Annotated in this window: 182 protein-coding genes, 1 tRNA gene and 2 pseudogenes (1 of these 185 running past the window's edge); 127 read left to right on the top strand and 58 right to left on the bottom strand. The window is 58.6% G+C overall.

The window, feature by feature from the left end; all coding sequences use genetic code 11:
* Window positions 1–73: 73 nt before the first annotated feature.
* Window positions 74–394: a hypothetical protein gene (locus DFR37_RS23120; protein WP_211317229.1), complete on the bottom strand. Its 321-nt coding sequence runs from the start codon at window positions 392–394 to the stop codon at window positions 74–76.
* A gap of 21 nt (window positions 395–415) precedes the next feature.
* Between DFR37_RS23120 and DFR37_RS08795 the strand changes: the two genes are divergently transcribed.
* The 4 genes from DFR37_RS08795 (at window position 416) to DFR37_RS08780 (ending at window position 2207) form a co-directional block, all read left to right on the top strand.
* Window positions 416–616: a hypothetical protein gene (locus tag DFR37_RS08795; protein WP_113932839.1), complete on the top strand. Its 201-nt coding sequence runs from the start codon at window positions 416–418 to the stop codon at window positions 614–616.
* Window positions 617–917: 301 nt separating this feature from the next.
* Window positions 918–1364 carry a hypothetical protein gene (locus DFR37_RS08790; protein WP_147251599.1) on the top strand — a complete coding sequence of 149 codons (447 nt, stop codon included), beginning with the start codon at window positions 918–920 and terminating at the stop codon, window positions 1362–1364.
* Between the two features lie 91 nt (window positions 1365–1455).
* Window positions 1456–1821 carry a hypothetical protein gene (locus DFR37_RS08785; protein WP_113932887.1) on the top strand — a complete coding sequence of 122 codons (366 nt, stop codon included), beginning with the start codon at window positions 1456–1458 and terminating at the stop codon, window positions 1819–1821.
* A gap of 47 nt (window positions 1822–1868) precedes the next feature.
* Window positions 1869–2207 carry a hypothetical protein gene (locus DFR37_RS08780; RefSeq protein WP_113932837.1) on the top strand — a complete coding sequence of 113 codons (339 nt, stop codon included), beginning with the start codon at window positions 1869–1871 and terminating at the stop codon, window positions 2205–2207.
* Between the two features lie 147 nt (window positions 2208–2354).
* Here DFR37_RS08780 and DFR37_RS08775 read toward each other — a convergent pair whose 3' ends face one another.
* Window positions 2355–2636 (bottom strand): hypothetical protein, encoded by a 282-nt coding sequence (locus DFR37_RS08775; RefSeq protein ID WP_113932836.1) that lies wholly within the window; start codon window positions 2634–2636, stop codon window positions 2355–2357.
* Between the two features lie 289 nt (window positions 2637–2925).
* Between DFR37_RS08775 and DFR37_RS08765 the strand changes: the two genes are divergently transcribed.
* From DFR37_RS08765 to DFR37_RS08730, 8 genes are read left to right on the top strand one after another with little or no spacing between them, the layout of a single operon-like run.
* Window positions 2926–3891 (top strand): TrbG/VirB9 family P-type conjugative transfer protein, encoded by a 966-nt coding sequence (locus DFR37_RS08765; protein ID WP_242341740.1) that lies wholly within the window; start codon window positions 2926–2928, stop codon window positions 3889–3891.
* Window positions 3888–5483, top strand: coding sequence for a hypothetical protein (locus DFR37_RS08760; RefSeq protein ID WP_113932835.1), 1596 nt, complete (start codon window positions 3888–3890; stop codon window positions 5481–5483). Before DFR37_RS08765 ends, DFR37_RS08760 begins: the two co-directional genes overlap by 4 nt.
* Window positions 5484–5494: 11 nt before the next feature.
* On the top strand, window positions 5495–6883 hold the full coding sequence (locus DFR37_RS08755) for a type IV pilus inner membrane component PilO (protein ID WP_113932834.1): 1389 nt from the start codon (window positions 5495–5497) through the stop codon (window positions 6881–6883).
* A 16-nt stretch (window positions 6884–6899) separates the two neighbouring features.
* Entirely contained in the window at window positions 6900–7325 is a 426-nt protein-coding gene (locus tag DFR37_RS08750) for a hypothetical protein (protein ID WP_170139867.1), read from the top strand.
* Window positions 7326–7330: 5 nt separating this feature from the next.
* Window positions 7331–9097 (top strand): GspE/PulE family protein, encoded by a 1767-nt coding sequence (locus tag DFR37_RS08745; protein ID WP_113932832.1) that lies wholly within the window; start codon window positions 7331–7333, stop codon window positions 9095–9097.
* A complete protein-coding gene (locus DFR37_RS08740) occupies window positions 9094–10227 on the top strand; it encodes a general secretion pathway protein (protein ID WP_113932831.1) in 1134 nt (377 codons plus the stop codon). Before DFR37_RS08745 ends, DFR37_RS08740 begins: the two co-directional genes overlap by 4 nt.
* A gap of 25 nt (window positions 10228–10252) precedes the next feature.
* Complete coding sequence (locus DFR37_RS08735; RefSeq protein WP_242341741.1) at window positions 10253–10837, top strand: type 4 pilus major pilin; 585 nt, start codon at window positions 10253–10255, stop codon at window positions 10835–10837.
* A 32-nt stretch (window positions 10838–10869) separates the two neighbouring features.
* Window positions 10870–11859: a hypothetical protein gene (locus tag DFR37_RS08730; protein ID WP_147251597.1), complete on the top strand. Its 990-nt coding sequence runs from the start codon at window positions 10870–10872 to the stop codon at window positions 11857–11859.
* A gap of 49 nt (window positions 11860–11908) precedes the next feature.
* On the opposite strand, the gene DFR37_RS08725 is transcribed toward DFR37_RS08730, so the two are convergent.
* The 3 genes from DFR37_RS08725 to uraH all read right to left on the bottom strand — a co-directional run bounded on the left by DFR37_RS08725 (window position 11909) and on the right by uraH (window position 14267).
* The gene (locus tag DFR37_RS08725; protein WP_113932828.1) at window positions 11909–12550 is read right to left on the bottom strand and encodes an aspartate/glutamate racemase family protein; all 642 of its coding nucleotides are present in this window, start codon (window positions 12548–12550) and stop codon (window positions 11909–11911) included.
* A gap of 48 nt (window positions 12551–12598) precedes the next feature.
* Window positions 12599–13834 (bottom strand): urate hydroxylase PuuD, encoded by a 1236-nt coding sequence (locus tag DFR37_RS08720; protein WP_113932827.1) that lies wholly within the window; start codon window positions 13832–13834, stop codon window positions 12599–12601.
* 79 nt (window positions 13835–13913) lie between these two features.
* The gene (gene uraH / locus DFR37_RS08715) at window positions 13914–14267 is read right to left on the bottom strand and encodes a hydroxyisourate hydrolase (RefSeq protein ID WP_113932826.1); all 354 of its coding nucleotides are present in this window, start codon (window positions 14265–14267) and stop codon (window positions 13914–13916) included.
* Between the two features lie 177 nt (window positions 14268–14444).
* Between uraH and DFR37_RS08710 the strand changes: the two genes are divergently transcribed.
* From DFR37_RS08710 to trmD, 12 genes are all read left to right on the top strand, one after another.
* Window positions 14445–15197, top strand: coding sequence for a GntR family transcriptional regulator (locus DFR37_RS08710; protein ID WP_113932825.1), 753 nt, complete (start codon window positions 14445–14447; stop codon window positions 15195–15197).
* A gap of 19 nt (window positions 15198–15216) precedes the next feature.
* Window positions 15217–16149 carry an allantoinase PuuE gene (gene puuE / locus DFR37_RS08705; RefSeq protein WP_113932824.1) on the top strand — a complete coding sequence of 311 codons (933 nt, stop codon included), beginning with the start codon at window positions 15217–15219 and terminating at the stop codon, window positions 16147–16149.
* Window positions 16149–16667 carry a 2-oxo-4-hydroxy-4-carboxy-5-ureidoimidazoline decarboxylase gene (gene uraD, locus DFR37_RS08700; RefSeq protein WP_113932823.1) on the top strand — a complete coding sequence of 173 codons (519 nt, stop codon included), beginning with the start codon at window positions 16149–16151 and terminating at the stop codon, window positions 16665–16667. The genes puuE and uraD overlap by 1 nt, the downstream gene beginning before the upstream one ends.
* A gap of 109 nt (window positions 16668–16776) precedes the next feature.
* On the top strand, window positions 16777–17313 hold the full coding sequence (locus DFR37_RS08695) for an ureidoglycolate lyase (protein ID WP_113932822.1): 537 nt from the start codon (window positions 16777–16779) through the stop codon (window positions 17311–17313).
* A 112-nt stretch (window positions 17314–17425) separates the two neighbouring features.
* Complete coding sequence (xdhA, locus tag DFR37_RS08690; RefSeq protein ID WP_113932821.1) at window positions 17426–18871, top strand: xanthine dehydrogenase small subunit; 1446 nt, start codon at window positions 17426–17428, stop codon at window positions 18869–18871.
* Between the two features lie 13 nt (window positions 18872–18884).
* Window positions 18885–21290: a xanthine dehydrogenase molybdopterin binding subunit gene (xdhB, locus tag DFR37_RS08685; protein WP_113932820.1), complete on the top strand. Its 2406-nt coding sequence runs from the start codon at window positions 18885–18887 to the stop codon at window positions 21288–21290.
* A complete protein-coding gene (gene xdhC / locus DFR37_RS08680; RefSeq protein WP_113932819.1) occupies window positions 21283–22341 on the top strand; it encodes a xanthine dehydrogenase accessory protein XdhC in 1059 nt (352 codons plus the stop codon). Before xdhB ends, xdhC begins: the two co-directional genes overlap by 8 nt.
* 49 nt (window positions 22342–22390) lie before the next feature.
* Window positions 22391–25015 carry an alanine--tRNA ligase gene (gene alaS, locus DFR37_RS08675; protein ID WP_113932818.1) on the top strand — a complete coding sequence of 875 codons (2625 nt, stop codon included), beginning with the start codon at window positions 22391–22393 and terminating at the stop codon, window positions 25013–25015.
* 4 nt (window positions 25016–25019) lie between these two features.
* Window positions 25020–25268: a sulfurtransferase TusA family protein gene (locus tag DFR37_RS08670; protein ID WP_113932817.1), complete on the top strand. Its 249-nt coding sequence runs from the start codon at window positions 25020–25022 to the stop codon at window positions 25266–25268.
* 165 nt (window positions 25269–25433) lie between these two features.
* On the top strand, window positions 25434–25688 hold the full coding sequence (rpsP, locus tag DFR37_RS08665; RefSeq protein WP_113932816.1) for a 30S ribosomal protein S16: 255 nt from the start codon (window positions 25434–25436) through the stop codon (window positions 25686–25688).
* Between the two features lie 33 nt (window positions 25689–25721).
* Window positions 25722–26339, top strand: coding sequence for a ribosome maturation factor RimM (gene rimM / locus DFR37_RS08660; RefSeq protein WP_113932815.1), 618 nt, complete (start codon window positions 25722–25724; stop codon window positions 26337–26339).
* 65 nt (window positions 26340–26404) lie between these two features.
* Entirely contained in the window at window positions 26405–27163 is a 759-nt protein-coding gene (trmD, locus tag DFR37_RS08655; RefSeq protein ID WP_113932814.1) for a tRNA (guanosine(37)-N1)-methyltransferase TrmD, read from the top strand.
* 52 nt (window positions 27164–27215) lie between these two features.
* On the opposite strand, the gene DFR37_RS08650 is transcribed toward trmD, so the two are convergent.
* Window positions 27216–30065 carry a valine--tRNA ligase gene (locus DFR37_RS08650; RefSeq protein ID WP_113932813.1) on the bottom strand — a complete coding sequence of 950 codons (2850 nt, stop codon included), beginning with the start codon at window positions 30063–30065 and terminating at the stop codon, window positions 27216–27218.
* 303 nt (window positions 30066–30368) lie between these two features.
* On the opposite strand from DFR37_RS08650, the gene ndk reads away from it, so the two are divergent.
* The 19 genes from ndk to rpoD all read left to right on the top strand — a co-directional run bounded on the left by ndk (window position 30369) and on the right by rpoD (window position 51662).
* Window positions 30369–30794, top strand: coding sequence for a nucleoside-diphosphate kinase (gene ndk, locus DFR37_RS08645; protein WP_113932812.1), 426 nt, complete (start codon window positions 30369–30371; stop codon window positions 30792–30794).
* A 47-nt stretch (window positions 30795–30841) separates the two neighbouring features.
* Window positions 30842–32002 (top strand): dual-specificity RNA methyltransferase RlmN, encoded by a 1161-nt coding sequence (gene rlmN / locus DFR37_RS08640; protein WP_113932811.1) that lies wholly within the window; start codon window positions 30842–30844, stop codon window positions 32000–32002.
* Window positions 31999–32490, top strand: a complete 492-nt coding sequence (locus DFR37_RS08635; RefSeq protein ID WP_113932810.1) for a helix-turn-helix domain-containing protein — start codon at window positions 31999–32001, stop codon at window positions 32488–32490. The genes rlmN and DFR37_RS08635 overlap by 4 nt, the downstream gene beginning before the upstream one ends.
* Entirely contained in the window at window positions 32487–33776 is a 1290-nt protein-coding gene (gene ispG, locus DFR37_RS08630; RefSeq protein WP_113932809.1) for a flavodoxin-dependent (E)-4-hydroxy-3-methylbut-2-enyl-diphosphate synthase, read from the top strand. The genes DFR37_RS08635 and ispG overlap by 4 nt, the downstream gene beginning before the upstream one ends.
* A 45-nt stretch (window positions 33777–33821) precedes the next feature.
* Complete coding sequence (gene hisS, locus DFR37_RS08625) at window positions 33822–35111, top strand: histidine--tRNA ligase (protein WP_113932808.1); 1290 nt, start codon at window positions 33822–33824, stop codon at window positions 35109–35111.
* Window positions 35112–35114: 3 nt separating this feature from the next.
* Window positions 35115–35750: a YfgM family protein gene (locus tag DFR37_RS08620; RefSeq protein WP_113932807.1), complete on the top strand. Its 636-nt coding sequence runs from the start codon at window positions 35115–35117 to the stop codon at window positions 35748–35750.
* Between the two features lie 3 nt (window positions 35751–35753).
* Window positions 35754–36911 (top strand): outer membrane protein assembly factor BamB, encoded by a 1158-nt coding sequence (gene bamB, locus DFR37_RS08615; protein WP_113932806.1) that lies wholly within the window; start codon window positions 35754–35756, stop codon window positions 36909–36911.
* The gene (gene der, locus DFR37_RS08610) at window positions 36908–38335 is read left to right on the top strand and encodes a ribosome biogenesis GTPase Der (protein WP_113932805.1); all 1428 of its coding nucleotides are present in this window, start codon (window positions 36908–36910) and stop codon (window positions 38333–38335) included. Before bamB ends, der begins: the two co-directional genes overlap by 4 nt.
* The gene (gene hisC, locus DFR37_RS08605) at window positions 38336–39415 is read left to right on the top strand and encodes a histidinol-phosphate transaminase (protein WP_113932804.1); all 1080 of its coding nucleotides are present in this window, start codon (window positions 38336–38338) and stop codon (window positions 39413–39415) included. It begins immediately after the preceding gene.
* Between the two features lie 209 nt (window positions 39416–39624).
* Complete coding sequence (gene hfq / locus DFR37_RS08600; RefSeq protein ID WP_113932803.1) at window positions 39625–39864, top strand: RNA chaperone Hfq; 240 nt, start codon at window positions 39625–39627, stop codon at window positions 39862–39864.
* Between the two features lie 75 nt (window positions 39865–39939).
* Window positions 39940–41046 (top strand): GTPase HflX, encoded by a 1107-nt coding sequence (hflX, locus tag DFR37_RS08595; protein WP_113932802.1) that lies wholly within the window; start codon window positions 39940–39942, stop codon window positions 41044–41046.
* Entirely contained in the window at window positions 41012–42340 is a 1329-nt protein-coding gene (gene hflK, locus DFR37_RS08590) for an FtsH protease activity modulator HflK (protein ID WP_113932801.1), read from the top strand. Before hflX ends, hflK begins: the two co-directional genes overlap by 35 nt.
* A 12-nt stretch (window positions 42341–42352) precedes the next feature.
* A complete protein-coding gene (hflC, locus tag DFR37_RS08585) occupies window positions 42353–43240 on the top strand; it encodes a protease modulator HflC (protein WP_113932800.1) in 888 nt (295 codons plus the stop codon).
* Window positions 43241–43410: 170 nt separating this feature from the next.
* Window positions 43411–44574 carry an ATP phosphoribosyltransferase regulatory subunit gene (locus tag DFR37_RS08580; protein WP_113932885.1) on the top strand — a complete coding sequence of 388 codons (1164 nt, stop codon included), beginning with the start codon at window positions 43411–43413 and terminating at the stop codon, window positions 44572–44574.
* Between the two features lie 75 nt (window positions 44575–44649).
* A complete protein-coding gene (locus DFR37_RS08575; protein ID WP_170139866.1) occupies window positions 44650–45945 on the top strand; it encodes an adenylosuccinate synthase in 1296 nt (431 codons plus the stop codon).
* Window positions 45946–46139: 194 nt separating this feature from the next.
* Window positions 46140–46682: a phosphoribosyltransferase gene (locus tag DFR37_RS08570; RefSeq protein ID WP_113932798.1), complete on the top strand. Its 543-nt coding sequence runs from the start codon at window positions 46140–46142 to the stop codon at window positions 46680–46682.
* 284 nt (window positions 46683–46966) lie between these two features.
* Window positions 46967–47179, top strand: a complete 213-nt coding sequence (rpsU, locus tag DFR37_RS08565; RefSeq protein WP_113932797.1) for a 30S ribosomal protein S21 — start codon at window positions 46967–46969, stop codon at window positions 47177–47179.
* A complete protein-coding gene (gene dnaG, locus DFR37_RS08560) occupies window positions 47180–49090 on the top strand; it encodes a DNA primase (protein WP_113932796.1) in 1911 nt (636 codons plus the stop codon).
* Between the two features lie 313 nt (window positions 49091–49403).
* Window positions 49404–51662 carry an RNA polymerase sigma factor RpoD gene (rpoD, locus tag DFR37_RS08555; RefSeq protein WP_113932795.1) on the top strand — a complete coding sequence of 753 codons (2259 nt, stop codon included), beginning with the start codon at window positions 49404–49406 and terminating at the stop codon, window positions 51660–51662.
* A gap of 109 nt (window positions 51663–51771) precedes the next feature.
* Here the strand turns inward: rpoD and DFR37_RS08550 are convergent.
* From DFR37_RS08550 to DFR37_RS08540, 3 genes and pseudogenes are all read right to left on the bottom strand, one after another.
* A pseudogene (locus DFR37_RS08550) lies at window positions 51772–51984 on the bottom strand (DUF3820 family protein); the annotation flags it as partial.
* A gap of 9 nt (window positions 51985–51993) precedes the next feature.
* Window positions 51994–52449 carry a MarR family winged helix-turn-helix transcriptional regulator gene (locus DFR37_RS08545; protein ID WP_113932793.1) on the bottom strand — a complete coding sequence of 152 codons (456 nt, stop codon included), beginning with the start codon at window positions 52447–52449 and terminating at the stop codon, window positions 51994–51996.
* Window positions 52450–52564: 115 nt separating this feature from the next.
* The gene (locus tag DFR37_RS08540) at window positions 52565–53548 is read right to left on the bottom strand and encodes an LLM class flavin-dependent oxidoreductase (protein WP_113932792.1); all 984 of its coding nucleotides are present in this window, start codon (window positions 53546–53548) and stop codon (window positions 52565–52567) included.
* A 169-nt stretch (window positions 53549–53717) separates the two neighbouring features.
* Here DFR37_RS08540 and DFR37_RS08535 point away from each other — a divergent pair, with 169 nt between their 5' ends.
* A complete protein-coding gene (locus DFR37_RS08535; RefSeq protein WP_113932791.1) occupies window positions 53718–54917 on the top strand; it encodes an MFS transporter in 1200 nt (399 codons plus the stop codon).
* Between the two features lie 23 nt (window positions 54918–54940).
* Here the strand turns inward: DFR37_RS08535 and DFR37_RS08530 are convergent, their stop codons facing one another.
* The 5 genes from DFR37_RS08530 to DFR37_RS08510 form a co-directional block, all read right to left on the bottom strand.
* The gene (locus DFR37_RS08530) at window positions 54941–56434 is read right to left on the bottom strand and encodes a sensor domain-containing diguanylate cyclase (protein ID WP_113932790.1); all 1494 of its coding nucleotides are present in this window, start codon (window positions 56432–56434) and stop codon (window positions 54941–54943) included.
* 441 nt (window positions 56435–56875) lie between these two features.
* The gene (locus DFR37_RS08525) at window positions 56876–57151 is read right to left on the bottom strand and encodes a BrnA antitoxin family protein (protein ID WP_113932789.1); all 276 of its coding nucleotides are present in this window, start codon (window positions 57149–57151) and stop codon (window positions 56876–56878) included.
* Window positions 57123–57410, bottom strand: coding sequence for a BrnT family toxin (locus tag DFR37_RS08520; RefSeq protein WP_211317228.1), 288 nt, complete (start codon window positions 57408–57410; stop codon window positions 57123–57125). Before DFR37_RS08520 ends, DFR37_RS08525 begins: the two co-directional genes overlap by 29 nt.
* A gap of 199 nt (window positions 57411–57609) precedes the next feature.
* Window positions 57610–58002, bottom strand: coding sequence for a type II toxin-antitoxin system HicB family antitoxin (locus DFR37_RS08515; protein WP_113932788.1), 393 nt, complete (start codon window positions 58000–58002; stop codon window positions 57610–57612).
* Between the two features lie 13 nt (window positions 58003–58015).
* The gene (locus DFR37_RS08510; RefSeq protein WP_113932787.1) at window positions 58016–58198 is read right to left on the bottom strand and encodes a type II toxin-antitoxin system HicA family toxin; all 183 of its coding nucleotides are present in this window, start codon (window positions 58196–58198) and stop codon (window positions 58016–58018) included.
* Window positions 58199–58261: 63 nt separating this feature from the next.
* Between DFR37_RS08510 and DFR37_RS08505 the strand changes: the two genes are divergently transcribed.
* A complete protein-coding gene (locus DFR37_RS08505) occupies window positions 58262–60097 on the top strand; it encodes a class I SAM-dependent methyltransferase (protein ID WP_170139865.1) in 1836 nt (611 codons plus the stop codon).
* 128 nt (window positions 60098–60225) lie between these two features.
* Here the strand turns inward: DFR37_RS08505 and DFR37_RS08500 are convergent, their stop codons facing one another.
* The 3 genes from DFR37_RS08500 to DFR37_RS08490 form a co-directional block, all read right to left on the bottom strand.
* Window positions 60226–60591, bottom strand: coding sequence for a DUF805 domain-containing protein (locus DFR37_RS08500; RefSeq protein ID WP_113932785.1), 366 nt, complete (start codon window positions 60589–60591; stop codon window positions 60226–60228).
* A gap of 119 nt (window positions 60592–60710) precedes the next feature.
* Window positions 60711–62411, bottom strand: a complete 1701-nt coding sequence (locus DFR37_RS08495) for a flagellin N-terminal helical domain-containing protein (RefSeq protein WP_113932784.1) — start codon at window positions 62409–62411, stop codon at window positions 60711–60713.
* Window positions 62412–62925: 514 nt separating this feature from the next.
* A complete protein-coding gene (locus tag DFR37_RS08490) occupies window positions 62926–63255 on the bottom strand; it encodes a helix-turn-helix domain-containing transcriptional regulator (RefSeq protein WP_113932783.1) in 330 nt (109 codons plus the stop codon).
* Between the two features lie 482 nt (window positions 63256–63737).
* On the opposite strand from DFR37_RS08490, the gene DFR37_RS08485 reads away from it, so the two are divergent.
* The gene (locus DFR37_RS08485; RefSeq protein ID WP_379881366.1) at window positions 63738–64907 is read left to right on the top strand and encodes an ABC transporter substrate-binding protein; all 1170 of its coding nucleotides are present in this window, start codon (window positions 63738–63740) and stop codon (window positions 64905–64907) included.
* Between the two features lie 83 nt (window positions 64908–64990).
* Here the strand turns inward: DFR37_RS08485 and DFR37_RS08480 are convergent, their stop codons facing one another.
* Entirely contained in the window at window positions 64991–66220 is a 1230-nt protein-coding gene (locus tag DFR37_RS08480; protein ID WP_113932781.1) for a 4-hydroxybenzoate 3-monooxygenase, read from the bottom strand.
* Between the two features lie 152 nt (window positions 66221–66372).
* Between DFR37_RS08480 and DFR37_RS08475 the strand changes: the two genes are divergently transcribed.
* Complete coding sequence (locus tag DFR37_RS08475; RefSeq protein ID WP_147251596.1) at window positions 66373–67323, top strand: helix-turn-helix domain-containing protein; 951 nt, start codon at window positions 66373–66375, stop codon at window positions 67321–67323.
* Window positions 67324–67429: 106 nt separating this feature from the next.
* Here DFR37_RS08475 and DFR37_RS08470 read toward each other — a convergent pair whose 3' ends face one another.
* Window positions 67430–68356: a LysR substrate-binding domain-containing protein gene (locus DFR37_RS08470; RefSeq protein WP_113932779.1), complete on the bottom strand. Its 927-nt coding sequence runs from the start codon at window positions 68354–68356 to the stop codon at window positions 67430–67432.
* A gap of 240 nt (window positions 68357–68596) precedes the next feature.
* On the opposite strand from DFR37_RS08470, the gene DFR37_RS08465 reads away from it, so the two are divergent.
* The 4 genes from DFR37_RS08465 to DFR37_RS08450 all read left to right on the top strand — a co-directional run bounded on the left by DFR37_RS08465 (window position 68597) and on the right by DFR37_RS08450 (window position 71912).
* On the top strand, window positions 68597–68956 hold the full coding sequence (locus DFR37_RS08465; RefSeq protein ID WP_113932778.1) for a protocatechuate 3,4-dioxygenase: 360 nt from the start codon (window positions 68597–68599) through the stop codon (window positions 68954–68956).
* Window position 68957: 1 nt separating this feature from the next.
* The gene (locus DFR37_RS08460) at window positions 68958–69800 is read left to right on the top strand and encodes a class III extradiol dioxygenase family protein (RefSeq protein ID WP_113932777.1); all 843 of its coding nucleotides are present in this window, start codon (window positions 68958–68960) and stop codon (window positions 69798–69800) included.
* A 102-nt stretch (window positions 69801–69902) separates the two neighbouring features.
* Window positions 69903–70928 carry an aromatic ring-hydroxylating dioxygenase subunit alpha gene (locus tag DFR37_RS08455; RefSeq protein WP_113932776.1) on the top strand — a complete coding sequence of 342 codons (1026 nt, stop codon included), beginning with the start codon at window positions 69903–69905 and terminating at the stop codon, window positions 70926–70928.
* Between the two features lie 120 nt (window positions 70929–71048).
* Window positions 71049–71912: an amidohydrolase family protein gene (locus DFR37_RS08450; protein WP_113932775.1), complete on the top strand. Its 864-nt coding sequence runs from the start codon at window positions 71049–71051 to the stop codon at window positions 71910–71912.
* Window positions 71913–71930: 18 nt separating this feature from the next.
* On the opposite strand, the gene DFR37_RS08445 is transcribed toward DFR37_RS08450, so the two are convergent.
* The gene (locus tag DFR37_RS08445; RefSeq protein ID WP_113932774.1) at window positions 71931–72332 is read right to left on the bottom strand and encodes a hypothetical protein; all 402 of its coding nucleotides are present in this window, start codon (window positions 72330–72332) and stop codon (window positions 71931–71933) included.
* Window positions 72333–72557: 225 nt separating this feature from the next.
* Between DFR37_RS08445 and DFR37_RS08440 the strand changes: the two genes are divergently transcribed.
* Window positions 72558–73721, top strand: a complete 1164-nt coding sequence (locus DFR37_RS08440) for a PQQ-dependent sugar dehydrogenase (protein ID WP_242341742.1) — start codon at window positions 72558–72560, stop codon at window positions 73719–73721.
* Window positions 73722–73895: 174 nt separating this feature from the next.
* On the opposite strand, the gene DFR37_RS08435 is transcribed toward DFR37_RS08440, so the two are convergent.
* The gene (locus tag DFR37_RS08435; protein WP_147251595.1) at window positions 73896–75935 is read right to left on the bottom strand and encodes a hypothetical protein; all 2040 of its coding nucleotides are present in this window, start codon (window positions 75933–75935) and stop codon (window positions 73896–73898) included.
* 519 nt (window positions 75936–76454) lie between these two features.
* Between DFR37_RS08435 and DFR37_RS08430 the strand changes: the two genes are divergently transcribed.
* From DFR37_RS08430 to DFR37_RS08420, 3 genes are all read left to right on the top strand, one after another.
* Window positions 76455–76679, top strand: a complete 225-nt coding sequence (locus tag DFR37_RS08430) for a DUF2061 domain-containing protein (RefSeq protein WP_113932771.1) — start codon at window positions 76455–76457, stop codon at window positions 76677–76679.
* Between the two features lie 530 nt (window positions 76680–77209).
* On the top strand, window positions 77210–77491 hold the full coding sequence (locus DFR37_RS08425; protein WP_113932883.1) for a type II toxin-antitoxin system RelE/ParE family toxin: 282 nt from the start codon (window positions 77210–77212) through the stop codon (window positions 77489–77491).
* Window positions 77481–77768 (top strand): helix-turn-helix domain-containing protein, encoded by a 288-nt coding sequence (locus DFR37_RS08420; RefSeq protein ID WP_242341743.1) that lies wholly within the window; start codon window positions 77481–77483, stop codon window positions 77766–77768. The genes DFR37_RS08425 and DFR37_RS08420 overlap by 11 nt, the downstream gene beginning before the upstream one ends.
* A 191-nt stretch (window positions 77769–77959) precedes the next feature.
* Here the strand turns inward: DFR37_RS08420 and DFR37_RS08415 are convergent, their stop codons facing one another.
* A complete protein-coding gene (locus DFR37_RS08415) occupies window positions 77960–78331 on the bottom strand; it encodes a helix-turn-helix domain-containing protein (protein WP_113932769.1) in 372 nt (123 codons plus the stop codon).
* A gap of 3 nt (window positions 78332–78334) precedes the next feature.
* Window positions 78335–78637: a type II toxin-antitoxin system HigB family toxin gene (locus DFR37_RS08410; RefSeq protein WP_113932768.1), complete on the bottom strand. Its 303-nt coding sequence runs from the start codon at window positions 78635–78637 to the stop codon at window positions 78335–78337.
* Between the two features lie 553 nt (window positions 78638–79190).
* Here DFR37_RS08410 and DFR37_RS08405 point away from each other — a divergent pair.
* The 7 genes from DFR37_RS08405 (at window position 79191) to DFR37_RS08375 (ending at window position 86227) form a co-directional block, all read left to right on the top strand.
* Window positions 79191–80501 (top strand): tyrosine-type recombinase/integrase, encoded by a 1311-nt coding sequence (locus tag DFR37_RS08405; protein WP_113932767.1) that lies wholly within the window; start codon window positions 79191–79193, stop codon window positions 80499–80501.
* Between the two features lie 260 nt (window positions 80502–80761).
* Window positions 80762–81004, top strand: a complete 243-nt coding sequence (locus tag DFR37_RS08400; RefSeq protein WP_113932766.1) for a helix-turn-helix transcriptional regulator — start codon at window positions 80762–80764, stop codon at window positions 81002–81004.
* 111 nt (window positions 81005–81115) lie between these two features.
* Window positions 81116–83239: an AAA family ATPase gene (locus DFR37_RS08395; protein WP_113932765.1), complete on the top strand. Its 2124-nt coding sequence runs from the start codon at window positions 81116–81118 to the stop codon at window positions 83237–83239.
* A gap of 707 nt (window positions 83240–83946) precedes the next feature.
* Window positions 83947–84369: a hypothetical protein gene (locus tag DFR37_RS08390; RefSeq protein ID WP_147251594.1), complete on the top strand. Its 423-nt coding sequence runs from the start codon at window positions 83947–83949 to the stop codon at window positions 84367–84369.
* A 20-nt stretch (window positions 84370–84389) separates the two neighbouring features.
* Entirely contained in the window at window positions 84390–84932 is a 543-nt protein-coding gene (locus tag DFR37_RS08385; RefSeq protein ID WP_113932763.1) for a hypothetical protein, read from the top strand.
* A gap of 69 nt (window positions 84933–85001) precedes the next feature.
* Window positions 85002–85775: a helix-turn-helix domain-containing protein gene (locus DFR37_RS08380; protein ID WP_113932762.1), complete on the top strand. Its 774-nt coding sequence runs from the start codon at window positions 85002–85004 to the stop codon at window positions 85773–85775.
* A complete protein-coding gene (locus DFR37_RS08375; protein WP_113932761.1) occupies window positions 85772–86227 on the top strand; it encodes a hypothetical protein in 456 nt (151 codons plus the stop codon). Before DFR37_RS08380 ends, DFR37_RS08375 begins: the two co-directional genes overlap by 4 nt.
* A 648-nt stretch (window positions 86228–86875) precedes the next feature.
* On the opposite strand, the gene DFR37_RS08370 is transcribed toward DFR37_RS08375, so the two are convergent.
* Window positions 86876–86954, bottom strand: a tRNA-Ile gene (locus tag DFR37_RS08370).
* Window positions 86955–87236: 282 nt separating this feature from the next.
* Here DFR37_RS08370 and DFR37_RS08365 point away from each other — a divergent pair.
* Window positions 87237–93305 (top strand): alpha-2-macroglobulin family protein, encoded by a 6069-nt coding sequence (locus tag DFR37_RS08365; protein WP_113932760.1) that lies wholly within the window; start codon window positions 87237–87239, stop codon window positions 93303–93305.
* 12 nt (window positions 93306–93317) lie between these two features.
* On the top strand, window positions 93318–95564 hold the full coding sequence (gene pbpC / locus DFR37_RS08360) for a penicillin-binding protein 1C (RefSeq protein ID WP_113932759.1): 2247 nt from the start codon (window positions 93318–93320) through the stop codon (window positions 95562–95564).
* Here the strand turns inward: pbpC and DFR37_RS22975 are convergent.
* On the bottom strand, window positions 95548–95691 hold the full coding sequence (locus DFR37_RS22975) for a hypothetical protein (protein ID WP_170139864.1): 144 nt from the start codon (window positions 95689–95691) through the stop codon (window positions 95548–95550). The two genes, pbpC and DFR37_RS22975, sit on opposite strands and share 17 nt — an antisense overlap.
* 218 nt (window positions 95692–95909) lie before the next feature.
* Between DFR37_RS22975 and DFR37_RS08355 the strand changes: the two genes are divergently transcribed.
* The 3 genes from DFR37_RS08355 (at window position 95910) to DFR37_RS08345 (ending at window position 98450) form a co-directional block, all read left to right on the top strand.
* Entirely contained in the window at window positions 95910–96443 is a 534-nt protein-coding gene (locus tag DFR37_RS08355; RefSeq protein ID WP_242341744.1) for a SecDF P1 head subdomain-containing protein, read from the top strand.
* A 53-nt stretch (window positions 96444–96496) separates the two neighbouring features.
* Window positions 96497–97000 carry a hypothetical protein gene (locus DFR37_RS08350; RefSeq protein ID WP_147251593.1) on the top strand — a complete coding sequence of 168 codons (504 nt, stop codon included), beginning with the start codon at window positions 96497–96499 and terminating at the stop codon, window positions 96998–97000.
* Window positions 97001–97157: 157 nt separating this feature from the next.
* Window positions 97158–98450 (top strand): aspartate carbamoyltransferase, encoded by a 1293-nt coding sequence (locus tag DFR37_RS08345; RefSeq protein WP_113932757.1) that lies wholly within the window; start codon window positions 97158–97160, stop codon window positions 98448–98450.
* A 119-nt stretch (window positions 98451–98569) separates the two neighbouring features.
* Here the strand turns inward: DFR37_RS08345 and DFR37_RS08340 are convergent, their stop codons facing one another.
* From DFR37_RS08340 to DFR37_RS08325, 4 genes are all read right to left on the bottom strand, one after another.
* Window positions 98570–99472 carry a recombination-associated protein RdgC gene (locus tag DFR37_RS08340; RefSeq protein ID WP_113932756.1) on the bottom strand — a complete coding sequence of 301 codons (903 nt, stop codon included), beginning with the start codon at window positions 99470–99472 and terminating at the stop codon, window positions 98570–98572.
* 501 nt (window positions 99473–99973) lie between these two features.
* Window positions 99974–101599, bottom strand: a complete 1626-nt coding sequence (locus DFR37_RS08335) for an MFS transporter (protein WP_170139873.1) — start codon at window positions 101597–101599, stop codon at window positions 99974–99976.
* Between the two features lie 232 nt (window positions 101600–101831).
* Window positions 101832–103301, bottom strand: coding sequence for a sensor histidine kinase (locus tag DFR37_RS08330; RefSeq protein WP_113932754.1), 1470 nt, complete (start codon window positions 103299–103301; stop codon window positions 101832–101834).
* Window positions 103294–103995: a response regulator gene (locus tag DFR37_RS08325; protein WP_113932753.1), complete on the bottom strand. Its 702-nt coding sequence runs from the start codon at window positions 103993–103995 to the stop codon at window positions 103294–103296. Before DFR37_RS08325 ends, DFR37_RS08330 begins: the two co-directional genes overlap by 8 nt.
* 264 nt (window positions 103996–104259) lie before the next feature.
* Here DFR37_RS08325 and recA point away from each other — a divergent pair, with 264 nt between their 5' ends.
* Entirely contained in the window at window positions 104260–105339 is a 1080-nt protein-coding gene (gene recA, locus DFR37_RS08320) for a recombinase RecA (RefSeq protein WP_113932752.1), read from the top strand.
* A 49-nt stretch (window positions 105340–105388) separates the two neighbouring features.
* Window positions 105389–105898, top strand: coding sequence for a recombination regulator RecX (recX, locus tag DFR37_RS08315; protein WP_113932751.1), 510 nt, complete (start codon window positions 105389–105391; stop codon window positions 105896–105898).
* A 149-nt stretch (window positions 105899–106047) separates the two neighbouring features.
* On the opposite strand, the gene DFR37_RS08310 is transcribed toward recX, so the two are convergent.
* Window positions 106048–106965, bottom strand: a complete 918-nt coding sequence (locus DFR37_RS08310) for a LysR family transcriptional regulator (RefSeq protein ID WP_113932750.1) — start codon at window positions 106963–106965, stop codon at window positions 106048–106050.
* Window positions 106966–107121: 156 nt separating this feature from the next.
* Here DFR37_RS08310 and metE point away from each other — a divergent pair, with 156 nt between their 5' ends.
* The 12 genes from metE to DFR37_RS08250 all read left to right on the top strand — a co-directional run bounded on the left by metE (window position 107122) and on the right by DFR37_RS08250 (window position 119380).
* Complete coding sequence (gene metE / locus DFR37_RS08305) at window positions 107122–109419, top strand: 5-methyltetrahydropteroyltriglutamate--homocysteine S-methyltransferase (RefSeq protein WP_113932749.1); 2298 nt, start codon at window positions 107122–107124, stop codon at window positions 109417–109419.
* A 251-nt stretch (window positions 109420–109670) separates the two neighbouring features.
* Window positions 109671–110228: a DUF2889 domain-containing protein gene (locus tag DFR37_RS08300; RefSeq protein ID WP_113932881.1), complete on the top strand. Its 558-nt coding sequence runs from the start codon at window positions 109671–109673 to the stop codon at window positions 110226–110228.
* 87 nt (window positions 110229–110315) lie between these two features.
* Window positions 110316–111476 carry an ADP-forming succinate--CoA ligase subunit beta gene (gene sucC, locus DFR37_RS08295; protein WP_113932748.1) on the top strand — a complete coding sequence of 387 codons (1161 nt, stop codon included), beginning with the start codon at window positions 110316–110318 and terminating at the stop codon, window positions 111474–111476.
* A 22-nt stretch (window positions 111477–111498) separates the two neighbouring features.
* Window positions 111499–112380, top strand: a complete 882-nt coding sequence (sucD, locus tag DFR37_RS08290) for a succinate--CoA ligase subunit alpha (RefSeq protein ID WP_113932747.1) — start codon at window positions 111499–111501, stop codon at window positions 112378–112380.
* A 612-nt stretch (window positions 112381–112992) separates the two neighbouring features.
* Window positions 112993–113712: a TerC family protein gene (locus tag DFR37_RS08280; protein ID WP_113932745.1), complete on the top strand. Its 720-nt coding sequence runs from the start codon at window positions 112993–112995 to the stop codon at window positions 113710–113712.
* The gene (locus DFR37_RS23425) at window positions 113699–113827 is read left to right on the top strand and encodes a hypothetical protein (RefSeq protein WP_276330270.1); all 129 of its coding nucleotides are present in this window, start codon (window positions 113699–113701) and stop codon (window positions 113825–113827) included. The genes DFR37_RS08280 and DFR37_RS23425 overlap by 14 nt, the downstream gene beginning before the upstream one ends.
* 5 nt (window positions 113828–113832) lie before the next feature.
* Window positions 113833–114783: a hydroxymethylbilane synthase gene (hemC, locus tag DFR37_RS08275; RefSeq protein WP_113932744.1), complete on the top strand. Its 951-nt coding sequence runs from the start codon at window positions 113833–113835 to the stop codon at window positions 114781–114783.
* A gap of 21 nt (window positions 114784–114804) precedes the next feature.
* Window positions 114805–115605: a uroporphyrinogen-III synthase gene (locus DFR37_RS08270; RefSeq protein WP_170139863.1), complete on the top strand. Its 801-nt coding sequence runs from the start codon at window positions 114805–114807 to the stop codon at window positions 115603–115605.
* Between the two features lie 27 nt (window positions 115606–115632).
* Window positions 115633–116985, top strand: coding sequence for a uroporphyrinogen-III C-methyltransferase (locus DFR37_RS08265; RefSeq protein ID WP_113932742.1), 1353 nt, complete (start codon window positions 115633–115635; stop codon window positions 116983–116985).
* Between the two features lie 3 nt (window positions 116986–116988).
* Complete coding sequence (locus tag DFR37_RS08260; RefSeq protein ID WP_113932741.1) at window positions 116989–118476, top strand: heme biosynthesis HemY N-terminal domain-containing protein; 1488 nt, start codon at window positions 116989–116991, stop codon at window positions 118474–118476.
* Between the two features lie 33 nt (window positions 118477–118509).
* Window positions 118510–119046 carry an inorganic diphosphatase gene (ppa, locus tag DFR37_RS08255; RefSeq protein WP_113932740.1) on the top strand — a complete coding sequence of 179 codons (537 nt, stop codon included), beginning with the start codon at window positions 118510–118512 and terminating at the stop codon, window positions 119044–119046.
* A 220-nt stretch (window positions 119047–119266) separates the two neighbouring features.
* Complete coding sequence (locus tag DFR37_RS08250) at window positions 119267–119380, top strand: entericidin A/B family lipoprotein (protein ID WP_242341773.1); 114 nt, start codon at window positions 119267–119269, stop codon at window positions 119378–119380.
* A gap of 102 nt (window positions 119381–119482) precedes the next feature.
* On the opposite strand, the gene DFR37_RS08245 is transcribed toward DFR37_RS08250, so the two are convergent.
* On the bottom strand, window positions 119483–119914 hold the full coding sequence (locus DFR37_RS08245; protein ID WP_113932738.1) for a carboxymuconolactone decarboxylase family protein: 432 nt from the start codon (window positions 119912–119914) through the stop codon (window positions 119483–119485).
* Window positions 119915–119981: 67 nt separating this feature from the next.
* Window positions 119982–120413 carry a GNAT family N-acetyltransferase gene (locus DFR37_RS08240; RefSeq protein ID WP_113932737.1) on the bottom strand — a complete coding sequence of 144 codons (432 nt, stop codon included), beginning with the start codon at window positions 120411–120413 and terminating at the stop codon, window positions 119982–119984.
* Between the two features lie 91 nt (window positions 120414–120504).
* On the opposite strand from DFR37_RS08240, the gene pdxR reads away from it, so the two are divergent.
* The 18 genes from pdxR to DFR37_RS08150 all read left to right on the top strand — a co-directional run bounded on the left by pdxR (window position 120505) and on the right by DFR37_RS08150 (window position 143277).
* The gene (pdxR, locus tag DFR37_RS08235; RefSeq protein WP_113932736.1) at window positions 120505–121929 is read left to right on the top strand and encodes a MocR-like pyridoxine biosynthesis transcription factor PdxR; all 1425 of its coding nucleotides are present in this window, start codon (window positions 120505–120507) and stop codon (window positions 121927–121929) included.
* Between the two features lie 226 nt (window positions 121930–122155).
* Window positions 122156–122386: a hypothetical protein gene (locus DFR37_RS08230; RefSeq protein WP_113932880.1), complete on the top strand. Its 231-nt coding sequence runs from the start codon at window positions 122156–122158 to the stop codon at window positions 122384–122386.
* Window positions 122383–123756 carry a hypothetical protein gene (locus DFR37_RS08225; RefSeq protein ID WP_242341745.1) on the top strand — a complete coding sequence of 458 codons (1374 nt, stop codon included), beginning with the start codon at window positions 122383–122385 and terminating at the stop codon, window positions 123754–123756. Before DFR37_RS08230 ends, DFR37_RS08225 begins: the two co-directional genes overlap by 4 nt.
* Window positions 123753–124622 carry a type IV pilus modification PilV family protein gene (locus tag DFR37_RS08220; RefSeq protein ID WP_113932735.1) on the top strand — a complete coding sequence of 290 codons (870 nt, stop codon included), beginning with the start codon at window positions 123753–123755 and terminating at the stop codon, window positions 124620–124622. The genes DFR37_RS08225 and DFR37_RS08220 overlap by 4 nt, the downstream gene beginning before the upstream one ends.
* Before the next feature lie 15 nt (window positions 124623–124637).
* Window positions 124638–125369 (top strand): hypothetical protein, encoded by a 732-nt coding sequence (locus DFR37_RS23280; protein WP_242341746.1) that lies wholly within the window; start codon window positions 124638–124640, stop codon window positions 125367–125369.
* A gap of 23 nt (window positions 125370–125392) precedes the next feature.
* Window positions 125393–126427: a Flp pilus assembly protein CpaB gene (gene cpaB, locus DFR37_RS08210; RefSeq protein ID WP_113932733.1), complete on the top strand. Its 1035-nt coding sequence runs from the start codon at window positions 125393–125395 to the stop codon at window positions 126425–126427.
* 3 nt (window positions 126428–126430) lie between these two features.
* Window positions 126431–127846, top strand: a complete 1416-nt coding sequence (locus tag DFR37_RS08205; RefSeq protein WP_113932732.1) for a type II and III secretion system protein family protein — start codon at window positions 126431–126433, stop codon at window positions 127844–127846.
* Window positions 127847–127862: 16 nt separating this feature from the next.
* Window positions 127863–129647 carry a TadA family conjugal transfer-associated ATPase gene (locus DFR37_RS08200; RefSeq protein WP_242341747.1) on the top strand — a complete coding sequence of 595 codons (1785 nt, stop codon included), beginning with the start codon at window positions 127863–127865 and terminating at the stop codon, window positions 129645–129647.
* The gene (locus tag DFR37_RS08195) at window positions 129648–130493 is read left to right on the top strand and encodes a type II secretion system F family protein (RefSeq protein WP_113932730.1); all 846 of its coding nucleotides are present in this window, start codon (window positions 129648–129650) and stop codon (window positions 130491–130493) included.
* An 18-nt stretch (window positions 130494–130511) separates the two neighbouring features.
* The gene (locus tag DFR37_RS08190) at window positions 130512–131399 is read left to right on the top strand and encodes a type II secretion system F family protein (protein WP_113932879.1); all 888 of its coding nucleotides are present in this window, start codon (window positions 130512–130514) and stop codon (window positions 131397–131399) included.
* Entirely contained in the window at window positions 131393–131722 is a 330-nt protein-coding gene (locus tag DFR37_RS08185) for a DUF192 domain-containing protein (protein WP_113932729.1), read from the top strand. Before DFR37_RS08190 ends, DFR37_RS08185 begins: the two co-directional genes overlap by 7 nt.
* A gap of 123 nt (window positions 131723–131845) precedes the next feature.
* Window positions 131846–132418 carry a transcription elongation factor GreB gene (gene greB / locus DFR37_RS08180; protein ID WP_113932728.1) on the top strand — a complete coding sequence of 191 codons (573 nt, stop codon included), beginning with the start codon at window positions 131846–131848 and terminating at the stop codon, window positions 132416–132418.
* Between the two features lie 189 nt (window positions 132419–132607).
* Complete coding sequence (gene purL, locus DFR37_RS08175; protein WP_113932727.1) at window positions 132608–136666, top strand: phosphoribosylformylglycinamidine synthase; 4059 nt, start codon at window positions 132608–132610, stop codon at window positions 136664–136666.
* A 350-nt stretch (window positions 136667–137016) separates the two neighbouring features.
* Window positions 137017–138477 (top strand): IMP dehydrogenase, encoded by a 1461-nt coding sequence (guaB, locus tag DFR37_RS08170; protein ID WP_113932726.1) that lies wholly within the window; start codon window positions 137017–137019, stop codon window positions 138475–138477.
* Between the two features lie 116 nt (window positions 138478–138593).
* The gene (gene guaA, locus DFR37_RS08165; protein WP_113932725.1) at window positions 138594–140180 is read left to right on the top strand and encodes a glutamine-hydrolyzing GMP synthase; all 1587 of its coding nucleotides are present in this window, start codon (window positions 138594–138596) and stop codon (window positions 140178–140180) included.
* Between the two features lie 306 nt (window positions 140181–140486).
* Window positions 140487–141674: a tyrosine-type recombinase/integrase gene (locus DFR37_RS08160; RefSeq protein WP_113932724.1), complete on the top strand. Its 1188-nt coding sequence runs from the start codon at window positions 140487–140489 to the stop codon at window positions 141672–141674.
* A 53-nt stretch (window positions 141675–141727) separates the two neighbouring features.
* On the top strand, window positions 141728–142642 hold the full coding sequence (locus DFR37_RS08155; protein WP_113932723.1) for a nucleotidyltransferase domain-containing protein: 915 nt from the start codon (window positions 141728–141730) through the stop codon (window positions 142640–142642).
* A 2-nt stretch (window positions 142643–142644) separates the two neighbouring features.
* The gene (locus DFR37_RS08150; RefSeq protein WP_113932722.1) at window positions 142645–143277 is read left to right on the top strand and encodes a Cap15 family cyclic dinucleotide receptor domain-containing protein; all 633 of its coding nucleotides are present in this window, start codon (window positions 142645–142647) and stop codon (window positions 143275–143277) included.
* A 172-nt stretch (window positions 143278–143449) separates the two neighbouring features.
* Here the strand turns inward: DFR37_RS08150 and DFR37_RS08145 are convergent, their stop codons facing one another.
* Complete coding sequence (locus tag DFR37_RS08145; RefSeq protein ID WP_113932721.1) at window positions 143450–144427, bottom strand: LuxR family transcriptional regulator; 978 nt, start codon at window positions 144425–144427, stop codon at window positions 143450–143452.
* Window positions 144428–144516: 89 nt separating this feature from the next.
* Between DFR37_RS08145 and DFR37_RS08140 the strand changes: the two genes are divergently transcribed.
* The 11 genes and pseudogenes from DFR37_RS08140 to DFR37_RS08090 all read left to right on the top strand — a co-directional run bounded on the left by DFR37_RS08140 (window position 144517) and on the right by DFR37_RS08090 (window position 151731).
* A complete protein-coding gene (locus DFR37_RS08140) occupies window positions 144517–144744 on the top strand; it encodes a helix-turn-helix transcriptional regulator (protein ID WP_094829810.1) in 228 nt (75 codons plus the stop codon).
* Between the two features lies 1 nt (window position 144745).
* The gene (locus DFR37_RS08135) at window positions 144746–145597 is read left to right on the top strand and encodes a helicase RepA family protein (RefSeq protein WP_113932720.1); all 852 of its coding nucleotides are present in this window, start codon (window positions 144746–144748) and stop codon (window positions 145595–145597) included.
* Window positions 145598–145637: 40 nt separating this feature from the next.
* Window positions 145638–146348, top strand: coding sequence for an ABC transporter ATPase (locus tag DFR37_RS08130; RefSeq protein ID WP_218951433.1), 711 nt, complete (start codon window positions 145638–145640; stop codon window positions 146346–146348).
* A gap of 818 nt (window positions 146349–147166) precedes the next feature.
* The gene (traJ, locus tag DFR37_RS08125) at window positions 147167–147538 is read left to right on the top strand and encodes a conjugal transfer transcriptional regulator TraJ (RefSeq protein WP_113932718.1); all 372 of its coding nucleotides are present in this window, start codon (window positions 147167–147169) and stop codon (window positions 147536–147538) included.
* Between the two features lie 294 nt (window positions 147539–147832).
* A complete protein-coding gene (locus DFR37_RS08120) occupies window positions 147833–148081 on the top strand; it encodes a FitA-like ribbon-helix-helix domain-containing protein (RefSeq protein ID WP_113932717.1) in 249 nt (82 codons plus the stop codon).
* Window positions 148078–148503 carry a type II toxin-antitoxin system VapC family toxin gene (locus DFR37_RS08115; RefSeq protein ID WP_113932716.1) on the top strand — a complete coding sequence of 142 codons (426 nt, stop codon included), beginning with the start codon at window positions 148078–148080 and terminating at the stop codon, window positions 148501–148503. Before DFR37_RS08120 ends, DFR37_RS08115 begins: the two co-directional genes overlap by 4 nt.
* A gap of 191 nt (window positions 148504–148694) precedes the next feature.
* A complete protein-coding gene (gene trbJ / locus DFR37_RS08110) occupies window positions 148695–149477 on the top strand; it encodes a P-type conjugative transfer protein TrbJ (protein ID WP_113932715.1) in 783 nt (260 codons plus the stop codon).
* A 15-nt stretch (window positions 149478–149492) separates the two neighbouring features.
* Window positions 149493–149762: an entry exclusion lipoprotein TrbK gene (trbK, locus tag DFR37_RS08105; protein WP_113932714.1), complete on the top strand. Its 270-nt coding sequence runs from the start codon at window positions 149493–149495 to the stop codon at window positions 149760–149762.
* The gene (gene trbL, locus DFR37_RS08100; protein ID WP_113932713.1) at window positions 149759–151192 is read left to right on the top strand and encodes a P-type conjugative transfer protein TrbL; all 1434 of its coding nucleotides are present in this window, start codon (window positions 149759–149761) and stop codon (window positions 151190–151192) included. The genes trbK and trbL overlap by 4 nt, the downstream gene beginning before the upstream one ends.
* Window positions 151193–151196: 4 nt before the next feature.
* Window positions 151197–151436 carry a hypothetical protein gene (locus DFR37_RS08095; protein WP_113932712.1) on the top strand — a complete coding sequence of 80 codons (240 nt, stop codon included), beginning with the start codon at window positions 151197–151199 and terminating at the stop codon, window positions 151434–151436.
* 64 nt (window positions 151437–151500) lie between these two features.
* Window positions 151501–151731, top strand: a pseudogene (locus DFR37_RS08090) (type I toxin-antitoxin system ptaRNA1 family toxin).
* Between the two features lie 97 nt (window positions 151732–151828).
* Here DFR37_RS08090 and DFR37_RS08085 read toward each other — a convergent pair.
* A complete protein-coding gene (locus DFR37_RS08085; RefSeq protein WP_211317234.1) occupies window positions 151829–152134 on the bottom strand; it encodes a helix-turn-helix domain-containing protein in 306 nt (101 codons plus the stop codon).
* A 260-nt stretch (window positions 152135–152394) separates the two neighbouring features.
* On the opposite strand from DFR37_RS08085, the gene mads1 reads away from it, so the two are divergent.
* The 9 genes from mads1 to DFR37_RS08035 all read left to right on the top strand — a co-directional run bounded on the left by mads1 (window position 152395) and on the right by DFR37_RS08035 (window position 164745).
* Entirely contained in the window at window positions 152395–152595 is a 201-nt protein-coding gene (gene mads1 / locus DFR37_RS08075) for a methylation-associated defense system helix-turn-helix domain-containing protein MAD1 (protein ID WP_113932710.1), read from the top strand.
* Between the two features lie 58 nt (window positions 152596–152653).
* Window positions 152654–155446: a class I SAM-dependent DNA methyltransferase gene (locus tag DFR37_RS08070; RefSeq protein WP_113932709.1), complete on the top strand. Its 2793-nt coding sequence runs from the start codon at window positions 152654–152656 to the stop codon at window positions 155444–155446.
* Window positions 155443–156234 carry a hypothetical protein gene (locus DFR37_RS08065; RefSeq protein WP_113932708.1) on the top strand — a complete coding sequence of 264 codons (792 nt, stop codon included), beginning with the start codon at window positions 155443–155445 and terminating at the stop codon, window positions 156232–156234. Before DFR37_RS08070 ends, DFR37_RS08065 begins: the two co-directional genes overlap by 4 nt.
* Window positions 156231–157295: a PDDEXK nuclease domain-containing protein gene (locus tag DFR37_RS08060; RefSeq protein WP_113932707.1), complete on the top strand. Its 1065-nt coding sequence runs from the start codon at window positions 156231–156233 to the stop codon at window positions 157293–157295. Before DFR37_RS08065 ends, DFR37_RS08060 begins: the two co-directional genes overlap by 4 nt.
* Window positions 157292–159352 (top strand): DEAD/DEAH box helicase, encoded by a 2061-nt coding sequence (locus DFR37_RS08055; RefSeq protein ID WP_113932706.1) that lies wholly within the window; start codon window positions 157292–157294, stop codon window positions 159350–159352. The genes DFR37_RS08060 and DFR37_RS08055 overlap by 4 nt, the downstream gene beginning before the upstream one ends.
* Entirely contained in the window at window positions 159345–160523 is a 1179-nt protein-coding gene (locus DFR37_RS08050) for a GIY-YIG nuclease family protein (RefSeq protein ID WP_113932705.1), read from the top strand. Before DFR37_RS08055 ends, DFR37_RS08050 begins: the two co-directional genes overlap by 8 nt.
* A 43-nt stretch (window positions 160524–160566) precedes the next feature.
* Window positions 160567–162441, top strand: coding sequence for an ATP-dependent nuclease (locus DFR37_RS08045; protein WP_113932704.1), 1875 nt, complete (start codon window positions 160567–160569; stop codon window positions 162439–162441).
* A complete protein-coding gene (locus DFR37_RS08040) occupies window positions 162438–164297 on the top strand; it encodes an ATP-dependent helicase (protein ID WP_113932703.1) in 1860 nt (619 codons plus the stop codon). The genes DFR37_RS08045 and DFR37_RS08040 overlap by 4 nt, the downstream gene beginning before the upstream one ends.
* Before the next feature lie 220 nt (window positions 164298–164517).
* Entirely contained in the window at window positions 164518–164745 is a 228-nt protein-coding gene (locus tag DFR37_RS08035; RefSeq protein WP_218951423.1) for a hypothetical protein, read from the top strand.
* A gap of 158 nt (window positions 164746–164903) precedes the next feature.
* Here the strand turns inward: DFR37_RS08035 and DFR37_RS08030 are convergent, their stop codons facing one another.
* From DFR37_RS08030 to DFR37_RS08020, 3 genes are all read right to left on the bottom strand, one after another.
* Window positions 164904–165548: a phosphoribosyltransferase gene (locus DFR37_RS08030; protein WP_113932702.1), complete on the bottom strand. Its 645-nt coding sequence runs from the start codon at window positions 165546–165548 to the stop codon at window positions 164904–164906.
* Window positions 165549–165718: 170 nt separating this feature from the next.
* A complete protein-coding gene (locus DFR37_RS08025) occupies window positions 165719–166594 on the bottom strand; it encodes an alpha/beta fold hydrolase (protein ID WP_170139860.1) in 876 nt (291 codons plus the stop codon).
* 137 nt (window positions 166595–166731) lie between these two features.
* Entirely contained in the window at window positions 166732–167856 is a 1125-nt protein-coding gene (locus DFR37_RS08020; protein WP_113932701.1) for a mechanosensitive ion channel family protein, read from the bottom strand.
* 369 nt (window positions 167857–168225) lie between these two features.
* On the opposite strand from DFR37_RS08020, the gene DFR37_RS08015 reads away from it, so the two are divergent.
* Window positions 168226–168795, top strand: coding sequence for an NADPH-dependent FMN reductase (locus DFR37_RS08015; protein ID WP_113932700.1), 570 nt, complete (start codon window positions 168226–168228; stop codon window positions 168793–168795).
* Window positions 168796–168873: 78 nt separating this feature from the next.
* Here the strand turns inward: DFR37_RS08015 and DFR37_RS08010 are convergent, their stop codons facing one another.
* The 3 genes from DFR37_RS08010 to DFR37_RS08000 form a co-directional block, all read right to left on the bottom strand.
* Entirely contained in the window at window positions 168874–169755 is an 882-nt protein-coding gene (locus tag DFR37_RS08010; protein ID WP_113932699.1) for a lipid A biosynthesis lauroyl acyltransferase, read from the bottom strand.
* Between the two features lie 206 nt (window positions 169756–169961).
* Window positions 169962–170768, bottom strand: coding sequence for a DUF72 domain-containing protein (locus DFR37_RS08005; RefSeq protein WP_113932698.1), 807 nt, complete (start codon window positions 170766–170768; stop codon window positions 169962–169964).
* A gap of 92 nt (window positions 170769–170860) precedes the next feature.
* Window positions 170861–171175, bottom strand: a complete 315-nt coding sequence (locus DFR37_RS08000) for a MatE family transporter (RefSeq protein WP_242341748.1) — start codon at window positions 171173–171175, stop codon at window positions 170861–170863.
* A gap of 192 nt (window positions 171176–171367) precedes the next feature.
* Here DFR37_RS08000 and DFR37_RS07995 point away from each other — a divergent pair, with 192 nt between their 5' ends.
* Both DFR37_RS07995 and DFR37_RS07990 read left to right on the top strand, forming a co-directional pair.
* Entirely contained in the window at window positions 171368–171841 is a 474-nt protein-coding gene (locus tag DFR37_RS07995) for an NADAR family protein (RefSeq protein WP_113932697.1), read from the top strand.
* Between the two features lie 54 nt (window positions 171842–171895).
* A complete protein-coding gene (locus DFR37_RS07990) occupies window positions 171896–172534 on the top strand; it encodes a carbonic anhydrase (RefSeq protein WP_113932696.1) in 639 nt (212 codons plus the stop codon).
* A 5-nt stretch (window positions 172535–172539) separates the two neighbouring features.
* Here DFR37_RS07990 and DFR37_RS07985 read toward each other — a convergent pair whose 3' ends face one another.
* From DFR37_RS07985 to DFR37_RS07975, 3 genes are all read right to left on the bottom strand, one after another.
* Window positions 172540–174201, bottom strand: coding sequence for an ABC-F family ATP-binding cassette domain-containing protein (locus DFR37_RS07985; RefSeq protein WP_113932695.1), 1662 nt, complete (start codon window positions 174199–174201; stop codon window positions 172540–172542).
* Window positions 174202–174303: 102 nt separating this feature from the next.
* Window positions 174304–175512 carry a voltage-gated potassium channel protein gene (kch, locus tag DFR37_RS07980; protein WP_379881378.1) on the bottom strand — a complete coding sequence of 403 codons (1209 nt, stop codon included), beginning with the start codon at window positions 175510–175512 and terminating at the stop codon, window positions 174304–174306.
* Window positions 175513–175685: 173 nt separating this feature from the next.
* Complete coding sequence (locus tag DFR37_RS07975) at window positions 175686–175946, bottom strand: DUF2249 domain-containing protein (protein ID WP_113932693.1); 261 nt, start codon at window positions 175944–175946, stop codon at window positions 175686–175688.
* A gap of 190 nt (window positions 175947–176136) precedes the next feature.
* Here DFR37_RS07975 and DFR37_RS07970 point away from each other — a divergent pair, with 190 nt between their 5' ends.
* Complete coding sequence (locus tag DFR37_RS07970; protein WP_242341749.1) at window positions 176137–176787, top strand: hypothetical protein; 651 nt, start codon at window positions 176137–176139, stop codon at window positions 176785–176787.
* An 83-nt stretch (window positions 176788–176870) separates the two neighbouring features.
* Here DFR37_RS07970 and DFR37_RS07965 read toward each other — a convergent pair whose 3' ends face one another.
* On the bottom strand, window positions 176871–178703 hold the full coding sequence (locus DFR37_RS07965) for a cation:proton antiporter (RefSeq protein WP_113932691.1): 1833 nt from the start codon (window positions 178701–178703) through the stop codon (window positions 176871–176873).
* Window positions 178704–178991: 288 nt separating this feature from the next.
* On the opposite strand from DFR37_RS07965, the gene DFR37_RS07960 reads away from it, so the two are divergent.
* Window positions 178992–179846 carry a class I SAM-dependent methyltransferase gene (locus tag DFR37_RS07960; protein ID WP_113932690.1) on the top strand — a complete coding sequence of 285 codons (855 nt, stop codon included), beginning with the start codon at window positions 178992–178994 and terminating at the stop codon, window positions 179844–179846.
* A 45-nt stretch (window positions 179847–179891) separates the two neighbouring features.
* On the opposite strand, the gene DFR37_RS07955 is transcribed toward DFR37_RS07960, so the two are convergent.
* From DFR37_RS07955 to DFR37_RS07920, 9 genes are all read right to left on the bottom strand, one after another.
* Window positions 179892–180347 (bottom strand): YaiI/YqxD family protein, encoded by a 456-nt coding sequence (locus DFR37_RS07955; protein WP_113932689.1) that lies wholly within the window; start codon window positions 180345–180347, stop codon window positions 179892–179894.
* Window positions 180331–180627 carry a hypothetical protein gene (locus tag DFR37_RS07950; protein WP_113932688.1) on the bottom strand — a complete coding sequence of 99 codons (297 nt, stop codon included), beginning with the start codon at window positions 180625–180627 and terminating at the stop codon, window positions 180331–180333. Before DFR37_RS07950 ends, DFR37_RS07955 begins: the two co-directional genes overlap by 17 nt.
* A gap of 144 nt (window positions 180628–180771) precedes the next feature.
* Window positions 180772–180912: a hypothetical protein gene (locus DFR37_RS22970; protein WP_170139859.1), complete on the bottom strand. Its 141-nt coding sequence runs from the start codon at window positions 180910–180912 to the stop codon at window positions 180772–180774.
* 88 nt (window positions 180913–181000) lie between these two features.
* On the bottom strand, window positions 181001–181855 hold the full coding sequence (locus DFR37_RS07945; RefSeq protein WP_113932687.1) for a c-type cytochrome: 855 nt from the start codon (window positions 181853–181855) through the stop codon (window positions 181001–181003).
* Between the two features lie 364 nt (window positions 181856–182219).
* Window positions 182220–183302: a BMP family ABC transporter substrate-binding protein gene (locus tag DFR37_RS07940; protein ID WP_113932686.1), complete on the bottom strand. Its 1083-nt coding sequence runs from the start codon at window positions 183300–183302 to the stop codon at window positions 182220–182222.
* A 20-nt stretch (window positions 183303–183322) separates the two neighbouring features.
* Window positions 183323–183985, bottom strand: a complete 663-nt coding sequence (locus DFR37_RS07935) for a glutathione S-transferase family protein (protein ID WP_113932685.1) — start codon at window positions 183983–183985, stop codon at window positions 183323–183325.
* A gap of 10 nt (window positions 183986–183995) precedes the next feature.
* A complete protein-coding gene (locus tag DFR37_RS07930; protein WP_113932684.1) occupies window positions 183996–185759 on the bottom strand; it encodes a Rieske 2Fe-2S domain-containing protein in 1764 nt (587 codons plus the stop codon).
* A gap of 2 nt (window positions 185760–185761) precedes the next feature.
* Window positions 185762–186655 (bottom strand): aromatic ring-hydroxylating oxygenase subunit alpha, encoded by an 894-nt coding sequence (locus DFR37_RS07925; protein ID WP_113932683.1) that lies wholly within the window; start codon window positions 186653–186655, stop codon window positions 185762–185764.
* A 218-nt stretch (window positions 186656–186873) separates the two neighbouring features.
* Window positions 186874–187548: a GntR family transcriptional regulator gene (locus DFR37_RS07920; protein ID WP_113932682.1), complete on the bottom strand. Its 675-nt coding sequence runs from the start codon at window positions 187546–187548 to the stop codon at window positions 186874–186876.
* A 382-nt stretch (window positions 187549–187930) separates the two neighbouring features.
* On the opposite strand from DFR37_RS07920, the gene DFR37_RS07915 reads away from it, so the two are divergent.
* The 3 genes from DFR37_RS07915 (at window position 187931) to DFR37_RS07905 (ending at window position 190281) form a co-directional block, all read left to right on the top strand.
* A complete protein-coding gene (locus DFR37_RS07915; RefSeq protein ID WP_346724936.1) occupies window positions 187931–188464 on the top strand; it encodes a trimeric intracellular cation channel family protein in 534 nt (177 codons plus the stop codon).
* A 117-nt stretch (window positions 188465–188581) separates the two neighbouring features.
* Window positions 188582–189343 carry an SDR family oxidoreductase gene (locus tag DFR37_RS07910; protein WP_113932681.1) on the top strand — a complete coding sequence of 254 codons (762 nt, stop codon included), beginning with the start codon at window positions 188582–188584 and terminating at the stop codon, window positions 189341–189343.
* 140 nt (window positions 189344–189483) lie between these two features.
* The gene (locus DFR37_RS07905) at window positions 189484–190281 is read left to right on the top strand and encodes an alpha/beta hydrolase (RefSeq protein WP_113932680.1); all 798 of its coding nucleotides are present in this window, start codon (window positions 189484–189486) and stop codon (window positions 190279–190281) included.
* 14 nt (window positions 190282–190295) lie between these two features.
* On the opposite strand, the gene csgH is transcribed toward DFR37_RS07905, so the two are convergent.
* The 5 genes from csgH to DFR37_RS07880 form a co-directional block, all read right to left on the bottom strand.
* On the bottom strand, window positions 190296–190601 hold the full coding sequence (gene csgH / locus DFR37_RS07900; protein WP_113932679.1) for a curli-like amyloid fiber formation chaperone CsgH: 306 nt from the start codon (window positions 190599–190601) through the stop codon (window positions 190296–190298).
* A 73-nt stretch (window positions 190602–190674) separates the two neighbouring features.
* A complete protein-coding gene (locus DFR37_RS07895; RefSeq protein WP_113932678.1) occupies window positions 190675–191544 on the bottom strand; it encodes a hypothetical protein in 870 nt (289 codons plus the stop codon).
* A 65-nt stretch (window positions 191545–191609) separates the two neighbouring features.
* A complete protein-coding gene (locus DFR37_RS07890) occupies window positions 191610–192164 on the bottom strand; it encodes a hypothetical protein (protein WP_113932677.1) in 555 nt (184 codons plus the stop codon).
* Window positions 192165–192184: 20 nt separating this feature from the next.
* Complete coding sequence (locus DFR37_RS07885; protein WP_346724935.1) at window positions 192185–193165, bottom strand: CsgG/HfaB family protein; 981 nt, start codon at window positions 193163–193165, stop codon at window positions 192185–192187.
* Window positions 193162–193368: the end of a curli assembly protein CsgF gene (locus DFR37_RS07880; RefSeq protein ID WP_113932676.1), read on the bottom strand. It continues 264 nt past the right edge of the window; 207 of the gene's 471 nt are visible here — the last part of the coding sequence; the start codon falls outside the window, past its right edge; the stop codon is at window positions 193162–193164. Before DFR37_RS07880 ends, DFR37_RS07885 begins: the two co-directional genes overlap by 4 nt.

Here is a 193368-nt window from a genome sequence, read left to right as displayed (position 1 = left end):
ACACCGCGCATCCTCCGATTTGCAGTGTCGAACCCTATCAGATCAACCGGCCAAGATAGTTGTCGCTGACCGGTCAAGTTAATTGTCGCTGAACAGCGGGCCACTTGGCGAAAGCAAAGACCCACAATGCAATCAAGTTTACGATCGGGATGAACGCCAGGATCACCCAGGCACGGCTGTAGCCGGCCTTTCCTATAACAACAGCCGCGGGTATGCCGATAACCACAAGGTAGGCCAATACCGGGAAAATCATCCCGAAGCCGTTCATTCCCATATGCATGATCTTTCCTTTGCAAGTTAAGGCTCGGATTGAACGCGCATGCGCCGCAGCAAGCCTGTTTGCAACTATAGCGCCAATCTCCAGCTTAAAAGCCGCAGGCGCCTGCGATGCCATGCGCTCCGTTAGAATAAGCCCATGAAAATTGCAATCATACTGCTCAGCATTCTTGGCGCCGCAGGCGTTTGGTGGCACGCCACGCGGGATAGTCGCCGCGGCGCCGTGCTGTCCCTTCCGCAAAAGCTGCGTATTGTGGCTAAAAGCGTGGTGGCGGGCGTGGTCTTGTATTTCGGGCTGCTGATTGTTGCTCTTCTGTATATGATGGCGACGGCTTCTTGAGCGACGGCAGCATGTTTTTCGGTCGTTGTCGTGTTTCAAGCGTCGCTCTTTTGCGAGGCCCGCATGAACCGGACCCTCACCATCAAGCTGACTTGCCCGCAAACTTAAAATACTATGTAATAAGCCTTACAAAACGTGGCAATCCTCTGTCATGGGCGTTACACCGATGATCGTGTGTGAGCGCCTGGCGGGGTTGCTGGTTCACGCTTGCTTCGTATTGCAACCCTCAGGCATTATGCGTCGGCTACTTTTCGCTTCATTCTCGTTGCTTTCCATGGTCATGGTTTCGGGGTCCAGTGTTATGGCCCAGTCGCAAACTTGGCCGCCGCTGCCTTCAAGACTTGATTTCGCGACGCCTTACGGGAAGTTGGGGATCAAGTCGTACGAATATGTGTACGAATCACGCTTGCAGATCGACGATGTCGAAATCCGCCCTCCGATAGAAGGCCTGCTCAATATTACTTACGCGTTCGACCTGCCCGATGCCGAGGCCGCGCTGGTTTCCGTCAGCGACGGCGACCTGCAGTGCCCGTTCAAGTATCGCTGGGTCGTTTTGCATCGCAAGGGTTATAGCGTTTCGCCGCCTATCGGCGCGTGTTCCGAGAAAATCAAAGTTTCTGTCAAAGGACGGCGGTTTTTTCTGGAAACACCCAATAATCAAAAGGCAGATAAAATAGATACTTATATTTACGATGGCAAGGCGTTGACGCGACGATCCCGCAAGTTCGTCCAGGCGCCGCAGCCCTGAACAGGCGCCATCCGCAACCATGCTCTGGGCAACGCCGCGATGCGCGGCGACACTTGCCTATCCATTATTATCAAATCCGGAAAGCACCATTTTGAATCCGACACCGAATGAATCCTGGGGGTTTCTACACCCCGAATGCCATGGCTATAACGCCATCTTATTTTTCAGTTGGGATTTGGCCAAGACCATAGAGCAGCAGTTCAAGCTGCACGCCAACTCGCCGTTGTCCATGCAACTATTCGAAGCGCAGAAGGCCGTGGATCGTTTGTTGAACCAGTATGTGCAGATACAGGCCAACCCAAAGGCGTTCGAAGGCCAAAGCATTACACTGAAGCTTGAAAGCGACGGCACCGACGAGGACGGCCGGCCTGTGCTGGCTTTGCAAACCTCGTCCGAACTCGAAGGCTTGATCCTTGAAATGCAATCGCAGTTGCAGTCGACACAAACCATCAATTAGTCGGGCATTTTCCTGGGCTATGGCAGTGCTTTTCTGGAGGCGATTTAATGACAGCTAGCACATGGGGCTATGAGCTCAAGGAATGCCGGGGCGACTACGCGCTTAGTTTGTTTCTGGACGACATTGATCGCGTAGTAACGCACTATTCGGCGCAAGAGGGCCAGATCGAGGCCAACCTGTTTCGCGCGCAGGCCGCTGCCAACAAGCTGCTGCAAGCGTACGATAAAAACGCCAAGGGAACGCAGGCGTTCAAAAACCAGTCCATTCAGATCAAGTCGGTCGTCGATGAAAACAATCTACTGCAATTCGTGCCGATTTTTTCTTCGGGCCTGAAAGACAGTTTGATTAAATTACTAAAACGTTCGAACCAGACTCAGGTCCATTAAAGGGCCGCTGCGTCGGTAGTACTTCAGGCACACGCCGTCCCAACAATTAAAAACGCCAAGCCTTGATGGGCTTGGCGTAGCGAATCGCATATGCGGCGCCAGAAAGCCGGTTCCCGGTCATGCATGGGGCGGCAACGGACGGGCTTATTAGTAGATTGGTGTGCGATTAATGGAGATCAGCAGCTCGTTTAATGCCTGGCGGGTGTGTTCGCTGGTATTGTCGTCGCCAATCGCTTGTTGCAGCTTGGCCTCTAGAGCCGTTCCTTGTGCCGTACGCAATGCTTCCGGCAGCTCGTTAAGTTGCTCTGTGAAGGACGCGGAATATTCGTCGCTTAGACCAGTCAGATCGGCGAAATCGATTTCGCCAGTCTCGTGCTGGCGTGCGATCTTCAATGCCCGGGCCCAGTATTGCTCAACCAGTGCGTTCATGATGAGTCTCCTGTAGTAAGAGCTGATGATGGCATCGCTCGGTGCGAAGCCAGAGTAATCCATTTGTCGAGTTTTGCGTTTGTTTTGTTTTGCCCTGTTTTAGGTTGTGCTTTAAATAACATCTTTAGTCATTTGATTTATAAGTAGTTACGCTGCCATTTATTTTGGTTAGCGAATTGTGACAAAAGCTTCTATTCGTATATCTCGGTCTGGCGGCGCCATATTCTGGCGTGCAAGATTGTTTCCGTGCAGATCTGTCGAGATCGGTTTCGCAAGGGGAATACGAATCATGCTTGCAAAGTATGCCGCGGCGCTGGCCGTGCTTCTGCTGGGTGGGTGCGCCGGCTTGCCGGATTGGAAGCTATTTGCAGGTCCCAAGAATCATACGTCTGTCGCGGGTTCCGGCGAATTCGATTTCTCCTGGCGCTTGTCCGGCGAGCCTTCCGTGGCGCCCTTGCAGGTCTTCGACAACGGGCGCCGGATGTGGCTGCAATTTGCGCCTGAACAGCCCATACCCGCTGTGTTCGCCCGTACAGCCGAAGGCGACCGCTTGCTCGAGTATCGGCGCGAAGGTCCTTATGTAGTGCTTGACCATGTATGGCCGCACCTGCTGTTGCGCGGCGGGATGCAAAGCAGCCGCATCGACCGAATCGTGCCTGGCTCCAGTGTATATTCGAATCCAGAGGCCGGACCAGAGCCCATGGCGCCTGACGTTGCGGCGCCGGTGGCATCAGTCGGAGCCGCTGAACCTGCTGGCCGGCCGGTTGCAGCGGAGTTAGCTGTCGCGGGCGAACTGGCGGCAACGCCGGCGGACTCGGTTCGCGCCACGCCGCTTGCTTTATCGCGGGCCGGTTCACTTTCGTTGGCCTATTCCGTTCCAAGCGTTACGGCAATCGACGTTGCCGACGCGGCAGACACCGCGTCCACAAGTGTGCCCGATATATCTTCGCACATGGCGGGCGCAGCCTACGACGTCAGTCCGAAAGACCAGAACATGCGCCTTGCGCTGGTACGTTGGGCCGGTCTGGCAGGGTGGACGTTCGACGCCGAGCATTGGTCGGTGGACGCCGACATTCCTATTGCGGGCTCGGCCCGGTTTCAGTTGGACTTCAAGCAGGCGGTGCAGGCCTTGATGGCGGCAACCGAACTGGCCGACCGCCCGCTGCAACCTTGTTTTTACTCCAACAAAGTATTGCGCATTGTTCCCTATGCCCAGCCATGTAATCGAGTGGCCTCATTGTCGGGGAACTCATGAGCACCGTATGGCGTCTGTGTCTGGTTGCGCTTTGCTGCGCCATTATGTCGGCATGCGCCTTGGGCGAAAAGGTCAGGCAAATTACTTTGTCGGCCATGCGCGCTCAAGACGATGTGCAAGATCGTCACCGCGAATTTGCGCTTGCCGCCTCCGACGACGGCGCGCGGCGGGCCGCGCAAGAAGTCGGGCAGCCGTGGCTTGCCGGCCGTGCCCAACCGCTGGCGCGTGAAGCGACCATGCCTGTGGCTCTGCGCGCCAATGTCAATACGACGCTGTTGTTCAACGGCGCCGCCTTTGACCTGGCGCAACTTGCGCCACGCATTACGGCGGCAACCGGTATTCCCGTTTATGTACGTCCCGATGCCATGTTGCCGCTTGACGTTTTTGCGCCGCGCCTGGCATCGTCGGCCATGCTCAAAACGCAGGCTCCGGCCAGCGCACCCGCCATAAATCCGTCCAGCGGTCCAGAGCCGCTCTCTGGAATATTGGACCGTATCGGCGCTCGGTTAGGCGTCATGTGGCGCTACCAGAACGGACGCATCGAGTTCTATCGTACTGAAACGCGCGTATTCAACGTCCGCGCCCTGACGCTCAATGCCAATGCCGAGGCAACTTTGGGATCAAGCCGTGCCACCAAGGCCGAAGGCTTCGCCAGCACATCCAAGACGACGCTGTCGGCCGGCAAACATGACCTGCTTGAGGTGGTGCGCCTGCGCATAGAACCCTTTCTTTCTCAGGCGGGGATATTGGTGGCGGAACCCGGTGCCAGCTCCTCCATTGTCGTTACCGACATCCCCGAGGTCCTGCAGCGCATTGCCCTGTATCTCGAGCAAGAAAACCGTGCACTCACACGTCGTGTACGGCTGATTTTCGATGAGGTTACGTTGATCAAGCGCGATTCTGCCGAAGCGGGCTTCGATTGGAACCTGGTTTTTTCCAGCGCCAAGGTCGTGGCGGCGGCATCAATGCCAAGCGCCAGCGCCGCCGAGGTGGCCAGCGCAGGCATAGGGCTGGCGGAGGGCCAGTTCAAAGGCTCCGAGGCCGTGGTCAAAGCCTTGAGCCAAGTAGGACAGGTAGTGCGGCGCAGCAGCCTGCCCGTGCTTACCTTGAACAGGCGGCCCGTCTCGCACGCGGTTCGAACGACGTTTTCATACATCGACAGGGTCGAAACAGCGGCATTGCCTTCGGGTGCCGGTACGGTGCTCCCCACTGTTTCGGTAAGCCAGAAAGAAGAAACAGTCGGTTCATTGCTTACCTTGGTTCCCGATGCGCAAGAAGATGGCCAGATCCTGCTCTCGGTGGCTTACGACAATACTGTGGCTCAGCCGCTTAAGTCAGTGACCTTCGGCGACAAGTCCAACCCGCTGCAACTGCAGCAGGTCACCATCGACGGCAATGGAACCGTGCAGCAAGTAGCTTTGCGTCCCGGCCAGCCGTTGGTGATTTCGGGCTTCGACCGCACGCAGGAAGAAACCGAAGGGCGTAGGTTGAATCCCGGCATGCCCATGGCGCTGGGCGGCAGCGATCGCGCTTCGTCGCAGCGATTGGCAACTGTCGTAGTGGTGACGGCGCAAGTGGAAGAAGGTTTTTAAGCGGGCACGCCATGGACGACGCATTGATTCTTCCGGTTTCTTCCCGTTCATTGGTCTTCGGCCTGGACTGGTTGCCTTTGCTTAGCGGACGCGCGGCGCGTACGGCGTATCGCATGGCGCGGCAGAGACGTGCAACGCATGTGGTTGTGGCCGGCGAAACCGCCGGTGCCGTCGGGCTTGCCAGCATACAAGCACGGCATCGCGGCAGCCAGGCCATACTGCATTCGGCAGCGCAAAGTCTTGCGCGCCTTTATGGATCGGGAACCGTTGCGTTATTGCTGGAATTGTCCGAGGGGCATCATTGGCTGGTTGCCATCCACGAAGGCGCGGTCGTCGCCCGGACAGACAGGATCTTTCGTTCACCGGGACAGGCCGGACAAGGCTTGGGCGAACTCAAGCAAGCTTTTCCGCAGTTGACCATATTGGGTGAAGAGCAGTCGCCTGCGGCGCCTTCCTTGGCTGCGCTGGCCGCCGCCAGCGATGGGCATTCGCGCTTGCTGCCGGTTGCACGCTACGGAAGATTGCCCCAGCCCGCGCAACGGTTGTTGCTGGCAACCCTTGTGGCGTTCTTGCTATGGCGGGCATGGGCTATGCTGCGGCCCGCCGTACCGGCTGCGTCGCCCATGCCGGCGGTCGATGCCGGCCAAGCCTGGCGCCAAGCGACAGAGCAGGCGGGCCGGGCCATTGCCGTGCACGGCGTGCAGGGTACCCAGACGGTACTTCACAGCTTGTACCAGCTTCCTGTGCGCATTGCGGGATGGTCGTTGGTCAGCGCCGATTGTGTGCCCGAAGCGGCTGGCGATTGGCATTGCCGCGCGCGCTACCTGCGTGATGAGCCGCTGGCCAGCAATGAAACACTGCTTGAAAAAGCACCGTCTGCCTGGTCGATTGAATTTTTATCCATCGACCAGGCGCAGCCTGCGTGGCGCTTGCGAACAACCGCGCAGTCCTTGACTCGAGCCCGAATTCGCAGCGCCCCGCATAACGAACGTCATTTATGGAGTTCCTTGCAAGCAATACAACCGGCGTTCTCGAGCTTGCAGTTGGGCCGCCCCATGCCCTTGGCTGTGATCGCTCCGCGCGATGCGCAGGGCAAGCCGGTGCCGCGCCCGCAGAACCTGCAAACCTATATTACGCGACCCGTTCGCTTCGATGGTCCATTGCGTTCGGCCAGTGTGCTGCTGCCTTATACCGAGTCCATCAGTTGGAAAAGAATAACGCTGTCGCTGCGCGATGCGCGAGCGGTGGATGTGCGAACAAGTCGCTTGCATGCGTCTTTTCAAGGAGACCTTTATGAAACCCAGGCCGAACCCGAAAGCCGACCCAAGCCGCTTGATGCCGCGCATAATACGGCGGTGGCTCAGTTGCCGGGCGCCGTTGCGGCTGCGTCATCGCCGTGATGCCTTGCTGTTTTGCATGCTGTGCGCGTTGCTCGCGGCCATGGCTGGCCGGGCGCGCGCCACGCCGTCGCAGGCGCCGACTCTTGAGTTCGACCAGATGTCGGTGCGCGAATTGATGCGGCTTGATTCGGCCTTGGCCTTAAGCCAAACCAAAGCCAAGCTGCAGGGTCAAAAAGACACGCAGGGCAGTGTTGTGCTGGGTAGCGAAGCAAAACCGCGGTTGCAGGCCATCTACGGGGTGGGCAAGAAGCTGGCCGCTGAAGTGCGTGTCGGTTCGGCAACCTATGTATATATGCGCGGCCAGCCCTTTCCAGTGGGCCAGCGCCATGCCGACGAGTCGCTTTTTGTCTTGCGCGATATAAGCCCCAGTTGCGTGCGTCTTGAACGCCAGGCGCAAAAATTGAATCTCTGCCTGGCCGCGCATTCGTCCTCAGGAAGGTGATAGCCATGCGTATTTCATGGGGCGGGCCAGCAAAGCCGCGTATTCCGGACAGCGCTTTGCCAGGATCGCGTTTCGATGCCTCCACTGCTGTGCCCATTTCCAGCCTTGAAGAGTTGCTGGCGCTCGAACCGGGCTTGCTGCGGTCTTTAAGCGCCGAGCTGGGCGTGGAAGAAATCACGGCAAGACTGTGCCCCGCGCTGTTGTCGGATAACTCCGTTGCCATACTGTCGCTTGCGGAGCATGTAGGCAGCGATCAGGCCGATGAGCTGGCGCGGCACATACAGCGCTGCGGCTACAGCATGGCAACGCCATCGCGCTATGTACTGGCCGCACCGCTGCTGTTGGCGATCGCGCGCGATCAAGTAGGTCCGCGCACGCCGGGACGGCCGAATCCTTCGGTGCGCCAGCATTCGCGTACGGCTTTGGCACAGGCCTTTCACGACATGGTCGAGTGGGGAGTGCGGCACGGCGCCAGCGACCTGCATATTAATATCAGGCAAGGCGAAGCCGACTCCGAGGTCAAGTACACGATATCGGGTCGCTATATCGCACCTCAGCGGTTTTGCCGCATGCCGACCAGCATGCTGGTCGATATGCTTTCGGTTGCATGGATGGATATCCGCGGCGGCAACGGTGCGGTGTTCGATCCGGGGGCAGAGCAGCAAGGCAGCTTGCTGAAAGAAGTCGACGGGCGCCCGGTATTGCTGCGCTGGGCTTCACTTTCTGCCGACCCGGGGCCCAGCGTGTGCATCAGGCTGCTGGAACGCGAGGCGGGCTCAATAGGATTGACTCTGGAGCAACTGGGCTATCTGCCGCGGCAAGTGCAGGCTATCGATCAAGCCATGCAAACCGAGGGCGGAGCCATTGTGTTCGCCGGCGCGGTAGGGTCGGGTAAGTCCACGACGCTTGCTTCCCTGATCGCTCGTCTTGCCGAAGACCGCAAGGTGGTGACGCTGGAGGACCCGGTCGAATACCTTATTCCCCGGGCTATCCAAAATACTGTTGTGCGCGACTTTTCCGCTCATCAGTATGACGCCTTCGGAATCAAGCTGCGGGCTCTGAAACGTTCGGCCATGAACGATGTCTTGCTTGGTGAAATACGCGACAAGGAAACTGGCGCCGCCTTCATGGATTTGGCGGGTTCCGGGGTCAATGTTTATACGACCACGCACGCACTGTCGGCCGCGCTGATCACAGATCGCCTGGCGTCGGACTTTATTGGAATGTCGCGTGACTTCCTTGCCACGCCGGGGGTACTCAAGCTTCTGGTTTATCAGGTGCTGCTGCCCAAGCTGTGTCCCGCTTGTTCCGTGCCGGCGTCAGCGCTATGGGAGGGCAAGCCGGTACCGGCAATGCGGGGGCGCACGGCCAGCCAGTGGAAGTACTGGGCGCAACGAACCGCACAGCGGTTCGGCGGCGACCCGGCTGCTTTGCGCGTGCGCAATCGCTTGGGCTGCCCCCAATGCCACACCGGCCAGCTTGCCGCGCTGGCCGGCTATAAAGGCCGTACGGTAGTGGCCGAATATATCGAACCGCCTTCCAGCCCGGGCTTTCTTGAAAGCGTTCGCAGCAACGATAGCCTTGCCTATTGGCGGGCCATGGCCCAAGACCGTTCCGGCGCGGGCATGACGTCCGCTTTCGCTTGCGCAATGCAAAAGGCCTGGCGCGGCGAGGTCGATCCGCACGATATTGAGCAACGTTTCGGTTGTTTCGAAAAGCACGACAGCGCAGCCGGTCTGCATGCCGCTCTTGTCGGCCGGGTATCGGCATGAGAAGGCCTGCGCTGGCGCGGGCGTTCGATGCGTGGGTTCAGGGCACGGTTCTGCTTTTTGACCGATGGGGATTCGCCGGCCAAAGGGCCGACTACTTTGAATATTTGTCGGTTCTTATTGCCGCAACGCAAGGCCGTTTAACCGTCAAGAACATTTTCGAACAGGATGCCCGGCGCTACGGTGCACATACTGCAAGAGGCCGCTTGTCGCGACGCTGGGCGCAGGCTTATCAGGTTACCGGGGGCGACCTTTATGCAACATGGTTCGGATGCATGCCGCAGGCCGAACTCGGCCTGATACGCATAGCGCAATTTTCGGGCGGCAGGGTGTTTACGCATGCCCTTGGCAACCTGGCCGAGGCCGTGCAGCTGGAGCTGCGGGCCAGGCGCATTGTGTCGTCGACTTTATGGTCGGCCCTTCTGTCCTTGGCTGTTTTGCTGGCCATGGTGCTGGCGATTCCCTGGTATACGGTGCCTCAGTTGCAGCAAGTATTCGGCGCCGTGCCGCCCGAGTACTACGCGGGATCGACACGTTTCTTGTTCAGGTTCTCTACGTTCGTCCACGAGGCTTGGGCACTTGTTGTCATTTCAAGTTTCGCAGGTTTTGCCGCGCTGCTCTGGTCGCTGCCCAATTTCACAGGTCCGCTACGCGAAACCCTGGATCAGTGTTTTGTGTGGCGCATTTATCGCAACGTTCACGCCGTGCATTGCCTGGCGCTTATCACCATCGCCTTGGCGCGCAACGATACGGCCTCGACCCAGTTGCGCACGGCCTTGCTGATGCAAAGAGTCGGCGCTTCGCCCTGGCTGGGCTGGCATCTTGATGCCATGCTAGCCCGTGTGGACGCGGGCTTGACCGGTGCTGCAACTTTCGACACGGGCTTGCTCGACCGCGACCTGTACTGGTTTTTCAGCGACATGGCCCAGGCCCATGGCCTGGCCCAAGGGCTGGTGCTGTTGCGCCAGCGCCTGAAAGACCGGGTTCTGGACAAGGTGGCCGCGCAGGCCAAGGCGCTGCGCTGGGCGGTGCTGCTAAGTTGTTTGACCGGTCTAATAGCCATGGCGCTTTGGCACTACGCTGTCATCGACGAGTTGCGCCGGTCTTTGATGTTTTTTTATGCCAGCCAATAAGGCCGGCCTTACTCAAGGAGTCGATATGTCTGCAATACCTACTATGGTTACATACCGCCATGCCGCATGTCAGCGGGGCTTTTCATTGATTGAAGTATCCATTGTGACGGCTATCGTGCTGTTGCTGGCAATCATCAGCATTCCGGCCATTGGCGGATATGTCATCGAGAACAAAGTCCCCAAGGTAGGCGAGGAACTGGCGCGTTTCATTCTGCAAACCAAGGTCAATGCTCCCAATGGCTCCGCAACGCCTTATGCCGACATAGACACCCGGCATTTTGCCAAGCTTGTACGCGATTCCAGCATCTTCTCGGTGTCGGGCACCGATACGGCTACCCGGGTGCTGCATGGCCTTGGCGGCAATGGCGAAGTGCTTGTGGCGCCGGCCGAGTCAGGCACGGCATTCTCCATTACGCTGTCCGGGGTGAACAACGTGGCATGTCCTTCCATTGCGTCCATCATGCAGCGCGTGTCCGAGTCCATCACAATTGCGGCCGAAGGACAGGCGGCGGCGGTGGTCAAGGACCCCGCGACGCCATATAGTGCGCTGACCGCCGAGGCGCAATGCGCGCAAGGCGACGTCAATACGTTTGTGTTTCAAAGCAGCTAGGCGGCGGCATGCGCAGGCAACGCGGATTCGCCATGCTTGAACTGACAGCCGCTTTGCTGATAACTGTCCTGCTTGCGGTTTGGGGCGCCAGCCAGTTGGTCAATCGCATCAATGACGGAGCGACGCAGGCGGCGGCTGTCTGGATGTCGTCGGTCAGGATGGCGGCCCATGCCTATCTCGATCGGAACAAAACCGTCTTGCAAGAGGCTGTTGCTAAAACCGAATTGGCGCAATTGGGCTATGCGGACTGGTCTCGCCCCAGCCTTGCTGAACTCAAGAACGCGGGTCTGTTGTCGGCGGGCTTTCCCGAGTATGGCCTGCGCGGCATGCAAGCCGTGCTGCGGGTAATGCGTAGCGGGCCGTGTCCCGGCAGCAATTGCCGCCTTGAAGCCTTGGTCTATGGCAGCATTCCTCTCTCTGTCGCGGTGCCTTCGGGCCCGCACGAACAAATGCTTGCGCAATGGCTGCTGGCGGCGCAAGGGCAGGGCGGGGCGGTTACCGAAGTCCGGCCGAATGTCGTCGGCGGAAGCGCTTTCGAGTTTCCAAATCCGCCGCTTGCGGACAACGAAACTTTGCCGGTCGGGACGGTCGCGATGGCGGTCACAGCCGAACAGCTGGCGGCATCGGACTATTTGCGCGTGCGGGATTCGCGCGACCCCCAATTCCAGAACAGTCTTACGGTCTCCGGCGACATACACGCGCAGGCATCGATTGCGGTGCATGACCATCTTTCGATCGGCGCTCAAGCGCTGGAGCGCTCGTTCTGTGCAAAAGAAGGCCTGATCGCAAGGGCACAGTTTGGCGGCTTGCTGGTATGCCAGGCGCAAATGTGGGCCTCCGCAGGAGGCAGGGGCGGCGGAGGTTATTCCACCAATAGCAAAACAGGCTGCGGGGCCGGGGCTTATAACCCAATCACTGGATCATGTTCTTGCCCGCCTGGTTACGGAGCTGTACGCATTGCCGAGAGTGGCTCAATAACCGCCGCCGAAGGGCTGACACGCGGCTACCTGTGCGTAAGTTGAACCGTGCCTAAGCGTTTGCCGCTACGGGCTGTTATATCGTGTGCGGAAATCAAGCGGCATCAAGCTGCGTGCGCAGCAATTCGACAGAGCTGTCGACAGTAGTCAGCACAGGAACAGGAACTCGCTGCGCAACCAGCGGGGCCGCCCGCGCAAGGCTGAACTGGGCCAGCGCGATTACGTCGCAGCCGCGGGCGTGTAGACGCTTGGCGGCTGCGGCCGCCAGTTCATCGTGCCCAGCAGCATCGCCCGCATTAAGGGCGGCCAGTGCGCCTTCCGCCAACTCGGTGTCGACCTGAACGCTTCCGGGAAACTCGGCGGGCATCGAAGCCAGTGTCGGCGCGAACGTAGCCACCAGGCCTATCCGTTTTCCGGCTTTGGCCGCCAGGCCGATCATGGCTTCATTTGGTTTAAGCACCGGAATAGTCGAATGTTTGCGGGCCACGGCTTCGATGCATGGCCCGAAGGCCGAACAAGTAAACAATATGGCCTGTGCCCCGCAGCCAACGGCGTAATCGCTTAGGGTAAGAAAACGTTCGTTCATGCGCTCGTCCAGCGAACCCTTGCTTAAGTCGGCCGACAAACTGTCGTCAAGCAAATTCATCAGGACGGCTTGAGGCCACAATCGCGAAAACGCTTGATTGATCGGTGCAACCGATTGGGCCAGGGCGTGGATGAGGGCTATGCGGGTCATGAGGATTTGGTCCAAGAATATATGCGTCGCGCGATACTGATCAGCGACTTATTTGCCCGGCCAGGCGGCAATGAGCGCGCGTTCTTCGTCGGTCATTTTCGTCATGTTGCCCAGGGGCATGTATTTGCTGGCTATGACCTGCTTGATCAGTGCCGGGTGTGCCAGCACTTCTTGTTCGGTTTCCAGAAGGATGCCGGCCGGCGCCGAGGCGAAGCCGGGCTGGCTGGGCTTGGCGGCATGGCACTGCACGCAACGGGCATGCATGATGTCCACTGCCTGCTTGGTGCTGGTAACGGCTGCGACAGTTGTTGCAGTACCGCCAGCCGATTGGCTTGCGATTGCCGGGGCCTTCGGCGCGGCAGGCGCCGCCAGCCAGGCAATGACAACCAGCAGCAGTACGCCCACAATGGGATAGACGAGTTTGTTCTGACCCATATGGCGCAGCACAAAATACTGCCGTATGGCCGCGCCCGAGAAGATGAACAGGCTCATGACGATCCAGGCATGCGGGCCCGAGAACGTGAACGAGTAATGATTGCTTAGCATCAGGAAGACGACGGGCAGGGTGAAGTAAGTGTTGTGCACCGAGCGTTGCTTGCCGCGCTTGCCGTCCAGGGGATTGGGTTTTTCGCCGGCCTTCAAGGCATTGACCATGCGGCGCTGGCCGGGAATGATCCAGAAGAAAACATTGGCCGACATGCTGGTGGCCATGACGGCCCCGGTAATGAGGAAGGCGGCGCGACCCTGGAAGATTTGCGTGCTCAGGTAAGCCACGACAACCATCATGACGGCTACCGCAATGCTCAGGACGCCGTCGTTTTCCATATTGGGACTGATGCGCTGGCATAGCTGGTCGTAGACAAACCAGCCCAGCACCAGAAACAGCACGGCAATAAGGCTGACCTGCCAGCCTGTCAACGCCGCGGCCCAGGCCCATTCGCTGCCGGGATTGGCCAGGTAGAACGAGGGTTTGACCAGATAAAGCACGGCAAACAGCGCAAAGCCCGACAGCCAGGTCGTGTAGGCCTTCCAGAACGACCAGTGCAGGTCGTCGGGCAGTTCGGCGGGGTTGGTCAGGTACTTTTGGTTATGGTAGAAGCCCCCGCCATGCACGGCCCACATTTCGCCGAAGACGCCGCGCTTTTTGCTTTCTGCGCCGCGAGGCGGATGCAGGCTGTTGTCCAGCATGACGAAATAAATGGATTCGCCAATCCAGGCGATGGCCGCAATGACATGCAGCCATCGTAATAGCAAATTGCCGAACTCCATTAAATATGCATCCATCTCTTTCTTCCGTTGTCGTGATCGTAAGGTCGCTATTGACGCGGCGGTTTATTCGGCAAGAGAGCCTGTTGGGTTCTTTCTAGCTGCCGCGATAGGTTGAGTAGGTCCAGGGGGTTACAACCAGCGGCACATGGTAGTTTTCGGTCGGATCGGCAATGCCGAAGCGCAGCACCACTTGATCCAGAAAACGGGGTTTCGGCATTTTTACACCCTTCTGGGCGAAGTAATCGCCCGCGCCGAATACCAGCTCGTAGACGCCGGCTTTCATGCCTTCGCCCTGCAACAGGGGCTCGTCGCAGCGCCCATCGCTGTTGGTGGTGGCTTCTTTAAGCAAGTGCCGTGTTTCGCCGCGTATGGCGTAAAGCTTGATGCCGACGTTTTGGGCGGGTTTGCCGTGCATGGTGTCCAGCACGTGGGTGGAAAGCTTTCCCATAGATATCTCCGGTTTCTACCTTGAGGCCAAGCATACCGCCGGCTGACAAGAGCTTATTTTGGCATTGTTTGCGATGTGTTTCGAAAATCGTTAACAATTTATGTTGACGATTCTGTTTTAGGTGTCAATAATTGTCAATAGTGAATTTCCATATCGAGACATCAAAAGGGCTTAGTCATGCTTTATCTGGATGAGCGTCAGGATCGGGTCGCCGATAGCGCCGCGCCCAGGGCTTCGTCTCTGCTTGAAGGCAGTGCGCCCGGCTCGGATGTCGACCGCATTTATGCCGAAATTTTCGATGCGGTCATGGACAGGCGCCTGCTTCCCGGTGCAAAACTGACCGAGTCCGCGCTGTGCCAGATATTCGATTGTTCGCGCGCCACGGTACGCGGCGCACTGGCGCAATTGGCGTACGACAAGCTTGTTGTGCAACTGCCCAACCGGGGCGCCTTTGTCTGGCAGCCCGGAGCCAAAGAAACTCAAGACGTGTTCGATGCACGGCGCGCCCTTGAATGCCTGCTTATCGACAAGCTGGTTGCATTGGACGATCTACCCCAGCGGCTGGCGCCTTTGCGTGAAATGGTCGAGCAAGAGCGCCGTGCGTTCGAGCAGGGCGACCGCATAAGCTGGTTGCGCCTGTCCAATGCATTTCACGTAAAAATGGCCAGCCTGGCCGGCAACGATGTCTTGACCGAAATGATGCATGGCCTGTGTTCACGTACCACGCTGATCATCGCGTTCTACGACACGCCCAGCTCCAGCACGTGTTCGTATGTCGAACATGAACAGATCCTGGACTTGCTGGCCCAGCGCAATGCGGAAGGCGCCAAGCAGGCCATGGCCCATCACTTGCAGGACTGCGAGCACCGCATGCACGAACCTACAACCTTCCAGGCGGACCCCTGGGCGGCTTTCAGCATAAAGCGTTAATCCGGCGGAGTTATTTCCCATGAATAAAGACTATCCTCGCGACCTGATCGGCTACGGCCGCAATCCTCCGCAGGCTGCATGGCCGGGCAAGGCACGCATAGCGCTGCAGTTTGTCATGAATTACGAAGAGGGCGGCGAAAACTGCGTGTTGCATGGCGATGCGGGTTCCGAGCAATTCCTGTCCGAAATCGTGGGGGCCGAGTCCTACTCCCAACGGCATCTGTCCATGGAGTCCATTTACGAATACGGTTCGCGCGCCGGCGTCTGGCGTATTTTGCGCGAGTTCGAGCGGCGCGGCCTGCCGCTGACTGTCTTTGGCATTGGCATGGCGCTGGAACGCAATCCCGACGCCGCGCGGGCCTTCGTCGAGCTTGGCCATGAAATCGCCGGCCACGGCTACCGCTGGATCCACTATCAGTCGGTGCCCGAAGAGGTCGAGCGCGAGCATATGCAGCGCTGCATCGAGATCATCAAAGGCATTACCGGAGAACATCCCCAGGGCTGGTATACCGGCCGCGACAGTCCCAATACGCGTCGCCTGGTGGCGGACGATGGCGGGTTCCTGTACGACTCGGATTATTACGGCGACGACTTGCCGTTTTGGATGGAGGTGACCAAGTCCGATGGCAGTATCAGCCCTCAACTTATCGTGCCGTATACCCTGGACACCAACGATATGCGTTTTGCGACGCCGCAGGGGTTCAACACCGGCGAGCAATATTTCACCTTCCTGAAAGACGCCTTCGACGTTCTGTACGCCGAAGGCGAGACAACACCGAAAATGCTGTCGGTCGGCATGCACTGCCGGCTGGTCGGGCGGCCTTCGCGCTTTGCGGGTTTGCAGCGCTTTCTTGACTACGTGCAAAAGCACGACAACGTATGGATCTGCCGCCGCGCTGACATTGCGCGGCACTGGGCCGATCACCATCCTTATCGAGCCGAGGCAAAATAATGAGCGAAACCATCAGCATGAACGAGCTCAACAACCTTTCGGCCGAAGATTTCGTGCGAGTCCTGGGCGGCATTTTCGAGCACTCGCCCTGGGTGGCCCAAGGGGTCGAAAAACAGCGTCCATTCGCCGGCGTGGCGGACTTGCACCAAGCCATGATCCAGTGCATAGAGCAGGCCGGGCAAGACGCCCAATTGCGCCTGATCCTTGCTCACCCGGAACTGGCGGGCAAGGCGGCGGTGCGCGGAGAACTTACCGCCGAGTCCAGTTCGGAACAAGCGGGGGCGGGGCTGGACAACTGTTCCGCAGAAGAGTTCGCTACGCTGACCGCGTTGAATCAAGCCTATCGCGAGAAATTCGGTTTTCCGTTCATCCTGGCCGTGCGCGGTTATGACCGGGCCGGCATCATCGAGCAATTCCAGCGGCGCCTGGGCCTGGCGCCCGAGGCCGAAATGGCCGAAAGCCTGGCCCAGATCTACAAGATCGGCCGCTTGCGCCTCGACGGCCTTATTCCGGGCTAGGGCGGTGTAGTGTGATCTTCGCTGAACAAAAAGGATATTCAGGCGCTGCCCGCGGCGCCCGCACAAGTAGAACGCTTGCGGCATGACCCGCGGGCTTAGGAGACAAAAAGTGCCCATATTGAAGTTGGAAAGACTCACCCAGTCGGCATTTGCCGGGTTTGGCGATGTCATTGAAATGAATGACCGCGACTGGTTTCATATAAATAACGGCAGTACGCGGCGCTACCATAACCAGTCCACCGTGCAGGTGACCGGAGCCGACGGCCAGGCCGGCATCAGCCTGGCGCGCGGCGATGCGTTCAAATTGCCGCAAACCGTCACCATGCTGGAACGCCACCCCTTGGGCAGCCAGTCGTGGATCCCCATGGACGGGGCTCCATTTCTTATTGTCGTTGCGCCCAATGGTGTCGACGGCCTTCCCGACGAAGCCGGCATACGGGCGTTTTACGCCGATGGCGGCCAGGGAGTGAATTATTTCCAGGGCACATGGCACCATCCGCTCATGACCTTGGGCCGGCAAGGCAGTTTTGTCGTGATCGACCGTATCGGCAGCGTTCCCAATTGCGACGAACGCGATTTGGCGCAACACTATACGATAGACGGAGCATTCAAGGACAAGGCGGTCCCGCCGCTGGTTTCGATGTAACACCTGGGCACGGGCACTTTATTGCCGTTTGAATGTCTGTACATATAGGCGCTGTCGTTTTGCAGTTTCAGCTTCGGCTGGCGCAGGCGAACAGGCCGGGAGAGAAAAGATCATGAGTCAAAGGCAGGTTGTCAGCTTTTACCTGAATGGGCAGTTGCAGCATGTGGCGCCCGCCACACCCACACAAACGGTTTTGCAATATCTGCGCGAGCAGGCCGGCCTGACAGGAACCAAAGAAGGTTGCGCCGAAGGCGACTGCGGAGCTTGCACGGTTACCGAGGCAAGCCTGAACGCCGCCGGGCAGGTCGAGTTCCGGTCCGTCAACGCCTGTATCCGGTTCTTGCCCACGCTGGACGGCCGCGCCATCTTCACCGTCGAAGCTGTGGCGGGCGAGGGCGGCCGCTTGCATCCGGTGCAGCAGGCCATGGTCGACCACCATGGTTCCCAGTGCGGCTTTTGCACGCCCGGTTTTGTCATGTCCATGTACACCATGTATCAAAACGGCCTGACCCGGCCCGTGCGCGAAGAGGTTCTTGATAACCTTTCGGGAAATCTATGCCGTTGCACAGGCTACCGGCCCATCATCGACGCTGCGCTCAATATGGGCAACTACCCCAAAGCGCGGCTCGATGTGGACCGCATTGCACAGCAACTCACCCAACTGCAGGCCGACTGCAAAGAGTCGCTGCGCCTGGAGGGCGCAGGCCAGCAGTATTTTGCGCCGGCAACGCTGGACGAGTTGGCCAATCTTTACGAAAGCCATCCCCAAGCCATGCTGTTGGCCGGGGGAACCGACGTCGGCCTTATGGTTACCAAGCAGTTGCGCAGCTTCGACCACATTATTTATTTGGGCAGCGTGCCCGAACTCAACCAGATCGAACGCGAACAGGACCGCCTGCGCATTGGCGCCACCGTGCTGCTGAACGAAGGCTATGAGGCCATTACCGGCGAATACCCCGAGGTCCTCGAAATGTGGAAGCGCTTCGCTTCCATGCCTATCCGAAATTCCGGCACACTGGTTGGCAATGTGGCCAACGGTTCGCCCATTGGCGACAGCGCCCCGTTCCTGATCGCCATACAGGCCAAGGTCGTGTTGCGCAAAGGCAAGCGCCGGCGTGAACTGGCGCTTGAAGACCTGTACCTGGACTACCGCAAGCAAGCCCGCGAACCAGGCGAGTTCGTCGAAGCGCTGCTGGTGCCGTTTCGCGCGGCCGACATCCACGTTGCCACGTACAAGCTTTCCAAACGCGTCGACCAGGACATTTCGGCAGTATGCAGCGCCTACGCGCTGAAGGTTGACCAGGGCAAGGTGGCTTCGGTGCGCATTGCCCATGGCGGCATGGCGGCCACGTCGCGCCGCGCGCCTCATGCCGAAAAGGCGCTGGGGGGGCAAGACTGGGACGAGGGCTCGGTGGCCAAGGCCATGCAAGCGCTTGAGCAGGATTACCAGCCCATGACCGATATGCGTGCAACCAGCGCTTACCGCCTGAAGGCTGCGCAAAATCTTCTATATCGTTTTTATCTCGAGAGCACCGGCATAACCGATACTCGCATTTAGTCAGGGGGGTCTTATGTCTGTAAAAGCTTATCAAACCGTAGGAAAGTCGCTGCCGCACGAAAGCGCGCATCTGCATGTCATGGGTTCGGCGCAATACACCGACGATATCCCGGAGTTCGCATCCACCTTGCATGCGGCCATAGGAATGTCGGCCAGGGCTCATGCGCGCATTGTCTCCATGGACCTGTCCGCAGTGGCATCTGCGCCCGGGGTCGTGGCGGTTGTCACGCTGGACGACGTTCCCGGTGAAAAATATCACGGCCCTTACCAGGACGACGAACCGGTCTTTGCCGACGGCAAGGTCGAATACCTTGGGCAGCCGATGTTTGCGGTTGCCGCCACTTCGCACGATCTGGCGCGCCGCGCGGTGTCGCTGGCAAAGATTGAATACGAAGACCTCGATCCTGTTTTGACGGTCGAAGAGGGCGCTGCCCGCAAGTCTTATGTCTTGCCGCCGGTGCATATTTCCAAGGGCAATGTTCCCAGCCTGCTTGAGCAGGGGCCGAATCGCCACCAGGGCGAACTGCACTGCGGCGGCCAAGAGCAGTTCTACCTTGAAGGCCAGGTGGCCTACGCCATGCTGGGCGAAAACAACGAGATCCAGCTGTATAGCTCAACCCAGCATCCGTCCGAAATGCAGGCCATGGTGGCCCACATACTGGGTCAGGCGGCGCATACCGTCAAGGTTCAGTGCCGGCGCATGGGCGGCGGCTTCGGCGGCAAGGAAAGCCAGTCCTGGCCGTTCGCGGCGGCCGCGGCCCTGCTGGCCAAGCGAACCGGCCGGCCCGTGAAGGTGCGTGCCGACCGCGACGACGACTTCATGATTACTGGCAAGCGCCACGATTTTCGCGTGCTTTACGATGTGGCGTATACCGACGACGGCCTGATCAAGGCGGTGGCGTTCGAGCAGCAATTGCGCTGCGGCTTTTCCGCCGACTTGTCGGGCGCGGTGGCCGACCGCCAGGTGTTTCACAGCGACAACGCCTATTACCTTGAAGCCTTCGACATCCTGTCCTTGCGCATCAAGACCAACTCGCAGTCCAATACGGCGTTTCGCGGTTTTGGCGGTCCGCAAGGCATACTGTGCATCGAATACGTCATTGACGACATCGCGCGCCGCCTGGGCAAGGACCCGCTGGATGTGCGCAAGCTCAATTTCTACGGACGCACCGAGCGCAATGTCACCCCCTATCAAATGGTGGTCGAAGACAACGTGGTGCACGAACTGGTCGATCAGCTCGAGGCCAGCAGCAAATATCGCGAACGCCGCAAGCAGGTGGATCAGTTCAATGCGCAAAACCGTATTCTGAAAAAAGGCCTGGCGCTGGTGCCGGTCAAGTTCGGCATCTCTTTCACGGCCACTTTCCTGAACCAGGCCGGCGCCTTGCTGCACGTCTATACCGACGGCTCCGCACTGATCAACCACGGCGGCACAGAAATGGGGCAGGGCCTGAACACCAAGGTGGCGCAGGTGGTTGCAGAAGAGCTGGGCATCGACATGGAGCGCGTGCGGGTGTCGTCCACCGACACATCCAAAGTGCCCAATACTTCGGCCACGGCCGCTTCCACTGGTACCGACCTCAACGGCAAGGCGGCGCAGGACGCCGCGCGCAAGATAAAGGCGGCGCTGGTAGAGTTTGCCGCCGACCATTACGGCTGCGACGCCCACGACATCGTATTCCGCTCCAATCAGGTGGTCTGCGGCGACCGCGTTACGCTTTCGTTTGCCGACTTTGTACAGAAGGCCTACATGGCCCGTGTGCCGCTATGGTCTTCGGGCTTTTATAAAACTCCCAAGATCCACTACGACTTGAAGACGCTGACCGGGCGGCCTTTCTATTACTTCGTTTATGCCGCGGCGTGCGCCGAAGTCATCATCGATACGCTGACCGGCGAAAACCGACTTGTGCGGGCCGACATTCTGTACGACGCCGGCCGCTCCATCAACCCTGCTGTCGACTTGGGCCAGGTCGAGGGCGGCTTTATCCAGGGCGTGGGCTGGCTGACTACTGAAGAGTTGTGGTGGGACGCCAAAGGCAAGCTCATGACGCATGCTCCGTCGACCTACAAGATTCCGTCGGTTTCCGATTGCCCCGAGGCGCTGCATGTCGAGTTCTTCGAAAACGGCAATACCGAGAACAATATCTTCCAGTCCAAGGCCATGGGCGAACCGCCTTTGCCGACTGCCATTTCGGTGTTCCTGGCCATTCGCGACGCCATCGCTTCCACGGCGGCGCCGGGCGTCACTGTGCCGCTGGATGCACCGGCAACCGCCGAGCGGGTATTGTGGGCGCTCGACAAAGTTAAGGAAGGCTCCGAGCTTTGCGCGGACATGGCTGCCTTTGATGCGGATGCCAACGTTCCCGCTGCGCTGGAGCCCGTCATGAGCATGCCGGGGCCTGGTGCCGGAAATGTCTGAAACCGCCGTACTGCGCCGGCCGGCCTTCAAGCCGGACTGGCTGCAGGCTCTGCGTAGCGGACTGGAGCAACGTCAGCCGCAGGTGCTCGTGACCGTGGCCCAGGTCAAGGGCTCCGCCCCACGCGATGCCGGAGCCCGGATGTGGGTCAATGCCTCGGGCGCGCACGACACCATAGGCGGCGGCCATCTCGAGCAGCAGGCTATCGAGCAAGCCGCCCGTATTCTGCAACAGGGCCAGCCCCGGCGCGAGATGGTCCGCTTTCCTTTGGGGCCGCGCCTGGGCCAGTGTTGCGGCGGGGTCGTGTGGTTATCGTTCGAGTACCTGGACCACCGCGACCTGGGCTGGTGCGATGCGCTGGCATCGGCGTTGGAAAGCGGTTGTTCCGCCTGGCGCGAGCTGGTGGTCCCCATTGAAGGCGCGCTTGGCGCCCAGGACGGACCGGTGCGTATTGTCATTCCCCGCGGCGACGAACCGCTGGCCGCAAGCGTCGGCGTGCTCGACCGGCACGATAGCGCCGTTACCGTGTCGCCGCGCAGCACTGCGCCGGCTGCCTCCTGGGAAGAGGCCACCGGCATGCTGATCGACACCATATCGCGGCCGCGACTCGACGTCGTCGTGTGCGGTGCCGGCCATGTGGGACGCGCCATTGTGCACTTGCTGGGCGACCTGCCGGTGCGCGTCGTGTGGCTCGACCCGCGCGAGGACTGGTGGCCGCAGACCATACCCGACAATGTCGTCTGCCTGCAGGGCGACGCCGACGACGTCCCGGACTGCCCCGACGACGCTTATTGGCTGATCCTGACCCACAGCCATGCCCTGGACCTGGAAATCATCGAACAGGTATTCCGCCACAAATCCTTCCGCTTTCTAGGGCTGATAGGCTCGGCAAGCAAAAAGGCGCGCTTTCTTTCGCAATTGCGCCAGCGCTTTGATGCCGACCTGGTGGCGCGGGTGCAATGTCCAATTGGACTGGTGGCAACTTCCAGCAAGCTGCCCAGCGTCATTGCCGTTTCGGTGGTGGCGCAACTGCTGCCTTTGCTGGAAGAGTGAAGTAATCCTCTATAATCAGCGGTTACCTGCCATTTAGCATTTTCGTCTAATGAAAACATCTGAAATTCGCCAGAAGTTCCTCTCCTTTTTCGAGTCCAAGGGACACCATGTGGTGTCCTCGTCGTCGCTGGTGCCCGGCAACGACCCGACCCTGTTGTTTACCAACGCGGGGATGGTGCAATTCAAAGACGTATTCACGGGCAAGGAAACGCGGCCCTATAACCGGGCAACCAGTTCGCAGCGTTGCGTGCGGGCCGGCGGCAAGCATAACGACCTGGAAAACGTCGGCTATACGGCCCGGCACCATACCTTCTTCGAAATGCTGGGCAATTTCAGTTTCGGCGATTATTTCAAGCGCGAAGCCATTCACTACGCCTGGGAGCTGCTCACGCAGGTGTACAAGCTGCCTACTGAAAAACTGTGGGTAACGGTCTACCAGGAAGACGACGAAGCCTATGCTATCTGGGCCGACGAAATCAAGGTTCCCGCCGAGCGCATAGTGCGTATTGGCGACAACAAGGGCGCGCGCTATGCGTCCGACAACTTCTGGCAAATGGCCGATACCGGCCCCTGCGGCCCCTGTTCGGAAATTTTCTACGACCACGGCCCGGAAATCTGGGGCGGCCCCCCCGGCTCGCCCGAAGAAGACGGCGACCGCTATATCGAGGTCTGGAACCTTGTGTTCATGCAGTTCGAGCGCGACGCTTCCGGCCACATGGAACCTTTGCCCAAGCCTTGCGTGGATACCGGCATGGGCCTGGAGCGCATTGCCGCGGTATTGCAGCATGTGCATTCCAATTACGAAATCGATCTGTTCCAGGCGCTTATCAAGGCTGCCGCGCGCGAAACCGGCACGGCCGATCTAAGCAATAATTCGCTCAAGGTCATTGCCGACCATATCCGCGCCTGCAGCTTCCTGATCGTCGATGGCGTCATTCCCAGCAACGAAGGCCGTGGCTATGTGTTGCGCCGCATTGTGCGCCGGGCCTTGCGCCACGGCCACAAGCTGGGGCAGTCGGGATTGTTCTTTTATAAGCTGGTGGCTGACCTCGTTGCCGAAATGGGCCAGGCTTACCCCGAACTGGCCCGCAATCAGTCCCGGGTCGAGCAGGTTATCAAGCAAGAAGAAGAGCGTTTCAGCGAAACCCTCGAAAACGGCATGCGCATTCTCGACGCGGCGCTGGCGTCCGTCCCTGAAAACGGTGTGCTTGATGGCCAGACGCTTTTCACCTTGTATGACACCTACGGCTTTCCGGTCGACCTTACGGCCGACATCTGCCGCGAGCGTTCCGTCGAGGTCGACCAAGCCGGCTTCGAAGCCGCCATGGCCCGCCAGCGCGACCAGGCCCGGGCGGCCGGCAAGTTCAAGGCCGTGGAAGGCCTGAACTACCGCGGCGCCGAAACCCGCTTCGACGGCTACGAGCATTTGCAGGGCAAAGGCAAGATTACGGCATTGTATGTGGATGGCACGGCGGTCGATTCGGTTGCCGCCGGGCAGGATGCCATTGTGGTGCTGGACGCCACGCCGTTTTATGCCGAATCGGGCGGCCAGGTGGGCGATACCGGCGTGCTTGGCCTGGGCAGCGCGCGTTTCCAGGTGCTGGACACGCAAAAAATACAAAGCAATGTCTTTGGCCACCACGGCACATTGCTTGAGGGCCGCTTGAGCCTTGGCGACGAAGTCGATGCGCAGGTCGACGGCCAGCGCCGCGCCCGCACGATCCGCAACCATTCGGCCACCCATCTTATGCACAAGGCCTTGCGCCAGGTGCTTGGCGAGCACGTGCAGCAGCGCGGCTCTTTGGTCGACCCTGATAAAACCCGCTTCGACTTTGCCCACGACGCGCCGGTCTCGGCCGCGCAAATCGCCCAGGTAGAACAGATCGTCAACGAGCAGGTCCTGGCCAACCAGGCCGTTGCCGCCCAGCTCATGGGCTACGATGAAGCCGTGCAGGGCGGCGCCGTGGCCTTGTTCGGCGAAAAATACGGCGACACCGTCCGTGTGCTCGACATCGGCTTTTCGCGCGAGCTTTGCGGCGGTACGCACGTCCAGCGCACCGGCGACATTGGCCTGTTCAAAATAGTTTCCGAAGGCGGCGTGGCCGCGGGTGTGCGCCGCATCGAAGCGCTGACCGGTGACAACGCATTGGCGTGGGTGCAGCAAACCAGCGGCACATTGCAGCATGCCGCGGCCTTGCTCAAAACCCAGCCGGCCGATCTGTCTGATCGCATCGTGCAAATGCAGGCGCAGCTCAAGTCGCTGGAGCGCGACCTGGACCAGGCCAAAAGCAAGCTGGCTTCGGCAGCAGGCAGCGACCTGGCCGACAAGGCGGCCGAACTTTCCGGCGGGGTCAGGCTGCTGGCCTCCAGCATTGCGGGCGCCGACCCCAAGGCCTTGCGCAGCATGGTCGACCAACTGAAAGACCGCCTGAAATCGGCTGTTGTGCTGCTGGCAACCAGCAGCGACGGCAAAATCAGCCTGGCCGCCGGCGTTACGCCGGACCTGGTCGGCAAGGTCAAGGCCGGCGACCTGGTGGGCATGGTAGCCGCCCAAGTGGGCGGCAAGGGCGGCGGGCGTCCCGACATGGCCATGGGCGGCGGCACCGACGAAGCCGCCTTGCCGGGCGTGCTGGCGCAGGTACACGACTGGGTTCAGCAACGCCTCGAGGCCTGATGGCATGACCGATACACTTGATTCACCCGATTTCGACCTGGAGATCGACGCTTCCGGGTTAAAATGCCCTTTGCCTATTCTGCGGGCCAAGAAAGCCTTGGCTCAGTTGCAAAGCGGGCAGGTGCTGAAGGTCATTACAACCGACGCGCATGCCGTTCGCGATTTTCAGGCTTTTGCCAAGCAAACCGGCAATGTCTTGCAAGCGCAACACCAAGCCGGCGCCAGCGCCGTGCATTTTTTGGTGCGTCGCTAGCCAAGGAATTTTTCCTGCAAGCCGTCCCGGATGCGATGCTTTTTGCGTCGCCTGTTTGTGGCTTTTTTTGATGGTATCTAGCGGATTTTGGTGCTTTGGTTTGCCTAGGGCGGCCATTAAGTGCTAGAATCTTTTGTTTTTCACAACATTTTCAAAGGATTACCTATGGTGGTGATTCGTCTGGCCCGTGGTGGCTCGAAGAAACGTCCGTTTTACAACGTTGTAGCAGCCGATTCGCGTAACCGTCGCGATGGTCGTTTTGTTGAGCGCTTGGGTTTTTACAACCCTGTAGCCAACGAAGGCCAGGAAAATTTGCGTTTGGCGCTTGACCGCGTTAAATACTGGACTGATAACGGCGCGCAAATGTCGCCCGCCGTTACCCGTTTGGTTAAAGAATTCTCCGCCAAAGCGGCTGCTTAAGCAGCGCGCCGGCATCTATCCGGTATTAGCGCCATGTCTAATTTCCAAGACGCTGGGGTACCAGACGATCTTGTAGAGCTGGGGTGGATAGTGTCGGCTTACGGCGTAAAAGGCTGGGTCAAGATCCAGCCGCACTCGGCTCAGTCCGAGGCATTGGTCAGCGCCGGCAAATGGTGGTTGAAAGCGTCCGCGACGCCTTTAGGGAAAGCGGGCGCTTTGTTGCGTCCGTTCCCTGCAAAAGTCATTGCGGCGCGCCATCATGGCGCAAGCGTCGTGGCCCAGCTCGATATCTCTCCCGGCCGGGACCAGGCCGAGAAGCTCAAGGGGCACAGCGTTTGGGTGCCGCGCGCAAGCTTTCCCGCCGCGGACGAGGACGAATACTATTGGGTCGACCTTATCGGCTGCCGGCTGTACGGCGAACAAGACGGCCTGCCTGTGCTTATTGGGCAGGTTGCCGAAGTCATCGACAATGGCGCGCATGCGGTGTTGCGTGTTGCGCAAGGCCGGCTCAACGAACAGGGCGAACTGGACTTGCTGCGCGATGCCAAAGGGCGCACCATCGACGTGCTTGTGCCGTTTGTAAATGCCCACGTTCATACCGTGGACATTGCCAATAAGCGGCTGGATAGCAATTGGCCGGTCGAGTTCTAGTTCCGGCCCATGTCGCGCAGGCTGCGCGCATCGCTTTCATTCACCTATAGCGGCTGGGCGCACTCATGCGTTTCGATGTCATTACCTTGTTTCCCGAAATGTTCGCCGCCCTGAGCGGTCCGGGTATTACGGGGCGTGCCTTCAAGCAGCAGCTTTGGGAACTGGGCTTGTGGAATCCGCGCGACTTTACCCACGACGTGCACCGCACGGTCGACGACCGCCCCTACGGCGGCGGTCCGGGCATGGTAATGCTGGCCGACCCGCTGGAACAGGCTGTCGAGGCGGCCCGGGCACAGCGCCCGCAGTCAGCGCCTGTCATGCTGATGAGCCCCACTGGAAAACGTTTTGACCAGGCCATGGCCGAGCGCCTGCTGCACGGCGGCGGAGCCATACTGGTTTGCGGCCGCTACGAAGGGGTGGATCAGCGCTTTATCGAGCGTTGCGTAAGCGACGAAGTCTCGATGGGCGACTTCGTGCTGTCGGGCGGCGAGATTCCCGCCATGGCCATAATGGACAGCGTTATCCGTTTGCTGCCGGGGGCGCTTAACGATGCCGACTCGGCCAAGCAGGACTCGTTCAATGAGTCGCTGACGGGTTTGTTGGATAGCCCGCATTACACCCGTCCCGAAAACTACAAAGAACAGATGGTGCCATCCGAGTTGTTGTCAGGACACCACGCGAAGATAGCCGTCTGGCGCCGCCAACAGTCCCTGGCGCTGACCTGGCGCCGCCGGCCCGACCTGCTGCGCCGCGCGCGCGAAGCGGGCCTGCTTTCCAAAGCCGACGAAAAATTCCTGGCCACGCTGGGCGCTACGCCCGATTAGAGCTAAAAAAAAAGCCGCTCAATCGCTGAGCGGCTTCGGTTTTCGCTTGTGGCTATTTGATTTTAGCCAGCTGTTCGCGCACCTTGGTCAGTGTTTCGCCGAACTGGGCGACGCGGATTTTTTCCTGCTCGACAACGGCCGCGGGGGCGCGTTCGACGAAGCTGGCGTTGGACAACTTGCCATTGGCCTTGGCTATTTCGTTTTCCAGGCGTTCTATTTCCTTGCCCAGCCGCGCGCGTTCCGCATCGACGTCGATTTCAACGTGCAGCATCAGTTCGGTGGTGTCCACCACCTGTACCGGCGCGCCCACGTCGGGCAGTTGCTCGACGATCTGAACTTCGCTCAGCTTTGCCAAGGCGGCCAGGTAGGCGCTGTTGCGTTGCAGGCTGGCCGAGTCGCCGCGGGCGATCAGGGGCACGCGCAACGCCGGCGACAGGTTCATTTCGCCGCGCAAGGCGCGCACGGCCTCGACCTGGGCCTTGAGTTCGGCAACATAGGCTTCGGCTTGCGTGTCGATAAGCTGCTCGTTGAAAACAGGGTAGGGCTGCACGCACACGCTGGTCTGTTCGTCAGTGCCGCGCTTGCCGGCTTCCAGGGCCACTTTCTGCCAAAGCTCTTCGGTAATGAACGGCATGATGGGGTGGGCCAGGCGCAGCAAGGTTTCCAGCACCCGGATCAGAGTGCGGCGCGTGCCCAGTTGCTGGGCAGCGCTGCCTTGCTGGATTTGCACTTTGGCCAGTTCCAGGTACCAGTCACAGTACTCGTCCCAGATAAAGCGGTATAGCGCATTGGCGATATTGTCGAAACGATAGTCGCCAAAGCCTTGCTCCACATCTTTTTCAAGGCGCTGCAATTGGCTGATGATCCAGCGGTCGGCAAAAGAAAGTTCGCCTTTGTCTTCGCCTGTCAGGACATGCCCTTCGGTGTTCATCAGCACAAAGCGGGTGGCGTTCCAGAGCTTGTTGCAGAAGTTGCGGTAGCCTTCGCAGCGCTTGAGGTCGAAATTGATATTGCGGCCCAGGGTGGCGTAGGCCGCCATGGTAAAGCGCAGCGCATCGGTGCCGTAGGCGGGAAAGCCGTCGGGGTAGTCCTTGCGGGTTTTCTTTTCGATGCTGGTGGCCTGCTTGGGATTCATCAGGCCGGTGGTGCGCTTGGCAATCAGGGCGTCCAGGCTGATGCCGTCGATCAGGTCGACCGGGTCCAGGGTATTACCCTTGGACTTGCTCATCTTCTTGCCTTCCATGTCGCAGATCAGGCCGTGGACGTAAACCGTCTTGAACGGCACTTGGCCGGTCATGTGCATGCTCATCATGACCATGCGCGCAACCCAGAAGAAGATGATGTCGAAACCGGTAACCAGAATGCTCGAGGGCAGATAGCGTGCCAGGTCGGGCGTTTTCTCGGGCCAGCCCAGATCGGTAAAGGGCACCAGTGCGGAGGAAAACCAGGTATCCAGCACATCGGGGTCGCGGGTCAGCGGGCCGCTTGCTCCGGCCGCATCCGCTTTCTTGCGGGCGTCGTCTTCGTTGTGAGCCACGAAGATGCGTCCGTCTTCTGCATACCAGGCCGGAATCTGGTGGCCCCACCATAACTGGCGTGAAATGCACCAATCCTGGATTTTTTCCAGCCACTGGTTGTAGGTGGTGGTCCAGTTTTCCGGGCAGAAGGCGACACGACCGTCGGCAACGACCTCCAGGGCAACATCGGTAATGCTTTTGCCGGGATTGTTCGAACCTGCGGGAGCCGGCTTGCTCATGGCGACAAACCACTGGTCGGTCAGCATGGGCTCGATGACCGTGTTGGTCCTGTCGCCGCGCGGCACCATCAGCTTGTGCGGCTTGACGTTTACCAGCAGGTTTTGCTCTTTCAGGTCGGCGACGATTTTCTTGCGTGCTTCGAAGCGGTCCATGCCGCGGTAGGCGGCAGGGCAGTCGTCGGTGATTTTAGCGTCCAGGGTCAGGATGCTGATTTGCGCCAGATTATGGCGTTGCCCCACCGCGTAGTCGTTGAAGTCGTGGGCGGGGGTGACCTTGACCACGCCGGTGCCGAATTCGCGGTCGACATAATCGTCGGCAATGACCGGGATTTCACGGTCGGTCAGCGGCAGGCGCACTTTATGGCCGATTAAATGGGCATAGCGCTCGTCTTCGGGGTGCACCATGACGGCCACGTCGCCCAGCATGGTTTCGGGGCGTGTGGTGGCCACCACCAGATGGGTTAGCGAACCGGACGGCTCCACCAGCGGGTAGCTGATTTCCCACATGAAGCCGTCTTCTTCTTCGCTGACGACCTCAAGGTCGGAGACGGCCGTACCCAGCACCGGATCCCAGTTGACCAGGCGTTTGCCGCGGTAGATCAAACCCTGCTCGTGAAGGCGGACAAAGGTTTCGACCACGCCACGCGACAAATTGTCGTCCATGGTGAAGTATTCGCGCTCCCAGTCGGCCGAAGATCCCAGGCGGCGGAACTGCTCGGTAATGGCGCTGCCCGATTTCTCTTTCCATTCCCAGACCTTTTCCAGGAAGTTTGCGCGGCCCAGGTCGTGGCGCGAGATTTTCTGGGCGTCCAGCTGGCGTTCGACCACGATCTGGGTCGCAATGCCGGCGTGGTCCGTACCGGGAATGAAAACAGTGTCGTCGCCGCGCATGCGGTGATAGCGCACCAGGCCGTCCATGACGGTCTGGTTGAAGGCGTGCCCCATATGCAGGGTGCCCGTTACATTGGGGGGAGGGAACTGGACGGCGAAAGGAACGCTGCTTCGGCCCGGGGCCGGTTCCACATGCTGTCCGCCCTTGAAGTAGCCCCTGCTCTCCCATTCGGCGTACCAGCGCGATTCGATTTCTTGCGGTTCGAAGCTTTTGGAGAGTTGGGTGGGGTCGTTCAAGGCGTGATTCGTGGTCATGGTTGGGAAGGTAGACAAGGGCTTATGCGCCCTATAGTGTAAACAAATGCGGGGTGTGCCGTCGCGGGCCGCATGGGCCTTGCTCTTTGCGGCATATTGGCCGCGGGCGTGGTCTTGGAGTCGCCACTGCGGAGCCACTATTTTAAGATGAGGCGCTGCCGCCGCGGCATGTTAAAATGCGAGGTTAACAAAAACTATGTCAAAGTTGTTGTTTTTATTGAAGATATATTGAAAACCCATTGAAAACCCGTTGAAAACACGTGTTTTCAACACCAAACTATCGTTTTACTCTTTGGATCTTTTATGGCTATTGAACGCACTCTTTCCATTATTAAACCCGATGCAGTCGCCAAGAATGTAATCGGCCAGATTATCGCCCGTTTTGAACAGGCCGGCCTGAAGGTTGTGGCTGCCCGCCTGCAACAACTGTCGCGCGCCGATGCCGAGCGTTTCTATGCTGTGCACAAAGAGCGTCCTTTCTTCAAGGACTTGGTCGACTTCATGGTTTCGGGCCCCGTTTTTGTACAGGCCCTGGAAGGCGAAAACGCCATCCAGAAAAACCGCGACCTGATGGGCGCAACCGACCCTAAAAAGGCCGACGCTGGCACGATTCGCGCCGACTTCGCCGACAGCATCGACGCCAATGCCGTGCATGGTTCCGACGCCGCCGAAACCGCCGCAGTTGAAATCGCTTTCTTCTTCCCCGAAAGCAACGTCTACAGCCGTTAATCTTTTCCAGCGCCAGGCGCTGGCCTTTTTCGCATACAAGCTATTTTATGTCATCCGTTTTAGTCGAACCTATCAACCTGCTGGGCCTGGGCTCCGCCGAACTGACCGATCTTGTCGGGCAGTGGGGGGGCAAGCCGTTTCGAGCCAAGCAATTGCAGCGTTGGGTGCACCAGCGCAGCGAGGATTCGTTCGACAACATGACCGATCTGGCGCGCGAATTTCGCCAGCAGTTGGCGCAGCATTGCACCGTGCATGCACCTGCGGTGGCTACCCAGCAGCGTTCATCGGACGGCACGCGCAAGTGGCTGTTCGATGTGGGCAAGAACAATGCGGTCGAGGCCGTCTTCATCCCCGAAGACGACCGCGGCACGCTTTGCATTTCAAGCCAGGCCGGCTGCACGGTTGCCTGCCCATTCTGTTCTACGGGTTACCAGGGCTTTAACCGCAACCTGACCACGGCCGAAATCATCGGCCAGCTTTGGTACGCCAAGCGCGTCCTCGAAGCAGATATCCAAAGTGCGCGCCTGGGTGCCGGGGAAACCGCTGCCGAACCCGCGCGGGTCATCAGCAATGTGGTCATGATGGGCATGGGCGAACCCTTGCTCAATTACGACCAGGTGCTGGGGGCGTTGCGCCTTATGCTGGACGACAACGCCTATGGCCTGTCGCGCCGGCGGGTTACCGTCTCCACTTCCGGTGTGGTCCCCATGATGGACCGCCTGGGCCGAGATTGCCCTGTTGCATTGGCTGTATCGCTGCATGCGCCCAACGACGCCCTGCGCGACAAGCTGGTCCCCTTGAATCGCAAGCATCCCCTGGCGGAGCTGCTGGCGGCCTGCAATCGCTATCTCGAGCATGCGCCGCGCGACTTCATCACATTCGAATACATTATGCTCGACGGCGTCAACGACGCCGACGAACACGCGCGCGAACTGATCGCTATTGCAAAACAGGTGCGTTGCAAGTTTAATTTGATACCGTTCAATCCGTTTCCGCAATCCGGGCTCAAGCGCTCGCCCGCGGCACGGGTCAGGCTGTTCGCGCAACGCCTGATGGATGCGGGCGTGGTCACGACCGTGCGTAAAACGCGCGGCGACGACATCGCCGCGGCGTGCGGGCAATTGGCCGGCGACGTCAAAGACCGCACGCGCATCAAAGAACGACTGCCCGACCGGGCAACCATAGTCATCAAACAGGAGCGTGAATGAATCAAGCCTTGCTCAAAGATACCGAAGATGCGCACGCCGCGCCAGGCCCCCACGGGCTGGGCGCCACGCTCAAGGCGCTGCGCGAGGCAAGGCGGCTATCTTTGGCCGAGGTCTCCGGGCGCCTGAAGTATTCCGCCCGCCAACTCGAGGCCCTGGAAGGCGAACGCTGGGACGTACTCCCTTCGGGCGTGTCGCTGCGCGGCCTGGTAAAGAATTACGGACGCCTGCTCGAAGCGGATGTCGACGCGCTGGTGTCCATGCTGGAAAACGAAGTGGGCACCCTGGAAGCAAAGCCCGTAGTCCTGACCGCGGCTTCTTTGTCTTCTTCCGACTTGAACATGCAGTCCGAAGGCGGCTCCCGCTCGTCATGGGGCTGGCTTATCGTTATTCTGGTTTTATTGATCGTTGCCGGTTTCTACGCCATCGAACGCGGCTGGGTGCCCGATGCATGGCTGGTATTCGACTGGCTCAAACAGCTTAAGCAATGACCCAAGTTCCCAACATCGCCAAAGCCAGTTCGGTTGCTCTGCCTGTCGGGGCCGCCGCCCGCCGCGACACCCGCCCGGTGCTGGTGCGTTGGGGCGCCCGTTCGGTACAGGTTGGGGGCGGCGCGCCGGTGGCGGTGCAGTCCATGACCAACACCGACACCGCCGATGCCGTGGCAACCGCTATCCAGGTCAAAGAGCTGGCCCAGGCTGGCTCCGAGCTGGTGCGCATTACCGTCAATACCCCAGAGGCCGCACGCGAAGTGCCGGCCATACGCGAACACCTCGACCGCATGGGCGTGGCGGTTCCGCTGGTGGGCGACTTCCATTACAACGGCCATAAGCTGCTTACCCAGTTTCCCGAGTGCGCCCAGGCCTTGTCCAAATACCGCATCAATCCCGGCAATATGGGCGGCGGAAAAAAGCGCGACGACAATTTCGCGCAAATGATAGAAATCGCCTGCCGCTACGAAAAACCGGTGCGCATAGGGGTCAACTGGGGCAGCCTGGACCACGAACTCATGGCGCGCATGATGGACGAAAACAGCCTGCGCACCGAACCCTGGACAGCCCAGGCGGTCATGCGCGACGCCCTGGTGGTTTCCGCCATCAGCAACGCCGTGCGCGCTGAAGAGCTTGGGCTTTCGCCCAACGCCATCGTGCTTTCGTGCAAGGTCAGCCATGTGCAGGACCTCATTACCGTTTACCAGGACCTCTCTTCGCGCTGCAACTATCCATTGCACCTGGGGCTTACCGAAGCGGGCATGGGCAGCAAGGGCATTGTCGCCTCCACTGCCGCGCTGGCGGTTCTGCTGCAACAGGGCATCGGCGACACCATCCGTATTTCGCTGACACCCGAACCGGGCGGCGATCGCACGCGCGAAGTCGTCGTGGCGCAGGAAATACTGCAAACCATGGGCTTGCGGGCGTTTACGCCGATGGTCGTGGCGTGCCCCGGTTGCGGGCGTACCAGCAGCACGGTGTTCCAAGAGCTGGCCGACAGCATCCAAACCTATTTGCGCAAGCAGATGCCGGTCTGGAAAGAAAGCTATCCGGGCGTAGAGCACATGAACGTTGCGGTGATGGGCTGCGTGGTCAACGGCCCGGGTGAAAGCCGCCATGCCGACATCGGCATCAGCCTGCCCGGCACTGGCGAAGTGCCGTCCGCGCCGGTCTACGTCGACGGCGAGCGCACCGTCACCCTTAAAGGCGACACCATAGCCACCGAATTCCAGGCCATAGTCGAGAACTATGTCAAGCAGCGCTACGGGACTTCGGGTTCGCGCTAAACCTTGCGCCAGCAACAAAACCGATCTTAAAAAAACAGAGTATCTATGACGCAGTCGTTTAAAAAGGTGCATGCCATCACCGGCATGAAAGATGTCTTACCCGATAGCAGCGCGCAATGGCAGCAATTGGAGCACACCGTGCGCCAGTGGCTGGCCTCGTACGGCTATCGCAACATGCGCACGCCTATACTCGAACATACCCGGCTGTTTACACGCGGCATCGGCGAAGTAACCGATATCGTCGAAAAAGAAATGTACTCGTTCACCGATGCGCTGAACAACGAACACCTCACGATGCGGCCCGAATTCACCGCCGGCATCGTCAGGGCGGCCATCGAGAACAATATTTTGTACGATCGCCCGCAGCGCGTTTATTCCCTTGGCCCTGTGTTCCGCCACGAAAAACCGCAGCGCGGACGCTACCGCCAATTTCACCAGATCGACGTGGAGGCCCTGGGCTTTGCCGGCCCCGACGTCGATGCCGAGCTTATCCTGATGCTGGCCCGCCTATGGAAAATCCTGGGCCTGAAGGATATTCGCCTGGAGCTCAATTCCCTGGGGCAGGCCGCCGAGCGGGCCGCCCATCGCGACGCGCTTATCGCTTATCTGGAGCAGCACAGGGACGTGCTCGACGAAGAAGCCCTTCGCCGCATGTACACCAACCCTTTGCGGGTGCTGGACACCAAGAATCCCGCCATGCAGGAGATGGCCAATAATGCGCCGCGCCTGTTCGACTTCCTGGGCGAAGAGTCCCTGGCGCATTTCGACGGCGTGCGCAGGCGTCTTGATGATGCGGGCATACAGTACACACTGAATCCGCGCCTGGTGCGCGGGCTGGACTACTATAATCTGACCGTGTTCGAATGGGTGACCGACCAGCTTGGCGCCCAGGGAACCGTTTGCGGCGGCGGCCGTTACGATGGGCTCATCGAATTGCTGGGCGGCAAGTCCGCGCCGGCCGTGGGGTTTGCCATTGGCGTCGAACGGCTGCTGGACCTGTGTTCGCAGTCGGGGCCGTCTGTTGCCGCCGCAGAATGCCAGGTATACATGATCCATCAGTCCGACGAAGCGCAGCGTGCGGCCGTTGGTCTGGCAGAGCAATTGCGCGATGCCGGCCTGGCGGTTATCGTGCATGCCGGTTCGTCCGGCTTTAAGTCGCAGTTCAAGCGGGCGGACGCCAGTGGCGCGGCCGTCGCGGTTATCCTGGGCGGCGACGAATTGGCAGCGGGTACTGCAAGCATCAAATGGTTAAGGGCCGATGCGCTGGAAGGGCAGGCACAACAAGAAGCGATCCCTCAGGATCGTCTGGTTACTGAATTGAAACAAAGGGTTTGACGCATGGCATACGATTTAGAGTCGCAGGAAAAGCTGGACGCGCTGAAAGCGTGGTGGGACCGCTACGGCACGATGCTGGCCATTATCGTATTCGTGGTCGTTGCGGTCGTGGCCGGCTGGCGGGGCTGGCAGTGGTATCAGGGCCACCAGGCAACGCAAGCCATGGGCTACTTCGAGGCGCTTGAAACCGCCACGGGGCAGCAGGGCGAGGACTCGGTTGCCCGCATCAAGGCAGCCAGCGCGACCTTGCGCAGTGACTTCCCCAAGTCGGGCTATACTTCGCGCGGGCTGCTGGTGGCCGCCGAGGCGCTGCGCGCGCGCAACGACCTGGACGCCGCCCGCGAACAGCTTGAATGGCTGGTGGCGCACGGCGCCGATGCCGCGCTGCTGCCTTTGGCCAAGCTGCGGCTGGCCGGTATTTTGCTGGACCAGAAACAGTATGATCAGGCTTTGGCGCAACTGAATAACGCGCCCCAGGCGTTCGCGGGCTTGTATGCCGATCGCCGCGGCGACATTTTGGCCGCCCAGGATAAAAAAGCCGAAGCCAAGGCCGCCTGGGCAGAGGCTGTCAAGCTGCTGGGAACCGATCCCATTACGCAAATCATTCAATTGAAAATCGACGCTTTAGGTGGAGCTTAATTCATGCAGATTTCCATTACTCGCCGTGTTCTTTGCAGTTCCATGATGGTGCTTGGCGCGGCGGTTCTGGCCGGCTGCTCAATGTTTTCCAGCCCCAACCCGCGCTTCGACCCTGCGCCGCTTACCGAATATGCGCCGGGCGTTTCCGCAAGCGTAAGCTGGTCGGCAAACATAGGCAGCGGCGGCGGTTCGGGCTTTGCTCCGCAAGTGGTGGGCGAATCCGTCTATGCCGCAACGCCTAACGGTTCTGTGACCAAAGTGGACCTTGCCACGGGCGCAATCCGCTGGCAGGCCAGCGCGGGCACGGCCTTGTCGGCCGGCGTTGGCTCCGACGGGCAGATTACGGCGGTGGCGGCGCCAGACGGCACCGTCATTGCGTTCGATGACCAGGGCGCCGAAAAATGGCGTGCCAAGGCTTCCAGCGAAGTCAATATTCCCCCCGCCGTAGGCAGCGGCGTTGTCGTGGTGCGTAGCAGCGACTATCGCATCCAGGCCCTGGACGCCAATACAGGCGAAGTGCTTTGGAACGTGCAGCGTCCGGGCCCTGCGCTGGCCTTGAAAGCCAATATGCGCATGATATTGATCGAAGGCCTGCTTATTTCCGGCCTGCCTAATGGCAAGTTCATTGCCATCGACGCGCGCAGCGGCTCGGTTCAGTGGGAAGGAACTATTTCCGTTTCCAAGGGTGCTACCGACCTTGAACGCATCAGCGACGTCGTTGGCCAGCCCCAGACCCAGGGCGCTTTGCTGTGCGGCGTGTCCTATCAGGGCAGGATGGCCTGCTTTGACGTCTCGCAGGGCGGTCGCCTGCTTTGGCAGCAGCCGTTTTCCAGCACAACAGGCATGACCACCGACAGCCAGCAAGCTTATGCCTCCAACCAGCGCAGCGTCGTTTACGCTTTTGCGCTGGGTGATGGGCATGAACTCTGGAAGCAGGACGCGCTGCGCAATCGCGCGCTGTCCGGTCCGGCAGTGGTGCCGCAAGGGCTGGCTGTAGGCGACCTCGAAGGCTATGTGCACTTCCTGTCGCGTACCGACGGCCATCTATTGGGACGCGTGCAGGTCGGCGGCGGAGCGATAGTCTCGCCTCTTACCGCCACGACCCGCGGCGTTCTTGTTCAAACCGGCAACGGTAGTCTCGTTCTTATTGGTGTCAATTGAGTAAAGTCACGTTTAAACCGGTAGTTGCCCTGGTAGGCCGCGCCAACGTCGGAAAATCCACGTTGTTCAATCGGCTTACCCGTTCGCGGGCGGCGCTGGTGGCCGACTTTTCCGGCTTGACGCGCGACCGCCACTACGGCGAAGGCCGGATGGGCGATCGTCCATTCCTTGCTGTCGATACCGGCGGGTTCGAGCCGGTGGCCAAAAGCGGCATCGTCCGTGAAATGGCGCGCCAGACGGCGCAAGCCATTGCCGAGTCCGATGTCGTCATTTTTCTGGTGGACGCGCGTGCCGGTGTCAACGCGCACGACCACGAAATCGCCGCGCTGCTGCGCCGTTCGGGCCAGCGCGTGATTCTAGCCGTCAACAAGGCCGAGGGCATGCGCTATGACGCGGCCATTTCCGAGTTCCACGAACTTGGGCTGGGCCGGCCGTTTGCCATTTCCTCGTCGCATGGCGACGGCGTTGCCGATCTCATCGAGCACGCCCTGTCTTTTCTGGACGATGCTGGGCAAGACGAAAGCGAAGCCCAACACGAAGGCGCGGCCGATCCCCGGCTCGAACCTGGCGACGAGGAGCCTGCCCAAGGCAACGAGGGCGAAGACGAGATCCAGCATCGCATCAAGCTTGCCATTGTCGGGCGCCCCAACGTGGGCAAGTCCACGCTTATCAACAACCTGCTGGGCGAAGAGCGCGTCATTGCATTCGATATGCCGGGCACGACGCGCGATGCCATTGAGATCGAATTCGAGCGCGGCAGCCACAGCTATACCTTGATAGATACAGCCGGTTTGCGCCGTCGCGGCAAAGTATTCGAAGCCGTCGAAAAATTCTCGGTCATCAAAACCTTGCAGGCTATCGAGGCTTGCAACGTCGTGGTGCTGATGCTGGATGCGCAACTGGAAATTTCCGACCAGGACGCGCACATTGCCGGCTTCGTTCTGGAAACCGGACGGGCGCTGGTCGTGGCCATCAATAAATGGGACGGCCTGGACAGCGAACAACGCGAACGCATACAGCGCGAGTTCGACCGCAAGCTGCGCTTTTTGTCGTTTGCAAAAATGCATACCATTTCGGCGCTGAACGGGCAGGGCGTCAATGCCTTGCTCAAGTCGGTCAACGCCGCGCATGCCGCCGCATTTGCCAAGCTGTCCACGCCCAAGCTCACGCGGGTGCTGCTGGCTGCGGTCGAGCAACAGCCGCCGCCGCGCAAGGGGATCTTCCGGCCCAAAATGCGCTATGCTCATCAAGGCGGCCAGAACCCGCCGCTTATTGTCATACATGGCAATGCGCTTGATGCCATCTCCGATTCCTACCGGCGCTATCTTGAAACGCGTTTTCGCGTCGAGTTCAAGCTTGACGGCACACCGCTGCGCATCGAATTCAAATCCTCTCATAACCCATATATACAGAAGGGGGCTTAAGTGAGCCGTTTCTGGAGCGATCAGGTGGCCGGGCTGGTGCCTTATACGCCGGGCGAGCAACCCAAGATCGCCGACCTGCTGAAGCTGAACACCAACGAGAATCCCTACGGCCCATCGCCCAAAGCCCTTGAGGCCATCCGTGCGGCCGCCGGCGACAGTTTGCGCTTGTATCCCGACCCGGAGTCCACGGCGCTGCGCCAGGGCATTGCGCGCCGGTACGGCGTCAAGCCCGAGCAGGTTTTTGTGGGCAACGGCTCGGATGAAATCCTGGCCCATGTGTTTCACGGCTTGTTCCTGCACAGCGGCCGGCCATTGCTGATGCCCGACATCAGCTACAGTTTTTATCGCACGTATTGCCGGCTGTATCAGGTGCCTTACGAAATTGTCCCCCTGGCCAACGACTTCTCTATCCGGGTCTCCGATTACACGGCGCCGCGCGCCGTCGCCCCGGCGGGTATTATTTTCGCTAACCCCAATGCGCCCACCGGCATGGGCCTGCCGCTGACCGATATCGAAGCCATTGCCCGCGCAAATCCAGACACGCCCGTCGTGATCGACGAGGCTTATATCGATTTCGGTGGCGAATCGGCCGTTTCGCTGCTACAGCGCAATGACAATCTGGCCGTGATCCATACATTTTCCAAGTCGCGCGCGCTGGCCGGTATGCGGGTGGGTTTCGCCATGGCCGCACCCGAAATGATCGAAGGCTTGGTGCGCATCAAGGATAGTTTCAACTCGTATCCGCTAGACCGCCTGGCCCAGGCCGCGGCGTTGGCCGCTATCGAGGACGATGCCTATTTCGACGCCACTTGTGCTGCCGTCGTGCGTTCGCGCGAACACTTGGTCCAGCGTTTGAATGACCTGGGGTTCGAGGTCTTGCCCAGCCAGGCAAATTTCATTTTTGCCCGGTATCCGGGTATGGAAGGCGCCGACCTTGCCGCGGCCTTGCGCGCGCGGCATATTCTGGTGCGCCATTTCGCCTTGCCCCGCATAAATCAATTTTTACGCATAACCGTGGGAACTGAAAGCGATTGTGAGCGTCTATACACCCAGTTGGTGCAGATAATCGGTGCGCAATAGCCGCGCCGCACGTTCGGCATACGCGCCGCAGGCAATGCAGGCGGTGCGCAAACCCGGCTGAAGATGTTTTTCAGTAACGCCGCGTAAAAACTGCGGTGTAAAAATATACATCAAATCAAGCCCCTTTCGTAGCACAACACGGGAAAACCCTGTAAAGTATGCGTTTGAGGTGTGTCATCTTAAATAACAACACAATTGGAGCTAAGCCAATGAGCAATAAAGGGCAAACATTACAAGATCCGTTCCTGAATGCGCTGCGCAAGGATCACGTGCCCGTATCCATCTACCTTGTCAACGGAATCAAGCTGCAAGGGCAGGTCGAATCCTTCGACCAATACGTCGTCCTGTTGCGCAATACCGTTACGCAAATGGTATACAAACATGCCATTTCAACCGTTGTGCCGGCCCGTCCGGTTAATTTCCAGACGGATGAGCAAGCTGCTGAATAACTCAACAATTCTGCCGCGCCGTCATACACCCGCTGTGCGCCATGCGCCAGCGGGTATTTCGTTTGTGGGTAGCCCATGAAGGCGCTGATAGTAAGCGTCGACCTGGGCAAGCCGGATTTCCAGGCGCATGCCGACGAATTCGCCATGCTGGCCAAGGGCGCGGGCGCCGAGATCGTCGGGACGCTGGTCGCCCGCCGGTCGCGGCCCGATGCCGCATACTTTATCGGTACGGGCAAGCTTGAAGAAGGCGTGCTGATGGCCGACGAGGGCGAAGCCGACATCATTCTGTTCGACCAGGCGCTTAGCCCGGCCCAGCAGCGCAACCTGGAACGCGGCTTCAATCGCCGGGTCGTTGACCGCGTAGCCCTCATCCTGGACATATTCGCGCTGCGGGCTAAAAGCCACGAAGGCAAGCTGCAGGTTGAATTGGCCCAATTGCAGCATTTATCCACCCGCCTTACGCGCATGTGGTCTCACCTGGAGCGCCAGCGCGGCGGGATAGGCATGCGCGGCCCGGGCGAGGCCCAGCTTGAAATGGATCGCCGCATGATAGGCGACAAGGTACGTCTGCTAAAAGAGCGTCTGGCCCGCGTTCAGCGTCAGCGTTCGACCCAAAGGCGCTCGCGCCAGCGCGGCGGCATTTTGTCGGTGTCGTTGGTGGGATACACCAACGCCGGAAAATCCACGCTGTTCAACGCCTTGACCCGCGCCGACGCTTATGCGGCCGATCAACTGTTCGCCACGCTGGACACCACTACCCGCCGTCTCTGGATCGAGGGCGCCGGCCAAGTGGTCATTTCGGATACGGTGGGATTCATCCGCGACTTGCCTCCAACCCTGATCGCCGCGTTCCGGGCCACCCTGGAAGAAACCGTGCAGGCCGATCTATTGCTGCATGTGGTCGACGCGTCCAGTGCGCAGCGCGACGAGCAGATCGCCGAGGTGGACAAGGTTCTGTCGGATATCGGTGCGGACGAAGTGCCGCGCATACTGGTCTATAACAAGATAGACGAAGCCGGATACGAGCCTCGGGTTGAGCGGGATGAACATGGTACCATTGCACGAGTATTTGTAAGCGCTCTAAGGCGCGCCGGCTTAGACGGTTTGCGTGGGGCAATTGTTGAATCCGGCAAGATCTCGGGAAATAATGAGTCGAATATCCAAAATCTTCAATCTGAATGACCCCGGTTGGGGGCGTGGCAATAACGACGGCAAGAACGAGCCGCCTCGCAGGCCGGGCCAGGGCAATGGCCCTCCCGACCTCGACGAGGTCTGGCGCGACTTCAACAATCGCCTCGGTTCCCTGTTCGGGCGCAAGAAGCGCGGCGGCGGTGGCCAGGGCGGCGGTAATGGCGGCGGGCCGGTGCTGCCGTCCATGCCCAAAGGTTCGCCCAAGCTGTTTACCATTGGTGCCATTGTCGTTGTCGGCCTATGGCTGGCAAGCGGCTTCATGATTGTGCAAGAAGGGCAGGTTGCCGTCATTACCAAGTTCGGCAAATACACCAAGACTCTTGGGCCGGGCCTGCAATGGCGTTTGCCGTATCCCATCGAAAACGACCAAACCGTCAATATTTCACAGTTGCGTACTTTCGAAGTCGGCTTCCGCGGCGCGGCGCGCAACAAGGTTCTGCCTGAATCGCTCATGCTGACCACCGACGAAAACATCGTCGACCTGCAGTTTGTGGTGCAGTACCGCTTGAGTCCAGACGGTGCGCCCGACTACCTGTTCAAAACCAGCAACCCCGACGAATCCGTCCGCCAGGCTGCCGAGACCGCCATGCGCGAAGTCGTCGGCCAGCAGCCCATGGACTCCGTACTGTATTCGGGCCGTACTGAAATTGCGACCCAGGTGCAAAAGCTGGCCCAGAGAATCCTCGATGTCTATCAAACCGGCGTGCAGCTAAGCACTGTTGCAATCCAGAACGTGCAGCCGCCCGAGCAGGTGCAGGCGGCTTTCGACGATGCCGTCAAGGCAGGCCAGGACCGCGAACGCCAGATCAACGAGGGCAATGCCTACGCCAGCAAGATCTTGCCCGAAGCGCAAGGCCAGGTTGCGCGCATGGTCCAAGAGGCCGAAGGCTATCGCGCCAGGGTCACGGGCGACGCACAGGGCGACACAGCCCGCTTTGCCAGTATCGAGTCCGAGTTCGCGAAAGCGCCGGCCATTACGCGCGAGCGCATGTATTTGTCCACGATGCAGACCATACTTGAAAACAGCAGCAAGATCATGATCGATTCGCAAGCCAACAACAATATGTTGTACTTGCCGCTGGATAAAATCATCCAGCAGGTATCGCGCAGTAATCACGATGCCAACGCTCCGGTGGCGGCTGCCGCCAGCACGACAGCCACCGGCAGCAGCACGCCGCCTGCGGCGCCGGCCAAGAAAGGGGTGGCCAACAGCTCGGCCGGGGGCTTCCCCAACCCGTACGATTCCGGCGCAGGCGCGTCGTCCACCAATCGTTACTCGCGCTAACCGGAGGCCAGCATGCAACGTTCATTCCCCTATCTGGTCGGCCTGGTCATCATCCTGGCTATATTGTCGTCCTGCGTATTCATCGTTCGCGAGCGCGATTCCGCGCTGCTTTTCGCCCTGGGCGAAGTGCGCGAAACCATCACCAAGCCCGGGCTGTATTTCAAGCTGCCGCCGCCGTTCCAGAACGTCGTGTTCCTGGACAAGCGCCTGCAGACCATTGAAAGCAAAGATCCGGAGCGTATCCAGACCGCCGAAAAGAAAAACCTTCTTATCGACTCGTTCGTCAAATGGCGCATTGTCGATCCGCGCCAGTTCTACGTGACCTTCGGTTCCAACACCCGGGCCGCCGAAGAACGCCTGTCGGCGCAGATCCGCGACGCCCTCAATGCCTCGGTCAACGTGCGCACGGTCAAAGAAGTGGTCTCCAACGAGCGTGGAACCATCATGAAGGAAATGCTCCAGAACGTCGATGCGCGAGCCAAGCCATTGGGCGTGGATGTCGTCGACGTGCGTCTGCGCCGCATCGACTTCGCCCCGGAAATTTCCGAGTCGGTCTACCGGCGCATGGAAGCCGAGCGTAAAGAAGAAGCCAACCGTTTGCGCGCCACCGGCGCCGCCGACAGTGAAAAAATCCGCGCCCAGGCCGACCGCCAGCGTGCGGAGCTTTTGGCCAAGGCCTACGCACAGGCTCAAGACATCAAAGGTCAGGGCGATGCCGCGGCTTCGTCCATCTACAATGCCGCCTACGGCAAGAACCCGCAGTTCTACAGCTTCTACAAAAGCCTGGAAAGCTACACCACAGCGTTCTCCGCGGCCAAAGACGTTTTGGTGCTAAGCCCCAAATCGGATTTTTTCAAATTCTGGGGCTCGGCTGACGGGACTGCTCCCAAGACCCCCTAATTAATTTCTTGGCGGATCCGCCACAAAATCGGATCCGCCATTTGGGGTTGAAGCGACAACACGGTACAATACGCCGTAAGTTTGAATACATCCGCAAGCGACTTGGCGGGCTTACGCCCCAAGTCGCTTTTTGTTTGGCTGCTGCATTGGCGGGGTTTTTTTCCAGCATGATGTCCAATTGGTTACTGCCAGAAAGTCTGGCCGATATTCTTCCCGCAGAAGCGCGCCGCATCGAAGAACTGCGCCGCAATTTGCTGGACTTGTATCGCACATACGGGTTCGAACTGGTGGCTCCGCCGCTGGTCGAATACATCGACTCCTTGCTTTCGGGCACGGGGGGCGACCTGAACTTGCGCACATGCAAGCTGGTCGATCAATTATCGGGCCGCACGCTGGGCGTGCGCGCCGACATGACGCCGCAAGTTTCGCGCATCGACGCCCACCTGCTTAATCGCGAAGGCGTGACGCGCCTGTGCTATTGCGGCTCGGTTCTGCATGCGCGTCCGGCGGGTTTGCTGTCCGACCGCGAATTGCTGCAAATCGGCGCTGAATTATTCGGCCATGCCGGCGTCGAGGCCGACATTGAAATTATTCACCTGGCCCTGGAAAGCGTACGGCGCGCCGGCGTAAAAAACGCCCGAGTCGACCTGAACCATCCGGGTGTGCTGCGCAGTATCGTCAACGAAGACCCCGCCCTGGCGGCGGTGGCCGACGAAGTCTGCGATCTGCTCAGTACAAAAGACGTTCCCGGCTTGGTCGAGCTGGGCAAGCGGCTGCCTGAAGTGCGCGAATCCAGCCTGAAGGCGCTGCGCGATCTTACCTCGCTGTATGGCGGTACCGAAGTCATATCGCGTGCTTTGCATGTCTTGCCGTCGCTGCCCGCGGTGCAATCGGCCATGGCCGATTTGCAGGCGCTTATCGACGCGTTGCCCGAGTTCGACTTCAGCATCGACCTGGCCGACATGGGCAGCGGGTACGGCTACCATTCGGGCGTGGTCTTTTCCATTTATGCCGAAGGCTGGCACGACGCGCTGGTCAAGGGCGGCCGCTACGACGGCATAGGCAAGGCTTTCGGGCGCTCGCGGCCTGCCACCGGCTTCAGCCTCGACCTGCGCAAGCTGTCGTCGGGCTTGCCCGCGGCTCCGTTGGCCCGGGCCATTCGCGCGCCGTGGGGTACCGACCCGGCGCTGGTCCAGGCATTGCAGGCCCTGCGCAGCGCAGGGGAAATCGTTGTTCAGGCATTGCCTGGCCAGGTTCACGATGTCGACGAGTTCACCCTCGACAGAGAATTGGTCCTTGAAAACGGGACGTGGCAAACAAGAGCGGTCAAATAGGCCTGTCGGCCCTTTACCGTATGGTTTAAACCTATTTGGCCTGCCTGGCAGGCTCAAATTTTTTTGATACGTAACATGAGCAAGAATATTGTGGTTATCGGCACCCAATGGGGTGACGAAGGCAAAGGAAAAATCGTCGACTGGCTAGCCGAGTCGGCCCAGGGCGTAGTGCGTTTCCAGGGCGGCCATAATGCCGGCCATACTTTGTGGATCAATGGCAAAAAAACCATATTGCGCCTGATTCCCTCGGGCATCATGCACGACACCGTCACCTGCTATATCGGCAACGGCGTTGTGCTGTCTCTCGAGGCATTGCTGAAAGAAATCGGTGAACTGGAAGCCGCCGGGCTGAACGTGCGTTCGCGCCTGCAAATTTCGCCCGCCTGCCCGTTGATATTGCCTTACCATATCGCCATCGACCAGGCCCGCGAAGTCCGCAAGGGCAACGACAAGATCGGCACGACAGGGCGCGGCATCGGGCCGGCCTACGAAGACAAAGTCGCCCGCCGCGCTTTACGCGTGCAAGACCTTTACGATCCAACCGTGTTCGACGCCAAGCTGACTGAAGCGCTGGATTACCATAACTTCGTGCTTACCAACTATTTGGGCGCCGAGGCGGTCGATTTCCAGGCCGTGCGCGACGAAGCCATGGCATTGGCCAAAGAGATCCAGCCCATGGTGGCCGACGTTTCCAATAATTTGTATATTGCCCAGAAAACCGGCCACAGCCTGTTGTTCGAGGGCGCGCAGGGCGCTTTGCTGGACATCGACCACGGCACTTATCCGTTCGTCACCAGCAGCAATTGCGTCTCCGGCGCAGCGGCAGCCGGTGCGGGCGTTGGTCCTCAGTCGCTCAGCTACGTCCTGGGTATTGCCAAGGCCTACACGACGCGCGTCGGCTCCGGGCCTTTCCCTACCGAGCTCCTGGATGACATCGGCCAGCACCTTGCCAAGGTGGGCAAAGAATTCGGTTCGGTAACCGGGCGTCCCCGCCGCTGCGGCTGGTTCGATGGCGCCGCCATGAAGCGTTCGGTCATGATCAACGGTATTTCGGGCCTGTGCATTACCAAGCTCGACGTCCTGGACGGCGTTGAAGAACTCAAGATCGGCGTAGGCTACCGTTATCGCGGCGAATTCCTGGACGTGCTGCCCTCGGGCGCGCAGGCCGCCGCCGAAGCCGAGCCCGTGCTCGAAGAAATGGCAGGCTGGACCGAGTCCACCATCGGCATTACCGACTACGACAAACTGCCCGTCAATGCGCGCCGCTACCTGGAGCGCATCGCCGAAGTATGCGATGTGCCTATCGACATGGTATCGACCGGGCCAGACCGCCTGGAAACCATCGTTCTGCGCCATCCTTTCAAAGGCTGAAGCTTAGGATGGGGCCGGGCCTGCGCTTTCTGGCGCGGCCCCGGCGCGCCAGGATTCGCGCATGGCAACGCTCTGCCAGCCTCTCGAACGGCGCACCTGCACCGCTTTGCACACGCCTCTGATTGCGCGATCTGCCGCGAACCCGGTATTATTACGCCTTCTTATATCTAATCGTCGACCAGGAGAATTTACCCATGCCCCTTCCACCAAGCACGGAGCGAGATCTTTGGGTAAGCTGGGATGATTACAACGCGCTTATCGAGCGCCTGGCGCTGAATATCCACGAATCAGGCTGGAAATTCGAAAAAATCGTCTGCCTGGCCCGCGGCGGCGTACGGGTTGGCGACGTGCTGTCGCGCATTTACGACGTACCTTTGGGCATCCTGGCCACCAGCAGCTACCGCGAAGCCGCAGGCACCCAGCAGGGCAGCCTGGACATTGCCCAGTTCATTACGATTACCCGCGGCACGCTTGACGGCAAAGTGCTGCTTGTCGACGATATGGTCGACACCGGACTTACCTTCAACCGCGTAGGCGAACACTTGCGCAAGCAGTTTCCCGCCATTACCGAAATGAAAAGCGCGGTTCTGTGGTGGAAGGGCCATGCCAAGGCCACGCCCGACTACTATGTCGACAAATTGCCTACCAATCCCTGGATCCACCAGCCATTCGAAGACTACGACAGCCTGCGCCCGCATCAGCTCGAGGCATGGGTAAGAAAAGGCCGCCGATCTTAAATATTTCGTGGTAGAATGTTGGGCTAAGATTTGATTTTTGTTCGCTTGGTTGTAAAGAAGCGGACTTTATTTGTTTGCCCTGAATATTGACCCAAGGTGGTGATTAGCAGTTGCGGGCCCATGATTATCGGGTGTGGGTCCAAAAAGCAGGCCTAATGGGGCAGGCCAGAATTCCTTAAGGGCGGTTGCATCGGTTTCGATTGCAAGCCCTTCGTAGCTGTACTATGTATAACAGCTTTGTTTTTAACAGATTTTTAATTTAACTATATAAGGCTTAAGACTACATGCCTATCGTTCGTCTTAAAGAAAACGAGCCCTTTGAAGCCGCACTGCGCCGCTTCAAGCGCACTATCGAAAAAATCGGCCTGTTGACCGAACTGCGTTCGCGCGAGTTTTACGAAAAACCCACCGCCGAGCGCAAGCGCAAGCACGCCGCGGCCGTCAAACGCCACTACAAGCGCATCCGCAGCCAACAACTGCCTCCGCGCATGTATTGATTGATTCCTGATTCATTTGTCCAGGAATTACTCGCCCGAGTAGATGTTGTCGATGTCGTCGGGCGATACGTACAGTTGCGCAAAGGCGGGGCCAATTTACTTGGCCTTTGTCCTTTCCACAACGAAAAAAGTCCCTCTTTTACCGTAAGCCCCACCAAACAGTTTTATCACTGCTTTGGCTGCGGAGCGCATGGTAGCGCCATTTCGTTTTTAATCGAGCATACCGGGGCCAGTTTCCCGGAGGCCGTGCGCAATCTTGCGGCTTCGGCCGGCATGACGGTGCCCGAAGAAAACCGCAGCCCCAAGCAAAGCGCCCAGGCCAGGCAGCGCAAAGAAGAAGTCTCGCGCCAGCAGCAAATCCTGGATGCGGCGCAAGCCCATTATGTGCAGGAACTCAAGGCCAGCCCACAAGCCATCCGCTATCTGAAGCAGCGCGGGCTTAGCGGCGAAATCGCCGCTCGTTTCGGCCTGGGGTGGTCGGGCACCAACCGCCAGGGCTTGAAGACAGTCTTTCCGCACTACGAAGATGCTTTGCTGGTCGAGTCCGGCCTGGTGATCGAAGCCGATGACGGCCGGCGTTACGATCGTTTCCGCGAACGAGTCATGTTTCCGATTCGCAATGTGCGCGGCAATATCATCGGTTTTGGCGGGCGTATTATCGGCAAGGGCGAGCCCAAGTACCTGAATTCTCCCGAAACGCCCTTGTTCTCTAAAGGGCACGAGCTATACGGCCTGTGGGAAGGGCGTGCCGCCATCCGCTCCGAAGGCTGCGTGCTGGTGGTCGAAGGCTATATGGATGTGGTTGGCCTGGCCCAGCAAGGCGTGGGCAACGCCGTGGCAACCTTGGGTACCGCCACTACGCCGCAGCATATTCAAAAACTGTTGCGTGCCAGCGACAAAGTGGTGTTCAGTTTTGACGGCGATAAAGCGGGCCGGCGTGCGGCCTGGCGGGCTTTGCAGGTGGCGCTGCCTTTATTGCGCGACGATATTTCCATCCGGTTTTTGTTTTTGCCGGCCGAGCACGACCCCGACTCTTACATCCGCGAATACGGAGCAGAAGCTTTTCGCGCCGTGCTGGCCGAAGCCATGCCGTTATCCCGCTTCATGCTTGACGAATTGGCGTCGCATCACCCCATGAACGAAGCGGAAGGGCGTGCGGCTTGCGTGCACGAGGCCAAGCCTTTGCTGGCGCTGATACCCGAGGGCACGTTGCGCGTCCAGATCGAGCGCGAATTTGCCCGTCTGGTGCAACTGACGCCGGACGAATTGAGCCAAGTGCTGGCGTCCGCGCCCGAGCCTTCTCCCGAGCGCGTCCAGCACGCGCCCGCACCGTCGCCGCAATCCTCGGCGTACGACGAGCCGCCGGGCTTCATGGACGATGCGCCGACCGGGTTCGAGCATGCGGTGCCGCACGAGTACGAGCAGCACGAACCGCCCGCTTTTTCCGGTTCGCGCGCGCCCAGGCAGGGGCGGGCCGACACCCGGCAATCCAGGTCGGTTACACCTATGGCCAAGCGTTTGCTGCGCCTGTTGCTGGCCCACCCCGAGCTGGTTTCGGGCATGGGAGACCAGCAGCTTGAAATTCTCGAGCAAAGCCCCCATCTGGTACTTGTGCGGGACCTGATTGCATTGGCCAGTACCAGCGGGGCGCGGCATGTGGGTGCATTACTGCAAGCCGCAGAACCTGGTTCAGACCTGGAGCTTTTGCTTGGCTCCTTGAGTACCGAAATTTTAAGCCAGGAAGATTTGCCCGATCCTCTGGCCGAATGGAATGACGCCTTGCACCGTATCGAGCTCGATACGATCAAGGCGGAACAGTCGGCTTTGATTCAATCGGGCTTGCTGGACGAGGCCTCGCGCCAACGCTATCAAAGGTTGACACGGCGTCTGGCGTTACTAAATAATGCCTAGTAGCGCCAACTGCTGTAAAATGGAATGTTTCGCATAGAATCAATGTATTAGTCAGCTTGCAACAGAAGCTGCGCGCCGCGCCTTTAGGGTGTGGACGTGCAGCTTTGGATTGCCGGCACGGCATAACAATGGCGCCAGCGTGCCAAGCCCCTCATGGCCTTGCAATATAGACAAGGATTTACTAATTCATGGGCTTGCACCGGGTTTCAGAGTCTTGCGCTAAGCATTGATTTATTGTGACAAGTTAGTTTTGCCCTGCAACACTCGTTAGCGTTATAACTAACTGAGTGCTTTTGCGCCTACGGAAGCGACTATGACCAAAGTTATTGGTAAAACCTCCTTAGCAGCTGAGAATGAAGCTGCAAAAAAACCTGTAACCAAGACCAGCATTGCGGCAAGCAAAAGCGTTGCCAAGAAGGCGGTCAAGGTTGCCGGGGGCGCCAAGGCCGAAGCGGCCTCCGCTGCCAAGCCTGTAGCTAAAAAGGCTGCGGTAAAGAAAGCCGCCGCAAAAAAGGCGCCGGCCAAGACCGCCGCAGCTCCGGCCGCGCCTAAAAAGGCCAAGGCCGTGCCCAGCGGGCGCCGTCCGGGCCGCCCGGCCAAGTCGGCCAATAACGATGCGCCCAACTTCAACGACGACGATAGCGATATCGAAGTCGAAGTCATCCCCGACCTCAAGCCGCTGCCCAAGCGCGGCGGCAAGCGCGGCAAGGGCGACAAAGACGTCCCGGCACGCAGCCAGATGACCCCTGAAGAACAGGAAGCGCGCCGCAACCGGCTCAAGGTGCTTATCAAGCTGGGCAAAGAGCGTGGCTACCTTACCTACGGCGAAATCAACGATCACCTGCCCGACGACCTGGTCGACGCGGAAGCCATCGACGGCATCATCAGCACGTTCAGCGACATGGGCATCTCGGTCTACGACCAGGCCCCCGACGCCGAATCCCTGCTGCTTAACGATAATGCACCTGTCGCTTCCAGCGACGACGACGTCGAGGACGAAGCCGAGGCTGCGCTGACCACCGTCGATTCCGACTTCGGCCGCACCACCGACCCCGTGCGCATGTATATGCGCGAAATGGGCACGGTCGAGCTGCTTACGCGCGAAGGCGAAATCGAAATCGCCAAGCGCATCGAAGACGGCCTCAAGCACATGGTCATGGCTATTGCCGCCTGCCCAACCACGGTCAACGAAATTCTGGCCCACGTTCAGCACGTGCGTGAAGGTCACGCGCAAATCGACGAAGTCGTAGACGGCCTTATCGACGACGAAGGCGAAGAATACGCCGGCGCCGGCGTGCCCATCGACAGCGACGAAAACGAAGACGGCCCGGCCGGCGGCATGAGCAGCAAGCAGCTGGAGCACTTGCGCACCAAGTCCCTGAAGAAGTTCGAAATTGTCGCGCACTGGTTTGCCCGGATGCGCAAGGCGTTCGAATCGCAAGGCTACGAAGCGCCCGAGTACGCCGAGGCCCAGGCCACCATTCTGGCCGAGCTGATGGGCATACGCTTTACCGCCAAAATGGTCGAAAAGCTGGCCGATACGCTGCGCAACCAGGTGGCCGAAGTACGCAAGCTCGAACGCGAAATACTGCGTATTTGCGTCGACCGCGCCGACATGCCGCGCGCCTATTTCATCAAGGCGTTCCCCGGCAACGAAACAAATCTGGACTGGGTGCTGGGCGAAGTCTCCGGCAAACATCCTTATTCCGAAACGCTCGAGCGCCATGTGCCCGCCGTCCAAGAGCTTCAGCAAAAGCTTATCGACCTGCAAACCAGCGTCGTGCTGCCCTTGAAAGACCTCAAAGACGTCAACAAACGCATGGCAACCGGCGAAGCCAAGGCGCGCAAGGCCAAGCGCGAAATGACCGAAGCCAACTTGCGCCTGGTTATTTCCATTGCCAAGAAGTACACGAACCGTGGCTTGCAGTTCCTGGACCTCATCCAAGAGGGCAATATCGGCCTGATGAAAGCGGTCGACAAGTTCGAATATCGTCGCGGCTACAAGTTTTCCACCTACGCAACATGGTGGATACGCCAGGCCATTACGCGTTCCATTGCCGACCAGGCGCGCACCATCCGTATTCCGGTGCACATGATCGAAACCATCAACAAGATGAATCGCATCAATCGCCAGATTCTGCAAGAAACCGGCACCGAGCCCGATCCCGCAACGCTTGCGCAAAAAATGGACATGCCCGAGGACAAGGTTCGCAAGATCCTTAAAATCGCGAAAGAACCCATTTCCATGGAAACGCCCATCGGCGACGATGACGATTCCCACTTGGGCGATTTCATCGAAGACACGGGCACCTTGTCGCCGTCCGAATGGGCCTTGCACGGCTCCATGCGCGATGTCGTCAAGGAAGTGCTCGACTCGCTGACTCCGCGCGAAGCCAAAGTGCTGCGCATGCGTTTCGGTATTGAAATGAGCACCGACCAGACGCTGGAAGAAGTAGGCAAGCAGTTTGACGTAACGCGCGAACGCATCCGCCAGATCGAAGCCAAGGCCTTGCGCAAGCTGCGTCACCCCAGCCGTGCCGACAAGCTCAAGAGCTTTCTTGAAGGCCAGTAAGCCTTAGCCGTACTTTCAAAACCGCTGGCCTTGTAGTTCAGGGCGGCGGTCTGGAACAGAACCTCAAAGGTTGGATACACGTCCAACTTTTGAGGTTTTTTTTATGTCTTCAAGACTTGGGTTTACGCAAAGGATCCAGCAGCGGCCTTAGCCCGTTGTGATCCAGCTCTTGCATAAGCTGCAGCAAGCGGCCGATTTCCCCTTTGGGAAATCCATCGCGTGCAAACCAGTTCAGATAATGGCCGGGCAGGTCGGCGATGAGGCGCCCTTTGTATTTGCCAAAGGGCATGGCCATGGTGACCAGCCGTTCGAGGTCTTCGGGGCCACTGTGTTACCCGAAAATATTGCCGGCCATCTTCTTCAACAGCAAAAGCAGGGTTTCGTGCTCTTGCTCGTCGAAGTTTGTCAGGGCTTTGTCGATAAGCAGGTGGGCGGGGGGCCAGGCCTCTTTGTAGCGCGCTTTGCCTTTGGGCGTCAGATAGACCCTCATTGCCCTGCTGTCATTGGGGTCGGGCCGGCGCTTGACCAGCGCGCGCTCTTCCATTTGGTCTACCACGCGGCTAAGCACGGGCTGGCGCACCACAATGGCCGTGGCGATGTCGCCGATCTTCTGTCCGTTTTCTTCGTATAGATATTGCAGCACCCGAAAGTGCACGTATGTCAGGTCCAGCTTGCGCAAAATGCTGTCGCGCAGATCCAGGTCGAGTCGGTAAATAATCGACGCCATCTGGAACGCGATATTGCGGTCCAGCTGCGTGTCGGGCATGGCAGTGGTTTTAATGGACATGCATGCTTATCTGGAGATTGAGAAATGGGCTGCCGCCCGGATGCCCGCGGCTTTTCAGCAGTTGGGGTCCCCATAGCGGCCAGCGTTGAAAGTATAGAACAGTTCGGGTGCCGGCCTAGTCCTTGAACAAGCCCGAGATAAGTTCGTAGGAGCGCAGCCGCTGATGATGATTGAACACGTCGGAAACTATCATCAGTTCGTCGGCCCCGGTGCGGGCCAGCAGCTGGTCCACACCGGCGCGCACCGTGCTGGGCGAGCCGATTATGGAGCACGCCAGCTTATGCGTGGCATGGTATTTTTCTTCGGGCGTCCAATAGTCTTCGATGTTGTCGATAGGAGGACGGCTAAGCCCGCGTGCGCCCCGGACGGCGTCCGTGGCGGACATCTGCTGGGTGGTTGCCAGCCGGCGCGCTTCTTCGTCGCTGTCGGCCGCGATGATGTTGACGCCCACCATGGCGTAGGGCGCGTTTTGCTGCTCTGAGGGTTTGAAGCGGGCGCGGTAAACCTGCAGGGCCATGTCCAGCGCTTCGGGGGCGAAGTGCGAGGCAAAGGCGTAGGGCAGGCCAAACTCGGCCGCCAGCGCCGCTCCGAAGGTGCTGGATCCCAATATCCATAGCGGAACCTGGCTGTCGGCGCCCGGCACGGCGCGTATGCGCTGGCCTGGCTGTACCGGCCCCAGGTAGGCCTGAAGTTCAAGTACGTCTTGCGGAAATGTATCGGCGCTGGATGGATTGCGGCGCAAGGCGCGCAAGGTAAGCTGATCGGTGCCGGGGGCGCGGCCAAGGCCCAGGTCGATACGGCCCGGAAACAGGGCGTCCAGCGTGCCGAATTGTTCGGCAATGACCAGAGGAGAGTGGTTGGGCAGCATGATTCCGCCAGCGCCTACGCGCAGGGTAGAGGTACCCGCCGCGACGTGGGCAATGGCAACCGACGTGGCCGCACTGGCAATGCCCTGCATATTGTGATGTTCCGCCATCCAGAAACGGCGGTAGCCCCAGCCTTCAGCGTGGTGCGCCAGGTCGCGCGCATTGTCCAGCGCTTCGCGGGCGTTGCTGCCTTCGCGGATGCGTACCAGGTCTAATATGGAAATTTGCGTCATGAATCTATATGGAATTAAAGGCTCAAAGGATCGAATCGGCTGCGTCAGCCACCACATAGGTTAACAGTTTCCCGTCAAGAACAAAGCGCGGCCATCTTGGGCGAGCGGACAGGGTGCAGTCGTATCCAGCGTATACTTTTGGGCTTGCCATCAAGAGTATCCAGGATTAATGACTACCGCTGCAAACTCCTACTTGTCGCTTTCCGCGCGCCGGCGCCTGGCCGCCCAGATTACCCTGGCCGTGGGCGGCTTCGGTATCGGTACCGGCGAATTCGCCATCATGGGGTTGTTGCCCGACATTGGCAATGATCTGACTTTAAGCGCGCCGCAGGTAGGCCATTTGATCAGCGCTTACGCGCTTGGCGTGGTGCTTGGCGCGCCCTTGATCGCGGTGCTTGCGGCGCAATTGCCGCGCCGCCTGCTGCTTATCTTGCTGATGGCCGCTTTTGCGGCTGGAAACTTCGCCAGTGCGCTGGCGCCATCCTACGGTTCGGTCATGCTGTTCCGCTTTTTAAGCGGCCTGCCGCATGGCGCCTATTTTGGGGTGGCGGCGCTGGTGGCCGCCTCCATGGTCGAGCCTGCTCGCCGCGGCCAAGCAGTTGGCCGTGTGATGCTGGGGCTGACCGTGGCGGTATTGATAGGCAATCCTGTGGCGACTTGGCTGGGGCAAGTGTCCAGCTGGCGCATGGCCTTTGTCTTCGTGGGCCTGATCGGCTTGCTGACGATGGCCTTGCTGCGCTTTACCTTGCCGCACGTTCCGGCCTCGAGGCTTAACAGCCCCATGCGCGAGTTGGGCGCCTTGAAGCTGGAACAGGTTTGGCTGACCCTGGGCATAGGCGCCATCGGCTTTGGCGGTCTGTTCAGCGTGGTCAGCTATATTGCGCCAACCTTGATAGAAGTGTCGGGCGTCTCGGCGGCCTGGATTCCTTTTGCCTTGTCCTTTCTGGGGGCGGGCATGGTAGTCGGCAATATCGCCGGCGGTTGGCTGGCCGATAGAAACCTGATGCGCTCCATAGGCATATTGCTGTTCTGGAACATGCTGATGCTGGCCTTGTTCCCGTTTGCCGCGGGCAATCCAGTTACCGCCTTGATCAGCGTATTTTTGATCGGCACCGGCGTTTCCATTGGAGTGCCGCTGCAAATTCGCCTGATGGATGTGGCGCCGCATGCGCAGACCCTGGCGGCGTCGTTGAATCATTCCGCCTTCAACATGGCCAATGCCCTGGGTGCCTGGCTGGGCGGTATCGCTATCGCCGGCGGCTACGGCTGGACTTCCACTGGCTGGGTCGGCATGGCCCTGGCCCTTGGCGGGCTGCTGATCTTCGGTGTAGCGGTGCAGCGCGCGCCGCGCGCGGCGGTGCAGGGTTGATTATTGCCAAGCCTGCACATTAATTAACCGTCTTTGTTGTTGCGGCGGTTGCTCTTGGCGTTTTCGTAGTACTGCCGTTTATTCTGGTACATGTTCAAGTCCGCCGTGCGCAAGGCATCGTCCAGCTTGCCCGGTGTGGTGCACGTAGCCCAGCCTATCGACAGGTTAAGCGGGGGGCCGTTGTAGAATTGGTTGTTCAGTTCGATCAGCTCGTGAATGCTGTTGATCAAGGCCTCGCAACCATCGGCGTCCACGCCCGGCAGCAAAATAGCGAACTCATCGCCGCCTATGCGTGCCGGCTGGAATGGCTTGTCGACGGCCTGCGTCAGGATCTCGCCCGTGCGCTGCAGCAGCCCGTCGCCTATGGCGTGCCCAAGGCTGTCGTTGGTTTCCTTAAGGTGGTTCAGGTCGATAATAACGACCGAAACAGGCCGCACATTCTTGCGCTCCAGGCGATTGAGCTCATCGACATAGAACGAACGATTCTTCAGCTTGGTCAGTACGTCGTGCTTGCCCAGGTATTCCAGGTACGCCTCGGCCTTCTTGCGCGCCGTAATATCGGTAAGCGCCAACAACACCAGGTCCCATTTTTCTTCGTGTCCAGAAAACACCGAGAATTGCAGATGGATATTGACGACACTTCCGTCCAGCGCATAGTTCAGCACCTCCCGGTGCTGCAGCAGGCGTCCTTCCCATAAATCGATAAGCTGCTCGCGAAAGTACGGCCGCATCTCCTCGCGAAAGACCTCGGGCAGGCGGGATAGCAGGTCGGCCTGACTTGAGGCCTTGAACATGGCCAGCGTGTACTCGTTGACATCAAGCACCCGGATCTCCGACATGCAGCGCTCGACAAATTCCGGATGGACATCGGTAAACGTCCGAAAGTCGGTGATGCCCTGCAGCCGCAATTCGTCCAGCAAATCCTTGATGGCGCTGAAGTCTTCCACCCACAGCGACACCGGCGCGTACTGGAACAGGCCCGCGGCATACTCCCTGCTGATTTGCAGGCGCCGGCGCGCATCTTCCAGTTCGGTAATATCGTCCATGACGACCAGTACCCGTTTCCAGTCCTGCTCATGGCCTGGCAGGACCACGCCCTTCAGCAAAATGTCGATACGCCGCCCATTCAGGGCATAGTTGACGCTGGTGCTTTCGAAGGCGTTCCTGCCTTCCCAAAGCTGCACCATTTCAGTGACGTGGGCTTCATACATGTCGTCGCGGAACACTTTGTCCAGCTTGCTTGTCAGGTCTTCAAAAGAGCTTGCCGCATACATATCCAATGCACGCTGGTTTACCCGCACAACCTTGATATTGGCAGAGCATTGGCCGATGCGGCTAAGGTCGGCCAGCAAATGGCTGCGCAAATCAGTAACCCCCGCAGCACGCCATTCGTTGAACAGTTCGCGCAAGCCACTGTAGTCTTCCAGCCACATCGAGGTAGGAGAAACTTCAAACAGGTCGGCAGTGCCCGGGCCTTTATTGTGCGTGTTGTTCTTTTCTGCGGGGCTGGACTGCATGGTATCGACACCTGTACTGGTTGCTGAATGAAGCGGAACTGAGAGTGAGCAAACTAGCCGCAAGCCAACAAGCGCTATTTCACACCCTTTGCAGGCAGCAAGCCCTTCAAATACTACAGTATGGGCAAGTTGGCCGCAGAAAGACCATTTTAGATAAATGGTTACTGGATGGCTTGCGTTGCATCAAGAGTTTCTGAATCTGCTGCAGCGCCAACATACCCGTAAGTTCGGTCCCCGACCCGACGCAGTCCAGCAACGTCTAAAAGCCGCACGGCTGCCATGGAGTAATGCCGCTTTCATCGCTAGCCGTTGAAGGACTATCGTGTCATGAGCCACGTATTTGGCTCAAGTGAAGAGGCAAATGTATAGTGTCCGCTTCATTTTTGGCTACGTTAAAGCATGCATTTATCCATTGGGAATTTCACATGCTTTCGTAGCCTTTTAACGGCTTCGTTTTTGTGTATGAACGTACTGGCTAAGCACGTCATCCATGCGCGCTTGCCATCCTTCGCCGCCGGCTTTAAAAAACTCGATAACGTCGGCGGAGTAGCGTATAGAGACTTGAGTTTTTGGACGTGCTATGGGCGGGCGCCCGCGACGCGGCCGTAAGGAGGCCAGCTCGGCATCGCTAAAAGGAGGGTTATCAGGGTCCTTGAGGGCGGCGGCCGTGATTGCCGCATCTTCGGTATTACTTGGGCGTATCAGTTTGCGAAGCATAGTAGTCAAACTCCCGCTGATTGGCTTTGCGCAGGCTAATCAGGCGTATGGTTTCTGCGCGTTTGCTATACACCATGACATGCAGCCGTTGACCAATGGGCCCGAAGGCTATCCAGCGCGTTTCGCCATAGTCTTGCCGAAAATCGACTTCGATCAACGCCATTGCCCACACAAACGCTGGAGCATCAGAAAAATCTACTCCGTGTTTGGCTATGTTGGATTGACGCTTTAATTCATCCCATTCATAACAAATTTTCATATTTATTGTAGCTGCAATAAATGGACGCGGCAATAGCAGGACGAAACTATCTGGTCGAACTGAAGGAGGAGGACCTTCTGGATACTATAGGCGGCAGCTACAGACTGCTGAAGAGGCAATGACCGTCTTTGTCATGGCGGGAAAATACGTGCACAGCTTATTCGCCGGTTGCGAATGAACAGATGGAGCCTCAGAAGGCCTACTGCATTAACGCCATATGTGCGATATACCCCGAACGGCTTTCGCCCGCCTGGCGGGCCCGGGCATCAATGCGGGCCAGAATGCGGCGCGGCAGCGTAATGTTGATTCGTTCAATGGTGTCGTCGATCAAGGCCGGATCCACTTCGACAATGGCCCATATCCAGCCCTTGTACGTCGGATCGCTTTGCAAGACGGTAATGCTGCTGGGGCCTGGAATGGTTTGGCCTTCGTCAATGGCAGTCTCGATCCACAGCGTGATGGCTTCTTTGGCATTGTCGATGGCCGCGTCAATCCCTTCGTCTGCGGCCGAAAAACACCCGGGCAGATCAGGCACGACAACGCCCCATGCTTGCGTATCGCTGCCTGGCTCAATCGCGATAGGATACTTCATTGTGTTCGGTTCCTTATTTCAGTCCAGCCTGCCTAAGCAATTTAGCGACTAGCCCGGCACCAAGGTCCTTCTTGGGATGGGGCACGCTGATGTGGCCCGGCAATATGCGGTGGGTGTAAACATGGTGCGAGCCCTTCACGTTGCGAAGCACCCAGCCATTTTGTTCCAGTTGTCTAATGACGTCTTTGCTTTTCATGTGTATTATACACACCATTGACGATGCCCGCTCTATGCGAAGTTGGCGGTCGTATATCGGGATTTGGGTGGCGCTGGCCTTAGTTTGTCAGGAGCAGTAGACGTATCTGCCAATAGTGAACGAAATCGACATAGTGAGAAGTACTCGGCTACGAGCAATGTCAGACTGGTTAACCCATCGCTGCGAACCCTTCTTCTCATACCAAAATCTTGGCTTATTCTTTCAATTAACCGCGATAGTCTGCTGTTACGCTGGGGTTCATTCTATTTGCCCTCTCAGGAGCCCGGCTTGAACTCCCCCGACACCGCCAATCAGTTGATTGCCGAGCATTACGACCGCACTCAATACACATCTAATGCTTTCTTTTATTCCTCGCCCGGCCATTTGCGCGCAACCGCGCATTTGTATGGGGTGGAAACTGTCCCGATAGAGAAAGCGCGGGTATTGGAGCTGGGCTGCGCGGCAGGGGGCAATTTGCTGCCGTTTGCGCTGGCTTACCCAGACGCTCATGCTGTAGGGGTGGATTTGTCGCCGCTGCAAATTCAGCAGGGCCAGAAAGTCGTGCAGGATTTAGGTATAAAGAACCTGGACCTGCGGGCAATGAGCCTGACAGATATAGATAACGATTTCGGTGAATTCGACTACATCATCGTGCACGGCGTATTCAGTTGGGTGCCGCCCGAGGTGCGCCAGGCCATCTTGCGTATTTGTCGCGAGAACCTGTCGCCGCAGGGCATTGCTTATGTCAGCTACAACACTTACCCCGGCTGGAAGGCCGGCGATATTGTACGCGATGCGATGTTATTGCACAGCCATTCCGCCACTTCGGATGAAGAAAAATTGTCCAGTGCCAAAGCCATGCTGACTCTGCTGTCCGACGGCTTGGCCGCCAGCAATCCTCTCGCGCCATCGTTGCGCGCTGCGGTGGCGCAGTTGCAAAAGCAGTCCGACTATTACGTGGCGCACGAATATCTGGAGACCTTCAACGCTCCGTGCTACTTCCTGGAGTTCGCCGACGCGGCGCAGCAGGCGGGGTTGGCTTATTTGGGCGATGCAGAAGCGCATTGCGAGCTTTCTGCTACTTACGGTCAAAACGTGCAGCTCAATCACAGTTTGATTGCCTTGGGGCAACCCAAGGTGCTGCGCCAGCAGTATCTGGACCTTGCTGTTGGCCGTAATTTCCGCAAGAGCATGCTGGTGCATCAAGAGCGTGAAGCTGACGTTGCTGTCAGTCCCAATCTCGATTTGTTGCGAGATTTGCGTTGGGCGGGGCACTTTACCAAGGCCGACACGCCGGCGAATGCGCCGGTCGGCAGCCAGGCTTTTACCAACCATAAAGGCGGGCCGCTGCATACATCGGAAGCCAAAGTACTGGCCGTCATCAAGGTTTTGTCCGATGCCTGGCCGGCTACTATTTCCTTTAGCGACTTAGTGTTGCAAGTGCAAGCATCGACTCTTGTCGAGGGCAACTCCGGCACAGCGGAACAGTCAGTACAAGAGGCGCTGGAAATCCTGTTCAAATTGAACCAGTTGCGTTTCAGCCTGGAGGCTGGGCCGTACGATGACAAACGTCATGATATCCCCACGCTTATTCCCGGCTTTGCTTACATGCAAGTGGCCAGTAAAGATGCTGCTTTCGGCGTGGGGTGTTTCAGTTTTTGGCACGACGTTGTGAATGTGCAATTGAAGGATGCGGAAGCTTTTATCCTGCCGTATATGAATGGCACTAATAGCGCTGCGCAGCTCAGAACCCGTCTGTGCGATGCCTTGCGGCAAGGCAAGGTGGCGGGCACCGACGGAAACATGCTGACTGGCCAGCGTAATCTTGACGCCAAAGTGCAGGAAATGCTGGATAAGCTGATGGCCTTGTTAAAGGCTAAAGGATTGTTGCTAGCTTGATTAGGCCATAAAGCCATCAAGCTCGTCGCGAGCTTGATGGCTCTGGTGAACGCAGATACTCGCAATTAGATGCTCGAGCGCTGACTCTGTCAAGCCATGACACAGCCAACGTAAGCTCGGTGAGAGGCTTATGCGGCGGTTGATGGAGCACAGACGCCATATTCATTGACCTCGCTCTTCGAGTCGGAGGCCCACCAAATAATAAGCAAGATGCAGCCAATGCCGGTAAGCATAAGCAACTGCCACCAGCCACTTCGACCGATATCATGCAAACGGCGGCTGCCTGCCGCTACTATTGGAATAAGAAAAGCCAATGTAACAAGGCTGCTTAAAAGGCTTCCGTCTTCACCAAGAACGATGACGCCCACGACGCTTAGACCCCAACTGAGCAAGACTGTGAATAAGTAGAACCACCAAAATTCGCTTCGCGTTGCTCGGCCTTTGAATGTGGCGTATTTTGATAAACAAGTTGAGATGGCTGTGCTGAAGTTCATTGGTTTTTAACCCCAAAATTATCGTCTTAGCTAAAAAAAGCCGCCACCCTAAAAAGGCTGGCGGCTCGTATGCTTTTACCGAAGCGGTTGCCCACCTCGGCTAGTTAAGCAAGCCCGTATTAACGCAACAGCGACAATACAGTTTGTGGAACTTGGTTGGCTTGAGCCAAGACCGACGTACCAGCTTGCTGCAGAATCTGAGCACGAGTCATGTTCGACACTTCAACTGCGTAGTCAGCGTCTTCGATGCGCGAACGTGCGGAGGACAGGTTGGTTACGGTGTTATTCAGGTTGGCGATGGTGGATTCGAAACGGTTTTGTACTGCACCAAGTTCTCCGCGGAGCTCGTCGACCTTTGCAATGGCGGCATCGATCTTTGCCAATGGATTGTCGCTCTTAGTGGCATTGCTAACTGAGTCGAAAGTCAGTGTTCCGCCGCTTGTGACGAAAACTTCATTGGCAGCGCCGTCGGTGATTTTGCCGTTTGAATTGGCATAAACAGTGGTGTCTGCACTTGCTGTGAACGTTTTGTTGTCAAAACCAGATACGAACGCGTCAGCGCTATCTTTAGTGATTTTGGTTGTTGCTGTGGTGTCAGCGATGACGAACTTGTCATTTGTTGTGCCAGTGTCGCCATCCAGATCCACGGTGAACGTAGTGGTTGCTGCTGCTGCTGCTTTGGTATCGCTAACGGTCTTTGCTAGCGCAGCTTTGGTGATGGTGTCGCCAGTCACCGTAAACGTGTCATCGGCGGTAACAGTGTAAGTTGTGCCACCGGACTTGATCGAAGCTCCCAAAGCCACAGAGCCATTGGCGGTGTCATCAGCTATGAAAGTGGCGACTTCAGTTATTGTGGCCTGGGCAAGAGCGCCGCCGCCGTTGGTTTCGCTAAGGTCGCTGCCATTGAGATACAGGGCGGCGCCAGAAGTTGCGTCGGTCAGTTTACCGTCGCTACCGATCTTGACTTCTTGTTTTTCACCACCCAAGGTAATCGTGGCGGTTTTTGTCTCGCCCGCAGCTGGGGTAAGTGCTGTTGCTAGACCTGTACCGCCAGCATATGTCCGGCCCGTTTCATCGAAGGTGAAGGATGCGGTGTCTGCATCAAACGTATAGGTGGTTGTGCCGTCGCTTACGGTTGCACCGCTTTTGGTGACATTTGAAAAGACGTCGGCAACAGTAGAGTCTCTGTTGAAATTAGTTGCAGTGAATTGACCCGCGGTCGTGGTGCTTTCAATAAAGCCGGCAGCTTTGATGTCTTTAGCCGTTGCAGCAGTATTTGCTGTGCCTGTGCCATTAACATTAAAACCATTCAATTTCAGTGTGCTGGAGCTGATTTCACGCAAATTAATTTCAATTGTTTGGCCGTCCTTCGCACCAACTTGCACCTTTAATGTGTTTGCCGTTGCGCCAAGAACCTGTACTCCGTTGAATTGGGTTTGGTCCGACACCCGATTAATTTCGTCAAGTCGCTGATTGATTTCGGCTTGAATTGAATCTAGATCGGTATCCGAGTTCGAGCCGGTAGCGGCTTGTACCGACAGTTCGCGAATGCGTTGTAAGTTATTATTGATTTCGTTTAACGAGCCTTCGGTCGTTTGTGCGATCGAGATACCGTCGTTGGCGTTACGAGTGGCTTGTGTTAAGCCTTTGATGTTGGCCGTAAAACGGTTAGCGATGGCCTGTCCTGCGGCGTCGTCTTTAGCGCTGTTGATGCGCATGCCGGACGACAGGCGCTCGATGGCGGTGCCCAGAGCCGATTGGGATTTGTTCAAGTTGCCTTGAGCAATCAGGGAAAGCGAGTTGGTGTTAATAACAGCCATGGATAACTCCTAGGGAATGAATACGGCGAAACACTGCTTCGCCTCTGGTTGCCAAGAAGATTAGAGCTTGATACTGCATCCCCCGCCTACTGCGGTATTAAGCTGAAATCAAACTTTTATTCTTCCTGTTCACTGGCATTAACGGCCTAGGGGAAAATTACTTTAGGGGAAGAGGGGAGTGCTTTAGCCAACAATTTGTGTCAGCTTGCCGCTGTGCACGCGGCGCCGGTGTTTATCTGCACTCTTATTTGGAGGTGGCCGTGCTCTCGCACATGTCGGAATGCTTGCGGCGGAAGCGAATATGGACCTTGTGGAATAGGCCCCGAGATTATTGGGCAAACGGCAAAGCAAAATCTTAGTAGGCACTCGCCGACTTCGACCCAGTCAACCCAAAAGAAGGCCAGGGCGGCAAAAGCGGACACCGTTAGAAAACCTCAGCCTCCATCGCGTAAGGATGTTTTTTTGAACTAGCCGGGGCTGGCGGTCCGCATCGCCACAAGCTGATTGAGTTTTGTTAAACGGCCTGGATTTCTGTAGCGTGCACTTCCAGGCCGACTCCCAGCTGTTGGCGGATGGCGCAGAAAATCGCAGCCAAGTTGTCCATATTCGGGTTGCCTTTTGGGGAAAGCATGCGGTGCAGGCTTTTGCTGGGCTTGGCAGTGACGGCAGCGAGTTGTTCGAAACCTAGCGTTGCGTTGACCAAATCTCGCAGAATGACCCGTGCAGTCTCTGTTTCGCCGTTCAGAAAAAGTGTAGCTGCTTCGTCCAGAAGCGCTTTGGCAAAGGCCGGGTCGCGTTCGACGCGTTCGACGACAGTGTGTTTGAAATGCCGGGTAAGGGGCATGGTTTACCTCTTAGCTTTGCCGTAGTTATTTTGGCGGCCGTATGGGCATCAAGCGTATCAAACCAAGTCTTATACGGGCTAGATCCGTCGTCGTAGAGATACTCTACGATTGTAATGATCATGGCTTATGGTAACTTAAACGTTACTTTGTGGCAAGGTAAGCTAATCATGGGCGGATCCATTGAGGAAGACGGCTTACGATAGTTCAGTAGAACCGGTATGTGATGTCGTCGTGAACGGAAATGGCAGTGGGGAGATATACGTAAGGACCGCCTCCCCGCCACAGCACCCGCCATTTTGGTATAGCTGATAGTGCGAACCATGCGTTGTTCGTCTATATGTTCACTGTTAGCATGAATTTCAGTTGCACTTAGAGCACGAGCACTGCGCTGGCCGCGGCCGATTTGTCTTTTGTCGACCTTGAAACTTGCATGCGCTGGCGGCAGCGGGGCAGTGTCTATAAATTCATAACGGAGACAAAGATGAGACTCATGAGATCGTTGCGCGCAACGGCAGTGTTCGGGGCTGTGGCGCTGGCAGGGTTTTCCATGCAGGCGCAGGCGCAAGAAACTGTCAAGATCGGCCTGATTGCGCCGTTTACCGGAGCGTTTGCGCTGTACGGCAAGCAGATGGAAGCCGGGATGAGGGCCTATATGAAGGTGCATGGCGATACGGTTGCCGGCAAAAAGGTTGAAATCATCAAGCGGGATACCACCGGGCCCTTGCCCGACGTGTCCAAGCGGCTGGCGCAAGAGCTGGTGGTGCGCGATAAGGTGGATTTCTTGGCGGGGTTTGCCTTTACGCCGGAAGTGGGGGCGGTGGCGCCCATCGCCGACAAGGCCAAGGTGCCGATGGTCATCATGAACGCGGCAGGCGGCGGCATTACGCTGAAGTCGGACTACGCGATGCGGGTCTCCATGTCTTTGCCGCAGATTGCGGCGCCGATGGCGACTTGGGCGGTAAAGAACAAAATCAAGAATGTTGTGATGCTGATTTCGGACTATTCGCCGGGTATTGATTCTGAAAAGGCGTTCAAGAAGGAGTTTGTCGCAGGCGGCGGCAAGATTCTTGATTCACTTCATGTGCCGGTCAATAGCCCCGATTTTGCTCCTTTTATCCAGCGTATCAAGGACTTGAAGCCCGACGCGATGTTTGTTTTTGTGCCGGGCGGCGAACAGGGCATAGCCTTGATGAAAGCTTATCGCGAGCGCGGGCTGGAAGAGGCGGGCATCAAGGTGATAGGCGTGGGCAATATGACCGACGACCATACGCTGCCGGCCATGGGCGATGTGGCTTTGGACGCGATTACGGCGTTTCACTACTCTATTGCGCATAAATCGCCCGAAAACACGGCGTTCCTGAAGGCTTATGCCGACGTCAACCCAGAAGGCGGCCGTCCCGACTATTTGGCTCTGGGCGGTTTTGACGGCATGGCGGCCATGTACCAGGTTATTGAAAAGCTGGGCGGCAAGATGGACGGTGAGAGCGCCATGGGTGTGATCCGGGGCATGAAGATCGACAGCCCGCGCGGGCTGGTTACTATCGACCCCAAAACGCGAGACATTGTTCAGACCATTTATATTCGACGCGTGGAAAAGGTTGGCGGCCAGCTTTACAACGTGGAATTCGACCAATTCGCCAATGTGCATTAAGAACTAAGCCTTGGCCGCAAGCCAAGCAAGAAGCCCACCGAGGTGGGCTTCTTCTATGCTGCGCGGCCGGGATTTCTTTTACTTCACAACATTACCGTGCGCGGGTCGCGCTCGCTGTCCTGCACTTCGCTGTTTTCCAGTGGCAGGCCGACGAAGTTTTCGGCGAAAGTAGTGCCGCTGGCCTTGGAGCTGGTCAGGTAGTCCAGGGTTGCGCTGCGCATGCGCCGGTCGAACCGGCTTTCTTCGGGAAAGTTGTGGGTCATGGACGTAACCGACCAGGAAAAGCGTTCTACCTTCCAGACCCGGCGCAGGCAGGTGTCGGAATAGGCGTCAAGCAGCCGGGTGGCGCCTGTCTTGAAATAGTCGATCATGGCCGGAGCCAGGACACGGATGTCGGCCATGGCCAGGTTCATGCCTTTGGCGCCAGTGGGGGGAACGATATGGGCCGAGTCGCCGGCAAGGAACAGGCGGCGGTAGCTCATGGGTTCGGCCACGAAGCTGCGCATGGGGGTGATGCCTTTGTTAAGTATGGGTCCGCGCACAAGCGTGCACTTTTCGGTGCCCTCCAGACGGCGTTCCAGTTCGTCCCAAATGCGTTCGTCTGGCCAGTCTTCCAGTTTTTCGTTCGGGTCGCACTGCATGTATAGGCGGCTAAGGGTGCGCGAGCGCATGCTTAGCAGCGCAAACCCGCGTTCTTCGTGGTAGACGTTGGTAACGCAGTTGAAGATGGGCGGCGCTTCGGCCAGTATTCCCAGCCACGCGAACGGATAGACGCGTTCGAAGGTTTTTAAAATGCTGGAAGGAATGGTTTCCCTCGAAATCCCATGGAATCCGTCGCAGCCCGCGACCAGCTCGCAACTGATTTCCTGCTGTTCGCCGTTTTTTGTGACAATTCGGACTCTTGGGTTGGTGGTCTCGATACCCAGGATTTCTTCGGCCTTGGTCTCAAAAAGAATTTTTCCTTGTGCCGCCATGCGTGCGGCAATGATGTCCTTGACAACCTTTTGTTGGCCATAGACGGTTACGTACCTGCCGCCCGATAAATCGTCCAGGTCCAGGGTGTGGTTTCTGCCGCCAAAGCGGAAATTGATTTCCTTGTGCCGCAGGCCTTCGCGCAGCAGGCTTTCGCCCAAACCGGCTTCTACCAAGGCGTCGACGGTGCCTTTTTCGAGTACGCCGGCACGAAGCCGGCCTTCGACATAGTCGCGGCTGCGGGATTCGATTACGATCGAATCGATACCCTGAAGGTGCAGCAGATGGGAAAGAAATAGCCCGGCGGGGCCAGCCCCCAGGATGGCTACTTGAGTTTGCATTGGGTGTCTCCTTGGATTTTTCAAGATCTATGGTATGTTCATCATCTGTCAATTGAAGGGTGGTGCGAAGGGACAAAAGGGACCATAAATGGCAGTTTTCGGCCACGTCGGCCAAAACACCGGGTCCGTCGGTTTTTTACGCGCCGTATGCCATGCCGCAGCCACGCCAGCCTGAAAAGGCCGCCAAGCTTTTGATTCCCTCTTATTCGCTGTATGGGCAAATAGACCATGCGGCCGAATTGCGTTTTCTGCATGTCGAAACGCTTTCTTCCAGAAACAAGCTCAATAACTGGGACATTCGGCCGCACCGGCATCACGACCTGCATCAAATCGTCTGGGTCGAGCGCGGGGGCGGCAAAGTAACGCTGGACGACAGCCTGCTGAATCTGGATGCGCCCGTGTTGATCAGCATTCCGCCTTCGGTGGTGCATGGATTTCAATGGCGGCCGGGTTCGGAAGGGCTGGTCTTGACGGTTGCCGAAAGCTTCAAGTCGGAGCTGACCACGCTGGTTGGCGATGCGGCCATTGCCGAGCCGTTTCAGGCTCCGTTTGTTGTCAACACGCACGAAGAGCGGTTCGACGATATGAAGCTGGCCGCCGCGCTAAGAACGATAGCCGACGAGTTTGTGTACGAGCGGGTTGGCCGCATCACGACGATCGCCGGGTGTTTGCTGATTGTGTTTGCCGAGGCTGCCAGGCTGAAGCGGGTGCATTCGCAGAACGTGCTGGCTATCAATGTGAAGGGGGCGGATCAATACAGCCGCTTTCGCCAGTTGGTGGAAGAGCGCTTCCGGGAACATTGGCCGGTTTCGGCCTATGCGCATGCCCTGGCAATGACGGAACGCAGCCTGCGCCGGCTTAGCATGCGCTTTGCCGAGCAGTCGCCCGTGCGCATCATCAACCGCCGCATGGTGCTGGAGGCCAAGCGCAACCTGCTGTATACCGAACTGTCGATCGCCGAGGTCGGCTATATATTGGGTTTTGAAGACCCTTCGTATTTCACCCGCTTCTTTATCAATTATGCCAATGAAGCCCCGCTGGAGTTTCGGCGCCGGCATTTGCCAGGGTCTCGTCAGTTGGCCGCCGGCGGCGGCAAGGGCTGACCTTCGGTCATGTGCCTTAGCCCGGCCGAAGCGCGGCAGGGCAGGCAGCAGACCCGCCAGGCGTTGTGGGCAAGGCATAGGGCAATGCCATTGTTTGCGCTTTTTTTTATACGTGCGCGGGCTGCAAGGGCTGCAAATGCGTTTGCGCCAGCTCGCGCAGCAAGTCTTCTATTTGATGCGACAAGGGTGTCAGCAAACGCCGCGACGATGTAGCCAGCGCCAGCACGCTGGCCAGCTTGGGCGTGCCGATGGGGCGTGCGAAAAAGCTGTCGGTCGAAGCGTGGCCGCGAATGGCCATAAGGGGCAGTATGGCGTAGCCGAAGTGTTGCTGCACAAGATCCAGAATGGACGGGATGCCGTCGACTTCCCATGCCACGTTCATTTTCAGGCCGGCGTGGGCCATTTGGGTTTCAACATGCATGCGCACGGCGTGGGGGCGGCTGGGTATTATCAAGGGGTAGTCAGGCAGTTCGGCCAGCGAGACTTCGGCATGCGTTTCGTTCGCATCCCCTCCCGGGGGCCGCGGTCCGATCAAGTACAACTGGTCTTGCACCAAAGACGACATATCGATTTCGGGATTGGGAATGGGGTCGTAGATAAGACCCATGTCCAGCCGGCCGGTGGAGAGCCATTCCACAATATGGGCGGACATGCCTTCTATGATGCGCAAGCTGGCTTTGGGAAAGCGCTGGCGGAACTGCGTGACCAGCGGTACGGTAAGCAGGCGTCCAACACTGGGCGGGATGCCTACGGAAATACTGCCGACAGGTTCGCCTTTGGTTTCAGCCAGTTCTTGCTTGGCGCGTTCGACCTGCTGAAGTATGCCCAGGCTATGCGCCAGCAGCCGCTTGCCGGCGTCGGTTACGGCAACGCCGCGCCCGTTGCGCACCAGCAGGGTTTGCCGCAGTTCCACCTCCAGTTGCCGTACTTCGCGGCTGAGGGTGGGTTGGGCCACCAGCAATACCGCCGCGGCGCGGGTAAAGCTGCCCAGCTCGGCCACGTGGGAAAAATACTTGAGCTGTTTTAAATCCATGCCAGCATCCTTTAACGTGCCGCCTGGTAAATAGCTGGCACGCCATTCTGCAATTTATACATATCTGTTAGTGGGCTTATAGTCTTGAACACATATCGGCGAACAGACATAATTTGTTCATTGATACAGTAGCGCATAGTCGCACGCATGTCGATTGTGGGGCAAGAAGGTTTTCGGGTGGGCTGCCTACCGTAAAGCCAGCATGGACTGCCACAGAACATAAGTACATTGGAGACACGAATGAATGCCAAGACGCCTCCCGACTGGGGCATACCGGGAACCTACGTTTTCGACGCCAAGCGTTCAAGACTGGGGTACCGCCTGAACAAGATGTGCATGTCCTTGACCAAGCCCGAAAACCGCGCGGCATTCAAGGCAGACCCAGAAAGCTATATGCAGCAGTATGCCGTACCCGAAGAACAGCGCCAGGCCGTGCGCGATCGCGACTGGCTGCGCCTTATCAAGCTGGGCGCAAACATTTACCTCTTGATCAAGATAGCCGAAGTCTTCGGCGTGGGCCTATATGGCATGGGCGCCCAGCAGCGGGGCGAAACCATGGAACAATTTCTTCAGACGCGCAGCGGAAAAGGGGCAACCTGAGATGGCAAAGATTGTTGCAGGTATAGGAAGTTCGCATGTTCCCTCAATAGGTCGCGCGTACGACAACAAAGTCCAGGAAGAGGCTGTCTGGAAGCCCTTGTTCGACGGTTATAAGCCGGTAAAGAAATGGCTCAAGGAAGAGGTCAAGCCTGATGTAGCCATCGTGGTCTACAACGATCACGGCACGGACTTCTTCTTTGACAAATATCCGACTTTTGCAATTGGCGTTGCCGACGAATACGGCATTGGCGACGAAGGGTTCGGCCCGCGCACGCTGCCGGCGGTACCCGGCGAGGCCGATTTTTCATGGCATGTGGCCGAGTCCCTGATCAAAAGCGACTTCGACATGACGGTTTGCCAGGAAATGCAGGTCGACCACGGTTTGCTGGTGCCGCTGCCTTTGCTGTGGTCGCACGAAAAGGAATGGGACATCAAGGTCGTGCCGCTGGTCGTCAACGTCATTCAACACCCTTTGCCCAGCGCCATGCGCTGCTTCCGGCTGGGCCAGGCGCTACGCAAAGCCGTAGAGTCCTACCCCGAGGACTTGCGCGTGGTCGTTATCGGAACCGGCGGCATGTCGCACCAACTGCACGGCGAGCGCATGGGCCACATGAATGCCAAATGGGACAACGACTTCATGGACAAGCTGGAGTTCGACCCGGCGCAACTGGCGGAATTAAGCCATACGACCATCATGGAGCAAGCCGGTGCCGAGGCCGTGGAACTGATCATGTGGCTGACCATGCGCGGTGCCATGTCGCCCGAAGTTACCCGGATTCATCGCAACTATTATGCGCCGATGACCAGCGGTATGGGGCTGGTGACCTTTACCGACAAGGCTTAGATAGCGGTCGGCCGGACGCTGCGTCTTGGAGTCTGCGGCGCAGCGAGCTTTTAACGATGAAAGCGCAAGCAACGAAGTGTGATGTGTACTGGAAGGTGAGGAATGTCGATTTACATCAAGAATGCGTGGTACGTTGCAGCCTGGGCCAATGAGGTCAATCGGGATCTTTTGAAGCGCCGTATCCTGGGCGAACCCATTGTGCTGTATCGCAAGAACGACGGCACGCCCGTGGCGCTGATCGACCGTTGCGCCCACAAGCTGTTGCCGCTTTCCATGGGGCATCTGGCGGGCGATAACCTTCAGTGCGGCTACCATGGCCTGGAGTACGACTGCAGCGGTGCATGCGTGCGTGTACCGGGACAAGACCGCATTCCGGCAACGGCCAAGGTGCGCAGCTTTCCGCTGGTGGAACGCTACAACGCCATCTGGATCTGGATGGGCGACCCCGCCATGGCCGATCCTTCAAAGATCCATACGGTACGAAAAATTGGCGAGCCCGGATGGTCGGTGGTCGACGGCGGCTATCAACTGCATGGCGGCGACTTTCTGAATATCGCCGAAAACTTGCAAGACCCGGCACATACCACTTACGTGCATGTGCGCACCATCGGCAATCCCGCTACCAGCGAGGTCCCGGTCAAGGTCGAGCAGGGCGACGATTATGTGGTGGCCTACCGTTGGTCAAACAACGTCCCGCCGCCGCCCATCGACAAGAAGAATGGCAACTTCAAGGGCTTGGTCGACCGTTGTCAGTATTACAACTATTTCGCGCCCTGTGTTTCACGAGTGGATGTCGTCACGATGGACGCGGGCCAAGAGCACACCGAGGAAAACATGGACAAAGGTTTGCGCGTGTATAGCTATAAATTCCTCACGCCCGAAACGGAATCGACGACGCATTTCTTCTGGATGCAGGTGCGCAACTTTGGCGCGGGCGATGCCAAGGTGCAGGCTGAGTTGTTTGCCGGCCTGAACCAGACCTTCGCCGAAGACAATGTCATTGTCACTGCCGTGCAGCGCGAACAGGCGGCAACCGGCGTACGCCAGCAGACATGGCTGTCTATCGATGCGGGTCCGTCGCGCGTCCGGAAAATGCTGGAAGACATGGCGGCGGCCGAACAGGCCTGAACAAGCTTATTGGCGGGCGCGCCCCGCGCTACTTCTCAAAGCTGGAAAGAATAGAGTGCGGCATCGTTTCCGATGTGCGCAATGGGTAGTTGTTGTCTGAAACTTTCGAATTGAACAATCATGAAATCATGCCTGCCTCCTGATGCGAATCCGATAAAGCCCATCAACAAGCTGCCGCCTGGCGCTTGCGATGCGCATTGCCATGTGTTTGGCCCCGCGTCGAAATTTCCCTATGCGGCCGACCGCAGCTACACGCCGCCTGACGCGGGCTTTGAAGAACTGGTGCGCCTGCACGACTTTCTCGGCCTGTCGCGCGGAGTGATTGTTCAGGCAAGTTGCCATGGCACCGACAATACCGCCATGGTCGACGCGCTACAGCGCGGCAACGGACGCTATCGCGGCGTAGCGATCGTCGATGGCGCGGTCACCGACGAGCAGTTGGCCGACATGAATCAACAAGGGGTGCGCGGCGTGCGATTCAATTTCGTTGCACATCTGGGCGGCGCGCCCGATCTGGACGTGTTCGACCGCGTGCTGGGCCGCATTCACGAACTGGGCTGGCATGTGGTCCTGCATCTGGATGCGCAGGATATCCTTGCCTATAGCGACCGCATCAATCGCATTCAAGTGCCGTTTGTCATTGATCACATGGGCCGCGTTCGCGCCGAAGGCGGACTTGAGCAAAAGCCTTTCCAGGAACTGCTTGAGCTGATGCACAACCCCTTGGCATGGGTCAAGGTTTGCGGCTCTGAACGCGTATCGGTGGGGCGCCGGCCGTTCGACGACGCGATCCCTTTTGCACAGGCTTTAATCGAGGCCGCTCCAGACCGCGTCTTGTGGGGTACGGACTGGCCGCATCCGAACATATCCAAAGACATGCCCAACGACGGCGAACTGGTTGATTTGATGTTTCGCTTTTGCAAGGACCCCGAACATCGCAGGCTGCTGGTGGACAACCCGGCGCGTCTTTACGGCTTTCCTTAATGGAGTTTGGGCTGAGCGCTACCAAGGGCTCTCTTTGTTCTTTCGCGTGCGAGGTTCGGGCGCGGGGGATGAAGAGGTCTTGGCATGGGCGGTCAGCCAGTTCTTGATATTGGTTTCGTCGCTGGCATACCAGTCGCTTCCGATCTCGATGACGATGGCATCCTTGATGTCGGTGAAGTCGCCGCTTACACCGTGAAAAGCCGCGGCGCGAATCTCGGACGCGGCCATGCCGGTCGTGATGAACACGCCAATGCCGCGTGAATCTATCCACAGTGGCTGCGCATTCTTGTCGACGGCTTTTTTCAGATTGTCCAAGGCTTTCTGAACGGCCGCCATATTGTCTTTTTTGACCGAAACCAGCATCAGATAGTTGCGTCCGATGGTTCGCGTGTCCGGTTCGCCGAACGGGTTATCAGTCATGGTTGTTCCTTTTGTCTAAAACCATAAGAAATATTGCAGGGATATATCTTCGATTCTACGGGTTTATCGCCGCTAGTAGGTAAGCCTTGTGTTGGGTTGCGGCCATTGTTTCGAGTTGATGGTTGTGTCTTGCAGGCCGGCAGCTTGTTCGCCATTTGGGATCGTCTCTTGCTATGCTGGTACAGACTTGGCGATTTTGTGCAACGGAACGAGGCGAGCCACACCATGAGAATGAAAAACTTGATTTCCCGAATCGCCCGCGCTTTAGCGCTGGTGGGCGCGGCTTTGTTTGTTGCTGCTCCCGTATCAGTGCATGCGGCCTCTGAAAACGCGGGCATGAACCGGCCCAGCCCCAACCAACCCTTTGCATTGTCCAGCGTTGCCACGTTCGAGTATCCGTGGGCGATTGCGTTTCTTCCCGACGGCCGCCTGCTGGTCACTGAAAAGCCGGGAAAGCTGTTCATAGCGACGCAGAGCGGTGAAAAGACGGAAGTGCCCGGCATGCCCAAAGTTTATTACCATGGGCAAAACGGGCTGCTTGACGTGGCGGTGTCGCCGGGCTTTGCCCACGACCACACGATCTACTTCACCTTCGTCGAGCCCCAGCGCGGCGGCGGTGTGCTTGCGCTTGCCCGCGCACAGTTGGAAGAATCCGGCGGGGCGGCCCGGCTTGCGGATCTTGCCATCATCTGGCGCCAGGGCCAGGCCAGCACCGGCGGTCAGCCCGGCGGCATTATTGCTTTCTCGCCCGATGGCCGATACTTGTTCCTTACGGTGGGCGACCGCCAAGAGCCCAAGACAGCGCAGGATCCTGACGCGGCCAGGGGCAAAGTGCTGCGCCTGAACCTGGACGGATCCACGCCGAAAGATAACCCCATGGCCGCGCAAGGCGGTGTCAAGGCCCAGACCTGGACCACCGGCCACCGCAACCCTTATGGCCTGGCGTTTGCGCCGGACGGACGCCTTTGGCTGAATGAAATGGGCCCGCGCGGCGGCGACGAGCTCAACCTTGTTCAGGTTGGCCGAAACTACGGCTGGCCGATCGTATCCAACGGCGACAATTACAGCGGCATACCCATTCCTCGCCACAGCACCCGCCCCGAATTCGAAGCCCCCGTCGTGTATTGGACGCCGGTCATCGCGCCCGCCGGCCTGTCCTTCTGCAACGGCGCCATGTTCCCGTCCTGGCGCGGCTCTGCCTTTATCGGCGGCCTGGTTGAGAAAGGACTGGTGCGCATCAGCTTCGACGGCCATGGCGGCGCCCACGAAGCCGAACGCTGGGATCTCGGACACCGTATACGCGACGTTGCCGTAGCCCGCGACGGCGCTGTTTGGCTGATTGAAGACGAAAGCGAAGGAAAGCTGCTAAGGCTTGTGCCGAAGCGCTGAGCGTTTACCGGCAGTCGGATAGAGCATCGGCAAATCGTGCATTGCCCGGCATGGGCTTGTTTCTTCAAGCCTGGTATCGCTTAAAAAAACACCCGATGCACGCGTATGAAAAACGCATGCATCGGGCGGATTAGACAGTAGGTCGCGAAGACTCAAAGAGTCGGCAAGACGGCCCTACTTGTACGCTTCGATTACCGGAGCGTATGTACGAGTCTGCTCCAGCTTGTCAATGGTCAGGATGCCGTAGCCGCCCTTGGCATCATTGTTGTAGTACTCGTAATCCCCTTGCACCGTTGTAATCTGCTTCAGAATGGCGCCATGGTGATACATGCCGAACGCGCCTTCAGTATCCGAGTCGTCAGGCGTTTGCTTCCAGACCTTGTCGTCGAACTGAAAGTGCATGGCTCCGAGCACTTGTTGCGGATTGGCTTTTTGGTATTCAAGCACGCCTTGTAGCTGGTCTTGCACGAACTGTGGGGTGTAATCGGGTTTTGCCCGGCTATAGCCGATTTCTGTGAATAGGATGGGGACTCCGAATTTCTTGTAAGTCAGCGGAACCCAGCCCTCGCCGGTACCTTCGGCGTTGGTGAAGAGATAGTCTTTGCTGTTGTATGTATTGGGGCACAGCATAAGCCTGTCTTTGTACTGAGCGGTTCTAGGGTCGGTCAGCAAGCGGTTGAACTGGCTCCAGGCCGGCATGTTCTGCCCGCCCGGCGCCAGCGGTGCGCCTTGGGGAACAAAGGTCACCGGCACGCCCACCGGAACGGTCTTGTTGAATCCCTTCTTGTCGGCTTCCTGGATGAAGCGTGCGACCAGGCCGATTACGTTGTCGTAATATTGGCCGCCATTCGCATCCAGCTCGTTGGATATGATTACGCCAGCTATAGCCGGGTGCCAGTCGGTTCCTGCCTTGTTGCCGAAATTGCGGCTGCTGAAATAGCCTGGGACCTGTTCGTCCCAGACGTTGGAGCCTTGCGTCGGCAGCCAATTGCTGATGGGCACTACTACTTTGATATTGAGGCTATTGGCGTAATCCAGGAACTGGCTGTGGTCGTTGCGGGGATCCCAATCGTAGAGCCGGATCAAATTGATGCCGTCGTCTTTCATTATCTTGAGGTCGTTGCGGCAATTCGGTTCGCAGCTTTGCGAGAGGTAGGACTGGGTTCCCCAGAGCGATCCCACCTGCTTGCGGGCGATGTCGCTGCCGAAATAAATATAGGTGTCGTTGGCGGAAGATGGGTCGTAGCCCTGGCCGAAGGCCTGGTAGCCCGTGCCTTTTCCGGGTAGCGGGAAGCGGGAAAACACGCCCGAGTCGATGCTTAGTACGGGATCGTTAAGCATTTCCAGCGCTCCGGAGGTTTGCCCTAAAAGCGTAGCGGTATAACTGACCCGTCCCGAGGGTTGATCGTATTCCGGATCGGTCAGAGTCACGAAATACAGCTTCAGGCTGCCGCTTGGCGTGGTTCCGACCAGGGCCGCATTGGGCGGCGAGTCTTTGAAAACATAAGGCCATTGCGGGAAAAAATATGACATTGGCCGACTGTCCGAGTACTGTCCGGGCGCATTGTCCACCCATATCATTTCCGGGCCGGCATTGCTTAATACCAGCTTGTACTGATTGACCACCGCCGTGGGCTGGAAGACAGCCTGATCGGCATATTGCATATACGACGATACTGGCTTGTCGTCGGTGGCGTTGTTCAGCACGTTCAGTGTTGCGTTGGTAAAGGCTACTGTGGCGGGGGCTGCCTGGTTGATATCGCCATTCAGGAACTTTGCCTGGAACGTGATCGTATTGGATTGTTGGTTGTAGGAAGGCGTGGATAGCGATAGGTACACCGCGTTAAGGTCGGTGGTGCCGGTCGGTTGGAAAAGCACTGTCGCGTTGGGATTGACGCTGCCATAAGCGCTGCGCCAGAAGGTGGCGTCCGCGTAGTCTTTAAGCGGCATGGCGCCAACGTCCCGGTTTGGCCGGTCGGTGTACCAGAGTGCGGAAGGTTCGGGATTATTAAGGGTAAGCGTCCAGGAGGAATTTGCTGCGTTGCCGGGCTCGGCTGGCGTGAGACTGCCGCTTGCCGAAGCAAGCACATGGACACGTGTAGAGAAATTTTCGCCGGTGTTGCTGGCATCGACGCCATCGTCGCCGCCGCAACTGCTTAGCATTACGCACGAGGCCAATGCAATGAACCACATCGCAAACCGATTGATTTTCAAGATGTTGCTCCAAGATTGTTCTAGTTAATTAACTACAGAATAGACATCAAAATCGTCAGCAACACCGAGGCCGCGCCAGTGCCGTCTTCAAGGGAAACACGGGCTTGTGTGGCTCGGTAATAAGCAGGTTGCTGGAGTACTGACTGGTGTTGCGGTTTGGTGAGCTGCGGCTTGGAGCGACTGGAGCTGTCGCTTTCTCGTGTGGGCGATATGTTTGTTCTATTTCTTTGTTACGTCGTGCGTCTGAGGTAACTTATTTTATAGCACTTGTTGGTAGAAACTACGGGTCTACGCCAAACGGATCGTAATTATTTTGGATGTTGCCTGTATGGCGGAGCTGTGGTCGGAATGGGCATGGCGCATCTTGGCCATACAGGCCATCGCTACGAGCGTAGCGATGGTGATCGGGATCGGGATTGCCGCCCGGCAATAGACGATGCCTATCGTGATGGTAAAGAGAAACAACTGCTAATGAGATCTATTCGCATTAAAATGGGGTGTTGATTTCAGGAGTTGATTATGCGAATTGTTGCCTATAAGACCAGCCAGGTATGCCTTCATATGAGCGTTGCGTTTGCCGTGACTTACACGATCACGGGCTCGCTGGCGGTAGGAGGCGTGGCCGCGGTAATAGAGCCCATCTGCAATGTTCTCTTGATGCCGCTGCACGACAAGCTTTGGGCGCGTATATCCAATTTCACCGGCGAGGGCGGTTCTTTGGGCGGCACTTCTATGTCGTCTTGATCGGGCAGCGATAAATCGTCCGGGTCGGGCCCGGGCGGATGCGGCTCGGGCGGCTCGTTGGGATGGCCGTTCATGTGAAACTCCCGCTTGACGCTTGCGTGTCGGAACGAAAATTCAATTATGCGCCAATGGGCCCGGCCAGCCAACAACCCGTTTCATAACGAATATATCGATAATTCGTTGCGCTTTTGGGCGAGTATCGGCGCCTTCGTGAGTCGAACATTGCATCAATCAGGGAGGCGTGTCCGTTGCCTTGCCAAAACGCTCTTGGCGAGCGAACGTTCAGCAAGGAAATGCGCGGCATATGCAATCACACGGTGTTGCGGGCGTTCAGGTTCGACACTAGGATGGACATGACTATCCACCTTAAAAATGAAAGATGCCGGTGGGCTTATACAATGCCCTGGACCAGAAAAGCGAAAGTTACGTTCTTCCGCAGCGATGTAGCTCAGCACTACCAAACATAGCAAAAAAGAGATAAAATGATGGTGTGATGTGTCAAGCTGTTGCCTATCGCCGAAGATGAGTTGATGGCTATACCGGCCGACATGCGGGCGCGATTCCTGCATATAGCCGAGCTGCTTGAAGGGTTGGGGCCTCAGAACGTGGGAATGCCTCATATTCGGCATTTAGAAGAGAAGCTATGGGAAATGCGCATGACCGGGCGCGACGGCATTGCCCGTGCGGTGTATGTGGCGCGCACAGGCAAGCTGCTAATGGTGCTGCATGTGTTCATCAAGAAAACGCAGAAGACGCCGCGCAGGAACATCGAAATTGCCTACGAGCGATTACGGAGCCTTGATGATGACTGACCTATCCAAACTGAAAACCCGCCTGCTGGCTGACCCTGAGACGAAGGCCGAATACGAGGCCCAAACGCCTGAATTTGCAATTGCTCGCGAACTGATTGCGGCGCGTGTCCGCGCCGGCCTGACGCAAGACGAAATCGCAAAGCGTATGCATACAACTCAGTCCACCGTTGCCCGATTGGAAAGCGGTCGTACTATGCCCTCGATGCGTACACTCACGCGCTACGCTGAAGCGACGGGCAGCCGTACCGTTATCAAGCTGGAAGCGGAGCCGGCCTGATTTTTTGAGGCGGCGACAAGAAAAAAAGCTAACCCGAAGAGTTGGCCTAAGCGCTTGATATGATCGGTGCCCCCCCGTAAGTCGAACACGGCACCAACGGATTATGAGTCCGCATCGATATGTTCGAAATACTTTGATCAAATCAACGTATCGAAGGTTTTTATGACAATAGCCTCCCCGAGCGGTAACTTTTAAGTGTGAGGGACGGGGCGGATGAGGCTTTCGGCAGGAATGCCAAGCTGTTGATGCAGCTTCCAAATCATTGGTAGCGTCAGGGCGCGTTTACGGTTCAATATCTCGTAAACACGGTTACGCTGACCAATCATTGGCTCCAAGTCTTTGGCTGTCAGGCCTGCCTGTTCCATCCGAAACTTAATTGCTTCAATGGGGTCAGGTAGGTCAATAGGATAGTGTTTTGCTTCGTAAGCCTGTACTAAGGTGGCAAGCACATCCAGGTGGTCGCCTTCGGGAGTGCCTAATTCTGGGTCGCTCTCCATAAGGCGGGAGACTGCTTTTAAGGTGGCCTTGTAATCGGCCTCGGTACGGATAGGGCGAATTTGCATGAGTTACTCCATTTCTACAGTCTCGGCGTCGATCTTGTCGTATTCGGCATGAGTGCCGATAAATTTCACGTAGACGATGCCGAGGCGGTACGCAATAGCGACGATTAAGCGGTAGTCATTGCTCTTGATGTTAAATACGACGCGCCGGTTTTTTAAGATGCTGGCGCTGCGGTATTGGGTTTTGATCTCGGCTGGTTGGGCCCATGCGGCTTGGGTGGCTTCATCATGCCAAGCCTTCAGGGGTTGCTCAGAGTCTGAGTGCTTTTCCCAGAATTGACGTAGGGTGCTGACGGCTATTACTCGCATGGATCAACTATAGTCCCAAATTGGGACCAAGGCAAGCATATACTTATTTCGCCCCGCGCTTTGAATCCCAAAAGTTGGACTCCAATCCAACCTTGGGGTGCAGTTCGGCCCACGGGAAAGAACCGACCTGTTTCATAAACCACCACATATAAAAAGAAAAGCGGATTTCCAATTTCTTGGAAACCCGCACAAGTATTGGTGCCCCCCCCGTGAGTCGAACACGGCACCAACGGATTATGAGTTATCAGGGGTGGCATTATACCTGCTTTTGCCTGCTTATATGTAACTATACGACCGTAGGCAAATCAACGACTTAGCGGCGATTTTCGTTATATGTGCTATTGCTAACTTCTACGTGCATTCGTTACACTGGGCTTACACGGGAAAAAGTAAGACCGTGGAACGAGTGAGGCCGGCGACTGCGCCAACAGTCCCGACCTCTGGTCAGCATCGCAACGTCTAAGAGGAAATGCCAACATGACAAGAATAACCGGAACCGACCCAGAAATAGCAGCCCCCACACTCTCCGCGCTGGTGCAGGAGGGCAACTGACATGGCGACCATCAAGAAGCTCACCAAGCTGGCAGTTGAGAACCTGCCCGTCCCGTCAGCAACGAAAGGGCAAGAGTTCTATTGGGAGGAAGGTGCGACAAAGGGCTTCGGCGTCCGCGTCACCTCCAACGGGGTGCGGAGCTACATCGTTCAGCGCCCTGTGAATGGCAAGACGCGCCGTTTCACGCTCGGCCAGCATCCCATGCTTTCCTGCGACGAAGCGCGAAAGCGTGCCTTGAAGATGCTGCTGGATATGGGCGACGGCATCAACCCACAGGACGAGAAGCGCAAGAAGGTCGCGCAGACCGAAACCCTCCGCGAAGTGATGGAGGACTACATCGAGCACAAGCGCACCAAGCATGGCCCGCTGCGCCCGACCAGCAAGGCAGACCTTCGGAAATGTGTGGTCGTCACCTTCGCAGAGTGGGCCGACAAGCCCGTTGCCGAGATTAACCGCGAGGCGTGCATTAAGCGGTTCCGCGAGCTGTCCAAGACGGCACCAGTGCAGACTAATCAGGCGTTCCGTAACCTGCGGGCGCTGCTCAACTGGGCGCGGGAGAAGAACGCCACCAGTGACGGCACTTACCCGATTCTGCCGGTCAATCCGGTGTCGCAGATGTTCAAGCAAGGGGGCATGGCGAAGTGGAACCCGGAGAAGGCACGCGACGGGCGCATCCCGAAGGACAAGCTAGGCGAGACATGGCTGCTGCTCCAGCAGTACGCAGACCCGGAGCGCAACCGGCGCAGCACCAGCGTCGCGGCAGACCTCGTGATGTTTCTCATTCTTACGGGGTGTCGAATCGGGGAAGCATCAAGCCTGACATGGGACAGGGTGAAACTCGACGGCGACCTGCCCACCTTCCATATCCCCGGCGACATTGCGAAGAACCATAACGCGATGACATTTCCTATCACCAAGGCGCTGCACCAGATTCTGACGCGCCGTTATGCCGAGCGCACGACGAAGGGTAAGGAGTACGTCTTTCCGGCAGTGCGCGGCGACAGCGGCCACATGAAAGACCCGCGTGCGATGTGGGAGAAGGTCAGCGAGGTTGCGGGACTCCACCTGTCCAATCACGACATGCGCCGCACCTTTGAGGACGTTGCCAAGATCGTGGGCATTGACGGCGACACCAGCCGCCAGCTAGAGAATCACAAGGCTTCGGACGTGCATGGTAAGCACTACGCGAACAACCCCGACCCGGCATCGCTGCTGCCCGCGCTGGAAGCGATCAGCGCATGGATAGTGCGTCAGGGCGAGATTGCCAAGGCTGCGGCCAGCGGTGAGAACGTCATAGCCCTGCGGGCTTGATGAGACCCAAGACTTAGACGGAAAACACAATATAAGATTGCACACGATGGCCCACTTTGCTACATTACGGCCATCACCCACTTGCTGAACCCGTAGCGCAATGCTTCGGGAGGCCGTCCGAAAGGACACGACCCGAAAGGGTCAAACGAAAAGTCTGCTAAGGCGGACAGGGGGTCAGTGGCACTGGTAATGCGGTGCAGTTGGCCCACTGTCCGCCTTTTCTATTGCTGGTGGCGGTGGCCGTAGATGGAGTCACCGCCATGACCACGACCACGCAAGTGCAGCCCGTAGTTCGCCAGCTTTTCGATACCCCACAAGCATCCGCCTACTTGGGCGGCACACCCTCACCCAACACCCTCGCGCAATGGCGCTCACAGGGCGGGCGCGGCCCAGAGTTCGTCAAGCTGGGCAAGCTGGTTCGGTACGAACGAGCCACGCTGGACGCTTGGCTTGCCGCGAATACGCATACCGGCACAGGTAACACCGGCGCCCAATCCTACTGAACAAAGTATTCACAGGACATGAGCCAATCCATCAATTCGCAAAGCGTTTCAAGCGGTTCCGTCCGCTCCGGCCTAGTGCTGTAACTCATGCGTAACAGCTAGGGAAGAAACATGAGCTTCGATCAAGAAAAACCGGAGTCGGGCCGCAACCCGCTCCGGTCTAAGGAAACCAGCCCCCTGAATGAGCCTGTCCAAAGCATAGGACACCTCGCGCCGACAGGCTTTGACAATTTGCCCGCACAGCACGCCGCACAGTGTGGCCCATACCAACACGGCGGCAACCCTGTGATCGCGGCCCCTGCCGCCCCGCAGCCCGACCGCTGGGCCTGCATCCCGCAAGAGTTGCGGGAGCGTTCGCAATGGTGCGTCGCTGGCGAGGACAAAGCACCCCGAATCGCTACCCAAGGCCTACCCCATGCGCGAGTCAATGACTCTTCGACGTGGCGCACCTTTGATGAAGCCAGCGCGTTCGCTGCTCATCACGGTCTGCATATCGGGTACATGCTGCATGAGTCCGACCCCTTCACCTGCATTGACTTGGACGTGAAGGACGACACGACGCCCGAACAGTTGGGGCGCTTCCAAAAGATCGTTGATGCTGCTGACAGCTACACCGAGCATTCGCGCAGTGGGCGCGGCTTGCATGTGTGGGTCACGGGCAAGGTGGCCAAGGGCATGAGGCGCGACGGGGTGGAGGTTTATTCGCACGAGCGATTCATGATCTGCACAGGCAACCCCCTGCACCAGAAGCCTATCGCACCCCGCCCCGAACTGCTGGACATGCTGGCTGCTGACATGGGGCGCACCGAGACAGCGCAACCGCTGGCCGATGGGCCAGAAGTGGAAGCAGACGAGGCCATTCTGCAACGCGCCACCAGCGCGGCGAACGGTGCCAAGTTTCAAGCCCTGTTCAGCGGCGACTGGCAAGCCATTGGGCATACAGACCACAGCAAGGCCGACGCCCAACTGGTGCAGATGCTGGCCGAGTACAGCGCGAACAATGAGCAGGTGAAGCGCCTGTTCCTGCAATCGGTACTCGGGCAGCGTGACAAGGCCACCAAGCGCAAAGACTATCTCGACCGGACGCTGGCACAAGCACGAGCGCACCAAGCCAACGAACCGAATGCGAAGCATGGGGAACTGATCGCCCTTCAACTGCTGGCCGGGGAACTGGTCAAGCGCATGGCACCGAAACGCCCGACGCGGGTAACTCCTGCCGGTGGGCTTCGGCTTGTTGCAGCGAATGAGATTGCATCCCGCCCGCCGATGAAATGGCTGGTGCGCGGCGTGCTACCTGAAAAGGGTATCGGCGCAATCTTCGGCCAGCCGGGGTCGGGTAAGTCCTTCCTCGTGCTTGACCTGCTGGCAGCAGTTGCCGGGGGCTTCCACTGGTTCGGGATTCCGACGAAGGCTGCACCTGTGGTCTATATCACGCTGGAAGGCCAAGCCGGTATGCCGCAGCGAATTCACGCCTACCGCACCAAGAAGGGGACGCTAGACCGCATCGCGTTCATTGAGCAGCCCATTGACCTGCGCGAACCCGACACCCTCAAAGAGCTTGTCAGCCTGATACTAGATGCAGGTTTGGGCGGGGGTGTCGTGTGCATCGACACGCTGGCAGCAAGTGCGCCGGGGATGGACGAGAACACCAGCGCCGACATGGGCCAACTGATTGCCAACCTCCAAGACCTGCAAACCGAGCTAGGCGGGTTCGTGCTGGTCGTGCATCACAGCGGCAAGGACGAGACGCGAGGCCTGCGCGGCTGGTCGGGGCTGAATGGTGCGCTGGATTGCGCGATCGCTGTCTCCCGCGTGTCAGAGGACAAACAGAACACGAGCCGCCGTTGGGAAGTGAGCAAGTCCAAGGACGGCAGCGACGGCATGAAAAACGACTTTGCACTTGAGCAGGTGTTTCTCGACTACGACGAGGACGGCCAGCCCATCACATCGTGCGTCATTTCCCACACCATGCAAGAGCATGTCAGCGCATCCGAGACCGACGCGGACGATGACGAATTCATCTGGCAATGGGTGCATCAGCAGGTTGTGGCGGGCAAATACCCGAGCAAGAACTCCCTGAAGGCCCAGCTCTCCGAAATGAAACCACACCGGGGGATCACCCAACAGCGCGTCCTTGCTTCCATTGAACGACTGATGGCAGCGAGCAGGCTGGCGAAGGAGAAAAATTCCCCGTCTGGTAACGACTGGTTGAGAGCGATGGAATGTGCAGGGTGAGGGTATGAGCTGCCGGGTTCGCTTGGGGAGCCCCCGGGTTCGCTAGGGGTTCGCTAGCCCCCACTTAGCGAACCCCGACAGCCCCTGGCACCCCCTAGCGAATCGGGTTCGCTAGTGGGGGTGTAGCCCTATAGGGAAAACAACCCACCCCCCCGGCACCCTGCAAGGCAGTTTTGGCGGTGCAAATTGCAAGCCGGGTTCGCTAGCCGGAAAGATGGAAATGCAGACGGTCGTTAGACCAATTCAGGCCGTCCAACACATAGGGAACCAACCCCATGCGAACCGCAGGGCACCACCTTGCAAGCAAGTGCCACCAGTGGGCACCAGCGGGCCGCACAGGCCGTGCGCCGCATGTGGCCAGCACCTGCGCCCGGGCCGCCGCGCGCCGCCGCCTACAGCGCCCTGCCCTCGTTCGGCTGAACCTGCTCGACCGACGTACTAGCAAAACCAAGTTCTAGCCCCGTAATGGATTGACCTGCTTCCGCTTTTTCGTTCCTGCGAACTATCGAGTAATGGCTATGTACCTCAACCGCGAAAAACCGAGAGCGCCGCGCCACCTGATGCCACTCGCTGCAATGTGGCCGCAGACCACTACCCCTAGTAGTTTGATGATGGACTTCGACTATATGTAGTGGCTTCCGTCAAGCTATTACCGGTAATTTGCCATAAGCTGCACTCACTACAACAAACCAGCCGAGAGGCCAGCTTTGCCAACCGATAACGCCAGGAACCAGCAAGCATTCCGCGACCGATTGAAAAACGACGGCGGCGCTCGCGTGGAATTCACCCTGAACAAAGACCTTCTCCAAGCGGTGGAGCAGGTCAGACAGAGTCTTGGGGCGGGGGCTTCCCGCCAAGACGCATTAACCCACCTTCTCAACCAAGGAGCATCGACAGTGAAGACTAATCAGTATCGTGAAGACCAAACCAGCGGGCAACCGTCCCGCCCGTCTCAATTGACGGTGGCAGAGCATCAGGAGCTTGAGAAATTCAAGGATGCACTGCCGAACTTGATGGTTAGCGCCGAACTTGACCAGAAGGCGCACGCCTTCAACGGGGGCGACAGTGGCGCTCGGCGCAAAGCCGCATTCGAGGCTCAACTCAACGCCACCAACCATCATCGCAAGTAATCAACCACAAAGGAACGACCATGAGCCACCCTGAAAAACTCCGCGAAACCCTTGCTGACGTAATCGCCAAACACAACGAAGCCAGCGCGAGCCATGCGCTGCTGCACTCGCAGTGGCACGACGCCGCTGCCAAGGGCGAGGACGCAAAGGCCGACAAGCTGGAAATCGAAATCGAGAAGGCACGTCGCTTGATGCTTCGCCTTGAACTGCGCCGCACTGCACTTGAGACGGACATTAACAGCGCCGAAGAATTGGAACGCGCCCAACTTGGTGCAAAGCTGAAGGCCACTGCTGATTCGATTCTCGGTCGTGCTGTTAAGCGAATTTCTGACATTGAGCCTCTGGCCGGGACGCTTGCAGAACTGGTGCGTGCGCTGGAAACCGACCTCCATGATTGGAAGGAAGCACGCTACTTCGCGCAGCAGTCCGGCGCGACCCCGGAAGGCTTCGCCACGCAAGAGAACGATGCTCGCGTCAGCCGCATTGTTGAATCGCTTGGCATGTCCAAGACCCGCACCGCGAACATCAGCAAGGAACTGAGTCGCATCAGCGTTTTCATGTAACTGAACAGAACGGCGTAACCTGCGGCAGCGCAACGCTCCCGTATAAGTGCCTGTCCATCGGAGTACCGAATGATTAAGACAGGCAAAGGCCCGAAGGCCATCACCAGCGCCAAGAGCATCCGCGAAGCAGAACGCCGCGCTGAGATGCTTTCCCTTCGCTTGGAGGGAAAAACCCTCGAACAAATCGGCGCACAAATGAACGTCGGCGCAGACACGGTGCATCGTGTTATCAGCCGGGCGCTCACCTCCGTAACGAAAGAACCAGCCGAAGAACTGCTCACCCTCGAGTTGGGGCGCTGTGACGTTCTGCTGACCGAGGCCATGCAGACGGTCAAGGCGTTCCATCCCCTTGTGAGCGCGGGCCGTGTGGTAAGCGCACCCATGCTGGACAACACCGGCCAGCCTGTACGCAACCCCGAAACGGGCGACGTGCTGACGCGGGTGCTTGAGGACAAAGCTCCAAAGCTGGCAGCGATACACACGGCAGTCAAAGTCATGGAACGCCGCGCCAAGCTGCTCGGCCTCGATGCTGCAACCAAGCTCCAGCAGGAAGTGACCGTCACAACTGACGAGCAATCGGGCTACGACCTCCAGAAGCTGGACATGGACGAAATGCACCTCTACGGCTACCTGCTGGAGAAGATGCACAACCCCGCCAGCCCCGACCGCGACGAGCGCCCCAAGTTGCGCGACGAAATGCGGGCCAAGCTGACCCCTGCCGAGATTGGCACCCTGCAAGAGATTTTCAAGAAGCTGGACGTGCAGTACATCGCAGCCGACACCGTGAGCGGCTTGTATGGCATCCCGCCAGCATTACCCGCACCAAAGGAGAACGAACAGTGATAACGACCTACACCGACCACGACAAGCGCCTGCATGTGGTCTTTGACGATGAACGGACAGCACCAGTTGAGAACTACACCATCTGCCTAGTCGGCATGAACCGGGCTATCGCCGCGCAGCCCTGGGAGTCGGCAGGCGCAACGTGGCAGCGCGTGCTCGATACCGTTGCCGGGATGCGTATGACCCTGCCACTTAGCGGCCCACAGTTCTACTTCGCCACAGTCTTTGCAGACGTGCAGCCCAACGAGCAACGGATGCAGGCAGTCACCAAAGACCGAATCAGCTCCCGCCTGTATGAGCTGGCCGACCCGAAGCGGAACAAGAATGCAGATGCGCGGGTGAAGGCACTTGCCGCGCTGGCGGAACTGTACGACCTGCATCCGCCCTTGAGTTTCACCCTGCCCACGCTGGAACAAATCGAAGCCGAGATTGCCCGCCGTCAGGTGCAGTAATGAGCGAGGGACGCGACATTATCGAACCGCCGCAATGGCACCAGCGCGACGACAGGCGGGAGCCAGTGCTAGACCGGAATTACAACCCGCCCCGCGTTGTGCGATATGTCGGCTGGCGTCCCTGCATACGGTGTGGCCGTAAGTTCTTCTCGCGTGACGTTGCAGGGGTTCGCATGTGCCTACCCTGCAAGGATGGCCGGAAGGTTGAAGAATGGTAGTCCCTCAGTAACCACAACTCTCAGTGAGGCCGAGGTCAAGCACACCGACCCTCGTTAAACGATCGGATGCAGCCGCAGGGCGGTTCCTCCTCGCCTGATGCGGCACTCAAGCCCGCCCTAGTCGCATGACTTCGGCGGGTTTGTTTTTGGCATGACAAATCATCGGCAGCAATCAGGCTATAGGCCAAGGTATTAGACGATCAGAACGATCAATAGCGGTACGATGAGGACTAATCGAACGCGGCCTGTACGGCCTCGGCGAACTGGGCAGCGTAGCGGGCGGCACAGGCGGCGATCACCGCAAGGGTGCCGCACTGGTATTGGCTCGGGTGCTGCGCGGCCTGTAGCTGGCGCAGTGTGGCCGGTAGCCGTGGGTGTTGCGGGATGCAGTAACGAAAAACCCCAGCCGGTGAGGGCTGGGGCTTCGTTTTGGTGGGCCGCCTGTGAGTCGAACACAGCACCAACAGATTATGAGTCTGCTGCTCTAACCAAGCATGAGCTAGCGGCCCGAAACTTTGCTTCTGTTACTTACCCGTTACATGGTGGCTTTGCGTGGTGTGCTGCCAACCATGTAACGCGTTGATTCTATTACGTTTTTACTGCTTTTACAACATCTTGCGCCATGTATTATGAGTCCGCTGCTCTAACCAAGCATGAGCTAGAGGGGCAACAAGCCCGAAATTATCGCATACTCCGATGCGGCTTGCCAGTTGACGATATTTTTCTACTTTTGGACGGGCCATTGAGTAAACTGCACGGCTAAGAACATACAAGACGGGAAGGGAGTTGCCATGGTTCGCCGCGCTGCATTGGGCTGGATTCTGTTTTTGTCGCTTTGCGGTGCGCAGGCGGCTCAGATAACGCAATTCTCGCCCCAGGGCCGCGTGGCGGTAGTCGAAAGCATCAAGGTCATGTTCGATGCGCCAGTCATTGTTTTTGGCGACGACCAAGCCAAGGCGCCGCTGACAGTCAGTTGCAATGACGCCAGCGTGACGGGGCAGGGACGCTGGCTTGATGCACGGCGCTGGACTTACGTATTCGAGCAGCGGCCGGGGCCTGGGGTGCAATGCCAGGCCAAGGCCGATCCGGGTTTTCGTGCGCTTAATGGCGAAGCCTTGCGCGGCAAGACCCAATTCACGTTTGCGACCGGCGGGCCGCAGGTTATTGAAACCTTTCCGCGCAGCGATATGGTCGACGAGGACCAGGTGTTCGTGCTGCGATTCAACGGCAAGGTCAAGCCGGAAACCGTTGCGGCCCATGTCATGTGCGTGGCGCAAGGGCTGGGCGAAGAAATTCCTGTACGTTTGATAGGCGAGCCCGAGCGCAAGGCTATTCTAGAGGCCGCGTACATACCGGAGTCGCAGCGCGACGACAGCGTGCAACTAGTGCAGTGTAAGCGCCGGCTGTCTGCCGACGGAAAAGTGCAGCTGATTATAGGACGTGGGGTGGCGACGCCTTCCGGTGTCGCGTCCGACAAGGCGCAGGCGTTCGATTACACGGTGCGCGAACCTTTCAAGGCCTCGTTCAGTTGCCAGCGCGAAAACGCCAACGCGGCTTGCACGCCTGTGTCGCCGATAGTGCTTAATTTCAATGCGCCCGTGTCCAGCGAACAGGCGGCCAAGATACGCCTTAGAACGCCGAACGGCGAGGTCGGCCCGCAAAACCGGGATGACTCCTACCGCGGCAGCGTCGACTACGTGCGGTTTGCGGGGCCGTTTCCCGAGCGCGCCGAACTGAAGCTTGAACTGCCCGATAATATTCGGGACGACGCGGGTCGCGCGTTGAGCAACGCGGACCAGTTTCCTTTGTCGATTCCGATGGCGCCGTTCCCGCCGCTGGTAAAGTTTGCCGCGGCGCCCTTTGGAGTGATCGAACGCTTTGCCTATGCGCCGGCGCAGGCCGACAGCGCGGAGCCACCGACAGTGCCGCTGTCTGTACGTAATGTCGAAGGACAGTTGCGCGGCAAAGAACTGGCTGTGTCGGCAGGCAAGGTCCGCGACCGCGTTACTCAGGACGATGTGGATGTGCTGCATTGGTATGCGCGCCTGCAGCGGCTGGACGACGGCATGTTGACCGAGCTTCAGTTGAAAAAAATCATGGCCGACCGTGCGCCGGCGCACGATAAGGGGCCGGCTGTTGATGTGCGCGGGTTTTCGGCATTGGCGGGACAGGCCGATGTGCGCGAAATGACCTTGCCGGCCTTGATGGAAGAAGGCGCTGATGTGCCGCTGGAGGTCATAGGCATACCCGTCGGCGAGCCCGGATTTCATGTGCTGGAAGTCGAGTCGGCCCGGTTGGGGGCTGCGTTGCTGCAATCGGCCAAACCCATGTATGTGCGCAGCTCGGCGCTGGTGACCAACTTGGGCGTGCACATGAAGCAGGGGCGCGACGACGTCCTGGTCTGGGTGACTACCCTGGACCAGGGCAAGGTGGTGGCGGGCGCGCAGATCAATGTGCTGGACTGCGAGGGCAGGGCTTTGGCATCGGGCACGACGGACGCGCAAGGCGTTTGGCACGGCACGCAGGCGCTTGCCGCGCCCAGCTACTGCGAGAGCACGGGGTTAAGCGGTGTTTATGTTTCGGCCCGTATTCCGGCCGATCATCCGCAAGCTTATGGCAAGGCGGACTTTTCTTTTGTTTTGTCCGGCTGGAACCGGGGCATAGAATCCTGGCGTTTCAATGTGCCCACCAATACCGAGCCGACGCCCACCAAGGTAACGCATACGGTGTTCGACCGCAGCTTGTTGCGGGCCGGCGAAACCATTTCCATGAAGCATTACATCCGCGTTCAGACGCGCGATGGCCTGGCCGTGCCGGGCAAAGATCAGGTCCTTCCCGATACGGTGGTGATCGAGCATCAGGGTTCGGGTGAAAACTTTGAGCTGCCGCTGGTCTGGAAACCGACGCCCTCGGGCGGCCTGAGCGCGGTCAGCAGCTATGCCGTTCCCAAGACAGCCAAGCTGGGTGTGTATGCCGTGACTTTGACGGGCACGAACTACCGCTATGCCCAGCCGGACGGCGAGTTTCGTATTGAGGAGTTCAAGTTGCCGGTGTTGACTGGCGGCTTGAAAATCAGCGCGGCCGATGGCTCGCCCTTGTTGATTGCACCGAAATCGCTGAATGCCGACGTGCAAATATCCTATGTGTCGGGCGGCCCGGCCAGCCAATTGCACACCAGCATGTCCGCCATGGTGCGGGACAAGGCACTTAGCTTCGATGGCTATGACGACTATTCGTTCGGTGCCTACAACTATGAGGAAGACGGCAACGAGGCCGATGCAGGGGCCGAGGCGCAGTCTCTGTTCCTCGACAAAAAACCTGTCGTCCTGGATGCGCATGGCGGAGCTCGTACCGAGATCGCTACATTGCCCAAGCTTGGCAGCCAGCCTCGCGATTTGCTGTTCGAGGCGACGTTTGCCGATCCTAACGGCGAAATCCAGACCTTGAGCCAGACCGCGACGGTATGGCCGGCCGGCGTGGTGGCTGGAATACGCGCCGGCAGCTGGGTGGCGCAAGGCCAGGACATTGCGGTGACGGGGCTGGCCTTGTCGCCGGCCGGCAAGCCGCAGGCGGATGTCAGCATGTCGGTCAGCGCGATCAGCCGCAATAGGTATTCAACCCGCAAACGTATGGTGGGCGGATTTTATAGCTACGACAGCCATGTCGAAACACGCGACCTGGGGGTGGTTTGCGAAGGCAAGACCAACGACCAGGGCCAGTTGCCATGCAAAGGAAGCGTGAAGGAGTCCGGTGAAATCGTGCTGGTCGCAACGGCGCGCGATGCCCAGGGCCGTGTCTCCAAGGCAACGTCGTCTGTATGGGTGGTGGGTGGCGATGAACTGTGGTTTGGCGGCGCCAATGACGATCGCATCGACATCATCCCGGAGAAGAAGGTGTATGCCCCTGGCGAGATCGCTGAATTCCAGGTGCGGATGCCGTTTCGCGAAGCAACGGCGCTGGTTGCGGTCGAACGCGAAGGGGTGCTGTCGACCCAGGTCGTCGAGCTTTCGGGAACCGACCCGCGCGTGCGCCTGACAGTCGACCCGAAATGGGGTCCCAATGTTTATGTGTCGGTCCTGGCTTTACGCGGGCGCCTGCACGAGGTGCCCTGGTATTCCTTCTTTACATGGGGATGGAAGCAGCCGGGCGCATGGTTCCAGGCATACGGCGGGACGGGCGGCAAATATACGGCGCCGACCGGCCTGGTGGATTTATCCAAGCCGGCATTCCGCTTTGGCCTGGCCGAAATACGCGTAGCCGGCAAGCAGGACCAGCTTGTGGTCAAGGTCAGCGCAGACAAGCCGCGCTATCAGGTCCGGGACAAAGCCGAAGTAAGTATCCAGGTGTCGCTGCCTGACGGTTCGCCGGCAGCCAATGGACAAGTGGCGTTTGCGGCGGTCGATGAAGCCTTGCTTGCATTGGCGCCCAATGCAAGCTGGGACCTGCTGGACGCCATGCGCCAGCGCCGCGGTTACGGCGTGGAGACCGCGACGGCGCAAATGCAGATAGTGGGAAGGCGCCATTACGGACGCAAGGCCCTGCCTGCGGGCGGGGGAGGCGGCAAGAGCCCCACGCGCGAACTGCTGGACACCTTGCTGTTGTGGAAGGCGAACGTACCGTTGGATGAACACGGGTCGGCACGGCTTACCGTACCCCTGAACGATTCCATTACCTCATTCCGCCTGGTGGCCGTGGCAGACTACGGCACCCAGCGCTTCGGCACGGGCAGTGCGGCCATTGCCGCAACTCAGGATGTGCAGCTGATTTCGGGCTTGCCGGCCTTGGTGCGCGAGGGCGACGCATATCAGGCCGCTGTTACCGTGCGCAATACGACGCAGCGCGATATGCGCATTCAGGTCGATGCGGGCTACGCCGGCCCGGGTTTGCCTGCCGAAACGCTGGCGACGCAATTGATACAGGTGCCGGCTGGCGCAGCGCAGGCGGTGAACTGGAAAGTGCAGGCGCCCGAAGGCAATGCGCCGGACAGTTCAACGGTGCTGAACTGGATACTGCAGGCGCGCGAGGTGGCGCAAGGACAGGCGCCGCTTCCCGTACCGGCGCCTGGCGCGCTCGCGGCGGCGAAGGAGGCCAAGGAGATGAAAGAGGCGGCGGCGCTTGCGGGCGACAGGCTGGCGTTCAAGCAAACCTTGTTGCCCAGCGTACCAATCACCGCCAAGCAAAGCGTCTTGACTGCCGTTGAAACCAGCCGCCCCGTGCACCTGGCTGTGCAGGCCCCGCAAGGTAGCCTGCAAGATGGCAAAGGGCAGCCGCGCGGCGGCCTGGAAATTTATTTGCAGCCCTCGCTGGCCGGCGGCCTTCCGGGCGTTCGCAAATGGTTCGAAGCCTATCCATATACCTGCCTGGAGCAGCTAAGCTCGAAGGCCTTGGGCTTGCGCAGCGGCGAACAATGGTCGAATCTTATGGCGCAGTTGCCCGACTATCTGGACGATGACGGCCTGGCCCGCTATTTTCCCGGCATGTCGCGCGGCAGCGAAGTGCTTACTGCTTACTTGCTGGCGGCCAGCAACGAAGCCCAGGCGCTGGGCTTGCCGTTTGCCATTCCCGAACCAAGCCGCGAAAAAATGAAGAACGGCTTGCTGGCCTTCATAAGCGGCAAAATCGTGCGCAATCGGTGGGCGCCGCAAAACGACCTGGACGTGCGCAAGCTATTGGTGCTTGAAGCCTTGTCGCGCGAGGGCGCGGCCAATGCGCGCATGCTGGGCAGCATACGCATTGCACCCGATACCTGGCCTACTTCGGCGGTGATCGACTGGCTGGCTATCGTGTCGCGCGTTCCTGGCATACCGAATGCCGCGGCCTTGAAGGAGCAGGCCGGCCAAATTATCCAGGCCCGCATGCTAAGCCGTGGAACTGAACTGGTATTTGCCGACGATGCCCAGAATAACTGGTGGTGGCTTATGGGAAGTCCCGAGGTCAATGCCGCCAAGTTGATCTTGACGGTGATAGGGCAGCCGGCCTGGGACGAAGACATGCCGCGCCTTGTTCAGGGTTTGATGGCGCGTCAGCAAAATGGCGCATGGCGTACCACCACTTCCAACCTGATGGCCAGCCTGGCCATGGAGAAGTTCGCGCGCCATTTCGAACATGACGCTGTTTCGGGGCAGGTGCGCATGCAATTGGTGCCGGGCGGGAAGACCCTTACCTACAATTGGCCCGCAGCCGGGCAGCCGAATCCTGGTTCGGCGCAGGCGCGCAATGCCCTGAAGGTGAAGGCGCCGACGGACGTGCCGGTGCAGCGCTACTTCCAGCCATGGAGCACCGCCGCCAAACAGGTTCTTGACATAGAGCAGCAAGGACCGGGCGTGGCATGGGCTTCAGTACGTTCTTTGGCGGCTGTGCCTGTCGTCAAGCCCATTGCGGCCGGCTACGATGTGCAAAGAAAAATCGTGCCTGTTGCGCAGGCGCTGCCGGGGCGGTGGTCGCGCGGCGACGTATACCGCGTGCAGCTTCGTATTACCGCCAAGACCGCAACCGTGTGGGCCGTGCTTAGCGATCCGGTGCCGGCCGGCGCCACCATCCTGGGCAGCGGCCTGGGGCGGGACTCGGCCATTGCCTCGACTGCCGCTACGCCTGCTGATGTAGAGCGGGACGGGCGGTTCGACAGGCAGCCCAGCTTTGTCGAGCGGTCGTTTGAAGGCGTGCGTGCTTATTACGAATATCTGCCGCAAGGCACTACCACCCTTGAGTACACGGTACGGCTTAATACCGTTGGCAGCTTCCTGTTGCCGCCCACTCGTATCGAGGCGCTGTATCAGCCCGACGTATACGGTGTGCGCCCCAACGGCGGCGGTTTGTCGGTGCAGGATGCGACCGCTGGAACAGACGCGGCGGCCCGTTAGGAGAACGGTACGATGAGTCAATGGGCAGTATGCGGCATTGTGCTCGCGGGGCGGCAAGCTGCAACGCGGCGGCTGACGGCGCGGCTTTGGCGGCAATTCCTGCTTGCCTGTATTTTTCTCGCTTCGTTTCAAGCTGGTCCTGCGGCAGCCGCGCCAGCTTATGAGCAGGTTCGTGAACAGTATCGCGCGTCAGACATCGTCTTGCTTGATCGTGGCGGCCATCCCTTGCAGCGGATGCGCACGGATTACCAGGGCAGGCGCGGCGACTGGCTGGCATTGAATGATGTTTCCCCGGCCTTGCTGGCGGCCGTGATCCAGTCGGAGGACAAAAGGTTTTATTCACATTCGGGCGTCGATTGGCGCGCTATTGCGGCGGCGGCATGGGGGATGGCGTTCGGGCAAGGGCGCCGTGGCGCTTCGACGCTGACTATGCAATTAAGCAGTCTGTTAAGCGGTGAACGCGAACAACGGGGCGCCCGGCGGCGCAGCATCGCGCAGAAGATCGACCAGATCGAAGCGGCGCGCGAGCTTGAACGGCACTGGAGCAAACAGCAGATAGTCGAGGCGTATTTGAATCTTGCGCCGTTTCGCGGCGAGATCGTGGGCGTGGACGCCCTGGCGCGGGTGTTGTTTCAAAAACATGCCAGCGGGCTGAACACGCGCGAATCGGCGCTGGCGGCCGCAATGCTGCGTGCGCCCAATGCTTCGGCCAGGACTCTGGCGCAGCGCGCCTGCGCTTTGCTCAAGGAAATGGGGCAAGAGAGCGAATGCGAGGACCTGGACCTTTTTGTGCGCTCCAGCCTGCAGCACGGTTCGGCGGTTCGCGTTGATAGCGACGGGCTGGCCCCGCATTTTGCGCAATGGGTCATAGAACAAAGCCAGCCCGGCGCGGGCGCGCATGTGCTGACCAGCATCGACGCGGATCTGCAGCGTTTCGTCATTCAGACGGTGATGCGCCGGCTGCGTGAATTAAGTTCCAGCCACGTCAGCGATGCAGCCGTTGTCGTGCTGGACAATGAAACCGGCCAGGTGTTGGCATACGTGGGTTCGTCGGGCGAGCTGTCGCGGGCGGCCCGGGTGGATCACGCGCGGTCGCTGCGCCAGGCGGGTTCGACGCTGAAACCTTTCTTGTATGCCCAGGCCATAGAGCAAGAGCGTTTGACGGCGGCATCCTTGCTGGATGATAGTCCGCTGGGGCTGCCCACGGGCAATGGCTTGTATATACCGCAGAACTACGACAAGCAGTTTTCGGGCTGGGTCAGCATGCGCATTGCCTTGGCGTCGTCGTTGAATATTCCCGCCGTGCGTACTTTGGTGATGGTGACGCCCGACGCTTTCCAGCAGCGTCTGCTGCGCCTGGGCTTGCCGCTGGACCAGACCGGCGATTTCTATGGTTTCAGCCTGGCGCTGGGCAGCGCCGACGTGTCGCTCTTGAGCTTAAGCAACGCTTACCGCAGCCTGGCAACGCAAGGCCTGTACGGACCTTTGCAGTTTGTGCCGGCAAAGGGTGGGCCTGCGCCGCGCCAGAAGGTGTTTGCGCCGGCGGCGGCCTGGATTATTGGCGATGTGCTGTCCGACCGGCATGCGCGTGCGCGCACTTTTGGGCTGGACAGCCCGTTGGCTACGCCATTCTGGACCGCGGTGAAAACCGGAACCAGTAAAGATATGCGCGATAACTGGTGCCTGGGCTGGTCACAGCGCTATACCGTTGGCGTTTGGGCCGGCAACAGCAGTGGCGCCAGCATGCGCGATGTTTCGGGGGTTTCGGGCGCCGGGCCGATCTGGCATGACATCATGAATTATTTGCATCGCGGCGGCGACAGCATGCAACCGCCGCCGCCATCGGGCGTAGTGCGCCGCGCGGTTGTGTTCGAAGGTGGCCTGGAGCCTGCGCGCGACGATTATTTCGTGGGCGACACGGCTGTCAGTCGTGTGCGTCTGCGCGGTACTGAAAAGGCAGGCGATGCGCTGTTGCGCATAATCAGCCCGGCACCGGGTACGATAGTGGCGCTGGACCCGGACATACCGCCGGACAAGCAGAAATTATTATTGTTGGCGTCCGGAACCGGCCACGATGCGCGCGGCGCCATGTGGCATGTGGACGGAAAGCCGGCGGGCGAGGGGCTGCGCGGGTGGTGGGCGCCATGGCCCGGCAAGCATCGAATAGAACTATTGGGCGCCGACGGGAAATTGCGCGACCACGCAACGTTTGAAGTGCGTGGCGCAACGCAACGGGCCGCGATTATTTCGCCTGGTTGACGACTTGCTGGCTGTGGCTGATGCCATTCTGGCCATGATGGATTACAAAGCCGAATATCACCAAAAAGACGATGGTGACAACAGCGGTAATAAGGCCGGGCGAAAATTTTGGTTTGTTATCAGCCATGACGGCCTCCGAAAAAGAATTTACCGATAAGCGGCAAAAGATCAATCAGCCATAATATCTTGACCGCGCCCCCTAGCGCAAGCCGCAGGTGTGCAGGGCATGGGCCGCTACGCTAATGTCTTGTCATGTTTAACCCACAATTCTGACAATATGCAGATTTTCTCTATGTGGCTTCCTGTTAGAATTTAGTACACGTACAACTAGAGAGGGGCTATATCATGAACATCATGCGCGTAATGGCACGTATTCTCGCACCGGTCAGCCTGGCGCTGTTGGCTGCTTGCCAAACCATGCCAGGAAAAGAAAAAGCCGCCGCTCAGCCCGAAACCACATTGCAGGCATCCAAAACGGGCGCGCCAGTGGCGGTATTTTTGGCCGACACTCAAAACCAGAAGGGCTGGACAGCGGTGCAGATTCAATCGGGTACGCTATACGTAAATCCCCAGCCAGTGGTCACCCGCGACGACCTGGTGGGCATTCGCGCCGGTACGAACAAAGAGGGCGAAGGCCTGTTGGCACTGGCCTTGAACGAAGGCGGCCAGAAAAAAGTAGCGTCTGTTACGCGGCAGAATCCGAATAAGCGCCTGGCTCTTGTGGTTGGCCGCACCATGTTGGCCGCGCCCGGCTACACCACGCAGGTCACTTCCGACCAGCTTGTGTTTGCAGTGGGATCGGAACAAAACGCCACGGCTGCGGCACGCGCCATTGCAGGGGTCGACACCCCGCCCACCGAGGGCACCGCCAAGCCATAACAATATATAGCGCGCCGGCCGGGCGCGTTTTGTTTTTCACCGATCAAGTCTTTATGAATCTATCCGAGCGCAATGCTATGTTCCGGCCCCTGTCGTCCATGTTGATGCTGGGGTTCAAGTATCTGGCATGGCTGAATGGGCTGGGCTTGTTGCTGGTTTTGTTGTGTGCGCTGGGGCTGATAGCAACGGATTTTTCGCCCGAGTGGCTGCGCTTTCCGCTATTGGCCTTCAGCAGCGGCGTTTTACTGTGCGGCCTTAGTCTGTTGTGGGCCTATTTGGCGCAGGTCAGCCTGTTCACGCAGTTCCTCGCAGGCTATGCCAGGCGTACCCACTGGGTGCCCCTGACCTGCATGATAGTTGCGTATTGCCTTAGCCTTGTGGCATTTCTTGTCGGTTGCTGGCTGATAGTGTATTTGGCTGGGGCAAGCTACCAGGCATCCGACGACGCCGCCGGCCCCAGCAGCGAAGCCATGCCTTATTCGCAGTCGGGCGATGCCAATAATAATTTCATCTATGTAGGAAAAGAGCGCACAGTGCAGTTCCTGGCGATCCGGTAGGCGTTGTTCGGCGCCGGTCCAAGATGCCTGGACCTGTGCGACTGCGTTGTTTTTTTCCCATAGCAACATAATTACTGGCGGTTTTCTTCGAAGTTGCTCGTAATTTTCGTGCGTCCTTAATAAACTATGCGCATTGCGTATATTTTCAAGGATTGCCATGTCCGTCTCCCAGCAAGTGTTTCTTCGCGACGCCATGCGCCGCCTAAACCTGACTCGTGATGTCTTTGCCGCGCGCATAGGCGTGAAACGGCGGGCATTGGACACCTGGCTTTTGCCCGAGGGATCGCAAGAAGCGCGGTCCATGCCGGAAGTCGTAACGCGTTTCGTCACCGAAATCGTTGATAACGAAGCTTTGCTGAAGAAGTATGCGCAAAGCGCACAGTCCGGGCCCTTGCGCGACCGAATTGCCGCGGACGGCAAGCATCAGCTATTGTCGGTCGATCAGTTTTCGCGTGAATCGGTTGAAGAGCTATTCCGCATTGCGGACTTGATGCAGCCTATTGCACGACGCCAAAAGGTCTCGAGGGTGCTTGAGGGCGCGGTCCTGGGCAACCTGTTTTTCGAAGCCAGCACGCGCACTAGGGTAAGCTTCGGCGCCGCGTTCTGCCGGCTGGGCGGCTCGGTTTGCGACACCACGGGCTTTACGTTTTCGTCCATGGCCAAGGGCGAATCCATTTACGACACCAGCCGCGTCATGAGCGGCTATGTCGACGCCATGGTGATACGCCACCCCGAACAGGGCTCGGTGGCCGAATTTGCCCGCGCCACCAATATACCGGTGGTGAACGGCGGCGATGGGCCCGGCGAACACCCCAGCCAGGCATTGCTGGACTTATACACCATACTTACCGAGTTTTCACGGCTTGGAAAATTGCTGGATGGCGCGCACGTGGCCATGGTGGGCGACCTGAAATACGGCCGTACCGTTCATTCGCTGATCAAGCTGCTGGCCTTGTATCGAGGCCTGAAGTTCACCCTGATTGCGCCGCGCGGCCTGGAAATGCCCGACTATATTATCGAGCAGGCCAGCAAGTACGGCCATGTTATCGAACAGACCAGCTCGCTTGAGCAGGGCTTGGTGGGCGCGGATGTCATTTATGCCACCCGCGTTCAAAAAGAGCGCTTTGCCGATGAAGACCTGGAAGGCTATACCGCCGATTTTCAGGTAAACAAGGCCATCGTGGACAAGTGCTGCGGGCCGGACGTAATTGTTATGCACCCTTTGCCGCGCGATAGCCGCGAAGGGGCACATGATTTAAGTGTCGACCTGAACGATGATCCGCGCCTGGCGATTTTCCGCCAGGCCGACAACGGCATCCCGGTGCGTATGGCGATTTTTGCGGTGCTGCTGGGCGTGGAGGGCCTGGTGCAGCATTCGCTGCGCGACGTTACCTGGAGCCCGCCTTCGCACATCGGTCCGGACGACAGCGTTTTCCACGGCATGGATTGAAGCGCTGCGGCGCCAGTGTTTACCGCTGCCCGCGTTAGGCGGGCAGCGGATGGACGGATAGGCGCACAGACGGCGCAATATTGCTTTGCTGACGTCGTTGCGTCCGCTTTTGGCTGCGATCAGCCGACTTTTTTCTCGCCGCCAAGGGCTTCGACCAGGCCTTCGATCAGCTTGGTCAATTCCCCCGTCATGAGCGCCATGTCCGAGTCGAATTGTTCGACTTCGTTTTGCGCGCTGCTGTCCTGGTTTTCCTTGAGGACGTCCAGCGGGGTAACGCGCTTGATGTCCAGGCCTTCGGTCAGCACGAACGAGACCCGGTCGGCCCAAGTTAGGGCCAGGCGGGTGCATTGCTTGCCGGCCTGTACATGTTTGCGCACATCGTCGATTTCGATGCTTTGGCGAACGTAACGCACGGCGGCGCGGCTTTCGCTGGTGGAGCGCAGCTCGGTATCCTGGTCTACGCTGAAGCCGGCGGGCGGCTCGTCGCTGATCAGCCAGTCGGTCATGGCCGAGGCGGGCGAGGTTTCCACGTGCAATTGCAAAACTGGGAAAGGCTCGATGGCCTTGGCTAGCATGCCCAGGACCTCGTCGCTTTTGGCAGCCGCCGCGGCGTCGATAACCAGCCAGTGTTGACGGGTGTCTATCCAGACGCGCGTGTCGCGATAAATGCTGAAGGCTTTGGGCAGGAGTTCTTCGGTGACCTGCTCTTTTATTTCCTTCATTTGCTTGCGGCCCGGCTTGTAGCCTTGCTGCTCTTCCATGTCCTGGGCTTTGGCGCGCGCCACTTGGTTGATGACGGTAGTCGGCAACAGTTTCTTTTCGGCGCGCAGGCTTAGCAATAGCTGGCCATTGACGGCGTGCACCAGGCCTCCGCCTTCGCGCGGGGGCACCCAGCCCAGGCTTTGCATTTCCTGGCTGCCGCCAGGCTGGAAAGCTTGCTTTTCAAGTGCGGCTTCAAGGGCGTCGACGCTGGTCGACCAGGAGGGGGCTAAACGGAAAACTCTTAGATTCTTAAACCACATGGATAGATTTGCTTCGCAGATATCGTGAGTGCATTGCGCCTTGGCAAGGCGCAAGCCGGAAAAACAGTGACCGTCGATTGTAAGCCTATTTGGACAAGAGGCGCCTTTGCCTTGGTGCCCAAAAAAATTGGCCCGGCATGCCGAGGCAGCGGGCCAAATAAGGGGACACACCGTGCTGCGCTATAAAGTTCGCGGGGAACGCAGCACAAGTGAGACAGGGATATGCGGGGCGTAAGCGTTGCTCAATGGGGATTGAGTTCTCAGCGATTGCAACCCTGCTTCTTCCTATGGTTGGTATTCTAAAGAGGGCATGCTGAAAGCTAGCTGAAACCCGTAGAGACTTTGTGAAAATAGTCTTTTCTGGAAGTGACTGCCTCTCGCAACGGCCTGCTATTGGCATGACGTGTGTGATAAAAAAACCGCTTCGGGAAGGACCGGAAGCGGCTGGAGGGTGGGTTTGCCGGCATTTGAAGAAGGCCTGCAAACCCGGGCATGACCGTTTTACGCGTTGATGTCGACGTCTTTGGTTTCTTTGATGAACAGCGTGCCGATGACCAGGGTCATGGCGGCGACAATGACGGGGTACCAAAGTCCGTCATAGATGCTGCCGGTGGCGGCCACGATGGCAAAGGCCACAGGAGGCAGGAAGCCGCCGAACCAGCCGTTGCCTATGTGGTACGGCAAGCTCATTGATGTGTAGCGAATGCGGGTGGGGAACATTTCCACCAGCATGGCGGCGATAGGTCCATAGACCATGGTGACCAGGATCACCAGGAAGGTCAGCAGCACCACGACCATGACATAGTTGATTTGCGAGGGGTCCGCCTTGGCTGGATAGCCGTGGCTGCGAATGGCCTCGGTCATGGATTTTTTCAGCTCTGCCGACTTGGCTGTGAAGTCCGCCTTGTTCAGGCCCTTGCCTTCGAACGAGGCGAATACATCGTTGCCTATTTTTGCCGAAGCAATGGTACCTGCAGGTGCCGCCTGGTTTGAATAGTTGACGGAGTTGCTGGCCATGAAGGCCTTCAGGATGTCGCAGGAGCTGGTAAAGGACGAAGTGCCCACAGGGTTGAACTGGAACGAGCAGGTGCTGGGATCGGCAACAATGGTGACCGGAGCCGTGGACTGGGCATGTTCGAGGGCGGGGTTGGCAAAGTGTGTGATGCCCATGAACGTCGGGAAGTACGTCAACGCCGCGATAAGGCAGCCGGCCATGATGATGGGCTTGCGGCCGATGCGGTCTGAAAGCGCGCCAAAGACCACGAAGAACGGCGTGCCTATCAGCAGCGCCAGCGCAATCATGATGTTGGCCGTATTGGCTTCTATGCCCAGCGTTTTGGTCAGGAAGAACAGCGCATAGAATTGACCGGTATACCAGACCACGGCTTGGCCGGCGGTAAGGCCCAGCAAGGCCAGGATCACTATTTTCAGGTTGCTCCATTTTCCGAAGGAATCCCTGAGCGGAGCTTTGGACTGCTTGCCTTCTTCTTTCATCCTGACGAAAGCCGGGGACTCATTCAAGCGCATGCGGATCCACACTGAAATGGCCAGCAGGATGGAAGAAACCAGGAACGGAATGCGCCAGCCCCACTCAAGGAACGCCTGTTCGCCCATGACGCTGCGGATGCCCAGGATAAGCAACAAGGAAAGAAACAATCCCATGGTGGCCGTTGTCTGGATCCAGCTTGTGTAGAAGCCGCGCCGGTTTTGCGGGGCATGTTCGGCCACATAGGTGGCCGCACCGCCGTATTCGCCGCCCAGTGCCAGGCCTTGCAACAGGCGCAGCACAATCAGGATGACCGGCGCGGCCATGCCGATGGAAGCATACGAGGGCAGGACGCCAACCAGAAAGGTTGATAGCCCCATGATAAGAATTGTGATCAAGAACGTGTATTTGCGCCCGACCATGTCGCCCAGGCGGCCGAAGACCAGAGCGCCGAAAGGACGCACCGCGAAGCCGGCGGCAAATGCCAGCAAGGCGAAAATAAAGCCTGCCGTAGGATTTACGCCTGAGAAGAAGTGGGCGGCAATAATCGTGGCCAGCGAGCCGTAAAGATAAAAGTCGTACCATTCGAAAACAGTACCCAGCGACGAAGCGAAGATGACGCGCTTTTCCTCGGGCGTCATGGGGCGGTTGTTGGCGGCGGGTGCGCCGTCGCTTAGTTTTCGCGGCGGCGTGATTGTGGATGTGGGCGTACTCATAATGTCTCCTCTAAGGGGTAAGGCCGATAGAATGGGTTTGTTCTTTTATTTTGTCGATCACCCGCGTCTGGGGCGGATAGCCACACAGTAGAAAACCTGGCTGACCTCAAACTGACGACTTCGGACTTGATGTTTGAATTTTTGTAATAAAAAGTAATCAGGTGCTTTGCCTTGCCGGGGGCAAGGGGAAGCTGATGCGCAGGCAAGTACTGCCGGCCTGGCCCGCACGGCTGCCGGGAGCCATGAAGGTGATGACCGCGCCGTGCTGGTCGGCGATTTCCTTGACGATGGCCAGGCCCAGGCCGCTGCCATCGGCCGCCGTACCCAGGATGCGGTAAAAGCGGTCGAATATCCTGTCGCGATGTTCTTCGGGAATGCCCTGGCCCGAATCCTCCACTTCGATGTGCGGCGAAGGCGAATCGCCCACGCGTATCGTTGCCCAGCCATGTTCCGGGGTGTAGAGCAAGGCGTTGTCGATCAGATTATTGAGCAGCTCGGCCAGCATTGTGGCCTGTCCTTCAACAAGAACCGGCGTCGATGCCGGCTCGAAGCCCAGGTCGATTTGCTTTTGCAGGGCGCGTTCCACCCATTCCAGCGTTTGTTGCTCGGCCAGAGCATTCAGGTCGATAAGGTTCGAGTCGGAATGAGAAGGGGTGTCGGAACTCTCGGCGCGGGTCAGGGCAAGCAGTTGCTTGACCAGGCGGGTGGCGCGTTCCGACCCTTTGACCAATTGCCGCAGGCTGGCATCGAGCTTCTCGGGGCTGCGTTCGCGCAGGGCCAGTTCCGCTTGTGTGCGCATTCCCGCCAGCGGCGTTTTCAATTGATGCGCTGTATTGGCTACGAAGCGGCGCTGGATGGCCGTGCTGGCGGCAAGCTGGCCGAGCAGGTCGTTCATGGCGGTAAGCAGCGGCGTTATTTCGGCCGGCGCGAGGTCTTCGTCGATGGGCGAAAGATCGTTGGGGCGCCGCGCCCGGATTCGATCTTGCAGCAGCGTCAGCGGCTCCAGGCCCTGCGTCAGGCCCAGTCCCACAAGCAGGGCGGCCAGCGGCAGCACAATGAGCTGCGGCGTAAGCATGCCGGTCAGGATTTCCTGCTGCAAGGTGGCCCGTCTTTCATTGGTTTCGGCAACCACGGTTAAAAACGGCGTGCCGTCCAGGTCTTGTCCGCCCCAGGTATAGGCGACGCGTATGCTTTGGTTGTCCAGGGTGTCGTTGACGAACCGGATCTTGTCGGTCTCGTAGGCCCAGTTGTCAGGTAGCGGAATGGTTGCATTGCCGGCAATGGAGCGGCCGTTTGCATTGCGTATTTCCCAACGCGTCGATTGTTCGTCTTCGGACTGGAAGATAGTAAGTATGGTCGGGGAAAGTGCAACGCCATGGCTGATGCGCTGCTGCTCCATTTCGTGCTGAAGCACGCGCAGGTGATCGCTTAAGGTCCTGTCGTAGGGCGCATTGGCGATGTTCTGGGCAATGAAATAGGTAATGACGATGCCGATGGTCCAGAGCAGCAGCAGCGGGCCGAACATCCAGATCAGGATTTTGCCCAGCAAGGTCGGTTTATGGGATTCAGGTGCGCCGCCCTTGTGTTGCGGGCGACGTCCCGTGCGGGGCGCCGGCTGTTCAGGCATGGGGGGCGGATGTGGCTGGTTCTGCGTGATGGTCGGGTTCCAGGCAATAACCCAGCCCGCGCACCGTAATAATCCTGGCGCCGCTGGGTTCCAGCTTTTTGCGCAGGCGGTAAATATAGACTTCAATGGCGTTGGTGGTGACTTCTTCGCCCCATTCGCACAGCAGGTCGACAAGCTGGTTCTTGCTGATCATGCGGCCGGCCCGCGACAGGAAAATTTCCAGCAGGCTGGTTTCGCGGGCCGAGAGCTCCAGCGGCAGGCCGTCGATTTGGGCCGTGCGCCCATTCAGGTCGAAACTTAGGCGCTTGTGCCACAGTACTGTCGTGCTGTTGCCGGCGCTGCGGCGTGTGAGGGCGCGCACCCGCGCTTCGAGTTCGGACAGGGCAAAGGGCTTGGCCATGTAGTCGTCGGCCCCAAGATCCAGGCCCTTAACCCGCTGTTCGACTGTGTCGGAAGCGGTAAGGATAAGCACCGGCAGGGCGCTTTTGCGCTGGCGCAGCTGGCGCAGTACCGACAGCCCGCTAAGCTGGGGAAGGTCCAGGTCCAGGATAAGCAGATCGAAGGTTTGCAGTTGCAGCGCCGAATCGGCGCTGGAGCCGTCGTTTACCACGTCGACGGCATAGCCGTCGTAGCGCAGTGAACGAGATAGTCCATCCGCAAGAATACTGTCGTCCTCGGCAATTAATATACGCATGTCTTGCTGGTTTGCTTTATGTTGTGCCACGGTAAGTATTCTTGCATGCGGGTTTGCGGGCGGTCTAGTGGGGGAATACGAGAGAACCTGTCCGGCGGCCAATTCTGGCGATTTGCTCAATTGCTGGTTATCTGTTTATTTATACAGTATAATTTGATGCAATAATTAGGCGTAGAGAAGTGGGGTTACACGCTGCCGGGTTTGCCGGCTTCCGCTACCCAGTGCTTGATTTCACCATTACATTATTAGCCAAGGATTCCCTAAATGGACGACAAAACTAGCAAAGCCGCCGCTGCCGAGCGTGCCAAGGCGCTTGCTGCCGCCTTATCCCAGATCGAAAAGCAGTTCGGCAAAGGCTCGGTAATGCGCTATGGCGACAATCAAATCGAACACGACATCAAAGTCGTGTCCACGGGGTCGCTGGGTCTGGATATCGCGCTGGGCGTCGGCGGCTTGCCGCGCGGCCGCGTCATCGAAGTCTACGGCCCTGAATCTTCGGGTAAAACCACGCTTACGCTGCAAGTCATCGCCGAAATGCAAAAAATCGGCGGCACCTGCGCATTTGTCGACGCCGAACACGCGCTCGATGTGCAATACGCATCCAGGCTGGGCGTCAACCTTACCGACTTGCTCATTTCCCAGCCCGACACCGGCGAACAGGCACTTGAAATCACCGACGCCCTGGTACGCTCGGGCTCCATCGACCTTATCGTCATCGACTCCGTGGCCGCACTGGTACCCCGCGCCGAAATCGAAGGCGACATGGGCGACTCGCTGCCCGGTTTGCAGGCCCGCCTCATGAGCCAGGCGCTACGCAAGCTTACCGCCAGCATCAAGCGCGCCAATTGCATGGTTATCTTCATTAACCAAATCCGCATGAAAATCGGCGTCATGTTCGGCAACCCCGAAACCACCACGGGCGGCAACGCTCTCAAGTTCTATGCGTCTGTTCGGCTTGATATCCGCCGTATCGGCTCCATCAAAAAGGGCGACGAAGTCGTGGGCAACGAAACCCGCGTCAAGGTGGTCAAGAACAAGGTGGCCTCGCCATTCAAGCAGGCCGAATTCGACATCATGTACGGCGCCGGCATCTCGCGCGAGGGCGAAATCATCGACCTTGGCGTGCAGGCCAATATCGTCGACAAGGCCGGTTCCTGGTTCAGCTATAGCGGTACCCGCATTGGCCAGGGCAAGGACAATGCGCGCGAATACCTTAAAGAACACCCCGAAATGGCGGTTGAAATCGAAAACCGCATCCGTGAATCAACAGGTGTCATCGCCCGTGCCATGATGGTCGCGCCCGACGCCGACGATACCGTCGACGAAGGCGAAACCGCTGAATAAATTCATGCGTCTGGTATAGCTTTTCGTTTGGTTCATTGCCCGGTTCGCCATGCACGATAAAGACGATTCCGACGACTTCGAACAGATGTCGTCGGCTCCAGCCCGTAAAAAAGGCCCGTCGTTAAAAATGCGGGCCGTGGGCCTGCTTTCGCGGCGCGAACATTCGCGCATAGAACTGGCGCGCAAGCTGGCGCCTCATACCGACCCCGACAACCCCGCCGAACTTGAAAGCGTGCTCGACGCACTCGAGCGCGAAAATTGGCTTTCCAACGAACGGTTCGCGCAAAGCCTGGTACATCGGCGCGCGCCTCGCAAAGGGGCTGCGCTGGTCGTGCAGGAATTACGCCAGCATGGCCTGCCCGACGAGCAAGTCGCGCAAATATCCGAACAACTGAAAGAAACCGAAGTGCAGCGCGCGCGCAGCGTCTGGCAACGCAAATTCAATCGGCCGCCCGCCGACCGGGCCGACTACGCGCGCCAGTTCCGTTTCCTGGCCTCGCGCGGCTTTTCGCCCGATTGCCTGCGCCGCATTCTGGGCGAACTGGACGATGCTCTGTGAGCTGTTTCAGGTGGGTTTAGTGGCCCGCGCCGGCGTTCCATCTTCTGTGTTTGATTAGAGCTGCAGGCTCATAATCCCTTGGTGCCGTGTTCGTTTGCGGGCAGCAGGCTGCGAAGAGCTGCCGGAACGCTTATTCTTTTAACGCACTTTTAACGCACCGCCTTGATGCCGCTTAGCGTCTTGAAACTGATGTCGCGTGCCTTGGCCATGAAGGCCTGCAAATAAGGGGCATCGACATCTTCCAGGCGCACCGCCGCGTAAAGCGTACGCCAGACTCCGTGTTCACCCAGGTGGCATATGCGCAGCCAGCCTTGGTTCAGGTATTCAGTCAAGGCCCAGTTGGGCAGCGCCGCGACGCCGCGCTGGCTGGCCACCAGTTGCGCAATGACCGGCGTAAGTTCCGCCTTGCGTATGCCCGCTGGTTCTATGCCGGCCGGGTCCAGAAAGGCGGTATAGACATCCAGGCGCTGCTTCTCCACCGGATACGTAATGAGAACCTGGTCTTCCAGTTGTTCGGGCTCGATGAACTTATATTGAGCCAGCGGATTAGAGGCGGCCACGGCCAGCACAAGCTCATAACGGAACAGGGGCAAATACTTCACGGCATCCAGAGCCTGGGGGTCCGAGGTGATGACTACGTCCAGGTCGCCGCGAATCAGCGCGGGCAGGGGGGCAAAAGAAAAGGCCGCCGAAAGATCCAGGGCGACATCGGGCCAGTCCTGGCGAAACGCATCCAGTGCCGGCATAAGCCACTGAAAGCACGAGTGGCATTCGATAGCCAAGTGCAGGCGTCCTGTACGGCCGGCCGAAAGGCGCTGCAATTCCCGTTCTGTGGCTTTGAGCTTGGGCAGAATGTCGTCGGCCAGTATCAATATGCGCAAAGCGGCTGTGGTCAGGCGGGCAGGCCGGGTGCGGCGGTTCAGCAACGGCGTTTTCAGGCGCACTTCCAGGTCGCGCAACTGGTGCGACAAAGCCGATTGCGTAACGTGCAGGCGTTCAGCCGCTTCTTGCAGACTGCCTGCTTCGCGTATGGCTGTCAGGGTTTCAAGATGGCGGATTTCAAGCATAGCGAAGTGATGGGATTTGAAGGTGAGCGGGCGTGGCGGCGGCCAGATTTTATATGAGCATAACTCATTTTATCAATGTTTGATTTGATTTTGATTCATTCTTTGGGTGACGCACAATGAAGCACATTAAATAATTTCAATCAATGGTGATTTACAGTGAGTATTTTTCATAGTTTGGGTTTTCCGCGTATCGGCGCTCAGCGCGAATTGAAATGGGCGCTTGAAGACTATTGGGCCGGAAAGAAGTCGCAGGCGGAGCTGGAGTCGGTAGGCCGCGAACTCAGGGCGCGCCATTGGGCGGTTCAGGCGCGGGCCGGGTCGGCCTTCGTGCCGGTGGGCGATTTTGCCTGGTACGACCAGATTCTGCAGTGGTCTACGCTGATAGGCGCCGTGCCGCCCCGTTTTGCCCAAAGCGATAAGCAGCCCGTCGGCCTGGATACCTTGTTCCGGATGGCGCGCGGCCGTGCGCCCACGGGTACGCCCGCGGCGGCCTGCGAAATGACTAAGTGGTTCGACACCAACTACCACTATATAGTGCCCGAGCTGGCGCCGGGACAAACCTACCGCGTTGCGCGCGAAGATTTGTTCGAGCAAATCCGCGAAGCGGCGAATCTGGGCTATCGAGCCAAGCCGGTGATTCCAGGGCCGCTTACCTGGCTATGGCTGGGTAAAGGCGACGCGTTTGGCGGCGGTGCGCAGGACGAAGGCAAGCTGGAATTGCTGGATGCGCTTTTGCCTGTGTATGCCGAGGTGCTGAAACGTATTGCCGGCTTGAATGTCGAGTGGGTGCAGATCGACGAGCCGATTCTGGCACTGGACCTGCCACCGGCCTGGCGCGCAGCATTCGCGCGAGTCTACGAACATTTGGCCAATACAGGGGTCAAGCTGCTGTTGGCGACCTACTTCGACGATCTTGACGACAATCTTGCTCTGGCGGCGGGCTTGCCTGTACAAGGCCTGCATCTTGATCTGGTGCGTGCGCCGGGTCAGTTGTTGCCGGCGGTGGCTCTGTTGCGCGAAGACCAGGTCTTGTCGGCGGGCGTGGTCAGCGGGCGGAATATATGGCGTACCGATCTGGACAAGCTTGGCGCGGTATTGGCGCCCATCCAGAAAAAACTGGGCGACCGCCTGTGGCTGGCTCCATCTTGCTCTTTGCTGCATGTGCCGGTGGACCTTGCCGCCGAGGCCGAGCTGGACCCTGAATTGCTAAGCTGGCTGTCGTTTGCCACGCAAAAGCTGGATGAACTGCGTTGGTTGTCCTTGTCTTTAAGCGGCGAACCCAGTGCCCAAGCCAGGGATGCCTTGCAAACCCAGCGTCGGGCTTTGCAGGCGCGCGCGCAGTCCAGGCGTATCCATAGTCCCGTCGTGCAGCAGCGCTTGCGCGAATCGGCGCATGTCCCGCATAGCCGTGAGCCGTTCGAGCAGCGCATTGCACGGCAGCAAAAGCAACTGAAACTGCCGGCTTATCCGACGACGACTATCGGCTCGTTTCCGCAAACCGCCCAGATCCGTTCCTTGAGGCGCAACTGGCGCAGTGGGCAACTGAGCGACGCGGCCTACGAAAAGGACATCCGTGCCGAAATCGAACGGGTCGTGCGTTTCCAGGAAGAAATCGGCCTGGACGTGCTGGTGCATGGCGAACCCGAGCGCAACGATATGGTGGAGTATTTCGGTGAATTGCTGGCAGGCTTTGCCTTTACGCAAAACGGCTGGGTGCAGAGCTACGGCTCGCGCTGCGTCAAGCCGCCCCTTATCTTCGGCGACGTCTCAAGGCCGGCGCCCATGACGCAAGCCTGGTCGATGTATGCCCAGTCCCTTACCGACAAGCCGGTCAAGGGCATGTTGACCGGCCCGGTTACCTTGCTGCAGTGGTCGTTCGTCAGGGACGACCAGCCGCGCGAACTGACTTGCCGCCAGCTGGCCCTGGCGCTGCGCGACGAGGTCAACGATCTTGAAGCCGGCGGGATCGGCGTCATCCAGATCGATGAACCCGCTTTCCGCGAGGGTTTGCCTTTGCGGCGCCGCGCATGGCAGGCGTACTTGGACTGGGCGGCCGAAAGTTTCCGCCTGGCAACTTCGGGCGTGGGTCCGCAAACCCAGATCCACACGCATATGTGCTATTCCGAGTTCAATGACATTATGCCGGCCATTGCGGCCATGGACGCCGACGTCATCACTATCGAGACTTCGCGTTCCAATATGGAGCTGCTAAGCGCCTTCGAAGCCTTCGAGTATCCCAACGACATTGGGCCCGGCGTCTACGACATCCATTCGCCCAATGTGCCCGACGTAGGGTGGATGGTGGACTTGATGAAGCGCGCCGGGTCCCGGCTGCCGCGCGAGCGCCTGTGGGTGAACCCTGACTGCGGCCTCAAGACGCGGGCCTGGCCCGAAACCGAAGCCGCGCTCGTCGCCATGGTCGCCGCAGCCCGAACCTTGCGTGAAACCGCGTAAGCCGGTTCCGCGCTTGTGGTTCTTGAGCGAAACCGCGTAAGCCGGTTCCGCGCTTGTGGTTCTTGAGCGAAACCGCGTAAGCCGGTTCCGCGTCTGTGGTTCTTGAGCGAAACCGCCTTGCCCCTCACCCTTTGTCGCCGGCTACGAAATGAGGCAAGGGGGGACGCGGTTCGGGAAGCACCTGTTTCAAGAGAGGGTATTGTGCGGCTGCGTTATACTTGCAAGGTTTTATTGCCCAAGTTATAGCTTTTATGTCCTTGCCACCGCCAGATATCGCCCGCAAACACATGCATACGCGCACAGTGCGCGTAGAGGCGTTCGAGCGGGAAGACGGCCAATGGGATCTTGAAGCCGAATTGGTCGACGTCAAATCCTATGACTTCTCCAAGCATAGCGGCGACCTGCACCCGGCCGGTTCACCCGTGCATCTTATGCAGTTGCGGGTCACCATCGACGACGAATTCACGATCACGGCCGCGGTTGCCGCCTACGATGTCGCGCCATACAAGCAGCATTGCGCCGCCATCGCACCCGACTACCAGGAATTGGTCGGCATGAATTTGCTGCGCGGTTTTCGCAATGCGGTCAAAGAAAGGTTCGGCCGCACAGCGGGCTGTACCCATATGACCGAGTTGTCGTCTTTATTGCCGACCGTGGCGATTCAGTCGCGTGCGGGCAGGGCGCGCAAGCAGCGCGACGAAGGGCTGGAGAACAAGCGTCCATTCCAGCTTGAAGGCTGCCACGCTTTGCGTCTGGACGGCGAAGTGGCAAAAGAGTTCTATCCAAAATGGTATACGGGCCGAAGTTGACCAAGCCTTGCGTGGGCTTTGCAGGGGCCGGCTCTGTTATTCACCAAATCATATTTTTATCATCCTTTACGTTCTGACAGGTAACAAATGAAAATTCACGAGTATCAAGGCAAGGAACTGCTGAAGCAATTTGGCGTTACGGTGCCCCGCGGAATTCCTGCTTTTTCCGTAGACGAGGCTGTTGCCGCGGCTGAAAAGCTGGGTGGCCCCGTTTGGGTTGTCAAGGCTCAGATCCATGCCGGCGGCCGTGGCAAGGGCGGCGGCGTCAAGCTGGCCCGTTCGTTGGATGAGGTTCGCCAGTTATCGTCCGAGATCCTGGGCATGCAACTGGTTACGCACCAAACCGGTCCGGCCGGGCAAAAAGTGCGCCGCCTGTATATCGAAGACGGTGCCGACATCCAGAAGGAATACTATGTGTCGCTGGTCACTGATCGCGCCACTCAGAAAATCGCCCTGATCGCATCGAGCGAAGGCGGCATGGACATCGAGGAAGTGGCTCACTCCTCGCCCGAGAAGATCATTACCGAATACATCGACCCGCTGGTTGGCCTGACCGCCGAGCAAGGCAAGAAGGTGGCCGACGCCATCGGCATGCCCGCCGACTCAACAGCCCAGACCGTGGATATATTCCAGAAGCTGTACAACTGCTACATGGAAACCGATGCATCGCTGGTCGAAATCAACCCGCTGAACCGCGACAGCAAGGGCAACGTCATTGCCCTGGACGCCAAGTTCAACTTCGACACCAACGCTTTGTTCCGCCACCCCAAGATCTTGGAATACCGCGACCTGGACGAAGAAGATCCCGCTGAAGTCGAAGCCAGCAAGTTCGATCTGGCCTACATCCAGCTTGACGGCAATATCGGTTGCCTGGTCAATGGCGCCGGCCTGGCCATGGCCACCATGGACACCATCAAGCTGTTCGGCGGCGAGCCGGCCAACTTCCTGGACGTTGGCGGCGGCGCTACTGCCGAGAAAGTCACCGAAGCGTTCAAGATCATGCTCAAGAACGAAGGCGTCAAGGCCATCCTGGTCAATATCTTCGGCGGCATCATGCGCTGCGATGTTATTGCCGAAGGCGTTATCGCCGCATGCAAGGCCGTTAACCTTAGCGTGCCGCTGGTCGTGCGCATGAAAGGCACCAACGAAGAGCTGGGCAAGAAATTGCTGGCCGAGTCGGGCCTGCCCATCATCAGCGCTGACACCATGGCCGAAGCCGCGACTAAAGTCGTAGCCGCCGCGAAATAAGAATATTGCCGAGGATTTGTAAATGTCGATTCTGATCAACAAAGACACTAAAGTCATTACCCAGGGAATTACCGGCAAGACCGGTCAGTTCCATACACATATGTGCCGCGAATACGGGAACGGCAAGAATGCGTTCGTCGCAGGCGTGCATCCCAAGAAAGCCGGCGAAAACTTCGAAGGCGTGCCTATTTTCGGCAGCGTCAAAGACGCCAAGGCCCAGACCGGCGCCACCGTTTCGGTCATCTACGTTCCGCCAGCAGGCGCGGCGGCTGCCATCTGGGAAGCGGTCGAGGCCGACCTGGACCTGGTTATCTGCATTACCGAAGGCATTCCTGTGCGCGACATGCTGGAAGTGCGCAACCGCATGCGCGACCAAAACAAGAAAACCTTGCTGCTGGGCCCCAACTGCCCCGGTTTGATTACGCCTGATGAACTGAAAATCGGCATCATGCCCGGCCATATTTCCCGCAAGGGCCGTATTGGCGTGGTCAGCCGTTCGGGCACGCTTACCTACGAAGCGGTCGCACAACTTACCGAACTCGGCCTGGGCCAGTCCAGCGCCGTGGGTATCGGCGGCGATCCCCTCAACGGCCTCAAGCACATCGACGTGCTCAAGCTGTTCAACGACGATCCTGAAACCGATGCCGTCGTCATGATCGGTGAAATCGGCGGCCCTGACGAAGTCAATGCGGCCGAGTGGGCGAAAGACAACATGAAGAAGCCCGTTGTCGGCTTCATCGCCGGCGTAACCGCTCCGGCCGGCAAGCGCATGGGCCATGCCGGTGCGCTTATCTCCGGCGGCGCCGATACGGCTGACGCCAAGCTTGAAGTCATGGAAGCTTGCGGAATCCGCACCACACGCGATCCTTCGGAAATGGGCAAACTGCTCAAGTCTGTTCTGTAAATACGTGTGAAGATGTAAAAAAAGCCCGAGCAATCGGGCTTTTTTTTTATCGCCGGGCCGCCCCAAGATAAAAAGCGCCCCCTCGGGGGGCAGCGAACCGCGCAGCGGTGAAGCGTGGGGGCTCTTTTTTATCGCCGGGCCGCCCCAAGATAAAAAGCGCCCCCTCGGGGGGCAGCGAACCGCGCAGCGGTGAAGCGTGGGGGCTCTTTTTTATCGCCGGGCCGCCCCAAGATAAAAAGCGCCCCTCGGGGGGCAGCGAACCGCGCAGCGGTGAAGCGTGGGGGCTTTTTTTTATCGCCGGGCCGCCCCAAGATAAAAAGCGCCCCCTCGGGGGGCAGCGAACCGCGCAGCGGTGAAGCGTGGGGGCTTTTTTTTTAAGCATGGCTGATTGCGGCGAAGGGATTCACTATAATTACTGATCCGGCTTTGAGCAGGGCGCTTGGGACCGGCAAAGTGGCGAAGGCAATGCCACGTATGGTGCCCAAGATTCATCCGGAACATGCTGCCCGCGGGGGCGGCCATTTTCTGTACACAACAGTCCGGCTTGGCTTGTTTGGATGTGGGGTCCAAATCTGTCTGGCAGGCGTCATAACAAAGGCTATGGGAACATAGATGCTAGAGTTTATTGAAACGCTTCATTGGGGCGCGCTATTCCAGATCATCATGATCGACATTCTATTGGGCGGCGACAATGCCGTGGTGATTGCCCTGGCTTGCCGCAACCTGGAACACAAGCAGCGCATGCAGGGCATACTCTGGGGTACGGCCGGGGCCATTTTCCTGCGCGTGATTCTTATCGCTTTCGCGCTGACTTTGCTGGCAATTCCGTTCTTGAAGGTCGTGGGCGCACTGCTGCTGCTCTGGATAGGCGTGAAGCTGCTTATGCCGGACGACGATCATCACGACAATATCAAAGGCGCCGGCTCTATTTGGGCGGCCGTCAAGACCATACTCATTGCCGATTTTGTGATGAGCCTGGATAACGTCATAGCCATTGCAGGGGCTGCGCAAAACACAATTGCCGATCACCAGATGGGCTATGTCATATTCGGCCTGCTGCTTAGCGTCCCCATTATTATCTGGGGCAGCACCGTAGTCTTGAAGCTTATCGACCGCTTTCCGATTGTGGTCACTCTTGGCGCGGCTTTACTGGGCTGGATCGCCGGCGGCATGCTGGTTACCGATGTTGTTGTCGTGAATCAACTCGGCGAAGTATCGCAACCGGTTAAACTGGCGGTTGAAGCGATAGGAGCCATACTTGTTGTTGTACTGGGCAAGTGGTTTGCCGCTCGCAAAATAGCCAGCAAAAGGGCCGTCAATGAGTCTGTTTAAATCTTCCGATCCCGAGAAACACGGGGACAAGGGCATGTCTTTGCTTAAAGGCCTGTTCATCCTGGCCATGCTGGGCATTATTGCCGCAGTCGTTCTTAATCAGTTCATCGGATAAGAAGTATGTCTACTGTACCAACCAGGCTGGTTATCGCTACGCGTGCCAGCCGGCTGGCTTTGTGGCAAGCCGAACATGTGCGCGATCGCCTCAAGGCCTTGTTCCCGGCCTGCGATGTCAGCCTGCTGACCATGACGACGCGCGGCGATCAGATCCTGGATCGCAGCCTGTCCAAAGTGGGCGGCAAAGGCCTGTTCGTCAAAGAACTTGAAACCGCGCTGCTCGATGGCCGGGCCGACCTTGCCGTGCATTCGCTTAAAGATGTGCCCGTCGACTTGCAGGACCCTTTTTCGCTGGCTGTGATCCTGGAACGCGAAGATCCCCGCGACGCTTTTGTGTCCAACGACTTCGACTCGCTTGAACAATTGCCCGCCGGTGCGGTGGTGGGTACTTCCAGCTTGCGCCGCGAAGCGCAGATTCGAACGCTTTATCCACAATTGCAGGTCGAGCCGCTGCGCGGCAATCTGGATACGCGGCTGGCCAAGCTCGACCGCAAAGAGTATGCCGCCATTATCCTGGCTGCCGCAGGCCTTGGCCGCCTGGGTCTGTCCGAACGTATCCGCGCTTATATCCCCGTCGAACAAAGCCTGCCGGCGGCGGGACAGGGCGCATTGGGCATTGAGGTGCTGCTTACGCGCAGCGACATGCACGAATGGCTGGCGCCCTTGGGCAATGCCGACGCTGCCGCGTGCACCTTGGCCGAACGCGCCGTCTCGCGTGTCCTGGGCGGATCGTGTCAGGTCCCGCTGGCGGCTTACGCGACGATAAGCGGTTCCGAACTGCAGATTCGCGCCCTGGTGGCCGAGCCAGATGGGTCCTTGATTTTGCGGGCCCAAGCTTCGGGTCCTGTTTCCGCCGCCCGCCAATTGGGCGAAGGCGTAGCCAAAGAGTTGCTCGATAACGGGGCCACCGCCATTTTGGCCAAGCTCGGCGCGGCAAATACCCCTGAATCTTAGGCTGACATGCCTGAGCCAGCCATGAGCCCTTTGGTCGTGTTGACCCGACCGCGTGGCCGCAATGAATCCTTGGCGGCTTGCTTGCGCGGTCGCGGCATGCCGGTGCTTGAACTGCCCGCCCTGGAAATACAGTCATTGCCCGTCGACGCGGCGCAGTTCCCGATGCCGCAAGACTATGACCTGGTGGTTTTCGTCAGTGCGAACGCCGCTGCGCTTTATCTTCAACAGCTAAGCCGGTTTGCCGCGGCATCGTGGCCGCCCGAGGTATTGGCCGCCACGGTGGGGCAGGCCAGCGCGAAGCCCTTGCTCGATGCCGGTATATTGCGCGAGGACGGTTTGGTGCATCCGCCGCTGCAGGCGCCGCAGGACTCTGAAACACTGTGGTCCATGCTGCGGGCCGCCGGCAGGCGGTTTGACAAGGTGCTGATTGTCCGGGGCGAAAGCGGTCGCGAATGGCTGGGCGAACAATTCGAACGGACCGGGGCCGTGGTGCGCCGCTATGCCGTCTACAGCCGGCGCCCGGCCATGTGGCCGTCGGGTCAGCAGGCCGCTTTGCTGGCAGCCCTGGAAAGCGGCCGCCCCATGATCGGCCTTTTTACCAGCTCGGAAGGCATCGAGGCTTTCAACGAGAATCTCGCCAGCCTGGGCGGCCTGGAGTTTTGGCGGAACGCACGCTTCGTTGTCATTCACGAGCGTATCGCCAGCCGTTTACAATCTTTGCTCGGCACCGTTTTGGACGCGAAGTCCCGTCCAATGGTAAAAGTATGCTTGCCCGAAGACAAAGCCATTTTTCAGGCTCTTATCGCGCTTGCTTCCCTATAGAAAGGCGCCAAGGATTACAATCTCGCCATGACAGAATCTAAAATCGAGACCCAGCCGGCCGACAACAAGCCGGCTGCCGCAAACAAGCAGGCCTCCGCTGCCAAGCCAAGCTCTTCGTCAACGGCCGTCAAGGCCAAGCGCCGCCCCATACTGGGCATTGCTTTTGTCGTGCTGCTATTGATTGCGGCAGCCTTGGCCGCGGCGGTGTGGTATCAACAAAAAACTTTCAAGCAGGCGCAGACTGCTTTGCTGGAACAAGCGCAAAGCAGCGCAGCCACGGCCCGCCAGGCCGCAAGCACCGCACAGCAGGCCCTGGAACTGGCGCAAAGCCAAAGCGCGCGCGTCGACACCCTGAAGTCTTCGCAAAGCGATGCGCAAGCTCAAGTCGACAGCCTTGAACAAGCCTTCCAGATGCTTACCGACAAGGGCTCGGACCTGGTACTCATCAACGACATCGACCATCTGGTTCAGATCGCGAATCAGCAATTGACGCTAAGTGGCAACGCGGGCAACGCCATTGTGGCGCTTGAAACCGCGCAGGCACAGTTGGCACGCGCCAATCGCCCAAGCCTGGCCGCCTTGCAGCAGGCCATCAATGGCGACGTCGACCGTCTGCGGGCCGTGTCCACCATTGATGTTGCCCAACTGTCGGCACGGCTGGACGAACTTGGCGCGCTGGTCGGCAGCGCGCCGCTGTTGATTCCCGACGACGCGGCTCCTGGCGTCGATACTTCCGAGCGCGACGCCGCCTTGATGGCGCAAGGCTCGACTGTTGCAACACCGGCGGATCCCAACGCAAGCTGGTGGCGCCGAAGCCTGGATGCTTCGCGCCAGTGGGTCGCCGAAGGCTGGAGCATGGTTCGCCACGACCTTGGAAGCCTGCTTAGCGTACGCCGTGTGCAGGATTCATCGGCTTTGCTGCTGTCGCCCGATCAGGCCGGGCAACTGCGCGAAAACCTGCGCTTGCGCGTCATGACGGCGCAGTTGGCGCTTATGATGCGCCAGCCTTCCGTCTGGAATTCTGAAATGCAGGTGCTGGTCAAGGCCTTGGCTTCGCATTTCGACACCAAGGCAGTCCAGACCCAACAAGCCCAGAAACTGGCTGCGCAACTGGCCGCAACCTCCATTGCGGTAAAGCTGCCCACAGTCAATAACAGCATGCAGGCCCTGGACGCTGTGCGCGAAGCCAATACCAAAGCCGGCGATCAAGCCGGCAGTCCTTCGTCGCTGGACGTCGCGCCCCAGGAAAATGGCGCGCCTGGGTCCGAAGATCCGCAGGCACGGGAAGGCGGTGCCGCCCACGCCGACGGCTCTGTCTCGTTGCCCCAGGCTGCGCCTGGGCAAACGCTTAACGGCCAGACGGCCCCCACACAGGAATAAGCAATGAGGACATGGTTCTGGACCTTGTTTGTCTTGGCATTGGCGGTAGGCCTGGCCGTGGTGTTGCGTGAACATAGCGGCAATGTGCTCATTATTGCGCAGCCCTGGCGTATCGAGCTGTCTCTTGCCTTCGCGGTGCTGCTGGTGCTGGCGGCCTTCGTCGCGCTGTATGCCGTGCTGCGCATCATTGCCTGGATTGTTTCGGGCCCCGAGCGCTTCCGTTCCTGGCGCGGCTTGCGTGCCCAGAAGCGCGACCACGAGCTGCTTGAAACCGGCTGGATCAACGTGCTTGAAGGCCGCTACACCGAAGCCGAACAAGATTTGGCCAAACTGCTGGACCGGACCCGCATCACCAATACCAAGGTATTGGCCGGCTTGGCCAGGGCCAGGGCGGCGCATCATCTGGGCGAATACGACCGGCGCGACGAAGCCCTTGCCGTGGCGCGCAACACCGCCGGCAACGAGCCGCGCCTTAAAGAAGCCGCCGCCACCGTGGCGGCTGAAATGTATCTCGACCAGAACCGTCCGCAAGACGCCCTGGCCTTGCTGCAACCTTTGCATACGGTCAGCTCGCGCCATCTGAACGCCACGCGCCTGTTGCTGCGCGCATATCGGCAGTTGCACGACTACGACCGCGTATACGAATTGACGCGTTTGCTGTTGCGCCGCGGCGCCATCGACAAGGCCGAAGCCGTCCAGTTGGTTGAAGTCTCGGTTGCGGCACGTTTGCGCGCTGCGGGCCTGGACGGATTCAAGATCATCTGGAACGATTTGCGTGCCGATGAAAAAACCTTGCCCGATATCGCCCTGGCCGCCGCGCAATTGCACGACGATGCGGGGCGGCACGAAGAGGCCGGCCGACTTCTCGAGGCGGCGCTCAATGTCAAGCCCGACACCCGCTTGCTCAATGCTTATTCGCAGTGTCCGCCCGACCAGGTGGCGCGCAGGTTGAACAAGGCCGAAACCTGGCTTAAGTCGCATCCCGATAATTCCGCCTTGCTGGCAGCCTTGGGTAATTTGTGCCTTACAGGCCAGCTGTGGGGACCGGGCGAACGTTATTTGCTGCGCAGCATGAAGATTCGCAGCGATGTGCGTATTCACGCTTTGCTGGGCAACCTGTACGACCGCCTGGGCCGTAAAGAAGACGCAATGAAGCACTGGCGACTGGCCTCCAGCGTGGCCGGCGTGCTGCCTGTGCTGCAAACCAGTAATCTGCTGCCCGCCGCCGATACCCGTGGCGACCCCACCCTTATCGATGTGGAGACCATGGCAGAAGCCCAACCTATCGAAAGAACGGCTCCCATGGCCGCCAGCGCCGCCGACTATTTCGATAGCGAGGCCGACGCCAATCAGCAAGCCTTCCCGGGAATGGAGCCTGTGGCTTCCCCGCGCAGCGATGCCGAATTTGACGAATACTTCGATAGCGCGCCCATTCCCGGCGTCGATTTGTCCCAAACCTCCGATCGGCCCCACGGGCGCGACCGGGACTAATTCAATTCATTAACTTTCCTCAAGGTTGTCACGATGAGCTTAGACCGAGTGCCTGCCGGCGCCAAATTGCCGGACGAATTCAATGTGGTCATTGAAATCCCCATGAACTCCGACCCCGTAAAGTACGAAGTCGATAAAGAGTCGGGCGCTGTGTTCGTAGACCGCTTCATGCTGACCGCCATGCATTACCCGGCCAACTACGGCTATATTCCCCAAACCATTTCCGACGACGGCGACCCCGTCGACGTACTGGTTGCTGCGCCGTTCCCCATTCAAGTTGGCGCCGTCATTCGCTGTCGCGCCGTTGGCGTGCTGCAAATGGACGATGAAGCCGGCGGCGATGCCAAGTTGCTGGCCGTGCCGGTAGATAAACTCTACCCTCCGTACCGCCACATTAAATCGCACGAAGATTTCCCGGCTGAAGAGCTGGCCCGCATCCAGCACTTTTTCGAACACTATAAAGACCTGGAAAAGGGCAAATGGGTAAAAGTAAAAGGCTGGGACGGCGTTGAAGCCGCACGCCAGGAAATCGTCTCCAGCGCCGAGCGTTACGCAAACAGCAATAAATGATGTAGGCGGCTTTTGCGCGGCGCATGGTAATGCGTACGTCGCAAGAGCAGGCGCTTTATCGGTTCCGCGCTAGCTTGGCGATCTATCTTTGCGGTAAATTATGCAGTACTGAATCGTAGTAAAAATGGGGCTTTGCGGCCCCGGTTTTCAAGTTCAAATGTGCGGTATCAATCAATATTACATAAAGTACAAAGGAGCTCGTATGCGGATTAAAGTCTTGATGATGTTGGCGGTGGCGGGTTGTATTGCGTTGGCCGGCTGCGCCAATACGGTGGCTGGTGCGGGCGAAGACATTTCCAACGCTGGTAACGCTATCAGTAAATCGGCCAAGTAAACACAAGAGTGCGCCGCAGCGGCGCGGCCTTGTGTTCCAAGACACCCCAAAGCTTGAACATCTTTTCGAGCCTTGGGGTGTTTTACTTATACGCTGTTCCGGTCATTGCCGCATCCCGATCGCCAAACGATTGAATGCGCTCATCAAGGCAATGGCAAAGCATAGATCTGAAATTTCAACGTCGCTGAAGTGTATCTTGAGCGGCTCGAATTCTTCGTCGGGCGCATGGGTTTGATCCACATGTGTCAGGGATTCCGTCCAGGCCAAGGCGGCACATTCGCGCGGCGTGAAATGGCTGCTTACGCGCCATCCTGCCACGCCGTCCAGTTGGGCATCCGGCATGCCTCCTTCGCGCAGCGCCTTCGTATGCATTTCCAGGCAGAAAGCGCAGCCGTTGATCTGTGACATCCGCAGCCAAACCAGATCGATCAACTGCTTGCCAAGGCTGCTTTTTTCGACGGCCTTTTTGGTGGCGATGAAGCCTTGATAGGCCTCGGGCGAGAGTGTCCAGTAGGATAAACGCAGGGTACTCATGAAGTTGTCCTGTCTGTAATAGTGGATAGAAGAGTTGATGAATACAGCCATGGTGGTCGCTTGGGGGCTATAGCGACTGGCTGAAATGCATGGCCGTGGCCAACAGGCCTTGCCGGAAATAAAAGCGTTGCCCCAGGGCATTCCCCAGGCCAGTGTCCAGAACCAGGCATGTACAGCCTTGCCGCTGCGCTTGCTCGCGCATGGCGTCGATCAGCTTGCCGCCCAGTCCCTGACGGCGAGCGTCGGCCTCCGCCACCAGGTCATCGACGTAGAGGAAGCGTCCATACACCAAGTTCTCCTGGACGCGATAGCCTGCCAGACCCTTGATCTGTTCGTCCTGCCAAGCGGCCAGCAGGCGGTATCCTTGTGCGGCCTGACGGCGCACTTGTGCGGTGAACGCATCGGCATCCGCCAGATGAGGGCGCAGTTCGCGCATGACAGTGAAGCAGGCCCGGCAGTCCTGCTCGCTGTCGACCGGGCGCAATTGAAAAGTGCTCATATGGATGTCCTTGTTGCATAGCCGTTACTGTAGGAGAATAATGTCCTAGCTGATAGGTGCAAGAACTGCATAAATGAATGGGACATGTTTTATGGATCTGAAGCAGTTGAAACCGAGCCGAAAGCTGGATGCACCGATCTATCTTCAACTGTATCGCCGCTACCGGGAGGCCATTACAAGCGGCAAGCTTCGTCCGGGGGATCGGGTGCCGTCCGTGCGCAGTCTGGCCAGCGAACTAGGTCTGGCGCGCGGCACAATCGAAGTCGCATACCAAATGCTGGCAGGCGAAGGCTATTTCACGGCACGTGGCGCTGCCGGAACCATCGTGTCCCCCGGGGTGGGAAGCCTTGCCGAACCAAGTCCCGTCCGGCTTGCCGTGCCTGCGGTCCATTCTTCGTCGCGTCCGCAAATCGTGGCTGGTGCAGCGTTGCCGTTTCAGCTTGGCTTGCCAGCGCTGGATGCGTTCCCGCGTAAGACCTGGGCGCGGCTGGCGGTAAGGAGCTTGCGCAGCTTGGAAGCCGCTGCCATGAATTATCCCGATCCGGCAGGCTACGAGCCCTTGCGACGCGCCATTGCCTCCTATCTGGGCGTTTCGCGCGGCATTGTCTGTTCCCCGGACCAGGTGTTCGTGACGGCCGGCTATACGGGCGCGCTGGAGCTTGTGTACCGTACGTTGCTGCAAAAGGGCGACCAGGGCTGGTACGAGGATCCCGGCTACATCTTTGCCCGCCAGTTCCTGCAGCGCGCGGGGATGCGCCTGGAACCGGTGCCGGTGGACGAAGAAGGCCTGGATGTCGGTATCGGCCGGCAACGCGCCGCCCGTGCGCGTTTTGTTGTGGTGACTCCCACGCACCAAAGCCCGACAGGAGCGGCATTATCATTGCAGCGGCGGCTGGAATTGCTTGAGTGGGCCCGCCTTGGCGGGGCCTGGATCGTGGAGGACGACTACGACAGCGAATTCCGCTACCAAGGCAGGCCCTTGCCGGCATTGAAGAGCCTGGACCGTGATGAACGCGTGCTCTACACCGGTACCTTCAGCAAGGTGCTGTTCCCGGGTTTGCGGCTGGCCTATTTGGTTGTGCCCACGGCGCAAGTCGGCAAGTTCAGGGATACGGTAAACCACCTGTCCGGGGCTGGTTCCATAATGCCTCAAGCTGCCGTGGCTAGTTTCATGGAGCAGGGCCACTTTGCCCGGCATTTGCGCAAGATGCGAACCTTGTATAAGACGCGGCACGGCTATCTGGTCGACGCACTGGCGCAGACGGTAGGGAAGCGCTTGCAGGTCCAGCCTCAGGCTGGCGGCATCCACGTGTTGGCTACGATGAAGGGCGGTCAAAAGGACAAAGCGGTGGCCGCCGCCGCCCAGGCTCAGGGGCTAGCCGTCCAGGCTTTGAGCGACTGGCGGCTGGGCAAGTCGTCGCAGGGCGGCTTGTTGATGGGGTTCGCCAACTTCGCAACAGCTGAAGAAGCCATGGCATCGGTTCGGCGCCTGGAAGCGGTGCTGGCCAAGCATTAGGGCAAGGCTGTTGCCGCCATGCACATGAAAGTCAATGCGAATACATCTTGGGCCGTCGCCAATAATCGTTGATCTGGGCGCCAATATTCGGGCGCAAATTCGCCCAGCTCGGCATTTGCGAATTGTTGGGCGGTCGAGCCAGGTTCACACTGCAAGCCTCGTGCCATGAAAATTATTTCAGGAGGCGGTGGTGAACAAGGCTTGTATAAAACAGCGCGGTCAAGGGATGACCGAGTACATAATTATCGTGGCGTTGGTGGCTGTTGCCGCCATTGCCGTGTACCAGACCTTCGGCCAGGTCATTCGCTCGCAAACGGCCGCCATGGCCAAAGAGCTGGCTGGCGAAGACGGTTCCGAGCAGTCGCGCATGGCACAGACCGCAGCCGAGGCGGCGGCCGGCCAGGCCGCGGCCAAAAGCCTTAAATCGTTCACCGGCAATGCGGGGGGCGGGCAATGATGCCCTATGCGCCGCATGCGGGTCTGGCATCCCGGCAACAGGGCCAGGCCTTGGCGTTGGGCATGATTCTGGCGGGCCTGGCGGCAATTGCCTTGATACGCTATTTTGCCGTCGGGCAGGTGGTGGCTGCCAAGGCGCGGCAATTGCATGCGCTGGACGCGGCAGCGTACAGCGGGGCGCTGGTGCAGGCGCGCGCGCTGAATATGCTGTCCTACCTTAATCGCGCCCAGGTTGGGCACCAGGTAGCCATGGCCCATCTGGTTACGCTAGGTTCATGGGCAGCCTTGGGCGGCCACGAGGCGCGCCAGGTTGCGGCTGGTAATCCGCCCGCATATCTTATTTCCATGCTGTTTGGGCCTGAGCACGGTGCGGCCTATTTGGCTGCGCGTTCGGCTGCGGGGTTTGAAGCACTGGCTGCAACGCATGGCAGCCTGGCCAACGCCTATGCCGCGCATGACCGTGTGGTACACGAGGTATTCGGCGCGGTTCAGGACGAGATCGTCGACGGCCTTCCCAAGGCCAGGATGGCCGCGGTGCGGGCGGTGCTGCAGCAGAATTATCCTGAATCCGCGAAGTTCGACCTTGCGGTCCTGGACGACAACTGGGAAGGCTATCTGCGGCGCTACCTGGCCCAGCAATGGCTGCGGCCTTTCATCCAGCAGTCCGTGCAGATGTACGAATTTCTGCTGCCGCGCAAGGGCACGCAAAGCAATCCCTGGGTAGTGCACGCGGAATGTCCGTGGATGCGCCACGAACTGCGCCGGCGGGGCGCTACCGAACTGGATGCGTCGGGGCGCTGGCAATCCCTGGATACGCAGTCTTTTCACGCTTTGAGGTCCAACCGCTGGATAGGCTGCTATTACCGAGAGTACCCAATGGGCTGGGGCTGGATTCCTCCCGATCGCCAGTCTTCGGCGGGTGTGCCGCACGTAGACAATCCGCCGGACGACTTTTCTGCTCAGGATTTTTGGCGCTGGGTCCAGGATGCAACGCAATGGGACATTATTTCAGGCGACGCGAATCCGTTGGCAAACTCGCGTGCCGTTGCCAGCCGCCCTTACTGGGCGGGACAAGGGCTGCCCGCTTATTTCGACATTGCCGGCGATGCCGGCACGCAGGCCAATACGTCGTTGCGTTTCTCGTTGGAGCTGAAGCACCCCGGGCCCGAGGGGCTGACTGTCGTTACGCGCAGCTCGGCCGCCACGTTTTTTGAACGTCCTGAAAGCAGGCTTGACCAACGCACTGAACTGGCCAATTTGTTTCACCCGTATTGGCAGGCGCGGCTGGATTCCGCTTCCATTGCGGGTGGCCGCCACGGCCCGGTGCAGGCGGGCGCGGCGGCGGGCAACATGACAGGCGCGCGGCCATGATGAACTTAAAAATCCCGCGATGGGCTTCCGTGTCCCGGTCCTCCTGCTGGGCCGGCACCACAGTGGTCGAGACATTGCGGCGTGGCAGCGCGGCCTGGTGTCGCGCAGGCATGGCGGCCAGGCGGCGCCAGGGTGGGCAGGCTTTGCTTGAGGGCCTGGTCGCCATGTTGATTTTGCTTATGCTTTGGGTGGGGATCACGTGGCTGGCGCGCTTTCAAGATATGGCGCTGCAGACTTCCCACGCCAGCCGGTTCGCGGCATTTTCCCTGGCTCGCGATCGGGGCTATGCGTCCATCGGGGCAATAAGACAGTCTTACTTTTCCGGCCCCGGCCATCAATGGAAAGATCGGCGCGGAAGGGACATTCTTGCCGCGGAACGCAACGAGGTGGCGCTTGATATTACGCGCGATGCGCGCCTGCCATCGGGAGCCCAGCCCGGTGGGTCCCATGCCGCTGCAACGACGCTACGGCAGGAATGGCGGCTTGAAGATGCAGGCATCGCATCCGCCGTTGTCAGCGTGAATGCGCGGCGGCCCGCTGTTTCCAGCCATGCTGCATTGAATGAACCTGGGGCGGGGCTCTCAGGGGGGCTGGAGTTGGCTCAGTTCGACTCGTACCCCTTACCTTTGGTTCGGCATACGGCAATTTTGCTGGATGCCGGCCACGCTTCCAGCGATGTCGGGACTCAAGTTCGAGTGGCGCAGTCCGACCTGGCCTGGGCGGCCGCGGCCAACGTGTCGTACGGCCTGGGTGCAAAGATTTCTTCAGCCATGAACGCGGTGGACGGCGCATGGCGGCGGCCGCAGCCGGTGTTCGATTGGCTTGGTCCATGGCACGAGATTATTCCCGAGCATCATCTTCGTTAGCAAAGGAGTGTTGCAATGTATCGATTATCGGCTTTGTTCTCATGGCTGACTGGCAAGCGCCCATCAGGCTATAAGTTTGCGCCTTTGGTGTGGGCGGCCTTCCTCACTATCTTGTCGATGCCCGCGCCGGCTTGCGCCGGCATCGAGGCCATGAACGATTTTTCCAAGATGGATACATCGCGTTTTCGCTGGCTGGAAACGCAAGAGGTACATTTGCGCGGCATTCCAGCGTACTGGCGCGAGTTCTCTTCGCAAGCTCCGGCTATTCAGGCGGCCCAATCCCTGGCGCAGTATGCCGACCGATTTCAACGGGTCATCGCGTTCAAAGACAGCGTGCTGCTTTCGGGAGTTCAAGCCCAGTGGCATTGGGTCGCGCAAGTCCAGTCTGCGCCCGGCGGATCGCGGGGCCGGGTGTCCATGCTGCAAATCGAAGGGCGGCAAGGGTTGCCGCAAAATCCGGACACCATGCACTTTCCTTGGCTGGCCCACAACGCACGGTTGGATTTCAGCCAGGAGTCGGTGGTGGGCGGGCGCCGCATGGTTCAACAGATATACGGCGCCTCGTGGCCCATCGATCAGATTACCGCTTATGTTCAGCAGAACCTGCGCAACAGCGGATGGCGCATTGAACCGCAGATTGCCAATGCCGCCGGGCCCGATGTGTGGCGCCGCAAGGCGTCGCGCCTGCTTGTGGTGTCCTTGCCGCTGGGGCCCGGCAGCGCCGTTTTCTTGAATCACGTCGAATAATTTATTCTGATAAAGGTGCAGCCATGCGCTTGCCTGCCTTAAGCCGTTCTATCGTCATGCTGCTTATCGCGCTGGCCGCAGGCCTGCTTGCGGCCTGGGCGGCGCAACAACATATACAGGGCCGCATCCGGCAGTTGGAGCAGGAGGCAAAAGTACCTATGGCGCAGCGCGTGGTGGCGGCGTTCGATCTTCCTGTCGGAACTCAGTTGGCCGCCGAACATATTGCGGTGCGCCAGATGCCGGCTGCCCTGGTGCCCAGCGACAGCATTGCTCCCGAGCGCTTTGCCAGCCTTGTCGGACACACTCTTGTAGGGCCATTGCGCGCCGGCGATCCCATATTGCCGGTACATACCGCGCAAGCGCGCGCCTCGCCGTTCTCGGATCAACTGGGCAGCGGGCGAAGGGCTATCACCATGCCGGTGGACGTCATCAATTCGGTATCGGGCCTGCTTGAACCAGGAGATCTGATCGATCTTTATGTGTCTTTCGAATATCAGCGCCGGCGCATGACAGCGCCTTTGCTGCAAGGCGTGCTGGTGCTGGCAACGGGCACCCAGACGCGGTCGGGCGCGTCATCGTCCGGCGCTCGTGCGCAAGCGTACTCTACCGTTACTTTGGATACATCGCCCGAAGATGCCATCAAGCTGGTTGCGGCAAGGCAAAGCGGCACAATAACGGCATTGCTGCGGCGCCCCGACGACAATCGGCCCAACCAGAAAGCGGTGCGCGGCGATCTGGCCAGCCTGCTTGGGGTGAATGCCGGCTTGCCAGCCGCAGCGGCAAAACCAAACAATGCACCGGTCATTTACGGCAACCAGGCGGCACGGCGCTTGCCTGCCTTGCGCCCCGACGCCGATAGGCCCGCGCCGCGCAATGGGGTCTTCGACCTTCCTTACCGGCCTGAGTTGACGAGCGCCTGGCTGCATGCGCAGCGGCAGGCGTCCGTCGTGCAAGATGACAGCGGCGGCCACGACATTACTGAAATGGCGGGCGGTGCGCCAGAACTAGCCAACATTGTGTTTCGTGGCGTGTCCGGCAACTCGGCCGCGGAGCGTTGAAGCATGTATATCTTGCGTTATGCCGCGGCTCTGTGCGTTTTGCTTGGACTGGCCAGCCTTCCGGCGCAGGCGCGCCAAGAGGTGCTTGTCAAAATGCAGGTGGGCGAGGTCAAGGTGTTGGCCATACCCGATGTGGCGCGTGTTGCCGTGGGCGACGGCCATGTGCTCAATGCCGTGACCACAGAAGAGAAAGAAGTCATAGTGTTTGCCCGCCATGAAGGCGCCAGCGCCGTTCAAGTGTGGTCGGCCAATGGCCAAAGGCATCTCTACCAGATCGAGGTGGCGCCGGAAGGCACCAGGCAGATACAACAAGAGTTGCGCCACGTGCTCGAGCGGATACCCAATGCCAAGGTCTCGGTAGTGGGCGACAAACTGCTGGTGGAGGGCGACGACTTGTCGGACAGCGACCGCGACCGGGTGGCAGCACTCAGCAAGCGCTACCCGCAGTTGCTGGATTTCACCAGTCAAGTAGGCTGGGACAGCATGGTGCTTCTGGACGTTCAGGTCATGGAGGTGCCGCGTTCCCAGTTGCAAGAGTGGGGCGTGCGCTGGGGCGGCGAAACCCTTGGCGGCCTGAATGCTGGGCTGGCATGGGATGGCGGCAGCAAACGATTGTCCGACAGGCCCGGCGAAGCGGTTGTGCCGCTATCGTATCCCGCGGCAACGGCGGCCGGTTATTTCGGCGTGAATGCTTTATTGTCGGCACGCATCGACGCTCTGGCGCAAACCGGGTCGGCCGTTGTCCTGGCCCAGCCGCAGTTGCTTGCGCGCAGCGGAGCCACGGCTGAATTCCTGGCTGGCGGCGAAGTACCGTATTCAACCACCGACGCCAACGGCAAGACAAACACTGTGTTCAAGCCATACGGGGTGTCGTTGCGGATTACGCCGCAGATAGAACGCAATGGGGCGGTACGGTCCCGCATCGAGGTCGAGGTCAGCGCCATAGACAGCGCTTTATCCGTCGCCAACGGACCCTCGCTCAAGACGCGCCGGGCTTCGACCGAATTCAATGTCCGTTCCGGGCAAACACTGGTGCTGGCGGGGTTCTTGTCGCGCGAAGAGTCGCGCAATGTCAATAAAGTGCCCGCTCTTGGCGACATACCGATTCTAGGCCAGCTATTCAAGTCCACTCGGTTCCAGCACAACGAGACTGAACTGGCTATTTTCGTGACGCCGGTCGTTGTGGCCCCCGATCATCCCGATCTGATGCAGCGTGTCAGGCAAGGCAATGAAATCCTGCGTACGACATTCAAGGCGGACGACCTCATCAATGTTCCGGTGCGTCCGCGCGCCGCATTGCCGCCACCGATCGAATCCGCGCCGGCCTTGGGGTGGAACGCGTACCGGGGCCTGGGCTCTCAATGGCATGGCCCCGAGCCAGGCGCACAGCAAACCGTCGGCAAGAAGGCCAGCGAATAATCAAGGAGGACGAACCGTGTTGGAACTTGAATTGCGTTTTGAGGGCGGCGCGACGCGCATACAAGCTGTTCCGCTGCCTTGCGATATTGGGCGCGGCGAACATAGCGGCTTGCGGCTATCGGGCTGGCGCGTGGCCAGGCGCCATGCTCGCCTGGAGCAATGCGAAGACGGCCCCTACATCGAGGACTTTGGATCGCTTGCCGGTACCTGGGTCAACGGCCGGCGCGTAACCCGCCACGGGCCTTTGTCGGCCGGCGACGAGATCGTCATTGGCCCTTGTCTTATTCTTTTGCGACCGACTCCCGTCTTGTCCGGCGCTGCCGTTGCCTTGGGACCAGCCTCCAGCACTGCGCAGTCCCATGATGACATTGAATCGAAGCGCGAACAGTGCCTTGTGCCTACGTTTGTATCCAGTCCGCGATCCGTGCCGCAGCAGGAACATGGCTCGGCGGAAAACACCCCGTCGATCGAGCCGGCTCATTTGACCAGTTTGCTTCTGTTGCCGCACAGGCGCCGCCTGCATGCGGCATTGCTGGATGCGCTGGATTTGCGCCGCCGGGATATCGCCAGCATGAGCGACACGGCCTTGCGTGCGCAGGCCACGGCCGTGCTGTCCGACATCATCGAGTTGGACCGAGATATTCCAGAAAACGTCGACAGGCGCGGTTTGCTGCGAGACGTCGTCAACGAGGCCGTGGGCCTCGGGCCGCTGGAGCCCTTGCTGGAAGATGCGCAAATCAGCGAGATCATGGTCAATCGCCATGACGAAATCTACATCGAGTCGGCCGGGCTGTTGCGGCGCCATAATGCCGCTTTTAGCAGCGAGCAGGCCGTATTGGGCGTCATTGAACGTATAGTTTCGCCATTGGGCCGCCGCATCGACGAAAGTTCTCCCATGGTGGATGCGCGCTTGCGCGACGGGTCACGCGTCAATGCCATCATTCCGCCCATTGCATTGCGCGGCGCAAGCCTGACTATTCGCAAGTTCTCGCAGCGCCGGCTGCAAATGGCGGACTTGCTCGAGGTCGGCGCATTAAGCGCACCCATGAGCGACTTTCTGCGGGCCTGCGTCGTGGGACGCAAGAACATGATAGTTTCGGGCGGCACCGGATCCGGCAAGACAACCTTGTTGAATATTCTTTCCAACTGCATTCCGGCGGGCGAGCGTGTCGTTACCATCGAGGACGCGGCTGAACTCAGACTGAGCCACCACAACCTTGTGACCCTGGAGGCGCGGCCGCCGAACCTTGAAGGCCGCGGACGCATCGATATCCGCGACTTGGTGCGCAACGCCTTGCGCATGCGGCCCGACCGCATCGTCATCGGCGAATGCCGGGGCGCGGAAACTTTCGACATGCTTGGCGCAATGAACACGGGGCACGAAGGCTCCTTGACGACACTGCATGCCAATAGCCCGCGCGATGCCCTGTCCAGGCTTGAAACTCTGATATTGATGGCCGGCATGGACTTGCCATTGGCGGCGGTACGCGAACATATTGCGGCCAGTATTCAAATCCTGGTGCAGCAGGCCCGCTTAAGCGACGGCCGGCGTCTGATTACATCCATTGTCGAAGTCACTGGCATGGAAAGCGGCCGCATCCAGACTCAGGAGCTGTTTCGCTTTCAGCCGGGCCAAGCAGGCCAGCCGGGCACCTTTATCGGCTGCGGCATTGTGCCCGAATGTTTTTCTCAGGCCAGCCTGGATCATGCTGGGCTGAACAGCGAGCTGTTTTTCGCCAACCATGCGCCGTGCCATGCCGCGGCGGCTTTCAGCATGGCCTCTGCGGCAGAAGGGGCGTGAATGATCTGGCTCGTTCTTGTCTCCCTTGCCGTGGCGATTTGCGCGCTGGCCTGGCTGGCGCAAGGCTGGCTGGTGCGCGCCTTTCGCTCGTATCGGTCAAGCTTTCAGCAGCAGGCCCGGGATCGTCTGGAAGAGTTCTTTCTGTTTCTGGATCCTGGCCAGCTCTGGGCGGCCAACTTGGTGTCATGCGGCGGGTCGGTCGCAGCGCTTTACGTCTTGACCGGCAACGTCTGGCTTGTACTGTTGGTGGGTGTTGCCATGCTGTGTGCGCCGCGATTGATACTTCGGCGTTTGCGCCGTAAGCGCCTGGCGCGCTTTGACGAGCAGTTGCCCGATCTGCTGCTCTCTCTGGCGGGCGCGCTGCGCGCAGGCTCCGGCATCCAGTCGGGACTGCGTCATTTGGTCGTCCAATCGCCGGCGCCGCTGGCGCAAGAGTTCGGCCTGATGTTGCGCGAACAGCGCATGGGTGTTCCTTTCGAGCAGGCTTTGGCACAACTGTATCGGCGCATGCCCAGCGAAGGGATGGGCTTGTTGGCCTCTGCCTTGAATATTGCGCTTCAAAGCGGCGGCAATTTGGCTGAAACGCTGGAGCGCATTGCCACGACCTTGCGGGCGCGCTTGCACTTGCTGGGCCGCGTGCACGCCTTGACGTCCCAGGGCCGGCTGCAGGCCTGGATCATGGCGGCTTTGCCGTTTTTCCTGGCCTTGGCTCTGGAGTGGCTGGACCCCAGTTCCATGGCGCTGTTATGGCATACGCCTGCGGGCTGGGGCGTGCTGGCTACCGTGGCGGGCCTGGAATTGATAGGCGTTTTTCTTATTCGCCGCATCGTCAATATTCAAGTTTGAATGCTGGAGGAGGGGGCCGTGCTGTTCTGGATAAGTTGCGCGTTGGCGGGGGTTTCGCTGTGCTTGACCATGCAGGTCCTGACGCGTCCGGTGGCCGCGCCTTTGCCCGAGTCTCAGCGCTTGTCCGGCCCTGGCTCGGGCCGGTGGCTGCTCAAGCTGGTGTGGCCATGGGTCAGTGCATTGGCCCAGGCCTGCGGGCCGTTCTTGTCGTGGCGCTTGCGCCAGTCCTTGGCAAGGCGCATACAAATCGCTGGCCTGGACATGCTGTGCAAACCCGAGCATATTTTTGCCATACAGTGGCTTGTTTTCCTGGCGCTCGTGGCAGGATCGGGCTTGATTGCATGGCTGTATTTTTCCGTAACCCCGTTTGCCGCCTTGCTTTATGCTTTGCCTTTGGGGCCGGTAGGGCTGTGGTGGCCGGCGCGCTGGCTGCACGAGCGGGGTATGGTGCGCCAACGCCAGATGCTCAAAGAGTTTCCATTCCTGCTGGATATGACCACACTGTGCGTAGAGGCGGGGTTGAATCTGCAAGGGGCTTTGCAGCAGGCCGCGCAGCATGGCCCTGAAGGGCCGCTGCGCCACGAACTGCGGCACGCCCTGGCCGATATGCGGGCGGGTATGCCTCGCCTGGATGCTCTGCGTCAGATGGCGCAGCGTACCGGCTTGCCGGCCATGCAGCAACTGGCCACAGCATTGGGCCAGGCCGATCAGTTGGGCATGAGCCTTGGCCCGTTGCTGCGAGCCCAGTCCGAACAGCGCCGCAGCGAACGCTTCCTGCGGGCCGAAAAACTCGCGCTCGAAGCCCCCGTGAAAATGCTGTTTCCCATGGTCGTTTGCATATTTCCCTGCACGTTCCTGGTCATCGGGTTTCCGTTGGCGGTCAAGCTCTTGGGCGCACAATGGTAGGCGTGGCGCTTGCGCCGCTGCGCCTGCATAGAGCCTTGAGCTTCAAGGCGCGTTTGCTCGGCCTGCATGCCAGGCCGCGGCTCTCGCCGGAACAAGGGCTGTGGTTGTATCCTTGCCGCGCCGTGCATACCTTTGGGCTTGCCTATGACATCGACGTCGTATTCCTGGACGCGGGACTGCGCGTGTTGAAAGTTCATGCAAGCCTGGGGCCTGGACGAATGGCTTTCTGCCTGCGCGCAAGTTCGGTGGTCGAACTGCACGGCGGCTATTGCATGGGCAATCCATATTATTCAAACGCTATCCGCCAGGCTTTAGTAGAATGAATTCAAAGACGCCGCATTAGCCGCTGTTGCCTCAAATTTATTGGCCCGGCCTGCTGTGCGCAGTGCGTCACCATCCTTATCAACTATCCATGCATTCGACTGCTATTGCAGTAATTCGGCATTATGAATAAAGCATTTGTAAAAGAGTCGGACGAAGACGGCGATGACGACCTGGCGCCTGAGAACGTGCGCTTGCCGCCCGGCACCAAGAACTACATCACAACCGAAGGCTATAACAAGCTGCGGGCGGAGTTCACGCGCCTGATGAATGAAGAGCGCCCCGAGGTGGTACAGATTGTCTCGTGGGCGGCTTCCAACGGCGACCGTTCCGAAAACGGCGACTACCTGTATGGCAAGAAGCGCTTGCGCGAAATCGACCGGCGCATGCGGTTTTTGACCAAGCGGCTGGAAATTGCCGAGGTGGTCGACCCTTCCACCCAGCCCAATAAAGACCAAGTGTTCTTTGGCGCAACCGTGGTTTATTCGGACAAGGCCGGCGAGGAGTTCCGGGTGACGATAGTTGGCGTCGACGAAGCCGAGCCGCTGTTGGGCAAAATCAGCTGGATTTCGCCGGTTGCCAGGGCGCTGACCAAGGCGCGCGAAGGCGATACGGTCGTGCTTCGCACGCCGGCCGGCATGGACGAATTGGATATTCTCGAAATCAGCTACCCCGAGCCTTCCCGCGAACAAAAATAAGGCTGCTTTTCGGCGCCTGCGGTTCTGCAAGCGCATTCCGCTGCTCCCATCCCCGCTTTTGCCTGCGTATCCGCTCGTCTTCGAGCGCACGGCGGCGCCGGAATGCTGCAGGAGCCGGCAAGCCAAGCGGACCCCGGGTTAACCCGCTAAAATGGGGGCCTTCTTCTTTTCACTCTCCTGCGCCATATCGTGACCTCTATTCAGCACTTCCTCGGTTCCTGTGTCTTGTCGACGTTTCGCCGCGAGCGGTTGCTGAAGCGCTTTGCGCAATTGAATTTGCCGGTGGGCGATATTCAGGGACGCTACGAACATTTTGTGTGGCTAGAATCGGAACTGGACGCCAGCCAGCAAAAACGTTTGCTGTCCTTGCTGACATACGGCGAAGGGCTGGGTTCGCCTACCGAGGACAAGCACACGCTGGTTTTGCGCGTCGTGCCCCGTTTCGGCACGGTGTCGCCCTGGGCCAGCAAGGCTACCGATATTGCCCATAACTGCGGCTTTGCGGGCGTGCGGCGCATCGAGCGCGGTATTCGCTATGCTGTCCAGCCTGTGCGCGGCCTGCTCGGTACGCAAAGCATCAAGCCCGAGCAACTGGCGCAGATCGCCGCCTGCCTGCATGACCGCATGACGGAAACCGTGGTCGATGCGGCGTTTGACGGCGTGCCATTGTTTGCCTCGCTGCCGGGCAAAGCTATACAGACCGTGGACGTGCTGGGCCGGGGCCAGGAAGCCTTGCTTGAAGCCAATCAGGCGCTGGGCCTGGCCTTGTCGGAAGACGAAATCGAATACCTGTGCGCGGCATTTACACAACTAAAGCGCAACCCCACCGATGTCGAACTGATGATGTTCGCGCAAGCCAATAGCGAACATTGCCGCCACAAAATATTCAACGCGCAATGGGTGATCGACGGCGCGGCGCAGCCTGCAACGCTGTTCGGCATGATACGCGCCACCCATGCGGCCCAGCCGCAGGGCACGGTAGTGGCGTATTCCGATAACGCCGCGGTCATGCAAGGCGGGCCGGCCACGCTGTTTTACGCGGGTCAGCCGCAAGAAGGCGCCGGCGCCGATGCCGGCTCCACGGCCTATGGACATCATGCGGCCCAGGTTCATACCCTGATGAAAGTGGAAACGCATAATCACCCGACCGCCATTGCTCCGTTCCCGGGCGCCGCCACCGGCGCGGGCGGCGAGATTCGCGACGAGGGCGCGACCGGCCGGGGTTCCAAGCCCAAGGCGGGTCTGACCGGCTTTACGGTTTCCAATTTGCGTTTCGACGATGCGCTGGAGCCCTGGGAAAGCGACGCGCATGGTATGCCGGACCGCATTGCCAGCCCCCTGGACATCATGATCGAAGGTCCGATCGGCGGCGCGGCGTTCAATAATGAATTCGGCCGGCCCAATTTGCTGGGTTACTTCCGTACCTTCGAACAGACCGCGGGCGACCAGCGCTGGGGTTATCACAAGCCCATCATGATAGCCGGCGGCCTGGGCAGCATTGACGACCGCTTGACGCATAAAGACCCCATTCCTCCCGGGGCCTTGCTGGTTCAATTGGGCGGCCCCGGCATGCGTATCGGCATGGGTGGCGGCGCGGCTTCAAGCATGAGCGTAGGCGCCAACAGCGCCGAGCTGGATTTTGATTCAGTGCAGCGCGGCAATCCCGAGATCGAGCGTCGGGCGCAAGAGGTCATCGACCGTTGCTGGCAGCAGGGTACGGACAACCCCATTATTGCCATTCACGATGTGGGCGCGGGCGGTTTGTCCAACGCCTTCCCCGAGCTGGTCAACGATGCCGGCCGCGGCGCCATTTTCGAATTGCAGCAAGTGCATCTTGAAGAATCGGGCTTGTCGGCCGCCGAAATCTGGAGCAACGAGGCGCAAGAGCGCTACGTCCTGGCTATATTGCCGCGGGATCTGCCGCGTTTCGAGGCTATTGCCAAGCGCGAACGCTGTCCCTATGCCGTGGTCGGTGTGGCCACCGAAGAGCGCCAGTTGCGTGTAACCCTGGGCGAAGGCTTGCCTGGCATGGCCGAAGCGCCCGCCGCACAGCCGGCACAGGATATTCGTCCTGTGGACGTGCCTATTGACGTCATTCTGGGCAAACCGCCCAAGATGACGCGGGATGTGCAGCGTCTTCCGGGCGTATCGCAGGCGCAGGACTTGACTGTCGTTGCACTGGAAGAGGCTATCGAGCGGGTATTGCGCCATCCCACCGTTGCCAACAAGAATTTCCTGATTACGATTGGCGACCGCTCGGTCGGCGGCTTGAGCAGCCGGGATCAAATGGTTGGCCCCTGGCAGGTGCCTGTAGCCGATTGCGCGGTTACCTTGGCCGACTTCGAAAGCGTGCGCGGCGAGGCCATGGCCATGGGCGAGCGTACGCCTATTGCCATGATCAATGCACCTGCCTCGGGACGTATGGCGGTGGCCGAGGCGCTGACCAATCTGGCGGCCAGCGATGTGCAGTCGCTTAAAGACATCAAGCTTTCTGCCAATTGGATGGCGGCCTGCGGGGTACCGGGCCAGGATGCGGCGCTTTACGATACCGTCGCCGCCGTCAGTGAATTCTGCCAGCAATTGGATCTTTCCATCCCGGTGGGCAAAGACTCCTTGTCGATGCGCACCGCCTGGGATGCCGTCGACGGCCGGCGCGAGGTAATTTCGCCGGTCTCGCTGGTGGTTACTGCCTTTGCGCCGGTGGCCGATGTGCGCCAAACCCTGACCCCGCAGTTGCGCACCGACGCGGGCGATACCGTGTTGATACTTATCGATCTGGGCCAGGGCAAAAAACGCCTGGGCGGCTCCATCTTGAGCCAGGTTTTCAATCAGGTGGGCGAGTCCGCGCCAGATATCGACGATGCAAAGTCCCTGGGGGCATTCTTCACGGCGATCCGCGCACTGAACAGCGCCGGCCATTTGCTGGCTTATCACGACCGCTCTGACGGCGGCCTGTTGGCTACCGTATGCGAAATGGCGTTTGCCGGGCGTGTCGGCGTGTCGGTCAATCTGGATATGCTGACTATCGACCCCAATGTCGCCGATTGGGGCGACTACAAGATACGTGCCGAACAGGTGGCGGTGCAGCGCGACGAAATCACGCTGCAAGCTTTGTTCGCTGAAGAGGCGGGTGCGGTCATCCAGGTGCCCGCCGGGCAGCGCGACACTGTATTGCAGCAACTGCGCGCAGCCGGGCTGTCGGCGCATTCGCATGTGCTGGGCGGCTTGAATACCCGCGACGAAATCCAGTTCTATCGCGACGGCAAGTGTATTTACCAGAAAGGCCGCATTGAATTGGCCCAGCACTGGAGCGAAGTCAGCCGCCGCATCATGGAGCGGCGCGACAATCCCGCCTGCGCCCAGGCCGAGTTCGACGTCTGGAAGGACGCGGGCAATCCCGGTCTGGTTCCCATGGTCAATTTCGATCCCCAGGAAGACATAGCGGCGCCGTTTATCGCGACAGGCAAGCGGCCCAAGGTTGCGATCTTGCGTGAACAGGGCTGCAACAGCCAGGTCGAAATGGCCTGGGCCTTCGACAAGGCCGGCTTCGAGTCCCTGGATGTGCACATGACCGATCTTTTGTCCGGCCGTGTGCGGCTGGACGAGGTGCAGGGCCTGGTTGCCGTGGGCGGTTTCAGCTATGGCGACGTATTGGGCGCCGGTGAAGGCTGGGCTCGCACCATTCGCTTCAACGAACAGCTGTTCGATCAGTTTTCCGCCTATTTCGCGCGGCCCGATACCTTTGCGTTGGGCGTATGCAACGGCTGCCAGATGATGGCGGCGTTGTCCAGCATGATACCGGGCGCCGAGCACTGGCCGCGCTTTACCCGCAACGTGTCGGAAAAATACGAAGCGCGTCTGTCGATGGTCGAGGTGGCCGATTCGCCTTCGCTGTTCTTCAAGGGAATGGCTGGCACTCGTATTCCGGTGGCTGTGGCGCACGGCGAAGGCTTTGCCAATTTCGGCTTGCAGGGCAATATCGGGCGTGTGGCCAAAGTGCTGAACTTTACCGATCACGGCGGTCAGGCAACCGAATCCTATCCTTATAACCCCAACGGCAGTCCGCAAGGACTGACGGGTGTAACCACCGCCGACGGCCGCTTCACCGTGATGATGCCGCACCCCGAGCGGGTAACGCGCAATGTGATGATGTCGTGGTCGCCGGACCGCTGGGGCAGCCAGGACAGCGGCGGCGATGCCAGCCCATGGCTGCGTATCTTCCGCAATGCGCGGGTTTGGCTGGGGTAGAAAGCCCCCACGCTTCGCCGCTATGCGCCTTGCTGCCCCCCGAGGGGGCGTTTTTTGCCTTGGGGCGGCCCGGCGGCAAAACTTAGCCCCCACGCTTCGCCGCTATGCGTCTCGCAGCCCCCCGAGGGGGGCGCTTTTTGCCTTGGGGCGGCCCGGCGGCAAAACTTAGCCCCCACGCTTCGCCGCTATGCGTCTCGCTGCCCCCCGAGGGGGGCGCTTTTTGCCTTGGGGCGGCCCGGCGGCAAAAAAGCCCGCTGCCGGTTCGCCGGCGGCAGGCTGGCACGTACCTCGTTCATTAGAATACGTGCCAGGATAAGCGTATAATCTTGCTTTGCGTACGGAGCTATCTAATGCGTCTCATCAAAAAAGCGCTCACCTTCGACGATGTGTTGTTGGTCCCCGCCTATTCCGAGGTCCTGCCTCGCGACACCTCCCTGCTTACTCAATTCACCCGGTCCATTACCCTGAATATCCCGCTGGTTTCCGCCGCGATGGATACGGTAACCGAGTCGCGCCTGGCGATTGCCATGGCGCAAGAGGGCGGTATCGGCATTATCCATAAAAACCTGACTGCCGATGAGCAGGCGCGCGAAGTGGCGCGGGTCAAGCGCCATGAATTCGGCATTGTGATCGACCCGGTTACGGTAACCCCGGCCATGAAGGTGCGCGACGCCATTGCCTTGCAGCGCCAACACGGCTTTTCGGGCCTGCCTGTGGTCGAAGGCGGCAAGCTGGTCGGCATCGTCACCAATCGGGACCTGCGTTTCGAAGACCGGCTTGACGTCCCGTTGCGCGACATCATGACGCCGCAAGACCGACTTATCACCATGCCCGAGGGCGCTACGCTGGACCAAGCCCAGGCCCTGATGCACAAGCATCGCCTGGAGCGCGTGCTTATCGTCAACGACAAGTTCGAGCTGCGCGGCTTGGCTACCGTCAAGGATATTGTCAAGAACACTGAACACCCCTACGCCTCGAAAGACGGCCAAGGCCAGTTGCGCGTTGGCGCGGCCGTGGGCGTGGGCGAGGGCACTGAAGAGCGCGTCGAAAAATTGGCCAATGCCGGCGTCGACGTCATTGTGGTCGATACCGCGCACGGGCATTCGGCCGGCGTCATCGAACGCGTGCGCTGGGTCAAGAAAAATTATCCGCGCGTGCAGGTCATCGGCGGCAATATCGCCACAGCCGCCGCCGCTCTGGCGTTGGTCGAAGCGGGCGCAGACTGCGTCAAAGTGGGTATAGGCCCGGGCTCCATTTGCACGACCCGTATTGTGGCCGGTGTTGGCGTGCCGCAAATTACCGCCATTGCCGACGTGTCCAAGGCCCTTGAAGGCACGGGCGTTCCGCTTATTGCCGACGGCGGCATCCGTTATTCGGGCGATGTTGCCAAGGCCCTGGCCGCCGGCGCATCCACCTGCATGATGGGCGGTATGTTCGCGGGCACCGAAGAGGCACCTGGCGAAGTCGTGCTGTTCCAGGGACGCTCGTATAAATCGTATCGCGGCATGGGCAGCCTGGGCGCCATGAGCGACGGCTCGGCCGATCGCTACTTCCAGGACCCTGCCAACAACGTAGACAAACTCGTGCCTGAAGGCATCGAAGGCCGCGTGCCGTACAAAGGTAGCGTCATTGCCATTATCTATCAGTTGATTGGCGGCATTCGCGCCTCTATGGGGTATTGCGGCTGCGCTTCCATCCAGCAGATGCGCACTCAGGCCGAATTCGTGGAAATCACATCGGCGGGCGTGCGCGAGTCGCACGTGCACGACGTGCAAATCACCAAGGAAGCGCCCAACTACCGCGCCGACTAAGCTTCTTCAGGCCGGCTCATTCGAGCCGGCTTTTGTTTTTGCCCAACCCTTTGACACCAAGGCCGGTTCAGCTTCATAGCGCTAGATCCGGCCTTGTCTTACAGATTATTCTTGCCATGCACCAGCGTATCCTGATTCTCGATTACGGTTCACAAGTAACCCAGCTTATTGCGCGCCGCGTGCGCGAAGCCGGTGTGTATTGCGAAATACACCCGGGCGATGTCGACAGCGCTTTCATTGAATCCCAGCAAGGGCTCAAAGGCATCATTCTTTCGGGCAGCCACGCTTCGGCATATCACGAAGACTCGCTTAAAGTGCCGGCCAAGGTATTCGAAGCGGGCGTGCCTGTGCTGGGCATTTGCTATGGCATGCAGTCCATGGCTTTGCAACTGGGCGGCAAGGTCGAATGGTCGGACCACCGCGAATTTGGCTATGCCGAGGTGCGTGCGCGCGGCCATACGCGCCTGCTTGACGGCCTGGAAGACTTTTCCACCACCGAAGGGCACGGCATGTTGAAGGTATGGATGAGCCATGGCGATAAAGTTACCCAGTTGCCGCCGGGCTTCAAGCTCATGGCTTCGACCGACTCTTGCCCCATTGCCGGCATGGCCGACGAAGAGCGCCATTTCTACGCCGTGCAATTCCATCCAGAGGTAACGCACACGACTCAAGGTCAGGCCTTGCTGTCGCGCTTTGTCAACGAGATCTGCGGCTGCGCCGGCGACTGGAATATGCCCGACTACGTGGCTGAAGCGGTCGCCAACATCCGCGCGCAGGTCGGCACCGATGAAGTCATACTGGGCCTGTCGGGCGGCGTGGACTCGTCCGTTGCGGCTGCATTGATCCATAAAGCCATCGGCGACCAGCTTACTTGCGTATTCGTTGATCACGGCCTGTTGCGCCTGAACGAAGGCGAACAGGTCATGAAGACCCTGGGCGACCATTTCGGCATGAAAATCGTCCACATCGACGCTACCGACCAGTTCATGGGCAAACTGGCCGGCGTTGCCGATCCTGAAGCCAAACGTAAAATCATCGGTCGCGAATTCGTTGAAGTATTCCAGGCCGAAGCCGGCAAGCTCAGCAATGCCCGCTGGCTTGCTCAAGGCACGATATACCCCGACGTGATCGAATCGGCCGGCGCCAAGACCGGCAAGGCCGTTGCCATCAAGTCGCACCACAACGTGGGCGGCCTGCCCGAAACACTGAATTTGAAATTGCTTGAACCCTTGCGTGAACTGTTCAAGGATGAAGTGCGCAAACTAGGCGTGGCCTTGGGCTTGCCGCCCGCCATGGTGTACCGCCACCCATTCCCGGGCCCAGGCCTGGGCGTGCGCATATTGGGCGAAGTCAAGAAAGAATACGCCGACCTGCTGCGCCGCGCCGACGCCATCTTCATCGAAGAACTACGCAAAACCGAGGACCCCATCAGCGGCAAGAACTGGTACGACCTCACCGCCCAGGCCTTTGCCGTGTTCCTGCCGGTCAAATCGGTAGGCGTCATGGGCGACGGCCGCACCTACGACTACGTCGTGGCCCTGCGTGCCGTACAAACCACCGACTTCATGACCGCCGACTGGGCGGAGCTGCCGTATGCGCTGTTGAAGAAAGTATCCGGCCGCATTATCAATGAGGTGCGCGGTATTAATCGGGTTACTTACGACGTATCCAGCAAGCCGCCCGCGACGATAGAGTGGGAATGATCCCGCGTCTGGCACGGCCAGGCATCTGAAGGCATAAAAAGCCGCTAAGCCCGCGTAATTGCGGGCTTTTTTGTATTTGTGTCTGGCACGGTCTGGCAACGGGAGGAAGCGCCAAGCACCGTTTGAGCATGGCATTAAAGCTGGTACTATCCGTTGATGATGCCATGATTGATGCCGATACCATGCTGAATTTTCTTATGTGTTCATGGTATAGAATCTTGATAGGTTGTTGTTTTATATAGAAAAAAACGATGAAATTTTGGCGTTTTTTTGGCATGGTATCGAAAATGAAGAGGGACACGCTACATGCTGACCGATACCAAGCTGCGAAATCTCAAGCCCAGGGACAAGCTCTACAAGGTGAATGACCGAGAAGGTCTCTATGTGGCCGTGACTCCAGCCGGCTCCATCTCGTTCCGTTACAACTACTCAATCAACGGGCGGCAGGAGACCATCACCTTTGGTCGCTATGGTGTCGGTGGCATCACCTTGGCTGAAGCCCGTGAGCAGTTGAATGACGCCAAGAAGATGGTTGCGGCTGGCAAGTCGCCGGCCAAGGAGAAGGCCCGCGACAAGGCGCGAGTGAAAGATGCGGAGACGTTCGGTGCCTGGGCGGAGAAGTGGCTGCGCGGTTACCAGATGGCCGACTCCACCCGCGATATGCGCCGTTCGGTCTATGAGCGCGAGCTGAAGCCGAAATTCAGCAATCAGAAGCTGGTGGAGATCACCCATGAGGACTTGCGAGCGCTGACCGATGCCATCGTCGAGCGAGGCGCACCGGCCACCGCCGTTCATGTGCGTGAAATCGTTATGCAAGTGTTTCGCTGGGCAACCGAGCGTGGGCAGAAGGTCGAAAACCCGGCGGAGCTGGTGCGGCCAACTAGCATCGCCCGATTCGAGCCACGCGACCGAGCGTTGATGCCAGAAGAAATCGGGCTGATGTATCAGTACATGGAGCGGGTGGGTACAAGCCCAACAAATCGTGCGGCGGCCAAGCTGCTTTTGCTGACCATGGTGCGCAAAAGCGAGCTGACCAATGCGACCTGGAGCGAGATCAATTTCAGCGAAGCGCTGTGGACGATTCCCAAGGAGCGGATGAAGCGCCGTAACCCGCACCTGGTATTCCTGTCCCAGCAGGCTCTGGATATTTTCATTGCCCTGAAAACCTTTGCCGGTGGTTCTGACTTCGTTTTGCCATCACGGTACGACTCGGATGCGCCGATGAGCGCTGCCACGCTCAATCAGGTGCTGACCCTGACTTACAAAGCGGCGCAGAAAGACGGGAAGTCGCTGGCCAAGTTCGGGCCGCATGACTTGCGGCGCACAGCCAGCACGCTGTTGCATGAGGCTGGCTACAACACCGACTGGATTGAGAAGTGCCTGGCGCACGAGCAGAAGGGCGTGAGGGCGGTCTACAACAAGGCTGAGTACCGCGAACAGCGGGCGGCGATGTTGCAGGATTGGGCGAATATGATTGATGAGTGGACTGTTTGATGGAAAGCCGGACAATAATTTCCATGATGTTATTTTTATAAAAAGGAGAACAAATGAGCGCAACATGGAATAGTCGTTTTGCGACATGGGCACAAGCCCCGAGCCAAACAGAGAGCGATAAAATAGACAATGCAATCACTGCGATTAGAAAGGCATTGGCTGCTGACGTGAAAATGGCGTCGGTGACGAAGGTTTTTATACAAGGTTCCTATCGAAACCGTGTAAATGTCAGGCAAGACAGCGATGTGGATATCGGTGTTCTCTACACGGGTAACCTATTCGGGACCGATTATCCGTCCGGGAAAATCGACGCTGATTTTAATGTGATTAGCGTTGATTACGGGTACGCCCATTTTAAAAACGATATTGGAAAGGCTCTAATAAGCTACTTTGGAGCGCAGCATGTTACGCGTGGTGATAAGGCATTTGATATTCATGAGAACACCTACCGAGTTGATGCGGACGTAGTACCTCTCATGGTGCATCGTCGTTACTCGGCTGATGGTACATATATTTGTGGAACCGAGTTGCGGCCTGATAGCGGCGGTAGAATCATCAACTGGCCGGAACGCCTCTACGACACTCACGAATGGCCGCGCCAACATTACGAGAACGGCAATGGTAAAAATAACGACACTCGTCGAGCGTATCGTGGTGTTGTTCGTATTGTAAAGAAGTTGCGCAATATCATGGAAGAGGACGGCATTGCAGAAGCTAAGCTGATTAAGGGTTTTAACGTTGAGTGCCTTGTATGGAACGCTCCTAATAGCTGTTTTGCGCACGAGACTTGGTACGATGATGTTTGTTCCGTACTAAATCACCTGTCCCTCTACTTGTCGAGTATGTCGCTATGCGGCGAGTGGGGCGAGGTGAGTGAACTAAAATATCTGCTAAAAAATGACGATGCGAAGCGCAAGCGGTTTGAAGAATTTATAGACAGCACTCGCCGTTACATCGGAATAGCTTAAGTATGTTCACACGCCTTCAAATCACGGCTGCGCTCGCTGTCGCCACCATCGCATGGGGCGCGGTGCTTTGGCTGCAAGGAACACCCATTTCCTGGGATCACCTTGCGCCCTTCACAACAGTGGTTGGTGTACTTGTGGCCGTCACTCTGGCGATGGAACATCTGCTATGGCGATTACATATTTTTCAGGGCTGGCTGTTCGACCGGCCAGACCTCCGTGGTACCTGGAAGGTGACGATTCATCCGGAGTGGATCAACCCAGAAACCGGCGAGAAAGTTCCGCCGATTACCGCATACGCTGGCATAGTTCAGACGTTTAGTAAGCTGCAAATTCAGCTTATGACACCAGAGTCCGAATCCTGTCTGCTCGCCCACGCAATCCAGCCGACGCTATGCGGCAACCGCTTCAACGTGTCGGTCGTTTATGCCAACACGCCCGGCGTAGAACTTCGAGGTGTTCGCAGTGAGCGGCATGTTGGCGCGGCGACGATTTCTACGCATGGGCCGAAGTACAAACCAGACTCGCTGACAGCTGAGTATTGGACTGACAGAAAGACTGTCGGGCGTATGGCTTTTGAAGGACGCTCGGATAAGGTTTACTCACGCTTTGAAGACGCCAAGAAAAATCTCGGCTAGCGGTGAGATTTTCATCGGTTGTGACTTCAGCTCGGCGATGTCACGGAGATTGTTACTCCAATGTTCGGTCCGGACTTTTCCTGTCATGCAGGTCGAACGGAACATGTCTGCTCGGGTTTGAATCAGTACAGATGAGTCAGGGACTTTAGCCGCTAAAATTTTCGGTGTCGTTTTACTCCTTCAATTGGAGCATTCGGGGCGTCGAGGCCAACGACTTCAACGCTTTCGATACCGCCTGACGTTCGATGCCCAGTTTTCGCGCTATCTCCGACTGGTTGAGTCCATCCCACTGGAGTATCAATATTTTCTTTTTGCGGTCTGATAGCTTCGAGTCCACCATCAAGCGCGCCTGGTTGCGCAGCTCTCCTTTGTCGGCTGACTGTACGGTCTGGCTCAACATGAGGTGGTAGAAGTAGCGATCTACCAGCGAGTCGCCAGAGGCGGCTTGCGGCGTGGCACGCTTCGCGCATTGACGGTTGAGCCGGTCAAGTTCGAGGTTGAATTGCGCGAGGGATCGCTTTGCTTGCCTATAAGCGGGGTTCCGGCTGCCATTCGCCAAGATGGGCCTATGTCTGGCGCAGTACTGGTGGCTGAGTTCGAGCTTCTTACGGTCTTGTAGCTCTACATCATTGACTTGCTCGTCAGCGACCGTTGCCATGAAGTCGGCGAACTCGGTCAGCTCTCCGCATAGTTCGCAAAAGCCATGTTTACGTTGCGCGTTTAGATTGACGCCAGTTGTGGTGGTCGTTTTTTTCGGGCGCTTGCACGCGCAATCCCAAGCCAAACTGGTTAGAGATTCGATGGTTGCAACAAATCGCTGATCCCTTGAATCCTGCTTGTCCTCCGTCTTAATGAAATGACGCAGTAACTGTCGTTGCAGACGAACTATCGTATCAAATCCGACCAGTCGAATGGTCTCGCTGAAGTTCATTCCCGCCCCGAAACCGGATACGAAGCCCGAATAACGTGCGGGGAGGGATTTCATATAAGTGGCTACGGCTGGATCAATGACTTCCTGTATCAATCGCCTGATGGGGTAGCGCCGCGAAGCGGTGGAGTAAGGACGCCAGCGATCTTGAAAGCGTTCGATGGCTTTCGATATGCCAGGATCGCATCCTTCCCAGATGGTTATGGTCTGTTCTTTTTTCATGACGTCAACCTATTTGGGTAATTATAAGGCTGTCGCAGTATGAATTGCTAGGCACCATAAGGCACTCGTTAGCAATTGGAGGCCGGGCCATGCAGGCTGCAACCAGCAAAATACTCATCAACAGAAAAAAGCTCCTGGAGATCATTCCGCTCTCGACGCGAACCATCTACAACTTGGAGCAGCGAGGGGAGTTTCCACGCCGTATTGCTCTCACATGCAGGAATGTCGCATGGGATTTATCGGAAGTCGAAGAATGGATCGAAGCGCGTAAGTCGTCGGGTATTCAGGCTGATCGGCCCGGCGACGTGAGGGGTTGATATGGCCCTTGACCTGATGGTGGCGTTCAGTGAAGCGCCTTCACCAATAGATTACGTATTACCAAATATGGTTGCCGGCACGGTGGGCGCACTGGTGTCACCTGGCGGGGCAGGCAAGTCCATGCTGATCCTGCAATTGGCTGCGCAGATTGCCGGCGGCCCTGATTTGCTGGAAGTAGGCGAGCTGCCCACCGGCGCGGTGGTGTACCTGCCGGCCGAAGATCCACCTGTCGCGATCCATCACCGCTTGCACGCTCTTGGCGCACACTTTACCGCTGCGCAGCGGCAAGCCGTGGCAGATGGCTTGCTAATTGAGCCGCTGATTGGCAAATGCCCCAATATCATGGCCCGAGATTGGTTCGATGGCCTCAAACGGGCCGCCGAGGGTCATCGTCTTATGGTTCTGGATACCCTGCGTCGGTTCCATATTGAGGAGGAGAACGCCAGCGGGCCTATGGCGCAGGTCATTGGTCGAATGGAGGCCATAGCCGCCGAGACCGGCTGTTCCATTGTGTTTCTGCACCACGCCAACAAGGGCGCGGCGATGGCGGGCGCTGGCGATCAACAGCAGGCCAGTCGTGGATCATCGGTGCTGGTCGATAACATCCGCTGGCAGTCGTATCTGTCCGGCATGACGCAGGCTGAGGCCGAGGAATGGGGTGTTGATGAAGGGCAGCGAGGATACTTTGTCCGCTATGGTGTCAGCAAAGCAAACTACGGCGCACCCTTTCTGGAATGTTGGTTCCGGCGGCATGAGGGTGGCGTGCTCAAGCCGGCTGTACTTGAGCGGCAGAAACGCCAGTCACCCACAAAGCTGAAATCTGTAGCGAGGGGCGGCAGTGACAACTGGTAATCAGGTCGCCCCGACCAGCACGGCATTGCAGGCGCGAGTGATGATCTATCAGCCCAGCCAGCGCCCACGGGAACGCGCCGGGCAGTGGATAGAAACCGGTTTCGGTCGATGCCGCGTAACCGGCAGGCTGGGTCAGCGTCATGCCGATATTGTGGAATCCATGTTGTATGTGGCGGAACGCCGCCGCGAAATATCAGACGGCGGCATCGAGCTGCTGATTGACCCGGCGGCGCTGCGTCGGATGCTATCCGATCATCAGTACAGCCACGGTCGCATCAAAAAGCTGCTGACCGATCTGCGGGCCGCCACGGTAGAAATCGTGACACCGGAAATGGAGAGCAGTGGTGACAGCATCATTGGCGGCCTGATTGACCACGTTATCCCGTCACCTATGACCCGCCGTGATCCGCTCACCGGCGGGGAGCGCCATTTGTGGCGCGTCCGGCTGGGCGTTGCCCTGGTGATGCTGCTGGAGAGGGATTTGTCTTTGTACTACCCGCCTGCCCCCATTGCCCGGTTGCAACATGGGATCAGTCAGGCGCTTGCGCGGCATGTGCTCACCCACAGATACGATCCGGCAGGAGGCTGGCACCTGGACACCTTGATTCGTGCTGTAGGAGGCGAGGCGGTCAACAGCATGACGCTGCGTAATTATCGGCGACGCTTGAAGGATGATGCCGTCGGGTTGATCGAAATCGGTATCGAAATAGATGCCACAGACAGGGTAAAGCGTGTCGCAGCGGCCCGATAGCGTGCCACACCGGCCCGAAGGCGTGTCACAGCGGCCCGGAAGCGTGCCACAGCGGCCCGATTTTTTGCTGTTTTGGCAGGATGTTCAGGATATTTCAGGATATCCAGGCGGTGTAACCGCCCGCTTGAGGCGGTCGCTTGCACCTTGTCGATCAAGTCCTGACGGACTTGCTCAATCGGCCAGAGGCCGATGGTTGAACGCCAGGAGGGGAAGGGAGGCAGCTACGAGTCATCGAGCTTTACCGACTACGGCCAGGCCGCCCCTCAAGTGTCAACATCAACGGAGTGCGGCGGCCACAAGATCACCGGCCCGCGCTACCAGAAGCGCATCGTGCCCCATTGAAGGGTCGGCTGGAAGTCACTTACTACTGAATGCCGGCGGCATCGAGGATGCTTTGTTGACACTTGAGGGGCGGTGGCATGGCTTTTCCCTTGGCGTTCAACTCGGCTTTTTTCGAGTGCGAGGAAAGAGCAAGGAAAGTGTTGGTTTCGCACGCTGGGAAGCGGTAGGAAATCGGTTGGAGATTCCGTTTTTATCGCGATTCTATGCCGATTTTTCACGATTACGGCGCGATTCTGCCGATTGTGCAGCGATTGCGGAGCAATCGCAGATCAATAGCGACGTAATAGCGACATATTCCAACCTGCATACGTGCAGAAAACGCGGTTGTGACGCGGGCAGGATGGGTGAAGTAGGCCCACCCGCAAGCGGATTGTCCTTCTTCACTGTCTCTTATTCGCGCCGGGGGCACTCAACGAGAATCCTGCTCTGCGAGGCAGCCGACTACCGCCGGCAAGAAACAAAATGCGAGGTTGACGATGGAGGAAAACAAGCGAATCACGCGTAAGGGCAGCACGCCGATCAAGGTCTATTGCTTGCCCGAAGAACGTGAGCTTATAGAACAGAACGCGGCGGCGGCAGGATTGAGCCTGTCCGCATTTCTGCTGGCCGTTGGCCAAGGCTACGAGGTTAAGGGCATCACCGACTATGAGCGCGTGCGCGAGCTGGCCCGAATCAATGGCGACCTTGGTCGCCTGGGTGGCTTGCTGAAACTCTGGCTTACCGATGACGAGCGCACAGCTAGGTTCGGCCATGCAACCATCTTGGCGCTGCTGGGCAGGATCGAGGCCACGCAGGACGAAATGGGGCGCGTTATGAAAGCCGTGGTGAGGCCAAGGGCCGAGCCTTGAAATTTTAGCCGCTAAAAATTCGGAGGCCGGCTGATGATCGCCAATGATGTACCTCTGCGTCGCTGGGCAAGTCCGACTTTGCCGTCCTGGTGCACTACGTCGCCGACGAGCAAACCACGGACCATCGGCTGGGTCAGGTGCAGATCACCAACTGCGATGCTGTGTCGGGGTGGGACGCCATCATCGAAAGAAAGACAGGCCGAACCGGCGCAAGGGGCGGGGTCAGTAGTCCTTGAACTACTTGAATGCAGTTTGTATAATTGATTTCACAGCAATCAAAAAAGGAGTGCGGACATGAGGGCAGTAACGATCAGGAATGTGCCGGAAGAGGTGCATCGTGCCATCCGGGTTAGGGCAGCGCAGAACGGCCGTACATTACAAGCCGAGATGTGCGAAATATTGGCTACCGCTGTGAAACCGGAAGGCCGGGTAAAGCTGGGCGACCTGCTGGCAGACATCGGGCGCAAGGTGAAATTGACCGACGAAGAAATGGTGGTTTTTGACCGAGACCATTCACCCGCCCGTGCAGCGAGTTTTGAATGATTCTGCTAGATACAAACGTTATATCGGAGCAGTTTCGAGCCGTACCCGACGAAACGGTGATTGACTGGTTGAATCGTCAGCCACTGGAAACGCTTTATCTGGCATCCATGACCGTGGCCGAACTGCGGGCTGGTGTTGCCCTGATGCCCGCAGGTAAGCGCCGGACAGTGCTCAGTGACAGCATAGAACACCAGGTGTTGCCGGTATTTGTGGGCCGGGTGCTGTCGTTTGATATGGCTTGCACGCGCGCCTATGCCGATGTACTGGCAGCCGCTCGCAAGGCCGGCAGCGGCATCGAGGCGGCTGATGCCGTCATCGCGGCGATTGCTCTGGATAGCGGTTTCAGCGTGGCTACGAGAGATGTGAGCCCGTTCCTGGCTGCCGGCGTGAAAGTCATCAATCCTTGGGAAGATCAAGAGTAAAGCAGTAATCGTGCAGGTTTGCACGACACACACCGCCCCTCAATAAAAACGTAAGCCCGGCGTGACGGTGTCGCAAGGGCGGGTACCTTGGCAGATTTTGGCGAACTGCCACGTGATGGCCCAACCCCACAGAAACACGTGGGGCAGATTAGCCGCAATAGCTAACTCATCACATCGAGAGGTACTCGGCCATGAAACGTGTCCGTTTTTTAGCGGCTAAAACCGCGCTTGCCGCCGTCCTGGCTGGCAGCATTATCACATCCACGCACGCCGGCATACCCGTCATCGACGGCGGCAACCTGACGCAAAACGTCATGACGGCCATCGAGTCGGTGGCGCAGACGCTCAAGCAGATCGAGCAATACCAGACCCAGCTTCAGCAGTACGAAAACCAGCTGCAGAATACGGCTGCGCCAGCGGCCTATATCTGGGATCAGGCGCAGTCCACCATCAATGGGCTGATGAACGCCGTCAACACGCTGGACTACTACAGGAACCAGCTTGGTAGTGTCGATGCGTACCTGGGCAAGTTCCAGGACGTAGCCTATTACCGTGGTTCGCCATGCTTCTCGGCCGCTGGCTGCTCGGATGCCGAACGCACCGCCATGGAGCAAAACCGCAGACTGGCAAGTGAAAGCCAGAAGAAAGCGAATGACGCGCTTTTCAAGGGCCTTGAGCAACAGCAGCGCAACCTGACCGCTGACGCTCGCCAGCTCGAACGGCTTCAGTCGGCCGCGCAGGGTGCGACCGGCCAGATGCAGGCAGTCGGTTTCGCCAATCAGCTTTCCGCCAACCAGGCGAACCAGCTTCTGCAAATCCGTGGTCTTCTGATTGCGCAGCAGAGCGCCGCGACCGCCCGGATGCAGGCGCAGGCCGACCTTGAGGCGCAACAGCAGGCCGCCGGTTCGACTTCCAGGGAATCCAGGATCGAGCGCACGACCAGTCCAAAAAACTGGCTCGAACTGACCCGCTGACGGAGGCCCCGCACCATGAAGAAAACTATGCTGCTTGCCGGCCTCGTGGCGGTGCTGGTAGCTGGCTGCGACAACAAGCCGGCCATCCCGCCCATGCCCGAGGTCAATGACACCAATTGCCGGATCGAGGCGATCAAGAAGATTGAGGACAGGGCCACACGTGAGAAATTCGCCGGGCAGTGCTCGCGCTGGTCGCCAGCCGCCGGCGGCATTGCGCCGACCGAAAAGCCCATGAACTGGCTCGAACTGGCCGACCCGAAAGACCAGAAGGAGGCGAAGCCATGAAAGTACTGCACAAGGCGGCGCTGATCGGTGTCGTTCTCGCGCTTTACTCCACCGCTGCATCGGCCCAGCTCACCAACCACGGGATGCTTGACCAGGTGGTGACAGAGTTCGCTACGCGGGCCACGTCCTGGCAGACGGTGGTGATGAATGCCGCGATGTTCCTGTTCTGGACGCTGGGCACGATCTCGCTGGTTTTCACGTTTGGCTTCATGACACTGCGCAAGGCCGACATTGGCGAGTTCTTCGCCGAGTTCATCCGTTTCATCCTGTTCTTCGGTTTCTTCCTCTGGCTGTTACGCAACGGCCCGGCCTTCGCTAATTCGATCATCCAGTCGCTGGCCAGGATCGGCGAACAGGCATCCGGGGTGGCATCGGTGACACCCTCGGGCATCGTGGATATCGGTTTCATGATCCTGAAGCAGGCTCTTGAAAACTCGTCGGTTTGGTCACCCGTGGATAGCTTCATTGGTGTGGCGCTGAGCGTCGGCATTCTTGTCCTGCTGGCCGTCATCGCCGTGAATATGCTGCTATTGCTCGTGTCGGCCTGGCTGCTGATGTACGCCGGCATCTTCTTCCTCGGCTTCGGCGGGTCGCGTTGGACTTCCGATATGGCGATCAACTACTACAAAACCGTGCTGGGGGTGGCCGTGCAGATCATGACGATGGTGCTGTTGGTCGGTATCGGCAACGATTTGCTGTCCAGCTTTTACGCCAGGATGAACACCGGCACGCTGAACTTTGAAGAGCTGGGCGTGATGCTGGTTTTCTGCGTCGCGTTGCTGATGCTGGTCAATCGCGTTCCCCCTCTGGTCGCCGGCATCATTACCGGATCGGGCGTCGGTGGTGCGGGCGGCATTGGCAACTTTGGGGCGGGCGCGGCGATGGGCGCAGCGATGGCAGCAGCGGGTATGGCCACAGGTGGTGTGGCGATGGCTGGTAAGGCTATGCTCAGCGGCGCAGCAGGCGCCACGGGCGGCGCATCGGCCATTCAGGCAGCGTTTCAGAAAGCGTCGGCCAGCATGAGCACCGGCGGGGATATGCCCAGCATGGGATCGGTCATGGGCGGCAACTCGGGTGGCGGCGGCGGTGGTGGTGCAGCTGGCACGACTGGTGGTTCGCCGTTTGCACAGGCCGCCGGCTTTGGCGGAAGCGATTCTGGCTCAAGTCATGGCGGTTTCGCCAGGGCCGCGAAACTGGCCACAGGCACAGCATTGGAGTTGGCCAAAGGTGTCGGCTCCCAAATGAAGCAAGGATTTCAGGAGCGCGTGAATGAAACGGCGGGCGGGAAAGTGGCCGCCTCGATCCGTGAAAGCATGGAGTCGAAAGAAACGGGCCAGTTCAAAGGCAACAGCCTGGGCGGCACCCAAGGCAATGACGAAACGGCCTCATTCGTGAGCCGTGACACCGATAACAACGAAGGCAGGAGCTAATCCCATGACAACACCCTATATGGCCGCATTGACGGCCTTGGATGAACGCCAAGAGGAAGTTCAGGTATTTGTTTCCCCGCTGGGCGATCAATCGACTGAGATTGATGCAGCAGCAGAAACAGCGGTTTTTGTGGCGCGGCCAGACTATGCACGAGGGATCGAACCTAAGTCGGTCAGCATCGAGGTAAAGGGCGGCAGTAATCAGCGGTCAGCATTCGCCGAGGCGGCGGGGCTGTACCTGTAGGCGCACCGGGCGGGCCGGTAACCCGCCCGGCACTTTCAATCAACACCTGTCTGAGAGGTGAATCATGACAACACAGCATCTTATCGAACCGGGTCAGGTCGTGCAGCAGGCGGCCGCTATTCTTGCTTCCTTGGAGTACATCGACCAGAGTGCGGCGCAGCGCCTGGGGCCGCTGGCCGAGGCCGTGGCGAACACTTTCATGGTGGTGTACTACTAGGCCGAAACAGGCCGTGCGACACGGAACGACTTCTGCGAAGCCCTGGAGGCGATTCGCCGATCTCTTCCCCAAGCGTAGCCCGGCGGGGCAGGTAAGAATAATAAGAAGATTATTATTCTTACCGTCTTACCCAGCCCGGCAGTAACTACGAGAGCGGCCAGGTGGCCGCTTTCTGCTATTCAATCCCGTATCTGATCTTCGCCTGGGCAGCGATTTTGCGGGCGTGCTCAATATAGGCCACGTCACCAGTGGCCTCAGCGTGGGCCAGATACGCATGTATGGCTTCCGCGCTTTGCAAGTCCTCGACCAACAGTTCGCGGCCAACTGCCGAGGCATCAACCCATTCGCGTTCCTCAGGCGGCAGCGGGTAAGCCCCGGAGGCTTCCGCATCGGCCAGCAACTCGGTCAGTGTGTAGCGCGCCCGCTTAGCCGTGACGGCACGACTACCTGCAATCGCTTCTTCGGTTTTCTTCCTGCTCATCATATTCCTCACGCGAATATTGCCCAGCCGTTTTATTCAGATGAAGCCACAAAGAGGGTGGCTATAAAGGTCGAAGGGTACTACGCCGCGCGCTATACCGGAAAAAGACACGCCCACCACCTTTTTGGCGTAATCCATCCAGGACTTGACCGATCGACGGGGGGGGCGTCGAGATTCGGCGTTCATTTGTATGTTCCAGATGGTAAACTTGGCCAAACTTTGGAAGACTTCGCCATGCGAAACCAAGCGAGCCCCTTGTTATGAACCAATCCGATAGTGAAATTCTCACGCTGGACGAAGTGGCGGTCTACCTCAAGGCTGGGAAGAAGACAGTGTATCGGCTGGCCCAGCAGGGGGAGATACCGGGATTCAAGCTAGGTGGCACCTGGCGGTTTCGTCGCAGCGAGTTGGATCGCTGGATTGCCGCACAGATAGCCGAGAAAACGCAGGACAAGACATGAGCGCCCCACTCAACGATAGCAGCCAGGCGGCCACGCCCCGCGGGGAGGCTGCAAACCGATGAATGCCGTAGAAATTGAACAAGCCATCACAGACCTTGCGGAGCAGCCCTTTGACCCCGCAGAGTTTCCCTATGCCTTTCTTGAGGCGTTCGGTAACAAGGCGACGACCCTCAAGCGCCTGCGCGCGGGAGCGTCGAACAAGTCCGACCTCGGCGGTGTTCTTCAAACCAGCAACATCCACATCCTGACCTGCGATACCGGGCAGGTGACGCAGACACTGGCTGCGCTGAAGACCAGCCCAGCCACGGCTAAGGCCAAGGCGAAGTTCATCCTTGCCACCGACGGTGCGGACTTCGAGGCCGAAGACCTGACCAGCGGCGAGACCGTCGCCTGCGCCTTCAAGGACTTCCCGGATCACTTCGGCTTCTTCCTGCCGCTGGCGGGCATCAGCACCGTTCGCCAGATCAGCGAAAACGCCTTCGACATCCGGGCCACCAGCCGCCTCAACCGCCTGTACGTAGAGCTGCTGAAAGACAACCCCGAATGGGGCACGGCGGAGCGCCGCCACGACATGAACAAACTCATGGCGCGGCTAATCTTCTGCTTCTTCGCCGAAGACACCGACATCTTTATCGGCAAGGGGCGCTTCACCGACACCATCGCGCAGATGAGTGAGCGCGATGCTTCCAATACGCATGAGGTGATCGCCACGCTGTTTCGCGCCATGAACACTGGGCATGAAGCGCGGGCCGCCGCCGGTATTCCGCGCTGGGCGGCAGAGTTTCCTTACGTCAACGGCGCTTTGTTCTCTGGCAGTGACGAGGTGCCGCGCTTCAGCCGTATCGCCCGCTCCTACCTGCTGCACGTCGGCGGGCTGGAGTGGACCAAGATCAATCCGGACATCTTTGGCTCGATGATTCAGGCCATTGCCGAAGACGAAGAGCGCGGCGAGCTGGGCATGCATTACACCAGCGTGCCCAATATCCTGAAGGTGCTGAACCCGCTGTTTCTCGACGATTTGCGTGCGAAGCTGGAAGAGGCAGGCGATAACCCGCGTACCCTGCTGAACCTGCGCAAGCGCATCGCCAGGATCAGGGTCTTCGACCCGGCCTGCGGTTCGGGCAACTTCCTGGTCATCGCCTACAAGGAAATGCGCGCGATCGAGGCTGAGATCAACAAGCGACGAGGCGAGACAGATCGTGCGTCCGATATTCCTGTCACCAATTTTCGCGGAATCGAACTACGTGACTTCCCGGCGGAGATTGCGCGGCTGGCACTGGTCATCACCGAATATCAGTGTGATGTGCTGCATCGGGGACAGCGGCTGGCCCTGGCCGAGTTTCTTCCTCTGCGCAACGAGAACTGGATCACCTGCGGCAACGCGCTGCGACTGGACTGGTTGAGCATCTGCCCGCCGACTGGAACCGGCGTGAAGGTAAAGGCCGATGACTTGTTCGGTTCTCCTCTCGATCAGGCAGAGATCGACTTCGAGAACGAAGGCGGCGAGACATACATCTGCGGAAATCCACCGTATTTGGGCAGCAAATGGCAGAGTGCTGCGCAGAAAGCCGATCTTGGTGCCTTGTTCGATGGGCGCGTGAAAAACTGGAAGTCACTCGACTATGTGGCCGGTTGGTTCTTGAAGGCGGCAGATTACGGCACCCACACGTCTTCATCTGCTGCGTTCGTTGCGACCAACTCCATTTGCCAAGGCCAACAGGTGCCGACGCTTTGGCCGGAGATCTTCGGTACAGGCAATACCATCGTCTTTGCGCACACCTCGTTCAAATGGGCCAATCTGGCCAGCCACAATGCCGGTGTGACCGTGGTCATCGTTGGCATTTCCACCATGCCCGGCCTCACGCGCCGTTTGTATTCCATTCGGGACGGTAGCCACGAATCGGTCGAGTGCAAGCACGTGGACAACATCAATGCCTACCTCGTGGCCGCGCTGAACATCGAAGTGCAGCCCGCTGCCAGGCCGCAGAACGGTTTGACGCCGATGCAGTTCGGCAATCATCCCTACTACGGGGCGGCGCTGATTTTCTCGAACGACGAGGCACGGAGTATTGTCGCCGGTTCGCCGGAAGCCGCCCGCTTCGTCCGGCCTTTCTACGGCTCAAAGGAGTTTATCGACGCCGCGCCCCGCGCCTGCCTCTGGATCGCGGATCAGGAGGCCGAGGCAGCCCTTGCCATTCCGGTCATAGCCCGTCGTGTGGAGGACGTAGCCCGCGCAAGAAGAGCCGCGACCAAGGACGCCAGCGCACGAAAACTGGCCGACACCCCGTGGCGATTTCGGGAGCAGACGATGGGGAAGCGTCATGCCTTAATTGTCCCGCGCGTAAGTTCCGAGAATCGACCCTATCTTCCTATTGGCCTGCTGGAGCCACATTGCGTGGTGCAGGAGAAGGCGTTCGCTCTCTATGACGCCCCGCTGTGGAACCTTGCGCTGATCGCCTCACGGCTGCATTGGGTCTGGATCGGGACGGTCTGCGTTCGGATGCGAACCGACTTTTCGTACTCCAACACCCTCGGTTGGAACACGTTCCCGGTGCCGACACTGACCGAGAAAAACAAGGCCGATCTCACCCGCTGCGCGGAGGACATCCTGCTGGCGCGGGAGCATCACTTCCCGGCCACCATCGCCGACCTCTACAGCCCCGACAACATGCCCGCCGACCTGCGCGCTGCGCATGACCGCAACGACGAAGTGCTGGAGCGCATCTACATCGGCCGCCGTTTCAAGAACGACACCGAGCGGCTTGAGAAACTGTTTGACCTTTATACGAAGATGACTGCTTCGGCCACACCGGCCAAAGGCAAGAAGCGCAAAGCGGGAGGCAAGGCATGAGCGGATATGCACTATTCCAGATGTGGGAGCCGTTTCGCCAAACCTTAATCAAAAGTCATTCGTTCTATGTTGAACAAGCCCGAAAACGCTTGCTTTCGCAGTTCGAGAATATTGAGGCTGAAGCCGATCATGCAGCTAAGGAGTGGCTAGATCAAAGTGGTGAATACTTTGACCCAGACCGACATGATCCTGGGGCCTTCTATGAGAAGGCCCACGATGTTGGTATTGAGTTTTATGAGCTTTTGAACGACATGCGCGAACAAACGCGCTTGAGCGTTGTCGCTGGGATGTTCCACGAATGGGACAAGCAGCTGCGTGACTGGTTGGCACGGGAGATTCAGCACTGGCATCGTGGTGACAACGTCACCTCGAAAATTTGGTCGGCCGACTTCGGTCAGATCGCCGATCTGCTGGAAAGCTTTGGTTGGAAAATCCGCACCGCGGACTATTTCCGCATGCTTGATGCGTGTCGCCTTGTGGTCAATGTGTACAAACATGGAGAAGGAAAATCTTTCGACGATCTGAGGAATAGCTTTCCTGAATATCTCGATGATCCGTTCAAGGACTTCGGGGGTATGTTGTCGGACACAAGGCATCGTGATCACACGCACCTCAAGATAAGCGACGATCAGTTTCAGGCATTCTCGGACGCGATCTTGGCGTTCTGGCACAACGTTCCAGGAAATGTGCTTGAGTCCCAACTCACCGACGTGCCGGACTGGTTCGATAAGGCCATCCTAAAGGATCGCGCTGAAAGGATTGATTCGCGTGCGAGGAGGCAGGCATGAGCGACAAACCCGTCAAACTGACACCAGTGCCCGAAGGCTACGTCGATTGGCTGGCCGAGCTGAAAACCCGCATCCACACAGCCCAGCAACGCGCTGCGCTGGCGGTCAACCGTGAACTGGTGCTGCTCTACTGGCAGATTGGTCAGGACATCCTGGCACGGCAGGCCGCGCAGGGCTGGGGCGCGAAAGTCATCGAACGGCTGTCTCAGGACTTGCGTTCGGCCTTCCCGGAGATGAAAGGCTTTTCCCGCGCCAACCTGATGTACATGCGGGCGTTCGCGGCGGCTTGGCCCGACGAGCAAATTGTCCAACAGGCTGTTGGACAATTGCCCTGGGGTCACAACCTCGTGCTGCTGTCGCAGTTAAAAGACCCGGTACAGCGGTTGGCCTACGCTGAAAGCGCCATCCAGCACGGCTGGTCGCGCAACGTGCTGAACATCCACATCGAAACCCGTTTGCTCGAGCGTAGCGGCACAGCGGTAACCAATTTTTCAGCCACCTTGCCGGCGCCGCAGTCGGACTTGGCGCGTGAATCCCTGAAAGATCCATATCGCTTCGACTTTCTTGGCTTGAGTCGCGAAGCGGGCGAGCGTGCCATCGAGAATGCACTGGTCAAACACGTCACCGAATTCCTACTGGAGCTGGGCGCTGGCTTTGCCTTTGTCGGGCGGCAGGTGCTGCTGGATGTGGGCGGCGATGAGTTTTTCATCGATCTGCTGTTCTACCACCTCAAGCTGCGTTGCTATGTAGTGATCGAACTGAAGGGCGGCAAGTTCAAGCCCGAGCATCTGGGCCAATTGAGCTTTTACCTGACGGCGGTGGATGCGCAGATCAAACACCCACAAGACAACCCAACCATCGGCCTGTTGCTGTGCAAGAGCAAGAATAAGGTCGTGGCCGAATACGCGCTGCGCCAGAATAATCAACCACTGGGCGTGGCGGAATACAAGTTGATTGAATCCCTGCCGCCAGAACTGGCGACAGATTTGCCAAGCATCGAACAGATCGAACAAGAGCTGATGGGTGATGCAGATACAGCCAATGCGGACGATGAATCATGACCCTCGACAACACCATCAAACAACGCGCTGTTCCCTCCGTTTCCGTCACCTATGCCCGCAATGGTGTCTCGACCAAGGCGAATGCCTTCGGGATGCGGCCCATGCAAGAGCGCGCCTTTGAAAAGCGCGGCGAGCAATATCTGCTGATCAAGTCGCCACCGGCATCTGGCAAGAGTCGTGCGTTGATGTTCGTGGCACTGGATAAGCTTGAAAATCAGGGCATCAAGCAGGCGATTATCGTGGTGCCGGAAAAATCCATCGGGGCCAGCTTCAACGACGAACCGCTGTCGAAATATGGCTTCTGGGCTGACTGGCACGTCGAACCCAAATGGAATCTGTGCAACGCGCCGGGCAACGACAACGGCGGCAAGGTCAAGTCGCTGGGCACATTCCTCGAAAGTGACGACAAGGTGCTGGTTTGCACCCACGCGACCTTCCGCTTCGCGGTCGATAACTATGGCGTAGAGGCGTTCGACGACCGGCTGATTGCGGTCGATGAGTTCCACCACGTTTCAAGTAACCCGGACAACAAGCTTGGCTTGCACCTGGGGCAGTTCTTCGAGCGGGGCAAAACGCACATTGTCGCCATGACGGGTTCCTATTTCCGGGGCGACGCTGAGGCCGTGCTTGCGCCGCAGGATGAGTCGAAGTTCGATGTCGTCACCTACACCTACTACGAGCAGCTCAACGGCTACGAGTACCTCAAGCAACTCGATATCGGTTACTTCTTCTACAGTGGGCCTTATGTCGATGACATTCTCAATGTCCTTGATCCTGCCGAGAAGACCATCATCCACATCCCCAACGTCAATTCGCGTGAAAGCACGAAGGACAAGATCAAGGAGGTGGAGCACATTCTCGGCGAGCTTGGCGATTGGCAAGGAGCAGACCCCGCGACAGGTTTCCAGCTAGTCAAACGTCCCGATGGCCGAGTGCTGCGTATCGCTGACCTGGTGGACCCAGCCAGTCAGGCCAAGGTACAGGAAAGCCTTCGTGCGGCAGAAATGAAGATGGATCGCGACTATGTGGACATCATCATCGCGCTGGGCATGGCGAAAGAGGGTTTCGACTGGATTTGGTGCGAACACGCGCTAACTGTGGGCTACCGCGCCAGCCTGACCGAGGTCGTGCAGATCATTGGCCGTGCCACCAGAGATGCACCGGGCAAGGCCAGAGCACGGTTCACCAACCTGATCGCTGCGGTAGATGCGACCGAGGAGGCGGTCACCGAGGCCGTCAACGATACCTTGAAGGCCATCGCAGCGAGCCTGCTGATGGAGCAGGTATTGGCCCCGCGCTTCGAGTTCAAGCCCAAGAACTCCGACAGCGGCCCGACGCCGGGATTTGACTATGGCGATGGGGGCTATGACCCGGATCGCTGCAATTTTGGTGTCAACGAGCAGACCGGGGCCTACCAGATCGAGATCAAGGGCCTGGCTGAGCCCAAAAGCCAAGAGGCTGCGCGTATCTGCCAAGAAGACTTGAACGAAGTTATTGCAGCTTTTGTGCAGGACAAGCCCACCATCGAGCGCGGCCTGTTCGATGAGGAGTTGGTGCCCGAAGAGCTGACGCAGGTTCGCATGGGCAAGATCATCAAGGACAAATACCCCGAGCTTGACGCCGAAGACCAGGAGGCGGTGCGCCAGCACGCCATCGCCGCCCTCAACCTTACGCAGCAGGCCAAGCGGCTTGTTACTGACGGCGAAAGTGATGGGTCGCCCAATACGGCCTTGCTCGACGGCGTGCGCCGCTTCGCGATGGACGTGCGTGAACTGGATATTGACCTGATCGACCGCATCAATCCCTTCGGCGAAGCCTATGCCATCCTCGCCAAGACCATGAGCGAAGACAGCTTGAAGCAGGTCGCAGCGGCCATCTCGGCCAAGCGCACCACAATCACGCCTGACGATGCCAAAGTGATCGCCAAGCGCGCGGCTGAGTTCAAGCGCGAACGCGGGCGGCTTCCATCGGCAACCTCGCAAGATGCCTGGGAAAAGCACCTTGCCGAAGGCGCAGCCGCATTCATGCGCTTTAGGGCGGAGGGGCGCTATGAGTAACTTCGATCTTGATGACCTGGCAGCAGAACTGGCCGAGTTCGCGCCGCCTGAGAAGAAAAAAGCACGCTCCGCCAGCGAGGAGCGTGTCATCGCCGGCTTCGAGGAAATTCAACGCTTTACCGAGCAGCATGGGCGTGCGCCGCAGCATGGCGAAGACCGCGATATATTCGAACGTCTGTATGCCGTGCGGCTCGACCGTCTACGCGCACTCCCGGACTGCCGTGCCTTGCTGGAGCCGCTGGACCATCAGAGCTTGCTTGCTGAGGCACAGACCGATGCCGCTTCAGCAGATGACGCCATCGACATCGATGACCTGGCTGCCGAGCTGGCGGGTGTTGCCGACGCGGATGACATAACGGTCTTGCGTCATGTCCGAACCAGCGCCGAAAAGCGGGCCGCCGAGGAGATTGCGGATCGCAAGCCGTGCGAAGACTTTGATGGGTTCAAAGAGCTGTTTGATCAGGCGCGCAGTGATCTGAGTTCAGGTTTAAGAGTGACTCGGCCTTTCGGGCAATACGCAACGATTGAAGTGGGTCATTGGTTCATCCTGGACGGACAAATGGCGTATGTGGCTGAGGAAGGTGAAGAGTTCGACTCGCCACAAGGCAAGAAGGATGCTCGGCTGCGTGTCATTTTCTCGAACGGTACAGAAAGTAACCTGCTGCGCCTGTCCCTAGCCCGTGCTTTGTACAAAGACGAAACAGCACGTCGAATTACTGATCCAGATATGGGGCCTTTGTTTAGCGACTCCCTGGAAGAGGGTGATCTGGAGAGTGGCACTATTTATGTGTTGCGCTCGCTGTCTGAGAACCCCTATGTGGCCGAGCATCGCGATGTCATCCACAAGATTGGTGTGACCGGCGGCAAGGTAGAGACACGCATCGCCAATGCCGAACATGACTCCACCTACCTGTTGGCGAAGGTTGAAGTGATAGCGACCTACAAGCTCGCAGGCATCAACCGCAGCCGGATGGAAAACCTGTTCCACCGGCTGTTCGCACCCGCACGGCTGAACATCACCATAAACGACCGTTTTGGCCATCCGGTCCAGCCGGAGGAGTGGTTCTTGGTGCCGCTCCATGTGATCGACGAGGCGGTTCAGCGCATTCGAGATGGTTCCATTACGGAAATGATCTATGAGCCGCAGACTGCTCGCTTGATTAGCCGGTAGCTAAAAGTAGTCCATACATCGGCAACAACATTTAGAGGGGACTATGACGAGCTATTCGACACAAAGCGAGATTGCAATCACCGATGTTCGGGTGAGTAACTTTCGCTCGCTTGCCAATATCGAGGTCGAGCTCGGCGATCTCACGGTACTTATCGGAGCCAACAACGCCGGAAAAACCAGCTTCCTAGACGCTATATTCTCGGCCATCGGGTCGGGGCGAAAATTTCTTGGTCAGGACGATGTGCGGCTCGCCCACGGCGAGGCGCTCGCGCCCAAAGAGCGCAAGGTGATCATTGATCTTCGCATTAGGCCGATAGGTGCAGATGGCATAGTGACAGACAAGTTTCCAGAGGGTAGTTTCTGGACAGCCTTGTGGGGCAACGGGATCGCGCTCGATCCAGTGGAGTTCTATGAGTTTGCCCCCATTCGGACAGGTCTCTCGTGGAGCGGTGCGAAGGCAGAGTATGTCGTTGAGCGCAGCTTCCTCAAGGAGTGGCGCGAGTTTAAGGACTGGATCGATACGCCAGTCCAGGCCACACCGGTTCGTGCGGCCCAGATTGAACCAATTGCCTTGCATTTCATCGATGCAAAGCGCGATCTCGACGACGACCTTCGCAAGCAGGGTTCGTTTTGGCGGCGGTTGACAGACGATCTTGGTTTGTCGGCAGCAGATGTGGCCGACCTCGAAACGGCCCTCTCAGGTATCAACCAAACAATTGTAGAAAAAAGCGAAATCCTTCAGCACTTGAAAACAAATCTGGCGGACTTGCAGAAGGTGGTTTCGGCCGATAGCGCGGGGATCGACATTGCACCGGTCGCCCGCAAGTTGCGCGATTTATCCAAGGGTGTGGACGTTTCTTTCTCGACATCCGGCGCTCAGTCGTTTCCGCTTGCGCGTCACGGCATGGGCACTCGCAGCCTCGCTTCGCTTCTGGTCTTTCGTGCGTTCGTCTCGTGGCGGCATGCCCACGCTACCAGTGGCGGCGATAAGGTGCATTCAATCCTTGCCCTAGAAGAGCCTGAGTCGCACTTGCATCCTCAAGCGCAACGCTCGCTGTTCGGTCACATTAAAGCCATAGCGGGGCAGCGTGTAGTCAGCACCCATTCGCCCTATTTCGCAGGTCAGGCGCAATTGGAGGATCTTCGGCTGTTCATCAAGAAGGGCGGCGACACAGTGGTGTCGAAACTCGACGTGTCAAAGCTGGCCAGGGCAGATGACAAACGCAAGGTTCAAGACTCAGTCATCGATTCTCGCGGGGATATTCTCTTCGCTCGGGCGTTGGTGCTCTTCGAGGGACAAACCGAGGAACAGGCTTTGCCGATTTGGGCTCAGGCGTACTGGGGTGCGTCCATCCACGAGCTGGGGTTCAGTTTCGCCAGGGCAAACGGCACGAACTACTACCCGTTCATATGGCTCGCGAATAGCCTGGATATTCCTTGGTATTTGATTGCTGATGGCGAAGCTCAGCCGCTGAAGAACCTCGAAGACGAGTTGAAGAGAGCCAACCTGCCAGAGTCGGCCAAATTGCCGAACATTGTAGTGCTTCCAGGTGGACACAATTTTGAGACTCAGCTCCTTGCTGAAGGCTATCTAGCTGAAATTGAGGCCGCGCTTAATACTGCATCAGACGATGCGGCATTTTTGGATGGGTTCATCGCAAAAAATCACGGGCTTAGCTATGGCAAGTTCAAAGACGGCACTGATAAGGGAAGCCGAGATTACAAGAGTGACGGCGGTCGTGAACGCGCAGCTGCCGATGCTATGAAGGGTCAGAAGACTAGGCTTGCGAAGCCATTGGCGCATCAGATCGTGGGACTTGCTGATCCATTGAGGAGGTTCCCTTCTACGATCGACAGCTTGTTCAAAATAATAGGAGCGGCTCATGGGTTGCCCAAAGAAGGAGGTGCGGAATCATGACAACGGAACGCGAGATTCGCTTATCTAGCCAGCAGGCTGCCGTAGTTGATCACGTCGATGGGCCATTGTTGGTTGTTGCTGGCCCTGGTTCGGGAAAGACGCGAGTTCTCACCGAGCGCATTCGGTATCTCCTATCCAACGTCCCGGGTCATTTCCGCGTGCTGGCCTTAACCTTCACCAACAAAGCTGCCGACGAGATGCGGGAGCGGTTGGCTGACTTGGGCGATGCCCGGCAGCGTGCGTTCATAGGTACGCTTCACAGCTTCTGCCTGGACTTGCTCACGGAGCGGGGAAAGCTTGTTGGCGTCGAAGGCATGCCCAATATCTTCGAGCAGTTCAAGGACCGTAAGGAAATCCTGCTCAACGCGATCAAGGACGACCCAGCCCTTGAGGCTGAGCTTGATCAGGAAGGCGACGCCAAGGCGCGTGGAAAGCGGGTCGATGCATGGCTTCAAGGCATCTCGTGGGTCAAGGCTCACCCCATTACCTGCGCGGTGATTGACGACGATCTGGAGCGCCGCGTGCTAGAGGCCTATGACAACGGACTGAGAGCGAGCAACGCCTATGACTTCGATGACTTGCTTTTGCTGGCGTACCGCTTGCTGAGCGGCAATCCCAAGCTCGCCGAGTTCTATCAACGGCTCTACAAGTTTGTCTGCATCGATGAAGCGCAGGACCTTAACGAAGCCCAATATGCGGTGATCTGCGCGTTGTGCGGGGAGTCGTTCAAAAACGTGATGATGGTTGGTGACCCCAAACAGTCTATTTATGGGTTCAATACGTCGAGCCCGGAATACATGGACCGTTTCAAAGCCGAGTTCAGTGCTCAGCTTGTTGGCCTGACCGAAAACTTTCGCTCGTCGAAATCTGTCGTTGATGTGGCTCGTTCACTGGATTCGAACTACCTTGTCGCAGCACAATTACCCATCCAAGGGTTGGTCAAGTTGATTGTGGGCGACGATGAGGAGGATGAGGCGAAACGCATCGTTGACCAGATTCAGGTTCTCTTTGACAGTGGCCATCCTGATGTGGAAGGGGGCATTGATCCCTCGAAGTGCGCGATCCTTGGGCGCACGCGCTTCGCCTTGCTTGCCATCGAGAAAGAGCTGCGCGAACGGTCTATTCCCTTCTACAAGCGTCTGACTGCCAACCATGAGAACGAGTCGGAGGTGGTCGATGACTTCCAGCTTGCATTGCGCGTGGTTGCTAACCCAAGGGACCGCTTGCATTTCGCAGCACTGGCGAAGAAGTGGAAGGTTTCCGAGCCTGACGCGACCAACGACGCAGCCAAAGCTCTTGCTTCCATGGCATCCGCGGCAGGCAGCGTCAGTGGTAGGGCCGCCGCTGTTGTTGCGGCTGTTGCCAGTGTTTTGCGTAATACGGCACGTCTAGACTTGATGCCAGCTTTTGCCGTTCTAACAAGCTATGCCGACAAGTTGGATGAGGACGAGAAGCTTCCGATCTATGAAGACGTCGAGGTTTTCAGGCAGGAGTGGGATCAATATCTCCGCTCGGATTCCTCAACCCAGACTATCGCCGGCTTCATGAGCAGCAAGGCTCTCGGAGCAACGCAGAAGGCTAGTCGGGAAGGCGTGGCTTTGTTGACGGTACATTCGTCAAAGGGATTGGAGTTCGACGTGGTTTTCATTGCGGGAATGGCTGAGGGTTCATTCCCTGACTACCGCTCCTCGGCGGGCCGCGAACTTCTCGAAGAGCGCCGCAACGCGTTTGTCGCGGTGACTCGGTCGAAGAGGCTCCTGTATCTATCCTATCCGCTGACGAGGATGATGCCGTGGGGTGATCGGCGAAGGCAATCGCCTTCGCGGTTTATTCAAGAAGCAGGACTGAGTCAATAGTTATTCATCGACCGTGCCCGATCCCGAAGCATGAAGCTTCGCGATCGTTGTTAGCCGCTGTCGGTTGTGGGTAGGTGTGCACAGGAGCTGACGACGAGGTCGATTTTTGCTCGCTACCATGAGCCTGTTTAATAGTTGGACCCGCAGTCCTGCGAGCATCCCGAATTGTGACAGCGGTCGGCAATGCCTGCCGAGCCGTGAGCTAGGAGGAAAGAGCATCATGCAGCCGCACCAAGACAGCCAAGCCACACCCTTTTTCCTCACCGAGGAAGTGAAGGCCGAGATGATCGCGGCCGGGTATGTATTCGAGCCGCCGCCCATTGCTTGCACGCTGCGTCTGCGTGACGTGCTGGAGGGTATGAGCGATGCCGAGCTAGCATTGCAGCCGGGCGAGATCGCCGACCAGGAGCGTGAACGCCGGCAGGGCAAGCAGTTTTCAGTCGGATAAACAGAGCATGGTATTTTTTGTGGTATTGGTGCTTTCTTTTATTGCAAGTTACTGTAAAAAAATAGGTTTTTTCTCTTGTTTACAATAGAGTGGGAATGATTTGCCGCTTGACAGCATAGTGCGGTAATAGGCATTGAACCAACTCGTGGCAGCCGCTCTCAGCTAGAGCCGGCGAGTATCTTGCTTACTTCTTCGTCACTGGTTTGCGGAAACGCTGCATACCACTTTCCGACTGCCTGAAACAGGTCCGGGGTAAACAGGCAGATGATTTCATCGACTTGCCGCCCGAGTGTTTCGCAAGCTTCGGCAGAGGAGACAGGCACGGCAATCACCACCGCCGCCGCGTCCAAACGGCGCACTGCTGCCACGGCCGCCCGCATCGTCGAACCGGTAGCAAGGCCGTCGTCAACCAGGATGGCCGTCTTGCCTGCGAGTTCAAGGGGAGGGCGGCCGCGGCGGTAGCGCTCTTGCCGACGTTCGAGCTCAGCCTGTTCCGCATCCCGGACCCTGTCAATGGCCTCAGGCGTCACGCCCATGTTTCTGACCACCCAGTCATCCAGAATCGTAATGCCGCCTGGCGCGATAGCACCCATGGCGTATTCCTGATGGCCGGGGAGGCCCAGCTTGCGCACAACAAGAACATCCAGCGGGGCATCTAGCGCCTTCACCACCTCCCGGGCAACGGGAACGCCGCCTCGTGGCAGGCCCAGGACGATCACATCCTCGCGGCCGCGATAGTGAACAGGCATGGCGGCGCCCAATTGCCGTCCGGCATCTTCACGATCGCTAAAAAAAGGTGACATGTTGCACGGCTCCGGCTTGGTCGGCAAATTAAGCGAGCAGCAAATTCGGTGCCTACAAGCCTGTGCTACGGGGTCCTCCGACACATCGGATTTAACCGATCTTCTGGATTGTTCAATGGCATTGGCGATTTCATCACGCTGGTGTGTGGACAACCAAAGGGCTTATGTCGTCAACGCTGCCATTGGATCATCCCGACCTCCTCCAGGAAGCTAAGCAGTGTGTGGCACACCTCGTCCGGCTGCTCCTCAGGCGCGAAGTGCCCGCAATCGTCGATGATTGCGCTGCGGACAGCCTGAATTCCAGCGCTGCGAAATCCCGCTACATACTTGTTGATATCGCCGGCTTCGTGACGACCTCTGATGTAGAGCAGCGGCGTAGTGATGGAGCCATTGCTGTTTACCGCAGCCTTGTTGTCGGCGGCGTCCTTGGCAAAGGCGCGATACCAGTCAAAGCCGGTTGCCAGGGCCTGGGGGCTGGCGTAGGCGGCAGCATAAGCTGTGCGGGCTTGCGGTAAAATGCGGTCCGGATGCCGCGCCAGCGCGTCATAGAAAAAATTGAAGTATGCACGCTGTTTGCCGTCAACAAGCAGTTCTGGAAGTTCTGGAATGGCGTGGAAGGAAAAATGCCAGATTGCGGGGTTGCGAAGCACGTCTTCCCACGGAGGAACTCCAGGTATGACGACGTCCATGATAGCCGCCGCCCGAAGCGAGGCTGCGTGCCGGCCAAGATAGGCGTAAGCGACCTGGCCGCCGATATCGTGCCCCACGATAGCAAGGTTTTTGAGCGCCAAAGTGGCAGCAATGCTGTTCAACATATCGGCGATATCGCGCGTTGTGACGGGCGGATTGCGCATTACGGAACCGCCGATGCCGGGCAAGTCGACGGCCAGCGCGTGCACGTGCCGGCCGGCAAGCTCCATGACCCGCCTCCATGCCGACCAGTCCTGCGGCCAGCCATGCAGGAACAGCACGCAAGCCTGGTGGCCCAGGCCTGTCTCTGCAAGATGGATGCTGCCGCCCTTTACTGGAATTTGCGAATGTTTCAAAAGAAGCTCCTTTGACGCGCTTTCTCCAACGGCATCGGAAGCTACAGGCCAATTGGCGGCTGCGCGTGATGGATCTTGGACTCCCGGAACGTGCGTCCTGGCTTGGATGGAGGCGTGAAGGGGGGCCTCCTCTCTCCTTAAGGGGCGGGACTGCTGCCTTGTTCGGTCTGCGGACGTGCTTCTTCGAGCGCGGCGCGCCCGCCGGCATCGATGTCGGCCCGCAGCCGCGGCAGGGCGCCGGGGTAGTTGGTGGCGATATAGGCGATCAGGTTCTCGCGCAGGAAACAGCGCAGGTCGAACGCCTTGCCGGAGTCGCCGGCGCTGACGAGGAATCGCACCTGCATGGCGCGGTCCGAAGTGTCGGTCACCTGGACTACTTTCACTCGGCCATCCCAAACGTCGGACGATTTGCACAGCCGGTCGAACTCCTGGCGGATAGGCTCCAGCGGCACTGAGAAATCAAGCCATAGAAAGACTGTGCCCAAGAGAGAAGCCGAGCTGTGCGTCCAATTCTGGAAGGGGTTTTCGATGAACCATTGCAGCGGCACGATAAGGCGGCGCTCGTCCCAGACGCGTACGACGACGAAGGCGCCGGTGATTTCCTCCACGCGTCCCCATTCGCCTTCCACGATCAGCACATCGTCGATGCGGATGGGCTGGGTGAAGGCGATTTGCAGGCCGGCGATGAAGTTGCCCAGAACCGGGCGGGCGGCAATACCGGCGACCAGGCCTGCGACACCGGCCGACGCCAGCAAACTGGCCCCAATTTGGCGCGCTCCGGGCAGGCTCAGCAGCACGAACGAAAGTCCTATCAGCGCGACGATGGCATGGGCGCTGCGGGTCAGCACCCGGGTCTGGGTTAGAAGGCGCCGAGCGCGCAGGTTGTCGGCGATGTCATAGGGGTTGAGCCGGACCGTGGTCTCGCTGACGGCGTAGATGCATCGGTGGGCCAGCCAGGTCAGCGCGATGATGAGCAGGATGGTGGCAATGTACGACACTCCCGCAATATGCGGTGTATTGTCGGGTGCGCCGCTCAACACCACACGAACCGCGAAAAGGACGGCGACGCTTCGGCTTGCGCGGTAGGTGGCCGACGTGATGCCCTGCAGGTAGGGGTGGCGGGCCAATACGCGGCGCAGCACGGCGATGCCTGCGTGATGCAGGACGAGCGCGATGACGATAGCCACCAGCATTGTAAGGACAAGAACCAGCCAGGGTTTGATGGCATCGGGAACCGAATCGAGGAAGGCTGGGAACTGCATTCGGACTGACCTCCGCAGTAAGTGAACCATGCTCTATGGCGGCGGCTGGCTGTTGCGCATGTGGTCGCGTCACCTCAGATCCAGGACTTGGTGCAACTTCGCCAGGGCGTGCCGGGACGGTGCAGCAAGTACCGCACCTGGGCGGCATGCAGGTCTTGCGGCAGTGACCGACGCGCCCCCTCGACGGTTGTACGTTGGGCGGTGTAGCGTTCCAGCTCCGGCCGAGCGTATGATCTACGTTGCCGCACAGTATTCCTGCGGCGGGCTGCCCGGGCTGCAAGCCATGCTGACTGCGGCGTCGGTGTGGCTGTGCGCAGATCAGCAAAAGGCGTAGGCCATGCTAGTGCCTTTCATCCAAGGAGAACGTTCATGATCAAGCTGATCGGCATTGCCGGAAGTCTGCGACGCCATTCCTATAATCGAGGACTGCTTCGGACAGCGGTCGAGCTGGCGCCTGCCGGCGCAACCCTTCAGGCCGTATCCATTGACGATATTCCACTGTACAACGGCGACATCGAAGAGCAGGGCATACCGGCGGCGGTAGCGCGGCTGAAGGACGAAATCGAGGCCGCCGACGGGTTATTGTTGGTGACACCCGAATACAACAATGGCGTTCCTGGCGTCTTCAAGAACGCTATTGACTGGGCCTCGCGTCCGCCCGCCGATGGGCAGCGCATTTTCACGGGCAAGCCGGTGGCATTGATCGGCGCTTCCCCGGGCGGCTTTGGAACCGTGCTGTCGCAAAGCGGCTGGCTGCCGGTCCTGCGTGCGCTGGGCACCCAGCCTTGGTTCGAGCAACGCCTGCTTGTTTCGCGTGCCGGCGAACGGTTCGATCGCGATGGCAACCTTGTCGATGCCGGCGTGCGCCAGCAGTTGGGCTTGTTCGTGGCAGGCTTTGGCCAATACGTGCAGCGCTGCCTGGAGGCCAGGCCGAAGTAGACGAATCGGTCGCTCGACGCGGCCCTGACGCATGTCTTCGGTTATGTGCGAAGGGGCCGCGGGCCACGCGGCATGCCGTTACTGGTAAACCGGCAGCTCGCCTTCGGGGCGGCGCTTGAAACGGCGATGCACCCAGTAATATTGCTCTGGAATGTCTTGTATCTGGCTTTCCAGGAATTGATTGGTCAGCAAGGCGTCGGCCTTGACGTCGCCGCATGGGTAGTTTTGCAGCGGTTCGAAAATCCTTAGCTTGTAGCCTTGGTAGTCGGGCAGCACCTCGGTCAGGAAGGGCACCACCCGCGCTCCGCTGATCTTGGCCAGGCGGGATACTGCAGTAAGGGTACAAGCCTGGACTCCGAAAAACGGCACGAACACCGAGTCGCGCAAGCCGAAATCCATGTCCGCTGCAAGCATGATGGGCTTGCCCGACTTCAGGATATTAAGGGTTTGGCGCGCGCTGCTGCCGCGTGGAACCATTTCGATGCCGAACCTGGAGCGCTGGACACGGGATATATTCTCTACTGCCTGATTGGACATTGGCGTATACAGCGAGGCAAGCGCATGGTGTATGGAATAGTAAACGCATCCCGCTTCGATGCCGGCAAAATGAAATCCCAGAAAGATGGTGGGCTGCTCGTACGTGTCGGCCAGCTCTATGGCGCTGTGCAGTTCGGTCAAGCGGGTCAGGGTCTTGGCGCTGCCATACCACTGCACGCCGCGCTCGAAGTAGCTGCGAACGACATGCTGGAATGTCGATGATGCCAGGCTGTTGCGCTGCGCTTTGGTTTTTTCCGGAAAACAAAGCCGCAGATTTGTATGCAGAATGCGTTTGCGCTTGCTTGGAAGCCGATACAGTAATTGGCCGAGTGTTTCGCCGGCCCGCGCGACCAGCCCATAGGGCAGGACGGCAAGCATGCGCAATAGACCCGAGGTCAAGGCATGCTGGGTTTTTTGATTCAAATTTTCGCCTGGTAGGGCCTAGGCGCTAAACGACGGTAGCGGTATAGGCGAGAGAAGATCCTGCAGTGCGCAAGCATTGAAAAATGAATCGCACATGAAGCTGGTCTTTTGATGGTACCACCCGGCCAGCAAGATCATGCGCGGTATGTTGCAATATTAAGTAAGCGATCAAGCGCCAGGCGCAATACGTTCCTGGCTGCAAGCGTTCAAGCCAGCCGCGCCATAAGCCACTTTGCCGCGCAGGGGTTGGCAACCTTGTTGCCGCCGATCACATAAACATAGACGTCGCGCGGGCCGGAGCCCGGCAAGGTGGGTGCAAGCCTGGCCAGGCTATCCGGCGTTGCGCCTTTGGCCCAGATCTTTGCGCGCTGGCTCCATAGCTCGAGCACGGCCGCAGGGTAGCCGAGCGGTTCGCCTTGCTGCGTGCCCATCAGGCGGATATAGGCGAAAGGCGCGGCCGCGTCCGTGATTAACGGAAATTTCGAATCGGCGTCCGCCACCACCGCAACGCCATACTGCCGGGCCAGCTCAATGAATTTCGGCGTCACGAAGCTTTCATGGCGCACTTCGATAGCGTGCCGCAGGGATAAACCATTGACGGCGGGCGGAAGCAACTTCAGAAAGGCTTCGAAATCGCCGGCATCGAACGCCTTGTTGGGCATGAACTGCCAATTGATGGGGCCCAGCTTATGCTTCAGTTCGGTCAAACCGCCAGTCAGAAAACGTTCGACCGTCGGTCCCGCATCGGCCAGCACTTTGCGATGGGTCGCATAGCGCGGTGCCTTTACAGCGAAAACAAAGGTATCGGGAGTTTGCTCGTACCATTTGGCGAAGCTTTCCGGCTTGTGCGCGCCATAGTACGTACTATTGATTTCTATCGATGTTAGTTGCCGGCTGGCGTATTCAAGTTCGCGGCTGCGTGGATGTCCTTCGGGATAGAAGGTGCCTTGCCATGGTTCATAGCTCCAGCCGCCGATGCCGACCCGAATAGTGCCGCTGCCGTTTTTGCTCATGGGAACCCTCCAATTCTGCTGTCCGTCCGGCATTGTAGATGGCGGTGGTCCCTGGGGTTGCGAAGGGGCGGAAGGCAGTTCAGGACAGCTCGTCAGCGCGACCTTCCGCCATTGCGGACGGGGTCTGGAGGAGTATGGGCGAGTCCCGCGTTGTCGGCCGGCACGATTTTGTCGGGTTCGATGTCGTCCTCCAGGGGTGCTTCTCCTTTGTTTTCCACTTGGGGGCGTTCGCCTGTATTGTTCCGGTCGCTGTCTGTGTCCGGCATGGAAGCCGGCAGGTCGTTGCCCGAATCACTGGAGTCGCTGGGGCCAAGCGCGGGTTGCGCGGGGCCGGTCTTTACCAGACTGGCCGGTTCGTCGAACTCCTTTCCTTGCCGAGCCCGTTCCAGATCTTTATCCGTTGCCATAGTAGTCTCCCGTTGATGTTTGCGTGGGACCTGTATCGAGCGAACCCCATTGCAGCGTCGATCCCGCGGCGCATGAATCCAGCAAGGAGCGTGCCAGGCAACGTCTCGCGACCATAGCACGCAGCCATTCTGTTATCGTATCGCCGGACCACATTTTTCATCATTATGGCTACCGTTTGCGAGGACAATGCAATGGAAACAACCTCTTCCAGTTTGAACGTGTCCAGTACTTCGACGGACTGGCGCGGCGTGGCACTATCGAACTTCGCTCTTTCGCCTTTTGTTCTCGAGGACAACCTTTTTGCCTCGGTCGAGGGGTTCATTCAGGGCATCAAGTTCCCGGAAGGCGACTCGCTGCGGGCCGTGGCGTTTTGCTCGAGCGGCCAAGACGCAAAAAACCTGGCAAGCCAGGCGGATCGAAGCGCGGTGTATTGGGCTGGGGGACGCATCGCCTATGGCTGCGCCGATCATCACCGGCTTATAGGACGGGCGATAAGGGCTCGCATTGAACAATCGATCGGATTGCAGAAGGTACTGCTTTCCACGGACGGGCTCGATCTGGTGCACAACACCGGCCCGGAACCGGAGTCTCCTGCGACTTCGCTGCCGGCTGTGGTGTTTTGCGGGATTTTGACGGAACTTCGCGAGGAGTTGAAAGCACGTTAATCATCCAGCCTTATGGGGTTTAAAATTATAAATTCCATATATGAAGGAGTGAATGTGTTTCCAGAAAGACTAACCCAGGGTTATTCGTCGTTTCTCGCAGGCAGCCTCTCGCAAGAGCGTGAACGCTATCAGGACCTGGCGGAAAATGGACAGCACCCTGAAATAATGGTCATCGGCTGTGGTGATTCGCGTGTCGCGCCGGAAATAATTTTCAATGCGCGTCCAGGCGAAATGTTTGTCATCCGCAATATCGCCAACATCGTCCCGCCCAGCGAGGCCGATCCCGACACATCATTCCACGGAACAAGCGCCGCAATCGAGTTCGGCGTGAACGCGCTCAAAGTCAAGCACATTGTGGTGCTGGGCCATGCCAGTTGCGGTGGCGTCGCAGCCTTTGCCAACAATGCGGCGCCATTGACAAAGCGCGACTTCATTGGCAAGTGGATGTCGCAGATAAAGCCTGTGGCAGAGCGTGTGGGGCCGCAAGACGGCGACCGGCAAACCTGGATCCGCAATCTGGAGTGGGGCGTCATTGAATACAGCCTTGACAATCTCATGACTTTCCCCGCGGTTCGCGACGCGGTCGACAAAGGCGAGCTTATGCTGCACGGTGCTTATTTTGGCATTGCGACGGGCTTGCTTTTTATTCGCGATCCCCTCACTGGGCGGTTTCAGCCTTGCGCCCTGCCATAACGCAATTACACCGCCACGGCATCCCGCTGACGGCGCGCCTCTTCCAATAGGTAAACCTGATAGTCGTCCAGGTCGCCCGCGAAGTCGCTCAGGCCGCCGCGCGAGACCAGCCAGAATTCGTCGCAGACCGAACGCAACAGGGCGCGGTCGTGGCTTACCAGCATGACCGAGCCTTCGAATTCGTTCAGGGCAACACTTAAAGCTTCGCGGGTGGCCAGGTCCAGGTGATTGGTCGGCTCGTCCAGCAGCAGCAAATTCGGGCGTTGCCAAACTATCATGCACAGTACGAGACGGGCTTTTTCGCCGCCGCTCATACTGCCCACGGCCTGCTTGACCATATCGCCGCTGAAATTGAAGGTGCCAAGAAAATTGCGCAGCCCTTGCTCCCGGCACTCCATGGCGCTGGGCCGCACGCTGGCCGGAGTGTCGCGGGCCAGGCGTATCATGTGCTCCAGAGGAGTGTCGGCGGGGCGCAGCACGTCCAATTCCTGCTGTGAGAAGTAGCCGATGTTCAGCCCCTTGCCGGTAATGATCTCGCCTGCAATCGGCTGCAAGGCCCCGGCTATGGTCTTGACCAGCGTCGATTTACCCTGGCCGTTGGCGCCCAGTATGCCAATGCGCTGGCCGGCCAGGACAGAACGGTTGACGCGCTGGACTATGGTGGTGGGTGGTGTGCCGGCGGGCGCGTCTTCGGACGGCGGATAGCCGAAGCTGGCATCCGACATGGACAGCATGGGGTTGGGCAGGCTGAAGGGCTCTTTGAATTCGAACTGGAACTCGGCGTCGGCCAGGATGGGCGCGATTTTTTCCATGCGCTCCAGCGCCTTGACCCGGCTTTGGGCCTGCTTGGCTTTGCTGGCCTTGGCCTTGAAGCGATCGATGAATTTCTGCAGGTGGGCGGCTTTTTCCTGCTGCTTGGCTTGAGCGGCCTGGCGCAATATCAGCTGCTCGGCGCGCATGTCTTCGAACTTGCTGTAATTGCCGCCGTAGCGCACAAGCTTGGATTGGTCGATATGTATGGTGACGTTCGTGATCGAGTCCAGGAATTCGCGATCATGGCTGATGACAATGATGGTGCCCGCGTAGTGCTTCAGCCAGGCCTCCAGCCATACCAGCGCGTCCAGGTCCAGGTGGTTGGTGGGCTCGTCAAGCAGCAGCAGTTCCGACGGGCACATCAGGGCGCGCGCGAGCTGCAGACGCATGCGCCAGCCGCCCGAAAAACTGTTCACCGGACGGTCAAGTTCGGCCACGCTGAAGCCTAGCCCCAGGATCAAGCCTTGGGCCCGTGCCGGCGCATCGTGGGCGCCTGCATCGTGCAAGGCCATATAGGCGTGCGCCATGCGCATGCCGTCGTCGCTGGCTTCGGCCAGGGCGACTTCGTTCTGGGCGGCAAGCAGGCCGGTATCGCCGGCAACCACAAAATCAGTGGCGCTTTGGTCGGTTTCGGGCATATCCTGAGCCACCTGGGACATGCGCCATTGCGTTGGTATGGAGAATTCGCCGCCGTCTTCGTGCAAGCTGCCGTTGAGCACGGCAAACAAGGAAGATTTCCCTGCTCCGTTGCGTCCGACGAGACCGACGTTTTCGCCGGGATTGATCGTGACACTGGCCTGGTCCAGCAATACTTTGCTGCTGCGACGCAAGGTCACGTTCTTGAGGGTAATCATTGGGGGTCTTTGTTTTTGGCGAGGCAGTGAAACCCGCTCGCAGAGGCAAAGATTGTAGCACCCAGCGCGCTGAAGCCGGTTTCACCCTGAGCGCCCCGGAAGCTAAAAGGGATCTGCCGGGCCGGTTCCGTTCTGAAAAAGCAGCTTGGTAATCATGTCGTTGTCGATGGGTTCCCCGGCGACGGTGCGCGATAGTATTTCCGCGCCCAGAGATTGCAGGGAAAACACAATGTCGGGGCCGACCTGTTTTATCTTTTTCAGGTGGGTGGCCGTATTCGCCAGGGCCACGGTACGTGTCTGTTCGCCGCAAACCTCTTTTGCCGCCAGAATAATGAAGGCATTTTCCGGATCGTCGTCGCGCAATGCCAGCACGTACAGGGCTTGGCTGGCGCCGGCTTGCTGCAGTACCGCGGTATCGCTAGGGTCGCCGACGAGTATGTCGGCTTGATCGGGGTAGGGATGGGTAGTGTCGGGCCGCACAATAACGGTAACGGCGTGCCCGCGCTCATGCAGGGTGGTATAGACGCTTTGCGCAAGAGGGGTGGCGCCGGCAATGATGATATGGTTTTTTCTCATGGGCCTGGATAGTTTGCCTTTAACGAGACGCTGTACATTGCCGCCGATGATGGGGCCGGCAATAGCGCTGATTGACGTTGCGAAAACAGTAATGCCAAGAATAATGATGGATGCCGTGAACATGCGGGCGACATCGGTTTGCGGCGTAATGTCGCCATAGCCCACTGTGGACATCGAGACGATGGAAAAATAAAGAGCGGTCATCGTGTCGGTGATATGGGGCCGAAAATCGCCGCCAAGGTATAAAGCACCGAACACTGCATAAACCAGCAGGAATGTAATGCTAAATACGGTGAACAGGCTGCCTGCGGCCAGGCTTGACCGGTCGAAGCGGCGCCAATAGGCCAGCAGCATGACGATCAGAACGACGGTATAGATTAGCAGTTCGAAGCGCCCTTCAGGCCGCCACAGGAAGAACGTGCAGGTGCAAGCCAACAATAATAACGACACGGTCCAGGCTATTCGCGCCTTGAATATCAGGCCCAGTGCCATAAGCTGCAGGCCCGCGCCCAGCATGAGGCGGGGAATTTCGAGCAGACCGAACGAGTCCAGGAAGACGCTGACGCTGTCAGCGTTCAGCCATCCGTTCCATCCTGAAGACGGATGCATGGCATAGACGGCCATGATGCCCGGCCGCAGCAGGACAAAGCCGTTGATGGCAACCAGCACGGCCAGAAGCCAGTGCAGGGGTAGCGTTTCGTGCCAGCGTTTTAGTTTGTTGCTCAAGAGCAGCAGTTTCATAAGGCGTTAAGCTTTCCGGTTTACGTAAGGCCGGGCATCAGTTTAACGGATCGACATTCTGCTGGGCAGAGACGCGGGGCTGCCTGTTGATATACTCAATATTGCCGTGCGGCTGTCAGCGTGTTTGCCAGGCGGCTACGACAGCGTTGAGGAAGTTTGGCGTTGTATCAGGCAACCAGGAAGTCGATAACGATTTGGCCCGGCTCGCGCGAAACATAGGAAATACTGACGTGCTCGCCGTAGTGCCCTTCGATCTGCGAAAGCAGGGGTAGCGGGTCATGGTCGTTCAGGAAACGCATGGTTTCCCCCGAGCGCAATGCCGAGAGCGCGCCGAAAATGGCGGCATGGCGAAAGCGTTTGGCAACTCCTCGAGCGTCGAATGGATAGATTTCCTGTGTCGATACTGGGGTAACTGAACCTTGTGTCATGATGGGTTTCCTTGGGTTTAAATAGATTTTTACAACCAGGGGCAATGCGCTTTTTAATTATAGGTAGGACGGTGTGCGACAAGCCTTCGAACCATATTGGCATTAAGGTTTATTGAAAATATATCTTTTACAAAAAAGGCCATATCACCAGGTGTGGCTCTCGGCATTTATCGAGGTTCGGACGGTATAGTTGTTCGATCCGTCCCATCATGCCCTTGTTCAGTCATTGTCCGGAGAAACCATGAGCTACCCAGTCTTCTTCAATCAAGTCCGCAAAATAACGGTACACGACCCTTTGGCCCAGCTGCTTGGTGCCAATAGCGACGGGAATATCGAGTATTCATACACTGATGCGGTCAAACTTGCCGGACACTCTTGTCCTACGGTGGCAGGCGCTTACTTGATGACGCTCAAAGCGTTGGAATCTTTATATAAAGGCCAGACACCGCAGCGCGGGGGGGTCAAAGTGAAGTTCCGAGATGGGTTGGACGAAGGCGTGGCCGGTGTCATTGCCAACATAGTCAGTCTTCTTACCGGGTGCGCTGCCGAAGGCGGTTTCAAGGGGCTGGGCGGTAACTATGTCAGGCGCGATCTCTTGATGTTCAACGCGCCGCTCAATGACCAGGTCCTCTTTCAACGTATGGATACAGGGGCTACGGTAAGCGTTAGCTATCATCCGGAAATTGTGCCCTTGGAGCCTTCGGTGATGGGGCTTTTGCGAAAAATTCTGGCGGGCCAGGCGCAGGCTGGCGAAAAAGAAGAGTTTGCCAATGGGTGGCAAGACCGCGTCAGGAGAATCCTGGAGCAAATCGACAACCCTGAGCTTGTAGTTTGCTCGTAACGCACACGGTAAGCCCCATATCGTCATTGTGGGGTGGCGCGACTGGTTGAATACTCGCTACGCCATAATTTGCTTGCAATGCTTCAGGTATCTTCGCCTTTGCCTTGGTGTTTTTTCTCCGCTTCCGGTTCGAACAGGCTAAGTATGGTCCAACCCGCCTCGGGTACCAAAGTATGTTCGACCGTAAACGGCTCGGCATAGCCCTTGGGGTTTATCGCAAATAACGGAATGATTCCGTTGTCGTGGCTGTCCAGATACTGTTCAAAGCTGAAGTTGTCGCTTAGTGTGGTGGAGTGAATGGCGGAGCCTTGGGCCAGTAAACCTGCCAGTCGCCAGTAGTTTAGATCTTTCGCAAACAGCGTCTGTCCACCATGCGCGGATGCTATTTGATGTTTGTTGGCCGTGTCAGCTGCTTCGCCCATATTGGGTAGCGAATAGCTTGCGTTTTTGCCGAATTCGTCGCGATAGCGGGTGGCGACGAGTTCGTTGAAGTGAACGCCGGCGCCCAGCGCCAGCAGGCGCCCTATGCCTGTCAGGTCGAGGTTGCGCTTGGCGTGTTCGGAGACTGGGCTGCCGTAATAGGTGGGCAAGCCTGCCATTCGAGCCTTGGCGATATTGTCCCAGTCGCTGTCGCATAAGCGCACTGGCACGTCGGCTTTTTGAAGGGCGGCGGCGACGACCCGGGCAACAGGGTTGGCGCCCGAAATCAGGAATCCCACGGGCTCGGGCTCGACGAGACCCAGCGCCAGGGCAACGGGGCGGGCCGTGATGCTTTGCAAAATGACGGTGCCAATAATGACCACGAAGGTCAGCGGCAAAAGTTTGTCTGCATGCGGCACGTTCAGCGCTTCCAGTTTCAGGGCGAACAGCGCCGAGACGGCAGCCGCCACGATTCCGCGCGGCGCTATCCACGCCAGCAGCACGCGTTCGCGCCATGTCAACGCCGAGCCCAGGGCTGAAAACGCTACTTTCAGCGGCCGCGCTATAACGAGCATGACGGCAAGTACGGCCCCGGCTTCCCAGCCCAGGGAACTCAGGCTTTCAAAGTCCATGCGTGCGGCCAGCACGATAAACAGGACCGACAGCAGCAAAAGACTGAGCGTTTCTTTGAACTCCAGGATTTCTTCGGTGGGCACGCCTTTGCTGTTGGCCATCCAGATGCCCATGATGGTGACGCACAGCAGGCCCGATTCGTGCTGCAGCTCGTTCGACACGGCAAAGGCGCCGAACATCAAGGCCAGTACCGTTACATTGACCAGATAATCGGCCAGCCAGTTTCGGCGGGTGATTTCACTGACAATGAAACCAGCGGCAATCCCGGCCAGGACACCCACCACTACTGTTTGCCCGAATACCAGCAGGGCGTGTTCCCAGGCGTCGTTGTGAGAAAGCGCGTTGGTCAATTCGTAAGCCAGAACGGCCAACAGCGCGCCGATGGGGTCGATGATTATCCCCTCCCAGCGCAAGGTATTGGCCACTGACGCAACGGGGCGGACCGTACGCAGCAGGGGTGTAATGACTGTCGGCCCGGTGACAACGGTAATTGCCCCGAACAGCAATGCGATGTGCCACGAGAAGCCCATGATCCAGTGAGCTGCGGCCGTCGTGATTGCCCAGGTGATCAGCATGCCGGTACTGACCAGCCGGCGCACGACTTTTTCGAGCCCGCGTATTTCCCGGAACTGAAGCGTCAGGCTGCCCTCGAACAAGATGACGGCAACCGACATGGAGACAAAGGGAAACAGCAAATTCCCGAATAGGGCGTCTGGATCCAGCCAGCCCATGACCGGCCCGGCAAACAGCCCTGCAAGTAAAAGGAACAGGATGGCCGGCAGGCGCAGCTTCCAGGCAAGCCACTGGCAGGCCATGGCGGCCATGGCGATGCTCGCCAGTATCATGATGTTGTGCTCGCCCATGCTCGGCTTGTCCTGTAAAACAAAGAGGGTCAAAGAACTTTCGCTGCAGTTGCCGACTATATGGATCGCTACACGGGCTGCAGGTTCGCTGCTGCTGAACCGAAGCGCAGCAAACGGAGCTTATTCTGCGACAAGAGCAATGCGCAGTCAATTAAACTCCGTATCGTCGGCATGTTCGCCAGTCGCTCATGCAGTGGCCGTCTTTGGCGGCATCAATTCGGGTGCCCGACAATATTGGTTAAACTAATAAGTTGCCATCCACCCACATCTTCGGCTTAGCCGCAACTCATGTCATCTTCAAATGAAGTCCGTCCAGGGCAGTCCATTGAGCTATTGAAGGAACTGCACATCCTTACGCGCGACGGCAAAATGAACCAGGACAGCCGCCGCAAGCTCAAGCAGGTTTACCACCTGTTCCAGTTTATCGAGCCTTTGCTTAAAGACCTGAAGCGGGATAGCGAGGGCGTTACCCTGGTGGATCACGGTTCGGGCAAGTCGTATTTGGGATTCATTCTGTACGACCTTTTTTTCAAGCAATTGCAAGACCGCTCGCACTTGTACGGCATCGAAACACGCGAAGAGCTGGTAAAGAGCGCCACTGATCTGGCGCAGCGGCTGGGGTTTCCAGGCATGTCGTTCTTGAATCTGTCGGTGGCCGACTCGATTACATCGGACCGGTTGCCGGCCAACGTGGACATGGTGACGGCGCTGCATGCCTGCAATACCGCCACCGATGACGCCATACGGTTCGCCCTGCACAAACACGCCAAGTATATTGTTGTCGTTCCTTGCTGTCAGGCCGAGGTGGCCAGCGTATTGCGCAGCAAAAAAGCCATGTCGCTGGGAGCAGGCGCACTGGCCGAACTGTGGCGCCATCCGCTGCACACACGTGAATTCGGCAGCCAGGCAACCAATGTGCTGCGCAGCCTGCAACTGGAAGCCCATGGCTACCAAGTAACCGTGACCGAGTTGGTAGGTTGGGAGCACTCGATGAAAAATGAGCTGATCATTGCCACCTACAAGAATCTGCCGCGGCGCAAGGCTACAGAACGGCTCGACAACTTGCTAAAGATGTTGGGCCTGGAAGAAATGCGCGATCGCTTTTTTGCGCCGGAACCGGCTGCAGCCGAACGGGCGGTTTAATCTCTGGAAGCCGTCGGGTTTGAGGCCGTGGTCCAGCGCCGGCCCTTACGCCGCGCGCGACAGTCTTGAAAGCAGCTTGTCCAATTGATTGGCAAAGGCCTTTCGGTCTGCCTGGCTGAAGCTTTTTGGCCCGCCTGTGTCGACGCCGCTGCTGCGTAGCTCTTCCATCATGTCGCGGATGGCCAGTCTTTCTTTGATTGTTTCGGGGGAATACAGCTCACCGCGCGGGTTCAGGGCCAGGGCTTTTTTTTCCAGGACTTCGGCGGCCAGGGGGATGTCGGCAGTAACGACCAGATCTCCCGGACTGGCCTGTTCGACGATGTAGGCATCGGCAACGTCAAATCCCCTGGGTACCTGGCGCGCCTTGATGAACTGCGACGGTGGCGTATTGAGCATCTGGTTTGCAACCAGCGTCGTGGCTATTTTCCAGCGCTCCGCCGCCCGGTACAGAATGTCCTTGATGACCGCCGGACAGGCATCGGCGTCAACCCAGATTTGCATTGGCTTCCTGGCTTGCCAGGGCAAGTTCCAGCAGTTCGCCTATAACCTGGTCCGTGCTCTGGCCCTGTGCGCTGGCGCGGCTGCGTATGGTTTCAATTACTGTTTGCTTGATTTTTACCGGAAACGACACCAGCCCTTGGGCTTGGTCCAGCTTGCGCTGTTGGCGCCGGTCGACGGCTGGGGCGTTGGCGTCGGCGGAAAAACGCGCGGGGGTACCGCCTTGTTTCATTTTTCCAAGCAATTTAAGGGCTTTGTTCTTTTCCAGATCGGTCTTTTTCATTGGGATTTGCCCGGTTGCATGTGTGTGGGGCATTGTACGGTATGCCGGGCTCGGCGGAGCGCGGCATACCTCCTGGCGAAGTCCCGGCTTGAATTGACTGGTTTGCGCGGCAGTAGCGGCCTAAGCCGCCACCGCGGCTGGCGACTAAAGGCTGCTGGCTATGATCGCCAGGATGCCGCCGAGCACGGCGATGAGCAGCGCCTGTTTCAAGCTGACCGGACGCTGGCTGAACGGGATGGTATTGGCGGCTGATGGATAGGGCACTGATTTGCTGTTTTTATACACGGTATTCTCCGAATATAGACAGGCTACGTTGGAATCATAGGAAGTTCGGACGTCCGGGACTATTGACCGAATGTCCTGGCCACGGGTCCTACGAGGGCTCGGGCTTGAGCGAACGCAAGTAGGTGATCAGTGCGTTCATGTCCGAGTCGTTGATGTTTTTGTACCACCCGAACGCCATGATGGGCTTCAGGTGATGGCCATTTTTGTCGATGCCGGTGCGGATCGTCTGGGCAATCTGCGCGTCGGTCCAGTCTTTAAGCCCATTTTCGTGCGGGGTCAGGTTGGCACTTAGCGTTGTGCTGCCGTCTGGGCCAGGAAATACCTGGCCGCCCGCGCCCAATCGTGACGTAACCAGCATGCCCTTGTTGTCGCGCGGAGTGTGGCATTCCATGCAGTGGCCGATGTTGGCCAGATATTGGCCGTATTTCAAAGTGTCGGCCGCGTCGGGCGCCTGGACCGGCGCCAGCGGCGGGCCATAGTTGGGCGGCAGCGGGAAGTTGTAGGTGGACTTGGCCACGACATGTTTTACAGGCGGCTGCGCTTTTATGTAGGCAATGATGGCAGCCAGATCCGAGTCGGATATATTGCGGTAGAACGGAATCGGCATGGGCGGCCCGATCACGCTCCCGTCGGGGCGGATTCCTTCACGTATTGCCTTGGCAAGCTGCGCATTGGTCCATTTGCCTATTCCGGTTTCGGGGTCGGGCGTAATGTTGGGCGCGCGGGCCTTGAACGCGGCATCTTCGAACAACATGCCGCCCGACATGCCCTTGTCAAACAGGGGCTGGCCTTTGTCGCCCCGGGCTATGTGGCAATTGGCGCAGGCTACGACGCCTTCCATCAGGTATTTGCCGCGCACCATCTGGGCATCATCTTGCGCCCAGCCTGTCGCAAAGGGTGCCGCCAGCACAAGGCAGGCCGCAAGTCGTAAGGATGTCCGCATGGTTCCCTCTCTTTCTTTTTTTGGCGGCGATGCGAGCTTGTTTGCCGCGAACTTTTAATTGTGTGTGCTTTTGTATGAAAATGTTCAAGGAGAGAGATATTCTAGGCCCGCGATCGTCAGTCTTTAATAGGCCATATGGCGGATAAGGACGACCGGGCGGGCAGCTGTCTTTCCCTTGAGTTGGTTGGTATGGGAAGAAAGCGGAGTCGACTGGAGCGAGTACGGGAGACGTGCAGGCGCTTCGGGGAGAAGCGTGGCGTACACGCGGTGAAGCCGTTTACAGAACGGCAAGCAACGGTAAGAGCAGCGCTTATACCGCGGCGCACAAGAGCCTGCACTGCGCCCCTATGCGCCGCGCGCCGCGTTATTTCCCGGCGGCGCCGATGACCCCTTGGGCGAACCAGTTCATCTTTCCCAGTTCGGCATCTGGATAGACGCTGCCGTCCGCGACGCGCACTGTGCCGGCCTGGTCTTTGATAGGGCCGGCAAAGACGTTCAGCTTGCCGGAAGCGATTTCCTGTTCTTTGGCCTTGACCAAAGCGCTTATCTCGGCTGGTACGTTGGGGCCGAAAGGCGCCATCTTGACCACGCCTTCCTTGATGCCGCCGAAGTACAGATTGCCTTCCTGCGTGCCTGCCATGACGTTTTTGGCAACCTGCGTGAAGTAATCGCCCCAGTTATGGGTAATGCCGGTGACGTACTTGGTGGGTGCGTATTTCGACATATCCGAATGGAACGAGATCGCCCACACGCCTTTTTCTTCGGCCGCCTGGACCACGCTGGGCGTATCGGTGAAGTGGGTCATGAAGTCGGCGCCCAGGTTCATCAGCGTCAGGGCCGCTTCGCGTTCTTTGCCCGGGTCGTACCAGGAGTTCACGAAGATGACCTGGACCTGGGCTTTAGGATTGACGCTGCGGGCGCCCAGCAGGAATGCATTCACTGCCCACATGACGTCGGGTACCGGGTGCGGCGCGACGTAGCCAATGACGTTGGACTTGGTCATCTTGCCCGCCGCAATGCCGGCCAGGTAGCTGCCTTCCTGCCATTTGGCGTTGTAGCCGCCGAAATTCTTCATGGTGCGGTAGCCGCTGGCAACCGTGTAGAACGTGCCCGGATTCTGGCGCGCAACTTTCATGACAGGATTCATATAGCCGAACGAGGCCGCAAAAATAAGCTTGCATCCGTCCCGGGTCAGCTCGCGTGCGACCCGCTCGGCATCGGGGCCTTCGTCGATGTTGGGTACAACACGCACGCTGACCTGTTGGCCCATGTTGTGTTCCAGGCTCTTGCGCCCCAGGTCTTGTTGATAGGCGAATCCGCTGTCGCCGACTGGGCCCAGGTAGATGAACCCTACTTTCAGCGGATCGCCGGCGGCGAGCGCCGCCGACCAGGGGAGTGCCACTACGTTTGCCGCGAGCATGGCCTTCAATACGGTACGACGTTCCATCCTGTCTCCTTGGGTTTTGCTTAAAGAGCGACGGCGCGCTCTGGGGGCGCAGCCGACGTGGGAAAAATTCCTGCCATCAGGGTGAATCCCTCAAGGCGCTTGATCCTGTCGGTCCAGCGCCGCACGGCCGGGTAGTCGATGAGCGGGACATCCGCCTCGTCGGACAGCATTACATAGGGAAAGCAGGCGATGTCGGCAATGCTGGCGTGGTCTGCAGTGCATAGCCATTGCCGGCCCTGGCTTTCTTCGAACCATAAATGCTCGTCCAGGATGCGCAGCAGTTGGTGGGCGCGCTGACGGCATTGTTCGACATCGAAATCGTAGAAAAACAGGTCGTGCATGCGGGCCGAGGAAATCGAGTTCGTCAGGCTGTCGGCAAAGGCCAGCCACATGGTGATCTTGCCCAGGGTTTCGGGGCTGTCCGCAGGGTACCAATTCCGGCTGAGATCATAGCGGCTGGCCAGATACACCAGGATTGCCTGCGCGTCGCGCAGTATCAGGTCGCCGTCTTGCAACGCCGGCAATTGGCCCAGCGGGTTGACCCGCAGGAAGGCCTCGGACTTATGCTGGCGCCCGGGAAAGAATTCGACGTTTTCAGTTTCGTAGGGCAAGCCCAGTATCGACAGCATCAGCCGCACTTTATAGCAGTTGCCGGACAGTTCAAAATCGTAAAGTTTGATCATGGTGGGTGCCTTACAGGTCCAGAACCAGCGTGCCCGAGCGCGCACGCGAGACGCAGGGCATCATGCATTTGCCGGAGGCTTTTTCTGCGGCGGAAAGATACAAGTCATGGTGTTCGATGTCACCCGCGACCACATTGGTAAAGCAGGTGCCGCAAACGCCTTGTTCGCACGAAGCTTCCAGTTCGATTCCGTGCTGGTGCAAGACGTGCAGCAAGGTTTCGCCGGCATTCACCTTCAGTTCCCGTCCCGAGCGGTCCAACCGCACGGTAAACGGCGTGCCGGTTACGGCAGGTGCATCGTTCTTGAAATATTCAAAGTGAATGTCGCTGTCTTCCATGCCGCCGGCCAACGCTGTGCTCTTGACGGACTCGAGCATAGGACTGGGTCCGCAGGCGTAGACCTTGGACTGCCCCAAAGCCCGGGAGCCGAGAATTTCGTCAAGCTTTGCCGCCGTTTGAGCGGGGGCCAGGCCCATATGCAGTTGCACGGCTGGACCCAGGGCGGCAATACGGGTCTTGAACGAAACGTATTCGGGCGCCCGCACGAAATAATGCAGTTCGAAGGGCTCGTCCATGGCCTGCAGGGCTTGCGCCATCGAGAGCAATGGGGTGATGCCTATGCCGCCGGCTATCAGGATGGGCAGCTTGCCGGACGGCACCAGAGGAAAGGTATTGCGCGGCACCGAGGCTTGCAAGACAGTGCCTTCCGTGGCTGCTTCATGCATCGATCTTGACCCGCCGCGCGAATCGGGTTCCAGCTTGATTCCGATAATGATCGAGCCGCGCTCTGATGGGCCATTGACGACCGAATATTGGCGGGTCAGTCCGCTGGGAGTGGTCAGGTTCAGGTGCGCGCCTGCGGCCAGGATGGGCAGGGGCTGCGCCGGATCCGTTGCGGCAAGCTCCAGCGAGATGACGCCTTCTGATTCCACCCGGCGGCTTACGATGCGGCAATCGAATTTTTGTTTTGCGGGGGCTCGCACAGGCAGCAGTTTGTACAGCGGCACGGCCTGACCGGCGTTATCTTGCGCGGCGGGCATGGGGACGGCGCTTTCCAGCCGGGCCCGCAACGAGTTCATCAACCGTGAGTGATACTGCCTGATTCGCAGCGGTTCGCCTTCCGCGCCCGCAATGACCGCATGCACTATGGTTTTGTCGGCCGAGGCCGGCTGCAGCAGAAAATACAAGACTGCCGGCGTTGAGCCCGAAGCGGCTTGCGGCTGGGCGCTTATTTCGACAAGGTAAGGCGTAATTTCGCGTGCGGTATTGGCTGTGGCCGGTGCTTCATCGAGGCTTTGCGCATCGTACCGATAATTGGCCAGTGCTTGGCGTACACAGGCGAGGTCGCGGTTGATGGGAAGGCTGCGCAAGCCGAGCCTTGCGCCGCTTGCGGCAATGGCAAAGGCCGGCCGCGCGGCCGCGGGGTCAAGCGCCGTCCAGATGAAGCCTTCATGTTCGACACAGGCGATAGGCGGGGCATAAGCTTTGGTCGGCTCGGCCAGCGACGGATGGGCCGGTACGTGGGTACAGGCGCCTGTTTGGCTGGCATAGGTCCAGCCGTGATATTGGCAGCGCAGCTCTTTGCCGTTGTTGATGCCCAGCGACAAGCGCAGGCCGCGGTGCGGGCAGCGGTTCTCCCATACATTTAGCGCGCCATGGTCGTCGCGCCAGACGGCAAGTTCGTATCCGAATAACTGGGCCTGGTATACATGGCGCTTGGGGGCTTCTTCGCTGCGCGCTATTGGGTACCAAGTGCGGGAATCTATGACTGCCATGCTTATGCTCCGGCCGTTGCGGTTGCGGCCATTCCGGTTTGGGCTACTTCAGGTTCAGAGTACGTGCCAAAAGCAATTTTGTTTTCGCGCAGCCAGCGCCGATAAACCGACGACATGGCGTCGGCCCGCACCGGAACCTCGTGGCGAGTTTCCAGCGGCATGCGCTTGGGCACCTGGTTGATTAGTATCATCAGGTCCTGGCCAAAGACTGTTTGCTGGAATTTGCGCAGTTCTTCGTCGCTGTTGACGTCGTCGATATAAATCATGACTGTATGTGCCACACACCATTCTTCCGACAGGGGCTGTACGAACAGGCCGATCACATCCAGCCTGTCGGGTGCGGGGACACAGGTCTTGTAGAGCAGGGTGGTGTAAGGCCTGGCGACCCGGTAGATATAGCTGACGTCTATGGGCTTGTCGGCGGTCGCCGAGGCGCGCGGCTGCACGAAGCGGCAGTTGCGGGCGTAGATTTCGTTGGTGGCGGCGTCGATTTCGACGTCGTAGGGCAGAACTTCGGTATAGGGTTCGGCACCCAGATAGCCGTCGTGCACGAAAGGAAAATGCCCCATGTCCAGGAAATTTTCGACCGCGCGCAATCCCGATACATGCAGGCGGATAGAACCGGCGCCAAGCACGCGGCGATCAGGTTCGTCGAATTCGGGGATGGCGAAGAATTCCAGGGGGTCTTCGCCCAGGCATACCCATACCGTGGCATAGCGTTCCGTTATGGAGCAGGGGCCGTCGCCTTCCGCGCGGCGCGCGTGATAGCCTTGGCCGTCATGCGAGTAGACGATGGGCACGCCCAGGACGCTGGTTCTATAAGACTGGTTTGCCGCCATGTCGGCGACGATCATGACGGGATGCCAGTCGCGCCATAGCATTTCATCTTTGAGCATGATTAGCCTTTGGTATTCAAGTTGTGCAATCTGGTATACCAAAATGTACGCTAGACAGATTCGCCTTGCAAGCCTTGAAGGTAAATAATAAATCCGCATGGGGAAAAAGTCGCAGTCCGGCGCGTGCTTGTGCGACGGAACTGCTGAAGGGCGCCGGTTTCGGCAGTGCGCAGGCGTTGCAACGCTTTGCGGGGGCCAATCAGCCCACGCCGGCCGCTTCAGGCATCTACGCCAATCTGAAGCGCGGTGGCCAGGTCGACTTGGGGAGTGGAAGCAACATCGAAACGGTAGCCGCGAATTACCAGCTTGTAGTGCGAGCCCAGCATGGCTTTGACCCGGTCCCCTTGTTTGTTGCGCAGGGCGTCGATCAGGCCGACGTGTTCGTGGCGCAGCTGGCAATAGTCGAAATCCACTTTGTACAGCGACGTAATCAATGCCGCCTTGCGCTCGAGCTTTGCGTGAATTTGCGATAAGGCTTCGTTGTTGAGGAAGCCGATCAACAGCCTGTGGTATTCGCGCCCCAACTCGTCGGACTCTTCGTGCCGTCCCTGCTGGAAGGTTGCTTCTTCGCGCCGGGTGTGGGCTTCAAGGATATCCAGTTGCGCCGGCGTGATGTGTTCGATCAAGTGGTCCACGACCCCGCAGTCAATGATCAGCAAGGTCTGGTACAGGTTATAGGCGTCGTCGAACGAAGGTTGCGCCACGGTGGCGGCCCGCTTGGGCGCGATCGAGACCAGTTCGTCCTGGGCCAGGTGCGAAAGGGCTTGGCGCACAATAGTGCGGCTGACGCCGAATAGCTGGGCCAGTTCGCGTTCGTTCAGTTTGCTGCCTGGCAGCAGGCGCCGGCTTTTTATGGCGTCCGAAATGGCATTGACGATGGAAAGGGTAAGCATAGGCGGTGGGGCGGCAGAAGCGGGGCTTTTGCGGAACGGCTCTCCGTGTCGGACAACAATGGCACAAACAAAAGCTCATGCACGATTTGAATATTGGCTATCCGCAGGATAATACAGTTTGTGTGGCGTTGCGTCATCTTTGGTGCCATGGCGAAGGTATGCCTTTGCGCCGGGGTGGGACGCGGCAGGGTCGCCCATAAGTAGGCGTATGATCTGGTTTTCCGCAACGAAGACTTGGGTCGCAAGCCATGTCGATGGCAGCATCGGTGCTATCTGAAAGGGAGCAAATGGTGTGAATACACATGCGTTGTTTACGTCGCTGGACATGATCGGGACGTTTGCTTTCGCGATCAGCGGGGCGCTGGCTGCACATTAGAAGAAGTTGGATCTATTCGGGATCATCACGTTGGCCTATGTGACGGCTTGCGGCGGGGGCATCATCAGGGATCTGTGCATAGGCGCGCACCCGCCCGCGGGTTTGTCGGATTGGCGCTATCTTGCGCTGTCGGTAATCGCGGCCGGCATGGTCATTGCCATCAAGGAGGTGGTTCAGAAGCTTTCTCACCCGGTACTTCTGTTCGATGCCGTGGGATTGGGCTTTTTTGCTGTTTTCGGCGCTCATAAAACCCTGGCTTACGGCCACAGTATGGAAGCAGCCATTATTCTTGGCATGATTTCGGCCGTGGGGGGCGGAGCTTTGCGCGACCTGCTGCTGAATCGCACGCCGGTTATCTTACAGAAAGAAATCTACGCCTCGGCTGCCCTTGTCGGCGCGGTATGCCAGGCCGGCGGGGAAGTCCTGGGCTGGTCCATGGCCTGGGTTCCCTGGGCCGCGATAGTCTCGTGTTTTGGAATTCGTTGCCTGTCGCTGTACTTTCATTGGAATTTACCGCGGTTTGCCCCAGACGACGACTAAGAATGCCCAGCCGTTAATTTTGCGGTCTATAGTGCGAACAATATATTAAGCACGGTGGCTACCTGGCACGTGCATCAATGTATGCGGCAGCGGCCGCTCAAGAGGGAGTTAATCATCATGGTTCAACGAGTACTTGTCACCGCGGGTGCAAGCGGTATCGGGCTGGCGATTGCCCAGGTGTTTGCGGCAGACGGCGCGCGCGTGCACATCGCAGATATCAACGAGCAGGCTGTCAAGGATATAACTGGCAGCAACGCCCGGATCACAGGGTCGATCACGGACGTGAGCGATCCTGATGCCGTTCGTCGGCTTTTTGACGATGTTCACAAAGAACTCGGGGGGCTGGACGTTCTCGTGAACAATGCGGGTATCTCCGGCCCGACATCCCCGGTAGAGGATTACGACGTCGCTGCCTGGAATGCGGTCGTCAATGTCAATTTGAATGGCACATTCTATGTCACCCAGCGGGCGATTCCTTTGTTAAAAGAATCCAGTCAGGCCTCGATCATTATTATGTCTTCACTAGCGGGCCGCTTTGGCTATCCAAACAGGGTTGTTTATTCCACGACCAAGTGGGGCCTGGTCGGATTCGCCAAAACTCTGTCGCTGGAACTGGGCCCGCATGGCATTACCTGCAACTTGATCCACCCTGGCGCGGTGGAAGGGGCGCGCCTCAACAATGTTCTTGAAGGGCGCGCCAAGCTTTCCGGGCGCAGCGTGCAAGAAGAAAGAGAGAACGCGCTGGACAATCAGGCGATCAAGCGGTTTGTCGACACCCGCGACATCGCGGAACTAGCGAAATTTCTGGCGGGCAAGCATGCGCGATCCATTTCGGGGCAGATATTTCCCATCGATGGAGACTCCAAGGCGACGCAGTGAGTGGCGGCATCGTGCTGCGTTTCTTCCCGGCTATTTGGACTATAGACCCGCTTCCCGGAACGGACTAACGTGCTTTGCCAGGTGTCTGCAATGAACTGTCGTTGACAGCAGGGCAGCTTCAAGCCGATGGGAGAACAAGAATGAAGAATTTTCTGGTGTGGGCAACTACTTTCCTTATTTTGGCTTTTAGCGGGGTATCGCAGGCACAGGACTCGGCTCGCGGGGCGATCATGCGCGTCACGACGCGTCCGGGCGTTGTGGTTCCCCTGTATGTGGTTTGGCGCAATCAGGCCGTGGCAACAGTGGTTCTTTTTTCAGGCAGCAAGGGCGGCTTTGGCAAGCCAGGGGACGACGGCTGGCCTGACAGCGGAAACTTCCTGATAAGAACAGGGAAGATGTGGGCAAGCCAGCCTTTCAACATTGTGATGGTTGGGCGCCCTTCAGACGGAATAGATTTAGGTGATGGCGCGGTGCGGATTGGCGCGGAACATGGCGCCGACAATGTGGCCATTTATAAAGCGGTAAAAAGCAAGAGCAACGTGCCGCTGTGGGTTGTGGGAACAAGCATGGGGACTATTTCTGCGGTGGCGTCGGCCGTTCATGACACAGACGGGCTGATATCAGGGCTTGTCCTGACTTCGTCGGTGACTTCTTCCAAGCGGGCTGGAGCGGTTCCAACACAGGATTTAAGCAAAATACGGGTGCCTACTTTAGTTGTTCACCACGAAAAAGATGCCTGCAAAATATGTGTTCCTTCTGACGCGCGAACTATTGCCGGCTTATTGGTAAACGCTCCGATCAGGAAAACGGTCATGCTTAATGGAGGTTCGGGCGCGACGGGTAATCCGTGCGAAGGGCAGCATTATCATGGCTTTATCGGCATGGAGAGTGCCGTGGTTGCTATGATCAGCGCATGGATTTTGCATCCTGCCAGTTGATACGTCGTGCTGTGTTAGCGGGGACAGTCCAGCAAATACATGGCAAAAAAGACGCCACCCTCGGCTAATGACAACTCTATACGGCAGGTATCGGTAGGAGCAATATTCATACTCATAGTTCCAAGGGCCATGGCTTGTTGGGCTTGAGTAGTGATGGTGCCGCTTTGGCTTATTTCGGATCGCCCGTGGCTTCCTTCTTTGGTTGCGCGCACGCGGTATTGCAAGGTCTGTTGAACTGGGCTTCGTATGTAGGGTGTGATGATGTTGTCTTTTGCTTTGTCGGCCTCGAGCCACACCTGTATATTGCCGTCGATAAACATAGGAACTCCTTAGGCTGGATAAGACAGAAGCGCGCAGCGCGCGCTTCTGTAGTCAGCAGTCAAGCAACGTATGTTAATGCTGCCATACAACCGCAAGGTTGGATGGGCCGTTTTGCAATACGGTGGATGAATAGTCCGACGTGGACTGCGTTACGTAGGCCTGGTTGCTAGAAGAGGACTGGGTAACCGAGGATTCCAGTGCCGAGCCATTCTGGTTAACCATGGCGAGGTTGTACGAACCCGCTTGAGTTACGTTCGCGGTATTGGTACCCGAGCCCCAGCCGACCTGAGTGACATAAGCTGTATTGTGCTCGCCCGTATCGATAATATGCGAGTCGTTGTCCGCCCCCGATTGCAAGATTTGAGCTATGCCGTTGTTTGCGCCTTTTTGCTCGATTATCGCGTTCTGCGTGTTTCCGGTTTGCTCGATATAGGCCCAGTTGTTGCTGCCATGATCGCCCCAGGGATTGACTGCGTTGACTTGCGCGCTCAGGTTGTTGCCGTCATGTTGGTAAACCGCTGCCGTGTTGTTGTTGCCGTTTTGGCCGATCGAGGCGCTGGCTCCTGGGTCGCCGCTGATAGCGCCGCCGACATTGTATTGGGTGATGGCTGAATGGTTTCCGTCGCCCCAATGAATGATATGCCCTTGCGCGCCGTTGCCGCTTAGAACCTGGCTGATGTTGCTGACGCCGTAGCTGCCGGATTCATTGATCGTGGCGTTTGCATAACTGACGTTAGCGTTTTGGAAAATGCTGCTAGCGTTGTTATTGCCCGGTTGGTTGATCGTTCCCATCTGGTTTCCCGCGGTGGAGTTCAGTTGCTCGATGCTGCCGGTATTTGTTGCACCAGACTGGGTAATGTCTGCTGTGTCGGCGGCCAGCGCGGTGCCGGCTCCGAAAGCAAGGGACAGGGCTACTGTTATAGCGGATAGAGCGGTTTTCATGATGACTTCTCCTTTAGATGAAGACCAGGCACTGCTTAAACAACCCAACGGTCTTCTGGATTGGGTTATTGTTGAACAACGTGGGCGGTGCCGCCATTGCCCCACTGGAAAACAGTGGCGTAACCGCCATTCGTGTACTGCTCGATAATGGCCTGGTTGTTATTGCCGGTTTGTACTGCCCCAGCAAAATTGGCATGGCCATATTGCGTAATCAATATTTGGTCGTCATTGCCGGTTTGAATGGCAAAAGCCTGGTTGTCGCGTCCCGCCTGGCTGGCTGCAACCTGATCGCGAGTCCCGGTTTGCAGAGTCAGCGCAATATTTCCTTGGCCGGACTGAAGAAGTTGCGCCGTGCTGCTTGCGCCCGACTGCACGCTTTGCGCAATTTGCGACGGGCCTTGCTGATCGATGGACGCTTGGTTGAGCGTTCCGGTTTGATACGTATTGGCTACCGAGGTGCTTGCGCCCAGGATCAGCGTTTCGCTGGGCAGTTCATTGAACGGACTAAGGTCAAAGGCATAGGCCACCGAGCCATACAGGCACAGGCACAGGCATAAGTACAGGTACACGCGGAGCGCGAATTTTCGGGGGCGGAGCTTGAATAAAATAGTGGGGTGCATGATTAATCTCGACGTTTTGTTTAGGACGAGGCCGATGTTTCTGGCTGGCTTTCGGGTATAGGCTCTAGCCCGTTGACGTAGTTGCTTTCCTCTTGCACATAGCGCTGTACTATTGGCGAATCCCAATCTTTCGGGTCGTTCAATACCCAGCTGCGATCTTTGATGCCTTGCACGGTCAGGTGGATAACGGCTGCTTCGATGGCCTCTTTGATCGAGAGTTGCGCCGGCTCGTTGCGCGTCATTCCGGCTTCTATTTCCAGCAAATCTTTGAAATTCACGAACTTAAAAACACTGGGCCGGATTTCGTACGAGTAGATTGTTTTTGTTGTTGAAACGCTGTGAAGAATCTGGCCATTGCGGATATCGACGCTGCGCAGGCCTACTGTGACTTGGTCTATCCGGTATTGGGTCGATAAGCCAATTCCCAGGAATCGCGCCCCGGCTCCGCCGGTGCGGACATTGCTTTCATAAGCAATGATCCCGCCATCGATCAGGACGGAGGCCGGCATCAGGGCGGGGTAGGTTTGGGCGGTCTTGTTTTTTGCGCCAGTGTCGTCCAGCGCCCGGACGATCCTGCGCTCGGTGAGCAGATCCTGCAGGTTTTCCCGTTCCACTGGGGTGAACCAGCCTGAATCCTTTAGCGCCTTTACGAGCATCGATGCGGCGCCTTGTGTCACTGACGTTGAAAACGAGCTGTCCGGCGCGGACTTGTATTGGCCGGTCTGGTCACGGAATCCATATACCGCAACCACCACTTTTCCTTTCGGAGGAGGGAGTTTGAGCAGGTCGCGAGTGGCAGGCGATGGGGGAGTCAGATGGGCGGACGAGGGGCCGCTGTCCGATGGCGCATGCGGTATGGCGCACGCCGCCATCAAGACAGACACCAGTACGATGGATGAGATGGTGGTTAGACGGGCGGGCCAACGCCGCCGGTTTGCATTTATGCAGATATTTGTTTCTGCAGAAACGCAGCCGGACATGCTTTTCAGGTTCACATTCATGACGCCACCTCGAACGAGCTGCTGGTACCGTTGGATTTGTCGGTGGTGGTTATGCGCAGCATCCCTCCGCCCAGGTCGACGATATTGATGACGAAATTTCCGGTTTCAACCGTACCTGGTTGAAGGCCGGAGCCTGTACCCATGATGCTGGCCGATGCATTGGAGGCCAGACGGTTCAGGATGCTGCGTTCCAGCGTATCGTT

Source organism: Eoetvoesiella caeni (assembly GCF_003315175.1).
Taxonomy (GTDB): Bacteria; Pseudomonadota; Gammaproteobacteria; order Burkholderiales; family Burkholderiaceae_B; genus Eoetvoesia; species Eoetvoesia caeni.
This window is presented reverse-complemented; position numbering and strand designations above follow the sequence as displayed.

What these genes read in the sequence shown, in the direction of transcription:
- DFR37_RS23120 (WP_211317229.1), bottom strand. Translation starts at nt 394, where the DNA reads ATGGCATCGCAGGCGCCTGCGGCTTTTAAGCTGGAGATTGGCGCTATA.
- DFR37_RS08795 (WP_113932839.1), top strand. Translation starts at nt 416, where the DNA reads ATGAAAATTGCAATCATACTGCTCAGCATTCTTGGCGCCGCAGGCGTT.
- DFR37_RS08790 (WP_147251599.1), top strand. Translation starts at nt 918, where the DNA reads ATGGCCCAGTCGCAAACTTGGCCGCCGCTGCCTTCAAGACTTGATTTC.
- DFR37_RS08780 (WP_113932837.1), top strand. Translation starts at nt 1,869, where the DNA reads ATGACAGCTAGCACATGGGGCTATGAGCTCAAGGAATGCCGGGGCGAC.
- DFR37_RS08775 (WP_113932836.1), bottom strand. Translation starts at nt 2,636, where the DNA reads ATGAACGCACTGGTTGAGCAATACTGGGCCCGGGCATTGAAGATCGCA.
- DFR37_RS08765 (WP_242341740.1), top strand. Translation starts at nt 2,926, where the DNA reads ATGCTTGCAAAGTATGCCGCGGCGCTGGCCGTGCTTCTGCTGGGTGGG.
- DFR37_RS08760 (WP_113932835.1), top strand. Translation starts at nt 3,888, where the DNA reads ATGAGCACCGTATGGCGTCTGTGTCTGGTTGCGCTTTGCTGCGCCATT.
- DFR37_RS08755 (WP_113932834.1), top strand. Translation starts at nt 5,495, where the DNA reads ATGGACGACGCATTGATTCTTCCGGTTTCTTCCCGTTCATTGGTCTTC.
- DFR37_RS08750 (WP_170139867.1), top strand. Translation starts at nt 6,900, where the DNA reads ATGCTGTGCGCGTTGCTCGCGGCCATGGCTGGCCGGGCGCGCGCCACG.
- DFR37_RS08745 (WP_113932832.1), top strand. Translation starts at nt 7,331, where the DNA reads ATGCGTATTTCATGGGGCGGGCCAGCAAAGCCGCGTATTCCGGACAGC.
- DFR37_RS08740 (WP_113932831.1), top strand. Translation starts at nt 9,094, where the DNA reads ATGAGAAGGCCTGCGCTGGCGCGGGCGTTCGATGCGTGGGTTCAGGGC.
- DFR37_RS08735 (WP_242341741.1), top strand. Translation starts at nt 10,253, where the DNA reads ATGTCTGCAATACCTACTATGGTTACATACCGCCATGCCGCATGTCAG.
- DFR37_RS08730 (WP_147251597.1), top strand. Translation starts at nt 10,870, where the DNA reads ATGCTTGAACTGACAGCCGCTTTGCTGATAACTGTCCTGCTTGCGGTT.
- DFR37_RS08725 (WP_113932828.1), bottom strand. Translation starts at nt 12,550, where the DNA reads ATGACCCGCATAGCCCTCATCCACGCCCTGGCCCAATCGGTTGCACCG.
- DFR37_RS08720 (WP_113932827.1), bottom strand. Translation starts at nt 13,834, where the DNA reads ATGGATGCATATTTAATGGAGTTCGGCAATTTGCTATTACGATGGCTG.
- uraH (WP_113932826.1), bottom strand. Translation starts at nt 14,267, where the DNA reads ATGGGAAAGCTTTCCACCCACGTGCTGGACACCATGCACGGCAAACCC.
- DFR37_RS08710 (WP_113932825.1), top strand. Translation starts at nt 14,445, where the DNA reads ATGCTTTATCTGGATGAGCGTCAGGATCGGGTCGCCGATAGCGCCGCG.
- puuE (WP_113932824.1), top strand. Translation starts at nt 15,217, where the DNA reads ATGAATAAAGACTATCCTCGCGACCTGATCGGCTACGGCCGCAATCCT.
- uraD (WP_113932823.1), top strand. Translation starts at nt 16,149, where the DNA reads ATGAGCGAAACCATCAGCATGAACGAGCTCAACAACCTTTCGGCCGAA.
- xdhA (WP_113932821.1), top strand. Translation starts at nt 17,426, where the DNA reads ATGAGTCAAAGGCAGGTTGTCAGCTTTTACCTGAATGGGCAGTTGCAG.
- xdhB (WP_113932820.1), top strand. Translation starts at nt 18,885, where the DNA reads ATGTCTGTAAAAGCTTATCAAACCGTAGGAAAGTCGCTGCCGCACGAA.
- xdhC (WP_113932819.1), top strand. Translation starts at nt 21,283, where the DNA reads ATGTCTGAAACCGCCGTACTGCGCCGGCCGGCCTTCAAGCCGGACTGG.
- alaS (WP_113932818.1), top strand. Translation starts at nt 22,391, where the DNA reads ATGAAAACATCTGAAATTCGCCAGAAGTTCCTCTCCTTTTTCGAGTCC.
- DFR37_RS08670 (WP_113932817.1), top strand. Translation starts at nt 25,020, where the DNA reads ATGACCGATACACTTGATTCACCCGATTTCGACCTGGAGATCGACGCT.
- rpsP (WP_113932816.1), top strand. Translation starts at nt 25,434, where the DNA reads ATGGTGGTGATTCGTCTGGCCCGTGGTGGCTCGAAGAAACGTCCGTTT.
- rimM (WP_113932815.1), top strand. Translation starts at nt 25,722, where the DNA reads ATGTCTAATTTCCAAGACGCTGGGGTACCAGACGATCTTGTAGAGCTG.
- trmD (WP_113932814.1), top strand. Translation starts at nt 26,405, where the DNA reads ATGCGTTTCGATGTCATTACCTTGTTTCCCGAAATGTTCGCCGCCCTG.
- DFR37_RS08650 (WP_113932813.1), bottom strand. Translation starts at nt 30,065, where the DNA reads ATGACCACGAATCACGCCTTGAACGACCCCACCCAACTCTCCAAAAGC.
- ndk (WP_113932812.1), top strand. Translation starts at nt 30,369, where the DNA reads ATGGCTATTGAACGCACTCTTTCCATTATTAAACCCGATGCAGTCGCC.
- rlmN (WP_113932811.1), top strand. Translation starts at nt 30,842, where the DNA reads ATGTCATCCGTTTTAGTCGAACCTATCAACCTGCTGGGCCTGGGCTCC.
- DFR37_RS08635 (WP_113932810.1), top strand. Translation starts at nt 31,999, where the DNA reads ATGAATCAAGCCTTGCTCAAAGATACCGAAGATGCGCACGCCGCGCCA.
- ispG (WP_113932809.1), top strand. Translation starts at nt 32,487, where the DNA reads ATGACCCAAGTTCCCAACATCGCCAAAGCCAGTTCGGTTGCTCTGCCT.
- hisS (WP_113932808.1), top strand. Translation starts at nt 33,822, where the DNA reads ATGACGCAGTCGTTTAAAAAGGTGCATGCCATCACCGGCATGAAAGAT.
- DFR37_RS08620 (WP_113932807.1), top strand. Translation starts at nt 35,115, where the DNA reads ATGGCATACGATTTAGAGTCGCAGGAAAAGCTGGACGCGCTGAAAGCG.
- bamB (WP_113932806.1), top strand. Translation starts at nt 35,754, where the DNA reads ATGCAGATTTCCATTACTCGCCGTGTTCTTTGCAGTTCCATGATGGTG.
- hfq (WP_113932803.1), top strand. Translation starts at nt 39,625, where the DNA reads ATGAGCAATAAAGGGCAAACATTACAAGATCCGTTCCTGAATGCGCTG.
- hflX (WP_113932802.1), top strand. Translation starts at nt 39,940, where the DNA reads ATGAAGGCGCTGATAGTAAGCGTCGACCTGGGCAAGCCGGATTTCCAG.
- hflK (WP_113932801.1), top strand. Translation starts at nt 41,012, where the DNA reads ATGAGTCGAATATCCAAAATCTTCAATCTGAATGACCCCGGTTGGGGG.
- hflC (WP_113932800.1), top strand. Translation starts at nt 42,353, where the DNA reads ATGCAACGTTCATTCCCCTATCTGGTCGGCCTGGTCATCATCCTGGCT.
- DFR37_RS08580 (WP_113932885.1), top strand. Translation starts at nt 43,411, where the DNA reads ATGTCCAATTGGTTACTGCCAGAAAGTCTGGCCGATATTCTTCCCGCA.
- DFR37_RS08575 (WP_170139866.1), top strand. Translation starts at nt 44,650, where the DNA reads ATGAGCAAGAATATTGTGGTTATCGGCACCCAATGGGGTGACGAAGGC.
- DFR37_RS08570 (WP_113932798.1), top strand. Translation starts at nt 46,140, where the DNA reads ATGCCCCTTCCACCAAGCACGGAGCGAGATCTTTGGGTAAGCTGGGAT.
- rpsU (WP_113932797.1), top strand. Translation starts at nt 46,967, where the DNA reads ATGCCTATCGTTCGTCTTAAAGAAAACGAGCCCTTTGAAGCCGCACTG.
- rpoD (WP_113932795.1), top strand. Translation starts at nt 49,404, where the DNA reads ATGACCAAAGTTATTGGTAAAACCTCCTTAGCAGCTGAGAATGAAGCT.
- DFR37_RS08545 (WP_113932793.1), bottom strand. Translation starts at nt 52,449, where the DNA reads ATGTCCATTAAAACCACTGCCATGCCCGACACGCAGCTGGACCGCAAT.
- DFR37_RS08540 (WP_113932792.1), bottom strand. Translation starts at nt 53,548, where the DNA reads ATGACGCAAATTTCCATATTAGACCTGGTACGCATCCGCGAAGGCAGC.
- DFR37_RS08535 (WP_113932791.1), top strand. Translation starts at nt 53,718, where the DNA reads ATGACTACCGCTGCAAACTCCTACTTGTCGCTTTCCGCGCGCCGGCGC.
- DFR37_RS08530 (WP_113932790.1), bottom strand. Translation starts at nt 56,434, where the DNA reads ATGCAGTCCAGCCCCGCAGAAAAGAACAACACGCACAATAAAGGCCCG.
- DFR37_RS08525 (WP_113932789.1), bottom strand. Translation starts at nt 57,151, where the DNA reads ATGCTTCGCAAACTGATACGCCCAAGTAATACCGAAGATGCGGCAATC.
- DFR37_RS08520 (WP_211317228.1), bottom strand. Translation starts at nt 57,410, where the DNA reads ATGAAAATTTGTTATGAATGGGATGAATTAAAGCGTCAATCCAACATA.
- DFR37_RS08515 (WP_113932788.1), bottom strand. Translation starts at nt 58,002, where the DNA reads ATGAAGTATCCTATCGCGATTGAGCCAGGCAGCGATACGCAAGCATGG.
- DFR37_RS08510 (WP_113932787.1), bottom strand. Translation starts at nt 58,198, where the DNA reads ATGAAAAGCAAAGACGTCATTAGACAACTGGAACAAAATGGCTGGGTG.
- DFR37_RS08500 (WP_113932785.1), bottom strand. Translation starts at nt 60,591, where the DNA reads ATGAACTTCAGCACAGCCATCTCAACTTGTTTATCAAAATACGCCACA.
- DFR37_RS08495 (WP_113932784.1), bottom strand. Translation starts at nt 62,411, where the DNA reads ATGGCTGTTATTAACACCAACTCGCTTTCCCTGATTGCTCAAGGCAAC.
- DFR37_RS08490 (WP_113932783.1), bottom strand. Translation starts at nt 63,255, where the DNA reads ATGCCCCTTACCCGGCATTTCAAACACACTGTCGTCGAACGCGTCGAA.
- DFR37_RS08485 (WP_379881366.1), top strand. Translation starts at nt 63,738, where the DNA reads ATGAGACTCATGAGATCGTTGCGCGCAACGGCAGTGTTCGGGGCTGTG.
- DFR37_RS08480 (WP_113932781.1), bottom strand. Translation starts at nt 66,220, where the DNA reads ATGCAAACTCAAGTAGCCATCCTGGGGGCTGGCCCCGCCGGGCTATTT.
- DFR37_RS08475 (WP_147251596.1), top strand. Translation starts at nt 66,373, where the DNA reads ATGCCGCAGCCACGCCAGCCTGAAAAGGCCGCCAAGCTTTTGATTCCC.
- DFR37_RS08470 (WP_113932779.1), bottom strand. Translation starts at nt 68,356, where the DNA reads ATGGATTTAAAACAGCTCAAGTATTTTTCCCACGTGGCCGAGCTGGGC.
- DFR37_RS08465 (WP_113932778.1), top strand. Translation starts at nt 68,597, where the DNA reads ATGAATGCCAAGACGCCTCCCGACTGGGGCATACCGGGAACCTACGTT.
- DFR37_RS08460 (WP_113932777.1), top strand. Translation starts at nt 68,958, where the DNA reads ATGGCAAAGATTGTTGCAGGTATAGGAAGTTCGCATGTTCCCTCAATA.
- DFR37_RS08455 (WP_113932776.1), top strand. Translation starts at nt 69,903, where the DNA reads ATGTCGATTTACATCAAGAATGCGTGGTACGTTGCAGCCTGGGCCAAT.
- DFR37_RS08450 (WP_113932775.1), top strand. Translation starts at nt 71,049, where the DNA reads ATGAAATCATGCCTGCCTCCTGATGCGAATCCGATAAAGCCCATCAAC.
- DFR37_RS08445 (WP_113932774.1), bottom strand. Translation starts at nt 72,332, where the DNA reads ATGACTGATAACCCGTTCGGCGAACCGGACACGCGAACCATCGGACGC.
- DFR37_RS08440 (WP_242341742.1), top strand. Translation starts at nt 72,558, where the DNA reads ATGAGAATGAAAAACTTGATTTCCCGAATCGCCCGCGCTTTAGCGCTG.
- DFR37_RS08430 (WP_113932771.1), top strand. Translation starts at nt 76,455, where the DNA reads ATGCGAATTGTTGCCTATAAGACCAGCCAGGTATGCCTTCATATGAGC.
- DFR37_RS08425 (WP_113932883.1), top strand. Translation starts at nt 77,210, where the DNA reads ATGGCTATACCGGCCGACATGCGGGCGCGATTCCTGCATATAGCCGAG.
- DFR37_RS08420 (WP_242341743.1), top strand. Translation starts at nt 77,481, where the DNA reads ATGATGACTGACCTATCCAAACTGAAAACCCGCCTGCTGGCTGACCCT.
- DFR37_RS08415 (WP_113932769.1), bottom strand. Translation starts at nt 78,331, where the DNA reads ATGCAAATTCGCCCTATCCGTACCGAGGCCGATTACAAGGCCACCTTA.
- DFR37_RS08410 (WP_113932768.1), bottom strand. Translation starts at nt 78,637, where the DNA reads ATGCGAGTAATAGCCGTCAGCACCCTACGTCAATTCTGGGAAAAGCAC.
- DFR37_RS08405 (WP_113932767.1), top strand. Translation starts at nt 79,191, where the DNA reads ATGGCGACCATCAAGAAGCTCACCAAGCTGGCAGTTGAGAACCTGCCC.
- DFR37_RS08400 (WP_113932766.1), top strand. Translation starts at nt 80,762, where the DNA reads ATGACCACGACCACGCAAGTGCAGCCCGTAGTTCGCCAGCTTTTCGAT.
- DFR37_RS08395 (WP_113932765.1), top strand. Translation starts at nt 81,116, where the DNA reads ATGAGCTTCGATCAAGAAAAACCGGAGTCGGGCCGCAACCCGCTCCGG.
- DFR37_RS08385 (WP_113932763.1), top strand. Translation starts at nt 84,390, where the DNA reads ATGAGCCACCCTGAAAAACTCCGCGAAACCCTTGCTGACGTAATCGCC.
- DFR37_RS08380 (WP_113932762.1), top strand. Translation starts at nt 85,002, where the DNA reads ATGATTAAGACAGGCAAAGGCCCGAAGGCCATCACCAGCGCCAAGAGC.
- DFR37_RS08365 (WP_113932760.1), top strand. Translation starts at nt 87,237, where the DNA reads ATGGTTCGCCGCGCTGCATTGGGCTGGATTCTGTTTTTGTCGCTTTGC.
- pbpC (WP_113932759.1), top strand. Translation starts at nt 93,318, where the DNA reads ATGAGTCAATGGGCAGTATGCGGCATTGTGCTCGCGGGGCGGCAAGCT.
- DFR37_RS22975 (WP_170139864.1), bottom strand. Translation starts at nt 95,691, where the DNA reads ATGGCTGATAACAAACCAAAATTTTCGCCCGGCCTTATTACCGCTGTT.
- DFR37_RS08355 (WP_242341744.1), top strand. Translation starts at nt 95,910, where the DNA reads ATGAACATCATGCGCGTAATGGCACGTATTCTCGCACCGGTCAGCCTG.
- DFR37_RS08350 (WP_147251593.1), top strand. Translation starts at nt 96,497, where the DNA reads ATGAATCTATCCGAGCGCAATGCTATGTTCCGGCCCCTGTCGTCCATG.
- DFR37_RS08345 (WP_113932757.1), top strand. Translation starts at nt 97,158, where the DNA reads ATGTCCGTCTCCCAGCAAGTGTTTCTTCGCGACGCCATGCGCCGCCTA.
- DFR37_RS08340 (WP_113932756.1), bottom strand. Translation starts at nt 99,472, where the DNA reads ATGTGGTTTAAGAATCTAAGAGTTTTCCGTTTAGCCCCCTCCTGGTCG.
- DFR37_RS08335 (WP_170139873.1), bottom strand. Translation starts at nt 101,599, where the DNA reads ATGACGCCCGAGGAAAAGCGCGTCATCTTCGCTTCGTCGCTGGGTACT.
- DFR37_RS08330 (WP_113932754.1), bottom strand. Translation starts at nt 103,301, where the DNA reads ATGCCTGAACAGCCGGCGCCCCGCACGGGACGTCGCCCGCAACACAAG.
- DFR37_RS08325 (WP_113932753.1), bottom strand. Translation starts at nt 103,995, where the DNA reads ATGCGTATATTAATTGCCGAGGACGACAGTATTCTTGCGGATGGACTA.
- recA (WP_113932752.1), top strand. Translation starts at nt 104,260, where the DNA reads ATGGACGACAAAACTAGCAAAGCCGCCGCTGCCGAGCGTGCCAAGGCG.
- recX (WP_113932751.1), top strand. Translation starts at nt 105,389, where the DNA reads ATGCACGATAAAGACGATTCCGACGACTTCGAACAGATGTCGTCGGCT.
- DFR37_RS08310 (WP_113932750.1), bottom strand. Translation starts at nt 106,965, where the DNA reads ATGCTTGAAATCCGCCATCTTGAAACCCTGACAGCCATACGCGAAGCA.
- DFR37_RS08300 (WP_113932881.1), top strand. Translation starts at nt 109,671, where the DNA reads ATGTCCTTGCCACCGCCAGATATCGCCCGCAAACACATGCATACGCGC.
- sucC (WP_113932748.1), top strand. Translation starts at nt 110,316, where the DNA reads ATGAAAATTCACGAGTATCAAGGCAAGGAACTGCTGAAGCAATTTGGC.
- sucD (WP_113932747.1), top strand. Translation starts at nt 111,499, where the DNA reads ATGTCGATTCTGATCAACAAAGACACTAAAGTCATTACCCAGGGAATT.
- DFR37_RS08280 (WP_113932745.1), top strand. Translation starts at nt 112,993, where the DNA reads ATGCTAGAGTTTATTGAAACGCTTCATTGGGGCGCGCTATTCCAGATC.
- DFR37_RS23425 (WP_276330270.1), top strand. Translation starts at nt 113,699, where the DNA reads ATGAGTCTGTTTAAATCTTCCGATCCCGAGAAACACGGGGACAAGGGC.
- hemC (WP_113932744.1), top strand. Translation starts at nt 113,833, where the DNA reads ATGTCTACTGTACCAACCAGGCTGGTTATCGCTACGCGTGCCAGCCGG.
- DFR37_RS08270 (WP_170139863.1), top strand. Translation starts at nt 114,805, where the DNA reads ATGAGCCCTTTGGTCGTGTTGACCCGACCGCGTGGCCGCAATGAATCC.
- DFR37_RS08265 (WP_113932742.1), top strand. Translation starts at nt 115,633, where the DNA reads ATGACAGAATCTAAAATCGAGACCCAGCCGGCCGACAACAAGCCGGCT.
- DFR37_RS08260 (WP_113932741.1), top strand. Translation starts at nt 116,989, where the DNA reads ATGAGGACATGGTTCTGGACCTTGTTTGTCTTGGCATTGGCGGTAGGC.
- ppa (WP_113932740.1), top strand. Translation starts at nt 118,510, where the DNA reads ATGAGCTTAGACCGAGTGCCTGCCGGCGCCAAATTGCCGGACGAATTC.
- DFR37_RS08250 (WP_242341773.1), top strand. Translation starts at nt 119,267, where the DNA reads ATGATGTTGGCGGTGGCGGGTTGTATTGCGTTGGCCGGCTGCGCCAAT.
- DFR37_RS08245 (WP_113932738.1), bottom strand. Translation starts at nt 119,914, where the DNA reads ATGAGTACCCTGCGTTTATCCTACTGGACACTCTCGCCCGAGGCCTAT.
- DFR37_RS08240 (WP_113932737.1), bottom strand. Translation starts at nt 120,413, where the DNA reads ATGAGCACTTTTCAATTGCGCCCGGTCGACAGCGAGCAGGACTGCCGG.
- pdxR (WP_113932736.1), top strand. Translation starts at nt 120,505, where the DNA reads ATGGATCTGAAGCAGTTGAAACCGAGCCGAAAGCTGGATGCACCGATC.
- DFR37_RS08230 (WP_113932880.1), top strand. Translation starts at nt 122,156, where the DNA reads ATGACCGAGTACATAATTATCGTGGCGTTGGTGGCTGTTGCCGCCATT.
- DFR37_RS08225 (WP_242341745.1), top strand. Translation starts at nt 122,383, where the DNA reads ATGATGCCCTATGCGCCGCATGCGGGTCTGGCATCCCGGCAACAGGGC.
- DFR37_RS08220 (WP_113932735.1), top strand. Translation starts at nt 123,753, where the DNA reads ATGATGAACTTAAAAATCCCGCGATGGGCTTCCGTGTCCCGGTCCTCC.
- DFR37_RS23280 (WP_242341746.1), top strand. Translation starts at nt 124,638, where the DNA reads ATGTATCGATTATCGGCTTTGTTCTCATGGCTGACTGGCAAGCGCCCA.
- cpaB (WP_113932733.1), top strand. Translation starts at nt 125,393, where the DNA reads ATGCGCTTGCCTGCCTTAAGCCGTTCTATCGTCATGCTGCTTATCGCG.
- DFR37_RS08205 (WP_113932732.1), top strand. Translation starts at nt 126,431, where the DNA reads ATGTATATCTTGCGTTATGCCGCGGCTCTGTGCGTTTTGCTTGGACTG.
- DFR37_RS08195 (WP_113932730.1), top strand. Translation starts at nt 129,648, where the DNA reads ATGATCTGGCTCGTTCTTGTCTCCCTTGCCGTGGCGATTTGCGCGCTG.
- DFR37_RS08185 (WP_113932729.1), top strand. Translation starts at nt 131,393, where the DNA reads ATGGTAGGCGTGGCGCTTGCGCCGCTGCGCCTGCATAGAGCCTTGAGC.
- greB (WP_113932728.1), top strand. Translation starts at nt 131,846, where the DNA reads ATGAATAAAGCATTTGTAAAAGAGTCGGACGAAGACGGCGATGACGAC.
- guaB (WP_113932726.1), top strand. Translation starts at nt 137,017, where the DNA reads ATGCGTCTCATCAAAAAAGCGCTCACCTTCGACGATGTGTTGTTGGTC.
- guaA (WP_113932725.1), top strand. Translation starts at nt 138,594, where the DNA reads ATGCACCAGCGTATCCTGATTCTCGATTACGGTTCACAAGTAACCCAG.
- DFR37_RS08160 (WP_113932724.1), top strand. Translation starts at nt 140,487, where the DNA reads ATGCTGACCGATACCAAGCTGCGAAATCTCAAGCCCAGGGACAAGCTC.
- DFR37_RS08155 (WP_113932723.1), top strand. Translation starts at nt 141,728, where the DNA reads ATGAGCGCAACATGGAATAGTCGTTTTGCGACATGGGCACAAGCCCCG.
- DFR37_RS08150 (WP_113932722.1), top strand. Translation starts at nt 142,645, where the DNA reads ATGTTCACACGCCTTCAAATCACGGCTGCGCTCGCTGTCGCCACCATC.
- DFR37_RS08145 (WP_113932721.1), bottom strand. Translation starts at nt 144,427, where the DNA reads ATGAAAAAAGAACAGACCATAACCATCTGGGAAGGATGCGATCCTGGC.
- DFR37_RS08140 (WP_094829810.1), top strand. Translation starts at nt 144,517, where the DNA reads ATGCAGGCTGCAACCAGCAAAATACTCATCAACAGAAAAAAGCTCCTG.
- DFR37_RS08135 (WP_113932720.1), top strand. Translation starts at nt 144,746, where the DNA reads ATGGCCCTTGACCTGATGGTGGCGTTCAGTGAAGCGCCTTCACCAATA.
- DFR37_RS08130 (WP_218951433.1), top strand. Translation starts at nt 145,638, where the DNA reads ATGATCTATCAGCCCAGCCAGCGCCCACGGGAACGCGCCGGGCAGTGG.
- traJ (WP_113932718.1), top strand. Translation starts at nt 147,167, where the DNA reads ATGGAGGAAAACAAGCGAATCACGCGTAAGGGCAGCACGCCGATCAAG.
- DFR37_RS08120 (WP_113932717.1), top strand. Translation starts at nt 147,833, where the DNA reads ATGAGGGCAGTAACGATCAGGAATGTGCCGGAAGAGGTGCATCGTGCC.
- DFR37_RS08115 (WP_113932716.1), top strand. Translation starts at nt 148,078, where the DNA reads ATGATTCTGCTAGATACAAACGTTATATCGGAGCAGTTTCGAGCCGTA.
- trbJ (WP_113932715.1), top strand. Translation starts at nt 148,695, where the DNA reads ATGAAACGTGTCCGTTTTTTAGCGGCTAAAACCGCGCTTGCCGCCGTC.
- trbK (WP_113932714.1), top strand. Translation starts at nt 149,493, where the DNA reads ATGAAGAAAACTATGCTGCTTGCCGGCCTCGTGGCGGTGCTGGTAGCT.
- trbL (WP_113932713.1), top strand. Translation starts at nt 149,759, where the DNA reads ATGAAAGTACTGCACAAGGCGGCGCTGATCGGTGTCGTTCTCGCGCTT.
- DFR37_RS08095 (WP_113932712.1), top strand. Translation starts at nt 151,197, where the DNA reads ATGACAACACCCTATATGGCCGCATTGACGGCCTTGGATGAACGCCAA.
- DFR37_RS08085 (WP_211317234.1), bottom strand. Translation starts at nt 152,134, where the DNA reads ATGAGCAGGAAGAAAACCGAAGAAGCGATTGCAGGTAGTCGTGCCGTC.
- mads1 (WP_113932710.1), top strand. Translation starts at nt 152,395, where the DNA reads ATGAACCAATCCGATAGTGAAATTCTCACGCTGGACGAAGTGGCGGTC.
- DFR37_RS08070 (WP_113932709.1), top strand. Translation starts at nt 152,654, where the DNA reads ATGAATGCCGTAGAAATTGAACAAGCCATCACAGACCTTGCGGAGCAG.
- DFR37_RS08065 (WP_113932708.1), top strand. Translation starts at nt 155,443, where the DNA reads ATGAGCGGATATGCACTATTCCAGATGTGGGAGCCGTTTCGCCAAACC.
- DFR37_RS08060 (WP_113932707.1), top strand. Translation starts at nt 156,231, where the DNA reads ATGAGCGACAAACCCGTCAAACTGACACCAGTGCCCGAAGGCTACGTC.
- DFR37_RS08055 (WP_113932706.1), top strand. Translation starts at nt 157,292, where the DNA reads ATGACCCTCGACAACACCATCAAACAACGCGCTGTTCCCTCCGTTTCC.
- DFR37_RS08050 (WP_113932705.1), top strand. Translation starts at nt 159,345, where the DNA reads ATGAGTAACTTCGATCTTGATGACCTGGCAGCAGAACTGGCCGAGTTC.
- DFR37_RS08045 (WP_113932704.1), top strand. Translation starts at nt 160,567, where the DNA reads ATGACGAGCTATTCGACACAAAGCGAGATTGCAATCACCGATGTTCGG.
- DFR37_RS08040 (WP_113932703.1), top strand. Translation starts at nt 162,438, where the DNA reads ATGACAACGGAACGCGAGATTCGCTTATCTAGCCAGCAGGCTGCCGTA.
- DFR37_RS08035 (WP_218951423.1), top strand. Translation starts at nt 164,518, where the DNA reads ATGCAGCCGCACCAAGACAGCCAAGCCACACCCTTTTTCCTCACCGAG.
- DFR37_RS08030 (WP_113932702.1), bottom strand. Translation starts at nt 165,548, where the DNA reads ATGTCACCTTTTTTTAGCGATCGTGAAGATGCCGGACGGCAATTGGGC.
- DFR37_RS08020 (WP_113932701.1), bottom strand. Translation starts at nt 167,856, where the DNA reads ATGCAGTTCCCAGCCTTCCTCGATTCGGTTCCCGATGCCATCAAACCC.
- DFR37_RS08015 (WP_113932700.1), top strand. Translation starts at nt 168,226, where the DNA reads ATGATCAAGCTGATCGGCATTGCCGGAAGTCTGCGACGCCATTCCTAT.
- DFR37_RS08005 (WP_113932698.1), bottom strand. Translation starts at nt 170,768, where the DNA reads ATGAGCAAAAACGGCAGCGGCACTATTCGGGTCGGCATCGGCGGCTGG.
- DFR37_RS08000 (WP_242341748.1), bottom strand. Translation starts at nt 171,175, where the DNA reads ATGGCAACGGATAAAGATCTGGAACGGGCTCGGCAAGGAAAGGAGTTC.
- DFR37_RS07995 (WP_113932697.1), top strand. Translation starts at nt 171,368, where the DNA reads ATGGAAACAACCTCTTCCAGTTTGAACGTGTCCAGTACTTCGACGGAC.
- DFR37_RS07985 (WP_113932695.1), bottom strand. Translation starts at nt 174,201, where the DNA reads ATGATTACCCTCAAGAACGTGACCTTGCGTCGCAGCAGCAAAGTATTG.
- DFR37_RS07975 (WP_113932693.1), bottom strand. Translation starts at nt 175,946, where the DNA reads ATGACACAAGGTTCAGTTACCCCAGTATCGACACAGGAAATCTATCCA.
- DFR37_RS07965 (WP_113932691.1), bottom strand. Translation starts at nt 178,703, where the DNA reads ATGGGCGAGCACAACATCATGATACTGGCGAGCATCGCCATGGCCGCC.
- DFR37_RS07960 (WP_113932690.1), top strand. Translation starts at nt 178,992, where the DNA reads ATGTCATCTTCAAATGAAGTCCGTCCAGGGCAGTCCATTGAGCTATTG.
- DFR37_RS07955 (WP_113932689.1), bottom strand. Translation starts at nt 180,347, where the DNA reads ATGCAAATCTGGGTTGACGCCGATGCCTGTCCGGCGGTCATCAAGGAC.
- DFR37_RS07950 (WP_113932688.1), bottom strand. Translation starts at nt 180,627, where the DNA reads ATGAAAAAGACCGATCTGGAAAAGAACAAAGCCCTTAAATTGCTTGGA.
- DFR37_RS07945 (WP_113932687.1), bottom strand. Translation starts at nt 181,855, where the DNA reads ATGCGGACATCCTTACGACTTGCGGCCTGCCTTGTGCTGGCGGCACCC.
- DFR37_RS07940 (WP_113932686.1), bottom strand. Translation starts at nt 183,302, where the DNA reads ATGGAACGTCGTACCGTATTGAAGGCCATGCTCGCGGCAAACGTAGTG.
- DFR37_RS07935 (WP_113932685.1), bottom strand. Translation starts at nt 183,985, where the DNA reads ATGATCAAACTTTACGATTTTGAACTGTCCGGCAACTGCTATAAAGTG.
- DFR37_RS07930 (WP_113932684.1), bottom strand. Translation starts at nt 185,759, where the DNA reads ATGGCAGTCATAGATTCCCGCACTTGGTACCCAATAGCGCGCAGCGAA.
- DFR37_RS07925 (WP_113932683.1), bottom strand. Translation starts at nt 186,655, where the DNA reads ATGCTCAAAGATGAAATGCTATGGCGCGACTGGCATCCCGTCATGATC.
- DFR37_RS07920 (WP_113932682.1), bottom strand. Translation starts at nt 187,548, where the DNA reads ATGCTTACCCTTTCCATCGTCAATGCCATTTCGGACGCCATAAAAAGC.
- DFR37_RS07910 (WP_113932681.1), top strand. Translation starts at nt 188,582, where the DNA reads ATGGTTCAACGAGTACTTGTCACCGCGGGTGCAAGCGGTATCGGGCTG.
- DFR37_RS07905 (WP_113932680.1), top strand. Translation starts at nt 189,484, where the DNA reads ATGAAGAATTTTCTGGTGTGGGCAACTACTTTCCTTATTTTGGCTTTT.
- csgH (WP_113932679.1), bottom strand. Translation starts at nt 190,601, where the DNA reads ATGTTTATCGACGGCAATATACAGGTGTGGCTCGAGGCCGACAAAGCA.
- DFR37_RS07895 (WP_113932678.1), bottom strand. Translation starts at nt 191,544, where the DNA reads ATGAAAACCGCTCTATCCGCTATAACAGTAGCCCTGTCCCTTGCTTTC.
- DFR37_RS07890 (WP_113932677.1), bottom strand. Translation starts at nt 192,164, where the DNA reads ATGCACCCCACTATTTTATTCAAGCTCCGCCCCCGAAAATTCGCGCTC.
- DFR37_RS07885 (WP_346724935.1), bottom strand. Translation starts at nt 193,165, where the DNA reads ATGAATGTGAACCTGAAAAGCATGTCCGGCTGCGTTTCTGCAGAAACA.